Consider the following 230,686-nt stretch of genomic DNA (forward strand, 5'->3'; position numbering starts at 1 on the left):
CATCATCCAAGCGCTTTTTTTAAAACCTTCAAACACTTTGCAGGAAAATTCAGACTCGGCTAGCTCTTCCTCTGTCCAATTAATCCCAATGGCTAAGTGCTTGGCATAAATGCTCATAAGGGCATCTTTAACCGCCACACGGCAATCCCAGATAGAGGTTAAGGTATGTTTTTGGGCCAATTTTAAGCATTCAGCGCAGCAAGGGACGGCCAATGCTGGGTGGGGCGCATGTGATTCGGCTTGATAATCCAATCGGTCTTTGCAGGGCTCGCCGCAAAACCAACAGAGGTGACGTTTATCGAAGGGAATGTCGATACAAGGGAAAGCGGACATCAAGAGCTAAATACCTCAGCCCTTGATGCCTTAAACATGCTGTTTTGGTTGATGGAATTAAACCTCTTCAACATCAACTAAATCTTTCGCCAGAACAATAGGATCTAATTCTAAGCAGTCTTCATCGCTCTGCCAATCAACACCAATCAACACGCCATCATCGTTAAGATCCGATACCCAGTACTCGAGGAATTCTTCGAGACTAATGGCCACCGCTTGGTAGTCTTTCCATTCTTCGGTGCAGTGAGATTTTGCCTGCGCTTCACTCGACCATAAAGGCATAACATCAGTATCTTCGAACTCGCCCGAGTCACAAACGACCCAGCCTTCGCCAGTTTCATCCATCAAACCCCAGAGTGTTTGATGTTCTTTTACGTTTTCGATAAAGCCAGCCAACGCCGCGTTGATTTCAGTCATGATAGGTCTCTTTGAAGTATGCTGTTAACTTGTCCATTATACGGCAACGGATAGATAGTCCAAGGGATTCTTTGCTAAGATTTTTTCGCTGTTGGTTAACTGAGCAATAAGTGAATTTATCTGGCGATTTGTGGTGATAAGCATTGTGTTAGCGGGCGCTATGGGTCAGGATGTGCCGAGCAGAGGCACCGATAATGTTTACTGATTGTAGGTGAGTATCTGGCTCGATTTTCTGGGGGAGAAAATAGTTTCGTGGATGTTTGGCCGTTGCTCTGTTTGTTGTCCCATCAACACAGCGGCAACCTGTTTATGGCTAAATATCGTATCTCTCTTGGCTTGGGGTTATTCACCTCTTGCCTCGCTCAGCTAAGATACATTCTTAGCGCTGACTGAAGGAGTAATTGATTTGATCAAACTGAAAGGAATGTCCTATCTTGCCGCCAGCATCGCCGCGTGTGTGAGCTTAAGTGCGTGTTCGAGCGCGCCAACCTCCGGCGGTACGACTCAAACTGCGATCGCCGAGACGCAGGCCGCCGTGCAAGAAATGCCGCTCAGTGACACCATTGCCGCCCATGCTGCGGCATTCCCGACTTGTGTGGCTAACCTACAGGAGCGCGCACGTACCGAAGGCTTATCCGAAGCCACTATTCAAGATACAGTCGCCAGTTTGCAGTTTGTGCCTAAAGTGATTGAGCTTGACCAAGCTCAGCCCGAGTTTAGCCAAACCTTCAACAACTATTTTACCAAGCGGGCGACCGATTGGCGGGTGAATGAAGGCCGCCGTTTACTGAAAAAACACCGCGCACTGCTCGATAAATTGGCGCAGGAATACGGTGTACCACCACAATATATTCTGTCTTTCTGGGGACTTGAGACTAACTACGGTTCCTACAAAGGCAAAATGTCCGTGTTAGATTCCCTTGCTACCTTGGCCTGTGAGCCGCGTCGCAGTGGCTATTTTACGACTGAGCTGATGCAAGCGCTTAAGTTAAAAGAAAAATACGGCTTTGATAAGAGTACGATGGTGGGCTCTTGGGCCGGCGCCATGGGGCACACCCAGTTTATGCCCTCGGCCTATGCAAAATATGCCATCGATGGGGATGGCGACGGTAAGGCCGATTTGTGGAATAGCACCGAAGATGCACTCACCTCGGCCGCGAATTTTTTGCAGCACTTAGGCTGGCAACGCAATGAGCGTTGGGGGCGTGAAGTGATATTGCCGCGTAATTTCAGCTATGAAAACCTTGGCGCTAAAGAGGCGCAGCCGCTATCCCAATGGGCGGCGCAATCCGTAGTGCAAAGTAATGGACTGCCTTTACCCGCTATCGATATGAAGGCGGCGCTGTATTTACCCTCGGGTCATACTGGTCCCGCGTTTTTAGGCTATGAAAACTTCAATGTGATCATGCGTTGGAACCGCTCTGAATTTTACGCCATTACCGTTGGTCATTTGGCCGATAGAATTAATGGTGGCGAACCACTAAAAGTGGCACCGCCCGAGCAACCACGTTTGAGTCGTGAGCAAATCAAACAGTTACAAACCAAGCTGAATGAATCAGGCTTCGATGTCGGTAAACCCGACGGCGTACTTGGGCGTAACTCTTCGGCGGGGATCCAGGCGTTCCAGCGCAGTAAGAATATGATTGCTGACGGTTTCCCAAGCACTGAAGTCTTTAGCGCATTGGGGATTTCACTTTAAAGTCTGTACATAGTGTCGTACTGCCTGCGAATATTGCCGCAAGTGGCCTATGGTTTACTCAACCCATGCCACTTCAGGTGTGGGGCTTACAGATCCGCAGCCGCTTAAGCGTTGGTGATGTATCGCAGGGATAAAACAGTGGAGTGCAAAGGCCAGTTTTGTTAAGCTCGGCCGACATTTGAAATCGAAGCAAATCAAAGGATATTCGATGAGCATTAAAGACGATATGGTTGTGCAGTTTAACTACACCCTGCGCGACGAAAAAGGCGAAGTGATCGAGACGAACGAAGGTCGCGAGCCGATTGCTTACTTACACGGCCATGACAACATGATGCCAGGTGTTGAGAATGCGATTAATGGTAAAGCGATTGGTGAAAAGTTCACTGTTACTCTGCCATGCACTGAAACCTATGGTCAACGTATCGAAGGTGAAGCGGCGCAGCAACGTGTTTCTGTGAAGCACCTGTTAGGCGCTAGCGTGTGGAAGCCAGGCATGACGGCTGTGGTTCACACTGACCAAGGCCAACGTCAAGTGACTATCGTCAAAGTGGGTAAGTTTATGGCGACAGTGGATGTTAACCATCCATTAGCGGGCCGTGACTTAACCTTCGATATCGAAGTGGTTGGCGCCCGTGATGCGACCGATGAAGAAATCGCCCACGGTCATGCCCACGGTGTAGGCGGTCACCACCACTAATCTGCGTAGTTGCTCCCATCAATACTCTGCTACAGCAGGGGTGCTCGGGAGTAATGACCAGATAAGTAAACAAAAGCCCAAACCTAGGTTTGGGCTTTTTTGTGCGCTAATGCTTTGGTTTGCAATCCATATTTTGTAATCAAAATCTCGCCATCAAAGTTTCACAATCAACGTTTCACAATCAACGTTTCGCAATCAATATCGTGGCTTTTGTGTATAGGATTCACCGCTAAACTTATGCCCACTTTTCATGGCGAGGCTTGAGCACAGGCTTTCTGCGCCCAATCCCAAACATGCACACCGCTTAATGAACATGCTCCATCGGTTTATCACTAAACATCATATCGAGACTCGCTTGGGTCTGTGGGTGGTAACCACTGCGGGCCGCCAAGTAAACGGTTTTTGCCCAGTTATAGTGCTCGCTGCTCGCCAGTTTTTGATACAAAGGCACAATCAGCCTGCGGCGGCCAATATCGGTTAAATGTTGTTTCAGTGCCGGTAAGACACTGTAGTAACCGTTATCGAGGGCGAGGGCATACCAAGCAAAGGCGATTTCATTATTGTGCGTGCCAGTAAAATGAAAGGCCTTATCTAACTCGGCTAATTGCTGCTCAGTGAGATTTAGCCTCGGCATTTCATTAATAAAGCGTAGCCATTGATGCACTGTCCAGCCCTGAGTGTTCAGAGCGCTGGCGTCACGTTTGCCTTCTAACCATGCTTGGCGCTGGGCATCGATATCATCGAAGGCGTGTGAGTTGGGTGGCACTAAAAAGCTGGGTAAACCTTGTCCCTCCACCCAAGTATCCACTTCGGACTCGCTGACGATATTGGGATATTTCTGTAATAACTGCTGCGTGAGGTAATTGCGGAACTGCTCCGTGGTAATGCTTTGAAACGCAAAGTGATCGAAGTAGCTTTTCACAAAGGTGTCGAACCGTTCGCGGCCAAATTTTTGCTCGAGGAAGCGCAGAAATAATTGTCCTTTCACATAGGGGACGCCGCTAAAGGCATCGTCGGGATCGCGCTCGCCTAAGTCAATGTGCAGTACAGAATCACTGGCGGGCAACTCGGCTAATTCGGCCAATAGCTCAGAGTAACCAATGGTTTGCTCCATCAGGGCGCGGTCGCGGCCATAGAGATCTTCCATAATGCGGTTTTCCACATAAGTGGTAAAACCTTCGTTAAGCCAGAGATCGCGCCAAGTGGCGTTAGTGACTAAATTGCCCGACCAAGAATGGGCCAGCTCGTGGGCGATTAAACTCACTAGGCTTTTGTCTCCCGCGATGACTGTGGGAGTAATAAAGGATAATCGCGGATTTTCCATCCCGCCGAAGGGGAAGCTCGGCGGAAGGATCAGCAAATCATAACGACCCCAACGATAATCGCCGTAGCGTTTGGCTGCAATGGCAATCATCTCCGGTGTATCGGCAAATTCTTTGCTGGCCTTGTCGAGCATTTCGGGCTCGGCCCAAATGCCTGAGGTATCGTCTAAAGCGGCAAATTGCAGGTGTCCCGCGGCAATGGCAATCAAGTAAGCTGGAATCGCCTGCGGCATAGTGAATTGGGTTTGCGTTGCAGACACGCTCTCTCGGTCGGCACTCATCACGACACTAATACCTTGCTTGGCTGTGACGGTGGCGCTGTAGGTTTGGCGCACTGCAGGTGTATCTTGCAGCGGGATCCAGCTTCTGGCATGGATGGCTTGGCTCTGGCTAAACATAAATGGCCATTGCTTACCTTGGGTTTGCTCTGGAGTAAGCCATTGAATACCAGATGGGTTCTTGGATGTATGATAATTAATTTTGACCTTGGCGACTCGTTCTTGAGGCAGATTGATGGTGAGCGCGGCGCCTTTGACCTTATCGGCCGCACCTAAACTAAAGGGCACGGATTGCCATTGGCCGTTTGCATCTAACATGTTGACGCTGTTAATCGTAAGGTCACGGGTATCGAGCACTAGTACTTTTCCGGCCTGATGCCAATCCAGCTCGAGAATCGCATCCCCCGCGAGTTGCTGCTGCGCAAAATCTACCTTTAATGCCAATGCGATGTGATGAATGCTCACTTGCTGGTAATTGGCAAAGGTCAGCTCATCGGTGACAGAGTGCATTTGGCTGGCGGCGACACTTGCCAGGCTGGTATTCGGTAAGGTATTGGCCGCATTGGCATACTGTACTAATGGCAGCAGCATTAAGAGTGCGCTGCTAATGAGGGTACGACGGGATAAAAACATATAACCACCCAGTGTTGTGATTCTTGTTATGGTGTAAAGGTGCTAGCCGTGAGCGGGCTTGCATCGCTGATGCGGGATTTTACTCGAACTGCTCTGGTTTGGGGCAATTTAGCTGACACTAAAATGTAATTAAACTTTATCTAGACTCTCGGATTGCCTTGCTAAAACGCAGGGTTAACAGCCTATGCCGAGTGCGCAGGACTTGAGGTAAGCGAATTCAATACCGAGCGATGTAGATTTGCTGTCGATGTGTAAATCTAAGCTTTTTCAACCTATGGTGTGTCTGTCATCAGCGGTAATGCGAGTTTAAAAGTTCATCCTTAGCGATATAACTTTGCTATTATGGCGCGTTTTAAGAGTGGTTCATCACGAGAGCGGAATTGCTATGCTAGTGGAATTTTCTCAGGGTAAGTTGATTGCCACTGAATTTGAAGTGCAGATCCGGCTGAACATGGCCAATGTGGTGCTTCAAGCCGCGGCTGAAGACATCAGCCTTAGGCAGGAGCCGCCGATGATCATCGCCAATGGCGGCGGCGTGCGTTGGAGCATTAAATTAGATAACACCAACCAGCTCGACGCATTGCAAGCTCTCCTCGGTATTGATTATCTGTAAAACGCTCGCAGGGCGAGCATAATAACTTTTGATTTATAAGGGATTTGTCAGTATGACACTTGAACGTATTGTGATTGAGCCTCAAGCTGAGGCGACGGCTGCGGTGATTTGGTTACACGGTTTAGGGGACTCGGGCGCAGGGTTTGCACCTGTGGTTCCAGCATTAGGCTTGCCAGCGGGACACAGCATTCGCTTTATCTTCCCCCATGCGCCAGAGCAAGCGGTGACCATCAACGGCGGTTACATTATGCGCGCTTGGTATGACATTAAAAGCATGGATTTGCACGATAGAGCCGATATGCAGGGCGTGATGGCCTCGGAGCTGAGTGTACAGGCCTTGATTGACGAACAGATCGCCGCGGGGATCCCCAGTGAGCGCATCGTCTTAGCCGGATTTAGCCAAGGCGGGGTGATGAGCTTATTTACAGGATTGCGTTATCCCCAAAAACTCGCTGGCATTATGGCGCTGTCCTGTTATTTACCGACGGGTGATGTATTACCCAGCCAATTAAGTGCAGCCAATGCGAAAACGCCTATTTTACATCAGCACGGTGAACAGGATGATGTGGTGCCATTATCCGCAGGTTTATTAGCGAAAGACGCGTTAATGGCCGGAGGATATTCGGTGCAATGGCAAACCTATCCGATGCCGCATTCGGTTATCCCGGTACAATTAAAAGCAATAAGCACTTGGTTACAACAGTGTTTTGAAATGTAGAAAAATCTAAATGCTGATAAAAACACCATGCGGTAAATTACATTTTGGCTGCATGGTGTTTTATATAGAGAACAATCCATTATATTGCCAGTGCTATCTAAGTTGCTTAAATTAAAGCGTTAAATCTTTTCTTTTTAAATGCCTTCCCCATTTAATTGTGAAATACAAAATAAGTCGTTTAGCTTATTTTTTATTTGAAACAAATCTGTCTTAAAACTCATTAAAGATCCCACATTAAAGTCACGTTTATTAATAAAAATGACACAATTCGTCTTTATTCTTTGTTATTATGCGTGGCGCGAGAGTCGATGGTACTCGCACAATCTATCTATGATAAAATAATTAAAATCAAGGGGTTGATGTAATGACAAATAAGCTTATTAAAGGATTAATTGCGACTGCAGTGCTTGCTGCGCTAGCAGGTTGTAATAGTGATGATGATAATACTAAAGTACCAACAACCTGTGCCGAAGCGGGCAGCGCTTGTAAAACATTTACCGTATTACACACCAACGATAACCATGGTCGTTTCTGGGAAAACAGTGATGGCGAATATGGTATGGCGGCTCGTAAAGCCCTAGTCGATCAAATTCGTGCTGAAGTCAGCAAGAATGGCGGCCAAACATTATTATTATCTGGCGGTGATATTAACACCGGCGTACCAGAATCTGATTTACAAGATGCGATTCCTGACTTTACTGGTATGAACAAAATTGGTTACGACGCAATGGCAGTCGGTAACCATGAATTCGATAACCCATTATCTGTTTTAGATATGCAGCGTCGTTTAGCCGAATTCCCAATGCTGGCGGCAAACATTTACCGTAAAAACGCTGAGGGTGGTCAAGGTGAGCGTTATTTCGAGCCTTACAAAGTGTTCGATATTAACGGTCTTAAAGTGGCTGTGATTGGTTTAACCACCGAAGACACTGCAAAAATCGGTAACCCAGAATTTATCAGCGATTTGATTTTCACCGATCCTAAAGTGGAAGTAGCGAAAGTTATCAAAGAAATTAAAGACGCCAAAGCGGCTGATATTATCTTCGCAACGACTCACATGGGTCACTATGCCGATGCTCAAAACGGTAGCAACGCCCCAGGCGATGTGGCAATGGCGCGTGCGTTAAATAAAGGCGACTTACAAGTTGTTATCGGTGGTCACTCACAAAACCCAGTGTGTATGGAACCGGGAACTGACAACAAGTCTTACGCGGACTTCAAACCTGGTGATGATTGCGCGCCAGACCAACAAAACGGCACTTGGATCATGCAAGCCCATGAATGGGGTAAGTATGTTGGCCGTGCGGATTTCGAATACTTCAATGGCGAACTGCACTTAGCTAGCTACAAGCTGATCCCTGTGAACATGCGTAAGCTGGACGAAGCAGGCAAGAAAACCACTGAGCTGGCTGGTACTAAGATTGAGCCAGATGCTGAGTTAAAAGAGCTGCTGTCTTACTACCAAGAGAAAGGCCAAGCTAAGTTAGACGAAGTGATTGCGACTACCGATGCGCTGCTCGACGGTGAACGTGCAAACGTACGTAACAAGCAAACCAACTTAGGCCGTATGTTAGCCATGGCGCAAAGCGGTAAAGTGTCTGCTGACTTTGGTGTAATGAACTCAGGTGGTGTGCGCGCTTCTATCCAAGCGGGCGACATTACTTACCGTGATGTGCTGACGGTTCAACCTTTCGGCAACATGGTGACCCTGAACGAAATGACAGGTACTGAAGTCGCGGCTTACTTAGGCGCTGTGGGCAGTATCCAAATCGGTTCGGGTGGTTATGCGCAGATCACTGGCGTGAAAATGACTATCGACTGTGTGGCTAAGACGGCTAATATCAGCGAAATCAACGGCAAAGAGTTCAGCGCAACGGCAAACTATAAGTTCACCGTACCTAGCTTTAACGCTGCAGGTGGTGACGGTTATCCAAAACTGGCTAGCCCAATCCAAACAGGTTTTGTAGATGCGGACTTACTCTATTCATTCCTGAAAGAGAAACAAACAATCGTTGCTGCTGACTACAATCCAGTGGGCGACATTGTTTACGAAAACTCAAACAGTGTTGAAGGCTGTCAGCTGTAATCACTCGCGATAAATTATCGTAAAAAAATGCCACTCATTTGAGTGGCATTTTTATTGGTGAACTGACTGAGTGAACAGATAAACTTTAAAGCTGTTAATGGCTTAGCCTAAGCTCATGGCGATGCTCATGCTGATAATGCTCGGCGCAGCTACTGCAACGTTGCTCGGTGGGATCTTGAGTTAAGCGCTCGGCTTCGATTTCAGTTTCGCAATCTGAGCATAGGCCGTACAAGCCTAAGTCGAGTTGACAGAAGGCGGCATCGAGGCGGTTTAAACGACAAAATAGCGGATGTTCTGCGAGGTGACTCTGTGCCAGGCGGTCAATTAACTCGCCTAAGCTGAGATTGGCATAATGCGCCCCAAGTATTTCAATAAACTGAGGGAGCGCGCCGATTTCCTTCCTTAGATTAGCTTCAAGCTCTGACAATTCTTGTCTGATATGGGTGGTGCTCACGTAAAATCGCCTGTTTTATCTGACTCTGGACATTCAGTCTAATAGTTCCACTATCAACGACTATGATAAAGATCAAGTATCTGTCCGATTTGCAGGGATTTAGTGGTGTTTTAAATAAAATTTCACCACTTTCTCATGGGATTATCCTATGCGTTATCAGTGGCTATTCGCCTAGGCGCTGCTGCGCCTCTTCCAGCACTCGCACAATTTCCTCTGTGGTTTTATAGATGCGTAGCTCCCTAAACAAGGTGTCCGCCTCGGGGTATTGGCGATTCAAATAACTAAACCACTGCTTAATTCGCGCCGGATAATAATCACTCTTACGGCCGCTCAGCTCGCGTTGGGTGTAGCTTAGCATCAAGCCTAAGGTGTCAGCCCAGCTGTAAGGCGCCGCGCCAGTCTTAATCGTGTCAGCAAGATTGGGCAGCGAAATGGCGCCGCGGCCTATCATAATGCTGTCGCAGCCCGTCACCGCCATACAACGTTCGGCATCTTCGCGGTTCCAAATCTCACCATTAGCAATCACTGGAATGGGCAAACGTTCGCGCACTTCGGTGATGTATTCCCAGTAGGCGGGCGGTTTGTAACCATCGACCTTACTGCGGGCATGGATAGCCAGCTCAGTCGCGCCCGCTTCATACACGGCCAGCGCATTTTCCATAAACAGGGATTTGTCTTCGTAGCCTAAACGAATTTTCGCCGTCACTGGATGCTCGGCGGGCACGGCTTGGCGCATGGCACGGACAATATCGTGAATCGTATTAGGGTATTGCAGCAACACCGCGCCGCCATTACTGCGGTTCACCATCTTAGCGGGGCAACCAAAGTTTGCATCGACGCCGTGGGAGCCAAGCTCAATCGCGCGCATCGCGTTTTCGGCCATGCAGTTGGGCTCTTGCCCTAAAAGCTGTACACGAACCGGCGTGCCCGAGGGGGTAAAGCCGCCTTTGAGCAGTTCTGGGCAGAGTTTGAGAAACACTTTTTCGGGTAAGAGTTGGTCAACCACGCGCACAAATTCGGTGACGAGCAAATCGTAGGGATTAATTGAAGACAAAATATCTCGCATTAAGTCGTCAACCACGCCTTCCATCGGAGCCAAAATTACGCGCACTGCAACAAACCCATATCCAGTTTCAAAGGGCGTGCATTCTATCCTATTGGACTGTGGTTACAAAGCATTGCGAGGGAAGGGTAAGGGCTGTTATTGAGGATTTTTACGACTAAATTCTGTTTCCTATCAGCATATTTTGATTATTTCTGTGATTTGGTGATATTTTTTGAAATGAAACCGAGATGGGGCGGGTCTTTTGCAGTAAGCCAGCTACAACACTGTTGTTGGCCACCATTCATCAAATAAAAGGAAGAAATATATGAAGTCAGTTAAGCAAACAGCCGTTGCAGTTGCGTTAGGTACAGTGGTGGTCGGTTCTGCGTTCGCCGTGAATGCGCAAACCAACCCATTCGGATTTGAAACCATGGAAGCGGGTTATCAAATCGTCGGTTCAGAAGGTAAATGCGGCGAAGGTAAATGTGGTGGCGATATGAAAAAAGCCGCAGCCGAGAAAGCCAAAGAAGGTAAATGCGGTGAAGCCAAATGTGGTGCCGACATGAAGAAAGCCGCAGCCGATAAAGCCCACGAAGGCAAATGCGGTGAAGCTAAATGTGGCGCCGATATGAAAAAAGCCGCAGCCGATAAAGCCCACGAAGGTAAATGTGGTGAAGCTAAATGCGGTGGCGATATGAAGAAAACCGCTGAAAAAGTCGAAGCTAAGGCTGACGCAGTCAAAAAAGAAATGAAATAAGCGCGAGTCGATACTATCGAGCTTCAGCTCTACACTTGGCCAGCCTCAGCTGGCCTTTGTTTAGCAGCATTCGAGTGTGGGCTTGCCAAAACGAAAAGGTAATCTCGACACGTCAACACGCCCTAGGTAAGAGGTGAAAGCAATGCAAGAGAGTGGATTGGTTGGATTAGGCTTACGGCGTGAAATGCTCAGTGAGTTTTGCCAAGCGCTGCCAACGGCTATCGATTTTTTAGAGGTCGCCCCTGAAAACTGGATGACGCTCGGAGGAAAATACGGCAAGCAATTTAGGCTGCTTACTGAGCAACATACTTTTTTCTGCCATGGTCTGTCACTCTCTATCGGCAGTCCTGCCCCCTTAGATTTGGAATTTGTCCGCCAAGTGAAGGCGTTTATGGATCTGCACCAAATTGAAGTCTATTCGGAGCATTTAAGTTATTGCTCGGGTGGCGGTCATTTATACGATCTTATGCCCATTCCTTTTACCGATGACGCCGTTAAGCATGTGGCGACGCGGGTAAAACAGGTGGAGGATATTTTAGAGCGGCCTTTGATCCTCGAGAATATTTCCTTTTATGCTGCGCCGAGCGCGCAGATGAGTGAGCAGGCGTTTTTGACCGCAGTGTTAGAAGAGGCTGACTGTAAGCTGCTGTTAGATGTGAATAATATCTATGTGAACTCGATAAATCATCAATACGATGCCGAGGCTTATTTAAAGGCCATGCCAACGGAGCGCATCGCCTATTTGCATATCGCAGGGCATTACCAGCAGTCTGAAACCTTGCTGATCGACACCCATGGCAGCGACATTAACGATCCGGTTTGGGCACTGTTGGATAAGTGCTATGCCCAGCATGGCGTCTTGCCGACGCTGCTGGAACGTGACTTTAATCTACCTGAAACGGTGCAGTTATTGGATGAGATTAATCAAATCCATGCCTATCAAGCGCGGGCGAAAAATCGTTTAGACAAGAGGATTGCCTGATGGATTTTAAGCAAGTACAGCAGTCTTTTATCGATTATATTCGCGATCCCCAAAATCCTGTGCCGAGCGGTGTGCCCTTTGATCGGATGCAGGTTTACAGAGAGCTGTTTTTTAATAATGTGATGGGTTTTGCGTCTAATGCCTTTCCCGTTCTTAAAAGTCTTTATAGCGATGCACACTGGCAAGCCTTAGTGCAGGCTTTTTTCAGTCAACACGATTGTAAGTCCCCAATTTTTATTGATATTGCCGGAGAGTTTTTACAATTCCTGCAATTTGAATATACACCAGCAGAAAGTGATCCGCCTTTTATGTTGGAGCTGGCGCACTATGAATGGCTTGAGCTTCGAGTGGCAACGGCGCAACAAGTTGACCAGCAAGAGAGACTGTCCAGCGCAGATATTTTGCAGCGCAATTTGTGTTTAGCGGCAACGGCGAGTGTGGCACAGTACCAGTATCCGGTGCAGCAGATCCGTCAAGATTATCGCCCGACAGCGCCACTGCCACAGCCAGTGTTTTTTTGCCTCTATCAGGATGAGGCGGGCGAGGTGGGCTTCTTACAATTAACGCCGTTAAGTGCGCAAGTGCTGGGATATTTGGTAGAACAAGGGCAGAGTCGCCTCGATGACCTACTGAACTGGTTGCAAGGGATTTATCCGCAAATGCAACCGGAGATCTTAACCCAGGGCTGTATTCAGTTACTCGAACAACTTGCCGTTAAAGGGATAGTGCGCGGGATTTAAGCTGCATGTTGCTAAAATCAGCAAAATAAATGCAATAACCTTACATAAAAAGGGTTTTTGTTGATTTGACAAACCGCTACAATGGCGCCCGTTTTGTGATCTTAATCACTGTACGATTCCTGCGCACTTATCTTTGCACACATTTGAGGAGCTGTAATGAGCAGTCAGCCATTTAAAGACCCATTTAACTTTATGTATTTTATTGGTTTTATTTTAGTCTTACTGTTGCCGACGCTACCAGCAAGCCTGACTTGGTTAAAGCAATTAGGCTTAATTTAAGCAGGTTTTAATCTCAAATTGAGTATACTACTGGCCACTCTTAGAGTGGCTTTTGTTTTTCAGGTTTGAGGCATCAACATACTATGATCATTTACAAACTATGATATTGAAACGCGGTTTGTTTTTATTGATAGGTTGCTTGGCGTTGGGCCTTGGACTGCTGGGTATTGTATTGCCTCTATTGCCTACAGTACCGTTTATTCTATTGGCGGCTTTTTGTTTTGCCCGCTCAAGCGAGCGCTTACACCAGTGGTTGATGACACACCCTTGGTTTGCCGATGCGCTGACCCAATGGCAACAACATAGGGCGATGCGCCCAGGCCTTAAACGCCGAGCGATGTTGCTCACGGGACTCAGTTTTAGCGTTAGCATTTTGGTGGTCCCGATTGTATGGGTGAAGTTACTGTTGCTCACCATGGCTTGCGGATTACTTTGGTATCTTAAAATCATTCCTGAAATCGAATCCTAAGCACATTTGATCTAAGGCACAAATTGGTAACCAATTCGTCACTTGAATACGCTGCTTATTGCAACTCAAACCAAAGCGGCATAAGCTTTGTGCGAATTATTAAAGCTCGTCCACACTCGCTGTGGACGTTTTGTTTTTACCGCCAGCAGTTACGCGTGGCGAAACGATTAAGTTAAATTAAATGGCTATGAATACAGAAACCTTATCCTTGATAAAGCAAAGCATTAAAACGATTCCTAATTATCCTAAGGAAGGGATTCTATTTCGCGATGTGACCAGTCTGCTGGAAAATGCCGCGGCCTATAAAGCGACTATCGATTTATTAGTTGAGCAATATCGCAATAAAGGCTTTACCAAGATTGTGGGCACCGAAGCCCGTGGTTTCTTGTTTGGTGCGCCTTTAGCGTTGGAATTAGGCATTGGTTTTGTGCCTGTACGTAAGCCAGGTAAGTTGCCACGTGCGACCATTAGCCAAAGCTATGAACTGGAATATGGCCACGATAGCCTTGAAATCCATACCGATGCGATTACCGCGAATGACAAAGTATTAGTGGTTGACGATTTGCTGGCCACTGGTGGCACTATCGAAGCCACAGTCAAACTTATCCGCCAACTGGGTGGTGAAGTGCAAGATGCGGCCTTTGTGATTTCATTACCCGATCTCGGTGGCGAAGCCCGTTTAACGGCCTTAGGTCTTGAGTTGGTTAAACTTTGTGAGTTTGAAGGCGAATAATTCTTCAGCCAAAGGCGCCTAGGGATAGTTTAATGGCATGTCGTTAATTGACATGTTATCTTGCAACTATCTCGGGGCGCGATCCCCTTTTTTGTACCAACATTCTTGTCATGCACATTGGGGAGTTCCATGTCATATCAGGTGTTAGCCAGAAAATGGCGCCCTGCCACATTCGAACAGATGGTCGGCCAAAGCCACGTGTTGCACGCGCTCACGAATGCGTTAACACAACAACGTTTACACCATGCTTATCTTTTTACGGGTACACGCGGTGTGGGCAAGACCAGTTTGGCGCGCCTGTTCGCCAAAGGCCTCAACTGTGAAAAGGGCGTAACGGCTTCCCCCTGTGGCGTGTGTGGCAGCTGTGTCGAAATTGCCCAAGGCCGCTTTGTTGACTTGATCGAAGTCGATGCCGCCTCGCGCACTAAAGTCGATGACACCCGTGAACTCTTAGATAATGTGCAATATCGTCCGACCCGTGGCCGTTTTAAGGTCTACCTGATTGACGAAGTGCACATGCTCTCCCGCAGCAGTTTTAATGCGCTGCTAAAAACCCTCGAAGAACCGCCAGAGCATGTGAAATTTTTACTGGCGACGACCGATCCGCAAAAGCTGCTGGTGACTGTGTTATCCCGCTGCCTTCAATTTAATTTAAAGAGCTTAACCCAGCAGGAAATTGGCACTCAGCTACAGCATATTTTAACCCAAGAGCAATTACCCTTTGAGCACGAAGCCTTAACTCTGCTCGCCAAAGCGGCCAATGGCAGTATGCGTGATGCCTTAAGTTTGACCGATCAGGCCATTGCCTTTGGTGGTGGCACGGTAATGCTCAACCAAGTGCAATCTATGCTGGGCAGCATCGATGAGCAGCATGTGCTGCGCTTACTCAAAGCCTTAACCGATGCCGATATTGGCGTTTTAATGCAAAGCTGCGCACAGGTGCTCGCCTATGGTGCGGACGCCCAAGAAGTGCTGCGCAGTTTACTGGAATTATTGCATCAAATTACCCTGACGCAATTTGCACCTGCCGCCGCGCAGCAATCCCTTTATAGCGCGCAAATTCAGGCTTTTGCCGAGCAGTTAGCGCCGGAACAAGTGCAGCTGTATTACCAGATTTTACTGACTGGCCGTAAAGACTTACCCCATGCGCCGGATCCTAAATCGGGTCTCGAAATGGCGTTGCTCCGAGCGGTGGCATTTGTTCCCGAAAAGCCCGTGAAACGTTGGCAGGTTGAAGACGCTGCTAAGGTGAACTTGCCAGCTCAGCAGTCAATGTCTGCGACGCCCGCACCAAATATGCCCGCGGCGGAACTAGCAGTAAATCAAGCAGTGGCTGAAAAAAAAACTCCGCTAACCGCAGAGCGTGACTCACAGGCTCTGCCACAAGCGGCAATCTCTGAGTCTATGGCTCAATCTCAGGAATCTTCAGCTTTTCAAGCCGAAGTCGCAGAGCAAGCTGTATCCGAGGATGCTTTAGTTGACGAGGATGCACTTGATGAAGAATCTACACTCAACGCGGCATTGATTGCCGAGCAGCAAGTGATCTTAAGTCAAGCCCAAAGCCAAGGCTTTGGCGCAAGTACCGAGACGGTATCGCGTACTGAGGCCGTCTTAATTTCAGAATCAAGCCCTGAATCGAACTCAGTATCTACGCCTGCATCGAATCTTTATGCTGAGCATAATCAAGCGGCGATGGTGGATCCCGAAAGCTCTGGCCAGAAACCTTCTCCTGCGGTGTTAACAGAACCCGTTGCCTTATCTTATGATGATATCGAGGAAAATACTCAAGCGAGTGTTAGTCAGAGTGCAGATGCGCTAGCGCCAGATGAATATTCTGCAGAGGATTTCGGACAATACGATTATGCCGCCGCGCCGCTCGATGCCTATCAGGATGATTATTCGCAATTTATAGCTGAGGAGCAGGGCGGGTTCTCTGGCATGGAAGATAGCTCCTTGATGAGCGACAGTGCTCAGTCTATCGACCACACGGATGTTGTGCATGAGTCCGCCGCTGACCCCAAATCGCCGTCTTTTGCCGACAATTCAGCTTCAACAACTCCTCCGGCTCCAACTACTACCGTGTCCCTCGAGGATGACGATATTTTATCGGCGGTTTTAGCGGCGCGTGACTCCTTGTTATCCGATCTTGATGCGCTCAGCACCAAGGAAGGTGATGGAAAAAAGCCAGCAGCGGAAGTTAAGCTTAAAACTCCGGGTCAGAGTGCACATACCGCGCCAGTTTCTAACACGACTTCACATAACACGTCCTCAGTTGATGCATCTATCGAGCCGCAAGTCGCTAAAAACGCGTCTGATAACGACTTTGAGCTGCCCTTTGACGATGATTTCGAGGCCGAGCTCCATCTTGAGTCACAGTCAAATGTTACGCCAAATCTGCGGCTTGATCCGAACGATCGCCCGCCTTGGGAAGAGGCGCCCGTCGCGGCAATGGATGAGGCCAATGCGCCTGCTGCAAGTGTTAATTTACAGACTGAACCCCCTGTCGCATCGCAAACAGTTGTTGAGGATTTAGGCACTGCGCCCGTTGCAGCTCAAACATCGCCAACGGATAACGAGGCGACACGGGTTGCACAAGCGTTAGAGCAAGCGGCTGTACAAGAAAGCGAGCCTGCGACGCAAAGCCTTGAGCCGAATACGCCGCAGCAGCCTCAGGCGCAGGAACTTACACAACCAAAAACTCAACCACAAACTCAGCAGCTAATTCAGCAATCGATTCAGCAGTTAACTCAGCAACCGGCATCGGTGCAGTCACCGTCAAGCGAGACGGTTTCTCCTGCGTCATCCACAGCATTAACATTGGCGCAATCGATTACCGGTCATCCCTTAGACTTGCACTGGTATAAGCTTATGGCGAGCCTAGAGATTGGCGGCCGTGTGCGTCAGTTGGCGGTAAACTCGATTTGTCAGCTGCAGGCTAACCCTTTGCCGTTGCTGCTTAAACCCGACCAAAAACACTTGGCGGCGCCCGTGGCGATTGAGCAGCTCGAGCAGGCATTGACAGCCGCATTGGGGAACCCGAGGCAGGTTGAGGTGGTCATAGGAAGCGATCCTTCGCGGGAAACGCCCTTAGAGATGCGCAAACGTTTTCACCAAGAGCTACTGCAACAGGCACGTCAATCGCTAATGATGGACGATAATGTGCAATGGCTGATTAACCGTTTTGGCGCCGAGCTGGATCAGGATACCTTACTTTATCCTCCAGAATTGTTAGCTCAGCGTAGTGGGCTCATTCCCGCGCTGCCTGAGCCCGAGTAATATTTCCTCTGTGCATATGCTGTGTGGAGTGGCAGAGTTTGTTAAAAACTCGCTATCAAGATCATAAGTTTAGCGATGGGATATCGGCATTGATTGCCAATCTCATTTATTTCAGTAAGATTAGCCAGCTTAAAAGCTTGCGACTAACCCTAATAGAAGAGAAATGACTATGTTTGGAAAAGGCGGTATGGGCAATCTGATGAAACAAGCCCAGATGATGCAAGAAAGAATGGCAAAAATGCAGGAAGAAATTGCCCGCATGGAAATGGTCGGTGAATCAGGTGCTGGCTTGGTTAAAGTGACCATGACTGGCTCACACACAGTCCGTAAAGTCGAAATCGATCCTAGCTTGATGGAAGACGATAAAGAGATGTTAGAAGATTTGATTGCCGCAGCGTGTAACGATGCCGCGCGTCGTATCGAAGAAAACCAAAAAGCCAAAATGGCCGAAGTGACTGGCGGTATGCAATTACCACCAGGCATGAAAATGCCATTTTAATTGAGATAGACAATGAAATTTAGCCCCCTGCTTGACGAGTTAATTCAGTCCCTGCGTTGTTTGCCAGGGGTTGGGCCTAAATCGGCTCAACGTATGGCGTTTCAATTGCTTGAGCGCGATAGAAAAGCTGGGCTTAAATTAGCCTCGGCGCTGTCGAGTGCCATGAGCGATATCGGTCATTGTCAGTCTTGCCGAACCTACACTGAAGAAAGCCTCTGTCCGATTTGTGCTAGCCATAAACGCGGCTCCTCGTCGACGATTTGCGTGGTCGAAACGCCGGCCGATGTGTTAGCCATTGAAGCGGGTGGACATTTTACCGGTCGCTACTTTGTATTGCTGGGCCATTTATCACCACTCGATGGGGTGGGGCCTGAGGAATTAGGCTTGGCGCTATTAGAGCGTCACTTAGCCTCGGGCGATGTTGCTGAGCTTATCCTCGCGACCAATCCAACGGTAGAAGGTGAGGCCACCGCGCACTTTATTGCCGATATGGCACGGCGCCATAAGGTGGTGATCAGCCGTATCGCCCACGGCGTCCCCGTGGGTGGTGAGCTGGAATATGTCGACAGCACCACCTTAGCGCTGTCCTTCAATGGGCGTATCCCGCTGTAGCGTGTGATGGCCTAAAGAGAAAACCCGCCAGCCCAGTGCTCGCGGGTTTTTCTTTTATAGGTGCAGGATGATGTGAATAAAGAGTATTGAGCAGTGCTCTTACGTGTTGTTGTTCGCAGCGTTAGCCTCCCTCGTTCACGACTGACTTCCCAAATATCTCGGCCATTGACCGTGTTTTCGCCTCAGATTGCCTTATTTTTCGCCATTTGATCTGTGATTTTATCTCCCCCCTTGAAAAGTGGATTTACAGCCCCATTTTATTAATCACTAAGCGTTTGCTTTAACCAAATTGCGTAACAAATAAGGAAAATTTCATGTCACAACAAGAAACTCATGGTTTTCAAACTGAAGTCAAACAGCTGTTGCATTTGATGATCCATTCTTTGTATTCCAACAAAGAAATTTTCTTGCGTGAACTGGTCTCCAACGCTGCGGATGCGGCCGATAAGCTGCGTTACCTTGCGTTGACCAACGACGCACTATACGAAGGTGACGGTGAGCTCCGTGTGCGCATCAGCGCAGACAAAGAAAAAGGCACTGTGACCATCGAAGACAACGGTGTGGGTATGACCCGCGATGGCGTGATTGAGCATTTAGGCACGATCGCCAAATCGGGCACTGCTGAATTCTTCAAAAACCTCTCAGGCGAAGCCTCAAAGGACTCGCAGCTTATTGGTCAATTCGGTGTGGGCTTCTATTCCGCCTTTATCGTGGCGAAAAAAGTCACAGTACGCACCCGTGCGGCAGGGCATAAGGCCAATGAAGCCGTATTGTGGGAATCGGAAGGTGAGGGCAGTTTCACCGTCGATACCATCACTAAGGCGAGCCGTGGTACTGAGATCACCCTGCACCTGCGTGATGAAGAGAAAGAGTTTGCCGATGAGTGGCGCCTACGTTCCATCATCACAAAATACTCAGATCATATCTCCGTACCCGTTGAAATGTGGCAGGAAGGCACCCCTGAGCGCGATGGCCCAGATGGTGAAAAAATCCCCGCTACCGAAGGTTACTGGAAGGTCATGAACAAGGCGACTGCGCTGTGGATGCGCAATAAGTCTGAGATCAGTGACGAAGAGTACCAAGAATTTTATAAGCACATTTCCCACGACTACACAGACGCACTGCTGTGGAGCCATAACCGCGTAGAAGGTAAACAGGAATACACTAACCTGTTGTATATCCCTTCAAAAGCGCCATGGGATCTGTGGAACCGCGACCGTAAGCATGGCCTGAAGCTCTTTGTTCAGCGCGTGTTTATCATGGATGACGCCGAGCAGTTTATGCCATCTTACCTGCGCTTTGTGCAGGGGTTGATTGACTCAAACGATCTGCCGCTGAACGTGTCTCGCGAGATTTTGCAGGACAACCACATCACCAAGGCGATGCGCACTGGTATCACTAAGCGCGTGCTGGGTATGTTGGAAAAATTGGCAAAAGACGATGCGGAAAAATACCAACAATTCTGGGCCGAATTTGGTCAAGTGTTGAAGGAAGGCCCTGCGGAAGACTTTGCAAACCGCGAGCGTATTGCAGGCTTACTGCGTTTTGCGTCTACCCATACTGGCAGCGCGGCACCAACTGTGTCACTCGATGACTACTTAAGCCGCATGAAGGAAGGCCAAAACAAGATTTACTATATTGTTGCTGACAGCCACGAAGCCGCGGCCAACAGCCCACACTTAGAACTGCTGCGTAAGAAAGGCATCGAAGTGTTGCTGATGTCAGAACGTATCGACGAGTGGTTAATCAATCACTTAACCGAATACAAAGAGAAGCAACTGCACTCAGTCACCCGTGGCGAGCTGGAATTAGGTGAGCTGGAAGATGCGGCCGAGAAGGAAGCGCAGGAGAAACTCGCCGAAGAGTCTGCGCCTTTGGTTGAACGCATTAAAGCGGCATTAGGCGCTAGCGTGGCCGATGTGAAAGTCACTTCACGCTTAACCGATACCCCAGCCTGTGTGGTGACGGGTGAAGGTGAGATGTCGAGCCAGATGATCAAACTGATGCAAGCTGCGGGTCAGCCAGTGCCAGAGGTGAAGCCGACGTTTGAGGTAAACCCAGCGCACCCATTAGTGTCGCGCTTAAACGATCTTCAAGATGAAGCCGCCTTCGCCGATTGGTCGAATCTGTTATTGCAACAGGCGCAATTGTCGGAGAAGGGCAGCCTAGCGGATCCATCGGCCTTTATTAAGCTGATGAACCAAATGCTATTGGCGAACCTGAAGTAAGACATTCGGGGCACTTGAGTCGAGACACAAGTGCCCCGATTCCGTTTTAGGTACCGCGAGTCGCATTATCCTAGGGCATTTCCCCGTAGAGGTGCCAGTTTGGGAGTAAGGAAAACCATGGACAATATCCTCGATCTAACGAAAGACAATATTCAGCAAGTGGTTGATGCTTCGATGCAGCAACTGGTGGTGATGGTGTTTTGGGCCCAGCCACAGCCGCAGAGTGTTGCCATGGTGCAAACACTCGAGCAACTTGCCGCGCAGCATGCTGGCCGTTTTGTGCTGGCGAAAGTGAACTGCGAAACCGAGCTGGAAATCGCTAACTATTTCCGCATTCAAGCACTGCCGACCACCTTAGTGCTCGATAAGGGCCAGCCAATAGATGGCTTTGCGGGCATGCAAGAGGTAGCGCAGGTCAACGCTATGCTGGAGAAACACTTGCCACCCTTATGGCAATTACAGCTTGAGCAAGCCAAAGCCCTGTTAGCCTTAAGCCAAGTATCGGCGGAAGATTTATCCACGGCGGCCGTGTTACTGAAAGACGCCTACAGCGCCTCCAATCAGGCGGCCGAGGTGAGTTTAGTGCTTGCCGATGTGTACTTGATGCAAGGTGAACTCGCCCAAGCGCAGCTGCTACTCGAGCAGATTGGCCTTGCCGACCAAGATGGTTATTACCAGAGCTTAAAGGCGAAATTAACCCTTGCCTTGGATGCGGCGGACACGCCAGAAATTCGTGATTTGCAGCAGAAGTTCGAGCATAATCCGCAGGATTTAGTGTTATTACTCGAACTTTGTAAGGCCTTGCATTCGGCCCACCGAGACGAAGAAGCGCTCGCACATTTATACAGTGTCTTATCTAAAGACTTAACCGCTGAAAATGGCAAAGTAAAACAAGTCTTTATGGAGATTTTAACGGCGCTTGGGCAAGGCAATAGTCTGGCGAATCAGTATCGCCGTAAGCTCTATACCTTGCTCTATTAAGGATTAAATTGGCCGCAAAACTGCGATTTATTTGCGGTTTCTGAGGCTAAAGTCGAAGCTAAAAGCCTTCTCAATGGCGGCCAGATGTGCGAAGATCGCCGCCCTAAGAAGAATATCAATGCGAAAAAGAGGACTCTTGAGATGCGCATTATCCTATTGGGCGCCCCAGGTGCCGGTAAAGGTACCCAGGCCCAGTTCATTATGGAACAGTATGGTATCCCACAAATTTCTACTGGCGACATGTTACGTGCTGCCGTTAAAGCCGGTACTCCGCTGGGTTTAGAAGCGAAGAAAGTGATGGATGCAGGCCAACTGGTTTCTGATGATCTGATCATTGGACTGGTTAAAGAGCGTATCGCACAGGACGACTGTGTTAAAGGTTTCCTGTTAGACGGTTTCCCACGCACTATCCCACAAGCGGATGCGATGGCGGCAAACGGTATCAGCATTGATCACGTGATCGAAATCGATGTGCCAGACGAAGAAATCGTTAAGCGCATGAGCGGTCGTCGCGTTCACCCAGGTTCTGGCCGTGTTTACCACGTGGTATTCAATCCACCTAAAGTGGAAGGCAAGGACGATGTGACTGGCGAAGACTTAGCGATTCGTCCAGATGACGAAGAAGCGACAGTGCGTAAGCGTTTAGGCATTTACCACGAGCAAACTAAGCCATTGGTTGAATACTATGGCAAAGTGGCTGCGGCGGGTAACACTCAATACCACAAGTTTGATGGTACTCAGTCGGTAGCGGCTGTGAGTGCACAATTAGCCAGCGTGCTGAAATAAGCATCATTGCTAAATTCGAGAACAAGTTCTCATATTAGGAAAAAGCCTGCTATTGCAGGCTTTTTTTATTGGCGATCGAATGTTAGCCTGCCGAGGTATTTGGCTGATAAAAGGTACCACATTGACTTCTCCCTCTCCTGCGTTTGGCGTGTTATTGGTCAATCTCGGCACGCCCGATGAACCCACTCCCAAAGCGGTTAAGCGATTCCTCAAACAGTTTTTAAGTGATCCTCGGGTCGTCGATTTGTCCCCTTGGCTGTGGCAGCCGATTTTGCAGGGGATAATCCTTAACACCCGACCCGCCAAGGTGGCCAAACTTTATCAGAGCGTGTGGACGGAGCAGGGCTCGCCGCTGATGGTGATAAGCGAGCAGCAGGCGCAAAAGTTAGCTACGGATCTGAGCGCGACCTTTAATCAAACCATTCCGGTGGAACTGGGCATGAGCTATGGCAATCCTTCGATTGAGAGCGGCTTTGCCAAACTCAAGGCCCAAGGCGCCGAACGTATCGTGGTACTGCCGCTGTATCCGCAATATTCCTGCTCAACCGTCGCCAGTGTGTTCGATGCGGTGGCGCAGTATTTTACCCAAGTGCGTGACATTCCTGAGCTGCGTTTTAGCAAGCAGTATTTTGACCATGACGCCTATATCGCGGCTTTAGCGCATTCGGTTAAGCGCCATTGGAAAACCCATGGGCAGGCCGATAAGTTGATTTTATCCTTCCACGGTATTCCGCTGCGTTATGCCACCGAAGGCGATCCCTATCCTGAGCAGTGCCGCGCGACGGCTAAGTTATTGGCACAGGTGCTGGAATTAACCGAAGGACAATGGCAGGTGTGTTTCCAATCCCGCTTCGGTAAAGAAGAGTGGTTAACGCCTTATGCCGATGAGCTGCTGGCCGATTTACCCCGCCAAGGCGTGAAAAGTGTCGATGTCATTTGCCCAGCCTTTGCCACCGATTGTCTTGAAACCTTAGAAGAAATTTCCATTGGCGGTAAAGAGACTTTCCTGCATGCGGGCGGTGAGGCCTATCACTTTATTCCCTGTCTAAATGATGATGAGCTCCATATCGAGCTGCTCAGGCAACTGGTGCAAGAACAAGCTCAACCTTGGATACGCGCAGAGTGACGGTAAATTTCTCCCGTTGAAACCGAAAGACGGCCTAGTTTCATGCTGATTTTATGGTAGAATCTGCGCCCTTTGTGGCTCGGGAGTGGATTTTTTATCTCTCTAGCCTAGACTCATTATTTTTAGGACACGATGAGCGCAGGCTCATTGTAATGCCCATTAGCATGGATGCCAGGAAAAGAGAGCCACTATGAAGTTTCCCGGTCAGCGCAAATCGAAACATTATTTTCCGGTCAAAACCCGTGACCCATTGCTTGAGCAATTAACGCAGCAACCTCAACCCTTTTCGACTTATGTCAGCGGTATCGATCAAACCCTAGTGGATATCGAAGCCAAGGTAGAGGATGAGTTGCTCGGCCGTTATGGTTTACCTAAGGGCAATTCGACGCTTATCAATGACGAGCAAGCGCATGCCCTGTATACCGAGCTGAAACAAAACGGTTTGATCAGCGATGAGTTTGCGGGCGGCACTATTGGTAACACAGTGCACAATTATTCTATTTTGGCCGATGATCGCTCAGTATTGTTTGGGGTGATGAGCCAAAATATCGAAGTCGGCAGTTACGCCTACCGTTATCTTTGCAACACTTCCTCTAAGGTTGACCTTAACTTCCTGCAACCCGTCGATGGTCCTATCGGCCGTTGTTTCACCCTGATTTCGGATTGCGGTGAGCGTACCTTTGCGATCAGTAAAGGCGCGATGGACAAGTTAACCCCAGAATACATTGATAAAGACGTAGTGCAGGGCAGCTCTGCCTTGGTATTAACCGCCTATTTAATGCGTGCCAGCGGCGGCGACAGGATCACCGATGCGGCCATGTGCGCGATTGAATATGCCAAAGCAGCCGAAGTCCCCGTGGTATTGACTCTAGGCACACGCTTCTTAATCGAAGAAGATCCGGTCTGGTGGCAAAACTTTATCCAAGAGCATGTGACCATTTTGGCGATGAACGAAGATGAAGGTGAGGCCTTAACCGGATTTCGCGATCCGCTGCTTGCCAGCGAAAAAGCCCTCGAGTGGTGTGATATGGTGTTAACTACTGCTGGCCCAATCGGGCTTTACACCGCGGGTTATACCGATGATGCCGAAAAGCGTGAAACCACCCATACACTGCTACCCGGTGCTATCCCCGAATTTAACCGTTATGAGTTCTCGCGTCCTAAGCTGAAGCGTGACTGCGAAAACCCTATTAAAGTGTTTGCGCATATTTCGCCTTACATGGGCGGCCCAGAGAAAATCGGTAACACCAACGGTGCAGGTGATGGCGCGTTGTCGGCATTGTTGCACGACTTGGCAGCCAATACCTTCCACAAGACCAATGTGCCAGGTTCAAGCAAGCACAAGCGTGATGGTCTGTGCTATTCGTCATTCTCCCAAATTTGTAAGTATGCTAACCGCGTGGCTTACGAGGTGTTGGCGCAGCACAGTCCGCGTCTCTCCCGCGGTTTACCTGAGCGTGAAGACAGCTTAGAAGAATCTTACTGGGAAAGATAAGCCTACATAGGTTTAAGTAAATAAGGGCAATAGCGGCAAACCGTTATTGCCCTTGTTGTTTTTGGGAGAGACAAAAAATTTGAGCCAATGACGTTTTCTCAACAATTAACCCTGTGGATGTTAATTTTTGCTACAGGCAGACCCGAATAAATGATAACGTTAGCCGAATCACTGCTCCCAATAACAGCGAATATTAAGGTGGAATTTTCGGTGAAAGCGCAGATCTTAACAGAAATGAAGGTACTCAAGACAATCGATCCTGAGTTCGAAGTGCAGCGTCGTGTGGCGTTTATTAAATCTAAACTGCAAGCAGCCCGCAGCAAGGCCTTGGTCCTTGGGATCAGCGGTGGTGTGGATTCGTCCACGGCAGGGCGTTTATGCCAGTTGGCCGTTGATAGCCTCAATAGCGAGCATCCTGACGGCGGCTATCAGTTTATTGCGGTGCGCTTACCCTATCAAATTCAAAAAGATGAGCACGAAGCTCAGCAAGCTTGCCAATTTATTCAGCCGACCAAATTAGTCACCATCAATGTGCATCAAGGGGTTGATGGTGTGCATCAAGCCACCTTAACGGCCTTTGTCGAAGCGGGATTGCACTCACCGGATGCGGCGAAAGTCGATTTTATTAAAGGTAACGTGAAAGCGCGGATGCGCATGATTGCCCAGTACGAGTTAGCCGGTTTAGTGGGTGGCTTAGTGGTGGGTACAGATCATAGCGCCGAGAATATCACGGGTTTTTATACTAAATGGGGCGATGGTGCCTGCGATCTCGCGCCTTTATTTGGCCTCAACAAACGCCAAGTGCGTCAGGTAGCGGCGTATTTGGGCGCACCAGAGTCCTTAGTCTATAAAGCACCAACCGCGGATTTGGAAGACAATCAACCGCTACTCGAAGATGAAGTGGCGCTCGGGCTGACTTACGAGCAAATCGATGATTTCCTTGAAGGGAAAGCCGTCGATAAAGCCGTGGAAGAAAAGCTTATCAATATCTACCAGGCCACGCAGCATAAGCGTCAACCTATCCCCACGATTTACGATTAATTGAAGACGCTTACGGTCTGAAAATTAACGAAAAAGCACCCTAATCGGGTGCTTTTTTATGTGCGAATGCTTAATGCAATCTCGCCAAGTGTCTCGATTCGAACTTATTCACATTGTGCTTAACCGTATTCCATTAGCGGTGCTTCGCTTGAAGGTGGCAACGCGTTAGGGCAATCAAAGCGTTTGAGTATTGGCGATAGTCTAAATAGGGCGTGAGCAGTACACAACTTGAGTACGGGGATTGTGCTTGCAGCATCACTGTGACGTCTTGCAGTTTAGCTTGCGAGTCTTGCATCAATTGCAGCTCGGGTGTTCGCTGCGCGTTTGTTTGCAGTGTGTTAGTGGTGATGTTGCTATTGGCAGCAATCCCTAATGCTGTGGCGGCAGCTTGCCCACAGACAATATGAATATTGGCATGTGGTGAGAGGGCATTGGCACCTGTCAGCAGCATTTGCTGCTGTTTGAGTAACTGATTGTCGCGATAATCGCGCCAATCCTCACTGGGCGCGCAAATTTTTGCCATAATTGTGAATATCTTACGCCAATGATTACCATTTAAGGCGATAAGCTCTGCTATCGCGTTATCCTGCGACCAATGCCAATCTTCAGGCATGAGTGGGGGATTGGGGAGATAAAACGCATAGGTCGCTGCGGCTGGGCCAATGTGCATAAGAGTCGAATATGGGAGTCAAAGTGGGGCGGATTTTACCCTAACTTAGGCGCGCTGCCGAAACTAAATGGTTGCGAGATCAAATCTTAAACATGAAAGTTGAGGTTTTTTTTTATCTAACCTTATAATCTAATTGCGCATTTTATGGGATCCAAGGGACGAGAATGAAAGCCATCATCATAGGCTCAACCAAGCATCTATTTTTCGCGGCATTTTATGCCTGTTTGGGGATTGCCGTCGCCCTGTTGGTGACAGGGATACACTTTCTCAATGCCAGACCCGATCTCTCCCTCTGGCACACCACAGAACTTAAAAACGAGTTTCGCTACAACACCAAATTAGACAAATTCAGTGATTACATCGCCTTAGAAGATAAGTTATTTGCCGAAGTGGAGAATAAAGTCCTTAAAAAAGTCTCGGCGACGGATGCATCACCCGTGAATCGTTATGTTAAAAATAGCCTGTCGGATCCCGCCCGTTGGCCCCATAACTGGAATCGCACCTTCGAGTGGCCCAAGGCCAATGCGCCCTTTGGCGTACTCCTTCTCCATGGTATGTCAGATTCGCCCTATGCCATGTCCAATGTGGCGGCACATTTTAAAGGCAAAGCCCATGTGCTCGGATTAAGACTCCCTGGCCATGGCACCATTCCGAGTGGTTTGACGAGCCTGTACTGGCAGGACTTAGCCGCCGCGATGAATTTGGCGACGGCGCATATGAAACAAGAGCTTAAAGGTAAGCCGCTGTTTGTGATTGGCTTTTCAACGGGCGCCGCGGTAGCGCTAAACCATGAACTTGAGCTCATCAATCAAGAAAAAGCGCCCGATTACGCGGGGATGATTTTTATGTCGCCCGCCATTGGGCTTGCTCCGATTGCGGCGGCTGCCCGTTGGCAAAGCTGGATTGGCCGTTTACTCGACTTAGATAAGTTGCAGTGGAACAGTATTCAAATGGAATACGATCCCTTTAAATACACTTCTTTTGCGGTAAACGCGGGTGATGTGGTTTACCAATTAGCGCTGCGTAATCAGAGCCTATTGAGTGGCTTAACGCCTTCGCAGCGTGGGCAGATCCCTGACATTTTAACCTTTCAATCCGTCGCAGATGCAACTGTTTCAAGTGCCGCCGTGGTGGATTTGCTTTACCAAGTTCTGCCCGAGAAGGGCCATGAGTTAGTGCTGTTTGATATGAACCGAACCGTGATAAACAGTAAGTTGATGGTCAATGATCCGCTGCCGAGCTTATTACCGACTTCCCGAGATAGTATCCATTACCGTGGCACCTTGATTGAAAATCAAGACAGCGAGACGACGCAGGTTCAAGCTCGGGAGTTTGGGGTTATGCCGCAGGATAACAGCGAGCCAGAGGTGGAGTCGTTATCTTTGCACTGGCCTGCGGGCGTGTATTCCTTGTCCCATGTGGCCTTGCCATTCGATGAGGATGATGGGCTGTATGGCATTAAAAATAATGAAAAATTACTCAGGATCCAAATTGGCGCGGCTGCATCCCGTGGCGAGCGTGGGGTGTATAGCGTGCCCGCCTCGGAAATGTTACGCCAAAAATGGAATCCGTTTTTCCCCTACATGATAACGCGGATTGACCAGTATCGCGCCGCGCACATGCCGAACTAAGCACTCATAAGGGTGCAAACCACGCAGTTGCGCCCTTGCTCCTTAGCCTTATACAGGTTCTCATCCGCCTGCTTTAACCAGACTTCAAGCGTTGAGCTGTAAGCTGCATCGGCAATGATGGCGCCTATGCTTACGGTGACGCTAAAGGTTACTTGATCGGCCGGGTTAGTAATCACCACGCTAGCGAGTTTCTCACGGAAATCATTAAGATGTTGCTCAACTTTCAAGGTATTACACATAGGTAATATCAACACGAACTCTTCACCACCGTAACGGCAGAGCAAATCGACATCGCGCTTAAAGTGACTCGATAATACTTCCGCCATTACCCGCAGGCATTCATCGCCGGCAAGGTGGCCGTAGGTATCATTCACTTTTTTGAAGAAGTCGAGATCCAGTAGCACCACGGCAATCGCATCTTGGCCACGCTCGCACAGATCTTGGATATGCAGGAACTGTTTCTCAGTATAACGGCGGTTATACAGATTGGTGAGTGAATCCCGCTCCGCCATATCTTTGAGTTTGCGATTCGCGATTTCCAAGTCCATGGTGCGCTGTTTGACTTTATCCTCTAACTCGAGTTGATAACTGAGCAGTGCTTGCTGATTGGCCTCTAAGCTCTCGTACAGGCTGTAGATTTCTTTAGGGGTACTGTTATCTAACAGCTCATGCTCAAACTTTTCCTCATTAAAACTGCCATCTTTGGTCTGGCTAAAGTGCTGTGCGAGTAAGGCGAGGGGCGTCGTGGTTAAGCGACTGATTGCCTTTGCGATAATCACGGCACCTAACATACTAAGCAAGAGCAGCACTATGGTCTTGGTGTACTGTTCCTGAGCCAAGGTGAGTAGCGGGACAAATGGCTCAACCACATACAGATGCCAGCCATTATTCAGTTGGTGGTGAGCATAAATATACTCAGGGGTATCCGCCTCGGTTTGATTGATATCCATCAGTTTTAATCGCGTGCGGTACTCAGTGCTGCCGGTGACGAAATTAAAGGGGGCCAATGGGGTGAGCCCGAGCCTTTCAGAGGCATAAACGATATTTTTCTTCTCATCTAATAAGATGATGGATTGTGTCTCATGGTGTTGATTTTGTTTATCAATACTCGAGAAAAAGCTTAAGTCGAGACTGCCTTGCACTATGCCTACGGTGTCGTTTGTGCCTTCTTTGAAAATGGGTGCACTGATGGCAATGATAATTTCTTTGCCAATAAATCGCCCCACAAATACTGGCGACACAAAGGTGTTGTGGTGATTAAAGGATTGGATAAAGTAGTCCCTATCCTTCACTGTAAACATTTTTCCCATTTGCTTTAATTGCTGAAACTTTTCGATTGGGCTACCTGCGACTATCTCACCCCGTTCATTGGCAATAAACATGGTAGTAAAGCTTTGCGTGAGTCCTTGTACACTGCTAAGTGTGGTTTGCCACTGTTCAAAGGGAATGCCAGAATCACTGATAAATTTACCTACACTGGCAATGGTTCGGGTGTTGACCGCGATATAGCTCTCGGTGGCATGCCCGAGAGATATGCCAGTGTCATCGAGATTCCGATTAATTAACACCTGTTGTTTATCCATAAAATAATGGTTAAACACTAAAGATGAGGTCAGTAAGCTGATGGTAGTGATCAAAATAAATAGATAGCTAAGCTGTGCACTCATAGTGCGGCGAGTGTGATTCACTAACTTATCTTTTAAATGCCACAAACTGGGGAGTGCCACCACGCAAAGCTCGCCGAGAGTCGTGTAAAAAATCCCATTAAAGGCTTGTTTTATCGTGGTGAAGGGGATGTGGTAACTCGGCATGCCGGTAATTAACCACAGGTACAAACTCATTAATGGCAAGCCGAGCAGTAACCAATAACCTATGCTGGCATACAAGATAGGCACATCTTTGCGCCGAGCAAACCCTAACCACAGCGCTTCGAGCAAAAAGACCAGATACACGTGGGCACTAGACCAGGCCAACATCAAGCCCGTTGCCGTAAATAAGGCGGTAAATAGGGCATACCAAGGCCCAAGCAGAATGGCCACTATCACCACCGCCGCATTACCTAAAATAAGCTGGACGTTGGCAAAGAGCGGAATAGGGTAGATGTTAAGCACTAAACCCAGTAGGCCGAGGAAGGTGGCTAACTTTAAATGGGCGCTATTCACAGCAGGTAGACGCAATGATAATTCCTTTTCATCAAAAATTTATGCTTAAAAAGCAATCTATTGCACTGAAACGATTAATGATAACTAGCTTAGCAGATGTTTCTTAATTTGATATTGAATGCGAAAACTTAAGTTTCGCCTCAGGTCACAGTCTGGGCCTCTCCGCCGTATTTAGGGGCAAAAGAGGCTATGGTTCTTGTAAAAACTCACCATTCAGACCAGAAACTAAGCAGTTGGTCAAACTCATTTCACTAAGCACTTGCGTTGATGCAATCCACTTGATAAAGTCTGCGTCACTTAAGGTGAACCCCACTCGATAGCATCTTAAGTAACAAGTGCTTAAGCTTAACTAAGTCGGTTTATTTAAGCACGAAAATTTTCGGTATGTAGCGCAGCCCGGTAGCGCACTGTCATGGGGTGTCAGGGGTCGGAGGTTCGAATCCTCTCATACCGACCAAATTCATAAACAATAAAGCCTGCAATTTTAATCAGTTGCGGGCTTTTTTGTGTCTGTAATTTGGCTTTTTACTGCTATCTAGAGATTGAAAGGAAGTCATAGGTTTAACCAGTAAGGCGATAAACTTAGCAACAACTTTAAGTAATCGAGTGCGACTTTCAACTTTAGCTAGGTGTTGTAACACTGAAGGTTGCTGAATACGAAGCAGCTATAGTGTCCTGACTGTTTTTACAGGATCACCAATTCCCCAGTTTGTGTTATGCCACATGGCCACACGCCGCGATTATATAATGCTAAGATTGCTACCCACTTTCCTGGCTGATTGGAAAGGACCTCTTTAGCTGCGTGTTTGCAAGCGAACAGCGCGCTACCTTTCATTGCCTCAGTGTAGTTATGGGGGCCATCGACGAGTTTAGGATGAGCCTTACCAACGCTTCGCAACGATCTCAATGCGGCTTTATAAACCATTTTCTCAGCCTCTTTGTCGTAGATCAGTTCGTCTGGTTTAGTAGGATATGTTCCTCCGAAAGGATCGGATTGATCTCTGCTGCTCGGTAACCAATCCCATTCAATTTGTAATTGAGAAATCGCTAAGATGTGCTCTGCTTGGCTTAGCCAGTCAGTATTCTCTATTTGTTCAATTAGTGCTTTGATGTCCATTAGCTTTTACGCCTGAGTCGGTTCTTGGTTTGCCAAAATAAAGTCATAACACTCATTTGGATTAACCTCTGTTACCTCATTATGTTGTTAATGAATGGATTAGCGCCAGAGTATTTTGATCAATGGGCAGATCACTTAAATCACACTCACCTAAGGGATCAAATGTTATTGGGATTGACTCGTGACCTGAAGTAAAAAACGCATTTAATTCATTCTGCCATGGTAGGGGTAAATCAAGTTGCCGTAGTGACGCATTGGTCGTATGAAACCGCCAGAGATTGACTAAAGCGTGTGCATTTACACAGTAACATTTTTCCAGTGGCGAATATTCCCGTTGCGAGCGATTAGACTTGACCATGATGCTGATATTGTCGATAAACGAGTCCATGTCCTGATTGATTATGGCCGCGAGACTTTGCAGCATCGCCATACTGTATTTCGAATCATTTAGGCTTGTGAGTTTTTCTCGTAAATTTTTTGTAACGGGGGTGGCACCTAGAATGGCATATACAGCATTGCAGGCTAAGACTGTCACATTATGACCTCTTAAAAAGGGGGGCACAAATTGCTTTTTATAGGCGATGATCGTGGGTGAGTCATTAACGGCGAGTGCCGCTAGCAGCGGCCAAATGTGCAGACTATCAGTCCCCGAAAAATCTCCCCCTCGCACTAATCTCGCTAAACAGCCAAAACGCCCCGCTAAAGTAAGGCAATGTGTAAACTCAGCGAAGTTATCAAAGGCCACGCGTTGTATTAGGGCTAATTCGGTTAATTCATACTCTAGGTGACGAAAGCGATCAATAAACTCGCTCGCAACGAGCTCACGATTCTTTATTAAATACTGATCTAGGAGTGTGAGTTTAACTGCTTTTGGCTGAGTTAACTGATCATCATTTTCTGCCAGTCTCTGTAATATGCTAATGCTTGATCTCTATCTTTTTAGGGTAACTTTTCATCCTATATCCACTTACTTTGGGAAAGCTTGGACAAGCATAACTTCAAGATTGCTAGTAATACTCCTACATTAGTTTTATATATACCAAAACGTTATACCTTTTGTTTTCAGTTCTAAACCACCGACTTCAGTGGGGGTTATCATCAATAGTGGCCTTGCCTGCATATCTACCCATGTTAAATACATCTCTGATTTTTAGCGAAGTCAAAATAGGCAAATAACATGAGACGATACGAGCAAGCATCGCATGTGTCCTGGCGATATCAATATCATATAGTCTGGACAGCAAAGTATCGGTTCAGGATATTGAAAGGTAATGTAGGGAAAGAAGTTTACAGGTGTATACAGGTTTATTGCCATCAAATGGGGTACATAGTAATAGAGTTAAGGCCATGTGTATTTAGTAGTAAAAGCCCCTCCAAAGCTATCAATATCGAATTTAATGGGGCGTTAAAAGTAAAATCGCACTAAAAGTATTCAGTAAGTTTCCTTATCTGCGTAAGAATAAACTCTGGGGAAGAGAGATTACTTTGTGTATTCTTTGATTAATAATTTTTGCTAAAAATTAACGGAGTAGTAAATCATTGTTGGTTAAGTGTAATAATTTATTTATTATATATATGAAGGAGTTTTTATTTAATTCATTGGAATGTCGGCATATTAGGTTTTTTAGCTCCTACTTATGGGGTGCGCGTGATAGACTAATCTGTATATTTTTTGGTAATTGTATTCCTTTGCAGTAAGCAAAACCTTGCAACCCCCAAACATTATCCAAATCAACATTGTTGAGCTGTTCATTTTCCTCAATTTTTTCCAAAATTATTTTCTTGTCGGAGCCGTAGTATTTAATGAACTCATTCATTCTGTTAACATCAGCTTCGCCAACAGGCATTTCTAATTTTATATAGTCATAATAAAGTAATAGTTCAACATCACGCGCGCCTAGCTCATGCCCTATAAAATTATAATCATCACATGCTAGTTTCACATCAAAAGATCTTAAGTGAGTTAAACCCTGTATAATGCGCAAGCACCTTCCACAATAATTTCTCTCAGTGATTTCAATAACCAACTGTACACCAAGAGTGTTAAGCATTTTATTTAAATTAATTACCCTATTTAAAATTTTTACATCACACAGATTGCTGCGCTCAAGGTTAATAAAAACAACACCTTTACTAGTAAGTTGTGATGCATAATCTATAGCGCTGTGGGCTGCTTCTCCGAGGGATATAATGTCATTAATTTCAGTGTGTGAAACTCCCCGCTCTAATAGGAAATTAAAATCCAGAAGAAGTTCTACCCCTACTATACTTTCTCGTTTACCAGTAAGGTTATTCGCACCGTTTACTTTTGTGCTGAAAATGTTTTGATATTTAAACCGTAATTCAACGGCTAGATTCCTTGTACTTTCATAAAGGCATGATTTTAGAATGTAACAATTTTTCATAGAAACACTATGTATCCCTATCCATTAGTTTTTATATAACAATATTATTGCACAGTTTGATGAGCATGTTGCTGTAAATCAGGGTATTGCTTTAAAGCCCTTGCAATGCTACCAAAATGTTTCTCTATATTGACTTTTCCTGCTTTGTTGACGGCTGGTTCGTTGCAAGAAAATACCATCCAAAACCATGTTTCTACTAATTTCAATGGGACAGATTCTAAAGTCATTTACTACCTCACACTAAGTTGATTTTAAAAGATATGTTAAGTTACATAGCTTATTTTATTTACAGCCTCTTTTTTGAGTTGCTGTAAAGTTTTTAACGTTTTAATAGATTTAAACTTTCAGGGAAATGAAAGATTGTTGGCAGCGATAGTTTCCTTCATCTGTTCTTCTGTTTGCATTCTTTAATTGCGTATCTTTAGGTTTAATTTTTTGTTATTAAATTATTACTTTTGTTTGCAGGGCGAAAATTAGCATCGCCACTTAAATTAATTTAAAGATGCTAATTGTTGATTGCGTGACAAAGCTAGAATTCTCCCCGAACAGCAGCCTTTGTACTACTTTTGTTGTACTTTTGTTGTGCTTTTTAAAATTCTAAAGATTATGAGGTAAAGATAATGAAATTAAGCAAACTATTTTTTGCATGCGCAATCACATTGGTAGCTCAAGGCGCAAATGCGGCAAAAGGAGATACTGCAACTGCTACCGCGAACTGGCAGGGTGTTGTCCCTGGTGTTATTCAATCTGATGGCTTTTTGATTACAGGTGAGAATGGTGCACTAGTAACGCCTATCGGTCAGCTAATGCGTGCTCAAGATGGCACAATCGTAGCTCCAAACATTCAACTTGAAGCGCGTGATAATACGGGGACAGCGGCAGCTCCAGTTGTTGGTGACTTAGTTTCAAGTACCACTCGTGATGACGGTCAAGGCGGTACAGAAGCTCGTTCTATTGAGTGGACGATTGCTGATGTCGCTTTCTACGCAAATGGTACGCCTGTGACAGGTATCGACTGGTCAGTACGGAATGACGGCACTCAACTAGCGACAGTGACTTCAACTGGTGTAACTCAAATTGCTACTCATAAAGGCGATATCCTGCTTCTAAACGCTGCTTCTACTACTGCTGATACAAGTGTGATTGATGCATATGCAGGTCAAGCCGCTGCACTATCAGTAACAGTCGTGGCTTCAGAGCTGTAATTTAGAAGTCGACGAGGGGCAATCTAATTCTGGTTATCCCTCGTCACTGAGTTAGGAAGTATCACGTGAAAGTTATTGTCTGTAGCTTTGCGTCACTGTTGGTTCTGATGGTTCCAAGTTCCGCAGCAGATTATAAAAGTCATACGTTTCAGGTCTCGACTAATATTGACCGCTCAAACATGTTGGCGGATACGGTCAATTTAAAACTCGAACCGAGTTTAATCACGCTGGCTTATGATCCAGTTATCAGTTCGTTTGCAAATAAACCAGTCAAACTCACTGTTGAATCTGATGTCTATTCGTTCGATTCACAATTAGAAGTAACAGGCTACCAGTTATTCCTGATAAATAACGTCTCGAGTTGCTACTCCTCACTACGACCAGAGGCCGAAAATAAGCTAGATGGTTATGACAGTATCGCTAACGTCCATATCGATAACAAAGTGGAACCAATGAAGATTGGTGAAGCGAATATTTACTCAGATACAAAATTTGATTCAATAAGTAGCGTACTTACCCATGATCTGATGCTTAAGTTTAAGGCCATAGGTGATGAGAACGTTAGAAGCTGTAACGGATCGTTTGTGATAGGTTTTAGGTATGATTTATGAAAGGTGTATACAAATTATTTATCTGCATCTCTTTGGTGACTTCATCTAGCACTTTTTCAATGGAAGTGAATGTTCCCGAAGGCTTTGAAGATTTCTTCGCATACCAAAAACAAACCCTAAAGCTAAAGCAGTTAAACGGTGACTATCGTGATGTAGTGCTGCAGGTTGCCTACGATAGCGTAAAGCTGGGCGACGATTCTAGCGAAAGTCTAAAACTAAGTGGCATATTGTTGGACAACAATCTGAAAAATCAGTATGTCACAAAAATCTTAGCCGACCTGAAAGATGGCGTCACGGTTAGAAATAATGAGTGTAAAGAGAAAGTACTGTCTAACTGTGTCTTGGTTCCTACCGGCGAAGAGTATGCGTTGGTTTTAGATTACGACAATAAACGATTACTGTTTTTCGTTAGCCCTAACTTAGTCAATCAAGCCAACTCTAAAGTTGATGGAAAATACCAACAAACCCAAAAAGATAATCCAGCGACCATTAATCATTTTTCTATTGATTTAGACAAATATGATGATTCTGAATTCAACTACAGCATTAACGATGAGTTAATGGTTGGGTTGAAGTATGGTTACATTCAAAGTGAGGTGCAATACCAGAGTTACAGCGATGATTTCGACGTGTACAAGCTTGCGTACCATCTCGATTTTGACCGATATAGTTTACGAGTTGGGCAGCTTATTGGTCATGAATCAATGAACAGTACAGATTTCTTACGTGAAGGCTCAACACTGAATGGGGTAACCGAACGAACCATCGATTTTGGATCATCAGACAATCTGTTATTGGGTAGGAAGAACGAAAACAAACAACTCTATTTCTTCTCTCCATCGGTTGGCCGTTTGATCGTCAAAGATGCTGATAATGGTCGGATACTATTAAACCGAAACACGGCACCAGGTCAGCAGTTTGTTTCTTATTCTGAGCTGCCATATGGTATTTACGATGTCATTTTAGAAATTCGCAATAATGACAATGTGCTCTTACGTGAAGCGCACACTATCTATAACAAACGTTCTGACAACTTGGCGCTGAACGATTACGACTTTCTGCTTTCTGTCGGACAGCTTGAAAGCAAAAACATCATCGATAAAGAGCAAGAAGACGAGTTGATGTTTGTGCGTGGACTAACAAGTTTAAAAATACACAATTCTACCCTTTTAGGGTTAGGTGTTACCGGCAGTGACTTAGGGGCTATCGCGACTGCGGGCTTAACGTTCGATTTGCCTTGGGATCTGTCTCTCCAGTCAACCTATAACTTTGCCAACAGTGGCGAAACTTATTTTAATACTACGGTGGACTTGGGTTTATTAACCACTTCTTTCCAAGAATACAAAGGTGGTCGTGACAGTAATTTGGCTTCTACGCTGTACGGTTATGGCCATTTTAAACGAGCCTACATAGGTAGCTCATTTAATTTTTTTGACTTGGGTCAAGCGAGACTAAGCGGTGCGTATAACTTTAACCAAAGTGATGTGACGTCAATTAACTATGAAAACTATAACTTATCGTTCGGTTTGGGACGTCAGATTAATAATTATGTTCGCATTGACTTCAATCTCGGCTACACAACAAATTCTTTGGTAGGGGGCTTTGAACTAGACAAACTTGATGGGACTTTGTCGGTGACTATTAATTTGGAACCACAAAATTCTATTTCTTATCGCTCTACTGCTCACGGCTATAACCGTCAGGTATCATCAATTAGAAATACTTTGTCGGCGGCGTCGATCATCGATGGAAAAAATTACAGCGATTACGGTGAAGTGAGTCATGTTTATAACAATGTCTCTGAGTCTTCGACCAGAGTTGATGCCTCTTACTCGGGCAATTATAGAAATGACTATTTACATGCAAACGGGTTAGTCATTGCTGATACACAAGGCAAGAGAGGGGGTTCGCTAGGCCTTGATTCATCACAAATCTTTGCCAACGGTAAAGGCTACGTGACCGCAAATAAAAGCAGTAGTTATGGCATCGTTGATCTGCAGCGCAATGGCGGTCAACAGCATACAAGTGACAACAATAAGCTCAAAGCGTACTTAACCGTGAAAGATAGCGATGGCCAGTTGAAAAAAGTCTCGGTCTACAATGACCAGACGATTATTCCAATGACTGATTACCGACAGTATGCGATTGAGCTGAATACCGATGTTGGTGACCTGCAAAACAATGGTCGCGATTACACCTCGGGTTACTCGTATCCATCGGGTGTGATTGAGTTAAGCACCAGTGTCGGTACTACCAAAAAAGTGATTTCAGGATTTAAAGATATTTTTGATACACCGATTGCTCATTTAACATGTGATGGTGCGGGCTGTTTATATATTTATGAGCTTTATGACGGCGTTTTCGATATCACAGTATTTGATGAACTGCCTTTCACATTAAAAGCGAATGGTTTGGTGTGTGAGCTGGAAATTTATCAAGATAAAACTAACTACGGCACTAACTATTGCTTTCCTGAATTAAGGCTAGGTGAATCGATTCTTGTTCCTGGTCATCCTGATAGCGATAAGACCGTTAAATATTTAGGAGAGTATTATAAGGATTCAAACATATTCGATTTCATATCTAATATTGAAAACAAAGATATGCAAGTTTACATGCTAGATAAGCGCGAGCGAGTTGCTATCTATGTATCTTATGAAGATGAACGCCTTCTCTCAAATAAACAGTTAGAGGAGATGGATATGCTACTTAAATTTGCGAAAGCAAATAATCCAATCAATATTGGTGAGGTAAGAAAGTAATATGAAAATGAGATTATTAGTTGGAGCGTTTTTCAGTCTGTTCTCCACATTATCCAGCGCAGTGTATCTCGACAAAATGATGCAGGTTTCGGATGAAAACGGCAACGCGTCGTTCATTGTGACTAATGATAAAGAGTTGGTTTATTTCGTTGAAACGAAAATCAATGAAATTATGACCACGGAAGATGGCGAATTAGTGCGCAAACCATATACACGCGAAAACTTGTCGGAATGGACGGTCGCAGTCAGTAATCCCAGATTCATTATTGAACCCGGTCGGACAAAAAGTCTTGGTATTCGAGCAATCTGTGGTGGCAGCTGTTCATGGGATGAAGATCGCACCTACGAAATCGTTTTCGTGCCAAAGCCGTATGCTAACGCCACTGAGTCAGGTGAACAATCAGTCAACATTTTCGTTGGATACGCGCCAGTATTAATTGTTCCGGCAAAAGAACCAAAGGTTGATTACGACATTGATGTTGCGGGCAACAGTCTGTCTATCCGTAACAAAGGTAATACTATGCTTCGAGTATTGATTGATAACTGTCAAGGTGTGAAAGAAAGCTCGTGTCGCGTTTTTTACACCCTGATCAAAGGTAGAAAAAAGAGCTTTGATTTACCAAAAGGCTTAGTAAATAAAGACCTCAATGTCACGATACTAAACCATGACGAAAGTTATCGAAAGAAAATCATCGTTCCTGCGAAAGAGCGTTAACAGGTGATGTACAGCTTATGAAGCATTTAATTCTATTCGTTCTCTCATTAATATTCAGTGCATCAAGTTATGTATTGACGGTGAATGTGACGGTTAAAGGTGAGGATATTCGATACGAGAATGCACGAGCGTATGCTGGTTCGTTTTATTTAACCACTACGTCAGAAATTTTCTCGGGTTTGGAGCCAACAAAAAAATGGATTCCGGCAGTCGAAAAGGGAACCACGTTGGTAACGCTCACCAATGGAACCAACCAAGCTGAAGTAAATATCGGAATTTACGGACTTGAGTTCGATTGGGGTGGGCTTAATTCATCCATCGATACTAGTGACTCTTCACATGGCTCAGGTTTAGAAAAAGGGCAATGTAGTCCTGAACAAACTTCATCAGGAGTTTTATTGTATAACACCGCGCCTAGCTACACATGTATTTCCAGTTATCCAGTAGTTAACGCAAAAGAAAACATTCCTTTTTACTTTGTGAGGCCAATGTTCCAACTGCCAGACCTGTTAACAGCATTAAAGGGAAAACCAGAAGGTGTTTATGTTGGCAGCTTAAATGTTCCGGTTCGTTACTATTTCTACAACAGTATGTCGATTTTTACCTATCGTAACCTGTTACTTAATTTGACTTTCCAAGTGAATTACCTCCCCGAAGTGTTTACTTCCTTGGTTGTGACTCCAGAAAACGGCGGTGTAATGCCACCCCAATATGGCTCTGGGACTGTGAAGGGTGAAACACGCTTTAATATCGAGACGCTTGGCTACTTCAATACTGGAATAAAAATGAAGTTTGATAATTCAAAAGATTATTCTTTAATTCATACTTCACAAACAGAGAAAAAAATTCCGTATTACGTTCACTGTGACACCTGCGATGACAAAGTCATTATCGACGAGAAAGGCAAGATGACTACATCTGTATTGCATAATGCTGGCGTGGTATTGGCCCCCGTTGGAAGTGATAAAACAAAAATCAACTTCAACTTAACCGTCGGTTACAGCGATAAAACAGTCAATGAAGTTGTTACTGGCAGTTACTCGGACTCATTTGTTGTGGTATTTGGATTGGACTTTTAATATGTTTAAAAAGCTCATTGTATTAATGCCTGTAATTTATTCTGTTGCAGGTTATGCAACAGAATATGAAGAGTTGTTTTACATTACACCAAAGTTAGACTTTGTGAATCAACTGAACTCGGAAGACAGTTCTGATTTTGGTATCGGTTACGCCCTAGATATTGATGTGCCGCTTTATAAATTTGTCTCGTTCGATAACACAATTAGGTACATTGATTGGAACTCAGGGCAGTTTAATAACAACTTTCTTCAGTATGGCGCTTTGTTAAAACTGAATTTTCCTTTAGCCGACAAAACCAATTTTGCAATTTCAGGCGGTTTCTTGGCAGACCTTGACATAGGGAACGAAGCAAGAGATAAAGAAGTGAACCCTTACGTTAAATTTAATGTGGATTACAATATTAATAATAACTGGGCGGTTGTTATGGGTTTTAATCAGTCTTTTAGTTCAGATTATTTAGATCAATATGCTTTCAGTTTAGGTGTTAAATATCGATTTCATAAGAAAAAGCTAACAGTTGAGCCCTTGTCTGTTCGTGACGATATTGTGACTGAAGATAAAATAGAAAAAGTCAAAGAGCTTTTATCAGAAGACTCAAAAGTGGTTAATCCTCTTGCCGAAGAGTTTTCTGAGCCAGCACCTGTTAATAAGGAAGAGTCGAAGCTTACGCGTAATTATGTCCTTGAAGAAGGTGATTTTATTTATCAAATATGTCGCCAATTTAATATGTCTTTAGATGAGTTTCTGGAAATCAATAAAGATTATTTCACTGGTAGAGACCTAAATTACGTTTATCCAGGTGAAGTTGTAAAAGTAAAAACAAGTAAATAGCCTTATTAACAAGGCTTGTTGTTGGAACTCTTTAGCGACTAAACCTTCGTATTAATTCATTTTATGAATGTGTGAGAATTATGATGATTAAACTATATTTAGCCTTAATAACAGTATCTTTTGCACTAGTGGGTTGCGGTGGAGAAGGGACTGAAAGTTCTACATCGAGCAATAATGGCTCTGGAGAGCAACAGCCTGTCGTTTATACCCAAGATCACATTGTGCGCGGTTATACCGAACAAAAGTTCTCAATTGATTTGAACGAACGAAACTCTATCTCAAATAGCGAGGCGTTGTCGATCAACGACATCACGAATATTACCGGTACCAGTCAATGTGACCCTATTGCAGTATCGGGTATGACATTTGAGTTGGAAGCCTTTGAAAATCCGACAATGTGTCAGTATCGCTATTCACTACGTAGTGTTAAATCGGGAACAACCTTTTCGAATCCAAGAATGGTAACAAACGTACTGGTTGAAAAGCGTAGAACGATCATGCCAAATAGTCGCTCTAGTTTACGTTCCTTGCCGTCGACAACACTGCCTCCTATTCAAGTTTCTATTTCTGTGCCAGGAAGCGTGGCAAATATCGATTTGAATGCTCAGCTAGCGAGCTTATATCCAAAGGACAGTGAAGGTAACAACTACGTTTTATCTAGTACGGTCTTAGTGCTTGGCTCAGGCAGTGCGAAAGCGACAACAGATGACCTCAAAAAAAGCATTGTTGAATACACCAGTGACGCCAATGACCAAGGCGGAATTACGCGTTTAATATATTCATTATCCGACGATTTTGACGGTGATGGAATTGGGGACTTTAAAGTTGGCGCGATTGATATCAGCGTAAGCTCATCAGGTAGCAACAGTAACCCAGAAACCAAGTACTTCCAGTGGACCAATAATGGTTCGGACATTAACGTTAGCCAGAAGTACACTATCGATGTGGCGAGTGATATCAGCGCTGAGTGTACTTATGGACGTGAACCACAAGATGCCAAAGGTAGCTGCATCTATGATGCCGACAACGACTCAATGCAACTGGTTGGGGTATATGCGTATGACGCTACTGTGGCCCCAACAACCTTAACCCAGTTGGATAATACTAAGTTTGATGTGACATTCGGCCGCACGGGTATACACGACATTAACTACCAAGTTAGCGACCACAATGGCGGTTTTGCGACAGGTATTGTGCGCGTCTATGTAAAAGAAAACAGTGCCCCAATATTACAAAGCAACCCATATATTTGGTACACAGATGAAAGTACTAGCATGTCAATTAATGCCTCTGCTCTCGCAACTGACATTGATGATGACACGGTTACGTTCAAGTCAGTGACTCAGCCAACTTCAGGAAAAGTAAAAGCTGAAATCTCAACCGATAAGTCAAAGATACGGGTTGATGCTCAAGTCGACTCAGAAGGTACTCACTTCTTCGATGTCGTGCTAACTGATGGTAAAGCCGATGTCATTCAACATTGGGTCGTCATTGTCAACTCAAATACGCATTTATCGTTGAAAAGTGAGTTGGAAAGAACATTCAGCGTGAATGTAAACACACCTATCACGATCGATATTTCATCTTTAATTGAAGGATATCGCACTGATGAACAAGCATCTGTTGAAGTCACAAGTACATCAGGTGCGTTGTTGGGTACGGTTAAAGTTTCTGATACAAGTAAGTCCAAAGTTGTCTATACGCCTAATAGCAACGCGATAGGCGTGGATGATTTTATTTTTGAAATTAAGACGAACTCAGGGGCTGAAATTGCGGGTAATGTGATTGTTCATGTTGGTAACCCGCCTGCATTGGTGATTGTTGCGATTGACGCGACAGAAGGGCAAAATGACCTTATAACGGCGTCAGTGACTTGTGAATATTGTGACGTGAGCAAATATGAATATGAATGGGTGATCAATGGTGAAACCGTGTCAAGTGAGAAGTCTTTTACCATTACGCCTGAGCAACGTATTTACAATGTGACGCTTTTGGTGATTGGCTACGACGTCTATGGTCAGGTGACTTACGAACTTGGATCATTTGACTTCTTTAAGATTGTTATCGGTTCGTTCGACCAACCGGCAAAAGATTGCCAGAGTATCTTCTCAACCTATAATTCTCCGTATGCTCTGAAAGCTAACGATGGAGAATATTGGCTCAGAAGTGCTGACAATACTTATACCTACAAAACCCAATGTGACATGGTTTCTCAAGCAGAAGCAGACGCAACGGACAAGTCAGTTGGCGGCTACACGCTCGTCTGGTCTTACTCTGAGAAGACAAATCTACAGCGTTTTGGTGGCAACACGAACATTTTTTCTCAGCGTGGTAAAAATGTAGCATTCAATGGGTCCTTATTCACTAATGGTAGAGGGCTCGTGAAAACGGAGAGTGGGACAGTCAACTATAATGATTTCCGTGTAACGAACTCTGAGATGAGCAATAAATACGGTCTGTCCTATTCGCGAGTCTCTTATACCTCAGATACTTCAATTAAGACGATTAACAAAGACCCTGATAACACAGTGCAAAATTGGTACATGCAAACTACCCATCCAGTGACTTTCTACAAGGGTGATGTCAGCTTTGCGAATGGAAGTGTTCAGTCTGGTGTTTATGGCAAACTTAATGGAAAGTACTTCATAGGTAAATACAGAAACAACCTTGTCGTTGATTTATCAAATGACAAAGGCGAAAACTTGGGAGATATGGTCATTTATGGTGGTGCGTATGGCTTCCATTACTCCGTAGATGAGGTCATCAATGGCCAATACCTGAACAACTTCTGGGGATTCTGGGGGGAAAATGATCACCAACTCGACCTGTTTGGTGTCTGCTCTAGCCCTACTTTAATACCCTTGGGTGGGGTAACGGCATATGGTTGTAATGGTGATAATGCAGGAGCGAGAACATACCACCCATCCGTAAATAATGGCGAAGGATATGTGGCGCAGTGGTGGGCCCAATAATGAATACCCACTGAGGTTAATATAAAAAATAGCCCATCGTTCGATGGGCTATTTTTTTATTTGATAATTTATTAAGCTTTAAATGTTTAATTTAACTCTATATTGTTTTTGTATGCTAATGTTGAGTTTTGTTAGTTTGTTTTTAACTCTGGATAAATTAATTGCAATCTTCCATTAGATGATGAAATAGGTATATTTTTAGTTCAAGATTATCAATAATATAGTTATTTTAAATAAAGTAAAAATTACAGATTAAGTTTAATTGTCTTAAAATGTGCAACCTCATGAGTTCTAATTTAGATTAAATTGTTCTTGAGCGTGGCGACAATATTTAATGGTGGAGGCGGGTCAGGTCAAAATATAGGTGCTCTGATGTATTAATGAGTTGGCTAAAAATGAATTTTTGTGGCACCTAATATTAGTTTTCCTCATAAAATGTCTTAATGAATACAATTTTGATATCTCATTTTAAAAATGTTTATATTTCATTCTTGCTGTGTTTGCAATATCTCTTAGTTAGATTGATCTACTCTTTATTTTAATGAATAGTTAGTGGTGCTACAAAATGCTACTTACAATTTAATGATGATTTTGTTATAGGGCGGCTTTTACAGGGTGTTAAATTGTATTTCCATGCAAAATAAATTTAATTAATGGTGAAAAATGTAACCTGTATCACATTTTTATTTATATCTTTAGAATGTTAATTTATTTTAATGTATTATTTTCGTATACCAAACCAGTTCTACTTAATATCTAAATTATTTTTTGGTTTTTCAAGTATTAACTTCTAGTCAAAGAATCATTTAAATAATATACGTAAATTTTATCTGCTCATTAGTTGCTATTTCTCTTTTTTTTCATGTTTAAATTCTATCTCTTAAATTGATTTTTTAGTAACGACATTCATCGTTCTATGGGTTGCAACGTATAAAGGCTATTATGACATACAAATTTTCAACTAAATTGGAGTCATGGATTGAGCAAAGAGAAATATCTAGGAAAGATTTGATCGCACTGCTGCAGTGTGAGTATTATGATATATTCGATGGATTGGATTTAATTACCTTAAGTCGCTGGATTAATGGGAGAAGCTCACCTCCGCTATATAAGCAATTATATATTGCAAAGGTTTTGTGGGTTAACATTACCGATATAATCAAAGAGGTCGACGTATCGGAGCAAAAGTCTTCCAATAAGGCTATGACTGCAGTTAATTTACTCTCGAAGGCACTAGACTTTTCAATATCATCATTCTCTTATTTTAAGTTGCCAGAGCATGTCATTTCTGAGGTTTCAGAGGTCCGGGGTGATGAATATCAAAATATCTTTGGTGAGTTTAATAGCAATATTTCATGTTTAAGTGATTTTAATAAGTTGTTGTCTACAAAAGATTTATTGTATACGGCTCTTTTGTTGAAGAATGATGATGGTCTAATTGTGGGGCATTGGTCAGGGATTGCAAATATTTTGCCGCTAAATGATAGTCCTCATTTTTTAAAGCTTGATAAGGAAGTAGTAAAAAAAAGTGCCTTGGTTATGCCTGGTTATTATGCTAATTCAAAGCATTATTTTGAACTTATCATTGTTGCGATTTGTTATTATTTGTTGAAATTCTCAAATGAGAAGGATTACGTTTACTTTTTCATAGCAGACTTTCAGCCGATGCTTAGTTTTTGTAAAGTGGTTTTTGAGGCGAAGGAGGTGAAATACTATCGGAGTAGTGATAATAAAATGGGGATGTATCTAATGAAGTTTAATATCATTAAAGCGATAAGCAATCCTGTTATCCTCAAGGATGTGCAAAAAAGGCTACAATGCTTGTTTAATTGTGGTGATAAGTGTAATCAGTGTAATTTGAAGGAATTTCTAAAATAAAGTTAGATTATTCATTCGATAAAAAAGTTTGTCTATTTGAATGATTAATGTTTCTGGATTAACTTGAACCAGAGAACACTCATTAGCTAATGTTGGTCTGTCTACTTATGTAATTAAGTATATCGATAGTATGAGATAATTATCTAAATAGGATGGCAGTTCTTTGCAGAATTAACTCTATTCCTACCTGTGCGCTTAGCTTGCATCATAGCCTGATCGGCATTATTGAATAGGGTCTCTAACAGGGTTTGTGCCTCATCTGGATGATTGACTTGAGGCAAGCTTAAGGATGCAATGCCAAAACTTGCGGTGCAGTGAATGCTGTGGCCGTCAAGCTGCAGAGGTTGCGTATCAAACCCGTGGCGAATCGACTCCGCTACTTGCCATGCTTGCTCAAGGTGAGTGTTGGGTAAAATCAGGCCAAATTCTTCACCCCCGAGGCGGGCGAGGATATCCTGGGATCTCAGTTTGGTTTGTGTCAATTTTGCGATATGGATAAGCGCCGCATCCCCCATCGCATGGCCCCAGTGGTCGTTAATTCGCTTAAAATGGTCAATATCGAACATGATAAAGGCCAGCGGTTGCTGGGCTTGCTGCGCGATTTGACGACCGAGATTGAAAAAAGCCCGGCGATTATAGAGCTGGGTCAGTTCGTCAGTATCGGCAAGGCGTTCGGCCGTGGATTTTGCCTTAAAGCAGTTGAATAGTTGCTTGTATCTGTGCTTATTTTCATTTCAAACTAACTCTCGAATGTGTCAAGTCATGTTAGTTTCTTAGAAGAGTGTCGTATCAAAGCCACCTGTAAAACAGGTGGCTTCAGTATTCGTAACCTAGATATTGCTCCGACTACGGACGATTTGATAACGGCGGGTGAGATATTCGACTGGTACACTCCAAACATGCACTAATCGGCAGAATGGAAATAGTAAGAACAGCGTCATACCTAAGACCATATGCAATCTAAATATAAAGCCAACTCCTTCTAAGTGAGCGGATGCTCCAGCTTGGAATGTGACAATATCTTGTACCCAACCGACTAACTTCATCATTTCACTACCATCTAAATGTTGGGCAGAGAAAGGAATCGTTAGTACACCTAGACAAGCTTGAATGACAAGCAATGTGAGGATCATGATATCGGCAAATGACGATGTTGCGCGTACACGAACATTCGTCAATCTTCGCTTGAGCAGCATTGCTCCTCCTATGATGGTTATCAGACCACAAATGCCCCCAGCGATCATTGCAATAAGTTGTTTAGTCGGAACTGACAGGAAAGATTCATACACCCAATGTGGGGTTAGCATTCCAAAAAAATGCCCGAGTAGGATCCCGATAATACCAATATGAAATAGGCCAGAAGCAAGTCGCATATTTGTATTATCCAATAGCTGGCTCGAGCCTGCCCGCCAAGTATATTGGCCGTAGTCATATCGGATCCAACTACCGATAAAGAACACCGCTGCGGCAATATAAGGATAAATATCAAAGAAAAAACCATTAAGAAAATTCATGGTTACACTCCATTTAATGCTTTAGTGTCGAGGTATTGCGGAACAACGGCTTGAGCAAATCGTCTCTGATGGAGAGTTTGTTGTGCAGAGGCGCATCCTTCATCGCCCAAGAACTTTATTTGCTCTTCTTCCCACACTGCATCGAGTGCTTGTGGAGTGTCATCTTTAGCCTCATTTGCCACTGTTTCGGCGAGTCTTTCCTGTGCAATTGCTTCTCCAGATTGTTCGACTAACACCTGCAGCAAATTACTGTAAAAGCTCTGCCGTTGGCTCAGTCGCTCTTTAAGTAATGCGAGGATCGACGCAATGTCTTTTAAGCCATCTATTGATTCGTATACGGTCAGTTGCGACAAATATTCGAGGTAGGTTGGCAAATAGTCAGGCAGTTGTTTAGCCGTTAATTCCATTCCAGCTGCATTATATTGATTGAGTAAATCAATCATTGCTTGTCCACGGTCACGGGATTCACCGTGCACGTGTTCAAATAGCAATAATGATAAAGAACGGCCACGCTCAAACAAATCACCATACTGTGCCTGTAAATCCATTAAAGGAGTTTGAGTCATTTGTTCAATAAATTGATTAATCAGTTCTTTGTGGTATTCGCTGAGTTCTGCGCACTGTTTTATTAGATTATTTAGTTCCTGTGCATTATCCCAAACTTCTTTTTCTGGATAATCTAGCAGCAGGGCTATCAATCTGAGTGATGTCATCTGCATTATTTATCCCCCAAGGTTTTCGCTGTAATGTCGATGGCATTGATGCGTTGACTGTTAAAGAGGTTGAATTTGCTGTCGTCACCACCATGGCAACCATTACCAAAGCTAAAGCCACAACCTTTGGCTTCGGGGAAGGCTTCCTTTGCGAGCTCGCGGTGGCTACTTGGTACCACGAAGCGATCTTCGTAATTAGCAATTGCCAAATAACGATACATTTCTTGAGCTTGTTGTGCCGTTAATCCAACCTGTTCTAATGCGCTAGTATCGACGACACCATCGACGGTTTCTGCACGTTTAAAGTGGCGCATAGCTAACATTCGTTTTAATGCATGTAGCACAGGTTTGGTATCGCCTGCGGTTAACATATTGGCGAGGTATTGAACTGGAATGCGCAGACTCTTCACATCCGGTAACACACCCTCTTTGCCGATTGCGCCAGCATCTGCAGCGGATTGGATTGGTGAGAGTGGCGGTACATACCAGACCATTGGCAGAGTGCGATATTCTGGGTGTAAGGGAAGTGCTAGTTTCCAATCTATTGCCATTTTATAGACTGGGGATTTTTGTGCCGCTTCGAGTACGTTTTCGGTAATACCTTGTTTGCGGGCTTCTGCAATCACTTTCGGGTCGTGCGGATCTAAGAAGATATCTAATTGGCTTTGGTAGAGATCCTGGGTGTTATGCACTGACGCGGCTTGTTCAATACGATCAGCATCGTACAAAATCACACCTAAATAGCGAATACGGCCTACACAGGTTTCAGAGCAGACCGTGGGTTGCCCAGCTTCAATCCGAGGGTAGCAGAAAATACATTTTTCTGACTTACCGCTCTTCCAGTTGAAATAGATTTTTTTGTATGGACAACCAGTTAAGCACATGCGCCAGCCGCGACATTTGTCTTGGTCTATTAAGACAATACCATCTTCTTCTCGTTTATAAATTGCACCGCTTGGACAGGTAGCAGCACAAGCAGGGTTTAAACAGTGCTCACACAAACGAGGTAAGTACATCATGAAAGTGTTTTCAAACTGACCATACATTTCTTTTTGTATATGATTGAAGTTTTGATCCGCTGAACGCTTAGAAAATTCGCCGCCGAGGATTTCTTCCCAGTTTGGTCCTTTTTCAATTTTGTCCATACGTTCGCCGGTGATCAGTGAGCGAGGACGGGCAATCGGCTGATGTTTACCTTGCGGAGCATTATGCAAATGCTCGTAATCAAAGGTGAATGGCTCGTAATAATCATCAATGACGGGCATATCAGGGTTGTTAAATAACTTTGCTAACACACTAACTTTACCGCCCATCTTCGGCTCAAGCTTGCCGTTAATTTTACGGATCCAGCCGCCTTTCCATTTCTCTTGGTTTTCCCAATCACTAGGGTAGCCAGTACCCGGTTTACTTTCGACGTTGTTAAACCACGCGTACTCCATGCCTTCTCGGCTAGTCCAAACATTTTTGCAAGTTACCGAACAGGTATGGCAGCCAATACATTTATCTAAGTTCAGGACCATGCCGACTTGTGAACGAATTCTCATACTGATTTCTCCCCAGCTAGGCCGCTGTGCATATTGGGTGCTTGTTTGTGATCATTATTTTCGTTGTCTAACCAGTTAACGTCATTCATGCGACGAACAACGACAAACTCATCTCGGTTAGAACCCACTGTGCCATAGTAGTTAAAGCCGTAGGCTTGGTGGACATAGCCCCCAATCATATGCGTGGGCTTAGGGCAGACTCGAGTCACCGAGTTATGAATACCACCGCGTTGCCCTGTAATTTCAGATCCTGGAATGTTCACCAAACGCTCTTGGGCGTGATACATCATCACCATGCCTTCTGGTACACGCTGGCTGACTACTGCTCGAGCCGTTAATGAGCCATTGCTATTGAAGGCTTCAATCCAATCGTTATCTTCAATACCTAAGTCTTTGGCATCGTCTTCACTCATCCATACTATTGGCCCACCTCGGGACAGCGTTAGCATCAATAGGTTTTCACTATAGGTTGAGTGGATCCCCCATTTTTGATGTGGCGTGATCCAATTCAATGCTTTTTCCTTATTGCCATTACCTTTTTTACCCATGATTTCATGTACCGTGCGGGTATTGATGGGAGGGCGGTAGGCAATCAAACTTTCACCGAAATCACGCATCCATTGGTGATCTTGATAGAGTTGCTGGCGTCCTGTCACTGTACGCCAAGGAATAAACTCGTGAACGTTGGTATAACCTGCATTGTAGGAAACGTGCTCATCTTCAAGACCTGACCAAGTTGGACTTGAAATAATTTTACGTGGCTGTGCTTGAATATCGCGGAAGCGGATTTTCTCCTCTTCTTTATTGATGGCAAGATGCTGATGTTCAAGGCCGGTGAACTCACTTAACGCATTCCAAGCTTTCACAGCAACATGGCCGTTGGTCTCAGGTGCTAGGGTTAAGATGACTTCTGCGGCATCGATTGCTGATTCAATTTTTGCTAAACCCTCTGCTATGCCATCATGGTGTACATAGTTGAGTTTTTTCAGTAGTTCGACTTCGCTGTCGGTATTCCAGTTAATCCCTTTACCACCATTACCTTGGCTCGTTAGCAGTGGACCTAAAGCCGTAAAGCGAGCATAAGTATTGGGATAATCTCGTTCCACAGTGGTTATGTGAGGCGCGGTTTTCCCAGGTATTAGGTCACATTCACCTAGTTTCCAATCTTCAACTTCAAATGCTTGAGCGATTTCCGCTGGAGAGTCATGCTGGATAGGCAGAGTCACGACATCGGTTTCTTTTCCAAGGTGGCCTTCACAGACTTTTGAAAACTCTTTGGCAATACCCTTGTAGATGTCCCAGTCTGATTTCGCTTCCCATGCAGGGTCTACTGCTGCGGATAATGGATGAATAAATGGATGCATATCTGAAGTATTCATATCGTCCTTTTCGTACCAGGTCGCAGTTGGTAACACTATGTCTGAGAACAAGCAGGTACTTGACATACGGAAATCCAGAGTCACTACTAAATCTAACTTGCCTTGAGTGGGGGTGTCTTTCCATTCGATTTCATTGGGTTTTTCGGCACTCATCTCACCTAAGTCTTTACCTTGAATACCATGTTCGGTACCCAATAAATACTTGAGTAAGTATTCATGGCCTTTGCCCGATGAACCGAGCAGGTTTGAGCGCCAGATAAACATGTTACGCGGATAGTGATCTTCTGGTTGCTCTGCTGCAAAGCGAATAGTGCCTTCTTTTAAAGCTTTAACCGTGTAATCTGTTGGCGATAACCCTACGCTATTTGCCTGCTTGGCAATGTGCAATGGGTTGACGTTCAGTTGTGGCGATGATGGTAACCAACCTAAACGTTCAGCTTTAACGTTCATGTCGATTAAGTGCTGGCTATAACGGGATTTATCGGCAAGAGGAGACAGCAGTTCTTCGGTTTTTAATTTCTCATAGCGCCATTGACTTGAGTGATTGTAGAAAAAGGATGTGCCGTTCATATGACGTGGAGGTTTTTGCCAATCGAGGCCAAAAGCCAGTGGTTGCCAACCCGTTTGCGGGCGCAGTTTCTCCTGACCGACATAGTGAGCCCAGCCGCCGCCACTTTGTCCCACACAACCACAGAAGACCAACATGTTGATTAAACCACGGTAGTTCATATCCATGTGATACCAGTGATTTAAACCTGCGCCGACAATGATCATCGAACGGCCGCGTGTTTTTTCTGCGTTATCTGCAAATTCACGGGCAATGCGGGTGATGTCATCGGCTGGTACGCCGGTGATTTTCTCGGCCCATGCAGGGGAGTATGCTTTAATATCGGCGTAAGTTGGTGCGCAGCTAGGATCCTGTAGGCCGCGTTCAACGCCGTAGTTTGCTAAGGTTAAATCGTATACCGTTGTAACATACGTTTCACTTCCATCAGCAAGTTGGATACGTTTTACAGGCAGTTTTCGATGGATTATATCTTTTAGGGGGACACTGCTGAAATGTTCGTGTTCTAAGCCGCCAAAATATGGAAAGGCAACGTCGACGATGTGATCTTCATTATGAATACCAAGGCGTAACTTCACTCTCTCTTGATCTTTACCTGCTTGCTGTGCCAAGTTCCATTTGCCTTTTTCCCCCCAGCGATAACCTGCAGTGCCATTTGGAGCAACCAATTCTCCATTTTCATCGTTAATGGCGACAGTTTTCCAATCTGGATTATTGTCTTCACCAAGTTTATCAATCAGATCTGAGGCGCGTAGGAAACGGCCGGCGGCAAAACTACCATCATCACGTGGATCTAATTGTACCAGCATAGGCATATCCGAATACTGGCGTAGGTAGTTTTGAAAATACTCTGATTGTCGATTGACGTGGAATTCACGCAGAATCACATGGCCCATGGCTAAGGCGACGGCACTATCAGTTCCTTGCTTTGGATTCAGCCAATGATCACAAAGTTTCGCGACTTCTGCATAGTCGGGAGTAATGGCGACAGTTTTGGTACCTTTGTATCTGACTTCTGTGAAGAAGTGTGCGTCGGGGGTACGTGTTTGTGGGATATTCGAGCCCCAAGCAATGATATAAGAAGAATTATACCAATCTGCTGACTCAGGGACGTCGGTTTGCTCACCCCAGGTCATCGGAGATGCTGGGGGTAAATCACAGTACCAGTCATAGAAACTTAAACATGACCCTCCGATAAGGGATAAATAACGCGCTCCCGCCGCATAAGATACCATTGACATTGCAGGGATAGGAGAGAAACCGACAACGCGATCTGGGCCATGTTGTTTGATGGTATAAACATTTGATGCAGCGATAATTTCATTTACTTCTTGCCAGGAACTGCGAACAAATCCACCACGACCACGCGCGGTTTTGTATTCCATTGCGGCAGTTTGATTAGTGACTATCGATTCCCAAGCATGAACAGGATCTGTAAAACGATGTTTGGCTTCTCGCCAGAGTTTGAGCAGCGGCTTACGTACCATAGGATATTTGAGACGATTAGCACTGTAGAGATACCAAGAGTAGCTGGCTCCTCGAGGGCAACCGCGTGGTTCATGGTTAGGTAAATCGGGACGGGTTCTGGGATAATCCGTTTGTTGTGTTTCCCATGTGACTAAGCCATTTTTTACGTAAATTTTCCAACTACAAGAGCCTGTACAATTTACTCCGTGGGTTGAACGAACGATTTTATCGTGCTGCCAGCGGCTACGGTAACCATCTTCCCATTCTCGGTTTGTATTCAATGTCTGGCCATGAGTGCCGGAGAATGTGTCTCCGACTTGTTTAAAATAGCGGAACCGGTCAAGAAACTTACTCATCCAAGTTACTCCTAATGGTGGTGTACAATTGTTTTTATGAATACACATTCATTGCTTTGAGGTGACCGCAGGATAAAGAGCTGAACGTTAGTAGAAGTTGACAAAGATCAAGTTAGGGAGGGGGCAATTTATGAGGGTTAAGGCTTGATACCACCAAGGTGATAGGTGAGGTTTGTTTATAAGCTGATGTTTGTTAACTAATTTTTTAGATTGTTGATGCTAGGGGTTAGCGTATTTTATCAGGTGAACTATTAAGTGGTAGATGCGTATTACAGGGTTTACCCATAAGGTATAAATCCAATTCGAATAGTGATGGCCAATCAGGAAATAGAGATAGTCATAATTCAACTCGTGTTGGAATAAAAAACGGTTTGCATGAGCAAACCGTTTTTTTATTAACTCTACAATAAAATCGTTAAACAGCCGAAGCTTTTTTAGTGGCCATAGTTTGTATATTTCGCCCATAAATCAGCCATGTAATCAAAAGGCAAGCAATATAACAAAAGATAAAGACTTTCATGGCATTAACAGGAGAACCTGTTAATGCTAATGAAGTACCAAAAGCTTTGGGTATAAAAAAGCCTCCGATGGCACCTATGGCTGAAATAAATCCTAAGGCAGCAGCGGTATCAGTTGCCGCTTTAACTTGGGCTTGAGTGTCGTTTCCTCCTTTTGCTTTGACTCTGGTTACAATTAAGCGTCTAAAAACGACAGAAATCATTTGGAATGTTGAACCACTACCCAACCCTGCTGTAGCAAACAGTGCCATAAAGACGATAAAGAAAGCATTAAAATTTCCGGTGTGATTTGCAGATGGTAGGGTAAAAAAGAGTAATGTAGCAAAGAGTCCCATTAACATAAAATTTGTCATTGTGACTTTAATTCCACCCCATCTATCGGATAAAACTCCACCAACGGGACGCATTAATGCACCAATTAAAGGGCCTAAAAAAGCAATATGTAATATATCGGCCTCTGGAAATTGGGTACTAGTTAACATCGCAAATCCAGCGGAAAAGCCAATGAATGATCCAAATGTTGCGAGGTACAATAGGCTTAAAATCCACAGATGACCTTGCTTCAACACTGGGAGTTGTTGCCTTATCGATGCTTTCGCGGTAGCAATATCATTCATTCCAAACCAAGCCATTAAACTACTGACTAACAAGAAGGGTAACCAGATCCACGCGGCATTTTGTAACCAAATTGGATTACCATTATTTTGAATATCCGTGCTGTCTCCGAAAATATTGAAAATTCCAATGGAGATTATTAGGGGGACGAATAGTTGCATGATGCTAACACCAAGATTTCCTAATCCTCCATTTAATCCTAATGCACTACCTTGTTTATCCTTAGGATAGAAAAAACTAATATTAGCCATGCTTGAAGCAAAATTGGCTCCACCGAAGCCACATAGCAACGCAATAATGATAAATATACTGAAGGGCGTTTCACTATCTTGCACAGCAAACCCTAACCAAATGCTAGGTATCATTAACAAAGCGGTACTGAATGCAGTCCAACGGCGTCCTCCAAAAATGGGTATGACAAACGAATAAGGCACACGCAATAACGCTCCCGATACTGAAGGCAAGGCCGTTAATAGAAACAGTTGGTCGGTGGTGAAGTTAAAGCCCACTTTATTAAGATTGACAGCAACTGCACTAAATAACATCCAGACAGAAAATGAAAGTAGTAAACAAAATATAGAAATTATTAAGTTTTTTCTTGCTATTTTCTTACCTTTTTTTTGCCAAAAATTTTTATCATCTGGTTGCCAATCATGTATGACTCCCTGTCGAGATTTGGTGACGTTTTGAGGTAAAGGCATAAGAGATCCTACAAAAATATTGAAAGTAGTCACGCTTTTACTGGGTTAAGTACTAAAAGAAATTGATATAAATCAATCGAACTTGAATTATGTTTTTTGGCAGATACTCATCCTACTCCTTTATAGGTGTGGGAGTTTATCTTGTTAAGTTGTTATTTTTCATAAGGATAGGTTGAGGCCATGTTCTGTAGTGGCTGATTTTATTTCCAACACAATTAAGGGGTATTCACAAGGAGGTATGGGATTAAAATAGCAAACACATAGACTGTGTAGTACCGAAGCAATATACATGAGTCAATTGAGTGGTGAACTATAGTGCTATGTTGGGTTTTAATCGTACTCTCTCTATCGTAAATAAGATTGGGATACTCATTATTTCCTTAAGTTTATTGGGGATAATTGGGATGCTTACATCATCATGGGTATCGAATAGCATTCAGGGAAGTGCACATGCAATTGATGAGATTGGTTCGATGCGAATGAAAAGTTACCAACTTCTTTCTTTTGTGCCATTAAGTAATGACCATAAATTGATGCTAACCAATTTTCCATATATCAGTGATCTAAATATAAATCATGCTAGATTAAGTAAGGGTGACGATGCTAATGAGTTAAATAGGTATTTAGATAGAGAAAACTTGACTAATGATTTTGATAGGTTGGAGCAATATTGGACATTGCAATTGCTGCCTAATTTATTATCTGCAACAACTGCCAGTGACGCTCGAGTTAATGTCGATTTGTTTGTGGCTAAGTTGGATGGCTTAGTGAAAGAAATTGATAAAAACACAGAGGTGAAATTAAGAGTTGTTTCTCATGTTCATTTGGCTTTTATTATTTCTAGCATTGCTTTGACTATAGTGGGAATTGTTTTTTTGCAAATAAGGATTTATCATCCATGGCAAGAGCTCCTAAAAATTGCAAATAGTATTAGTTCCGGTGATTTTTCTCAGCGTTTCAAAAAACGAGATTATCATGATGAAATGACTATTCTCGGAAATGCTATGAGCTGTATGTCAACTGAACTGGCTAAAATGTATGATGAACTAGAAATTAGAGTTAGAGAAAAAACTTTACACATTCATGACCAAAATATTTGGTTATCTTTTCTATATCGTGCTAGCAATCAACTCCATACATCAGCATCCTCCTGTTTACGTTTTTTACCAATATTAAAAGAACTAGAAGAGATAACGCCTTTAAGAGCTATTCAATTACGTTTGCATGAAAATAATAATTCAAATAGTTTTGAACAATTTATGACAACTAATTCAGTTAGGCCAAAACATTGTATCGATGCTGATTGTGATCTTTGTATGGATTCTAATTTCAATGAGTCATTATTTAACTATAAAAAAATCGAATGGCCTTTAAAAGGACAACATGGTACATATGGTGTAATGATAGGGTATTGCTCGCAGGATAATAATTTAACCCTCTTGCAATCGCAATCAATCCAAACATTGATAGAACAATTGTCAACATCACTAGCATTAGATTATCAAGATTATAAAAATAAACAGCTTATGATAATGGATGAAAGAGCTGTGATTGCAAGGGAACTCCACGACTCCATTGCTCAATCATTATCTTGCTTAAAAATAAAGGTAAGTTGCTTACAAATGCAGAGCAAAAATTTACTTGCGGAACAATTGTTACTAATAAAGGAAATGCGCGTTGAGCTTAACTCTGCTTATAGTCACTTACGAGAGCTGCTTACAACTTTTAGACTTAAGCTCAGTGAGCCTGGATTGTATCCAGCATTGGCGTCAACAATAGATGAGTTTAATAATAAATTAGGCTTTGATATTATATTAATGTACCGCTTACCTCCAAATTGTGTAAGTTCTCATCAAGCTATTCACTTAGTGCATATTGTTCGTGAAGCGCTGAGTAATATATATAAGCACGCACGTGCAAAATGGGCTATTGTTCAATTAGAGATTGAGCCTGTAAATAATTACATTCAAGTAATCATTCGTGATAATGGTGTAGGTTTAAATGAAGATATAACTAAAGTAAATCATTATGGAGTAACAATAATGAATGATCGTGCAAAATACCTCCCAGGTAAATGCTATATAGGGAATCATTCAGATGGTGGTGTCGAAGTCAAAGTTGTCTTTGATGCAATTCAGACTCCTTTAATTAAAAATGGAGATAGCAATGTATAATGATGCTTTCCTAGAGGAAGAAAAATCAACAATTTTGCTCATTGATGATCATCCCATGCTCCGTAATGGTGTTAAGCAGTTAATTGGAATGGTCGATAATTTATGTATAGTTGCTGAAGCTAACTGTGGGAAAGATGGAATAGAATTAGCTACAAAATTAGATCCAGATTTGATTCTGCTTGACCTTAATATGCCTGAATTTAATGGTTTAGAAACTCTTACTAAGCTGAGGGAATGTGAGCTATCCAGTCGTATTATCGTATTTACAGTTTCAAACTATGAGGGCGATATTGTTAATGCTTTTAAATATGGAGCAGATGGTTATTTGTTGAAAGATATGGAACCAGAGGATTTACTGCAATCTATACAAAAAGCCGCTGCAGGTAAAATTGTATTAAGCGATGAAATTGCACCGATTTTAGCGACAGGTTTACGACATAATCCCCCCGCAACAAAACGAGATATTGAGTCGCTGACCGCGAGAGAAAAAGATATTATCAGACTTGTTTCACAGGGATTGTCGAATAAAATGATTGCTCGTAAACTTATTATTACTGAAGGGACTGTAAAAGTTCATGTTAAGAATCTACTGAAAAAGCTATCATTTAAATCGAGGGTGGAAGCGACTGTATGGATTCTTCAGGAAAATATATTTTAATATATTCTGCATTCGTTGGATTAGTAGCTGCTACTTTTCTAGATGTTCTAGACGACTAGGGGCCTCAAATTAGGTGATGGGGAGCTCTTTAAACATGTTGAACTGACTCCATGGTTATAAAGCTGGGTTCTGGCAATCTATCTGTGAGAGTCTTGCTACCTGTATCACTCAGGTATTAAACAACCTTACCTTCTTGCTGTAGGTTATGCCGCATCACAGACTTGATTCCTACCAGCGCGCTTGGCTTGCATCATGGCCTGATCGGCATTATTGAAAAGGGTCTCTAACAGGGTTTGTGCCTCATCTGGTTGATTGATTTGAGGCAAGCTTAAGGATGCAATGCCAAAACTTGCGGTGCAGTGAATGCTGTGGCCGTCAAGCTGTAGTGGCTGCGTATCAAACCCGTGGCGAATCGACTCCGCTACTTGCCATGCTTGCTCATGGTGAGTGTTGGGTAAAATCAGGCCAAATTCTTCGCCCCCGAGGCGGGCGAGAATATCGTGGGATCTCAGTTTGGTTTGCGTCAATTTTGCGATATGGATAAGCGCTGCATCCCCCATCGCATGGCCCCAGTGGTCGTTAATTCGCTTAAAATGGTCAATATCGAACATGATAAAGGCCAGCGGTTGTTGGGCTTGCTGCGCGATTTGACGACCGAGATTGAAAAAAGCCCGGCGATTATAGAGCTGGGTCAGTTCGTCAGTATCGGCAAGGCGTTCGGCCGTGGATTTTGCCTCTATTAGCGCTTGCTCCATCTGCTTGCGTTCGGTGATATCTGTGGCGATTTCTATTCTCACTAATCGGCCATCGGTCCAACGAATGGCTTGATCGCGACATTGGTACCAACGCTTATTTTGGGTGTTTTGAAACTCCCACACATGGACGCCAGCAGGGGTTCCCTTGTCATCTAGCAGCTTAGGGTTAGTACAGAATTGACAAGGTGAATTTTGCCCCGATTGCAGCACTTGATAGCATTTTTTACCTTTTGCCTCACCCCAAGCCGATACACCGTAGTCATTGAGATAGAGCAGATCATAGGTGGCTAAATCAGAGACATAAACCAGTGCATCGAGACTATTCAAAATAGTATCAATGGCCTGACTATGGTTGGTATCGGAACCCGTTTCTGTGTGTTGTGGGGCATTTTTTGTCATGGATCGCAGCCGTGCAATGAATGAGTTCTAACAACATGGGGTACTCTTTATGGTTGTTAATATAACCCATTAAAATAAATCTGTCCGATATTCAATTAATTATGTTGCTCTAAAATAGCTAGTTTTTTATTGCTAGGCGTTCAGTTTGCCGGTTTAACGCCTTTCGCCGTGGCGTTTCTATCTCTCCGTTTTGGTTAAATCTGGCTTTTTAAGTAAGCGATGGCCGTTTGTGCCCGGCGAGACAAAGGCCACTCGGCTCTGTGGATCAGCCAAATGGTGTCTACCACTGGGCTGCCACACTCAACCACATAGATTTCATCTTGTCGTTCAAAGGCTTTACGGGCATAGCGAGGGATCACGGTAAAGCCGAGCCCCTTGGCGACGGGCTCGAGAATTAAGCTGATCTGATTAATAAACCCTTTACAAGGGATCTCTTGGATGCCTGGACTCCCTGGATATTTGCGGCTTAATAAACGGGTGGCCATGGCTTCGCCATCGGGGTGGGAGATAAATCCGAGGCGCTGCAAATCTTGCCAGCTGGTAATTTTATGCCCCGCAGGCACAACTAGCTCGAGGGGTTCTTCGGTAAAATGGCTGCTGCTGATACAAGGATCCGACGGTTTAAAGGTCACCATCCCTAGCTCATGTTGATTAGCGAGAATGGCTGAGAGGATTTCATTATCGGGGGCAAAACGATGGTGAATTTTTAGCTGCGAAAACTGTGTTTGTAGCTGTAAAAGTAACGGGTAGAGCGTTAAGCCAATACTGCCTGGCGTGATAAGGCTTATCTCGCCAATATGGGCATCATCTTGAATGAGTTTTTGCTGTAATCGCTTCTGTGCGCAGTTTATGTCTTTGACGTAACTCAACAAATGCTCACCAACGGGGGTGATTTCGAGTTGGCGGCTACGGCGTAAAAAGAGAGTGCCGTATTCTTCCTCTAAGCGACTGATATGTTGGCTGACCGCTGCTTGGGTGATACCTATGGCTTCGGCCGTGCGGGTAAAGTTTCCCTTTTCCACTAACACTGCAAAAGTATTGAGCCACTGTGGGTTTATCATAATGAAATCTTATAGAACCTATAATATGCTAATGCTTTTAATTATGGCACGTTCGTTTTAGTCTGTCCTCATCGTAGTTAACCCATGGTTAGGACTGTCAGATGACCCAGCTATTTTCTCCTTTTAGATTAAAAGATATCACGCTTAAAAACCGGATTGCCGTGGCACCTATGTGCCAGTATCAGGCTCACGACGGGCTGAGTAACGATTGGCATCAAGTACATTACACAAGTCTTGCTCGCGGCGGCGCAGGCTTAGTGGTGGTTGAGGCGACAGCCGTATCGCCAGAGGGGCGGATCACTCCGCGCTGCTTAGGATTGTGGAACGAGGAACAAGCGGCAGGTTTAGCCAACATCGCCTCGGCGATTAAAGGTGCTGGCGCGGTGGCGGGGATCCAAATCGCCCATGCTGGTCGTAAAGCCAGTGCCAACATTCCTTGGGAAGGGGATGACCATATTGAGGGGGAGCAAGGTTGGCAAACATTGTCGCCATCGGCCGTGGCATTTGGCGCAAACCTTGGCAAAGTACCGACAGCCATGACGATTGATGATATTCAACGCGTGAAAGCCGATTTTGTGGCGGCGGCCAAGCGGGCGCTCGACGCTGGATTTGAATGGTTAGAGCTGCACTTTGCCCACGGCTATTTAGCGCAAAGCTTCTTCTCTACCTATGCCAACCAAAGAACCGATGAATACGGTGGCGATGCCGAAGGACGAGGCCGTTTCCTTATCGAGACAGTGGAGGCGGTGAGGGCGGTTTGGCCTGAGCATTTGCCGTTAACGGCGCGCTTTGGTGTGATTGAATTTGATGATAAAGACGAGCAAACCCTGAGTGAGTCCATCGCCTTGGTAAAGCAATTTAAGCGCGCGGGCCTCGATATGCTCAACGTCAGTATTTGTTTTTCAACCCCCACGGCCAATATTCCTTGGCGTCCGGCCTTTTTGGCGCCTATTGCCGAGCGAGTGCGTCGGGAAGTGGGTTTCCCGGTGGCAACGTCTTGGGGCATGGATAATCCTCACCATGCGGAGCAAGCGATTCAAGATCAACAAATGGATTTAGTGATGATAGGTAAAGCGTTCTTAGCTAACCCTCACTGGCCTTATCAAGCGGCACAAACCTTAAAGGTCTCGCGTCCATCTTGGGTGTTACCTTCATCCTACGCTCATTGGTTAGAACGTTATTCCACCGTGAAAGTGGAATCATCCATAGATTGAGATGAGTTGTTCGCCAAACAAAAAGCCCCACGATTAAGGTGGGGCTTTTTGTTTATTCTCGCTTTAACGCAAACTTTTACAGGGGTGATATCGGCCTGTAAAAGTTTGCTCGCTTAGTGACGCTCTACTTAATGATTGTAGAGGCGACGGCCTTCTCGCATCACTTGGATAAGCTCAGGTGCACTCATCTTCTTGTGCAGTCTGTGCTCAAAGTTTTCATCGTATATACGGTATTTACCATGGCGGTCGATGACGGTGATTTCCGACCGTTGGTAAATGGCAAATATGCGACTGTCACCGATGTAAATCCAAGTCTCTTGACTTGGTTGCAACAGGCTACGGCCAGCGCTGTAGTCAGTGGTGTTATTGGTGCAACCTAAGATATGGGTCATCAAGGTAGGCACTACGCCATAGTGACTCGTGCGGTATTTAACCTTACTGGCGCCAACATTGGGCCAATGAATGACCATGGGCACTCTGACACTCTCGGGAGACAGATTGCGCTGGGCTTCGTCGCTGTTGCTGGTGAATATCTTGCCATTAACGCCGGTGATTATCACTAAGGTATCGCTCGGCAACTCACTCACTATCGCTTGGATTTGCTTATCAATAAAATTCAACGATTGGCGATATTGGTTAAACAGCACCTTTTGCGCCGGTTTCAAATTCGCATCGGCCTTGACGGTTTCGATGCCAAGGAAGCCGACTGGAGTGTCAAAATTCTCCGGCGCCTTTAGATTGACGAGGGCAAACCATGGGCTCTGCTGCTCGCTTTGCCATTGCTTAAAGTGGCTTACGCTGCGTAAATCTGCATCGGCACTGCCATTGGTTTCTTTGGCGATGACGGGGGTAAAGTCATTAAACATGGCCTGCGCCGAGCGTAAATTCAGATTGGTTTCGGGGATAAATAAGCCAAGCTGATAACCCGCCTGTCTAAAGCTTTGGGTCATGATTGGGCTAGTGCTATTGAAGATGCGCGCATCGCCATAGCTGCCTTGTAAGCCATAGAGTAGGGAGAACATGCCGGTTCTAAATTGATTACCGCCACTGTAATGCTGAGTAAAGCTCTGATTCTGCTCAGTGTACTGATGTAAAAACGGCATGGTCTTAGCGTCCACCATGTCGGCACGTAAGCTGTCGATGGTCAGCATTAACACATTGGGTTTGCTGTCGGCTTGGCATTGTAGTGGTTGTGCAGGATAACTGAGCGTGCTGGTCGCATGATTAGCTTCGTCATCCGATTGCGAAGAACCATCAATCCCATGGCTTTCCATAAAGGAGCGAGCCGTGGCGGGGTATGACAGCGGATAAGTATCATCGAAACGGGTAATTTCGGTGATATCGGCCGCGTCGGCCCAAATGTGGATCAAATGGCTGCTGACAAAACACACCCCAATCAAGGTAATGACCTTATTGCCAAGATTCAGCTTTTGGATTTTCTCAATCCGTTTCCACAGGAAGTTAGCCGCCGTTAGCTCAATCACCAAAATGGCAATGGGCGTCACAATATAAGAGGTGCCGTGGAGCAGGGCATTTAAATCGGCCCAGGCTAAGTCAAAGGCGAAGGGACTCAAGTGCATGCCATAATCGGCATACACTATGGTGTCATACAATAAGATACACAGGCTTAAGGTGGCGATAACTGCCGCTAAGCCTCTTAAAATCTTGGAGTAAGGTAAGATTAAGGTCAGCGGGAATAGGCAGACCAAGTAGGCGATAAAAGCAAGAAAACTGAACTGGCCAATGGTGCTGACGGCGAGGTAACCCCAGCCAAACCAGGTTTCGGGATAACCCACACTGCTCAGATAGCGTGTGCCGACAATCATGGCCAACAGGCCATTAAAGAAGGCGAACCAATGTCCCCAGTTGATGAGTCGTGACACGCGATCGCGGCTCATTTGCTTTTTTCGCTCGACCATAGTGATCCGCTTATTCCTAAAAGACGTTGTATCTTATGTTGTTTTAACGATTGTTACTCAACTAACTTAATTGGATTTCACCGATTGTGCGAGTGCTTTCGCAAATTGTTCAGCGACTGCTTGGCGAGATTCGCTTGGCACTTTGCGCTCCAGCAGGTGAGTGACACAGTTGCCCAGTGCCATCAGGCTTAAGTCAGTAGGGGCTTTGTGCTTTTCGAGTACCGCTAAAATCTCGGCGATTAATGATTCAACTTGTGCGTTTGAGTATTTCGATTGGATTGCCATAATCAAAAAATGTTTCACTTTGGAATGGATTAGCGGCATATAATAGCGGATTTATTCCAGCATCACTATCAGGGCTTATGAGTATTAACATCGAACAAGCAATTATTCACGAGATTTCCCAGGACAGTCAGGGGCAATTACGCTGCCGTTTACGTCCTCAACCTCTGCTGAACAGTCAGGCTGTCGAGATGATGCTGGAAGAGTTGCATCAGACTTATACCAGCAAATCCGGCAAAGGATTTGGCTATTTTGGTATCCATGGTGATGACGGTGAGGCGAATCCGGCCTTTTCGAATGCGTTGCAGGAATACCGTGCAGGGGATTTAGGCTTCGTCGAATTTACCGGCCAAGCCAGTAAGTTGCTGCAGGAAGAGTTGGCAAAATATGATTTTAGCCAAGGCGGATTCCTGTTGATGTCCTGCTATACCAGCATGGCGAGTGACTTTTTGTTTGTGGCGCTGTTGAGTGCCAAGTCATCGATGACGGTACTCGATGATATGGAACTGTCGCAAAACAACCACTTAGATTTAAGCAATATTCAACTAGCGGCGCGTATCGACCTTACTGAGTGGCAGGCCGATAAGGATTCCCGCAAGTACATCTCGTTTATCCGTGGTCGAGCCGGCCGTAAGGTGGCGGACTTCTTCCTCGACTTTATGGGTTGTGTCGAGGGCGTAAATACCAAGGCGCAAAATAAGACCCTAATGAATGCGGTGGAAGATTTTGTGGCCAGCAGCGATCTGACTAAAGAAGAACGTCAGCAATGCCGTAACAAAGTGTTTGAGTATTGCTCCGAGCGTTTCGATGAAGGCGCTGACATTGAGATCAAAGATTTAGCCGATGAACTCGCCGACCAAGGTATGGAGTCTTTCTATGACTTTGCCCGTGGCGGTAGCTATGAGCTGGATGAAGAATTCCCGGCCGATAAATCGACCTTAAGACAATTGAAGAAGTTTTCGGGTACCGGTGGCGGCGTCACTATTAGTTTCGATGGCGGCCATTTAGGTCAGCGGGTGATTTACGACCCGATTTCCGACACGCTCTTGATTAAAGGCGTGCCCGCTAACTTAAAAGATCAGTTAGATAGACGTCTTAAGGGCGAATAAGCCGCCTTGGATAATATCGCTTAAGCGTTAAGCGCCAGCTTTTTAAGCATCGAACATTAAACAAAAAGGCCGAGGATGAATCCTCGGCCTTTAACTTTTGCGCGAAAGCGACCTATCTGAAGCGCAGCTTACCTCGACTTACTTGGAAGCTGCTGCAAATGGCACTGGGCGTGGCGTCGCTTTATTCGATGGTGGCAGGATTGGTAGGGCAATCTGCGGCTGTTCACCCGTGAGCGAATTTAAGAAGGCCACCATCTCCTTAGTTTCTTTGTCGGTAAGCTTTTGTCCTAACTGAATATCCGCCATGGTATTTACCGCTTCTTCGAGCGTCCAAACACTGCCATCGTGGAAGTAGGGATAAGTGAGCTCGATATTACGCAGCGTCGGTACTTTAAACACATATTTATCGGCTTCTTTGCCCGTCACGCCTTTACGCCCTTCGGCAGGATTATTGGTGTGGAATGGTTTGATGAGGCCCATCTTCATAAACATAGTGCCACCGACCGCGGGGCCGTTATGGCAGCTGACGCAACCTTTGTCCTTAAACAGTTGATAACCGGCTTTGGCTTCGCTGCTAATCGCATCCTGTTTACCTAATAAATATTGATCGAATGGGCTATTCGGCGTGACTAAGGTTTTTTCGAAGGCGGCAATGGCATCGGTTAAACGATCGATATCGACTTTTTCATCGCCATAAACCTTAGCGAAGCGAGCACGGTATGCGGGCATTGAGGCAATGGTTTCGGTAGCAAGTTCATGGGTAAAGCCCATTTCCTTCGGGTTGGCAATTGGGCCTGCAGCTTGTTCTTTTAAGTCGCTGGCGCGGCCATCCCAGAATTGCGCCAGCATAAAGTCGGCGTTCAGCACGGTTGGGGAGTTAATTGGACCTTCTTGCCAATGGTGGCCAATCGATGTGGGCAGGGCATCCACGCCGCCGGTAGAAAGATTGTGGCAAGAATTACAGGAGATAAAGCCTGATTTCGACAGTCTGGGTTCGAAAAACAGCATCTTACCTAGCTCGACTTTTTCTGGCTCGGTGATTTTAGCTGGCGTAATCACTTCAATCGGTTCGGCAGCAACGGCGTAGTGTCCGCCTAACATGGCCATGATACTGATCGCGATAGCGGTGAGTTTTATCATCTGGTCTCTCCCTTATTAACCTTGTTTTATGTATGGTTTATAGGGCGATACTAACGACTTAATGGCCTTAGGGATAACGCCTTGTTTCGATTGGGTCTATCGCAGTTGTGGATTAAGTTTTTGTGAGCTAATTCGCTGTTTTAGTTCGATTATCTCGATAGGGTGAGTGGTGTTTCGTTTAGCAATTTATCTGCTAATCGCGAGTATCTATTAACCAGCCTGTATTTACGCTTTTCTATTCATCGCTATTAGCTCAGCGGTGATATCCTTGACGCCTTTATCGAGATTTTTCCGCGTTGTTGGGCGGGGCGAGTGACATAAGTGCATTTTGCTTTTTGCTCACTCAGTCATCGAATTAGCCAGCGAATTGGCTAACTCATGTGCGATGCTTGTGCATTTGTTGTGTCATCCAGATAAAAAGCGCCTAACAGCGGATTCATTTGTCGCGGGGCGAGGCAGAATTGATTAGAATCCTTATTTACTGTTTGGGTAAGCTTGGTATAAGGCCAAGTGAGCGTGCTCGGCCATCGCTAAGTGGCGCAATCCCTATTAAGGTGGACTGTTTTTCTGCCGAGGAGAGTCAATGCAACTGTTTGTAAAAGATTTAACCGTGATCGATTTTTCCTATCTTTGCCCAAAGCGTGGCATGGTAGGGGAAAGCTGGATTGTCGATGTGGTATTAGAAGGCGGCCTAGATGAGCAAAATATGGTGCTCGATTTCGCTAAAGTGAAACGGACCATCAAGCAGACAATTGATGCGGTGGCCGATCATCGTTTATTGGTACCGACCGCCTACAGTGGTGTGCGTTGGCAGCAACAGGGCGATCGGGTATGGATGGATTTCGATAGCGCGCTCGGTGAGATCCACTTAGCTTGTCCTTCTCAAGCCTTTGCACTCGTTCCATCTGAACAGATTGATATTCCAAGCGTTAACGCCTTTTTACAAAAAGCACTGCGGGAAACTCTGCCCGATAATGTTGAAGGTATTAGCCTCACCTTAAGGCATGAGATCCTCAATTCGCCTTACTATCATTACAGCCATGGTTTACGTAAACACGATGGCAATTGCCAGCGGATTGCCCATGGTCATCGCAGCCCGGTTCAAGTGTTTGAAAACGGTATTCCGGCACCGAAATGGGATGAATATTGGGCCAAGCGTTGGCACGATATCTACCTCGGTAGCGAGGAGGATTTAGTGTCAGTGAAGACCCTTAATCTATCGCCACAAACGCGGATCAGTGATGACAGCCACTATGGTTTCCACTATCAAGCGCCGCAGGGGGATTTCCAACTGGCCATGCCCAAGGAATGTTGTGATTTGATCCCGCACGATACCACGGTTGAATTGCTGGCCGACTATATGGCGACCACGTTAGTGGCGAAAGTGCCATCGAGCCAATTTACTGTGATTGCCTACGAAGGTGTGGGTAAAGGTGCCATAGTGAGCAAAGGTAATTAACCCTGTCGATTTTTTTATAACGCCCTAATCTTTAGGGCGTTATTGTTTGAATAAGGATTTTTGAGAAGATGCTAAACGCCGTACCCAATGCCCTACCTAAGTTGTTAAAAACTTTGCCGAACCCACCATCGCTCAGTTGTAAGGCGGCAGTCTTGTCGCTCTTAACCCTGTTTAGCTTATCGACTCAGGCGCAGGTGAGTTTTGAAGGGCAATTTGAGCAGGGCGCGTTAATTCGTGGTAAAGCGCCGGCGGGCACGCAGATAAGTCTTAACGGTGAGGCTTTAAAAGTAACGCCAGACGGCCATTTTGCCTTCGGTTTTGATAGGGATGCGCAGCTGAGCCAAGAACTACGCTTGGTCTATCCCGATGGCTTAACCGAAGTCAAACCGCTCAGTGTTACTAAGCGCGAATACAATATTCAAAGCGTTAAGGGCATCAGCAATAAAATCATGAAGCCCGATCCCGTGGCGCAGGAGCGAGCGGCTAAAGATACGGCGCAGGTGAAAGCGGCCCGTGGCACTTTTAGCGAGCAAACGGCATTTCTACAGTCGTTTATTTGGCCATTAACCGGCAGGATCTCGGGCGTCTATGGCAGTCAGCGGATTTATAACGATGTGCCTGGCAACCCCCATTTTGGGGTGGATGTCGCTGCGAAAACCGGTACAGTGGTCGTCGCGCCTGCCGATGGCGTGATCAGCCTGTCGGTTCCCGATATGTTTTACTCGGGCGGCACTATGATCATCGACCATGGTTATGGTGTGAGTTCAAGCTTTTTGCACTTAAGCAAACTCTATGTCAATGCGGGCGAAACCGTTAAGCAGGGCCAAGCCGTGGCAGAAGTCGGTGCGACAGGGCGAGCGAATGGCCCACATTTAGATTGGCGTGTGAATTGGTTTCAAATGCGCCTCGATCCGACAACCATAGTGCCATCTATGGCGACTGTGCTGGCGGCGGAAAAAGCACAAAAAGTCGCGAAGTAACTCCCGCGTCTATCTCTTATTTCCACACAGGGCGCCCGATCACTGACGCCCTGTTTTTATGCTTGAGCGCTTATTGCAACAACGGGTGATCTGTCGGCAGATGGCGGATGATCCACAGTACCAGCTTGTGCTTCATATTCGGGCCATCCTCCTTATCTTTGGCTAAGGGTTGGATCAAATTATCGGTCACTAACAGCCGATAAATACATTCCACTTTATCCTTGGGCGACACACCTTTGTCAAAGTCATCAAAACCGCGTTTTTTGGCGTAGCCGATACCAATCTCCAAGGCGAGTTTGAGTAGCTGTGCTTCATGCTTGTGGGGTTTCATGCGCTGCGTCCTTATGGATATCACGGGAAGCCCGCTGGCATTCCCGCGGTCGATAACACAAAACTCGATAAAACCTAGTGGTGAATCAAAGCGTTAATAGTCACAAACTAGACTATTTCCACCTTTATTGTTGCTGACTTTTTCTCAAACTGCCTGTTTTGTGCAAGCGATTGTCAGTAATTGGTATGGGGCTCACACTCCCTGCGAGAAGGAACGCACATAGATTGCTGTTTCCGTTAGTCCTGTTCGCTGGCGATAACTGCTTTAATGCTGTGCGGATGGATTTTGATACAGACATCGGCTTGTTTAAAGGCAATGGTAGGGTTGGCTAAGCGTTCTTTATCACCCTTGGGCGAGCTGAATTTCACTTTTATCGGCGCTTCGGTTAAGGATGCCGCTTGCCCTTGGAGTAAGGGCACAAGTGATGGGCTCAACTGAGCCAGCTCTTGGCTTAGACCGTCGCAGTCCTGTGCCGTTGATGGCAGTACCAGTTCGATATGCTCCCAGCCTTCTTGGGGATAGAGGGTATCGCCGGGATAGGGCAGCTCGACGCAGTCAATGCTAAAGCTGCCTAATTTTAGGGGCTTATCCAGTTCGATGATAAGGATCGTACGGCCATTAATTTGATTATCCGAGATGATCCGCCCGCGTGCACTAAAGGCTTGCTTGAGTGCATCGGCAGCTGCGATGCTGTTCACTCTCAAGGCGACATGATCACAATGCAGCGCCTTGTCCGCTAAGCCTAATTTGCCAAGAAACGTGAGGATCTTCGCCTCAAACTCCGGCCATGTCTGTTCTAAGGTGGTGTAGCCGAATACCGCAGCCTCTGTCGTGATTGTTGACATAAAACATCCTTAAAGCGGGGAATACAAATAAAAACGCCCATTTGACTGGGCGTTGAGTCGAATAGGCAAATCAAGCTTAGCGCTTAGGGCCAAATCTCGATGGGCGTGCCTTCATCAACGGCTTTCCACACTTCATCCATCTCGGCGTTGGTAATGGCGATACAACCGTCGGTCCAGTTGTATTGCTGCGCCTGCTCGGGCGAGAGAGGTGAACGAGGGTTCTGGCCGTGGATCATGATCATGCCGCCCGGGCGGATCCCCAGCGCCTTGGCTCTTAACTTATCTTCTTCATTGGGATAAGAAATGTGGATCGACTTGTAATAGGCGCTATCGGATTTTTTATAGTCCAGAATATAACGGCCCTGCGGCGTACGTTGGTCGCCTTCAGTTAACTTGTGGCCCGTCGGCAAGTCACCCATGGCAATACGATATTGCTTGAGGATTTTGCCGTCCCTTAACAGCGCCATATTGGACTCAGACTTAGTGATCACCACTAAATCGACTTTACCTATACCCGATGAGGCGAGCACTTGGGGTGAAATCAGTGCGGCGAGAGTCATGGCCACAGTAATTGTTTTAGTGAGTAGGGGTACGCGCATGTCTTCCTCTAAAAATGACGCAGATATAGGTTTTTCGCGCATCATACCGCAATTTTATGTCTATGTGAGTAGATAATTTTGAGCTAGTGGCAATTGCATGGCAGACTTTGGGGATTTGGAAAAGATAACGCTTTTTATCGCAAGGAAGTTTTCCCCTATGTCAGATCTGTCGCCTGAAAAACCAGACACCGAAAGTCCATTAAAACGCCAGCTACGCACCATTATTTTTGGCACTGATACGCCAGCAGGGCGCTACTTTGATATTGGCTTAATGGTCTGTATTGTGCTCAGTGTTGCGCTGGTGTTCCTCGATACGGTCGAAGCGGTTCACCAAGATTATGGGCACATCATTCGCGTGTTAGAGTGGGTGTTTACACTGATTTTTACCATTGAATATGGTTTAAGGTTGTACTGCGCGACTCATCCTGTGCTGTATGCCCGCAGCTTTTACGGTTTAGTGGATTTATTGTCGGTACTACCTAGTTATCTGGCGCTGTTTATTCCTGGGGCGAATTTCACCTTAGTGATCAGGGTGCTGCGCCTCTTTAGGATCTTTAGGGTACTGAAACTACTTCGCTATTTAAGCGAAGGTAATCTGCTGCTCAAGGCCATGTTGCAGTCGAGCCGCAAGGTGTTTTTGTTTTTCTTCTCGGTGAGTTTAATCATCATGGTGTTAAGCGCCGTGATGTATGTGGTCGAAGGCCCTGAGAATGGCTTTAGCTCTATTCCCAAATCCGTCTATTGGACAATTGTGACAATCACCACTGTGGGTTACGGCGATATCACGCCGAAAACCCAATTAGGTCAAGCGATTGCGGCTTTTACTATGTTGCTGGGTTATTCGATTATTGCGATCCCAACGGGGATTTTAACCGCGGAAATTTCCCAAGAAGTGGGCCGGCACAGGGATCTGCGCTCCTGCAATCAATGTCATAAGATGGGGCATGATCTCGATGCCACCTATTGTAATCGTTGCGGTTGTGAACTGGATAAGCTCGAAGCGCCCCACGGGAAAGGGGATAAGTAATTGGAGATCCCTTCATTCCTTAGTGCGTGAACGGCACTAAGGAATGAAGGATTAGAAGGGATGAGAAAGGACGAACAGATTAGCTAGCGACGGCGTTCAGTGTGTCGTCTTTTACCTCGAGATTTTTATCCTGATTCAGTCCAAGGCTAGAGACTAAACGCAGCTGCATTCCTAAAGCCGCCATCTGTTTTTGTTCACGCTGCAAATCTTTCATAAACAAACTGATTTTACGTTTATGGCTGGGTAGCACTAGCATGAGCCCATCAGGAACCACTTGGATTTTCTCAAGCACTAGGGCTTTGGCAATTCGGCCTAAATGTACTAACACCGCCAAGCGCAGCAGACAGGCGAGACGAATGAGGGTGAGCTTGTGGCCTGGCTCTAATTCGGCCAGTAGTAATTCATTGGGTTTCTTACGGTGGTTGGCAATCAGTCTGGCTAAATCCTGTTGCAGCGCCTCGCTAAAACCGGGTAAGTCGCTGTTGCTAATGATATAAGCGCCGTGTTTATGCAATGCCTTTGAGTTAATGTGCAGCCCTATCTCATGCAAGGTTGCGGCGTAGGAGAGCAAACGCGCATGGGGTCTTAATCCCCATTCATCGGCGACCTGCTCAAACAGCGCCATGGCGGTGTCCCGCACTTTGGCCGCATGGGGCATATCCACATGGTAAAGCTGGGCGATGCTTTCAACAGTACGGTGGCGAATATCTTGATATTGGCCGATTTTCGCTAATTCGTAGAGTACGCCTTCGCGCAGGGCGCCCGGACTAAACTCCAATTGCTCGATGGGTAAGCGTCTAAAAAAGCTGATTAAAATGGCAAGGCCAGCGGGCACGAGCGGCGTGCGTTTATCATCGACATTAGCAAAGTGCACTTGGCTGATGTGTCCGCACTTAATCAGTTTCAGCTTTAATTGTTTGAGGCGTGCGAGGGTGACGATTTCATCGCCATGATCTTCCTGAATCGCTTCGCAAATGGCTTTGACTGTGCCTGAGCTGCCAAGCACTAAGTCCCAATCGCCGCTGAAATATTCCTTTGAGAGCGAGGCAAATTGTTTATCGGCGGCGCTTTGGGCTCCGCGAAATGAGGCTGGCGTGATTTGCCCATCGATAAAAAAGCGCTCGTTAAAACTCACGCAGCCACAGCGCAGGCTCGATAAATGGGTGGGGGTATTTTTTTGCCCGAGAACCACTTCGGTCGAGCCGCCACCAATGTCGATCACTATATTGCGTTTACCAAGCACTTGGCTTTGGGCAATGCCGTTATAGATAAGGCGCGCTTCTTCGTGGCCAGAAATCACCTCCACCGGATAGGGCATAATACTGAGCGCCGCTTCAATAAACTGCTCACGGTTTTTAGCTACCCTCAGGGTGTGAGTGGCGACTAAACGCACTTGGGCTTGGTCGAGGTTGGAAAAACGCTGATTAAAGTCCCGCAGGCAATTGAGGCCGCGCTCGATAGCATCCACGCTGAGGATGTTCTGCGCATTGAGGCCCGTCGCTAACTGAACTTGTTGTTTTTCTTTGTGCAATATTTGCAAGCTGCCGTCTTGCTCACGGGCGATAACCAGATGAAAACTGTTTGAGCCCATGTCGATAGCGACAAAGTGTCGCGGTTGTGAATGTGTGGCAACCAATCGGATTATCCTTAGGCAATCGAGACGATGATAAAGCCAGCATTAGCTGGCTTTGGCCTGTAATTCGGGATTGTGGGCAAGTTCCGCCGCGTGCTCCGCTTCAAGCTTTGCGGCTTCGCGCTGGGCGCTAAATTCTTGCTGCAACCGCTTCTCATAATTAATCAGATATTGATAAATGGCAATTTGAGAACGCACTTTACGTTTATTACCGCGGTTACGATAAGGATTGCTCTGTTCCTTATTGATGATGCGCGCCTTAGTGTTGTCATTGAACTGTAACGATAAAATATCCATCACCATTTGTTTTAGACGCGGATCATAAATAGGCACACTCACTTCAACGCGGTTATCTATGTTGCGGCTCATCCAATCGGCGGAGCTGATAAATAATTTATTCTCACCACCGGCGTGAAACAGCATCACCCGGGAATGCTCTAAAAATCGGTCGACAATACTGTAGATCTCGATGTTATCGCTGATCCCCGGAATTTGTGGAATAAGCGAACACATTCCGCGGATCAACAGTTTGATTTTGACCCCCGCAGCCGAGGCCTCGTAAAGTTTTTGGACTAAGGATTCATCCAGCAGGTTATTCAATTTTAAGGTAATCGCCGCCTTAATATGGCTTTGGGCATTAACGATTTCGTTATCGATCAAATGGGTTAGTTTTTGTCTCGCATCATAGGGCGACACAATCAAATGCTGGAAGTTATCGCGGCGGTAAGGATGCTCAATCAAGTCGAACACTTGCTCCACTTCGCGGGCGATTTCCTGATTGGCGGTAAATAGCGATAAGTCGGTGTAGACCCGCGCCGTGCCTTCGTTAAAGTTGCCTGAGCCTACGTGGCAATAGAGTTTCATCTCGCCTTGCTCTTCGCGGCCAATCAAACACAACTTAGAGTGTACTTTTAAGCTGGTGATCCCATGGTGGACCTTCACCCCCGCCTCGGCGAGCACCCGTGTCCACTCAATATTAGATTGCTCGTCAAAGCGTGCCCGCAACTCAATCACGGCGGTAACTTGTTTGCCATTTTTCACCGCATCGATAAGCGATTGCATCACATGGGATTTTTTCGCAACACGGTAAAGGTTGATCCGAATAAAACGCACCGCAGGATCGTAGGCGGCCTGACGCACCATTTCGGTAAAGTGGGAGAACTTATGGTACGGGTAGTTGACCATAATATCGCCCATCTTGATCGCATCGAAACTGTTGGCGCTGCGGCCAAAGCCCGAGCTATTGAGCGCGGGCAATTTTTCGTTTTCGAGGTAATCACGGCTAGGGTTAGGGAAGCCGATAAAGTCCTTAAAGCTGTGGTAACGCCCGCCGGGGATCAAACACTCAGTCGAGCTAATGTTTAAATTTTCTTTTAGCATTTCGAGCATGTGCTCGGGCATTTCTTTGTCGTACACCAAACGCACGGGTTCGGCGGTCAGGCGTTTTTTCAAACCCTTGGTCATTTTCTCGAGCTGGGTTTGTTCAAGTTCGTCGGTAATATCGAACTCGGCGTCGCGGGTCAGCTTCATCGAATAGACTTCAATGGCCTCGTACTCGAAGAAGGGACCAAATAGGTCGTCCACACAGTGGCGAATAATGTTATCCAGCAGGATCAAGTATTTTTTCGCCTTCGATTTTTCGGCGGGTAACTCGATGAAACGCGGCACATTTTTAGTGGGCACTTCCACGAGGGCATATTGTCTGCGGGATTTAGTGAATAAACACACGCACAGATAGGTGGCGTCGTCGTTGATATGCTTTACTAGGTCGCGATTGTTGTTGACGATAAGCGGCGCGATATGGCGTTTAAAGTGATCGCGAAAATGTTTTTTAAGCCAGTTACTGTGGAACTCGCTTAATTGTTTCTCGTTGATTAATAAAATATTGCGGCGGACTAACTCACGCATCAGCTCGACGTAAATGCTGTCGAAACGTTCCTGCAATGCCATGACTTTGGTCTGAATTTTGGCCATTAGATGGCGGCTATTGCTGCGACCTTCCTGCAGCGCAGAGAGCAGAATTGACCGTCTGACCGCGGCCACCCGCACCCTGAAGAACTCATCCATATTATTGGAGAATATGCCTAAAAAGCGCACCCGCTCCACGATAGGCACATTGGGATCACAGGCCTCCTGCAGCACCCGCTCGTTGAATGACAACCAAGAGATTTCTTTATCGATCGACAGTTTATCGGTATTCGGGGACACTGCACAGCTCCTTTAAGCAAGCGTCATGGCGCAATATACAATAGCATTCATCCATCGGAGTGCAATCAGATTTGCTACTGAAAAATGAAGGGATTTACAGACCATTTCCCCTTCAGGCGAAAGTGATATGCGCTCAAAGATACGAGCTGAATATGTCAGATTGATGACAAGTGTGACAGAAATGTGACTTTAAAATGAACTTGCATTTAGCCGCAAATTTACAAGGTAAAGCAGGGGAACTGTGCGGGGCTTCCTTTGGGATTGGGGCAAACTGTGTTACCTTGCTCGGCTTTTTGATTGTGGTTTGACTGTAGGGGTAAGCGGATGTTTGTCGGATTTGATTATGGCAGTGCCAACTGTGCCGTTGGGATCATGCAGGGAGATGAAGTTTCACTGTTACCCTTATCGAGCGATTCAACCTATTTACCTTCCACTGTGTATGCAATGGATAGAGAGCTTATTGCCGAGGCCGTTTACCGTGGCTTGCCGCAGGCGTTGAAAGCGGATTATGCCAAGAAGCGCGCCGCGCAATTGAGCCGCGCCCGTATGGTGCGCCATGAATTAGATCTCGATGCCGAAACCCAAGCGGTGTTTGTGGGTGAGCAGGCCGTGGCCGCATATCTTGAAATGCCGGAAGAAGGTTTTTATGTCCGTTCGCCAAAATCCTTTTTAGGGGCAACGGGCCTGAGACCCGAGCAAGTCGCCCTGTTTGAAGACATAGTCACCTTAATGATGCAGCACATTAAAGTGCGCGCCGAAGCCGTACTCGCCGAAAAGGGTGTTGCATCAGAGGGAGAGACAAGCATTACCCATGCGGTGATTGGTCGCCCTGTGAACTTTCAAGGCATTGGTGGTGAAGAGAGCAACCGCCAAGCCGAGGCCATTTTAACCTTAGCCGCGAAACGGGCGGGGTTTGTTGATGTAGCATTTCTGTTCGAACCACTGGCAGCTGGGATGGATTATGAGGCGAGTCTCAGTGCCGACCAAACCGTGCTGGTGGTCGATGTGGGTGGCGGTACGACCGACTGCTCCGTGGTCAAAATGGGGCCAAAGCATCAGGGGAGTTTCGATCGCAGTGCCGATTGCCTCGGCCACAGCGGCCAGCGGATTGGCGGGAATGATTTGGATATTGCGCTGGCGATGAATGCCTTTATGCCGCACTTTGGTTTAGGTTCGCTAATGAGCAACGGTAAGCCAATGCCGAGCAATCCCTTTTGGAATGCGGTCGCCGTCAACGATATTAGCGCGCAGCGTGAGTTTGCCACCCTAAGCACTCGCAAGCTGATTGATGAACTCATTAAAGAGGCCGAGCAGCCGCAGCTGCTAAAAAGATTGCTCAAAGTGCAGCAACAACAGTTAAGCTACCAAATTGTACGACTAGCCGAGCGCGCCAAAATTGCCCTGTCGGAGGCGCAAACGACTGCGAGTGCGCTGGACTTTATTGAAGCATCACTTCAGGCAGAAGTGAGCCGCACGGGGTTTGAAACGGCGATTGAGCCTTCGCTCACCAAGGTTGAGGCGTTGATGCACCAAGCGCTGACTCAGGCGGCAAAGAGTCTTGCGGGCAATGGTTTAGCGCCAGAGGAGTTGTCCGTGGATGCCGATAGTCTAGAGTGCAAACCCGATGTGATTTATGTGACGGGCGGCACCGCGCGCAGCCCCGCGATTTACGCTAAAATCACTAGCCTTTATCCCGATACCCCAGTGGTCGTCGGTGACCACTTTGGTTCGGTGACGGCGGGATTAACGCGCTGGGCACAAAAGTGTTTTGCTCAATAGGGAAGGATGATGAATAAGGATAAACAGATGAAAAGAGTCAATAAAGCTTTAATGTCTTTGCTGGCCGTGACGCTGGCGGGGACGCTACTCACAGGCTGTGGCGATGACGTAGGTAAAGTGAGCCTTGGGTTATTTACCACTAAAGATGTGATTATCGATGCCAAGCAGGATCCTAAAATCCCTGGGGTCACTTGCCATATTAGCCGTATTGAAGCGAACCTCGATTTTGCCGATCCTTCGGATATGGGCATTAGTTGTCGTCAAACGGGGCCGATTTCCGCCGCCGATATTGCTAACATCGATAAGAGCAAACACGGTGAAGTGGTCTTTACCGAATCCTTAAGTATCTTATTTAAGAGCTTAAAAGTGCGCCGAATTTACGATGCGCCCAATCAAACCCTGCTGTATTTATCCTATTCGACCAAAGAGACCAATGGCAGCCACAAACATGCCTTATCGACCGTGCCTTTGTACGGTTCTCAGGCGTGGATTGACCCCGCAATAAGTGCGGCGCAGCCCAAATAGCAAAGGTGAATTGAAGCCGAAGTAATACGATAGTGGGACACAACTAAGGCGGGGCAAAATGAAGGCGAGTAAGCTCCCGCCTTCGTTGTTTTCACATAATTTGTTTAAGCTTTATTTAGCCTTGGCGGCGAGTACGGCATTAAAGCGATCGAAGCCTGCGCTGAGATCGGCAATTAAATCATCGGGATCTTCTAGGCCAATATGCACACGGATCAATGGCTTGCTTGCATCCCACTGAGTGGCACTGCGGATTTTTTCAATCCCGAAAATCCCTAGGATCAGACTCTCATAACCGCCCCAAGAAAACCCCATTTTAAAATGCTGCATATTTTCAACGAGCGCGGTCACCGCCTCCTGATCCCCTTGCTTTAACACAAAGGAGAACAGACCGTTGGCTGCGCTAAAGTCGCGTTTAAAGAACTCATGTCCCGGGCAGGTATCGAAGGCGGGGTGACGTAAATGGTCAACCTCGGGGCGAGTTTTCAACCAGTTAGCCACTTTAAGAGCATTTTTCTCATGTTGCGCCATGCGCACGCCAAGGGTGCGTAATCCGCGCGTAGCGAGATACACATCGTCGGGGGAAGTCGTTTGCCCCAATAAATAACTGCGCTCACGCAGCTGCGGCCAGTGCTTTTCGTTAGCGGTCGCGGTGCCAATCATCACATCAGAGTGACCGACGATATATTTGGTCGCGGCTTGAATCGACACATCGACACCCATCTCAAAGGGCTTGCTATTGATTGGTGAGGCCCAAGTGTTGTCGAGAATGGTCACCATTCCATGTTCATGGGCGATACGGCATAGGGTCGGGACGTCCTGCACTTCCATGGTGATGGAGCCGGGAGACTCTAAAAACAGCACCTTAGTGTTGGGGCGGATAAGCGCGCGAATACCTTCACCAATCAGGGGATCGTAATAGGTAGTCTCAATATTAAAGCCCGCCAGAATATGGTTGCAAAGATCGCGGGTCGGCTCATAAACACTGTCGACCATCAGCAGGTGATCGCCCGCCTGTAAAAAGGATAATAAAGCCGCGCTAATTGCCGCCGCACCCGAGGGATACAGCGCCGTACCTGCGCCACCTTCGAGCTCACTGATCGCCGCTTGAAACGCAAAGTGGGTTGGGGTGCCGCGGCGGCCATAAAACATTTCGCCATTGGTTTTGTTTTTGGCGGCGTGACGCATATCTTCCATGGTGTCGAAGACGATAGTGGATGCGCGAAATACGGGCGGGTTAATCACACCCTTGGTCCATTTTTTATCTCGACCGACGCTGACGATTTGGGTGGCTAGCTGATGTTTATCTGTCATAGGGCTTACCTTGGCGAGTCAGTTTTTATGTTGTTATCCATTGTGATGGCCGTCATCTTAGCATCTGCCCGTGAAAATGGCAGGAGGCAAACAGATGAGTTTGCCTCAAGTTGCAGAGCGTGGATTAGCTCAGCGGTAGGGTGACCAGAATATCGACCCCATCGTTTTCGCTGCGGTTGCGGGCCAAAATTTTACCCTGGTGGAACTCGGTCACGAGCCGCGCAATATACAAACCTAACCCTAGGTGAGGCTTGTCTTGGGCTTGATTGATCCGCACCGAAACCATGGAGTCGAAGATCTGCTCCGACATATCCACTGGCAACTGTGGTCCTAAGTTACTGATAAGCAAAGTAGCTTGTTTGCCAACTTGGGTGAGGGTGACTTCGATCGCACTGCCTTGATGGCAAAATTCGATGGCGTTGGCGATAAGTTTGTCCATCAATTGGGCGATGTATTCTGGCACGCCCTGCATCATCAAAGGTTGCTCGGGCACTTTGACGCTAAATTGCTGCTCAGGGTAGGTCATTTGATAGCCTTGCATACAGCCGCTCACCACTTGGGACAGTGGGAACTTAGCCACATCGGCCTGAGTGAGGCTCTGCTCGAGGCGCGTCGCCTCACTCATGTTGTTTAAAATCATGCTTAATCGGCTCACCCCTTCTTGGGCGCGGTCGACATACTTTTGCGTGTCTTTATCTAAGGTTTGCAGATTTAAGTGCTCTAACGAGGAGCGCACTACTGCCACCGGCGTGCGTAGTTCATGGGACAGGCGCGACGACATATTCTCGAGATAATGGGTGTATTGACCTAAACGACCGACAATGCTGGCAAAACTGCGGGATAAATCGCCAATCTCGTCCCGTGCTTTGGAGGGTTTTAAATGATTACGCACACGACCTTGGCTGTCGATGGCATTTTCCGCTTCATCGCGCAGTTTGCGGATACGATTCGAAATACTCGAGGCGAAGAAAAACAGCGCTAAGGTGCCCATGCTCATAATGGTCAGGATCACGTTAAACAGTTTTTCCAGCGCACGGTTACGCAGGGTGCGAATACCGTGGGTGGTTTCTTCGGCCACCACGGCGCCCATCACATTATTATCAATCCAAATAGGGCTGGCGGCCGCCAGCACCACAGCCTTATTGTCTGGCGTCAGTCGCCAGGTCGAGCTTTGTTGTCCTGCGAGCGCCTTTTGAATATGGCTGCCGTCGAGTTCGGTCGAGTCTTGCAGGGAGTCGATAAAATCCTTAGGTGGTTTGGTGAGGATTTTATAGTAGAGCGGGTGCAGGTAGTCGCGCTGAAAACGTTGCCACATAGAGTTGCTGTTTTCATCATCGAGGGTGCGCGTCCACACACTGTTGCTGTCACGGATATCGCCAGACTTCGCCAGCACACGGCCGTGTTTATCGACCACCCAAATGCGTGAGCTGTAGTGGCTCATCCCTTTGATAATATTCTCAATTTCTGGTGATGGTACTAGGACTGTACCGAGTTTGTCGACGGTATCTAAGGCGGAGGTGCCGACAACGGCGGTGATATCGCGGTACTTGCTGTCGTTGACATCGGAAATCGCAAATCCTAATTTGCTACCCACCATATCTAAGGGGATACGCAGTTCGATATTGTAGCCCACATCCGTGGTGGCCCATTGTCCTTGAATACGGACTTCGGGCGTCACGGGCACGGTTTGCTTAGGGTTGGCGGGCAGCTCGAAGGCACTGATCCAACCGGGCTGGGTCGTGGCCACGATATAGCGTTTAAATTTATTGTCGGGGGCAAGGGTCGCAATCGACAGGTGATCGTTTCTATCGACGCTTAAGGCATTTTTGCCACGAAACACCACATTGGGATCGACCACCTGAAAAAAGGCATACAGATAACCATCGTACTGACCCACCATATGGGTAAAACTCAAGGTGAGCGGCGTGCTGGGATCGGCACGCATGATAAGATTCGCCTCGCCGTACTGGATAAATCTGTGCTGATATTCCTGCCATTCATTGAGTTTACCATCGAGCAGGATCGCGCCCGCGAGGGGGTAAGCATAGAGATCGCGACTCTTTTCAACCTGCTTTAAGAAGCTGGCCTGACCGTCGAACAGTTTCGGCCGCTCGTGCAAGGCGGTCGCTAAGGCTTGGGTAGTGCCCTCTAAGGTGCGTTCCTGACCGTGGCGCAGGTATTTTTCCATCTCCCACACATATTGGTACCCCAGCCAAGGTAGGCAGAGTAAAAACAGGCTGAGGCCAATAACTTTAGTGCGAAGACCGAAGGGAAAACGTGTCATAGAATGCTGGCTAATCTGCTACATGGTTTAGGCTAGGCTGTCCCAGCGATAGCCCATGCCATAAACGGTATCGATACAATCAAATTCGGGCGCGGCAGCCATAAACTTCTTACGGATGCGCTTCACATGGGAAGTAATAGTGCTGTCATCAACAAAAATCTTCGCCTCTTGCATCAGCTCATGGCGGCTACGGACGTGCCCCGGGTGCTTGGCAAGGGCGTGCACCATCCAAAATTCGGTAACTGTGAGTTCAATCGGGATCTGATTCCAAGAAACCAGCATCCGATTGGCGTCGATGGTGAGCGGCCCGCGCTCCAGTAAATTTTCCTGCGGCGTTTGACTGGTGGCTAACTCAGAGCGGCGAAACAGCGCGGCTAAGCGAGCGGTCAAATGGGGGAAACTCACTTCTTTGCTCAGGTAATCATCGGCGCCTAAACGCAGGCCGCACACAGTATCAAAATCGCTATCCCGCGCGGTTAAGAAGATGATCGGCAGAGTGTTCGACATGGCGCGTAGGGACTGACACAGCATAAAACCGCCGTCAATCTCATTACCAAGGCCGATATCGATAATAGCTAAATCCGGCAGACGGGTATTAAACGCCAGCATGGCCGATGGCCTGTCGGCATAGGTTTGCACACTGTAACCGTGTTGCTGCAACACATCCTTGTAATTTTCGCGAATGGCCGCTTCATCTTCCACAATGGCGATACGTTTCATTAGCCATCTTCCTATTGACTGCTGGGACTAAGTGTCTGGGGATAAGTTTTCGTGACTATACAGGAATTTATTTCTGAGAAAAGCTCCCAAATGCAATTGCCATTTTGTTGCCACAATTGATAGTCGCATTGCCATTTTCCATCCCTGCTTATGCCATGGCGCTTGTGTTTAATAAGCTCATTCCGTTTTACCCGCCGCGCTAATGACTTAGGTGGGTAAGCGCAGCACAAATCAAAAGGAATGAGATGATGAAAAAGACGCTGATTAATATCTTGGTACTGAGTGTATTCGCCGCGCCCATTGCTAGCGTATCGGCAAGGGTATCCCTGCAAAATCAACCCGTGCACTCAGAGCCACAGACTGAGATGCTTGAGCAAGATGAGGATGATGGCGAAGCGCTGATAGGTCTTGGCGGCGGAGCGTTACTTGGCGCCCTAGTGGGCGGCCCCGTTGGCGCCATTATCGGCGGATTTACCGGCACCTTAATCGGCCAATCGGTCTCCGACACCGACACGGTTAAAACCCAGCAACAGCATATTGCCCTGCAGCGCCAACAACTGGCGAGCTTATCGGCCAAACAACAGGCCAGCGAGCAACGCGCCGCCGAATACGCCTTAACCCAAAAGCAACTCGATGAACTGCTCGCCGAGCAACAACAACTGTTAAGTGAGTTGGCACTGGGCATGAATGTGCAGTTCCGTACGGGTTCGTCGGAGCTTGAAAGCCATTTTTTGCCCCAATTAGACAATGTCGCCAAGGTGATGAAGCGCTCGAGCGAGTCCAATCTCGAGCTGAAAGGTTATGCCGACCGTCGCGGTGATCTGGCCTACAACCATGCGCTCTCGGAGCAACGTTTGTTAGAAGTGCGGGGATACTTAATTAAGCAAGGCGTAGCCCCCGAGCGGATCACCACCCAAGCCTTCGGCGCCAGAATGCCACTCAATGATCAGCAAGATAGTGAATCCGATGTGTTCGATCGCCGAGTCACTTTGACCATGCAGCCTAACCAAGGACTGATGGCGAGCCGCGTGACCGAATAGTTCAACAATATCAATCGTATTCAACCAAGATCAGGAGCCTTTGTGATGATCACAGGGAAAAGGGTAAAAGAAGTTTGTCAAACACTGGCGATGCTAGTGATCGGCGCCTCCATTTGTTGGGGGCTACCATTTGCGGTGTTAGCCTCACCGAACAGTGTGGGCACCTTATCGGCGCCGCAAAATATTGCCGCGACCTTCGATGAACACACGGCGAGCACATTGCCACCCTTCAGTTTCGACGATATCACCCAAGGGATGTTGGTGTATCAAACCGCCAGTGGCCGTTTAATGCCGTCCTTACCCGTGGACACGCAAGTGTCGATGCAGGTCTCTGGGTTAACCAATAGGGTGAGCGTAAAGCAGGTTTTCAGTAACCAAACGGGATTTGTCCTCAATGGCCGCTATCTGTTCCCTTTACCCAATGAGGCGGCGGTGGACTCACTGCGTTTACATATCGGTGAGCGGATCATCGAAGGTCAAATTCACCCGAAACAGCAAGCAAAACAGATTTTTGAGCAAGCTAAAGCCGAAGGAAAACGCGCCAGTCTAGTCAGCCAAGAACGGCCCAATATGTTCACGACCGAAGTCGCCAACCTCGCTCCCGACGAAAAGTTGGTGGTTGAAATCAGTTATCAAGAAACCATTCATTATGAAGATGGTCTCTTTAGCCTACGTTTTCCGCTAGTGGTGGCACCGCGCTATATTCCAGGCCTAACACTCGGTGGGAACAATGGTGAGCGCGTGACCAGCAGCCAAGTCTTCGATGCCGACCGAATTATTGCCCCAATCCGCGATGCCAATAGTGAGGCGGATCCCGTGCTTAAGGCCGATATTAAGGTCAAGCTCGGTGAAGGCGTGGACAAATCCGCCGTAGTGAGTCCGTATCATCCCATTACGATTGATGAAAAACAGGGCCAACTGACGGCGGCCTTGGCTAATCGTGTGCCCGCTAATCGTGACTTTGTGCTGCAATGGCGTCTTAAGCAAGGCACGAGTCCCGTGGCTTGGGTATTCAACCAAGCGGGCAAAACCCATGTGTTACAGGACGACAATGCAAGTGCGGATACAGGTTCAGCTGGCAATAGTAGCAATACCGATAGCTACAGCTTAGTGATGGTTCTGCCGCCCAAAGTCGATGCCAGTGAACAACTGAACTTACCCCGTGAGCTTATTTTAGTGATTGATACTTCGGGGTCGATGGCGGGGGATTCCATCATTCAGGCGAAAAATGCCCTGCGTTATGCGCTGCGCGGTTTAAGGCCACAGGATAGTTTTAACATTATCGAATTTAACTCCGATGTATCCCTGCTATCGTCAACACCTCTGCCCGCGACCGCGAGTAATTTGGACAAGGCACGTCAGTTTGTGAATCGTTTGCAGGCCGATGGCGGCACCGAAATGGCGCAGGCTTTAAATGCTGCGCTGCCAAGGCAGGCGTTTAACACTGCTTCGGGTGAGGATAAGTCGCTAAGACAAGTGATCTTTATGACCGATGGCTCCGTCGGCAATGAGGCAGCGCTATTTGAGTTAATTCGCAATCAAATCGGCGACAACCGTCTTTTCACCGTCGGCATTGGCTCGGCGCCGAACTCACATTTTATGCAGCGTGCGGCTGAACTTGGGCGCGGCACTTTTACTTACATTGGTGATGTGGATGAGGTGGAACAAAAGATCAGTCAATTGCTAGGCAAAATCCAGTATCCAGTGCTCACCGATTTGCAGGTGCGTTTTGACGATGGCTCTGTGCCTGACTACTGGCCCGCGCCTATCCCCGATCTTTACCGCGGTGAACCGGTGTTGATTAGCCTAAAGCGCCACCCACGAGAGCCTCAGGAACTGGTGATCTCCGGTCGTCAGGGCCATAAAAACTGGCAGCAGTCGTTATCTTTACAAGCCAATGGCGCAAGCCATTCTGCAACTGATGTAGCGCAGCCAGCAGCCGGGCTCGATTTACTCTGGGCGCGCAAACAGATTGCGGCGTTAGAGCTGAGTAAAAACGGCGCTAACGATGACAAGGTCAAAGAGCAGGTCACGGCGCTGTCGCTGAACTATCACTTAGTCAGCCCCTATACCAGCTTGGTCGCGGTGGATTTAACCCCCATCACCAGCAATGCCATGAGCCGCGATGCGGTGGTGCGTCAGCATTTACCCTTGGGGTGGCAGCCTATGGGCGTTCTGCCACAAACATCGACCTCGAGCCGTTTCGACATGCTCTTAGGTGGCGCAGTGTTACTGCTTGCCTTGATGCTTGCGCTGTCGATTCGTCGCCAGCAGCGGCAGCAACGCGCGCTGTCATTAGCGCTGAACACTTGAGTCATGTCCATGAGCATGCGCATGACTCAACAGATACAAATAGGGTTGCTGGTGGGATTGGTATTACTCGGCATCACATTGTTTGGAAAAGGATTCTATATGCAAGCGAAAGCACACTTTGCCCAATATTTGATTGAACAAGCCTGGGCTAAAACCTTAATCGATGGTCAGTCCCATAAACCTTGGTCTTGGGCCGATACCTATCCCGTGGCTAAGCTCTCCATCGAGCAGGCTAAAAGACCGAATCACTTCGATGGTCCGGCATCCAACGACAGCTTATATGTGTTGGCGGGCGCATCAGGCCGTAATTTGGCCTTCGGGCCAGCCTTAGTGCTGTCGAGTGCGCCCGCTGGCGCGCAAGGCAACACTGTGATTGCAGGGCACAGGGATACGCATTTTGCGATGTTAAATGGCATCAGTGTTGGACGCCGCTTGGCGCTGCAAACCGCGGCGGGCAAGGAGATTGTTTACCAAGTGGTGGCGACCGAAGTGGTGCACGAATCGCAAACTGAGTGGATGGCGCCAAGTGAGGATAATCGTTTAACACTGATCACTTGCTATCCCTTCGATGCGCTGCAAGGCGGGGCTGAACTGCGTTTTGTAGTGCAGGCTATCCCGGTCGAGCCCGAGCCTACTGCGGTGCAATCCGCTGACACGATAGTTACTCAGGCGAGGGTTCAAAAGGTGGCCTAGCGAGCACGAATTTATTAAGGCGTGATAAACAAAAAGGCAGAACCTGAGTTCTGCCTTTTTATTCGAGCTAGTTGCTCATCGGCATCACCCGATTTCGACCTAAGCGTTTGGCTTCGTAAAGTAACATATCCGCTCTTTCAATCAGTTGGATCGCCACTTGTTTTTCCTGCCACTGGGCGACGCCAAAGGAGGCGGTGATATTTTCAATGCGTTGGTCTCTACGCCTATCCTTAAGACTGAGTTTTTCAAGCCCACGGCGCATGGCCTCGGCCAGTTGCCTTGTTATACGTAGTTGGCTTTTGGGCACCAAAATAGCAAACTCTTCACCGCCAAAACGGTACAGTTTACTGCCATCTCGGCAGGCTTCTTGTAGGCGCTTGGCAACGGCTTTTAATACTTGATCGCCCAGTTGGTGGCCATAGTTGTCATTAAAGGCCTTAAAGTGATCGATATCGACCAAGATAAGACAGGTGCCCTCGGGGGCCTGTGCCAACATGCCTGCGATATCGGCATCGAATGCACGGCGATTTAAACAGCCCGTGAGTGCATCGTAAAGTACATCTTTCTCTGATTTTTCAAGCTTTTGTTTTAACGCATCAATCTCAGTTTGCGCTTTTTGTAGCTGGGAAGTGAAATACTCAGTGCTCGAGCGAATATTCTCGGACTCTTTCACCAAATTACGCACCAAATCCAGCACTTGCTCGACGCTAAGCGCGCCTTCTTCGATGCCATTGAGTTTGGCAAAGTTATTGTTAATACAGGTCTGAAACTCAGTCGCATCGAGATTGGTATCCCGAATCGATTGCGACAGCTCAGTGGCCATGGCCTCAAGGTTGAGCCGCATATCGCGAACATCCAACTCAACCGGATCGGCGACATACTGGCGGAACAACAACTCACTGCTGACCGGCGGGCAAGTGTTGTAGTGGGCGATAACCGTATCGAGCTGGGCGTTTAACGCTGGGTTTTGTTCGCCCACGTAGGTATACCACAGGGCATAATTGATTGGCGTGGTGGGAATTTGATGCTTGAGCATTAAAGGGACCGCTTTTTTAAGATTCAAGGCTGCGGTTTGTAATAAATCTCGTGACATGGATACATCCCAATAAAAATAACTCGATAAACTTGGTATACCACATTTGGGTAAACTGTTTTGCTCGTTAAATCCCGTTACAACTAATGCCCAAATGCAGGCTGAATTACCTGCCAAAAGCGTTGGGGGATATGATAGAGTTTATCGCTAAAATTAAATAATGATAATAACTTGGGAGAAAGTCTTGAAAAATTTCATCCTTGCCGGTGCCCTAGGTTCCTTACTGTCACTTCCTGCTATGGCTGCATCTTCCCTCAGTGACAGCATAGATCTCGGCCAGTATCGCACCGACGTCAAAACCTTAGCCAGTGATGCCTTCGGCGGTCGCGCGCCCTTATCTGAAGGCGAGCAACTGACGATTGATTACCTTGAGAAAGCCTTTAAAGAGATGGGGCTTAAGCCGGGGTTTGGCGACAGCTATTTGCAGGCAGTGCCACTGGCGAAAATCACCGCTGACCAAAACATGCAACTCGATATCGGTGGACTTAAGTTTGCCAATGGCAGTGAATTTACCGCCAGAACCCAGAGAATTAGCGATAACGTTAACCTTAATAATAGTGATGTGGTGTTTGTCGGTTATGGCATTAATGCGCCTGAATATGGTTGGAACGACTACCAAGGCCTCGATGTAAAAGGCAAAACTGTGATCGTGTTAGTCAATGACCCAGGTTTTGCGACTCAAGATCCCAATGTTTTTAAAGGCAATGCCATGACCTACTATGGCCGCTGGACTTACAAATACGAAGAGGCCGCGCGTCAAGGCGCCGAAGCCGTATTTATCGTCCATGAGACGGCACCAGCCGCCTATGGCTGGGGAGTGGTGCAAAACTCCAATACTGGCACTAAATTCACCTTGGTCGATGCCAATAATAATCAAGGGCAGGTGGGCGTGATGGGCTGGGTGCAACATGATGTTGCCAATAAGATTTTTGCCAAGGCGGGCATGGACTTCGATACCTTAAAGCAACAAGCCGCTAAGCCAAACTTTAAGGCCATTCCCTTAAAGCTCAAGGCGAATGTCAGTTTAAACAATACGATTGAGCGCGCCGAGTCCCACAATGTGGCGGCACTGTTGCCCGGCAAGAGTCGCCCCGATGAAGTGGTGATGATGCACGCCCATTGGGATCATCTAGGTACAGTGATTGAAGATGGCAAGCCTGAGATCATTAATGGCGCCGTGGATAACGCCAGTGGTGTGGCGGGCGTGTTGGCGCTGGCGCGTTACTTTGCCAAACAAGCGCAAACCGCGCCGCTTGAGCGTTCAATTCTGTTTAGTGCCTTTACTGCCGAAGAAACCGGCTTGATTGGTGCCCAGCACTTTGCTCAGCATCCGAGTGTACCCACTAAAAACATCGTCGCCTTTTTGAATATCGACGGCATGAATATGAACCAAAGCGTGGATTATATTCTGCGCTATGGTGAGGGCGTGTCTGAGTTAGAAACCTATTTGGACAAGGCCGCTAAGGCGCAGGGGCGGGTGGTGAAGGGCGATCCAAGACCACAAAATGGTTTGATGTTTAGATCGGACCACTTCGCGCTGGCCCAGCAAGGTGTGCCTGGCTTGTTATTTATGAGCCTTGGGGATACGGATCCTGACTATATTGCCCACAAATACCACAAAGGCGCCGACGATTATGATCCTAACTGGACACTCGAAGGGGTGAAGCAGGATTTAGATCTGATGGCGAGCATGCTAACGACCTTAGCTAATGGCAGCGATTGGCCCCATTGGTTAGAGGCCTCGGACTTTAAGACCAAGCGTGAGCAAGACGGTCGTAAAAAGTAATCATATAAAACGCAAAAAGGACGCTAAGGCGTCCTTTTTTATGCTTATCAATCCGTTAGAAAGTATAACTGACCGAAAGCATCGGGCCGATAAAACTGTAGTAAATGTTGTAGTCGGCGATTTGGGTATCTTTATTCGGTGATTTTTGGGCGATATCCACATCGACCTTGTAGTAGTTATAGGCCACGCTCATGCGCCAGTTGTCGGTGATATTGGCATCGATGCCGAGTTTAACGTCTACCAGCTCACCCTTTACATCATTGAGTTTAATGTAGAAATACTGGGCGTGAGTCGTCAGCTTCCAGCCAGGGATAAATTCATAGTTGGCATAAACGCCAAAATCCGGCAAAGGTGCGGTGACATTTTCATCGACGATTCGGGGAATCGCTTGGCTACCGCAGACATTGTTGAGCAGCTCAGAGGCATGACAGACACCGATAACGCCTTCAAAACCCGTTTTGATAAACATAGTATGCAAACCGAGGGAGAAGCCCACATCGTAATCGCTACCCTGGATGGCATCATAACCGTAACCCACGCGCAGAATATCAATATTTAAGGTGGAGTTGAGTCGGCCACCGGCCTTGATATCGTAAATGGTGTCGTTGATTTCAATTTGAAAGGGTTTGGATAAGGCTTGCGTTTCGGCGTCGCGGTGCAGCTGTTTCCAGTCGAGGTAAATATTATGCCGCTCGTTAAAGTGATAATTGACTTCAACAAAGGGTAAAAACTCATTCTCGGCCAGTTGTAGATCGGATTCATAGTCTAAGGTGAAGTTGTTCCCCGTGTTCGGGTTTGTCACCTCCATATTGGTATCAGACTGTGAATAAAATCCCCCTAGCTCAAGGCTCAATTCGCCCGCCAGCACAGGACTGCTGCCGAGTAGGGCGATCATTAGGGGTGTTAGACGAGTGGAAATCAACGTTACTCCAGTATTCTTCTTATAATATCCAGCGATAACATCAGACTTTAGTGCCATAAGCTATGGACATTTGGAGTGTAACAGCAAATTTCAAAATGTGAATGAAATGTTTTAAAAAATGCATTGTTTCGTGATTTAAAACAAAAGTAGTACGGCTATTTTGCTTGGTATGGCGAGCTTGTGGCAGGGATCACGGTAATTTGCATCTTGGTGATTTGTGAAGAAAATGTATAGTCCAGCCAAAAAGCGGCCCAGTAGAGACTGGGCCGCAGATAATAGCTTAAGGATAGAGTATCAATTGCAGAGCTAGTTAGTCGTAGATTTGGGCTCAGACGTACTAACGTCTGCCACGCTGACCTCGGATCCCTGCGCTTGAGCTGGCTGTGGCTCGCTAGCTTTATCGTCCTTGTTAAACATGCCTAAACGGATGCGGATAAAGTGCAGGATTTGCGCCGCAATATCCACGTTTAAGCAGGATTCCAAGCCTTCGAAACCGGGGGATGAGTTGGCTTCACAAATTTTGTAATGGCCGTTATCGAATAACAAATCGATACCCGCCACATCTAAATCTAGAATATTGGCGGTTTGTGTTGCCAACCATTCGATTTCAGGTGTGATCTCAAAGGGGCGCGCCGAACCTCCCGCACTGACATTGGCTTTAAAGCTGTCTTCTTGGCCACGGCGCTCATAGCAGCCGGCCACGCGTCCACCAATGGTAAAAACCCTTAGATCGCGGCCGTGACTGTTAGCGATAAACTCCTGCAGAATGATGTTGGCGTTTTTATTGGTCGCCTCGATTAATTGCATTAAGTCATCAAACTCACGGGCCTTATGGGACAAAAACACGCCGCTACCCTGTGAACCCGAGAGGGTTTTAATCACCACGGGAAAACCTAAATGGCGTTCAACCAGTTCGATATCGACGGGGAACTTCACCAGCATGGTTTTGGGCGTGGGTAAGTTCTTCTCGGCCAGTAATTGCTGGGAAAAGAGCTTATCTTTAACGATTTCAATGGCTTTAGAAGGATTTAAGCAGTACACCCCTAAACGTTCTAAATGGCGAATGATCGCCAACGCAAAGTAAGTGGTGCCGGAGCCCATTCTAGGGATGATAAAATCGGGTAATTCAACGGGTTGACCGTTTAACAAAATACTCTTGTTGTCTTCTCTCGTCACGGTGAGATCGAACTCATCCGGAGCATACACTTCTAACTCAATATTGTCGGCCTTGGCAGCCGCCAATAGACGTTCAATTTCATACAATTCAGGTTTTAGCTGAGTCGCGGTTTCTTTATATAAAATCCACCCACGCATTTAATCGCAAACCTTCATTTTCATTCTTTATCCTCGGGTTCAGCTTCATCCTGAACATCATCGTCAATTTCGACATCCACATCGAATGCCGCTTCGGGCTCGGCCTCAGGCTTAGTGGGGGGCAAATGTACTGTGCCAACCACGGCATAAAAGGGTTTACCTAGGGCGAGTTTGCGGTACTTTAACCAGATCTGCTCTAACAAGCTACTGGGAGCGATGTTTCCTTTGATGACTTCGACAAATTGCGCTTCATCGGCAGTGACAGGGAGTGTCTTGCCTTCGTCGAGATTTTTCATGGCATGGCCATGTATTTCAAGCAGTTCGGCTTCTTTACTGGTGAAGTCGCCACTGCGCTTAAAACCTTTCGGGAAATTGGCATCGTCATAAAAACGTTTATGGGATACAAAGCTGGCAGCTGAGCCGTTCACCGTCTCAGAACCCTTGTTAGCGTTTGAAAAAGACTGTTCAGACATGGCTGTTACCTTCTAGTTTTTGATATACAAAGATTTGCAACTGGAGTATTGGCTAGTATTATTGATTTATAAATCAAAAAAATTTGCCAATGTTGGTCAAGAATTTTTATGGATACCGATTTACTTAAGACCTTTTTGGAAGTCTCTCGTACCCGTCATTTTGGTAAGGCTGCGGAAAATCTTTACCTTACCCGCAGCGCGGTAAGCTTTCGGGTAAAACAGCTTGAAAGCATTCTTGGCGTTGCCTTGTTTGAGCGCCAACGCAACAATATTCAGCCCACTCCGGCGGGCGAACGTATGCTTGGGCATGCTGAAGCGGTATTAACCGCTTGGGAGCGCGCCAAGCAGGATGTCTCTCTCAGTCAGTTACAATCGACTCAACTCGCCATTGGCGCAGGCCCCAATATTTGGGACGCCTATTTGCAGGGGCATTTACAGCATTTGCATGTGGGATTGCCCGGTGTTGCCCTGCGGACCGAAGTGCTGCCATTAACTGTGATGACACGGCAATTGATGGACCGCACCCTTGATTTGGCGATTTCCTTCGATCCACCCAAACTGGACCAATTCGAGCTGGTGCAATTAGGCCAAATTAATCTTCTGTTGGTGTCCAAGACCATGGATGTGGCGGTGAACGCGGTGCAGGCCGGACAATATGTCAAAGTGGATTGGGGCACGGCCTTTAATATCCTGCATGCGCAGGAGTACGCCGCCTTACCCGTGCCGACTTTACATACCAGTTCGGCCCGTATCGCCTTGGATTTTATCTTGAATAACGGTGGCTGCGCGTTTTTACCCGAGCATTTGGTTCAGCCATTGTTGAATCGCGGCGAGTTACATTTAGTTTCGGGAGCGAGCCCCATTTCACGCAGCGTGTATGTTGCCTATTGGGCCGAGAATGACCGCTTAGAGCAAATCAAACAAGCGATTGGCTTTTTAGCCGATAAGTCAGCGGAATTACGCTAATCAGTCATAGCGATACATAAAAAATGCCGCATAAAAAACGCCTTTAGATGCTAATCCAAAGGCGTTTTTTACAGCAGAACAAATGGCTAAGAAGTGATACTTGGCTTTACCAGATAAAAGCGCTCGTTAAAGACTGGACTAAATTACAGGCATTAATCAACAGCGTATTAAATAAATAGCGGTAGCAGCACCACAAGCCAGGTGATACCGCAGAGCGCTAGACTCATAAATACCGCGGCAGAGGCGATATCTTTTGCTTGACCACTGAGGTGATGGATTTCACTGCCAACACGGTCAACCACGGCTTCAATCGCCGAGTTCAATAGCTCAACAATCAACACGATAAATAAGGTTAAGATCAACATCAGCCGTTCCATGGTGCTGATATCGACCAACAGTGCGACGGGCAGCATGACTACGGCCAGGATCAATTCCTGTCTAAAAGCGGCTTCGTGGATCCAAGCGGCTTTTAAGCCCTTCATCGAAAATCCCGTCGCTCTAAAGATGCGTTTAATACCGTGGTTGTTTGCTGGTTTCATAATAATTCCATCGACTTGGGCGATTGTTCGCGAAGCATTTACCCGTTCAAACCGCCTACGACTCGTGTGTTAACATTTGAACGAGCTTAAAAAAGAGGCCGCAGTATAGCCCGATAACTTAAGCGTATAAATAGCTAAACCGACAAATTCGCAGTCCTGCTAGGGTGTTACCTGACAGTGGTCGTATTCGCGGCGAATAAATCTTAAGACTAAGCTTGAAGCTCAATACCGCTTTAATGAAGAGGCAAAGGAATGACTCTTACAACTCGCTTACCTTTTTTAACATTTGCTTTTGTGCTGCGTTTCGCTGTTTTCTTCGGTCTTTACTGCGTCACTTGCGGCTTATTCATGGCCGTGAGTGACGCCAATCCCCAAGTGCCAAATATTCAATTAGCGACTGAGTTCTCAAAGGAGAAGAGTGCCCACATCAAAGATTTTCTCGTTAGCGAAAAACTCGATGGTGTGCGTGGTTATTGGGATGGCAAACGCTTAATGACTCGTCAGGGCAATCCCATCTTAGCGCCTCGTTGGTTTACTGCGGATTTTCCTACCACCCCGATGGACGGTGAATTATGGCTCGGGCGAGGGCAGTTTGAGGCCATATCAGGGCTTATCCGCCAAGCGTCAGCGAATGAGAGCGAGTGGCAGAATGTACGTTTTATGGTGTTTGATTTACCCAAGGCACAAGGGAGTTTTGCTGCGCGGTATCAGCAGATGCAAACCTTGATTGCAGGTAAATCGGTTTACCTGCAAGTGATTGAGCAGGTGAGCGTGGAGAGTATCGAAGCGCTGTACCAGAAATTAGACTCCCTAGTGGCTCAAGGTGGTGAGGGTTTAATCCTGCATCGACGCACGGCGCTATATACACCGGGTCGTAATCCTAACGTGATGAAGTTAAAGCCATATTTAGATGCTGAGGCCAGAGTGATTGGGCATATAGCGGGTAAAGGACAGTTTGCCGGGCAACTGGGCGCATTGAGAGTGCAAACAGCTGATGGTCGTGTCTTTAGTATTGGCACGGGTTTTAGCTTGGCCGAGCGTCAGCATCCACCCGCAATTGGCACACTTATCACCTATAAATATCTTGGATTAACCGTCAATGGCTTACCGCGCTTTGCGAGCTTCTTGCGGATAAGAAGTGACATGCCGCCAGAGAATAAAGAATAGGTTGCGAAATTGTTGGATTTTGATAAAGATCGAATGCTTAACAACAGTTTTGCCGAGTATCGTATTGATTATTAATGGGCAATTATATCAAGGAGTGAGATTTGGTCGACGGTCAACATGGATTAATCCTTTGGAAGCAGCGTGTGCGGCAAGCCTTGACTGCGCCTCAATGGCTTAAACATCCATTCGTGACGCTTAAGCAATTTTGGCAGAGCTTAAATGTCGCCCAGCGTTGTTACCTGTTCGCGTTACTGGCGTTAATGGTATTCCAACCCGAAATTTGGATTGCCGCCATGATCACCGCTATCGCCTTGATTATTGAGTTTTGGCCCAAATTTGCCATGGCTTGGCATACGCTGGCGGGCAAAGCCATTTTCCTGCTGTTTTATGCGGTGATTGCTAACTTTGCCTTAGCTGCGAGCGGCAGTGTGGTGAACGAAATCACTGGTGTATCGGCCTCGCATTTGTCCTACACCCATAACTTTGCCATTTTGCTGTATCTGCCGATTTGGTTTGTGTGTATATCCATCCTTGCCTTACTCCTGTTGCAATTGGTGATCCCCTGTTATTTGTTTTTCCATATCGGATTGCGGATTTTAGGACTTGAGGCAAACCCACTGGGCAGTAAAAAACGATTTGTGGTGACAACCGCGCTGGTGCGAATGATTCTGTCTGTGGTGTTATTATTAAACTTGGTTGCGATTACCGATGGTGAAAACTGGGTTGGGGATTTAGCCAAGAAAACCCAAGCGTTGAAACATGATTCGCTAGATAAACGGGTGGTTAATGAAGGCGAAACCATTCTCAAAGCCGAGGATAGTATTGAACAAGCGGGAACTGAACTCACGCAGCAGCCTAATCAAACCGACACCACCGAGACACTTAAGGCCTTTGGCCATAGCTATTACAAAGGGATCCGCGATTTAATTGCCTTATTTGCCTATAAATTTGAAGCCGACGGTCGCAGTCGTTGTGATAAATTGGCCGATTCAGTGGTGATTGAGCTAAATGACTATGAAATATTGGAAATTACCGAGTCTGCCCATGAGCAGTATGGTTACCATTTTGAAGTCAAAAAATGTATTTCTCCCGCCTTTGGTCAGATGGCATCAACACCTAAGTAGCTACACGAAAGGATATTAAGTTGTTAGAAGATAAAGTGTTAGTAAAAGATCAGCATGTACGACGTATCTTAATGGTCTGCATGGGTAATATTTGTCGCTCGCCCACCGCCGAGGTCGTTTGCCGCGCTAAAATTCACGAGCGCCGTCTTAATATCGAAGTCGATTCGGCGGGCACTATTGATTACTACCAAGGGGATCACCCCGACAGTCGCTCTATGGCTGCGGGTAGAAAACGCGGCTTGAGTTTCGACGGCATGCGAGCAAGACAAGTAATTGAGGCCGATTTTGAGCATTTCGATCTTATTTTAGCGGCAGATAATAGCAATCTCGCAGATCTACGCCGCCGTTGTCCACCCGAATACCAATACAAATTAAAACTGATGCTGTCCTTCGGTGATTGCGATACGGATGAAGTGCCCGATCCCTATTACGGTGGCACGCAAGGATTCGAATTAGTCCTCGATCTACTCGAACAGAGTATGGACGCTTTATTAGACCAGTTAGCCGGAAAAACAAATGGCAATAATCACGATTAAGTGCGATTGGAATAAAGCGTTATTGCCCCAAATCTAGATAAGTTTGTCGTCAGGTGTGCAGGATGAATTGTCATTGTTTCCCCTGTGACACGCCATAAACTCCTCCCTGAGGGCTCGACGGCGGCATCCATGCCGCCCTGTTGCAACAATGCCAATCTTAACGACCATTGAACTGTTCATCTGGCTAAAAAGCTAATGCCCCATTGTGTTTTTTTAGAGTTGCTGAGAAGTAACTCTACACATCGTAAGTTGTGCCAAATTTTTGTATTACAAAAAGCGATGGTTCTAACGTTAGCCATTCTTCTATGCTCAAATGGTTGGCTTGTGAACTTCCGCCGACGCCAACTATTCTTCCTCAAGTGTTATGTGGTGTACGTACTCGTCTGCGTGCTGTCGCTTATTCAAGTTCGCCTGGACCGATACATCCATTTTCAAAGTTAGGTTCTGAGATTGCAGAACATCGATTAGCATTTGCTCTCAGTAGCTTAAACATATCTTCAGCATTTATTTTTGATGATTGAACGATGAAATCGCCGTTTGATTGTACCAATTGAAATCTAACCTCTGTATTTGGTACATCTTTGTCACTGAATACATACCCCATCATTTCCATAGAGTCCTTATATGACTGTGATTCAGATAATAAGGGAACAATGTCAAACACTACTAACTTACTACCGGGTGGGATTAGCGCGTCAGAGTCATTACGCAAACGAACTTCAGTAGCTCCTGCTAGATATTCACTAGACATCCAAGTTTTTGTTAAAACTGCTGATGCATCACCAGTATTTAATACCGTGACCCTTAGGGTTGTTCCATCAACAGAAGATGTTGAAATAAATGCATTTGACACTGGTTCATGTACAAGTTTGTACAGTTCTGGTGCTACTATCCCTGTTATCGAAAGTATTGCTGCTATGAGTGCCAGTGATAACTGAGACACCGATATATGTCGGCGCCAGTCTTGGTAAGAATTGCACTTCGTGCAAAGTAAAGCACCTCTAGGAATCTCATGCCGACACTGGCTACATAGCTGGACTTCATCCACTGATTGTTGAACTGATTCCGATTTTAACTTCTCATCTTTCATTACGTCTTCCTTGTCGAGCCGTTTTACGTTAGATGCTGATCAAGATAATCCCAATATGTTGATATTAACAATGTTGAAACAAACATGTTGTGAGTATGAACAGGGAAAAAACCAGGCTGTTTCCGTTCCCCAACGTTATAGCAAATAATTTTAGCCCGTTATTGACGCGTTACCCCATAGAAATTTTAATCCGAAAATCGTAAATTTAAGTTGAGTATCTAACACGCTTTTGTCCCATTTTATGCTGATGGATTTATCTACAATGGGTGTTCTGCTTCAGTGTTTTCATCCCTAGGTGGTATTGGCACCAATAGGTTTTATCCGTATCTTACTTTGGACTTTGGACTTTGGACTTTGGACTTTGGACTTTGGACTTTGGACTTTGGACTTTGGCTCATTCTAAGGGAGGTATTATGGCCGAAATTAATGCGATATCTGAGGACATTCAGAAAGAACTCGAAGAGTTAGCTCAAAAAGGGCTCGTATTGCTCAGTTTGTCGGAGCACACATCGCCGCCGGAGATAGTGGCGGCGATTACGGAACTGACGCGTGACTATCGGGCAAATCAACGATTGATGGATGATGATGTGATTTACGCACTCGGGGCCTTGCTTGGCTGGCAATATGTAAAAGGGCTCAACTGGCATTGGGGCTCAGTCGTTTGGGACTTTGATGAAGATAACGGCGCCATTGGAGTATTAAATCACGATAACTCCTTGTTCAATAATCCGATTGGCTGGATCGATAATATAATGGCTTCGGAGAGTGGAGTGCCCTTTATGTTGAGTTACAACATGATAGCCGCAGGCCAAGCCCCTGTGTTCGAGCCCAATAGTGCCTCTGGTTTGTACTGATGGAATAGCCCGTAAGCATAAATGGCTTAAGGCTTATATTGTCACTAATAGACGCTTGCCAACTTCGCAGTAAATTTTGCCGTAGGTTAAGTTAGATTGCTTCGCTTACCATGAAATACTTGGGGCAAATAAAAAGCCAGCGCTAAGGTGGCGCTGGCTTATCAGTCAAACAGAAGGCTGTTGATGCATACTGTAAAGCGATTTTTTAATCTAAATAATCAATTTAATTAATCACTTAATTTAGTCGCTTTAGCGCCTCTTGCTCGGTGAGGCTTGCACGCAACAATTAAAAACAGCGCTTAAATACAGCGCTTAAACGTTATGTCGTTTACCTGAGCGTTTCAGTTTTTCCGCTTCTAGCTTAGCGGCTTTCTCGGCGGCTTTTTCAGCCAGAATGCGTTCCACTTCGGCTTTTTCGATTTCAGCCATCGCTGGCGTTTCGAGGGATAACAGGCCAATTCGACCTGAGCGGTAATCGTGTAACACGACTTCTGAAGCCTTATGCAAATCGATGCGACCACCGGGACGCAGTGCGCCACGTTTACGGCCGATTTCTTCGAGTAACGCCATATCATCCTGAGGTAACTCGCTGATGTTATAACGCTCGCAAATTTCCTTCGGGTACGCCTTTAAGAAATAACCTGCGGCAAACAGTGCCACATCTTCGTATTCCATGGCGGTATCTTTAATGGCACCTGTGACGGCAAGGCGATAGCTACTGGCTTCGTTATCGACTTTAGGCCATAAAATTCCTGGCGTGTCCGAGAGCACAATGCCGTTGCGCAGGTTAATACGCTGCTGGCTTTTAGTGACGGCGGGTTCGTTACCGGTTTTAGCGATAACACGACCGGCTAAGGTATTGATAATGGTGGATTTACCTACGTTAGGTATCCCCATGATCATGGTGCGAATGTCCTTTTCGGTCTTATCGCGACTCGGTACTAACTTACGACAAAGATCCGGCAGCATTTTCAACATACCCGGTTGTAGCGTGGTAATCGCAGTCGCTTTTACTCCTTGTTCACGCTCAAGGTATTCAATCCATTGGGCTGTGATATCAGGATCGGCTAAGTCGGATTTATTCAGTAGCTTGATACAAGGTTTGTCGCCGCGAAGCTTTGACACCATGGGGTTTTCACTACTGTAGGGAATACGGGCGTCCAGCACCTCAATCACCAGATCGACCTGAGGCATAGCCTCTTCGATCTCTTTGCGTGCCTTGTGCATGTGCCCCGGATACCATTGAATTGCCATGATAGCGCCTTGTTCTAAATGACCTAAAGACGGCTATTCTACCTTGAAGGCGACGAATGTCATAAAAAAAGCGCCGGAAGGCGCTTTAATTGCTTAACCTTGATGCGAATTTGAGCTTATCACTCATTTCGCTAACGCGTAGTTGAAATTACAGGACGCCCAGCTCGCGCAATCTTTCCATTAAGTAGCTGTCGGCGGTATAGCGCTCAGACAGCACAACCGAAGGATTAGGGTGTAAGAATAAGGGCAGTGAAATACGCGACTTAGTCTTATCCGTGCCTTCTGGGTTAATCACGCGGTGTGAGGTCGATGGGAAATAACCGCCCGAGGCTTCCTGCAGCATATCACCAATATTGATGATAATATTGCCAAAATCGCTTGGTACATCTAACCAAGAACCGTCTTTGGCTTTGACTTGCAACCCTGGCTCGTTGGCCGCGGGTAGCACAGTGATGAGGTTTATATCTTCGTGGGCCGCAGCGCGGATAGCGCCCATTTCTTCATCGCCCGTCATCGGTGGGTAATGCAGAATGCGCAGTAGGGTTTTGTGGCTGTCGGCAATCATTGCTGGTAGCGGAATTGAAAACTTGGCTTTAACCTCGTCTGGCGAGTAAGTTTCAATCCACTCTAACAGTTCAGAGGCTAGCGCATTGGCTTTTTCATAGTAGGCCAGAATATTGGTACGCAAAGAATCTGGAATACGACCCCAAGGGTACACGTGGTAATACTCTTTGATATCTTTAACCGTGTGGCCTTTTGCGGTTTCAGAAATCGATGCGGGGAAGAAGCCATCGTGGGTTTCACGATTGAACATAAACTCGTTCTTAGCGTCAGAATTAAAAAAGGCTTGCCACTCAGCGTAAATGCTCTCGACCAGCTCTTTATCGATAGGGTGGTTAGAGAGCACACCAAAGCCCGTTTCACGTAGGGATTCGACAAAGCGTTTGGCGCTATCGGCTGCGCGATAATCAATGGTTTCTAATTTCATATTGTTTCTACTTGTTATATATGGTTGTTAACCAAACACTTTCTAAGGATAACGGTAAGGAGTCGTTGCCACTTATCTCATTATCGGTATGGTGCGCTAAGCCCTAGTGCAAAGCGGCCCAAATAGAAAGGATTTGGGTAGAGAATTGACCCGCAGCAAGTGTAGCTTTGCACTCTGCTTGGTGCAAACACTCAAGACGATGGACTGAGGTTACTGCTGAATTTTCCTCCAGTTATTTAAGCAATGGCTCAATCAACAGGATTTTATCGACTAAAGCGGCTACTATGCCAAAAAGCCAATTCAGGCCGAGGCGCAATAAATCTAAGGAATAAACGGTCTTATGCAGGCGAATACCTTAGGAGCTAAAGGAGACTTTTATGAACAAACTGACTGATTTTGAACGCTATGTCATAGAAGAAAAGGGCACTGAACGTCCCTTTAGCGGTGAGTACTATAAACATGACGCCAAAGGCGTGTATTTGTGCAAAAAATGCCATGCGCCTTTGTATCGCTCAGAAGATAAGTTTAATGCCCACTGTGGTTGGCCAGCCTTCGATGATGAAATTCCGGGCGCGGTGAGTCGTCATGTCGACGCCGATGGTCGCCGTACCGAAATCGTCTGTAGCCAGTGTGGCGGCCATTTAGGTCATGTGTTCGAAGGGGAATATTTAACACCGAAGAATATTCGTCACTGCGTTAATTCTGTCTCCATGGTATTTCAAGCGGCCGATGAGGTGACAACATCGACGCATAAAACAGCCTTTGCCACCTTTGGTGCGGGCTGTTTTTGGTGTGTTGAAGCGATTTTTAAGAGCCTTAAGGGCGTGCTAAATGTCAGTTCAGGTTACTCGGGCGGCGAGGCGAGCGATGCCGATTATAAGTCGGTGTGTTCGGGATTAACGGGGCATGCCGAAGTGGTGCACATCGAATTTGACCCCGTGCAAATTAGCTTTACAACGCTGCTGCAGGTGTTATTTGAGAGTCACGATCCCACCACGCTTAATCGCCAAGGTAATGATAAAGGGCCGCAGTATCGCTCCGTCGTCTTTGCCCATGATGCGGCGCAGATTGAAGAGACTAACGCCATGATTGCCAAATTAACCGAGGCAAAGGTATTTGATGCGCCGATCGTCACCCAAGTGGTGGCCTTTGAGTCTTTTTATCCCGCTGAGGATTACCACAATGATTACTTCGCCCTGCATGGTGAGCAGCCCTATTGCCAAATTGTGGTAAGGCCAAAGGTTGAAAAGGTAAGAGCCCTCTTTGCCGAGCTACAAGCATAGGCTTAATGTGCGGGCAAATTGATGGATAAAAAACGCCACCGATAGGGGGGCGTTTTCGTTAATGCTTGGCTGAAGACTCAGCGCATTAGCGGGATTGCGCTAACCACTCGGCATATTGTTTCGCGTAATAACTGACAATTAAATCGGCGCCGGCCCGCTTTAACCCGATAAAGGTTTCGGTGACGACGGCGTGCTCATCGAGGGCGCCCGCCAGTGCGGCAAATTTAATGCCGGCATATTCGCCGCCGACCTGATAAGCCGCTAAGGGAAGGTGGGTTTCCTGTCTTAGGCGACTTAACACATCCAAATAGGGCGTGCCGGGTTTCACCATCAAAATATCCGCGCCTTCCTCTTCATCGAGCAACGCTTCGAGCAAGGCTTGGCGACCATTGGCGTAATCGAGTTGGTAGCCTTTACGGTTTCCGCTAAGTTCGCAATCCACCGCGGCCCTAAAAGGCCCATAGAAGGATGAGGCGAACTTGGCGGCATGGGCCAAAATGGCAATGTGCTCAAAGCCTGCCTCATCCAGCCCTTGACGAATGGCGTTAATCTGGCCGTCCATCATGGCTGATGGCGCCAGCATATCGGCTCCCGCTTTGGCGGCGGTAATGGATTGTTTGACTAAGTTAGCCACGGTTTGATCGTTACAGACTTCGTCATGGTGCAATACGCCGCAGTGTCCGTGGTCGGTATATTCGCAAAAACAAATATCGGGGATCACCATCATCTCTGGCGCGGCGGTTTTGATGGTGCGGATCACCCGCGCGAGTAAGCCATTGTCATCCCACGTGTCGCTGCCCTGTGCATCTTTGGTGTGGGAAATGCCAAAGGGCATCACATAGCGGATCCCTAATGCGTAAAGCCTTTGGATCTCATCGGCAAGCGCACTCTCGGGCAGACGACTGATCCCCGGCAAGGTTGAAATGGGCACGGCTTGGCTGATGTGCTCTTCAATAAAGAGTGGGTGGACTAAGTCGCTTAGGGAAACCTGAGTTTCACGCACTAGGTCACGCATGGCCTCGGTGCGGCGCAGGCGTCTTAAACGGCGCAGGGGGTTAAGGGTATTTTCTTGTGTACTGCTCATTGAATTTCCTTATTTACAGAGTGCAAAGCATCACGCGAAGCTTCGCGTAAGTGGGAGAGAGTAAAAACGATGCTTAGGACCTGCATAGCTAGTATTTTGCAGTTGCATAGAGGTGCTAAGTGACGTGAGACAAAAGCTTCAGCACTGTTTGCTCAGACCCAAAATGGAGGAAAAGTTTCCCAATATTTGGACAAAGGCCTAAGAGGTTTTTGAGTTAGTGATGGCGATCACAAACCCAGCGCTAAGCAAATTGAGTCACTAGCCGCCGCTTTTAAGCCTTTGCTTTCGATTAATTGATGTTATCATTTGCGCCAATTTACACTTGGTATAGTGCAGGACCTAATAAGTCACTTTTCGTCTGTCCAACTATACCCACAGCGCGGTTTTTATATGACAACACCCCAAGACTCTGTTTGTATTCTCGCCCTCGACACTTGTACCGAAGCTTGTTCGGCTGCCCTGTATTATCAAGGACAGGTTTTTGCTGAGTTAGCCGATGCGCCACGGGAGCATAGTCAGCGTTTATTGCCTATGGTGGAAGCCGTATTAAAGCAAGCCAATGTCGGCTTAGATAAACTGGATGCCATTGCTTACGGCCGTGGGCCAGGCAGTTTTACGGGGATCCGTATTTGCACCAGCATGACTCAAGGTTTAGCCCTAGGGTTAGACTTACCCGTTATCGGCATTTCCACCTTAGCGGCCATGGCACAAATGGCGATTGCTGAGCACGCTGCCGAGCAAGTGCTCTGTTGTATCGATGCGCGCATGGGAGAAGTGTACTGGGGTCAATTCGTTGCCGTCGATGGCATTGCCACCTTAGTCGGTAAAGAGGTAGTGAGTGCGCCAGAGCAGGTTGAACTAGCATTCGATCTTAATAAAGCCATTGTCGGCTGTGGCACTGGGTTTGATGCCTATCCCGAGTTATTAGCGTTAGGCAGCGGCATTACCTCCTTAGCGGCGGTGAAGTATCCCGATGCCCGTGCCATGTTAGCGTTAGCCGAAGCGGGTATCAAAGCGGGATTAACCACCAGTGTCGATGAACTCGAACCTGTGTACCTACGTGATACTGTGACATGGAAAAAGTTACCGGGACGTGAATAAACTGTTCATTCTCGCCTATGATACGTTAGAATCTAAACTGTCTGCATGGATTCTCGATGCAGACATTAATTCCTAGTTAGGCACTCGTCACAACCGCCTAACAAGGTTAACCAAGGCTAATAGGATATAAACTGGGCATTTCGATGCAGGTAAATTCGCTTCAAACGAGTTTGACACAAGCGGTTGCGAGTAATCGCCCCGCAGTCATACAGGGAATGTCGCCCACGGAAGCGCCGCGCCCTGTGATTGAGCTCGATGCGGTTTCTGCCTTAGCCTTTGATGATACCGCAGAAGGATCATCACAAAACCTACAATCCAGACTCGGTGCCCAGCTCGAATACGAACAAAGCACCCGAGGTCATCAAGGGGCTATTGCCCAATACCTACAAACGCAACATGCTGCCAAACGTGAAGAAATTCAGCAGATGGTCGGCGTGGATATTTATGCCTGATAGTGCGCCCGTGTCTTCTCAATCCCGTTTTACTCCTCGTCTAACTGGCGGTCTTCCTAGCCGCGGTTTGTTTATCATCGAACTGATGCTGGCACTCATATTGACGCGCATTCCTTATCTGAGCGTGCCTTTTAAGTGGTTAGAGAGCTATTTCCACGAGTTGTCCCATGGGATAGCGACAGTGCTTAGTGGCGGTATAGTGAGTCATATACAACTCTTTCCCAATGGTGCGGGTTTTTGCTTTAGCCAAGGTGGCTCGCCACTGGTGATTGGATTTGCTGGCTATTTTGGCGCAGCCTGTTGGGGATACCTTATTTATCTGCTAGCAACGTGGCCTAAGGGCATTCGCCTAAGCTTTGCGTTTTTAGGCGGTTTAGTGGTGTTAAGTGGCCTACTATGGGGGCGAGATTTACTGACCTTAGCCATTTTAGCAGTGCTGACGATTGTGTTGTTACTGCCGTTAAAACTCAGCAAAAATAAACTCCTCACGCAATTTTTACGCATTATTGGCCTGATGATCATGCTCAATGCGCTGGCAAGCCCGACGGTATTGCTCGGGCTCGAAGGGCAGGGCGATGCGGTGCTGCTGGCCGAGCGTTCATGGATCCCTGCATGGATTTGGGTCGCCATTTGGCTATTTTGCAGTATCTGCGCCTTGTTTATGGCGTGGCGCCGGGTGGATTCAGCCATCTCTCGCTAATCTATGGCGGCATAATGCCGCTATGACTTCACAAATATTTACAGCCTAAATAGTCAACTTGTGCGGCTAATTCTTGGATTTTTTTATATAGACTGCTAGCTTAAGTCTTCGGTATCCAAGGAGAATTATTATGAAAAAAGTCACACTCGTCGCCAGTATGCTGATTGCTGGTTTATGTTCAGGTATGGCCTATGCCGATGAAGGCTTGGATAAGGCCATTAAGAGCGAATTTCGCCAAGCGAAAAACGCCAGCCGCGATATTTATCGTCATCCCGCAGAAACCCTCACATTTTTTGGTATCACCCCGACACAAACCGTCATTGAACTCTGGCCAGGCAATGGTTGGTACACTGAAATCCTTGCTCCTTACCTTGCGCCTAAGGGGCAATATATTGCCGCCAGTTTCGAAACTACTCCCAGCACGGATACCCCAGGTAATCGCTATCGCGCCAATGCGGGCGTGAAATTCGATGCTTGGATGACGGCCAATAAAGCTTTATTTGGTAATGCAAAAATGGTGGTTCTCGACCCACCGGCCAAGATGAATTTAGGTGCCGATGGCAGTGCGGACTTGGTATTAACCTTCCGTAACTTACATAACTGGGCCTCAAGCGACCAGCTCGAAAACGTGTTTGCCGCCTCCTATAAAGTGCTGAAAGATGGTGGTGTGTTTGGCGTGGTCGAACATAGAGCCAATAAAGGCATGAATATGAGCACGGGCTACATGGACCAAGACGAGATGATCGCGCTGGCCAAAAAGGTTGGTTTTACCTTAGCCGAAAGCTCAGAAATCAACGCCAATCCGAAAGACACTAAGGACTACGCCAAGGGAGTCTGGACGCTGCCACCTTCGTTTGCCTTGGGTGATACCGATAAGGAAAAATACCAAGCAATTGGTGAGAGCGATCGCATGACGCTCAAATTTATCAAAAAATCGCGCTAATCACCTGACATTAGAGGCAATATGTGGCAATCTTTCGCCCCCAAAAATCAAGTCGAGTTTGTGTTACCCCATATCAAGCTGAGTGGTCGATTGTGGGGAGCGAAAGATAAGCCGTTATTGCTCGCGTTGCATGGCTGGTTAGACAATGCGAACAGTTTTGAGCCTCTCGCTGAGTATTTGCCTCATTATCAGATACTTGCCATAGATTGGCCCGGTCATGGCTTTTCAGCGCATCGGCCGGGACATTATCCATTGCATTGGATTGACTATTTATACGATCTCGATGCGTTATTGGCGATGTTGCCGCAAAAGCCGTTGGCCATCATAGGGCATTCGTTAGGGGGCATTATTGCCTCGGCGTACACCGCAACCTTTCCAGAAAAGGTCAACAAACTGATTTTGATTGAGGCGTTAAGCCCATTGTTTGAGTCGGCGACTCAAGCGAAAACGCGGCTGCGAAAGAGTTTTTATCAGCACGAGAAGTTTTTAGCGCAAAAGCATAAACAGCTAAAAGTCTACGACAACATGGACACCGCAGTAAAAGCCAGAGTGCACTTAACGGGGCTGGCGGAGCCTTGGTGCCGCTTGTTACTCGAGCGCAATATGCAACCTACCACCGATGGTGTTGCGTGGCGCAGTGATCCAAGATTACGGCTCGATTCGCCCATGCGGCTGACCTTTGAGCAGGTCGATGCATTGATGCAGCATATTTCGGTCTCGACCTTATTAATCTGCGGTAAACAGGGCTTTAGCCAGTTGCAAGCGGCATTGCCTAAGGCGAGGAAATGGTTCACACACTTGTCGGAACATATGCTCGAGGGCGACCACCATGTGCACATGGATAACGCCAAAGGGGTCGCGCACTTGATCCAGCAGTTTGTCGAATAATCGCTTTTGCTTACATAAAAAAGACGCTAGGTTTTTTGTTTTTTTTATGTGATGATGATCAAAATTAAAACGCCCGTATGATTTATGCGGGTCAATCAATAACAATAAAATGTAAGTCGGTATTTTAACTCGGTATTTGTCGAGTATTGACGGTAGTAGGGATACCGTGTCCGCAGTTGTGGGGATTTAGGAGAAAGTAGTGGATCAGCCTTGGATTAATCATTTGCCAAAAGATGTACCTGCCGAGATTAATGCGGATCAGTATTCATCGCTCGTCGATATGTTCGAGACGGCGGTGGCCAAATATGCGGATCAACCGGCATTTATCAACATGGGTGCCACGCTAACTTACCGTAAACTTGAAGAACGCAGCCGTGCGTTTGCCGCTTATCTGCAAAATGAATTAAAGCTACAAAAGGGTGATCGTGTCGCCCTGATGATGCCGAATCTGCTGCAATATCCCATTGCGTTATTTGGTATTTTACGTGCGGGCATGGTGGTGGTGAACGTTAACCCGCTTTACACTCCCCGCGAATTAAAGCACCAATTAGTCGACTCTGGTGCTAAGGCCATTGTGGTCGTATCAAACTTTGCCCGTACCTTGGAAGAAGTTGTCGACCAGACGCCAGTTAAAAGTGTGATTATCACCGGGCTTGGGGATCTGCTGAGCGCGCCAAAACGCACCTTAGTTAACTTTGTGGTCAAGTACATCAAAAAACTGGTGCCTAAATACGATTTACCCCATGCACTTTCAATGCGCGAAACCCTCTCAAGAGGGCGCAGAATGCAGTATGTCAAACCCGTTATCACGGGTGATGACTTAGCCTTTTTGCAATACACAGGTGGAACGACAGGGGTGTCAAAGGGCGCCATGTTGACCCACAGAAACGTAGTCGCAAACGTATTACAGGCCAATGGTGCCTATTCACCAGCACTACGTGATGGCAACGAATTTGTGGTAACCGCATTGCCGCTTTACCATATTTTTGCCTTAACAGTGAACTGCTTATTGTTCTTACATAAGGGCAGTCAAAACCTGTTAATCACCAATCCGCGTGATATTCCAGGCTTTGTGGCCGAACTGAAAAAATATCCTTTTACGGCGCTGACAGGTGTCAACACCCTGTTTAATGCGTTAGTGAACAGTAGCGATTTTGCTGAACTGGATTTTTCTCGCCTAAAATTATCCATTGGTGGCGGGATGGCGGTACAAAAAGCCGTAGCCGATAAATGGCAAAGCATCACGAAAACCCGTTTACTCGAAGGTTACGGTTTAACCGAAGCGTCGCCGCTACTCACGTGCTGCCCCTATAACTTAGATGGCTACAATGGTTCTATCGGTTTCCCAGCGCCATCAACCTTAATTCAGGTGCGTGATGATGCGGGTAATGTGTTGCCACAGGGCGAGACTGGCGAGCTGTTTGGTAAAGGTCCACAGATCATGAAAGGTTACTGGCAGCGTCCAGAGGAAACGGCCAAAGTGATTGATAAAGACGGCTGGCTTGCCACTGGTGATATCGGCAATATGGATGAACAAGGTTTCTTCTATATTGTCGATCGTAAGAAAGACATGATTTTGGTTTCGGGCTTCAACGTCTTCCCCAATGAAGTCGAAGAAGTCGTCGCGTTACATCCTAAAGTGATTGAAGTGGCTGCGGTTGGCGTGCCAAATGACGCCAGCGGTGAATTAGTGAAGGTATTTGTGGTGGCAAAAGATAAATCTTTAACCGCTGATGACATCATTAAGCATTGCCGCGCGCATTTAACGGGATATAAAGTACCGAAGCTGGTAGAATTTAGGGATGAGTTACCTAAAACCAACGTGGGTAAGATCTTGCGACGAGAACTTCGAGACGAAGTGAAGCGCGCGTAAGATTGAAGCCGGCAATGAGCCGGCTTTTGTTTTTATGGACGGTGCTTAACCCACCGGAACTGGAGAAGAATTTGTCAGTGTTTCAGTATGTGAGCGACGAAGCGAGCCTCAATGCCCTCGTCGCTCAATATCAACAGAGTCCGCTGCTCGTGTTAGATACCGAGTTTGTGCGCACACGTACCTATTACGCTAAGCTTGGCCTCATTCAAGCCTATGATGGTAAAACCTTAGCCTTAATTGACCCTGTCGCGCTGCCAGATCTCAGTGCATTTTGGTCTTTGCTAGATAATCCCAACATCATCAAATTGGTGCATTCGTGCAGCGAGGATTTAGAAGTCTTCGCTCACTATGGTCAGCGTCAACCTACGCCTTTGTTCGATAGCCAAATCGCAGCCTCTTTATGTGGCATGGGCCATGGCCTAGGTTATGCCAAGTTAGTTGAAACCTGTTTAGGTGAAGTGATTGATAAAGGTGAGTCGCGCACCGACTGGATGCGCCGCCCCTTAACTGAGGCGCAGCTGAGCTACGCCGCGAACGATGTGTTGTATCTGTATCAACTCTATCCGCAACTTGCCGACAAGCTTAAGGCGCAAGATCGCTTAGGCTGGCTGTATGAAGAAGGCGAGCGGATGACAGAAGGGCGCTTAGCTGTGCCTGATGTGGAGACTGCGTACCTAAGAGTGAAGAATGCCTTTCAGCTTACTGAGCATCAATTGGCCTACCTTAAAGTGTTGGCTAAGTGGCGCTTAGAAAAAGCCTTAGCGCGGGATTTAGCCTTAGGGTTTGTGATTAAAGATCACGGCCTGATCGCGCTAGCGAAGAAGCAGCCTAAGAGCATGGGCGATTTGCTTAAACTGAACGATTTGACCGAGCAAGAGAAACGCATTCACGGTAAAGATATTTTACGGGTGATGCAGACCGCGGATTTAAACAATCCACCCGAATTAGTGGATGTCTTAGCGCTCAAACCTGGCTACAAATCGGCCTTTAAGAATATTAAAACCTGCTTAACTGAACTGTGCGAGCAGCATGCCATCCCGATGGAGATGCTCGGCTCTAAACGTCATATTCATGAGTATTTACAATGGCGTTGGGATAAACAGCAGAGTGAGTTACCGATGGTCTTAAGTGGCTGGCGTGGACACATTGCCGCCGAGTCGTTGGCAAAGCTTGAAGTCTAATTTGAGCTGATTAATACATCATCAGCAGTAACATCGAGGTCTTGGCGCGTTGTTAAGGCCTTCATTTCTTATATCAATGCTTAGCTTATTTCGCCTAAGATTCGACAAACGCGCAGCAGAAAGCGTCATCCCCGTGATGAGGATGACGCCAACGCTCGACTTATCTGTCAGGCAGTGTGACGTTAAGTTCGAGTACCGACAGGTTATCGTCGTTCTGATCTAACTGCACAGAAACTTGATCATCAGAAATATGCACATATTTGCGGATAACGGCGATAATTTCTTGTTTCATCTGTGGAAAATAATCAGGGGTATCCCGTTGTCCACGTTGATGAGCCACAATAATTTGTAGTCGCTCTTTTGCCATTACCGCAGTGCTAGGCTTTTTCTTGCTTTTGAAATAGTCGAGTAAAGACATAATTAGCTACCAAATATCCGTTGTAAGAAACCTTTTTTCTCTTCCGTAATGAAGCGTACTGGCACATCTTCACCCAGTAAACGCGCGACCGTATCACTGTAAGCCGCACCTGCATCACTTTCTTGATCGATAATCACAGGCACACCCGAGTTAGAGGCCTTGAGTACAGATTGTGATTCAGGGATAACACCAAGTAATTCAATGGCAAGGATTTCTTTTACATCGTCAACACTTAACATTTCGCCCGATTTTACGCGACTCGGCGAATAACGAGTCAGCAGTAAGTACTCTTTTATCGGCTCTAAATTCAGTTCGGCGCGGCGTGACTTGCTCTGCAGCATGCCCAGAATACGGTCAGAGTCGCGAACCGAGCTCACTTCAGGGTTGGTGGTCACAATGGCGATATCGGCAAAGTACAGTGCCATCATTGCGCCTTGCTCAATCCCTGCGGGAGAGTCACAAATAATAAAATCAAATTCTTTCGCTAAATCATCGAGCACACGACCCACGCCTTCTTTAGTCAGTGCATCTTTATCGCGGGTTTGCGATGCAGGCAGTACAAACAGTTTTTCACAGCGTTTGTCTTTAATCAGTGCCTGATTTAAATTGGCTTCACCGTTGATCACATTGACAAAGTCATAGACGACGCGGCGCTCGCAGCCCATGATCAAATCTAAGTTACGTAAACCAATATCGAAATCGATAACAACAGTTTTATGCCCTTGTATTGCAAGTCCAGTTGCAATCGCCGCACTGGATGTGGTTTTACCAACACCACCTTTACCTGAAGTGACAACAATAATTTGTGCCATGTTTCTCTCTATCCTTTTTTATGCCATTTAGAGGGGCAATGATTCAACGATAAGCGACTCGCCATTTAAGCGAATGCAGCCGCTTTTATCTGAGCTATGTTGTTGTAGATTTTCAGCGAGCCAATATTGCCCTGCTATTGAAACTAATTCAGCCTCGAGGGAATGGGCGATGATCACCGCGCTGCTGTCGCCGGCCGCGCCCGCCATGGCTTTTCCTCGTAATGCGCCATAAATATGAATGCTACCATCGGCGATGACTTCAGCGCCATTACCTACGGCACCAAATATGATTAAATCGCCATTTTTTGCATAGACCTGCTGGCCAGAGCGGATATTTTGCTTCAAAACCTTCGTTTGACGCGGCGCGGGAGGGGGCGTCACGCTTTGTTTGCCGGCTTTGACGATGGCAAGTCCTAGGGTTTTGGCTTGATTACTGAGAGCGATGGTTGCCCCGGTGATCCCCACGATAACTAACTGACGGGAAAGTAATAACTCTTTTAAGCCGTGTAAATTGAAATCGTTATCTTGGATGGCGCTGAGGTTGACGACTAAAGGGGCACCCAGAAAAAATTGAGGGGCTTGTGCCAATTTGCTATCTAATTCAGCCATGACAGCATTTAAGTCGCTGCTATTGATATGAAGCACTGAAAGAGTAAAAGAAGCGCCTTTTAACTCTAAGCTAGGTTTTGACATCCCGGCACTATTCTCCAGAAATCATCAGTCGGTTCGCTGATTTTACAATTAAATTACTAGGCGACCATGTTATAGTGTGCCCCATTGACTGGCAAGTTTGAACTATTGGATATTTATACTCTTATGCTATGTGCGGTTTATAAAAGTAGTCGAAAGGCTGAAACTTATTTATTTGTGAACAAAAGGGACTGCTTTGATGATGTTCCCCAAGCGCTGTTGGATATGTTTGGCGTGCCTCAGTTAGTGATGGTGTTCCCCATCGCTAAGCGTGAATCCCTCGGTATCGCCGATATTCAAAAGGTCAGAGCAGCACTCGAGGAAAAGGGTTTTTATTTACAAATTCCGCCACCGCAGGTTAATTTATTGGCCGAACACAGAGAAAGTCTTGGGATTAAAGACTAGCCCATAAACTGCGGACAAAGGTATATGCCAAAGACCCTCCTTAAACGCGTTGCAGCATGTACATTGATTTTCTTGCCCTTGATAAGCCATAGCGCGCGAGGGCAAGACGCTTCCTTCAACGATTACCTCCTTAAGCTAAAACAAGAGGCAAGTGCCCAAGGCATTAGCCAAGCGACGATCAACGCCGCTTTCCCGCAGATAAAACGCTTTAAAAAAGCCAATGTGGCCGCAGCGCCAAGCCAATCTAAAACCCTTGAAACCTATTTGCCAGAAGTCGTTCCAGAATGGAAGGTGGATACGGCGCGCGTGCTCTTTAACGAGCATGAGGTGCTATTGAGCAATATTGCTGATAAGTATCAAGTGCAGCCGCGGTTTTTAGTGGCGCTCTGGAGCTTAGTGTCTAACTTTGGTGATGCGTCGGGGGATTATCCTGTGCTGTCTGTGATGGCGTCGTTAGCCTTTACGGACGAAGATACGGCGCGTTACCAGCGGGAGTTTATGGCTGCGCTTTCCATCATGGATAAAGAGCATCTTAAGTTTGAAGATCTTAAAAGCAATGACAAAGGCTTTATGGGGCAAACCCAATTGCTTCCGAGTGAATATTTAGCCTACGGCCAAGATGGCGACGGTGATGGCAAAAAAGACATTTGGCACAATGTGGCCGATGCCTTTGCCTCTGCCGCGAACCTGCTTAAGCAGCAGGGCTGGAATGGGGAGGATACCTGGGGACGTCAGGTTCAAGCACCGGTGGATCTGAAGGCCGAGTTTATCGGACTCAATCAATCCCAAACCTTAGCCAAGTGGCAACAGCTAGGTGTCAGGCGTTTCGATAATACGGATTTACCGAATCGTGAGGATATTCACGCTTCGCTTATCATGCCCGACGGTGCCAAGGGCCGAAAATATTTGGTCTATGGCAATTACCGCGCCTTAATGCACTGGCAAGCGGTGAATTATTTAGGCGAGGGCGATTATTTTGGCATCTCTGTGGTGCATTTATCGGAGAGAATTAAGACTCCCCAGTAAATTGGTGTAAAATGGCCCGCATTAAGCGGGTTTTTTATTATGAAGATAAGCGTAAACATGGCATTTTGGCAGAATAAAGCGTTAACCGAGTTGACATCGCAGGAGTGGGAGTCCCTCTGCGATGGTTGTGGTAAGTGTTGTTTAAACAAGTTGATCGATGATGAAACTGAGGAGTTGTATTACACCAATGCAGCTTGCCTACTGCTCGATCATCAAAGTGCCAGCTGCAAGCATTATAGTGACCGTTTTAGCCATGTTCCCCAATGTACTGTGATCACACCGCAAAACGTCCATGAACTGACGTGGTTACCCGATAGCTGTGCCTATCGTCGTTTAGCAGTCGGTCGAGAATTGCCAAGCTGGCATCCATTACTTACGGGGTCTAAAGAGGCCATGCACCTTGCGGGTATGTCGATTCAAGGCAAAGTGGTGGATGAGCGCAGGGTTAAAGATATTGAAGATCATATCGTGCTGTGGCCGCTGAAAGATCTAGATTAACGCTATTACAGCAGCTTTTGTCTCTAATAACTGACGTTAATAAACAGTCAGACGTTAATAAACAAAAAGGAGCAACTAACCATTGGGTTGAGTGCTCCTTTTTTCTCTCTAGGCTTTAAAACCAAAGCGTTATCTATCGAGGAATGGCGCTGTTATTGCTGGTCACAGCTAAGTAACACCACACTATTCCTCGATTAGATAAAGTACTTATTCAAGGATAATTACTATTTTTCAACGTTCAACGATAATCACTATTTTTCAACAATAGTTACTTTTTCGATAATAATCGGCTCACGGGGCACGTCTTCATGGCCTGCAACACGGGTGGTTTTTACGCCTTCAATTTGCAGCACGACCTCGAGTCCCGCGGTGACTTTACCAAATACCGCATAACCCCAACCGTTGTTGGTGGTTGCCGTGTGGTCGAGGAACTCATTGTTGGCCGTATTAATAAAAAACTGCGCGGTCGCCGAGTGCGGTGCATCGGTACGGGCCATAGCGATAGTGCCAAACACATTCGATAGGCCTTTGTTGGCTTCGTTGACAATCGGCTCGTGGGTGGGCTTTTCCTTCATTTTGGCGGTAAAACCACCGCCTTGGATCATAAAGCCTTTGATCACTCGATGGAAAATCGTGTGCTCATAAAAACCTTCTTGGCAGTAGCGGATAAAGTTTTTGGCGGTAACGGGCGCGCGCTCCATATCGAGTTCGATACTGATATCACCGAGGTTGGTTGTAAAAATAATCGTCATATTTGCTTCTGCTATTTTGAGTTAATTCGTTAATAAGCTGCTAATTCACTTAGTACTTTTGTGCCAAGGATTTGCCTGGGGTTCGCTATCGCCCTGCGACTTGATGCTGTTTTGCCATGGATTACCTTGTACTGGGTTCGCAAGGCGGCTATCTGAGTAAGCACTTGAGTGAGTACCTGAGCGACTATCAGTCCCTGTCTTTGGGGCCTTAGGCGCAGGAGTCGCTTTGGCACTGCGATGCTTCTTGGCTTGTGTCGCCTCAAAGGTGCCCGGCTTGCCACTCGAATAGGGGCGGGGTTGAGCACTTGTGTCGGCGGATTTATGGGATTTACGCTCTGTTGTCGATGCCGATTTAGGCACAAAATCGAGTATAGAAATCGGCACGACTTTTTTCGGCTCAAAGCCTGCTATCTCCCTGCGTACGATAACATGACCTAAGCGACGCTCGATGGCGCATAGGTTTCTGAAATCATCCTTAGAGACAAAGGAAATCGCTTCACCTTGATTACCCGCACGTCCGGTACGGCCAATGCGGTGAATATAGTCGTCGGCTTCATCGGGTAAGTCGTAGTTAATCACCCGCGCTAAGGCATCGATATCAATGCCACGTGAGGCCACGCCTGTGGCGACTAAAAAGGAGACTTTCCCCGCTTTAAAATCGATAAGCAGTTGCTCACGCACCGCTTGGCTACGACCACTGTGAAAAGCCTCCGCAACAATGCCACGCTTTTCTAACTGGCTAACCAATTTGGCTGCGCCGTGTTTGGTTTGGATAAAAATTAATGCCTGTGACCAGTTATTTTCTTGGATCAAATGACTCAGCAACGCTGACTTTTTATCTTTATCGACCGTGGTCAACCATTGGTCAATATGAGTCGACGCCGCGCTCTTACGGCTGATTTCAATTTCGATGGCGTCCGGAATAGCGGATTTCGCCAGCGCCTTAACTTGTTTCGATAAGGTGGCTGAAAATAAGAGATTTTGTCTTTGCTCGGGCAGCTTTTCGATGATGCTATTAATGTCTTCGATAAAGCCCATATCGAGCATGCGGTCGGCTTCGTCGAGCACCAATACTGAGACTTCATCGAAACGAATAGCCCTTTGGGTATACATGTCGAGCAAACGCCCAGGCGTGGCCACCAGTAAATCGACGCCTTCAATCAGCCGTTTCTTTTGAGGTGCGGCGTCGACACCACCGTACATCGCCATGGCCGTTAAAGGTAAATACTTGGCGTATTGGTTGATATTTTCTTCGACCTGAAGCGCTAACTCACGTGTGGGGGTGAGTATGATGGCCCGCACTCGCTTAGGGCGGATCTTGGGGGCATCGGCGAATCGGTGTAGCAGCGGCAGTACAAAACTGGCGGTTTTACCTGTGCCCGTTTGTGCCGCGGCAAGCACATTCTTGCCCGCTAAAATGCTGGGTATGGCCTTTGTCTGTATCGGTGTGGGGTTTGTGTAACCCAGTTCAGTCACCGCTTTGACAAGCGCGCTGTGTAATCCAAGTTGGGAGAATGGCATTGAGAGTCTCAACTAAATGATTTATTGGCAAACTGTAGGCCTGAGGCGAACAGCGAAGCAGGTCGCTATTATAGCAGTAGCGATAGTGAAATAGGGGATTATCTCACGCAGGTTGATAGTTGAGCGCTATTGGCACTCGGGCTTACAAATTTGTAACTGGGCATGTATTCGCTTGCAACACAGCTGCAATTAGGCGGCTGATATGATTAACTTAAGTCCTTTTATTGGCGTCTGATGAGTTAAGTTTTAGACGCTTACGGTCGCCTCGAGGCACTGGAATTAACGCATAAATATAAAAAGGACGAAAAAGAATGAAGAAAACCGCCATCTCTCTTGCGATCTTGTTATCGCTCACAGGCCTTGCGGGTTGCCAATCGCAATCAACTCAAGCGTCAGCCGATACCGCCAAATCAAGCGTGGTCGGTGCTGATGTGAAGACCAGCGCCTTTGCACAATTTAGCCAGACCTTTATCGATGATTTGTGGCAATTAGCGCCAACCTGGGCGCTCTACAGCGGCAAACACGTTAATGATGGCTATTTAGAAATCCCCAATGAAGCCAGCCGTGTTAAGACACTTGCCTTTGTAAAAGCCCAGCAGGCAAAGCTGAAACAGTTTGAACTTAAGTCTCTGAGCTCTAACGAAACCATCGATTATCACTTAATTGATAACCTGCTAAACAGCATGGCGTGGGAAATCACCGACTTTAAATCTTGGCAATGGGATCCCTCGAGCTATAACGTGGCGGGCGGTTTTGCACAAATCATCAATGAAAACTTTGCGCCACTGGATGACAGATTACGTTCCGTATTGGCCAGAATGGAAAATATCCCTGCTTATTACGCCGCGGCGCGCAGCAATATTCAGCAGCCAACCCTAGAACACACTGAATTGGCTGTGATGCAAAACCAAGGTGCGTTTTCGGTCTTCTCCGATGATTTATTGAAGCAAGTGGCGGATTCTGGTCTGTCAGATGCGGAAAAATCGCTGTTTAAATCCCGTTTCGACACGGCAACGAAAGCGATTAACGAACATATTACTTGGTTAAATGCACAGGTTAGCCAACTGAAAAAAGACGGTGCCCGCAGTTTTAGAATTGGTGAAGAATTATACGAGCAAAAGTTTGCCTTTGATATCCAAGCGGGTATGACAGCAAAACAGCTCTATCAAAAAGCCATGGCAGATAAAGAAAGAGTGCAAGGTGAAATGGCGAAGATCACCGACAAGCTGTGGCCAAAATATTTCACTACGCCAAAACCTGCCGACAATAAAATCGCGATTCGCCAATTGATTGATAAATTATCGACAGAGCACGTTAAGCGTGATGACTTTGTGAGCGAAGTACGTAAACAAATTCCTGAGTTGATTGAATTTGTAAATCAAAAAGACTTAGTGACCTTAGATCCTAAAAAACCATTAGTCGTGCGTGAAACCCCTGAGTATATGCGGGGTTATGCGGGAGCTTCGATTAGTGCGCCTGGCCCCTATGATAAATTAGGCAATACCTATTATAACGTGACGCCACTCGATGGAATGAGTGATGAATCCGCAGAAAGCTATTTACGCGAATATAACCACTGGATATTACAGATTTTAAATATCCATGAGGCGATTCCTGGACACTACACCCAATTAGTTTATTCCAATGAGTCACCAAGCTTAGTGAAAAGCTTATTTGGTAATGGCGCTATGGTCGAAGGTTGGGCTGTTTATACCGAACGCATGATGCTTGAAGAAGGTTATGGTAATTTCGAGCCTGAAATGTGGTTGATGTATTACAAGTGGAATTTACGTGTTATCTGTAACACCATCTTAGACTACAGCATTCATGTTAAAGGCATGACTGAAGATCAAGCCATTAGTCTGATGATGGATGAAGCGTTCCAGCAACGTGCTGAGGCGGAAGGTAAATGGCGCCGTGCCACCCTAAGCCAAGTACAGCTGACCAGTTACTACTCGGGTTACCGTGAAATTTACGATTTCCGCGAGGAATATAAGCAGCTCAAAGGCAAGGATTTTGACCTAAAAGCATTCCATGAGAAGTTTTTAAGTTATGGTAGCGCGCCGGTGAAATATATCCGCCAATTAATGTTAGAGCAGTAATCCATCACCCAGATATAAGGCGCTAACTGAGCGCCTTATATCTGTTCTTTAAACGACAGTCGCTAACATCAGGCATTAATCATGAATGATGTCTAATGACGCTTAAGACCGCCGAAATCACTCAAGCAAAAATCCTGTTATTCCGTATTGAATCGAGATGTTCGTAGACAAAGGGTAAGAAGTGCTGATTATCGAAGAGGGTTATTTCTTAGTGCTAGACTCTGCCATGATGGCTAAAACTTCTTCGTAGGAAAGGTTTAATTCGCGAGAGAGGTTAATGATTTTGGTTTTATAGGTTTGAATGTTTTCTTGTTGTGCGAGCTGATGTTTCTTTTCTTCTACTAATTCGTTAACAGTTTCTTGCAATATCAATAATCGACGTAAACTGTAGTCTAGGGATTTGATATATTTCCCCATTTGTTGTTTATTACGGGCTTGCTCAAGATCCGTTGAGGCTTTTTTCTCATATCCATATTCATCGAGCGCGGCAATAGCGCTTTGCAAATCAAGATCTGTTGTCATTTGGTATTCACTTTATTACAAGAAGTTGAGAAGCTAAATAATGAATTAACGTACCCAAGCGGGTGTCATAGGAGGTTAACTATCGCAGATTATCATGTTTATGCCAATGCTCATAAACTATTTAAAGTGTAAACCTCATTAAAAAGTCGAGTTTCGCATTGGGCTTGTAGGGGTCTACAATAATGGTTAGTCTAAACTTTTCACTTCGCGGAGATCCAAATGCTTGATCTATTGCCTGATTTGTTCGATCACTACCCTACAAAACTGTCGCTGTTACCGCTCGAATTTCGCAGTTTTGGTGGTAAGCGTTTGTTTTGGGGTGAAGTTGTAACGGTCAAATGTTTTGAAGATAACTCCAAAGTGAAAGAAGTGCTGGCCCAGCCCGGTCATGGAAAAGTATTGGTCGTTGATGGTGGCGGCTCACCCCGGCGGGCGTTATTAGGAGATTTGATCGCGCAAAGTGCCCTCGATAACGGTTGGCAAGGTGTGGTGATTAATGGCTATGTCCGTGATGTGGCAAGGCTTTCTACTTTTAATCTTGGCGTCTATGCCTTAGGGGCTATGCCCATCAAGACCGAAAAATTAAACCAAGGTCAAATCGATGTGCCGATTGAGTTTGGCACTGTGACAGTAAAACCCGGCATGATGCTTTATGCCGATGAGAATGGCATTGCCGTGAGCGAGGCGCCATTAAACTTTGCCTTTCTAAGTTAAGTGTTATCAAAAATTCAAGATGTTATTGATAAGGATGTTTCTATGAAATTCATTAAGTGGCTTTTAGCTCTTCTGGTGACCTTAGTGGTTGCAGTCACCTTATATCTCACCGTATTTTTCGACCCTAATGATTTTAAACCAGAAATTGTCAACGCCGTTAAAAAGCAGACAGGGCGTGAGCTTGTCATCGGTGATGATTTGTCGTGGACATTTTTCCCGACGGTTGGGATTAATCTTGGGGGGATTTCACTCTCTAATCCCGAGGGATTTACACCCAAATCTATGCTTGAAGTGAATAAGGCTGTGGCAGAAGTCGAGCTTATGCCACTGTTTAGCAAGCAAATTGAAATTGCGCAGCTAAGCCTTGATGGTGCAAAAATCAATCTGGTCACCCGTAAAAATGGCAGTTCGAGCCTCGATGGTTTAACGGGCAAGGGCGCTGAAAAACCAACAACGCCTGCCGAGCCAAGCGCCAAAGCACAATTAACGAGCATTGATGTGGGCGGCGTTTCGATTACCAATACCGAAATCAATTTGATTGATGAAGCCAAGGGACAAACTCAAACCTTAACCTTGAAGCAATTCACGCTGGGGGCATTTTCACTCGATAAATTTGCGCCTATGGCCTACGAATTTGCCGCGACCCTGCCGGATATGACAGTGAGCAGCAAAGGCGAAGGACAAATCAAGTTAAGCCATGATTTTAATCAACTGGTGATTGAGAAGCTGGATATTGAGACTCAAGTTGAAGGCGAGGGGATCCCCAATAAAAAACTGACTGCTGAGGTTAGCCTAAACAGCCAAATCGCATTAGATAAAAAGCAGTTGTCGGCAGACATCAGTAAATTAACGGCGATGGATATCAATGCAGCGGGTAAGTTGGCGGTGAATTACGGCGGTAAAGTGCCGCAAATTAACGCGGATTTCCAACTGGGTGACATTGACCTCGATGCCTTATTGCCAAAATCTGATACGGCGGAAAAGCAAGCTGCTGCCACGCCTTCACAGGCTCAGGCGGTAGAGCCCGACCTGACCGCGCTCAATGGCTTAGATGCCAAACTGACATTAGCGGTCAAATCCATCAAGGTGGCGAACTTATCAACGCAAAACTGGTTGATGGATTTAGGCATTAAGAATGGTGTGGTTGATCTTAAGCAACTGACTGCGGATCTTTACCAAGGTAAGTTGATGCTCAATGCCCAGGTTGATGCCCGCTCAAAAGTTGCCAGTTACCAATTTGATAAGCAAATCTCGGGTGTTCAGATCCGTCCATTACTAAAAGATGCCGCCGAGCTGGAAATTCTGGCCGGTACAGCCAATTTCAATGTTAAGGGTAAAGGTAAGAGTTTAATTCCAGAGCAGTTGAAGAAAAACCTACTTGCTAATGGCCGTTTTGATATTACCGACGGTGCCCTTTACGGGGTGAATATTCCGCAAATGATCCGTAGCGCTCAGGCCAAGTTAAAGGGGGATATGTCCGCCGACACCAAAGAAGAGCGTAAAACCGACTTCTCGAGCCTGACGGGTAACTTCAGCCTAGAGAACGGTGTGGCGACAAATCCTGATCTTGCCATGTCATCACCGCTATTACGGGTGGCGGGTAAGGGCAGTGCAAACCTGTTGACCGAAGGCTTGGATTACCGATTGACCACGACCTTAGTGAACTCCCTCAAAGGTCAGGGCGGTAGCGAGAAAAATGCCTTGGCTGGCATTGATATTCCACTTGCGATCACCGGCACCTTCCAAAAACCTGAATATGCTTTAGATACCCAAGCACTGCTGAACAATCAGTTGAAGGAAGAAACGGATAAAGCCAAGGATAAATTAAAGGACTCCCTACTGAAAAAACTCGGTGGTTTTTAGGCATGGGAAAACACACCGCTCAGCAAGTGTCTGGTAGCAAGCTTCAACCTAAGCAGGCATTAACGCGTATTACGCGCCCGCTTGGGATGGCATTGGTGGCGGGGCAGCTGTTTGGCTGCTTTGCCCCGCAAGCCCAGACTAATGCGCCAAAAACCGATATTCGTACCGAGGCGGCTAAACAACCTGAAGTGGTACAGACCGCCGATTTAGCGGCGAAACTACAGGGAATTGAAGCAAAATCCAGCTTAAAAGTGGAACAGGTATCGAACAAACCGTCTCAGGCTTTGCTCACCGGTACGCTTTCCCTCGATGCTTTTGTGGATTTTAAACAACCCCTTAAGGCGACATTAACGGTTCGCAATCCCTCGACTCAGGCGGTAGCACTGCGTTATCACTCGGGCATGACTGCCGATTTGCTACTGACCACAGTGCAAGGAAAGCGTCTTTGGGCTTGGTCTGACGATATGATGTTTACTCAAGCCCTGCGTGATACTCAGTTAGCCGCAGGTGAGGAGCTGGTGGTCAGGTTTGCGATCCCGCCAAAAGCCTTGGCAGGGATCCCAAATGAAGGAGCACATCTTGAGGCGCAATTTGCCGCTAAGGCGCTGGAAAGCGAATTGCCAGCAATGGCGCCCGTCGTGTACTTGCTAACCCTTGAGTAATGCGAGCTAAAGATTGCGCCATTCTTGTAAACTGCAGTGTATTTTACATTGCAGATTGAAAGACAGCGGGCAACAAGGACAAGACTCGAGGCTATTAAGTCTGGATCCTTGCGAATAAAAAAGGCAGTAACCAAGGGTTACTGCCTTTTTGTTTGCCATTATTACAAATGGCTTAAGTGTTAATGCTTGTGGCTCTTTCGCCGATTCGTCGGACTTAACTCAATATCTAAGCCGTTTTCAAACTCAGCATTAGGCATTTAAATTGCTTTCATCCACAACCAGCTTTAACACTTGACCGGGTTGAATGTATTGCGATGAGGTTAAGCTGTTCCACTCGAGCAGCTCGGCAACCGTCACTTTAAATTTGCTAGCAATACGCGCTAAGGAATCGCCTGATTTCACCTTGTAGCTGACGGTACGAATTTGCTCCACTTCCGCTTGGGTGGGCGGCGCAACGATGGTCAGTTTTTGGCCCATCTGCAATTTACTGTCTTTGCTTAAATGGTTCCAAGCGGTGAGCTGTTTCACCGATACCTTATGATTTTGTGCGATTTGCCACAGGGTATCGCCGGATTTCACTTGGTAAGTCAACTTATTACCAGAGGTCGAAGTTGCCGCTTTTTTAGGTAACTTCTGGCTGGTTGACATCGCATACAGCTGTTTATCGTCGGCAGAGACCGGAATAATCAGGTGTCTACCCGCAACGATATTGTTACTTTTCATACCATTAGCCGCACGGATCGCATTGACTGTGGTATGGTGTTTCTTGGCAATGGCGCCGATACTATCACCGGATTTAATAGTGTATCTGAGCCAACTCACACGGGCTTCACTCTCGGTTTCGGCCAGTGCTTTTTTAAACTCTTCTGACTTATCAATCGGTAATACCAGCGTATGGGGCCCCGTCGGTGCAGTGGCCCAGCGGTTGTATCCAGGATTGAGTTTTAATAGCTCATGGGTCGTCATATTGGCGAGCCCAGCCGCCATGGCCAAGTCAATTTGGCTATCGATATCAACAACTTCAATAGAAGGGCTGTTTTCAATTGGCGCTAGCGTAATGCCGTACTCGTCGGCATGTTTAATCACTTCGGCGAGGGCCAACAATTGTGGCACATAACGCTCTGTCTCTTTTGGCAGATCCAGTGACCAAAAGTCGGTTTTAAGGCCTTTATCTTCATTGCGTTTAATCGCATTGAGGACGCGAGACTCGCCCGAGTTATAGGCTGCAATCGCATAAAGCCAGTTATTATTAGTTTTGTCGTACAGGTATTCGAGCATGTCCAACGCGGCCACCGTGGAGGCGGGCACATCGCGACGGCCGTCGTACCACCAGTTCATCTCTAACCCAAAATGGCTGGCCATTGGGGTTGTAAATTGCCAAAGCCCTGAGGCGGCACTGGCAGAGGACGCACTGGGATCGAAGGCGCTTTCGATAATCGGCAGCAGCGCGATCTCAATGGGGAGATGGCGCTTTTCAAGCTCTTCGACGATCAAATACATGTAAGGCGCCGCACGCTCAGAAATCACTTCGAGGTGTTTAGGGTTCTTGATGTACCAATCGCGATAATAATTAACTAATTTTTTGTCAGGAACGGGGAGTTGCATTCCTTGACGAATTCGCTCCCACACATCAGTTATTTGCGCCGACTCGGGTTCGGTTGCGAGATAATACTGTGGGACGGTATTTTCGGTTGTGACGGTTTCAGCTTCAGGTTTGGTCACCTGATGGTTGTCTAAAGTCTGACAACCTGTGAGTAGGGCAAATCCCCCTACTACAACATAAAGTGATACTCTCATGGAAAACGATAGTCCTCTGTTAGTGCATTGCCACCGCACAATCTCATCTAGCTACAATGAGCTAAAGAATTGATTATTATGTAAATAGTGGCAACACAGAGCGCAAAGTATTCACGCAAAAACGAGCCATTCTATGGGATCTTTTTGATCTTGTCCCTAAATTATCGTACATCTTGTAGGGTCACTTTTGATTTACATCATCAAAAATGGAAAAAACTGTATAAATTTCAGCCATAAATAGATCGTTTTTTACTAAAAAATATCTTTCCACTGCCTGAGTAGGGTAAAACAGGTCAGTTCATCTGCTTTAGTCAGATCTTGATCACAAAACTGATTTTTTATGCTGTTGACTATGGTGGGCGCCAACGGTCTAAGGAAGGGATTAATGGCTCGCTCTAATCCGATCGTGGAGGGAATAGTGGCTTTGCCTTGCGCTCGAAGGTTTTTTGCTAGCTCCACATAGGCCTTGAGCGCTTCATTATCCGCATCGACCGTTTGGGCAAATTTTAGGTTGGCGAGGGTGTACTCATGGGCGCAATACACTAAGGTTTTATCGGGCAGCGCCGCGAGCTGGCTTAAGGATTGCCACATTTGGCTTGGCGTGCCCTCAAATAAGCGGCCGCAGCCTGCGCTAAAGAGTGTATCACCGCAAAATAGTGCGTCATCAACCAGATAGGCGATATGCCCAGCCGTATGCCCGGGGGCGGACAGGATACGTACGGGCGAATCAATAAAAGGCAGGACGAGTGTATCACTCAGCGTTGAGTCAATTGGCTGATTGATGCCGTGAATATCTTCAGTTTGTGGACCATAAACGGCTAAGTCATGGCCTGTGGTCTGCTTAACATGGGCCGCGAGGGCGGGGATCCCACCCGTGTGATCCCTATGGTGATGGGTGATCAAAATACCCGCTAGTGAGAGTTGCTGGGCGCGCAAGTAGTCGAGCACGACATTGGCATCGCCCGGGTCAACCACATATACGGCTTGCTGGGAGTCTTGTCGCAACACCCAGATATAATTGTCATTAAAGGCATTAATCGCTGATATAGTGAGCATAGCACCGCCGATCGCTGTATTTCGTTTTGAAGATAAGGTTATTATCCATAAGAGGGGCTCACTTGGCGACAGTGCATGATAATTGCTCATGACATACGCTAAAGACAACGCTAAGGCGGCAAAGACCAAAATGGGTGATTGCATCCACCATTAAGTAAAGGGTAACGGGAAGGGAGGAGACTTGTGTCGTATAACAGTGCTATGCGCAAACCCGAACAATGGGACGATTTGCCCAATGGTCCTGCACTCCAACAAGCCGTTGCCGATAAGCTTGCCGATTGGTGGCCAAGGGTGTTTGGCTACCACTTACTCAAACTCGGCCCCTTAAGCGCCGATCTCTCGAGTATGGCATCCCCCGTTGCGCACCATTTCTCTCTGTGCTCAGAACCTAATGCCTCGTTAATTGGCGATTTTTGCCATTTACCCCTACAGAATGGGGTGATCGATGCGGTGCTGATGAGTCTGTTGCTCGAATTTGAAGCCGATCCCTACCGTATCCTGCGGGAAACTGACAGAGTGCTGATCGCCGGCGGATACTTATTTATCGTGGGTTTTAATCCCTTAAGCCCAGTGTTTCTCGGTAAGTTATGGCCAAAATATCAGGACAATCTACCCTGGTGTGGGCGTTTTTTCATGCCCTCTCGAGTACGAGATTGGTTAGGACTATTGGGCTATCAAGTGGTTAGCGATGAGCGTTTAGTCTACCACCCGTTAATTGGTGAGTTTAATGACGGCCGTTTTATGCAGCAAACCTTGGCCTCATGGCTACCCAGTGCGGGCAGCTTATATTTGATTGTGGCGCGTAAATTAGAGTCGCCATTAACGCCCATCCGCGACAAACGTAAAGTGTTACAGCCAAATTGGACCACGGCCCCGAGCGCAGGTCGAACCGGGCATTTATCCGAACATACCAAGTAATTTCATTCATTAATGAGTCTGTTATGCGAATAACCCTAAGGCAACTTGCGGTATTTGAAGCCGTTGCACGCAGTGGACAAGTGGCAAAAGCGGCGGAGCAAGTTAATCTGTCGCCGCCTGCGACCTCCATGGCCTTGGCTGAATTAGAAAAGCAGCTCAACGCCCGTTTATTTGAGCGGATTGGCAATCGATTACAGCTCAACTCCCAAGGGAATTTGTTACTGCCACTGGCGACGGACTTGTTACATCGAGTCGAGCAAATCGAGCAAGCGTTCACGCGCCAAGACGGCGATTTAGTCGGGCATTTAAGTGTGAGCGCCAGTTCCACAATTGGTAACTATTTGTTAGCAAAAGCGGCGGTGGCCTTTTGTCAGCAACATACGCAAACCCATGTGGATGTGGCCATTACCAATACCCAAGAAGTGATCCAATCGGTCGCGCAATTTCGCGCCGAAATGGGGTTTATCGAAGGACATTGCACCGATAACCGCTTGAGTATTGAGCCTTGGCATAAGGACAGACTATTAGTCTTTTGTCATCCGGCGCATCCCCTCGCGGGGCAGACGGTTAAACCCGCAGCGGTCAAAGGCCAATCTTGGGTATTAAGGGAAGAAGGCTCTGGCACGCGTGAATATTTTGTCAATGCAGCCAATGAATTAGGCATGCAGCCCGAGGCAAAATTTTGTTTTACCACGCCCGATGCCATTAAGCTTGCGGTTAAACAAGGCGCAGGACTGGGCGTGCTCTCGGAACTGGCTCTGGATAAAGACATCAGCCGAAAAGAGCTGGCCCTGGTCACCATCGAAGGCCTAGTGCTGGAGCGACAATTTTACCGCATTACCCACAAGAGTCGCCAAGCCACGTCATTAGGTCTGGCCTTTGTGCAGTTTTGCGGTAATTTTTTCCATTTATCTCGGGAGTGATCGGCGCAACATTAAGCGCCGAAATGAGCGCCGAAGTGGCTACAGGTATTAGGACTCTGCCTGATAGCCTTCATCGACTTGGGTAGGGTTTGCTTCAGCGGCGGCGCGGGCGAGTTGATCGCAGCGCTCGTTTTCGGCGTGTCCGGCGTGGCCTTTAACCCAACGCCAATCAATTTGATGGAGCTGGGCGGCTTTGTCTAACCGTTTCCAGAAGTCAACATTTTTCACCGGTGTACGATTCGAGGTCATCCAGCCTTTTTTCTTCCAACCATGGATCCAGGTGGTGATCCCTTGGCGCATATATTGGCTATCGCTGGTTAAAATGACTTTGCAAGGCTCTTTTAACGCCTCGAGGGCGACGATGGGGGCTAATAATTCCATGCGATTATTGGTCGTCAGGGCAAAACCATCGGACATCTCCTTTGTATGGCCCTTATAATTCATTACAATGCCATAGCCACCGGGGCCAGGGTTGCCTAAGCAAGAGCCATCGGTGAAGATGTGGATCAGTTTTAGTTCAGTCATCAAATGGTTATCCGCAGCGTAAATACCGGCCGAGTATAACCAAAAAATGTCATAAGAAGCGCATAAAAGTATGAATATTATCTCAAACGCAAGCCGTCAGGTTATTTTGGATACTGAAACCACGGGTATGAACCAAGGCAGTGGTGCAGTGTATTTAGGCCACAGAATTATTGAGATAGGCTGTGTTGAGGTGATCAACCGCCGTTTAACGGGCCGTTATTTCCATCAATATATCAATCCCGGCCAAGCGATTGACCCAGAAGCGATTGCGGTTCACGGCATTACCGATGAGCGTGTCGCCAATGAGCCTAGATTCCATCAGATAGCGCAAGAGTTTATCGATTTTATCAGTGGCGCCGAAATTGTGGCCCATAACGCAAACTTCGACGTGAGCTTTATGGACCATGAATTTTCGCTGTTGCAGCCATTAGGGCCAAAGACCAGTGAAATCTGTGAGATCTTAGACTCTCTCGATATTGCAAAATTTTTGCATCCCGGCCAAAAGAACAACTTAGACGCCCTGTGTAAGCGCTACGGTATCGATAACTCCCGCCGCCTGTACCACGGGGCATTACTCGACGCCGAGATCTTAGCCGATGTGTATTTGGCGATGACAGGCGGACAGACCAAGTTCAATCTCTCCAACGATGAGGTCGGCCAAGAGGCAGGGGGCATACAACGCTTTGATCCCGCATCACTTAATCTTAAAGTGATCAGCGCATCGGCCGATGAACTCGTTATGCATGAAAAGCGTCTTGATTTAGTCGCAAAATCAGGAAAATGCCTCTGGAGAGGATAATTTATTGCCTATGACGATGTCGCTGCGAAAATCCCTACGAAATACCACGTTAGTGCTCGGCGGTCTCTGCTTGAGCACCTCTTTGCTGGCGGCCGATGCCGAACCTGCCGTTAATACCGCTCAGCCGCCCGCCAATATAGCGTCAAAGGCCCAAGAGGCGCAGCCCAGTGCTGCAAAAACCAATGATGCTCAAGTCAGTGCGTCTAAGGTTAGTGAGCCAAAAGTCACTGAGGCTAAAACGAGTACAGATAAACCCGCTGACGTGAAAGCGAGCGCCGAAAAGCCAGTTGATGCTAAGCCGAGCCAAGCCACTCAAGCCAAGCCGACCAAGCCTGCTACTCGAAAAGTGGTGCCCGTCGATACTGCCTCTGAGCTTAAAAATCGCTTTCGGGTGGATCATATGGTCAGCAGCATGACGCTGTTGATCCAGCGGGAGTACGGCTCTGCGCCAGTGGTCATCGTATTGCCCGACGGCAGCAAGTGGTACGCCAACCGTCACCCTGAAACGGTTAAATGGGTCGATGGCATTACTGGCGACATTATATATATCGAGTCGCCTCAGCCTGGCCCTTGGCAGCTGGTGGGTAAGGTAGTACCGGGATCGCAACTCAAGCGAGTCTCTAAGCTTGAGATTGAAGTACAGCAACTGCCACAGCCGTTATTCCAAGGTGAAGAAACCAAAGTGGTTGCTCAATTGATGGGGGATGCGGAGCGGGTGCGCATGCCGGGGCTCGATTATCTTGTCGAGTGGACCGCGCATTTTGTGAGTAAACATCGCGCTGGGGATGAGAACTTTGCCGCCGGTGACATTATCGTCGGCTCTTACAAAGATAATGGTGAAAAGTTCGATGAAAGACCCGACGATGGCATGTTTACCAGCGATATCAATCTAAAACAGCCTTGGGGCGAGTACGACTTTGTGGTCCAAGCCCGTAATAATGTGTTTGAACGACAGGTTTCTTTTCCCTTTACCTTATCGCCACGGCCAGTGAATGCCGAAGTGATCACCCCAGATGATCCGTTAACGGGGCGATGGAAAATAATGTTGCACGCCGATAGCAGTGTGCTGCAATTGGCTGAAACCCATTTTTCATTCGAGCTTGTTGGACCAGCTGGTTTGCAACTTCCCCTCGTCGTTCATGGGCTTAAAGAGAGCGACACTGAACTGCCGATACCGCCTGTGACTGAGTTTGGCAGTTATCGAATTAAAGGCACTGTGGCGACCACCACACTCACAGGCCGTGAAATCCTGCTCGATTTGCCAGAACTCTTCTTTAACTTAGTGCAGCCACCCGAGCCGCCGCCGAGTGCCGAGGAGTTAGCCGCCGTTGCAGCGCAAAAGGCCGCTGAAGAAGAAGCCGTGGCAAAACAGGATGCGCTGTTTTGGATCATTACCATCAATGCTGTGTTACTACTGCTTGGGGTTGTGGGGCTGATAGTCTGGCGTAAGCGTCAAAGTCTCGCGCAGGCACTGGCCGCTGCAGAGCAACGGATGTTAGATGAGGCAGGGCAGAGTAAGCCAGAAGCACCATCTCTCGATGAAATTGATTTGACCATGCCAGATGAGCCGGATCATCGCCGCTAAATCAACGGCCAACAGTCAGGCGTTTTAGACGCCAGTTTGAAGATATTTTGTTCATTTATCATGGGGTTTTGTTTGGTTTGGCGAAATTTTAACTAAACGATGCAAATGAGTGAAAAAAACGGTTGACGCTTCGAACGCTCAACCGTATTATTCACCGCAACTTGAGTGGAGCGGTAGTTCAGTTGGTTAGAATACCGGCCTGTCACGCCGGGGGTCGCGGGTTCGAGTCCCGTCCGCTCCGCCAGTCAAGTTGTTGAAAGTTAACATTATATTGCCCTAGTAGCGGTATAATAAAAGTTTGGAGCGGTAGTTCAGTTGGTTAGAATACCGGCCTGTCACGCCGGGGGTCGCGGGTTCGAGTCCCGTCCGCTCCGCCAAATAGAATAAGCCTCATCGAAAGATGAGGCTTTTTTCTATCTATCTTTTCAGAGTATTTGCCTCTGTATTTCTGCTTAATACCTTTACCTAATGCCTAAGGTATTGTTTCTTTTTATCCCTTTATTTCTACTGAAAGCTGAATATTCGCTGTCAATCGACATATTCGAGTTACAGGACTGCATTTTTTGCTGCTATTGTTATCACCAATAGTTCATTTTTCTGTATGAAAAAAGCGTGTTAGGTTGGGTTAATAAAGACCACTCCATGCCAACTAAAGGAAGTTATATGGTTGAAAAAATCACTGGGATGTTAGCACTTATCGGGGTGCTTTCGTTATTTTGTCAATGGGTTGGTTGGAAGCTTAGGTTACCTGCAATTTTACCGTTATTACTCTGTGGTTTGATGTTAGGCCCAGCATTTGGGGTACTCAATCCCGATGAAATCTTTGGGGATTTATTGTTTCCTATCATTTCACTCGGTGTCGCCGTGATCCTGTTTGAGGGGGCATTGACCCTCAATTTTAAAGAGATTAAAGACCATGGCCGCATGGTGACTCACTTAGTGAGCATCGGCATGGTGATCACCTGGGGCTGTATCAGTGTCGCGACCTTTTATTTGCTCAATTTTAGCTGGGAGGTCGCATTGTTATTTGGCGCCCTCGTGGTGGTCACGGGGCCAACCGTGATTGTCCCTATGCTGCGCAGCGTACGGCCTAAGTCGCAACTGGCGAGTATTTTACGCTGGGAAGGGATTGTGATTGACCCCATTGGTGCGCTACTTGCTGTATTAGTATTTGAATACATTACGGTATCCGGTGACCCCACTAGCCATGTGCTCTATGCACTAGGCTCCATGCTCACGCTTGGCTTAGGCTTAGGCGCGGCGTCAGGTTACCTCATTGGCCAAGTGATCCGCCGCAATTTATTGCCGCATTATTTACGTAATACCGCAGTATTAACCCTTATGCTGGGGATTTTTGTCGGCTCCAACCTACTGCAGGAAGAGTCTGGATTACTCACAGTGACTGTGATGGGGATTTGGCTAGCGAATATGCGCGGTGTGGATATTGCTGAAATCCTTGAATTTAAAGAAACACTGACAGTGCTGTTGATTTCTGCCTTATTTATCCTGTTAGCCGCAAGACTCGATTCGAGTGCCATGATGGATTTAGGCTGGGGCGGCGTAGGAGTGCTCGCCGTGACCATGCTGATTGCTCGGCCGCTCAGTATTTGGGTGTCAGGCATTGGGACGTCACTCTCAAGAGCCGATAAGTGGTTTCTATGTTGGATTGCCCCGCGGGGGATTGTGGCGGCGGCCGTATCTTCCTTATTCGCCATTAAGTTAGAAGCTACCAATGTGCAGGGCGCCGATGCCATCGTACCCTTAGTATTTTTAATCATTATCGGCACTGTCGTTATCCAAAGTTTAACCGCGGGCCGCTGGGCGAAATACCTTGGAGTGACGTCGGGTTCGGCGCAAGGATTATTAATTTTCGGAGCCTCGAAGTTTTCCCGCGAACTGGCAAAAATCTTAAAAAGCAAAGATGTCAAAGTGCTGCTGGCCGACAGCAACTGGGATAACATTCGTCTCGCGCGGATGGATAATATTCCGGTCTATTTTGGTAATCCCGCCTCGGAACATGCAGAAACCTATATGGATTTAACTGGGATTGGCCGAGTGCTGATCATGTCGCCTTATAAGCAGTTAAACCCGCTGGTGACCTTTTATTTTCAAGATGTGTTAGGTTCTAAAAAGGTCTTTGGCCTTAATAATGCCGAGCAGGGTAGCGCGCGCCATCAATTATCTGAGACTTACAAACAGCGATTATGTTTGTTTGGTGATGCGGTGTCCTACGCCAAAATTGCCAGTCAAATGGCGAAAGGGGCGCAGCTTAAAGTCACTAACTTAACTGAAAACTTCACCTTCGAGCATTTCCGCAAACGTTATGGCGAAACGGCATTGCCGTTAGTGTATCTGACCAAAGAGGGCAAAGTCGTGATAGTGTCAGGCAATGACACCCTATTCCCCAATGGCATAGAGTTAATCAGTTTGCTGCCCGTTGAAGCGCTTGAAGAAGCGAAAATCCAACAGGCGATTGCCGAGCAAGAGGCGATAGCTGCACAGGCCAAAGCGGCGGAAGAAGCAGCCCTTGCGAAAGCCAAGGCCGAGGAGGAAGCTGAAGCAGAGCGCCAACAACTTGAGCAGCAAGCGAAAATCAAGGCCGAAGAGCCATCGCAATCTGAGGTTGAAGCACAAGATAACATCAACACCGCGGATGAAACGTTGGCGAAGGGATAATGGCAAGGCTAAGGTTAGCTAAGGTGAGCTTGGTATTTGCGAAGAGATAAGCCTGTTAAGCTAGGCGAAAATAAAAAAGGCACTACTATGTAGTGCCTTTTTGTTTATTAAAATGGGCTTAGCAGTACAGCTTAGCGATTAAGCGGCGCGTTCCTGTGACGTCGTTGCGACGACTTCAGGGCGTAGCTCTGCTGGGTCAAAGTCATCCACATTGATTGACTTCATTCGGCCGATTTCGGCACGTTCCAACAGTTGTACTTCGCTGTCGCTCAATACACCTAAGGCTTTACCTTCAGCGGCGACTTTATCTAACCACATGAAAGGTAAACGCTTGCCACAGGCCTTACAGACTTTATCGAATAAAGGTTCGGCAGCCAGAATATCCTTCAGCGTTTGCTCTTGGATGCCCACAGCATTGTGCTCAGAGTTAGTCCAGAACTGGCCTTTACCTAAACGATCACGGCTTTCACAAGGGGTTTGCATGATCTTAGCCACTTTATGGTCTAACACATCGCTTGGACGTTTCAGTGGACGGCCGAATGGGAACATGATGGCGCGTAATACGCCGCCTAGACCCATAGGGAAGTTATCCAGTAAATCGTCTAATGAAGCCTGTAACTTGTACAGTGCATCTTCAACCGCCCATTGTACCAGTGGCAGATCATCGGTTTGACGGCCTTCATCTTGGTAACGTTTTAAGGTCGCAGAAGCGAGGTATAACTGGCTTAACAGATCGCCTAAGCGGGCAGAAATACGCTCTTTACGTTTTAAGTTACCGCCTAAGGTTGCCATGGCTAAGTCTGACAGCAGGGCTAAGTTGGCACTGAAACGGTTCATATGTTGATAATAACGCTTGGTTTTATCTGAGTATGGCGCGTTAGAGAAACGGCTTGATGTCAGACCTAACCAGAAGCTACGGACAAAGTTACTGGTCGCAAAACCAATGTGACCGAAGATGGCTGCATCGAAGTTGGCTAAGCCTTGGCCAGACTCTGTGTCAAACGCTGACTCCATTTCGGCCAATACATAAGGATGACAACGGATTGCACCTTGACCATAGATGATCATCGAACGTGTCAGGATGTTTGCACCTTCAACAGTAATCGCAATCGGAGCCGCTTGATAGCCACGACCTAAGTAGTTGTTAGGGCCTAAACACACACCTTTACCACCGTGGATATCCATGGCGTCGATAACACATTTCTGCATACGATCGGTCAGGTGATATTTCACGATAGCCGAGATAACCGAAGGTTTTTCACCTAAGTCGATACCAGTGGTGGTTAATGAGGTCACTGCATCCATCAGGTAGGCGTTACCACCGATGCGTGCCATTGGCTCTTCAATCCCTTCTAACTTACCAATCGGCAGTTTGAATTGACGACGAATACGCGCATAGGCACCCGTTGCCAGAGCGGCAGTTTTTACGCCACCGGCAGAGTTTGATGGCAGCGTGATACCACGGCCAACAGACAAACACTCAACCAGCATACGCCAGCCTTGGCCAGCCATTTTCGGACCACCAATGATAAAGCTTAATGGTACGAATACGTCTTTACCGCGAGTTGGACCGTTTTGGAACATACAGTTCAGCGGGAAGTGACGACGGCCTGTTTCAACGCCTTCAACATCAGTTGGGATCAGCGCGCAGGTAATGCCCAGTTCTTCTTTGTCGCCTAATAGGTGTTCAGGGTCACGCAGTTTAAACGCCAGACCTAATACAGTCGCAACTGGCGCTAGGGTGATATAACGCTTGTTCCAGGTTAAGCGCATACCTAAGACTTCTTCGCCTTCCCATTGACCTTTACACACGATACCAAAGTCAGGGATAGAACCCGCGTCGCTACCAGCCTCAGGGCTAGTTAATGCGAAACAAGGGACTTCCAAACCTTTGGCTAAACGTGGCAGGTAATGGTTTTGCTGCTCAGGCGTACCATAGTGTTGTAACAGTTCGCCAGGGCCTAAGGAGTTAGGTACACCTACAGTGGATGCCAGCTCGCTGCTTAAACCCGCAAGCTTTTGCAGCACGCGTGATTGGGCGTAGGCTGAGTACTCTAAACCGCCGTATTTTTTCTTGATGATCATGGCGAAGAAGCCGTGATCTTTCAGGTATTGCCATACTTCAGCAGGCAAATCAGCCAGTTGATGTGATACTTGGTGTTGGTTCACCATGCGGCATACTTCTTCAACTGGACCGTCTAAGAAGGCTTGCTCATCGGCACTTAAACGAGCGACAGGGTAATTGTGGAGTTTTTTCCAGTTTGGGTTACCCGCAAACAGATCGGCTTCCCACCAAGTGGTACCAGCTTCAATCGCTTCTTTTTCGGTAGAAGACATTTCGGGCATGATGCCACGGTACATCTTCATCAGTGGGCGACTGATAACATTTTGTCTAAATGCACTGATATTGAGGGGCAGCGCGATCACGAGGAAGATAATCCAAGAGATAGGGCCAACAACATCGAGTGTCCATCCGGCTGTCATCACAACAGCGGCTGCAATAGTGGCAGTGAGCAAAGATACCCGAAGGTAAGCTAGGGCTCCTAGCACTAAGATCATGGCGATGATCCAAAGTAGGGTAGTCACTGTATTTCTCCTTAAGTATGACCGAGTGCCAATCACAGGTCATAACGAGTTTTGTTGATTGCGATCACAATTATAGTTTGTGGTCTGACCTGTGTCGCATAAAAGTTAAACCTAAGGCAGTTTTAATACAAGTATTTTTCAAACAATTGTTTAAATTTTTTGTCACCTTTGATCATTCCACAAATGTCATCAACTAGTTACAATGCAAAACCGTGGATATTTGGATTGAGAAAGGCGAGAAATATGTGTGAGTTACTGGCGATGAGCGCCAATGTGCCGACCGATATTGTGTTTAGTTTTACGGGATTAGCACAGCGTGGTGGCGTCACTGGGCCCCATGTCGACGGTTGGGGGATCACTTTCTATGAAGGCCGTGGCAGCCGTACGTTTAAAGATGCCTGCCCAAGTAGCGAGTCGCACATTGCAAAATTAATCAAATCCTATCCGATTAAAAGCGAGGTGGTGATAAGCCATATTCGTCAGGCCAATCGCGGCTGTGTTTCCCTTGAAAATACTCATCCTTTTACCCGTGAGTTGTGGGGCCGTTATTGGACCTATGCCCATAATGGTCAGTTAAGCGACTATCAGGCGAAGTTTCAGGTGTCCCGTTATCAGAGTGTCGGCGATACCGACAGCGAGCTGGCTTTTTGCTGGATACTGGAGCAAGTCGCGGCCAAGTTTGGTGACCGTCGCCCAGAGGACATGCAAGCGGTGTTTCGATTTGTGGCTACGCTTGCTGAACAAATCCGCGTCCTTGGGGTATTTAATATGATCCTCAGCGATGGCGAATACTTGATGAGCTATTGCAGTAATAATCTGTGTTATATCACCTGCAGGGCACCGTTTGGCAAGGCAAAATTAATTGATACCGATGTTGTGATTGATTTTGATAAAGAAACCACACCACACGATGTAGTGACTGTCATCGCCACTCGGCCGCTCACTGAAAACGAGGACTGGCAAGTGATGCAGCCTGGCAATTGGAAGTTGTTCCGCTTAGGTGAGCTGCTTATCGATTTGTAATTGGGGCGTTGCCATTCTACTTTGACGGCATTAAATCAGAAACAAAAAGGCCAAATGGAGTCACTCACGTTTGGCCTTTTATGTTTTGTGCGGCGCTGTTACGGCATCTTAGCAACAGCACTCAATCCGTCTTACACCAGCGATAACAGAGTATCTGGCTTAATTCGCGCCTGTGCCGAGGAGTTTAGGCACTTTCTGCTCCGTTGGAACTTCGGTTTCAATGGCAGCGGCTTCAACGGCTGCGGGCACGACTTCAACTGGCACATCGTCGAAATGATAATTCAGCAGTTTGATATCCAGCTGTTTGCTGCCTTTTTCAAAGTGCGTTAGACGAACGGGCAGGTAGGCTAAATCCGGCACCATCCAAAAGAAAGTTTGGCGTTTATGATTGTCACGCACTACCTCAATTTTGACCGTATCGTAGCTGCCGCTTTCAATTGTCATCCGTTCCTTACCAATCACATGGAACTTGTATTCATCGATCTCGTTGGATTTTACCATCTTATAATCAAGCACTTCTTTACCAGCGCTGATATCGAGACGAAACTGCAGCTGCACCATTAGCGGATCGAAAATATCGCCTTCGAAGGGGAATTTACCTTTTTCATCCTTATAACGGGTATGGATCATCCCTTGCGCCTTGGCAAAGGCGGTTTGCTCGATAAAATTCGGGCCGACACCTTGGCGCTCATGCAAATAGCGCAGGGGTAATAATTGATTGCCATCCTGAGCAAACTCACTCAGCACATGGCGCACATCGGTCAGTAATAACAGGCTAAGATCGCTGTCGAAGCGATATTTGTAGATCCCATCCTCCATGGCGGGCAGTTGATACTTGGCCTTACCCAACTCAATATCACCATAATTAACTTGATATTCAGCAGTTTGAGGCGTTAAAGGCGTTGGCGCCGCCATCGCAAATACGCTGTGGGTGAGTGCGAGACTCACGAATAACGTTGGAATTGTGCGCAAGTAATGCTCCTTTATATCGCAAACAGATTGCGGCTAACACCGCTTATCCCATTGGCTGAACTGCCAAGCTTAATTGTTTATAGCTGAGGCCATATCGGGTGTAAACAGTTTATAGATCAATATATTAAACTAGAAGGGGATTGACATCACTAAGGTTGCCATATCCGGTTGCCACTCAAACTCAGACAAGTCTACTTTGCCACAGTTCACTGTAACGCCTTCAATACGCAATAATTCCATCTGTTCCTGAAAGGAGACTGAATGCTTTTCGAAGGAAATTTTACCTTGGCTGTTGAGTACTCTATGCCAAGGAAGTGACAAATGTTCGGGGGCCGATTTGAGCGCCTTCGACACATAGCGGGCACGACCGGGTAAACCGGCAAAATCGGCCACTTTGCCATAACTGCTGACTTTGCCAGGCGGGATCATCGCGACAATATGCCAAATCTTCGCCATCGGCGAGAGGGTGTTTTGTGTCTCTAGTGTGCTGTTCGTTTCGTCTGGCGTAATGGCCTTATCTTGCTCTAAGTAGCGATAAAGTGGGGATTTATCTTTTGCAAACCGCATGATGATGCCAAATAAAACCATGAATGAGGTGAGCCAGTGTAGCGTTAATTTCCGCCTAAGTGAAACAGAGGACGGCTGATACTGCTGCAATTTAAATCTAAAAAATCGATTGTAATGATTTTTATTAAACTATTTAGTTTTGAATATTGAGAAAACACAGGAATAGTTCATAATAGCGCCAAATTTTTTGACTCACTAAGAGATGAAACAGGCATGGCTGTACTCGATATTCTGACAATTCCCGATGAGCGTCTAAAGCGCAAAGCACAACCCGTAAAAGACATTGAAGCGATTCAGGGATTTATCGATGATTTAATCGAAACCATGTACCACACCGACGATGGTATCGGTCTGGCCTCGACCCAAGTGGGCAGCACAGATGCGGTGATTGTGATCGATTTATCCGAAAATCGCGATCAACCCTTAGTGCTGATTAATCCAGAGATTGTTGAAAAATCAGGCGAATACGTAGGTGAAGAAGGCTGTCTTTCTATCCCTGGCTATCGCGCCAAAGTGAGCCGTTTTGAAAAGGTTAAAGTCACCGCCTTAGACAGACAGGGCAAAGCGATTGAAATCGAAACCGATGACTTTTTGGCTATTGTTTTACAACACGAAATCGACCATTTACACGGTAAAGTGTTTATCGAACATTTATCGACCTTAAAGCAGCAAATCGCGTTGAAAAAAGTGCGTAAATACGCCTAAGCAGATGAATTTGCGCGACTGATTGTCGTCTTTATCTAAGTCAAAGCCGCATTCCGATGCGGCTTTGTTGTTTCTAAGCATTTAAAAAGCCAAACAAAAGCGCGATATGTGAAGTTAACGGCTTGTTTTTACAGCAGTGACTCGCTAAGGTAGCGGCAATATGCACGGGTTGCATGGCCTGTGCGCAGTAAGGATACGGTAGGGAAACAAATGAAGACAAAATTCATAGCGCTTGTGGGTGCGCTGGCATCGATTAGCATCTTGCTTGGTGGTTGCAGTGCTTTTTTTAACGGTAACACCACTGAAAAAAACGTAGTTTCCAGCAGTCTGGTTGAATATCTCTATCCTGATGATAAACAACGCGAGGCTCAGCAACCCAGTATTCCGGTATTGCGTCTTCCCATCACGGTTGGCATTGCCTTTTTACCCTCCACCCATTGGCAATCCGAAGCCCTCGATAGCAGCTCGCAAATCGCCTTGCTGGATAAAGTGAAACAGTCATTTGTTAAATATGACTTTATTGACCGTATCGAATTAATCCCCAGCACTTATCTTAAAAATGGCAAAGGTTTTAGCACCTTACAGCAGGTCGCCCGTTTACACGATGTCGATGTGATGGCGCTGGTGTCTTACGATCAACTGTTACAAAGCAGCGAGAATAAGGCTTCACTGCTGTATTGGACCATAGTCGGCATGTATATGGTGCCCGGTAATGAAAACGCGATCCAAACCTTTGTCGATACCGCCGTTTTTGATATGCGCAGCCAAAAAATGTTGTTTAGGGCGCCTGGTATTAACCAACTTACCGACACGTCAACCGCAGTGAGCGTCACCAACGTGCTACGTGAAAAATCCGCTGAAGGCTTTGAGCTGGCGGTAAACGATATGATCACTAATTTAGACGCCGAATTAGCCCGCTTTAAAACCCGCGTGAAAGAAGAACATATTGCGACCATTGAACATAAACAAGGTTATAGCGGCGGTGGCAGTTTATCCCTATTAATCCTTTCGCTACTGGGCATATTTGCAATTCGCCGTTTAACTATTTGTAGAGAATAATTAAACCTATTTATTAGGATGATTTGAGTGAAATGGAGTTTCGATGTTTTGGCTTTTTTTTAAGTAAGCATGCCTCTTTTCTCTATGTTTAATGGGCCGAATAAAGCATTAAGGATCTTATAGTAATGACAGACATTACGGATAGAATTTGTTATGAAATCGAAGATATTCAAGAGGCAGTTAACCTAGTAAAAACTATTTCTTCTGCAGCTGAATTATATGAATTATTAAGGCATTACAATTGGGATGATGGTTATGAGATCCCGATTACGATTGCTGACCACCCATTATGTGAGTTAGCTATTGCAATAAGGATGTTTTGGCTTGCTGAAGCGATGGATTGGTTAGAAATGAATGAACAAAATGAATTAATTCCAGCCAATAACGTTATTGAGCCTTATCAACAGAAAGATTATGATTTCGCAGTCATGCTGACAAATCGAATTTTAACTGGTTACTACCAGATAAGAACAGTTTCTCATACTGAAAAGATATCAAAGACGATGCAATACCTTTTTAAGAAGCGTGGCGTGCCAGAGATTTTATACAAACCAATAGTGGTATGAGTGCAGATGTATAAGATTTAGATAGATTAGGCCGATTTATTGCCGTTTCACCCAAATGAGGGAGATTACTAGACCATAACCGACGGATTAATTTCCAATAAGCCGAGTAGAATTGTATTTTTCACTCAAACAGAGGGCTTCGGACGAGTTTAATTCGTAATCTACAATCACTCAGCTTGATAATGGTGTGCGCGTTTTCACTGGTCTAACAAGGTAAACGCGCATGCGCACGAATAAAATGTTATATTTTAGGAGAAATTATGGCATCACTGGAAGAAGCTTATAGCAATGAGTATCAGGATATTATTGATCCTGAATTAGCATATGACCTTTATTGAGCAGGTATTATAGCTGATAAATCAGCTTTCGAATGTCCTAGTGAAAAATGTAATGCCAAGGTCACTTGTATAAATCTTGATCAGGAAAAACAGGATATGCATCAGTCTCCTCACTTCAGAGGATACAATCATTCTGTCGATTGTGATGCAACATTTGGTCTAGATAGAGTTGCAGGTGTTGAGTCTCCAACAACATCGGCTCAATCGAAATTTGTTAAGAGTGATTCAATATCAGATGTTTTTCATCTTAAACGCCCTAAAAATCAATTCGCGAAGAAAGAACCGAAAGGTATCGACCTTACTAAGGAAAAGAAAATAAGTAATCGACGCGGAAAAAGTGTCACGGGAGAAGAGTTCTTCGGTGGCTCTAAGTATTACTCTGTGCGATCTTTAGTATCTAAGTTTATAAGATACAGAAAAGATAACTCATTATCAGAACATAAAATAAACATACAGGGAAAAGATATTAGCTATAAGTCGCTGTTTAAAGGTATTTATAAACAACTTATTACTGCCCTTCCGGATGAAAATTTAATTTATTGGGGAGTAGCTTTCATCGATTATATTGAAAAAAAGGAATGCTACAAAGTTACTTTCGGTGAAACTCTTGAGCATGGAGGTAATGATATTCGGCCGTCATTTTTTATATCTAGAACAATGATTGCCGAGTATCCTGTGAGAAATCTAGTTGTGAAGAGGTTAGAAAAAATATCAAAGGAAAGTGACAAAAGAGCATTTGTTTTCATTTATTCTAAACCTCATTCGTCAGGAGATAGTTATATTAATTTTGACTTGGAAAGTCTGGACTATTTAGAAATACGATATTTGGACTTGTTTGATGATCTTAAGAAAAAAATATAACAAGGCCAAGCACATCGCCCGCAAAAAGTGCGGGCTGGACCTCGCTACGCTCGGCTCGTGTTGGCGGCGTTAACCCATAGAAGTTTTAATCCGAAATTCACTAATCCGAGCTAAAAGTCTAACGCGAAATTGTCCCAAAGCATGCTGTGTGTTTCTTTAAAACATACAGACTACGCTAATGCTAAACAGGTGAGCCATGGTGATTAGCGATACGACCGTCCGCCCCATGGCCGCTTTTTGGCATCTATGCTATCGCGGTATTTGTGAATCCATTCACATCAGACAGGCGGCCCTACATCCACGGATGGACTCGCTGCGGATCTTCGAGCAAATGCTAAGGCTTACTCATTCGTAGGAACAGCATGTTTGCCCGTCACTCAAAAATTTTATCTTTTCTTATCTGAACGTATTCTTAGTTTTTAGAGCTTCATATATTAAAATCATACTCTTACAAAATAGGGGAGTGCGATAAGGGCGATGCCGATGGCGATAAGTAGCGCGAGATTGGTGACAAAATAAGGGTAAATCATTAGGGTGAGGCCGACGGCCAGAGGGATGGGGGCGGCTTGGCGCTTGCCGTAGGTGAAAAAGCCAAGACCAAAGAGGCCAAAGACTAAACTCCATAACAATAATGCTGGATTATCAAACACCTTGAGTTCCTCAATGATTAGCGCTTGGTAAGCGCCGACCTGTTACTGTGTCATATTGGTCAAACGATGGGTTAGGACTGCTCCGCTGAATTGAGTCTACTGCTAAAAATTCCTTGGCGTAATTAAGCTTTATTCATCTTATTCGTTGCGTGAATCCACTATTTTAGTGCACTGTTTTATTTATATTTTTAATACAGTGAGGATTCTGGTTATAGCTCATATAACTCTAAGGGTAAGCCGTCGGGATCGCTAAAGAAGGTGAACTTTTTGCCTGTGTATTCGTCGATGCGGACAGGTTCGACGGCGATATCATGGGCCGTAAGATGCTCGATCGCCGTTTCAATCGATGTGACGCGAAAGGCGAGATGTCTAAGGCCGCATGCCTCTGGATAGCTAGGGCGTTTGGGAGGATTTTCGAAGGAAAACAACTCGATTTGGCTCATATCCGGCAGTTGTAAATCGAGTTTGTAAGACTGGCGCGCCTCACGATAATGCTCTGCAAGCACGCTAAGGCCAAGAATAGTCACATAAAAGTGTTTGGACTTTTGATAGTCACTGCAAATAATCGCTGCATGGTGAATGCCGAGTAACATGGCTTGCCTCTGTACTGTTTAACTGATGTTTACGCTAGTGTGTTTTAAAAAAGCCAGAGTCACAACTAAGTGTGACTCTGGCGCTCACCTAAGATTTTTTCTTACTTCGCTAGCGGGCTAATGGACGAGTTCAAATATCGCGGAGGAGAGAGGTGCAAGCTGCAACTGAACTTGTCCTTCACCTCGCTCGACAATTAACTGCGCCGTATGGTCTTCCAGTAAATCCTTAAGCGAATAGGTTGCATCGGTTAACTGCCATTGCGCAATCAGAGATTGGGGCAGTTTAAGTGAAAATGACTTGGCTTGGGTTTGACTAAAGTTACTGACAATAATCAGCTTTTGACCTTTGTTAGCGGCGGTATTGGCCTCAAAGCGGACAAAGGCAAAGGTTGAGTCATCATAACCCGTTGCGCTGCCATTGTTTGTCTTATTGTTAGCCTTATTGCTAGCCTTTGCAGCCGATACCGCGCTGCGGTTGGCAGCATCTAGCGAGTGATATTTCCCTAAGAGCGCGGGCGCATTTTTCCCCGTGCTCAGGTTCAATAATTTTTGGTAATAGGTACGTAGCGCAACTTCTGCGGCGGTTGATTGGCCACCATCAAATTTACCTTGATTCATCCAGCGCTGATGGGCGGGAACACCCGCATAATCAAAAATACTGGTGCGTGACGCATGGCCAAAGCCTAGGTTTTGCGTCGCCGCTTCTCCCACTTCTTGACCGAAATAAAGCAAGGTGGGTGAGGTACTTAAGGTCGCCGACACCACCATTGCAGGCAGGGCGTAGCGGGGATCGACCGCATCTGTTGAGGTGTTACCAGTTAAGGCGCCTAAAAAGGCGGCATTGGCGACGCGCTGTTCGTCGTGGTTTTCTAAAAAGTGCAGCATATGCGAGTCGATATCTTGCACTTTGGCCTGATCCGCGGCGATCTGTGCGGTACTTTTTTGTCCTGCCATAATGGCTTTGAGGGTGTCGTAAAGATCGACCTTGTCGTAGAGGTAATCCATTTTGCCGAGCTGAATATAGTCGCGATACAGCGCGGGGTTGTAGACCTCAGCTAAGATAAAGGCTTCTGGATGACTATGTTTTATATGACTATTTAAATAGCTCCAAAACTCGACGGGCACCATTTCGGCCATATCGTAACGAAATCCATCGACTCCCATCGTTAACCAATACTGGGCAATTTGATTGAACTTGATCCAAGAGTTAGGTAATTCATGACTATGTTGCTGCCAAAAAGCATAGTGCTGCTCGGCGCCGAGGGTGGCATAGCGTGGCGGCAGTGTAGGGAAATCATGGCTGCCATCGGGGCGGACACCGTAATTGATTTTAACGGTTTCATACCAGTCATTCATATCCGGCTTGGCAAGGCGTGAGCCGTTGCCCGTCCATTTGGCGGGGATCTCTTCAAATTGACCATCACTTAGGGGATGCGACTCGCCGCCTAACGGTTTGAGGCTATCAGGCAAATCTGGCACTTGAAAGCCAGAGGATTGCTTTTTATCAGTCACATAGTAAAAGTTATTATGCTTTTCATATTCAAGGGTTTGATTATCGTCTTCACCAAAATCGCGTACGCCCTCGGGCTTAGTGATGGAATGGTAATTACGCGCCACATGGTTGGGCACTATATCGATAATCACTTTTAAGCCTTGCTTGTGGGTGCGCTCGATCAGTGCCTGAAACTCCTGTAAACGGTTGGCGGGATCGACCGCTAAATCGGGGTTTACGTTGTAATAATCTTTAACCGCATAGGGCGAACCGGCGCGGCCTTTAACCACATCTGGATCATCGTGACTTACGCCAATTGCGCTGTAATCGCCAATTAAGGCGTGGTGGGGCACACCCGTATACCACACATGGGTAACGCCTAAGTCTTTGATACTTTTGAGCGCTGTGTCATCAATATCATTAAATTTACCCACACCGTTTTCGCTAATCGTGCCCCAAGGTTTATTGGTGGTGTTTTTATTGCCATAGAGTCGGGTAAAAATTTGATAAACAACGGGCTTAAACTTGTCTGCTTGCTCGCCATTGTGACGGGCTGGCAGGATATCGCCTTCGGCCACATTTGGATTGGCTGCCATGGTTTTAGCCGCCACTGCTTGTAACGCCGTAGCTTGAGTGGTGATTGCTGGGGCGGCCATGGTGCAAAAGGTGCTAATGCTGCTGAGGGCTAATAGGGTTAATCCCTGTTGCCAGCGATAAGCGCGACGTTTGCTACTGTTAGATAATAGAAAATTCAACCTAGGTTCCTTTACTGACTTGGCGGCCAAACTATGGCTTGGCCGCGCTGTTAGCTAAGTATGTTTAGCTGTTTGATTGTGTATGGGTTATTGGCGATTAAGCTCAAGCAACATAACGCCAGCATGTGGCAGAGTAACTGATTGATTAAGCTTGAACTTATCCCCTGTGAAGACTGAGTTTGCCGAGCTATTGCTCGCCAATACCTTACGAAAGCGGCTTAACTCCAGCGTTTGTGCTTGGTCATTCTTGTTGTAAATCACCATCACTTTATCCGCATCGGCTTGGTAGCAGGCATTGCCCGCTGTGGCATGTTTAGCGACGCATCGAAATTGCACATAAATGCCGTTTTGCGGCACAAAGTGCAGTAAATCGCCCGTTTGCAGCGCGGCTGAATGTTTACGGTAATTGAGTAGGGTGCGTACAAACGCAAGCGCTTGTTGCTGTTTTGCGTTTAGCCCTTTACCGCTAAAACCGCTTACCTTGTTATTGGCAAAGCCACCCGGAAAATCGCTACGCACTACACCGTCGTGGCGGCCTTCGGTTGGGCTGGTCATCAATACTTCTGTGCCGTAAAACAGCTGTGGAATGCGTTTGGCCGTTAACACATAGGTGAGGGCCATTTGGTACAGCGGCAGGTTTTCTTTCAGCAGACTATAAATCCGATTGGTGTCGTGGTTGCCTTCAAAGAGGACTAACTGGCTTGGGTTAGCATACACCACATCATTCGCTAACATCTCGTAAAGCTTGATAAAACCAGTATCCCAGCCTTCGGGCTCGTTTAGGCTTTCAACCAGCTTTTCATAGAGCGGAAAGTCCATCAGGCTAGGTAAATCCGAGCGATAGCCATCGGCATTGATTTTGCCTTTTTGCCAATAGGAGACGGTAATGGGATTGGCGGTCCACTCTTCGCCGACAATATTAAAATGTGGGTATTCGGCCATTAAGGCCTTTGACCATTGGGCTAAAAAGGTTTTATCGGCGTAGGAATAGGTGTCTTCGCGAATACCCGAAAGCCCTGCGTATTCCACCCACCAAATGCTGTTTTGAATTAGATAAGTCGCAAGCTTAGGGTTGCGCTGATTGAGATCGGGCATCGAATCGACAAACCAACCGTCGACAAAGTCACTTTTATCCTGTGTGTCGGCGTAGGGATCTTGCACTGTGGTGCGTCTATGACTGGTAAAACTCGGGCTGGTAGAACTAGGGCTGGTAGAACTAGGGCTGGTAGAACTGGCAGCTTGAGCCGTATTAGCATCAGTGACATTGGGCTGCAGTGGGACATTGAGCCAATCACTGCTCGGTAAATCCTTTAACCACCAATGGTTTGAGCCAATATGGTTAAGCACTACGTCTTTAATCACCCCAAGACCATGCTGTTTGGCCTCTGTGACTAACTTTTGGTAATCCTGATTGCTGCCAAAACGCGGGTCGACCCGATACAGATTGGTTATGGCGTAACCATGGTAGGAGTATTGGGCTTGGTTATTTTCAAGTAGTGGGTTGATCCACAGCTGGGTGACACCTAATTTGGCTAAGTAATCTAAGTGCTGGCGTATACCTTCGATATCGCCGCCATGGCGACCATCGGAATTATCAGGCGCCGCATGCTCGAGCATATCGGCCTGATTATCATTGCTTGGGTTGCCATTGGCGAATCGGTCTGGGGTGATAAGGTAAATCACATCTTTATTGCTAAAGCCTTGGCGTTCGCGGCTGCCATCTGCCCGCGCAGCTAAAGTGTAGGGCAGTTGGAAGAGCTGCTTGTCGCCTGCGACAATGCGGATATCAAAGGTCTGCGGCTTGGCTTGGCGCAAATCTAAATTGATAAACAAATAATGGGGATTATCCGTCTGCTCAATCCCTTCAAACACCACATCTTGGCCAGTAATCTCAACCTTAAGTTGCGTAGCATCCGCGGGCAGTGCATTGCTGTGGAGCATCAGTTGCAGCTTAGGATTATGCATGCCCGCCCACCAAGAAAGTGGTTCGATTGTTAAAGGTGCCGTTGAGCTCTCTTCTGTAGGAATAAGGTTTGCTGATAATAAAGCTGCAGAACCAATAGTATCTGCTTGTGTATTCCAGCTAAATAGCAGACTAATGCTAAGTAAAAGATGTTGTCGTTTTAAGATCATAAGTGTTCCTTACTTCCTAACAAGTTGAGAATGCGTAGTACCCTTCAAGTAAATGTTAACCGTATGGCATTAAACCAACTGTGCGAGATATTGCTCATGAGTTGGCATTTTACTGACGCTATTATTTATTATTGCTCTGATATTACTAAAAAATTCAGCTAAGTCTTGTTGTTCAATCGTGTGAGCTAATGGATTAAAATCCTGGGGAATTATCCCTTGACCTAGCATGACTTGAGCCCAAGCCATTTCCGTGAAGAGTTCTTCTTTATGCCTGAAAATTGAGCCGGTTTGATTAAATAAGGTAATTTTTTGCTGCAAACTTTCAGGTACTTGCATCCGTTGACAGGCGTGCCAAAGAGAGTCTTGATTCGATACTGATCTTTGATTGAGATGATAGTGCAGGATAATAAAATCCCGGATTTGTTCGAATTCGAGTTGAGATTGGCGATTAAACTCATCCACATTGGCTTGCTCAACACCTTGGTGGGGAAAGAGTTTCGTTAATCGAATGATGGCCGATTGCACTAAATGAATACTTGTAGATTCAAGGGGTTCTAAAAAGCCACTCGATAGACCAATCGCTACACAATTATGTTGCCACTGCTTTAGCCTACGCCCAGGAATAAATGATATTTTTTTGGGTTCACAGAGTGGCTTGCCATCAAGCGTCGACAGTAACTTTGCCTTTGCTTCGTCATCACTCATGTAGCGACTAGAGTAGACAATGCCATTTCCCGTTCTATGTTGCAGTGGGATCCGCCATTGCCATCCCGCCTCATGGGCAATGGCTCGTGTGTAAGGGGGGATCTCAGCGACTTTTTCACTGGGTACCGCGAAAGCACTGTCACACAGTAGCCAATCTTGGTAACTCTCATAGCCAACATTAAGTGTTTTTCCAATCAAAAGGGCGGCAAAGCCTGAGCAATCGATAAAGAAGTCGCCCTGGACTTCTACGCCAGAGATTAGACTGAGGCTAGCGATATGGCCATTTTCACTGCGGTTGACAGTTTCAACTTTACCTTCAATACGTTTTACACCCGCTTTTTCACTATATTGTCGCAGTAATTGAGCGTAGCAAGCGGCATCAAAATGATACGCATGAGTTATCCCCGCTAAAGGTGAGTGGGGAATATGTTCAATAGCTTGAAATTTATGGTTTATTGCAGCCTGGTAATTGAGCGAGTAATCCCAAAATGCGGTGATAGTTTGGGGTTTTGTACTTAGCCAATAGTGGTGGAATTGAGTAAACCCTATGTCTTTGCCAAAGTTACCAAAGGCATGCATATAGCTATCACCCTGACTCCCCCAGTGCTCAAATTGAATACCGAGTTTAAAGGTGGCATGGGTTGCTTTGATAAATTCGTTTTCGGGGATCCCTAGAACACTGTTGAATAATTGCAGTGGTGGGATTGTGGCTTCACCAACCCCAATGGTGCCAATGTCAGCAGATTCTACAAGGGTAATATTGAGGGTTTGTTTAAATAACTTGGCGAGAAGTGCTGCCGTCATCCAACCCGAAGTACCGCCACCCACAATGACAATATCTTTGATTTGACCCATGGTTTAGCCCTTCGTTAATTAAGTAGGCTGATGATTTAATAGACATGAGAGGGTGTGACAAATATAAAAAGAAAAGCCTCTGCAATAATTGCTGAGGCTTTGCTGTCACTGTTAGAACTTATAGTTGGCGCCTAACATGAAGTTACGGCCATAGTTTTGGTAGTCACGTACTAAACGTTGGTCTGAACCTGTATAAGAGGTGAAAGGTTCATTGGTTAAGTTGTTGACTTGGAAAAGAACCGATAATCCGTATAGAGACTCTATGCCGCTCTCGCTGAAGTCATAGCTGACTTGAGCATCGACCACGGTTTCCGCTTTAATGTTCACGTTTTCACGTTGCAGACTGATCTTAGTCACTTCGCCGAGGAAGTCACTGCGGTAACGAGAGCTAATACGCGCTTCAAAGCCTGAGTTTTCATAATAAACGGTTGCGTTTAAGGTCTTTTCAGACAAACCAGGTAGAGTTGTTGGTGCACTGCTTGGTGTCTCTTTCACCTCACTGTCGTTGTATGAACCACTTAAGACTGTACCGAAACCACTTAGCACATCTGCAAACATGCCAAAGTCTAATGACACTGCAGCTTCAATCCCTTGAACATAACCACCTTCACCATTTTGTGGTTGGGTGATCACACCGATTGGATTACCTGGTACGCCTGGGAAGAGGGTACTGAAGTCGAAATCCACTTTTTGATCATAGACATAGTTTTCTAGGTCTTTGTAGAACACTGCGACAGAGAAGTAGCCTTGATCGCTAAAATAGTTTTCATAACTTAAGTCATACTGACGTGCTAACCAAGGACGAAGTTCTGGGTTACCCGCGTTACCTGTCCAGTTAACGCCATCATTTGGATTTTGGTTATAGCTGTAGTTCAAGTTGGCATTCATCTTATCCATACGTGAACGAGTCAAGGTACGCGCCGCGGCAAAACGTACGACTTGGCTATCTGCTACTTCAAAGCTTAAGTTTAAGCTTGGTAGCCATTCGACATAGGAATCACCTGCCGTGCGTGGTGTTAATTCAACAATCCCATCTTCGACTGTTGCAACTGTACCGTCTGATGATTGATCGGTATACACAGCTTGAAGGCCAGCATTACCAGTGAATGGAATACCAAATACTTCAGACTCTAGATTCGCTAAGACATAACCCGTTGTCACTTTTTCCTGTACTGCCCAAGAGTTAGTGGCACGAGATAAGTCTACATCGGCGACGTCGGTCTCGATATAGTTGCCGTCATTATAGAATGCTAATGAGTCATAGCTCAGTACATCACCCATACCAAAGAAGGCGAGGGATGTTGGATCGAGTAGGTATTTGTCAGGAACCGTCATCGTATAATCAGCTGAACCATCATAGCCTTTTAGCGTTAAATAGTAGCCTTTGTCGATTTTGGTTTTATCACGGTCGGTGCGGTTAACACCAAACTCAATGCTGCGAACCGCGCCACCATCGAGAATGTATTCAGCACTTAGACGGAAAGACTTTAGTTCATCTTCAATTTCGGGTTTGTTAATAAAACCGTCCTGAGTATTGGCGCCAAGTGGGCTACCCCAACCGAGAGGATCGCCAAGTTTGATAACGTTTTTATCTGCATAATCCAGGTTGTGATCAAAAACATATCCACCTTTGCCATTGTAGGCAAAGCTTAAATCATCCACTGCCCCTACACCTGTGCCGCGACCAGTACCTGAGTAGCTCTCCATACCAATGTCGGTACGATTGGCTTTAGACAGGGACAAGTCCGCTTCAAGGTTCCAGCTATCGTTGATGCTGAATTTGTTGTTCCAGCCGATAGACAAGGAATCTGCATCACGTTTATTTACGTCGTTACGCACAACGACTTCAGCACCTTTGATGACGCCTTCAGTCACTAAGCCATCGACAGTTGTCGTGGCAACCACTCCGCCGTTAGTTCCCCAAGCCGCGGGGATCTCAATACCACGTAGGCGTTGATCATCGACAAATTTTGAATAGTAAAGATCGAGAGTCGAGTGGAAACGATCGTTCGGAGCGTACTCTACGACGGCCAGTACGCCATCACGTTCTAATTCGCTAGAGCGGACAAAAGGTTTAGCTCCACCTAACACGCTATCGCCATTGGCATTTTCAGGATAACCCCAAGCTTGCCAACGTTCTTCTTGGTTAGGTGATACCATGCGCGCATAACCGACTGCCACACCTAAGGTATCATCGGCAAATTGGTCAATATAAGAAATGCTACCGCGATAGCCTTTATCGTCAGAGCCGCTGTTAAGGGCACCGAGATCGTTCATCTCGCCACGTACAGCGACAGCAATTGTTTGCTCACCATGTGCAAGAGGGCTAATCGTTTGCATATCGACGGTACCGCCGATGGCTTGCGCCATTACCGAAGCATCTGGAGTTTTATAAACAACTACGCGGTTTAATAATTCGGATGGATATTGGTCAAACTCTACACTACGGTTATCGTTAACTGAGGCTTGTTCACGGCCATTGAGTGTTGCGGTTGTAAAATCAGGTCCCATACCACGGATTGAAATCACGTTCGCACGACCATCTAAACGTTGTGCCGATACACCTGGTAGACGGGCAAGTGATTCTGCAATACTTACGTCGGGTAATTTACCAATGTCTTCTGCTGAAATCGCTTCAACAATAGAAGATGATGACATTTTTAAAGATTGAGATTCTTGCAGGCTACGGCGGATACCTGTTACTTGGATGACTTCAATATTGTCATCTTGTGCTGCGGTTGTTTGTGCAGTCGCATCATCTGCTGCGTAGGAGTGCATACTGGCGCCTGCAGCAACGAGTGCTAAGGTCAGCAAGCTGGGTTTAAATCGCATCATTTCTATCTTCCCCTTGAAGTCGCTTTTTACCGCTTATGTAGAGCGTTTTATCGTTATTACCGCATTGTTTTTGCGGCCTTTTTTTGGTATCTCGGCGCTTAATTGACTGCATAAGTGCTGCGTTTATGACCAAATTGTTATGCAACGGTGAAGATACTACTCCCGAGAATCTTGGCGTCACAATATTGTGCATACGTATTCAATAGGTCATTGGCCTGCCAAAACCGGCATTTCGGCCAAAAAAACTCCGATTTTATCTCCGGCTATTTCAACGCAACCTTATGTTAGTAAAGGGTTAATTTTATCTTAATAAGACAAGTCTAATGATAGTCCGTTTTGCATACGTATGCAGGCGTATTGAACCTTATTTCCCTGTTCACGTATGCTCGTTGCCACTAATACAAGCCGTAGCGCCTTTACTCCGCAGTAACATGATTGTAACTGCTCATGAGAGAGTTTTTGGGTTAGCGCGCTGAAGAATAAGGATAAAGGGGCAATATGAGTGAGTTAACTTGGTGGCGTGGAGCCGTGATCTATCAAATCTATCCACGTAGCCTTTTGGATACTAATGGTGATGGCGTTGGCGATCTGCGCGGTATTATCACCAAGTTGGACTATATTGCCAGCCTGAATGTGGATGCCATTTGGATTTCGCCGTTCTTTAAATCGCCCATGGACGATTTTGGTTACGATATCAGTGACTATCGTGAGGTCGATCCCTTATTTGGTTCAATGCAGGATTTCGATGAGCTGATTGAAAAAGCCCATCAACGCGGCATTAAAGTCATTATTGACCAAGTGCTAAGCCATACCTCAGATCAGCATGCTTGGTTTTGTGAGAGCCGCGAGAGCCGCACCAATCCTAAGGCCGATTGGTATGTGTGGGCCGATCCTAAGGAAGATGGAACGGCGCCAAACAACTGGTTAGCGATTTTCGGTGGTTGCGCCTGGGAGTGGGAACCGCGCAGACAACAATATTATCTGCACAACTTTTTACGCAGTCAGCCCGATATTAACTTCCATAATCCTGAAGTGCGTCAAGCCGTGTTAGATAATGTGGAGTTTTGGTTGAAGAAGGGCGTCGATGGTTTCCGCTTAGATGCGATTACCTTCTGTTATCACGATGAGCAGCTGCGGGATAATCCGGCCAAACCTAAGGATAAACGCCAAGGTCGCGGATTCAGTGAAGATAATCCCTATGCCTATCAGTACCATTACTACAATAATGATCGTCCGCAAACAATTCTATTTATTGAAGAATTGCGCCAACTGATTAATCGCTATCCGGGTGCTGTGACCTTAGGCGAAGTCTCCGCTGAGGATTCTCTCGCCGTGATGGCTGCCTATACCAAGGGTGAAGACCGCTTACATATGGCCTACAGTTTTGAGCTGCTGACCGATGACTATAGCGCCGCTTATATTCGCCAAACCGTCGAGGCACTCGAAGCGAGTATTGGTGATGGTTGGCCTTGCTGGGCGATTGGTAACCACGATGTGCAGCGCGTCGCCAGCCGTTGGGGACGGGGCAAGCAAACCCACGACATGGTGAAAATGCTTAATGCCATGCTCAGCTCACTTCGCGGTAGTGTTTGTAGTTACCAAGGGGAAGAGCTCGGCTTAACCGAGGCGCCAATTGAATACCATGAATTGCAGGATCCCTTCGGTAAAACCTTCTGGCCGATGTTTAAGGGCCGTGATGGTTGCCGCACTCCGATGCCGTGGGAACAACGCGCCGATTTTAGCGGCTTTAGCCAAGTGACACCTTGGTTGCCTGTGGCGAATGCACACAGAGCACTGGCGGTGGATGTGCAGGAGGCCGATCCCGCTTCAATGCTGCAGGGCTATCGTCAGTTCCTCGCGTGGCGCAAAGGCTATCCTATTTTAATCGAAGGGGAGATTGAGTTCCTCGACGCGCCAGAACCCTTATTGGTATTTGTGCGCACGCTCGGTGAGCAAAAGTTACTGGTGTGCTTCAATCTGTTAGATCAGGAAATTGAATGGTCACTGAAGGAGCTCAACCTACAGCAAGAAATTACCGGTCACGGGTTGAAAACTGCGCAAAGGGTCGCCGACACATTGACATTTTCGGCCTACGCCTGCTTTTATGCGCTGTTGAACTAGTTTTCAACCGCGCATAACATCACTTCGGATGGGCAGCACAAATTCATTGTGACTGCCTGTCGTGGAACGAAAACGCCTAAGGGACATTCCCTTTAGATAATAAAAACATGATTAGAGAGCACAACTATGGCGTCATCTATAAACACCAGCAGCCACACGAGCAGCGTGAGTGAGGCGGGAAACGGTAATTATCGTTTTGCGTTAGTCTCATTGACCTCACTGTTTTTTATGTGGGGCTTTATTACTTGTCTGAACGATATTCTGATCCCCCATCTTAAGGCGGTGTTTTCACTCAATTACACCCAAGCGATGTTGATCCAGTTCTGTTTCTTTGGCGCTTATTTTCTGGTGTCGATCCCTGCGGGGCAGCTGGTTAAACGACTCGGCTATCAAAAAGGCATAGTCACAGGGTTAGTGATTGCGAGTATCGGCTGTGGTTTGTTCTATCCCGCCGCGTCCTTTGCCACCTACGGATTGTTCCTCGGCGCACTGTTTGTCTTGGCCTCAGGGATAACGATTTTACAAGTAGCGGCTAACCCCTATGTTAACGCGCTAGGTAGCAGCCAGACGGCATCGAGCCGCTTAAACCTGACGCAAGCCTTTAACGCGCTAGGGACCACAGTTGCGCCATTTTTTGGCTCGATTTTGATTCTGTCCGTTGCAGCCACGGCATCCTCTGAATTAGCGCAAGCCAATGCCGAGGCGGAAGTGGTTAAGCTGCCTTATTTGCTGTTAGCGACCGCCCTTGCAGTACTGGCGGTGATTTTCGCTAAGCTCGATTTGCCGGTGATCCGTGAACACAGTGAAGCCGCTGCGGGCGAAGTACAAACCCATTTAGGCAAGACTAGCGCGCTGCAAAGCACCCATTTGGTGTTAGGTGCGGTGGGGATTTTTGTTTATGTGGGCGCAGAAGTGTCGATTGGTAGCTTCTTGGTTAACTTCCTCGGCGAATCACACATCGTCGGCATGCCAGAAGAGCAAGCGGCCCATTACATCGCCTATTACTGGGGCGGCGCTATGGTCGGGCGCTTTATCGGCTCGGCGGTAATGCAAAAAATTCCTGCTGGCACAGTGCTGGCTTTCAATGCCTTGATGGCGGCATTGTTGGTGCTGGTGGCGATCACCAGCAGCGGCACGTTGGCGATGTGGGCGATTTTGGGCGTGGGATTATTTAACTCCATTATGTTCCCCACTATTTTCAGCTTAGCGCTGCGTGACCTCGGTCCGCACACGTCGCAGGGTAGCGGTATTCTCTGTTTAGCCATTGTGGGTGGTGCGATTGTGCCATTGTTACAAGGCGTATTAGCCGATAACTTAGGCATTCAATTGGCCTTTATTCTGCCAGTGGTGTGCTACGGTTTTATCCTGTTCTATGGCGCGAAAGGCTCTAAGATGTAACGGCATTGGCCGATTCGATAAAAGCGATCCCCATGGATCGCTTTTTTATTGGACTTTTTTGCCTCTAAAAGGCGACTGGGCATCAGTTTACTTGCGTATTAGTGCCTGACCTCCTATGATCCCTCGGTTTTATTACTCACGGTGACCTGTAAATGTTGAATTCTCCGCTTTCTGCCAGCTCGAATGAATTAGTGATCAGTATCTTAGCTATGGTACTGAGCGAAGGAAAACCCTTAGACCGGGCCTATTCTCAGCATTTTTCGGGGTTAAAGTTAGTACCCGCCGAACAGGCGCGTATTGCCACTGTGACGGGCGATATTTTGCGCCGGTTAAATCTGTATTGTTTCTTAGCCGAAATTAAGCCGGAAGAAATGGAGCGTTTAGGCTCCAAGCTGCTTAATGTGTGGCATTTATTCCACAAGCTAGAACTGCCTAAGATGCAGTATTCCTTGCCAGTCGATGCCGAGCGTTTAGCCGAGCGTATCGAGCAGGCGCAGCGCCAACCCGTACTTTGGCACGGTTGCCCAGAATGGTTAGATGCTATGGGTCAAGCCCAACTTGGTGCATCTTGGGAGAAGGAGCGCGCCGCCTTAAGCACTCCGCCTAAACGTTTCCTGCGGGTCAATGGTCTTAAAGTGAGTCGTGATGAGCTCGCGCAAAAACTGGCGGCCGAGTTTGTCACCACCCAAGCGGTGGAAGGTGTAGATTCCGCCCTTGAAGTGACCTCTGATTCCGCGCTGTTTCGCACTAACAGCTTTAAAGACGGTCTATTTGAGCAGCAAGATGCGGGCTCACAACGTGTGGCCGCCGCGCTCGATGCCAAACCGGGAATGCGAGTGATCGATGCCTGTGCGGGAGCGGGTGGCAAGACCCTACATATCGCCGCGCAGATGCAGGGCAAAGGCCGTTTATTGGCGATGGATGTGGAGCAATGGAAACTCGACAACCTCAAGGAACGCGCCCGCCGTAATGGTGCCCACAATATCGAAACCCGATTAATTGTTGGCTCAAAAACAATTAAACGCTTAAAACTCAGCGCCGATCGTGTACTGCTCGATGTGCCTTGCTCTGGCCTTGGGGTTTTAAAGCGCAATCCCGATGCCAAATGGCGTGATACCGCCGAACGTTTGCCGGTACTGATGGAGCTGCAAAAGCATATCTTAAGCAGTTATAGCCGCATGGTGAAGGTTGGTGGCATTGTGGTGTACGCGACCTGCTCAATTTTCCCCTGTGAAAACCGCGGCCAAGTGGATGCTTTCTTAGCGGAAAATCCCAATTTCCGTTTACTCGAAGATGAAACCATCAGCCCCGCCGAGACGGGTTTCGATGGCTTTTATTTAGCAAAACTTGAGCGAATTCAAGAATAAACCCGCGTTTTATCCCGCCACTAAAGCACGTTTTCATCCATCATTGAAAAGTTGCTTTAGTGCGCCTAAATACCTAAAATTCACCCCTGATTTACAAAGATTGTTCATCTTAGTAAGGTCGTTAACTTAAGCGCTAAATGACTAAGGGATGTATGGACGAAGGAATTGCGGTTACGGGCAGTATCGGCGAGATTAATGCTCAATTTAATCAAAGCGTTAGCTTAGAATGCTATAACGGCATCTTGTCTATGCTGCTCAATGGTGCGCCATTAGCAGAAATCCTCCATGCTTTAGTGTTAAAAATTGAAGATCAGCGTTTAGGCACGCATGCCTCCGTATTGCTACTCAGCGAAGACGGCAAAAAGCTGCTCACGGGCGCAGCGCCCCATTTACCCGATAGTTATAACCAAGCCATTCATGGGGTCGAAATTGGTCCTGGGGTTGGCTCCTGCGGTACCGCGGCATTTACTGGTCAGCGGGTGATTGTCGATGACATTGAACACCATCCCTATTGGGCACTCTATAAAGAGTTTGCATTAACCCACGGGCTGAGGGCTTGTTGGTCTGAACCCATCAAAGATACTCAAGGCAAGGTTCTAGGTAGTTTTGCCATGTATTATGAGGAGGTTAAATCGCCGACTGCCGCGGATTTAACCTTGATTGCCGAGGCGGCGAGACTGGCGAGTTTAGCGGTAGAGCGCAGTCGGTCACTCGAGTTTCAGCGCCTTGCGGTGAAAATATTTGATCGCCTACCTCTGTCGTTAGTCATCACCAATGCCAGCCATTCCGTGCTCTATGCTAACGATGCGTTTACCCAGATGGTTTATCCTGAAACCACTGATATTCATGATTTTTGCCCCGAACACTTTTTCTCTCCCTCTGAGCCCCACGAAATCGATTCGCTGTTTCAACATCTGTCTGAGGGCAAAATGTGGCAGGGTGAGTTGATTGGCCTGCGCAATAACGGTGAAACCTTTTACCTCGATTTAACCGTGACCGTGTTTCGTGAGCCCCATAGCAACGAGAATGGTTTTGCTTGGCTATTTTCTGATATCAGTGAGCGTAAAAAGGCGGCTCAGTTAATTAAGTATCAAGCCAACAATGATTCCCTCACTGGGCTGGCAAACCGTAATGCCTTGTTTAGACAAATCCAAGAGCTGATCTCCGCCGACAGCTTAACCCCAGGTTTTAGCTTTATGCTGATGGATTTGGACAACTTTAAACAAGTGAACGATACCTACGGCCACGACAAAGGGGATGCGCTGCTGGTGCAGGTCGTGGAGCAGATTAAGACCTGTTTAAATGAGCATGCGGTATTTTCACGCCTAGGGGGCGATGAGTTTGCGCTGCTGCTGCCGGGCCTTGTGACACAAAGAGAATTGTCACAACTGGCGGAGAAAATTAACCAGCAGGTTTATCGCCGTTATGAGCTGTCCCAAGATAAAGGGGTGTATAGCTCTGTGAGTATTGGGATTGCGCGCTTTCCCGAGGATGCGCTGGATTTGGAACAGCTCTTAAACTGCGCCGATCAGGCCATGTATATCTCCAAGGCCAATGGCCGTAACCGCTACCATTTTTTCACCGAGCAAATGCAGCAGAATGCCGAGCGTATTGCGAATTTACATACACTGTTGAAACAAGCCTTAGAGCAAGAAGCCTTCGAGTTGTATTTTCAGCCGATTGTGGATGCGACAACTGGGCTGGTTTTGCGGGCCGAAGTGCTACTGCGTTGGCAGCACGAGGGGCAGTTTATTTCCCCCGATGAATTTATTCCTATCGCCGAGAACAGCGGTTTAATCGTTAATATTGGTCGCTATGTACGTAAAGCTGTGATGCAAACCATTATCGACATGCAAGCACTGGGGTGGCCAATCAATTTAGCGGTTAACGTGTCGACCTTTGAGTTTTGGTCCCACGAGTTGCAGGATGCGTTTTGCGACTCCTTCGCCGATATTATCGAAGAGCTGGGGTTAATTGAGTTTCCCTACGAGCTTATCACCTTAGAAATCACCGAATCGCTGCTGATGAAACAGCATGTGCATTTAATCCAAGTGCTGAACGAGTTACGCGGCCGAGGCATTAAAATCTCCCTCGATGATTTTGGTACTGGCTATTCCTCTTTATCCTATTTGGCGAATTTCCCGATCGATCAAATCAAAATCGATAAGAGTTTTATCGATAGGTTAGATGAAGGGGAGCGCCACCTCGCACTGATTGAGGCGATTGTACGCTTAAGTCATGCGCTGAATTTGAGTGTGACGGCAGAAGGGGTGGAAACCGATGCGCAGCTTAAGGTGATGATGGAAAACCATATTCAAGAAATTCAAGGCTATATCTTTTATAAGCCCATGCCCAAGGCGGCATTTTTTGAGTTACTTGCCGAGCAAGCTGCGGCACATCACCATTCCTGATGAGTTCAAACTAACCTCAAAAAAGAAGAGCGCCATAGGCGCTCTTTGTTTATCACTTAGCCGCTAACTGGCCGTTAATCACCAAACTTAAGTATTCGGTAAAATCATGCCCATGGTTTTGTAACATTTTAGGGAACATCGAAATCGGCGTCGAACCCGGGAAGGTATTGATTTCATTCAATAGGATTTCATTATCTTGGGTTAAGAAAAAGTCGATACGTGACAGATGGCGAAGCTTCATGCCCTTAAAGGCTTTAATTGCATAGGCGCGGATCTGCTCGCTGATGTCAGTTGGTACGTTTTGCGCGACCACATCGGTGCGGGCCTTACTGCTCTTGGCGTATTTTTCATCGAAGGTGTAGAAGGTATTGCTATCGCAGATGATTTCGCCCGGCAGAGTCGCAACCACTTCGCCTTGATACTCATAAACGGCGACTTCAAGCTCACGGGCCTTAATGGTTTTTTCGACAATCACATAGGGCGCATAACCGAAGGCATCTTTTAACACGCCAGCGACTTTGCTGCTGTCATCGACTTTATAGCAACCTACAGAAGAACCTTGAGATGCGGCTTTGACGAAAATCGAACCCCAGTTTTCGAGCGCGGCTTGGGTTTGGGCAATCGCTTCATCATCGTATTGATTTAAGAAGATATAAGGTGTGTTAGGGATGCCTAGAGCACTGAACCACATCTTAGCGGTGATCTTGTTAAAACAGTTGCTGCTGGCTTCGGACTCGCAACCAAAGTAGGGCAGTTGGATAAGATTGAAGTAAGACTGAATGTCGCCTGTCTCGCCCGGATAGCCGTGAATACAAGGGATCACATAATCCACAGGCCAAGGCGCCTTGGTCTCATCACGGAAGCGAATTTCGCGGTTATTGGTCAGCTCACAGTCATCGCCTGCGGCGGTTTGGTATTGGCCAAACTTGTCCAGTACCACACGCAGTACATTAAACTGCTCGGATTTTGCTAATGAGGTTTCAAAATAATTAGCCGACAGTAGGGAAATATCGTGTTCCGCACTTCCACCGCCGCACAGCAAAAGTAAATTGATTTTTGACATTGTGATTCCTCGATTGAGCAAAATGCTGTTGAGTTGCCTTTTGCAACTCGCTTACTAACGACGACTAGGTGACTTCCTGCCACAGGGCTTTTATCTGCGCTAAACACATAAGTTAGCCGCAGCCATCTTAGATTTCTTGCCCCCTAAAGTGCAAGGACTCAGGCAAAGGAGTTTGACCGAGTGATGAATTTTAACGCATTTTTACTGGGCAATAAAAAACGCGCCGAGGCGCGTTTTAAAGTATGTGTCTTTTAACGGACAAATTAGAAGTTCGCAGTACGTGGAGCGCGTGGGAATGGGATCACGTCACGGATGTTCGATACGCCCGTCACGTAAGACACTAAACGCTCGAAGCCCAGACCGAAACCTGCGTGTGGCACTGTGCCGTAACGGCGCAGATCGCGGTACCACCAGTAATCTTCTTTGTTCAGATCCATTTCTTCTAAACGCATATCCAGTACGTCTAAACGCTCTTCACGTTGCGAACCACCGATGATTTCACCTATGCCTGGGGCTAACACGTCCATCGCGGCAACGGTTTTACCGTCTTCGTTAAGGCGCATGTAGAAGGCTTTGATATCTTTTGGATAGTTCTTCACAACCACAGGGGCTTTGAAGTGCTCTTCGGCCAGATAACGCTCGTGCTCAGAGGATAAGTCGATACCCCAAGACACAGGGAATTCGAACTCACGACCACATTTTTGCAGGATCTCAACCGCATCGGTGTAATCCACTTGGGCGAAATCACTTGATACGAAAGACTGCAGACGCTCAATCACAGTTTTATCCACGTGCTGGGCGAAGAATTGTAAATCGTCCATACGTTCAGCTAATACGGCGTTAAAGGCGTATTTCAGCATGCCTTCGGCAAGGCTTGCGATATCGCTTAAGGTCGCGAACGCCACTTCAGGCTCAACCATCCAGAATTCCGCTAAGTGGCGGCTGGTGTTTGAGTTTTCAGCACGGAACGTCGGGCCAAAGGTATAGATTTTTGACAGGGCACAGGCGTAGGTTTCGCCGTTCAACTGGCCCGATACGGTTAAGAATGCCTCTTTACCGAAGAAGTCTTTGTCATAGTCTACTTTGCCATCGCTGGTGCGTGGCAGGTTTTCCATATCCAGTGTGGAGACTCGGAACATTTCACCCGCGCCTTCACAGTCTGATGCGGTGATCAGCGGTGTAGATACCCACACGAAACCATTTTCGTGGTAGAAACGGTGAATCGCTTGAGACAAACAGTTACGTACGCGGGCAACGGCACCAATGATGTTGGTACGTGGGCGTAAGTGGGCCAGTTCGCGTAAATGCTCGATTGAGTGACGCTTAGCCGCCATTGGGTAAGTGTCTGGATCTTCAACCCAGCCTGTCACTTCAACGTTTGTGACTTGTAGCTCATAGGCTTGGCCAGCGCCAGGAGATTCCACAATCTCACCGGTTACGATCACAGAGCAGCCAGCTGTCAGCTTTAACACTTCGTTGTCGTAATTTTCTAAGCTATTTGGCACAACACCTTGAATAGGATTAAAGCAGGAGCCGTCATAGACAGCTAAAAAAGAGATGCCAGCTTTCGAGTCACGACGGGTTCTGACCCAGCCACGGACTGTGACTGTCGAACCAACTGCGTACTCACCTTTAAATACAGAAGCGACCGATGCAATGCTCATTGTTGCTTAGTTCTCCAACGAAACGTTTTATATGAAAATTTTTGGAGGTTTATATTACCTTGCTGGTGGCTTTTCTCAAGCTGAAAAAGGTATCCTGAGGTTAATATTACTAATATTGAGTGATAGGGTGCCTTAAAACTTGGGAGGCGGTATGCGGAAAGTCAAAATATTTCAGATGATCCTCGCCACATTATCCATTCTGGGCTGGACCTTGGCGGTGTACGCGCTGATGGTGTTTGGCGAGGCTCGCCCCGAACGAGAGGTCGGATCCTACTTGAGTCGCGGTGAAACCTTCAGACACTATTGGGACCCAAGCGAAACCGAATTACTGCAATACATCATTTGGGGTTGCGGTGCGATAAGCCTGATAAGTCTGGCGTTTAATTACTATGTCGCCCACCACAGCAAACTGGGTTATTGGTTTAATATTCCCTTGCTGCTGCTAACCTCGTTAGCGGCGGGCTTATATGTGCATTTTGTGATTTGAATTATCCAAAAGAGCAATGCGGTTTACAGCATCTCCTCGGGAAGACTCAAATGCCGACAGAGGTGATCGATAATCGCCGCCGTCGCGCCCCAGATAAAACGTTGCTGATACGGGATAAAATGTACGCTGTAATAACGCCCTTGGCGTAAAAACTGTTTGCGGTGGCGATTTTGCGGTTCGATAAAAAAGCTTAAGGGCACGGTAAAGCAATCGGCGACTTCACCGGGATCGAGCCTTAAGGCAAAATCCTGCTTAATCATGCCCACCACTGGAGTTATTTCAAAACCGGTAAAGGTGTTATGGGCGGGGAAAGTGCCTATCACTTCAACATTTTCCCGGCAAAGACCAATTTCTTCTTCCGCTTCCCGCAGCGCAGCCGTAATGGCGCTGCTGTCACTGGGTTCAATTTTGCCGCCTGGAAAACTAATTTGCCCAGGGTGCGCCCTAAGGTGCATCGGCCTTTGGGTTAAAATCAGATTGAGCTCGCCCTGGATTTCCTGCAAGGGGATCAGTACCGCGGCTTTACGCAACCCAAGGTGAGGGATAGCCGCGGGATCTTGCGTGGCTAAAGGATGCAGATTAAATCTGAGTCTAAATTCCGCTTGATCCATAGGCTTCCTATTCGTTTCCTGACGCTTATTGAGGGCTATCGAGTAAGGGTAAGATGCGGCTTATCTTATCGAAGCTTTCTTGGTACTCTGCATCGACATTGGAATCCGCGACAATACCGCCGCCCGCCCAGCAATAGAGTTTACCTTGCTCTGCCACGATTGTGCGGATGGTGATACTGGTGTCCATTTGCCCATCTTGGCTGATATACCCCATGGAGCCACAATACAGACTGCGGCGTGAGGGTTCCAGCTCTTCAATAATTTCCATCGCGCGGATTTTAGGCGCACCGGTAATCGAACCGCCGGGAAAGGCCGCCCGCAGCAAGTCACAGGCGTGGTATTGTGGGTCGAGTTTGGCGGTAACGGTACTGACTAAATGGTGCACCGCAGGAAAGCTTTCAACGGCAAATAGATGTGGCACTTGTACAGTGCCGGGCGCGGCGACTTTACCTATGTCATTGCGCAGTAAATCCACAATCATCACGTTTTCGGCTCGATCCTTGGGTGAATGGGCAAGGGCTTGCGCTGCTTGCTTATCTAGCATCGGGTCGCTATGGCGCGGCAGCGTGCCTTTAATCGGTTTGGTTTGAATATCGTCACCGCGCAGCTGAATAAAACGCTCGGGCGAAATCGATAAAATCGCGTTGGCATCAAGCCGCATAAAGGCGGAGAAGGGCGCTTGATTGGCACTTCGTAGCTTGCAGTAAGCGCGCCATTCATCGCCTTGATACTCCGCTTCAAAGCGCTGGGTCAAATTAATTTGATAGCAATCGCCGCTATGCAGATACGCTTGTACTTGATTAAATTTCGCGGCGTACTCAGCTTTGGTCAGCTGCGCCGACCAAGGGCTTGTGAGACGAAATTCGGCCTGCTTTGTGGGTTTGGCTATTTTTACTTCAATTATTTTCAATTGAGTATCGAGGGCGGCATCCCCTAAATAGTGCACCATAAACCAGCTTTGCTGCTGATAATCGAAAATCAATGCCCAGTCGTAAAAGCCAATATTCATCTCGCCGAGGTGAATATCCTGCGCCGCAGTGCAGGGGAGCTGTTCAATTCGACGGCCTAAATCATAACTAAAGCTGCCCATGGCGCCGCCACTAAAGGGCAAATCGCAGGCAAAAGAGTGTGGATACCAATGGCGCAGCAGCTGTTTGACCAGGGTAAAAGGGTCATCCTGCGGGCTGAGGTGAGTCGGTTTGGCTAATTCAGGCTGATGAACTTGAATGTCAGTCTGCTCGCCTTGGGTGATGAGGGTGGCGATGGGACCTGCGCAAATCATATCGAATTTAGCGTCCTGATGGGCCGCATTGGCTGAATCGAGCAGTATCGCCCAAGGTTCTGCCGCAAAGTGTTCGAAGATTGCTGCTGTGCTGAAAGTCCAGTCAAGTTGGCGTACTGCCAGCGGTAATGCCGCCCTATTTGCCATCAATTAACCCTATCTAAAAATGTGATGTAGCCCAAAAAGATGGGAAAGAGTATCATATTGGCCCAGAAAGAATTACACAAAAAACAAGTAAGGCCCTAAAGGCTGCTGGAGCGCACCTACTATGTCATCTCACCATGAAACGTCTGAAAATGTAGTGATTAAACAAGCCGACTTTATTGAAAGTGTGGCCGATGCCCTGCAATACATCTCCTATTATCATCCCAAAGATTTTGTTGATGCCATGAGCGAAGCTTATGAGCGTGAGCAAAGTGCGGCGGCGAAGGATGCGATTGCGCAAATTTTGATTAACTCGCGTATGTCTGCCGAAGGTAAACGCCCACTGTGTCAAGACACAGGTATTGTGACCACCTTCGTTAAGATTGGTATGGGGGTTAAGTGGGACAAAACCGATATGACCGTGCAACAAATGGTCGATGAAGGTGTGCGTCGTGCTTATACCAATCCAGATAACCCACTGCGTGCATCGATTGTGGCTGATCCTGCTGGTAGCCGTAAAAACACCAAAGACAACACGCCATCTGTCGTGCATATCGATATGGTGCCAGGCAATCATATTGAAGTTGCTATCGCGGCCAAGGGCGGCGGCAGTGAAAACAAAGCCAAGATGGTGATGTTAAACCCATCTGATGATATCGCCGCTTGGGTTGAAAAAACGCTGCCAACCATGGGGGCGGGCTGGTGTCCTCCAGGTATGCTTGGCATCGGTATTGGCGGCACCGCTGAAAAAGCCGCGGTGCTGGCGAAAGAAGCGCTGATGGAAAGCGTGGATATCCATGAGTTAATGGCGCGCGGTGCAGAAACCAGCGAAGAAAAACTGCGTTTAGACATTTTCGAGCGTGCTAACAACCTCGGTATTGGTGCGCAGGGTCTTGGCGGTTTAACCACAGTGTTAGACGTGAAAATCAAATCTGCACCTACTCATGCAGCATCAAAACCTGTGGTGATGATCCCGAACTGCGCGGCAACTCGCCACGTACACTTCCATTTAGATGGTACGGGCCCTGCTGATCTTGCACCACCATCACTGAGCGACTGGCCAGAAATCACCCGCGAAGTGGGCAGCGATGTGCGCCGTGTTAACTTAGACACAGTCACTCAAGCCGATATCGAGCAGTGGAAGAGCGGTGAAACCATCCTGTTAAGCGGTAAAATGCTCACTGGCCGTGATGCTGCCCATAAGCGTATCCAAAGCCTGATAGAGAGCGGCGAAGGCTTACCAGAAGGCGTGGACTTTACTGGCAAGTTTATCTACTACGTGGGCCCAGTTGACCCTGTTGGTAACGAAGTCGTGGGTCCTGCTGGCCCAACAACCGCGACCCGTATGGACAAGTTCACCGATCTGATGCTGGATAAAACCGGCCTGATGGGCATGATTGGTAAGGCTGAACGTGGTCCAGCGACCGTAGAGTCTATCAAGAAGCACAAAGCTGTGTACCTGATGGCTGTGGGCGGCGCGGCTTACTTAGTGTCGAAAGCCATTAAGAAATCCCGCGTAGTGGCGTTTGCCGACTTAGGTATGGAAGCAATTTACGAGTTTGACGTACAAGATATGCCAGTGACTGTGGCGGTAGACTCAAACGGCGTGAATGCCCATGAAACTGGCCCTGCGATTTGGAAAGTGAATATCGCTAACGCCAAAGCCTAAGCAAATGGCCTAAGCGAATGTCCTTCTTGCAAAAATGTCGCTTTTTAAAGCGAAATTTGAGTGGGAAAGGGCGGCGGGTGGCACTCAATGATGCCATTCGATGCTGACTGACAATTTGTCACAAAAAAATACGCTCAAGTACGCCTTTTGGCTTGCTTGAGCGTTTTTGTTTCGTTAGTGTGGCAAACTTATCTTCACAAAGACGATTGATGATCGTTTTGACCGTTCATTCGGTACAACTACCGAATGTGTTTAACAAAAGATGGATATAACAATGAAAATAGCTCCTCTCCTATTGGCGCTTGGCGCGGCTGGTTTGGCCTGCTCAGCCCACGCGGCCGATCCTAAGCCTTTTACTGTGCAACAGCTGGTTAAACTCAACAAATTGCATTCAGCCGCGGTGTCCCACGACGGCACAAAATTGGTCTACGGTCTGAAAACCGTTAATGACAAGGGAGAGGCGAGCTCAGATTTATATATTCTCGATTTGACGCAAGCGGACGCGAAACCGATGCAGATCACTTCTGCTGCGGGTACTGAGCACGATGTCAGCTTCGCAAACGATGACAAATCGATTTATTTCCTCGCCAGCCGCAGTGGTTCAAGCCAACTGTTCCAACTGCCATTAACGGGCGGTGAAGCGCAGCAAGTTTCTGATCTGCCATTGGATATCGATGGTTACAAACTCTCTAACGATGGTAAGCAAATCGTGCTTAGCATGCGTGTATTCCCAGAGTGTAAAGACTTAGCTTGTTCAAAAGACAAATTTAAGGCCGAAGAAGAGCGTAAATCGACGGGCCGTGAATACAAACAGTTGATGGTGCGTCACTGGGATACTTGGGAAGATCATGCCCGTAACCACTTATTTGTGGGGGCCCTTAACGGCGAGAAGCTGACCAAAGTGGTGGACATCACCCAAGGTTTAGACACAGAAACCCCACCTAAGCCATTCTCAGGCATGGAAGAAGTGACCTTCACTCCTGATGGCAAATATGTGGTGTACAGCGCCAAAGCGCCAAGTAAAGATCAAGCTTGGACCACAAACTACGATCTGTGGCAGGTGAGTGTGAACGGTGGCAAAGCCACTAACTTAACCGCCGATAACATCGCTTGGGACGCCCAGCCAACATTCTCAAGCGATGGTCGTTACATGGCGTACCTCGCGATGACTAAACCCGGCTTCGAAGCTGATCGTTACCGCATTATGCTGCGTGATACTAGCACTGGACAGTCGAAGGAAGTGGCACCGCTGTGGGACAGAAGCCCAAGCTCGCTGATGTTTGCACCGGACAATCGTACTCTGTATGTGACGGCTCAAGACATTGGTCAAGTGTCTATTTTCAAAGTGAATACTCAGTTTGGTGATGTGCAGTCTGTCTACAGCGACGGCAGCAATAGCCTGATTGCGATCGCCGACGATCAACTGATCTTCGACAGCAAAACCTTAGTTGAGCCGGGCGATCTGTATCGTATCAACACCGACGGCCAAGGCCTGAAACGTCTGACTGAAGTCAACAAAGATAAACTGGCCGAAATCAAATTCGGTGAATTCCAACAATTTAGCTTTAAGGGTTGGAACAACGAAGATGTTTACGGTTACTGGATCAAACCTGCTAACTACCAAGAAGGCAAAAAGTATCCGATTGCATACCTAGTCCACGGTGGTCCACAAGGTTCATTTGGTAACGCCTTCAGTGGTCGTTGGAACGCCCAGTTATGGGCTGGCGCGGGTTATGGCGTTGTGATGGTGGACTTCCACGGTTCAACTGGTTATGGCCAAGCCTTTACCGATTCTATCAGCCAAGATTGGGGCGGTAAGCCATTAGAAGACTTACAAAAAGGTCTGGCAGCGGTGAGCCAACAACAAAAATGGCTCGATCCACAAAATGCCTGTGCCTTGGGTGGCTCTTACGGTGGCTACATGATGAACTGGATCCAAGGTAACTGGAACGATGGCTTTAAGTGCCTCGTTAACCACGCGGGTCTGTTCGATATGCGCTCTATGTACTATGTGACCGAAGAAGTATGGTTCCCAGAGCATGAGTTTGGCGGTACTTACTCAGATAACAAAGCCTTATATGAGAAGTTTAACCCAGTAAACTATGTGGAAAACTGGAAGACACCAATGCTGGTTATCCATGGCGAGAAAGACTTCCGTGTGCCTTATGGTCAAGGTTTAGCCTCATTCAGCTATATGCAACGCAAGGGTATTCCATCAGAGCTGCTGATTTTCCCTGATGAAAACCACTGGATTTTAAAGCCAGAAAACCTAGAGCAATGGTACGCGAACGTGTTCCGTTGGATGGACAGCTGGACGAAAAAGTAACCGAGGATGATGGACTTAAATCCACTGGGTATTAAGTCCAATTAACTTGTTGCCAAAGCCAGAACCCTGTTCTGGCTTTTTAATACTAGGATTGTGAATCTAAGTCAGTTAAACACTGGACTTATCAAGGAATGAAGATGCTGATCAGAGCGGCGACTACAACAGATATTGAGGCGATAAGCGCATTAATCACGCAGCTTACACAAGTTTATATTGCTCCCACCTGCACAGATGTGGGCGCTGAAACCTTAGTCAACGCCATGTCGGTTGAGTCGGTGGCTCATTATTTTGCCTTAGGTTATCAATATCATGTCGCAGTGAATGAGGCTGGCGAACTCGTCGGTGTGGTGGGGATGAAGGATAACAGTCATCTTTATCATCTATTTGTGGCGGATATTGCCAAGGGGCAAGGCCTGTCGCGTCAGCTGTGGGAGCTTGCCAAAGCTGAGTGTCTCGCCAAGGGGAATCCCGGCACTTTTACCGTTAACTCGGCGGTGAATGCGCTGCCTGTTTATCAGCACTTTGGCTTTGTTGCACAAAGTGATATTCGCGAGCGCGGTGGGATCCGCGATATTCCAATGCAACTCGTGCTTTGATCTATAACGATCTTTAACCATAAGACCAAAACATAAAATCAGAAGAAGAGAACCTATGGCGAATGTGAGTTTTTACCCAATCGGGACTGTCGGTGAAAAATGGGGCGATGCCGAAAAGGCCGCATGGTTTGGTAACACGCAAATTAAGCGTTCATACCAAGACAATGTTGTCACGCCATTAAAGGCGATGGAGTCACAACTGGCCGAAATAGGGCTGAGTGTGGTGCAATATGGCGCCTTATCGATTGATTCTGCGCGCTATCCCTTGTTTGCGGTTAAATCTGCTACGTTCGATCCGAACAAGAAAACCGTCTTAGTCACAGGTGGCGTACACGGCTACGAAACCAGCGGCGTGCATGGCGCCTTGGCTTTTTTGGCTAACAACGCGGTTTACTATGCTGAGCGCGTAAACTTAGTGGTGGCAGTGTGTGTAAGCCCTTGGGGTTATGAGACCATTAATCGCTGGAACCCGAAAGCTATCGATCCAAACCGCTCGTTTTATGCCAATAGCCCGGCAGAAGAGTCGGCAGCACTGATAGCACTTGTGGCAAGCGTTCCACAAGGTTTTGATGTGCATGTGGATTTACATGAAACCACCGACTCGGATGAAGATGAATTTCGCCCAGCCTTGGCCGCGCGTGATGGCAAAGACTTTATTCCCGGCACCATTCCAGATGGATTTTACGCCGTAGGCGATACCGAAAATCCGCAGGATGCCTTCCAAAAGGCGATTATCGACGGGGTGAGTAAAGTCACTCACATCGCGCCCGCAGATGAAAAGGGCGAGATTATCGGCTCGACAGTGGTGCAACACGGGGTGATCAATTACCCATTGAAAGCGCTAGGTTTATGTAGCAGTGTGACGGGCTGTATTTATAACACCACCACCGAAGTGTATCCCGACAGCCCATCGGCCACGCCCGCAGAGTGCAATCTAGCCCAAGTCGCAGCAATCACCAGTGCCATCGACTATGTGTTAGCGTTGAACTAGTGGAGTTTTTTGGTACTAGGCTTGAACAATCGTAACGCTTGCATGGCGTGAACAGTTGATTTTTCTTAAGTTTCATCCATAAAAAAGCCCTCAAACGAGGGCTTTTCTATTGTCATATCCAACCGCTGTAGCACTGTACTAATGGTTACTTTAGTGGATACATTTTTATCGTATATGTACCACCATATCCATTTCTAAATCTGGCAGATTCTTTTATTCGAGAGTAGTTTCTCCAATAAGTTGTACACTGAGCGGACAAAACATTTCGCTTTGGATTTATCGTACCGAGCAGATAATTCAAGGTGAGGATTGTTAAAATCATTCATCAACAGTAAGTTAGTGATACTTGATGGAGAGGTTTAAACGATTAATTGGCGTTAGTGGCGATTGCCAAACAGCGGTTCACATAAAGGAGTTATGATGAGAAAGATAAAACAAGTGGCGTTACTGAGTATACTCTTGTTGGGAGGCTGCGCCTCCTACACTACGCCCGGTGGCAGTGTGGCTATTGGTCGTTTGGCGGAATCGGATATTAATGCGCTGATGTCAGTCCAAGCGGCTGCCACATTCCCCGCACATATTGCTGTTGCACGTATTCAGGCGCCGGGTTATGCATCCTATCGTTTAAGCAGTTTTGGGACTGGGCGTTACAGTGTGGTGACAACCCGTGAAGTCGAAACAGAAGCCGATTTTACTCAGCTAGCCAAAATGCCGCAGGTGGCAGGGATTGCACCGTTAAACCGTATTTTATTGCCGGAGCAGTTAGATTCTATCAAATCACTGCGGGAAGCCGCGGCAAGGCTCAAGGCGGATATCTTACTTATTTATACCTTCGATACCTCTTTCCATGCGGGTGAGCAGCAATTTGCGCCGTTAAATGTCATTTCCCTTGGGCTATTAAAGAATAAAGAAGTGAGTGTGACGACAACCGTATCGGCGGCTCTGTTTGATGTGCGCACCGAATATTTGTATGGATTAGCGGAGTCGACGGCTAAGGAGAGTCGCAACGCGTCGGTATGGAGCACCTCTGATGCAGTCGATGATTTGCGTAGGGTGACCGAAAAACAGGCGTTTTCGCAGCTTATTCCTGAAATTGAAAAAACATGGGCGGGAGTGATTGCCCAATATGTGAATTCATCAATGAAGTTGACGAACTAAACTTTGATGCGTTTTCAGATAAACAAATGCCGCGCTTAATCGTTTAGGTTTGAACGGTTAAGCGCGGCATGACAGTGTTAAATCGTTAAGTCGATTATCAGCTTGAGTGGATTAACACTCAACAATGTTCACTGCGAGGCCGCCTTTGGCGGTTTCTTTGTATTTACTGCGCATATCTTTACCTGTATCCATCATGGTTTTTATCACTTTATCCAGTGATACCTTGTGGTTACCGTCGCCGCGCAGCGCCATGCGTGATGCGTTAATCGCCTTGATTGCACCCATCGCATTACGTTCAATACAAGGAACTTGTACTAGGCCGCCTACGGGATCGCAGGTCAAGCCTAAGTTATGTTCCATGCCAATTTCAGCCGCGTTTTCAACATGCTCGACTGTGCCGCCCATGATCTCGGTCAATGCGCCGGCCGCCATTGAGCAGGCTACGCCAACTTCGCCCTGACAGCCGACTTCTGCGCCCGAAATCGAGGCATTTTTCTTGTACAAAATACCAATCGCAGCAGCGGTTAACAGGTAACGGGCGCAAACATCGATATCGACTTCTTGCACGAAGGTATCGTAGTAGCACAGCACGGCAGGGATAATGCCCGCGGCGCCGTTTGTTGGTGCGGTGACAACGCGATCGCCGGCAGCGTTTTGCTCGTTAACCGAGAGGGCGAATAAATCGACCCAATCCATTGCGGTTAACGGATCGACGTTGTTACGGCCTTCTGCTTTGAGACGACGATAGAGTGCAGGTGCGCGGCGACGCAGCTTTAAACCGCCAGGCAGAATACCTTCCTTCTGATAACCCCGTTCGATACAGGTTTTCATGGTTTGCCAGATATTCCACAGTTTTGCTTTGACTTCTTCTTCGCTGGCGAGGCTAAGCTCGTTGGCCATCATCAGGGAAGAAATGCTCAGGCCATGCTCAGTACATAAATCAAGTAATTGGGCGCTGCTATTAAAATCGTAAGGTGCTGATTCAATTTGCGATGCTGGTGAGGCATTGCGCTGATGGATTTCATCTTCGTCTAAGATAAATCCGCCACCGACAGAGTAGTAAGTGCGTTCAAAAATACATTCGCCTTTGCTGTAGGCATACAGTGTCATGGCGTTGGCATGGGCGGGGAGCGTTTTACGTCTGTGGTAGGTAATGCCGTCTTCACGGGTAAACTTAACTACTTTGCCGCAGCTCAGGGTGAGGGTCTCGTTTTTAGACACTTGCTCAAGAATGCCATCGATGCTGTCGGTGTCGACGGTTTCTGGATCTTCACCCATTAAGCCTAAAATAACGGCTTTCCCCGTGCCGTGGCCTTTACCGGTTTGGCCGAGTGAGCCAAACAGTTCTGCTCTTAATTCATCCACTTGGGCAATCTGGCCCGAATCAGCAAGGTGCTGCATAAAAATTTTGCCCGCTTTCATTGGGCCAACAGTGTGTGAACTCGAAGGGCCAATGCCGATCTTGAACATATCGAATACGCTAATCATGATTGAAGTCCTGTTGTGTCTCGATTTTTATTTTAGTCTGTGCGTGGAAGATCTTTGCAGTTACCGCGCCAATACGCTGGTTTTTATGTCGTAAACTCTGGCAAACTGCAGGCATCAACCACACAAAATGTGCTTGTGTGATACGTTTAAGGTCAGTATCCCACAGTTTAGTATTAAGATTCACATTAGTTTTTTTGATTAGAAAGACTTCGGATAAGCTGAGCTTAATTAGCTTATGGTGAATGTCGAATTTATCGGCAACATAATTGCTTTGTGGCAAAGTCTGACGGCGAATGGCTCGCTTTTCGGGGATTTTTGTGAACCCAGTGGTCAGTATCGCTATGGTTATTTTTTGAGTATGAATAAGAATTTTTAGGGAGAAATATGAGTTATCTAATGTTGGATCTGCTGTCTTTAGACGTTAGCGAAGCTGAAGCCGAGATGCTGCGCCATCCGCAGGTGGGTGGTTTGATCCTGTTTTCCCGCAATTTTTCCAGCCGTGAGCAGTTAATTCGCTTAGTGCAACAGATCCGCCAAATTCGTCCCGAGATTTTGATTGCCGTTGACCATGAGGGCGGGCGAGTACAGCGTTTCCGTGAAGGCTTTACCCTGATCCCGGCCATGGGTGATATTTTGCCAGCGGCTAAGGGCGATATGGTTCTCGCTAAACGTTGGGCCTGTGAATTAGGCTTTTTAATGGCCATCGAATTACTCGCCTGTGACATCGACTTAAGCTTTGCGCCCGTGCTCGATCTTAATGGCATTAGCCAAGTGATCGGTAACCGTAGTTTTAGTGCAAAGCCCGAGGAAGTGATTGCATTAGCGCAGAGTTTTATTGAGGGTATGGCCGAGGCGGGCATGGGCGCTGTGGGTAAACATTTCCCCGGTCATGGTAGCGTGGCGGCGGACTCCCATATCGCGCAACCTATCGATGAACGTGAAGCAGAGGCGATTTTTAATCAAGATATTTTGCCGTTTAAGGAGTTGATTGCTAAGGGTAAATTATCGGGTATCATGCCAGCCCATGTCATTTACCCTAAAGTTGACCCTAATCCTGCGGGCTTTTCAAGCTACTGGTTAAAGCAGATCCTACGCAAAGAGCTGGGCTTTGAAGGAGTAATTTTCTCCGACGATCTGGGGATGAAAGGCGCTGCCTTTGCAGGGGATTATTTAGGCCGCGCTGAAGCTGCCTTGGATGCGGGTTGCGATATGATTTTGGTCTGCAACGATAATCCGGGCGTTATGTCACTGTTAAATGGCTTTGTGTGGCCCGCCGCGGCGCCACAACATCCGGCGAGTTTACTCAAACCCGATGCGGCGCAGACAGCTATCGCATTAGAAAACGCTAGCCGTTGGGAAAATGCCAAGCAGCTGGCTGAGCAAATCCAGCTCGCACAACAGGCAAAAGTTTGATGTAGCGCAAGGTTCTGCAATGAATATTTGCTAGGGTTAGTAGCATGCGCCGTGTTTGGCAGATTGTTAAAAGGTCTCAATATGATTTTTTATCTTCATGGATTCGATGCAACTAGCCCTGGTAATCACGAAAAAATGCGTCAGTTGCAGTTTATTGACCCAGATGTGCGGCTTATCAGCTACAGCACTTTGCATCCCAAGCATGATATGCAGCATTTATTGAAAGAAGTCGCCAAGCAAATGCAGTATTGCGACGATCCCGCACCCTTAATGGTCGGGGTCGGCTTAGGGGCGTATTGGGCTGAGCGAATTGGTTTTTTAAACGGATTAAAGTCAGTGTTAATCAATCCCAATCTTCATCCCGAAGAGACGATGCAAGGGAAAATTGACCGCCCGGAAGAGTATGCCGATATCGCCAATAAGTGTGTCTCTGAATTCAGGTTGAAGAATACCCACAGAGCCATGTGTATTTTGTCTCGTGTAGATGAAGTGCTCGACAGTGAGGCGACGGCCGTGGCGCTTAAGCCTTATTACACCATCGAATGGGATGAGACGCAGACCCACAAGTTCCCGCAGTTAGCCGCCCATTTACCTAAGATAAAAGCATTTAAGTTGGGTTAAATCGTTATTCGCTTATCTTTTCGTTAAAGAGGCTTATCGCGGAATATTCTGGCGATAAGCGCTTTTGCATCTGTTCATGTTTTCCCTTCAAGAAGCATCCTATTTTCAAGCTGTTGGTGTTTGGTTACCTCGTATGAGTGAAGCCAGACCTGCGATGAAGTTATGCTGTTATTTGGAATGCTCGACGGTATATGTGTCTGGTTTAGCTGGTTATTTCAGCAAAAAGCATTAAATACACTCTGTTTGTATGGCTTTATCTATCATTTTGTTGAAATTAATCATGAATTGTGTAAAGTAGCCCCTCTTAATAGTTTGTTACAAAATGCTACAGACTTTTATGCCAATTTGTCCATTCATGGATAACCTTTTGCGTATGTCGCCCGACACAGCTAACAGCGGTCTCGTTAGCTGTTTTTTTATGCTTGTTTTTTACTCTTAAATCCATTACTTAGCAAAACTCTCCCTCATCGCAGCTGAAAACTCGGCTATGCTTAGGCTGGAATCGTTTTTACGTGAGCGACGCAAAGACGCATGATAATAGCCGCATGATAATAACCGCATGCTAATAACAAGGCTCACCTTACAGGGGAGGCGCAATGAAACGGGTGCTTATTCAATTAACGGGAAAAGTGCAGGGCGTGGGCTGCAGACATGCGACCCTAACAAAGGCTCGTACGCTTGGTGTCACAGGTTATGTGACTAACTGCGCCGATGGTAGTGTTGAAATTCTTGCCCAGGGCAGTGATCCTGCTGTGGATAGTCTTATCGCCTGGTGTGAGGTCGGAGTACCTTGTACCGATGGACTGAGGGTGACGGTGAATGAAGACCAAGGTGATGATATTTATTTGGATTTCTCGATAGTGCGCTAATTTTTTTACGCTTTTCGGCGTCACCTGAATGGCTGTTCATCCCTTAGGCAATAAAAAAACTTAGGCAATAAAAAAGCGGTATGCATTGCATGACCGCTTTTTTATTCGATTAGGGCTAATGGGTTTTAAGCGTTAGGTTGCGCCATCTTACGGATTTGGATCACCATGCCCATTTCGGGATGATCGAGATAATGGATCTCATCGCTTTTCACTCGACGATTTTGCTCCAACGGAATAGACATTAAGTAAGGCGTCATCACTTTTGCTGGGGCTGCGGCAGTACTTGTTGCTGTGTTCATGCTCGCTTCATCGGCCGCCACTGGCATCAATTTGCGGCCTTCTTTACGCAAATTGAGCGCGGTTTCGATATACAGATAATGGCTAAGATAAATATTGAGCGTGCCATCGAGTTGCCACACGGGAGAGGGCAGTAATGGCGCAGATGTTTCAGCCATCATGCCAGTCGTGCCGTTAGCGCCTTGCATAGCGCTTGCCATGGCTTGCTGCACAATTTGACGACCATCGAAGTGATAACTGGCGGAATAATCTTTACCCGCAAACAGGCGAATGGGCACTGAGCCACTCTTGCCCATCATAGGTTGTTGCCATGTCATATGCAGTAAGCTGCGGTTACCACGTTCTCTCGATAGGCTGTTGATGATACTCGCAAATTGGCCTTGGCTGCTGGCGAGTAATACTGGGCCACTGCCTTGAGACGCATAGGCTTGGCTACCACTGCCGATTTCCGATGGGATCACACTCGGGTAGCGATAGCTAGTCACCGCATTTGAGCTTGCAGTACTTGGGCCTGAAATGGCTAAAGTACCGCCGTTACTCATCTCGGGAGTGGCGTCCGTATTCGTACCTGTGCTGGTGTTTTCAGCGCAATGGCTATTAGCATCGGCGTCATACACTAAGGTGCAGGGTGCGGATTCATTGCTCATTGAGACCACAGCTTGACCCACAACCGGTGAAATCAGATCGATAGCGCGGTTGGTTTTGGTCTCAATTGGCGCCATCGGCCATTGTTCAGTCGACTGGCTTTGGCGTTCAAAAATATAGACTTCGACCTCGAACCAAGCTTCAGCACGGGCAAGTGAACTGTGTGAAAGTGCAATAAGTGTAGCGATAGAGACCGCGAGTTGACGTAACACTATTTATCTCCAAGACGATGTTGCGATAGTTGTTCGAGCAAGAGTTTGACCAAAGCGAGCCTATCTTTTGCCGTTTCGGCATTGAGGATGAACTTTAACTTATTCGGCCCATCCATTCGATAGATTTGTGGCTGACTTTGCAGTAATCCGATGATAAAGCCGGGATCAACCACATGATCATCACTAAATTCGATGCTGCCGCCCTTGGCATGTACCTCAATTTTAGTCGCGCCCAGCCGAGTTGCCTGATGTTTATATAACGTCATTTCCATCAGGTTTTTGGTGGCCTCGGGCAGCAGACCGAAGCGGTCGATAAGCTCAACCTTGAGTTCATCTAAGGCTTCTTCACTGTCACAACTGGCGATGCGCTTATAGAGTGACAGGCGAATATTCACATCACCGACATAGTCTTCCGGCAATAGCGCAGGAATTCTTAGCTCCATCTCACATTGTTGATTGAGCATTTGCGCCAGCGATGGCTCTTTCCCCTGTTTGAGTGCCTTGACCGCCGATTCCAACATTTCCATGTAGAGACTAAAGCCGATTTTAGAGATATGCCCGCTCTGTTCATCGCCCAATAACTCGCCCGCGCCGCGAATTTCTAAGTCTTGGGTCGCGAGCATAAAGCCTGCGCCTAAATCCTCGAGGGCATCGATGGCTTCGAGACGTTTGCGAGCATCGCTGGTCATGCGTTTAGGATGAGGCGTCATCAAATACGCATAGGCTTGATGGTGAGAGCGGCCGACGCGGCCACGCAGCTGATGTAACTGGGCTAAACCAAAGGTGTCGGCACGTTCGATAATAATCGTATTCGCACTGGGGACGTCGATACCGGTTTCGATAATAGTGGTACAGACTAACACGTTGAATCTTTGGTGATAAAAGTCCGACATCACCCGCTCAAGATCCCGCTCACGCATTTGACCATGTGCCACCACCACCCGCGCTTCGGGTAGCAGGGTACTAATATCTTGGGCGCATTTCTCAATGGTTTCGACATTGTTGTGCAAATAATACACTTGGCCACCACGGAGAATTTCACGCAGTATGGCCTCACGCACGGTGGCGGGATCGGATTCGCGCACAAAGGTCTTCACCGCCAAGCGCTTAGCGGGAGGAGTCGCAATAATCGATAAGTCGCGCATTCCCGACATCGCCATGTTTAAGGTGCGGGGGATCGGAGTGGCGGTGAGGGTCAAAATATCCACATTGGCGCGCAGCGCCTTGATTTTCTCTTTTTGTCTTACGCCGAATCGATGTTCTTCATCGATGATAAGCAGGCCTAAGTTTTCAAACTTTGCCTCGGATTGCAGCAGCTTATGGGTGCCGATTACGATATCGACTTTGCCTTCTTCGAGCAGCTTCAGCACTTGGGTCTGCTCTTTGGCGGTTCTAAAGCGTGACATCACCTCAATCACCACCGGCCAGTCGGCAAACCTGTCCTTAAAGTTTTCGTAGTGCTGCTGGGCGAGTAGCGTGGTGGGCACTAGCACAACTACTTGTTTACCCGCATTCACTGCCACAAAGGCGGCGCGCATCGCGACTTCAGTCTTACCAAAGCCCACGTCACCGCAGACGAGGCGGTCCATGGCGACGGGGGATTGCATATCGGCAAGTACGGCATGAATCGCGCTTTCCTGATCGACGGTTTCTTCAAAGGGGAAACCTTGGGCGAATTGCGCATACTCTTCATCATTGATTTCACAGCTTTCACCAGGGCGTGCTTGACGGCGAGCGTAGACATCGAGCAGCTCGGCAGCCACATCGCGGATTTTCTCAATCGCTTTGTTCTTTGCCTTGGCCCAAGTGTCGTTACCGAGTTTATTGAGGTGAGCCTCGCCATCGGCGCCGACGCTGTAGCGACTGATCATGTGCAGGTTGGACACGGGCACATAAAGTTTATCGCCGCCCGAGTATTCCAGCTGTAGGTATTCGGCCACTAATCCGCCGGTATCTAAGGTGACTAAGCCTTGATACAGCGCTACACCGTGCTCTAAGTGCACAATCGGCTGACCGACTTTGAGCTCGGCTAAGTTTTTGATCAGAGTATCGTTGCTGATCTGGCGTTGTTTTTCGCGGCGGCGCTGCTGGGAGATACGATGACCAAAGAGTTCGGTTTCGCAGATGATGCTGACGGCGGTTTGCTTTCCTAGCCCGAGTAAACAACCACGGGAGAGGGGAGATACAATTAGGCCCAGTTTGGCATCACTTTGAATAAACTCATCAAAATGGCCGAATAACGCCGGTTTTAACTGGATTTTACTTAAGAGTTCGAGCAAGGCTTCGCGGCGGCCTTCCGATTCGGCACTAAACAACATCCGCGGCGCACGCTCGGCGTAATCTTGCAGCGCAATCAGTGGCTGCTTTAACTTGTGATTAGCGCTTACCTCGGGCAGCACACTGGCATCAATTTGTACTGCGCCAGCGACGACATCGGGTTGCGGCGCAGTAAACTGATAGCGAGGCAGCGGCTTAAAGGCGGCAAATAATTCTTCTATCAGTAAATACAGCTCTTTGGGTGCCAACAGTGGCCGCAATGGGTCGACCCGTCTGTCTTCATAACGGGTTTCCACCTCTTGCAAATGAGCGCGGGCGGACTTTTCGATATCGCCTAAGGTGGCTAACTGAGTGTCCTTCGGCAGGTAATCGAACAGTGTCGCAACCTCATCGAAAAACAGCGGCAGATAGTTCTCAATGCCTGCGGGCATCAAATTGCGGCTCACCAGTTGATACACTGATTCAGGCTCTTTGACTATGACCTCAAAGCGGCGGCGATAACGTTGCCTAAAACCTTCGATGGCGCTGCTGTCGGTAGGGAATTCCTTGGCGGGTAACAGGCGCACCGCATCGACGGGAGTGGACGAGCGTTGGGTTTCAGGATCGAAATGACGAATGGTCTCGACTTCATCATCGAACAGTTCGATACGCAGCGGCATATTCACGCCAGTGGGGAAGATATCGAGAATCGAGCCACGAATAGCAAACTCGCCATGTTCGTACACCTGTTCGACCAAGTGATAACCCGTGTCAGTTAACTGTTGGCGCACATCATGGAGCTGATAATTATCGCCTTTTTTAAGCACAAACACATTGGAGCTTAAATAGGATTTCGGTGGCAAGCGCATCATCAGCGTCGTCACTGGCACTATCACTACGCTGTGCTCGGCTTGGGTGATTTGCGACAGGGTTTCTAAACGCTGGGAAATCAAATCCTGATGGGGCGAAAAACTGTCGTAGGGCAGGGTTTCACGGTCAGGGAACAGTCGCACCTTAATCGCACTTTTAGCCAACAAATAGTTGAGCTCTAACTCGATACTCAATGCCGTCGGCGTATCACTGGTCACAATCAGTGTCGTGCCTTTGTGTTGGCGAACTAGGTTGGCGAGGGTAACGGCTTGACCAACCCCGGCGAGACACGACAGGGTTTGCATCTGAGTTCCATTTTTGACAACGGGCGGTGTTAGGGCTGAAATTTGTGTCATTGGCGTGGGATAAACTGATTCATTCACAATAAGTTGCGTTTATTGTAGTGACTTGGGCGCTAGGGTGCCAGCAAAAACGCTAGCCTTTATTGGCGCTCGTCACGGGCCTGTTTACGCAGTTTAAGTTGTTTTTGTTGCACATTGAGGCTCGCTTTGACCAGTTGCTCGACATCCGCATCCAGTATTTGACTAAACTCGAGGTCAACGAGATAGAGCAATGCGGCGTTGGGGCTCTGTACTTGCAGTCCATCGGATGGGCCTTCCTGCGAAACTAAACAGGCCGTGACCTTGGCAAAACATAAAATGGCGACCAATTCTTCGTGGATAAATAAGGTCACTTTATATTGGCGGCCAAGGGGGAGGGCCTCACTGCTCATCAGGCGAATTCCGCTGCCACCAAACTGACAACCGCTAAACTTCTCGCCTTCTTGCACTTCTTTTTCGAGCACATGCTGTAGGACTAAATCCACCTTGCGGGATTGGAGTTTGAGAAAGTCCACCACTACCTTGGCTTCGTTGTCTAAATGCCGCAGTTGCAGCAGGCAACTGGCCTCGAGGGCTTTGACTTCGCTCAGTAGCTGGATCCCTAAGGATTGCATTGATCTTAAAGCCGTTTCACTGGGTAGTGGCTGGTTTTCGTCCCAAAGGCTTAAGTAAGCGGTGAAGGGATGAGGCACACTAAAATACGGATTGGTGTCAGTGAACAAGGCTTGCCTCTTTATTTATAGGACCTAAACCCCTATTATCGTGCCCATCTTTATGATTTAGCAAGTTCAGCACACAGGACGCAGCCCTCTTTCAATGGATCTTCGATTTCCTCTCTACGTTGGTTACCGTTATTGGCGGGCCAGAAAAGCAAACGCCTTTGCTTCTTTTATTACCTTATTTGCCGTTTCGGGCATTTTTTTAGGGGTGGCGGCCTTAATCGTGGTCAGTTCGGTGATGAATGGCCTCGAAGGACAATTAAAACAGCGCATACTGGGGGCTGTCCCCCAATTGACCGTGGTGACTGAGGCGCCCTTAAGCGATTGGACCATTCCTGCGGACAAACTCAAAGCCTTACCGGGCGTGCAGGGCGTGACGCCGAGTGTGTCGACCCAAGCCATGGTGCAATCGGCGGCGAATATCCGCGCAGTGCAAGTCTTTGGGGTGTTTCCGGAGCTTGCCGAAAAACTGTCTATGGTGGCGCAGCATACTTATTCGGGCGCGTTTAACGAGCTAACAAGTGGCCAATATAAGGTCATTTTAGGCAGTGAGCTTGCCCGCCAATTAAAGGTGAGCCCGGGTGATACCGTGCGCCTGTTAAGTGGCGATGGGGTAGTGTATTCGCCGCTCGGCCCAGTCCCGAGCCAACGTAAGTTTTTAGTGTCTGCCGTGTTTGAGATGGGCTCACAGGTGGATGCGGGCGTTGCCTATATTCATTATCAAGATGCCAAACGTTTAATGCGTCAACCGAGCGATGAAATCAATCAATTAAGACTGTATTTGAGCGATCCTTTTATGGCGCCCGCACTGGCTAAGGACGTAAAGCAGGTTCTGACTCAGCAGGGCATTGAGGCGACGACCAGTGATTGGCGCGACACCTATGGTCATCTGTTTAGTGCTGTGAAGATGGAAAAAAACATGATGTCGCTGATGTTGAGCCTGATTGTGGCCGTAGCGGCGTTTAATATAGTGTCAGCGCTGGTGATGATGGTGGTGGATAAAACCACCGACGTGGCGGTACTCAAAACCCAAGGCTTACGTACCTCGGCGGTGATGGGCATTTTTGTGGTGCAAGGTTTATTGAATGCGGTATTAGGTTTAGTGCTGGGGCTGGTGGTCGGCATACTGCTCACCCTTAATTTGAATGGCATTATGGCGACCCTAGGGATTTCCATTTTAGGCACTGGGCAAGTGCTGCCAGTTAAATTGGAGCTGGGGCAATTGTCGATGATTATTGTTGGCACCTTAGTCGTGACCTTAGTGGCGACCCTTTACCCCGCATTGCGAGCGGCACGGGTACAACCTGCCACGGCGCTGCGTTACGAATAGCTGCGATGTAACAAATTACAACGTCGCTCCCATGATGAGAGACGTGTTTGGACATGGGGTTTATCCATGTCTTTTAGAATCAATAGCGAGAATCTCAATGCAAGACGTGTTACTGCAAGTGCAGGCGGTGAGTAAGAGTTATCACGATGGCGATGTGACCACTCAGGTGTTGACTGAGGTGGATTTACAGGTATTTAAGGGCGAGCAACTGGCGATTGTCGGTACCTCCGGCTCGGGCAAGAGTACGCTGCTGCATATTATGGGCACCTTAGATAAACCTTCTGCTGGCAAAGTATTGTTAGCGGGTGAGGATTTATATCAGGTGAGCAGTGCCCGTCAGGCGCAGATCCGCAACCAAGACTTAGGTTTTATTTATCAGTTTCATCACCTTTTGCCTGAATTTAGTGCGCTGGAAAACGTGGCTATGCCAGCGTTTATTCAAGGCAGAGATCGCGCTCAGGCTAAGGCCGATGCCAAAGTGTTGCTCGAAAGAGTAGGGCTTGGGCACAGAATGAGCCATATTCCCGCCGAGCTTTCGGGCGGCGAGCGTCAACGGGTGGCAATTGCCCGGGCGCTGATCAACAAACCCAAACTCGTGCTGGCCGATGAACCGACGGGCAACCTCGATGCCAAGAGCGGCGAGGCGGTCTATGAGCTGATCCGCGAATTAGCCAATCAACTCGGAACGGCGTTTGTGGTGGTGACTCACGATCCTAAATTAGCGGCGCGGATGGACAGACAACTCACCATGAAGAATGGTTATCTGCAAGCTGTTGCGGAACATGCCCAATGAAAGGACCATTAGCCCTCTCCATTGGTTGGCGTTTTTATCGTGCGCGCCAATCCAATAGTTTTATTAGCTTTATCTCCTTTGCATCGACCGCTGGCATTGCGCTAGGGGTTGCAGTGCTGATTGTGGTGCTCTCGGCGATGAATGGCTTTGAGCGTGAGTTAGAGCAGCGTCTGTTAGGCGTGATCTCCCAAGCCGATGTGGTTGGCGTGAATGAGCCGATTGCCGACTGGCGTGCGGTTGAGCAAACCGCCATGCAGATTGAAGGCATTACGGCGGCGGCACCTTTTATTCGGATGCAAGGTTTAGTGCAAAAGCCCGGTGGTTTTCAGGGGCTTGCCGTTGTGGGAATCGACCCTGAGCAAGAAGCAAAAGTCTCGACCCTCTCGCAATTTATGTCGAAAGAGACTTGGCAAGGCTTGGGCGAGGATGACAATCACATCGTCCTCGGGGAGAGTCTGCTGAAAAAGTTAGGCCTCGAAGTTGGCGATACCCTTGCTCTGTATGTGCAAGATCTTGCTCCTGAACATGCCGGCAGTTTACGGGCGGCCAAGAGCCATCGTTTTGTGGTGTCGGGTGTGTACCGTTTAGGCGGCGAGCTTGAGTTAACCACGGCGTATATTCCGATGCGCTATGCGGCGAATATCCTGAATTTACATCAAGGTGTTACCGGAGTGCGGATCAGTGTGGCGCAGGTGTTTGATGCGCCAGCGAAAATTCGTGAGTTGGGTTATGCCTTAAACCAGTCCGTTTATATCAGTGATTGGACGCGTACCCAAGGGCATTTATATCAAGATATTCAATTGGTTCGCACCATTATGTATCTCGTTTTGGTATTAGTGATTGGCGTGGCCTGTTTCAATATTGTCTCAACGCTAGTGATGGCGGTGCGGGATAAAGCCAGTGAAATCGCCATTCTGATGACCATGGGGTTAAGCCGTCTCTCTGTGATGGGGATTTTTATGGTGCAAGGTGCGTTAAATGGCCTTGTGGGCTGTGCCCTTGGCGGCGTGATCGGGATTGCGACCGCGGTGAATCTGAGTGGTATTGCCCGTGGTATTGAGCAGCTACTCGGTATTCAACTCCTCTCTGCCGATGTGTATTTTGTGGATTTTCTGCCGTCAGAGCTGCATATGACGGATGCTGGCTTAGTGATTGCTACGGCGTTTGTGATGAGTCTTATCGCAACCCTGTATCCCGCGTGGAAGGCGAGCCAGATTGGTCCTGCGCAAGCATTGGCGGGTAGATAGAAAGTCTTTGAGCTGACATTAGCTAAAGCGGAATAGCGAAAACAGAATAACGAAAGCAGCAAACAAAAAGGCCAGTGAATTCACTGGCCTTTTTAATATGCGTTACGCTTGGAAGGGCGTGATTAACGCTTTAAACCTTCGTTCAGCAAAGGACGCATGGTTTTCACTAATTCTGTGGTCACTTTTGGCGAACCCGCAACGATGTTGCCAGAGATCAGGTAGTTATGACCGCCAGTGAAATCGGTGACTGTGCCACCCGCTTCGCGGCAGATTAAGTCGCCAGCGGCGATATCCCATGGCTTTAAACCGATTTCGAAGAAACCGTCTAAACGGCCTGCAGCAACATAGGCTAAGTCTAATGCGGCAGAACCAGCGCGGCGTAAGTCAGAACACTGACCGAACACTTCGCCAAAGATTGCCATGTAGCTTTCGGTGTGTTGACGGGCTTTGAATGGGAAACCTGTACCGATAATGGTTGGAGCCAGTTCAGTCACGTTAGTTACGCGGATACGGAAATCGTTTAATTTGGCGCCTTTACCACGGATAGCGGTAAATAATTCTTCACGAACAGGATCATACACAACGGCAACTTCAGTTTTGCCTTTGTGTTGCAGTGCGATAGAAACCGCGAAGTGGGGAATGCCTCTAACGAAGTTGTTAGTGCCATCCAGAGGATCGACTATCCATACATAGTCTTTATTTTCGCCACGGTTTTCGCCTTTTTCTTCACCCACGATTGTGTGATCAGGGTAAGATTTGCGAATTTGATAGGTAATGGCGGCTTCTGCTTCCTTATCTACACTGGTAACAAAATCGTTGACACCTTTAGCACTGACTTCAACTCGGTCAAGTTCAGTGTAGGCGCGCATAATAGTTTGGCCGGCCGCGCGGGCAGCGCGAACAGCAATCGTCAGCATCGGATGCATTGCAATCCCCTGGATGTTAAAGAACGTTAAAAATAGCGGGCGGCATTATACTCGATTTGAATGTTATATCAAATACCGATTTTCATATAAGCATTCACGCACGCCTGTGATAGTATTCGCTCCCTGTGTTTTGTGAATTAAATTAAGTCGTTTCATGCTAAGTAATATTCGTGTGATTTTAGTGGGGACATCGCACCCCGGCAATATTGGCTCGACCGCCAGAGCGATGAAGACCATGGGGTTATCGACCCTGTATCTTGCCGAACCAAGATGTGAAGTGGATGGTCAATCCATCGCCTTGGCGGCCGGTGCGTCTGACATCTTAAAGCATTTGGTGAAAGTGGATTCCTTAGAAGAAGCCATCGCCGATTGCAGTTTAGTGATTGCCACCAGTGCTCGCAGTCGTACCTTAGATTGGCCAATGCTCGATCCACGTGAAGCGGGGCAAAAGCTGGTCACTGAGGGCTTATCAGGACCTGTCGCCATTGTCTTTGGCCGTGAAAATCATGGTTTGACCAATGAAGAATTGCAGCAATGTACATATCATGTGGCTATTCCTGCTAATCCTGAATACAGCTCATTGAATTTAGCGCAAGCAGTGCAGATCATTTGTTATGAGACGCGTGTGGCACACTTAGCGCAAACTGAGGCGCCGCAAGTGGAGGAAGAATATCCGCTTTCTGCCGATCTTGAGCGTTTCTTTGTGCACTTAGAAAGCACCTTATCATCGACAGGTTTTATTATTAAAAACCACCCCGGCCAAGTGATGACTAAACTACGTCGTCTGTTTAGCCGTGCACGTATCGAAAGCCAAGAGATGAATATTCTTCGAGGCATTCTAACCTCGATAGATAAAGTGGTGGGTAACAAACAAAAATAGCCAAAGTACATTTGGCAAATAACGCTAATCGCGAAGGATTGAAGCATGGGTGTGATAGCTAGGCTAAAAGAAGACATTGAATCTATATATCACCGTGATCCCGCGGCGCGCAGCGCCTTTGAGATCTTGGTCAACTATCCTGGCATGCACGCCATTTGGCTGCACCGGATAAGCCATAAGTTATGGAAGCGTGATTGGCGCTTAATGGCCCGTTGTTTATCGACTTTTTCGCGCTGGCTGACGGGAGTGGAGATCCATCCGGGTGCCACCATTGGCGATCGTTTCTTTATCGATCATGGTATGGGCGTGGTGATCGGTGAAACCGCCGAGATTGGCGATGACTGTACTTTGTATCACGGCGTGACACTCGGCGGCACCACTTGGCAAGCGGGTAAACGCCATCCAACATTGGGCAATAACGTGGTCGTGGGCGCAGGGGCTAAGATTTTAGGTCCTATCACTATGCATGATGGGGCGCGTGTCGGCTCTAACTCTGTGGTAGTGAAAGATGTGCCTAAGGATACGACTGTGGTCGGGATCCCTGGGCGCGTAGTGGCCACACCTTCGCCACAATCGAAAGAGAAGTCTGAGCGTCGCAGCGCCATGGCCAAGAAATATGGCTTCGATGCGTATGCTGTGTCTCCCGATAATCCGGATCCCGTCGCGAACGCTATCGGTCAAATGCTGGACCATATGCATTTAATGGATTCAAAAGTGCAGGAATTGTGTCAAGCCATTCAGCGTTTAGGTGGCGATGTATGTACTGAAAGATTGCCAGAGCTGAATGTGGGTGAGTTTAACGACGCCGAAAAAGCCGCTGCAGACAAGCGCCAGAGTGCACTCGACGAGTTTGACCCCAGCATTTAACTGAGGCGTGTGGCGCAGTGGCGTGTAGATATAATCCATACGCTTTGCCACCGATGATTGCAGTTCAATTTCCACTGTGGTTGCACGGTTTTTAAGCAGAGTGGGCCTAGATGGCTAGCTTTCATTCCAAGAGAGTGCGTTAGATCCCGATATGGGGGCGATTAGGACGATTAATTGCCCCTTTAGCATTGAATCTTAGGGCAGAAAAAGGTTAAATACCCCACCAAGATGAAAGGGTATTGGTTCACTGCACGCTTATATACTTGAGTGTTTTACTAGGTTTTATACTTGACTGAAATACTCGGGTATGTTGAAATAACCCCATACCTGTTTGGGAGCTATGGTAGTTATGAAACTTACATCTAAAGGTCGTTATGCAGTAACCGCAATGCTCGATGTGGCCATCCACTCGGCTTCGGGACCGGTTCCCTTAGCGGATATCTCTGAAAGACAAGGGATTTCGCTTTCCTATCTGGAACAACTCTTCGCAAAGTTACGTAAACATGGCCTAGTGGCCAGTGTCCGTGGTCCAGGTGGTGGTTATCGCTTAGGCCTCGAAGCTAATGATATTTCTGTTGGCATGGTTGTCCATGCCGTGGACGAGTCTGTCGACGCGACTCGTTGTCAAGGATTAGGCAATTGCCAGAGTGGAACTCGCTGCTTAACGCACTCGCTCTGGGGCGATTTAAGCAAACAAATTTCAGATTTTTTAGATGGTATCAGTCTTGCTGGCTTAATGCAGAAACGGGATGTGCAGTTTATCTCGCTTAAGCAAGACACTATGCAAAAGGAGCAAAGAGTCAGCTTATAGGCTTTTTGTTATACGATAAAAATTATTTTTGTACGTTGTATGTAGCCTCGGCAGAGACTGCTAAGTACGGAGTGTGTTATGAAGCTTCCTATCTATTTAGATTATGCCGCCACCACGCCAGTTGATCCGCGAGTCGCGGAAAAAATGTTCCAATACATGACGATGGATGGCATCTTCGGTAACCCAGCATCACGTTCTCACCGTTATGGCTGGCAAGCGGAAGAAGCGGTGGATGTGGCGCGCAGCCAAGTGGCTGATTTGATCAATGCCGATCACCGTGAAATCGTGTTTACCTCAGGTGCAACCGAATCAAACAACCTGGCGATCAAAGGCGTAGCGCATTTCTACAATAAGAAAGGCAAGCACATCATCACCAGCAAGACTGAACATAAAGCGGTACTCGATACCTGCCGTCAGCTTGAGCGTGAAGGCTTTGAAGTCACTTACTTAGAGCCAGATGCCAACGGCATCATTCCGATGGAACGTTTAGAAGCGGCGATGCGCGACGACACCATTCTTGTCAGCATCATGCATGTGAATAACGAAATCGGCGTGATCCATGATGTGGATGCCATCGGCGAGTTATGCCGCTCAAAAGGCATTATCTTCCATATGGATGCTGCACAAAGCGCGGGCAAATTACCTATCGATGTACAAACGACTAAGGTCGACCTGATCTCTATTTCTGGCCACAAAATGTATGGTCCAAAAGGGATTGGTGCTCTGTACGTGCGTCGTAAGCCACGTATTCGCTTAGAAGCCCAAATGCACGGCGGTGGCCATGAGCGTGGTATGCGCAGCGGTACACTGGCGACTCACCAAATCGTTGGTTTAGGTGAAGCGGCGGCGATTGCAAAAGCTGAAATGGCAACAGACAACGCCCGTATCGCTAAACTGCGTGACAAGTTATGGAATGGCATCAAGCACATCGAAGAGACGTATGTAAACGGCGACATGACTCACCGTGTGAGCGGTAGCCTGAATGTCAGCTTCAACTATGTTGAAGGTGAGTCGCTGATGATGGCATTAAAAGATTTAGCGGTTTCATCGGGTTCTGCCTGTACGTCAGCCAGTCTCGAGCCAAGCTACGTGTTACGTGCGCTCGGTTTAAATGATGAAATGGCGCATAGCTCAATTCGTTTCTCAATCGGTCGTTTTACCACCGAAGAAGAAATCGACCACGCTATCGAAACTATTACACAATCTATTGATAAATTAAGAGAAATGTCTCCATTGTGGGAGATGTTCAAAGATGGCATCGACCTGAATCAGGTGCAGTGGGCACATCATTAATTCGACCATTTACAATAGATAATTTTGGAGCAGTACCATGGCTTACAGTGAAAAAGTGATAGATCATTATGAGAACCCACGTAACGTTGGTTCTTTCGACAAGAACGATCCTTCGGTCGTGACCGGTATGGTGGGAGCACCTGCCTGTGGTGACGTGATGAAGTTACAGCTGAAAATCGGCGCAGACGGCATCATCGAAGACGCTAAGTTCAAAACCTACGGTTGTGGCAGCGCTATTGCGTCTAGCTCACTGGTAACCGAGTGGGTGAAAGGCAAGACTATCGAGCAAGCGGCGGCTATCAAAAACACCGATATCGCGGAAGAATTAGCCTTGCCACCAGTGAAAATCCACTGTTCCATTTTGGCAGAAGATGCCATTAAAGCGGCGATCGACGAGTACAAATCGAAACAAGCTAAGTAACATCTGGAGTTAAGATGGCGATTACAATGACCCCAGCGGCAACTGAGCGTGTCAGATCTTTCTTAGCGAATCGAGGCAAGGGCATCGGCCTGCGCCTCGGCTTAAAGACCTCTGGCTGTTCCGGTATGGCTTATGTGCTTGAGTTTGTTGATGCGCTGAATGATGACGATGAAGTGTATGATATTGATGGTGTTAAAATCATTATCGATGCGAAAAGCTTCATCTATCTACAGGGCATTGAGTTGGATTTTGTTAAAGAAGGCCTGAACGAAGGTTTCCAATTTAACAATCCTAACGCAAAAGGTGAGTGCGGTTGCGGTGAGAGCTTCACTGTTTAATTGCCGAATTGACGCATGAATTATTTCGAGCTGTTTAAGTTTTTCCCTGCCTTCGATATTGACACCGCTGTGCTTGCAGAACGCTACCGCGAACTGCAACGGGCGGTGCATCCCGATAAGTTTGCCAACGATACCGAGCAACAACGTTTATTGTCGGTGCAACGCACTGCGCAAGTCAATGACGGTTATCAAACCCTAAAAGATCCTATCCGCCGTGCCGAGCATATGCTGTCGCTACGTGGTATCGATTTAAGCCACGAAACCACCACAGTGAAAGACACTGCATTTTTAATGCAGCAGATGGAATGGCGTGAGGCGTTAGAAGACATTCGCGATAGCGCCGATCCTCAAGAAAGCATTGATGAGTTATACGACTCTTTCGCGGCGTATCGGACAAAGCTGACGAAATTGCTCACCGCACAGCTAAGCAGTGACAGTGAAGAAGATGCCTTGTTAGCGGCAGATCAAGTACGCAAGCTTAAATTTATGGCAAAATTACACGATGAGCTGACGCGTATCGAAGACGCGCTGCTCGATTAATTTTCCCTATTGCAGTTATTTAGCCGATTCAGACGGGTCTGAGTCGGCGTTACTAAGTTGGATACATATGGCCCTTTTGCAGATTGCAGAGCCCGGACAAAGCGCCGCGCCGCACCAACATAGACTTGCCGTTGGCATCGATTTAGGTACCACTAATTCCCTCGTGGCCGCGGTTCGCAGCGGCGTAACGGCGACCTTACCCGATGAAAATGGGCAGCACTCTTTACCTTCTATCGTCCGTTATACCCAAGATGGCATTGAAGTCGGTCAGGTGGCGGCGTTAAGTTCTGCGCAGGATCCTAAAAATACTATCGTATCGGTCAAACGCTTTATGGGCCGCAGCCTCACGGATATTCAATCTGGTGAGCAAGCGTTCCCATACCAGTTTGAAGCCAGTGAAAACGGTTTACCGCTGTTTGTTACGCCTCAAGGGCAAGTGAATCCGGTGCAAGTGTCGGCGGAGATTTTACGTCCTCTGGTTGAACGCGCCGAGAAAACCCTTGGTGGCGAACTGCAGGGTATCGTGATCACTGTGCCGGCGTATTTCGATGATGCGCAGCGTCAAGGGACTAAAGATGCCGCGTCTTTGCTCGGTGTTAAAGTATTGCGCCTGCTAAACGAGCCTACCGCGGCGGCAATCGCCTACGGGTTAGATTCTAAGCAAGAAGGTGTGATCGCGATTTACGATCTCGGCGGCGGCACCTTTGATATCTCTATTCTGCGTTTAAATCGCGGCGTTTTTGAAGTGCTGGCCACGGGCGGCGATTCGGCGCTGGGCGGCGATGACTTTGACCATCTGTTGCAGGCGCATATGCAGCAAGTATGGCAATTGACGAACCTTGATCCGCAGCTAAGCCGTCAGTTATTGATTGAAGCGCGCCGCGTGAAAGAAGCCTTAACCGATGCGAGTGACGTCGAAGCGAGCCTGACGCTTGCCGATGGCACTGTGCTCAAGCAAGTGGTGACCAAAGCTGAATTTGATAACTTAATCAGCGCATTAGTGAAGAAAACCATCGCCAGCTGTCGTCGCACCCTACGTGATGCGGGCGTAACGGCTGATGAAGTGTTAGAAACCGTGATGGTAGGTGGTTCAACCCGCGTGCCATTAGTGCGTGAACAGGTTGAAGCCTTTTTCGGTAAGGCGCCATTAACCTCTATCGACCCAGACCGTGTTGTTGCGATTGGCGCGGCGATTCAGGCCGATATTCTGGTCGGTAACAAACCCGAGTCTGAATTATTACTGCTCGATGTGATCCCTTTGTCATTAGGGATTGAAACCATGGGCGGTTTAGTGGAGAAAGTGGTTTCTCGTAACACCACGATTCCAGTGGCCCGCGCCCAAGAGTTTACCACCTTTAAGGATGGTCAAACGGCGATGGCCTTCCATGTGGTGCAGGGCGAGCGTGAGTTAGTCGATGATTGTCGCTCACTCGCACGTTTTACGCTTAAAGGTATTCCCCCGTTAGCGGCGGGCGCAGCCCATATTCGTGTGACCTTCCAAGTCGATGCCGATGGGTTGCTTAGCGTTACCGCGATGGAGAAATCCACCGGCGTGCAATCGAGCATTCAGGTCAAGCCTTCGTTTGGTTTATCGGATACCGAAATCGCGACTATGCTCAAGGACTCGATGAAGCATGCGAAGGAAGACATCAGCCGTCGTATGCTGGCCGAGCAGCAAGTAGAGGCGGCAAGGGTACTTGAGTCGTTAAATTCGGCGCTTGCAAAAGATGGCGACTTGCTGACAAGTGATGAGCGTCAGCAGATTGATGCGGTCATGGCGCAGCTTGCCGAAATTGCCCGTGGTGATGATGCCGATGCGATTAAGCAAGCGATTGAAGTCCTCGATGAACATACTCAGGATTTCGCCGCGAAGCGTATGGACAATTCTATTCGAGTGGCCTTTAAGGGTCAGTCAATTGACAACATATAGGTGATGTGATGCCCCAGTTAGTCTTTCTTCCCCATGCTGAGTTATGTCCCGATGGCGCAGTGTTGGAAGCCAAAGTAGGTGAAACGATTCTCGATGTGGCGCTGCGTAACGGCATCAATATCGAACATGCCTGTGAAAAATCCTGTGCCTGCACCACATGCCATTGCATCGTGCGTGAAGGCTTTGATGAGCTAGAACCAAGCGATGAGCTTGAAGATGATATGCTCGATAAGGCATGGGGACTTGAGCCAGAGAGCCGCTTGTCTTGCCAAGCCAAAGTTGTCGATAGCGATCTGGTGATTGAAATTCCGAAGTACACTGTGAATATGGTGAGCGAAGGTTAATCAACCCGATGCGATGATATCGTCAAAAACCAGTCCATGTGACTGGTTTTTGGCTTCTGGCGCCCAGCATTTGCGCAAGCAATAATTGCCATGATTGATTTATCCTAATCCGAGCGTATGATGCGCTCAAAATGAAATGGTTGTCGGAGACCAAAATGAGAATCGCGATCCTATCGCAAGGGCCTGAGCTATATTCCACAAAGCGACTCGTTGAGGCTGCGACATTACGTGGTCACGAAGTCAAAGTGATCAATCCGCTCGAATGCTATATGAACATCAATATGCGTCAGTCGAGCATCCATATTGGTGGGGAAGAATTGCCGCCTTTTGATGCGGTGATCCCGCGTATTGGTGCATCTATTACTTTTTATGGCTCAGCTGTGCTGCGCCAGTTTGAGATGATGGGCGTGTATGCGCTCAATGATTCCGTCGGCATTTCGCGCTCCCGCGATAAGTTACGTTCGATGCAGTTGATGTCACGCCGTGGTATCGGCTTGCCGATCACCGGCTTTGCCAATAAGCCGAGCGATATTCCAGATCTTATCGACATGGTGGGCGGCGCGCCGTTAGTGATTAAGTTGCTTGAGGGCACGCAGGGCATTGGGGTGGTGTTAGCCGAAACTCGCAAAGCGGCTGAGAGTGTGATTGAAGCTTTTATGGGATTAAAAGCCAACATCATGGTGCAGGAATACATTAAAGAAGCCAATGGCGCCGACATTCGCTGCTTTGTACTGGGCGATAAAGTGATTGCGGCGATGAAACGCCAAGCCATGCCTGGGGAGTTTCGTTCAAACCTACACCGTGGCGGCACCGCAAGTTTAGTTAAACTGACCCCCGAAGAGCGTTCAGTCGCAATTCGTGCAGCCAAAACCATGGGCCTCAATGTGGCGGGTGTCGATTTATTGCGTTCAAATCATGGCCCTGTGGTGATGGAAGTGAACTCCTCGCCAGGTCTTGAAGGGATTGAAGGCGCCACCGCAAAAGATGTTGCTGGTGCCATTATCGAGTTTGTTGAAAAGAACGCCCTCAAGGCAAAAAAGCCCACTCAAGCGTAGAGTTAACGCGTTCTTAAGCTACACTCAGGAGAGCAAGGTTTAGCTGCAGATGGCACAAGGGGGAGCGGATGTCGTTAAAGTGGATTGACTCATTAGATATCGCCTTAGAATTGCTGGAGAAGCATTCTGAGGTTGACCCCCACAAGCTGCATTTTACTCAGTTATATGAGTGGGTATTAGCCCTCGATGATTTTGATGACGATCCTAAGCATTGTAATGAGCGGATATTAGAAGCCATTCAGCAATGCTGGATTGAAGAGAAATAACCATCGCCCTGATGGGGCATCTTGTCCCGCAAAAAGCGCACTTGCGTGACGGTTGTCACGTTTAGTGATCCCTAAAAGGGGATTTTTGTAGGAGTTTGATCGGCATCAAATTCATTTTAAGTGAATGACGTACCTTGTTATGTATCCGTTAAGTGGTTAAGCGCTTAATGTTATTCTGGCTACGCAAGGATGTTCACATGAAACTTTTGTTTGCTTTGTTATTCACACTGTTACCCGCCTTGGCATGGGCTCATCCTGGTCATGGTGGCGTTGGTATTTTCCATCATTTGCTCGATTTAGCCCCTGCCATTATTTTGGTCGCGTTGATTGCGTGGGCGAGCATTTGGGCAAAAAATAAAAAATAACCCCTGAGTCTTTGGCAAATATGCCAATTTAGTTGTGTTGTTATCCTTTCGCCAGTCCAGTCGAATGACAGGTCTGGCGTTTTTGTGTGATCAATCTGGTTACAAATCCAGCCAATGTGCGCAATATCTCAGACTTATTTGCTTTAAAGATAGGATTTGTTTTTTAAATTTCGTATAATCCGCGCGAATTTTTCAAACTTGCTGACAAAGGAAGCTTGTTATGGCGATCGAACGCACATTTTCTATCATTAAGCCTGATGCAGTTGCTAAAAACCACATCGGTGCAATCTACAACCGTTTTGAAACTGCTGGTCTGAAGATCGTTGCAGCTAAAATGTTACACCTGACTAAAGAACAAGCTGAAGGTTTCTATGCTGAGCATAGCGAGCGTGGCTTCTTCGGTGCTCTGGTTGCTTTCATGACTTCTGGCCCAATCATGGTTCAAGTATTAGAAGGCGAAAACGCTGTTTTAGCTCACCGCGAAATTTTAGGTGCAACTAACCCAGCTCAAGCAGCTCCTGGTACTATCCGTGCTGATTTCGCTCAAAGCATCGACGAAAACGCAGCTCACGGTTCTGATTCTTTAGAATCAGCAGCACGTGAAATTGCTTATTTCTTCAGTGCTGAAGAACTGTGTCCACGTACTCGTTAATCTGAGTGCGAGACCGAAGAAGGGAGCCTAAGGGCTCCTTTTTTATTGGCGGCATTTTGCTCATTACGGCAAAGATAAAGTGTTTAATGCTAGTAACAGATTATTTTTATTCAGTTTTTAAAAAATTTTAAAAACCTTACTTGAAATCCGCTTTCCTATCCTTATATCTATTGCAGGATCGCTCGATGAGGATCCCAATCGATTCTGTGCCGCTAGGACAGAAGTTAATTTAGGCGAGGTAAATGCGTTTTCAATTGAAAAACGTTCGCCACTTTCCATATTGCTTAAGACAAGGATATGAATATGCGTACTTATGATTTAACTCCTCTTTACCGTAGTGCTATTGGTTTTGATCGTTTAGCCCAGATGGCAGAACATGCTGCCGCGAATAATGGCAACTCAGGTTATCCTCCATATAACATTGAACTCCTTGGCGAAAATCGTTATCGCATTACTATGGCCGTGGCCGGGTTCTCGATGGAAGAGCTTGAGATCAGTAGCGAAGGTGAGAAATTACTGGTTAAAGGCAATAAGGCCGAGAGCCAAACCGAGCGTAAATACCTATACCAAGGTATTGCCGAGCGCGGGTTTGAACGTACCTTCCAACTGGCGGATTATGTGACCGTATTGGGTGCCAGTTTAGAGAATGGTTTATTGAACATTGATTTAGTGCGTGAAATCCCAGAAGCGTTAAAACCACGCAAGATTGAAATCACCACCTCGCGCCTATTAGATGGTCAATCCTAATCCAGAATCGCACGGATAGAGAAGGGGAGCTTAGTGCTCCCCTTATTGTTATCTCACCAATTAAAATCCCATGAGGTCTATGTCAAAGCCTTGCGATGGCAAGCTCACATAGGGTTAATGGGGCTATGCTCTCATTGCTTTCTCGCCGCGGGCCAGACCCACAACGCCCGAGCGCGATACTTCAACGACTTTGGTCACTTCACCCATGGAGTGAATAAAGGCATCGAGTTTCTCGGTCGTGCCCACCAATTGAATGGTGTAGAGATTGGCGGTGACATCGACAATTTGCCCACGGAAGATATCGGCGGTACGCTTAATTTCTTCCCGTAATTCCCCTTGGGCGCGGACTTTAACCAGTGCCAACTCCCGCTCAATATAAGCCGATTCGGTGACATTCGACACCTTAAGCACATCGACTAACTTGTGCAGCTGTTTCTCGATTTGCTCTAGCACTTTCTCGTCGGCTACTACGGTAATATTGAGGCGCGATAAGGTGTTATCATCGGTTGGTGCCACAGTTAAACTTTCGATGTTGTAGCCGCGCTGGGAAAACAGGCCGACAACACGGGATAGGGCGCCGGATTGGTTTTCGAGTAATACAGATATAATTCGACGCATTAGCATTTCTCCGTTTTGCTTAACCACATTTCATTCATCGCGCCGCCGCGGATAAGCATGGGATACACGTGCTCAGTCTCATCCACCATAATGTCGATAAATACCAGTCTGTCTTTCATGGCAAGGGCTTCGGCCATCTTAGACTCAAGCTCAGCAGGATCGCTAATCGTCATGCCAACATGGCCATAGGCTTCGGCAATTTTGGCAAAGTTGGGGACCGAATCCATATAGGAATGGGAATGGCGACCCGAGTAGATCATATCCTGCCATTGTTTCACCATACCAAGGAAACGGTTGTTTAAGTTGATAATTTTAACCGGCGTATCGTATTGCAGAGCGGTTGAAAGTTCTTGAATATTCATCTGAATCGAACCATCGCCCGTGACGCACACAACGGTTTCGTCCGGCATTGCCATTTTGACTCCCATAGCTGCGGGTAAGCCAAAGCCCATGGTGCCAAGGCCACCGGAGTTAATCCAATGACGAGGTTTATCAAAGGGATAATAGAGCGCGGCAAACATTTGATGCTGGCCTACATCCGAGGCGACATAAGCCTCACCATTAGTGAGTTTGTAAAGGGTTTCAATTACTTGCTGTGGTTTTATCCGGTTGCTTTCCTTATCGTATGCCAAGCAGTTGCGGTTACGCCACACAGTGATTTCTTGCCACCATTGATTAATTGCCTCGCTATCGTTGCTCTCCTTCGACTCCTCGAGCAGGGCTAGCATGCTGTCTAATACGATATCGGCAGAGCCAACGATGGGGATATCCACTCGTACGGTTTTTGAAATCGATGAAGGGTCGATATCAATATGTAAGATGGTGGCATTAGGGCAGTATTTTTCGATGTTGTTGGTGGTTCTATCATCGAAACGCACACCTATCCCGAAGATAAGATCGCAGTTATGCATGGTCATGTTGGCTTCATAACGACCGTGCATCCCCAGCATTCCTAAGCTGTTTTTATGGGTGCCAGGGAAGGCGCCAAGGCCCATCAAGGTGCTGACAACGGGGATATTTAACTTTTCCGCTAGGGCTAAGATCTGCTTTTCACTGCTTGAGATAATGGCGCCGCCACCCACATAAAGCACAGGTTTTTTCGCGGCGAGTAATGCCTGCAATCCACGGCGAATTTGCCCTTTGTGGCCCGATGTCGTTGGATTATAGGAGCGCATTTTAATGCTCTCGGGGTAAATATAGTCGTGCAGTAATGCTGGATTGAGGCAATCCTTTGGCAAGTCGACAACCACGGGGCCGGGGCGACCCGTGGAGGCAATATAAAAGGCTTTTTTAATGATCTCAGGAATTTGAGTGGGATCTTGTACTAAAAAGCTGTGTTTGACGACTGGGCGTGAAATCCCAATCATGTCGCATTCTTGGAACGCATCGTTACCGATTAAATTGCTCGGCACTTGGCCAGATAACACCACTAATGGAATTGAATCCATATAGGCGGTGGCGATGCCGGTAATAGCATTGGTGGCTCCTGGGCCTGAGGTCACGAGTACCACGCCCACTTTACCCGTGGCGCGGGCATAACCATCGGCCATATGCACGGCGGCTTGTTCGTGACGAACCAGAATATGTTCAATACCGGGGATAAGGTGCAGGGCGTCGTAGATATCTAACACTGAGCCGCCAGGGTAACCAAATATGTGCTTTACACCTTCATCGATAAGGGATCGCACAATCATGCTGGCGCCGGATAACTTCTCCATGTGAAACTCCTATTGCATAGTACCGTTACGGTAAACAGTATCTTGTTACAGCGACGGTAATCGCTCTAAAAATAAGCCTGAAGGGTAATTCAGACTCCGATTGCTGAACTTGAAATCATCGATTTCAAGCGCTCATCCCTTTGGATGCAGCAGCTGTTGCAATGAACAGAATTTCATCATATTCAAAAAAGAACACATTTCAAGGCTTTTATGTAAAAAATAACCAACTTGAAACAATTTCATGTTTAGGCGCGATAAACGCTTATGAAACGGGAGTTTTTGTGTTGGGGCATTTAATTTAATTACTTTAATTAGAATGGGTTAGCTGATTTACAATGAAAAACGGCACCCAAAGTACTATATATCACCTAAGTGCCGTTTATTTAGAAAGCGCTTAATTTGTTACAAATCAACTACAAAAGTGATGTAAACCATAATTGCTTGGTTTAGGTGGCATAAAGATGCCATCACTCCTTCGGCTTGGGTTGATGAGCCGAACGGTTAAATTGACAGAATCCCACCAACAATACCGCCGTCAGCATTAATGCCGAGAAGGGCACTGCGGTGCCATTATAAAACAGCGCGAGTAATGGTCCGGCTAAGGCGCCGCAGCCAAATCTTAAGGTGCCAATCACCGCCGTGGCCGTGCCCGTTTCCTGCTTAAACTTCATCAAAACAATGGCATCGGCGTTGACCGACATAATACCAAGACTGCCCATAAGTGGGATAAGCATCAACACGGTGAAGTGATAACTGAGCCCCAGTAAATTCACCCCCAGTAAACCGACCGCCGCCAGCGCACCGAAGAAGGTCGATACGTGCAGCATTCTTAACGAGCCATAGCGGCCCACAATTCGGGTATTGATAATATTTGCCAGCATCAGCGCGCCCACATTGGTACTAAAGAGTAGGGCAAATAAGGATTTATCTAAGGAAAAAACCTCCATATAGACAAAGGGCGATGCGGTTAAATAACAGAAAAACGCAAAGGAGGTGAGTACACCGCTGGCAATATTCAATTTAACGCCGGGACGTGAAAACACCGTCGCATAAGCCCCTAAAAAGGATTTTTGACTCCGGCTACTCTGATCTTTATCGCTGGGCATTCTCAACAGCGCAATGACCAACAACAGCAACAACATGGCATAGGCCGATTGGATAAAGAAGATCAAATGCCATTCACCAAGCTCGAGGATAAGGCTGCCGATGCTTGGGGCTAATAATGGCGCTAACATCATGATTAAACTGACATAAGACATGCCTTTAGCCGTGTTTTCACCATAGACTTCTTTGATATACCCAGGGACAACCACAGTGGCCGCTGCGCCGATAAAGGCTTGTAAAAAGCGCAGGCCTAAAAACACTTCAATCTGTTCGGCTAAGCCGAGCAATAGGCTGACTAACATAAAGCCTGAGAGGCCCATTATTACCAAAGGGCGACGGCCAATACGGTCGGCAAGGGGGCCAAAACACAGCATGCCGAGGGCATAGCCTCCTAAGTAAACACTCAAGGATTGTTGGACTAGGGTTATATCGGTATGAAAACTCTGGGCAAGTGTTGCCATAGCGGGCAAATACATGTCGATCGCGAGCGGCGTGATCGCGACAATGGCGGCGAGCATAGGGATCAGCAGTGCCAAGTGGGGAATGCTGCTCGGTTTAGTCGGATAGCTTGACGGTTGTGGGTCCACAGTTACCTCGGGTGGCGAAAGAAGGCGATATTAAGTGTTATGTCACTCGAAAACCAAAATTGTAGGGTAACAATTTTGCCTAATGGCGACTCATTTTGCCTCAATTACCATAGCGTAATTTCGCCATGAAGATTGGAGGAGTATAGGGAAGAAATGAGTGGCCGGCGAAGAGTCTCTCAACCGTCATAGGCACAGTTGATTTAAGTCCTCGGCTTTGTATCGAGTCTAAGGATATTAAGCCATAACATAGTAAAACGCTCAGGCAAATAAGCCAATCTCGATGACGATATCTTTACACTTAAATTGTAACCAAAATGGATTTTATGTCCTTGTATTGCATTGATGTGCTCAGGCACGCCTTAGCGTCATTCATTCGACTGAGATTGTCACTCCAGTGTCATCTGTATGTCATCTAACCGTCTTGAATGCGGATTAGTTTAATGGGCTTTAGCTTAACCCTACGACTAATAACAACACATTCAGGAATGATGCAATGAACACAAAACGACTGCCGCTGGCGGGTGCGATACTGGCAAGTTTACTCCTTGGTGCCTGTAATGATGACGGTACCAATGGTGAGCAGGGGGAGAACGGCTTAAATTCATTAGTGAACGTGACTGCACTCGCCATAGGTGATGTGAACTGTCCTGCCGGTGGTCAACGCATCGATACAGGGCTTGATGCGAATCGTAATGGCCAGTTGGAAGAAACTGAAATCGATGCGGCGCAAACCCAATTTATTTGCCAACCCCAATCTGCGGGAGTGTCGGCGGAGCTGATCGGCCGTCATCAAACAGGCACTTATGGCCTGAGCGCTGCTGAAATTGTTGAATACCACAGTGCTTCTCAGCGTATTTTTGTGGTTAATGCGAAAAGCGGTAAGGTCGACATTATCGACGCTAACTTGCTCAGCAACGCGGCTAAGGCAACTGCGCCATTAGCCTTGAATAATCTTGATAAGCTAGCAGAGCTGGATGTCGCCAAAGATGTAGGCTTAAGTTTTATGGGCAGCGTTAACAGTGTCAGTATTTCTGGTAACTTGTTAGCGGCGGCCATTGAGCGCGGCGATGCAGCAGGCAATAAGACTCAAGCCAATGGCTATGTGGCTTTCTACCAACTCAATGGCAATGAGACACCGCAGTATCTCAGCGCGGTTGAAGTTGGTGCATTACCGGATAACGTCGTCTTTAGTCATGATGGCAAAACGGTACTCGTTGCGAACGAAGGCGAACCAAATCAAGACTATAGTATCGACCCAGAGGGCAGTGTGGCGATTATCGCCATTGCGGATGGTAAACCCTCAGCGACGGCGACGCTAGTGACATTCACCGAGTTTAATCAGGGCAATGCTCGCTATAATGAAATCACCAAGGACATTAAAATCAATGGCCCTATGGCCACTGTCGCGCAGGACTTAGAGCCTGAGTATATCAGTGTCAGCCCCGATAACAGCCGTGCTTTTGTGAGTCTGCAGGAGAACAATGCCATCGCGATGATTGATATCGCCAATGCCAAAGTAGCGAAGATTTTACCCTTAGGACTGAAGGATTACGGTCTTGATGTGAATAAAATTGATGCAAGTGACAAGGACGATATGGTCAACCTTCAGGCCTATGCGGGTGTGTATGGCATGTATCAACCCGATACTGTAGCGAGTTACCGTTGGAATAATACTGACTTTATTGTCACCGCTAACGAAGGGGATTCCCGCGATTATGCTGGGTTTTCGGAGGAAGCCCGCGCCGGTGACTTAACCTTAGATCCTAATCATCCACAATTTGCCGCCGCAAAAGATAAGACCCAATTAGCCCGTTTGAAAGTGACTAAGAGTATGGGTGATGACGATAACGACGGCGATTACGACAAAATCGTGAGCTTCGGCGCGCGTTCTTTCTCAATCTGGACAGCCGATGGTCAACAGGTGTTTGACAGTGGTAGTGATTTTGAGCGGATCACCGCAGCCTTGTTAGGCAATAACTTCAACAATAACAATGAAGAAAACAAAGGCGATAGTCGCAGTGACGATAAAGGCCCTGAGCCAGAAGCCTTAGCTTTAGGCAAAATTGGTCAAAAACTCTATGCCTTTATCGGGCTTGAACGTACCTCTGGCTTTATGATTTACGACGTAACGAATCCCTTCGACGTGCATTTTGTGGATTATGTGGTAAACCGTGATTTTGAGGCAGATTTCAGCATAGATACGGACACAGGCGAAGTGAAAGGCGATGCCAGTTTAGCGGGAGATTTAGGGCCAGAAGGCATGAAGTTTGTGAGTGCCGAGAAGAGTCCTAATGGTCAGCCTCTGTTGATCATTGGTAATGAAGTCAGTGGCACAACCAGCGTGTACCAAATCAAGGTGCAATAGCCATAGCTTGATTCAAGGTGCCATAACGTTAAATTTCAACGCCAGAAATGCTTGTGATTAAGCAAGCTTAAAACGCCAGAGCATCACTCTGGCGTTTCTTATTGGCCGCTTTCTAACGCGAAAATGAACTGCTATACGACCGAATAGGCATGTTGCTTGAGTGCGTTAAAGGTGGATTCGATGCACTCGAGCGCAAGCTGGAATTGGGTATCGTTTTCGGCGCCACCTAAACTTAAACGGATAAAGTTGTCATGGCAGTTAAAGTCATCCCCATTACGGATCAGCACGCCTTTTGCCGCTAAGGCGGTCACCAGATGATGGGCTTTAATGTCTTCGGGTAACTGGATCCAGCCATTTAAACCCCTCCAGCGTTGGGTTAACCCCAGCTTGTCACCTAATGCTATGCATTGCTGCTGACGCTCGCGAATAATTGCATCGCGATTGGCCGTGATGTGCCCGCGTTTTATTAGCTGACAGGCCAGCTCCACATTCAGCGGCGAAACCATCCAACATTGGCTATGAATGGCGAGGCGCAATGGTGCGATGAGCGGCTCGGGTACCAGGATAAAACCTTGCCTTAAGCCCCCTGAAAACAGCTTAGACAGGCTTGAAATGTAAATGACCCTCGGCACATTCAGCGTTTGAGCTAACTGCCAAAGCGGTGGATGCCATTCCTCGGGGAGACAATAATTCACATCATCTTCAATGATATAAAACTGGTACTCCTCCGCGAGTGCCAACAGTTTTTCTCTCTGTTGCTCACTGTATTGAATGCAGGTGGGGTTTTGATTGTTGAGGGTTAAGTACACCAGTTTAGGTTGATGGATTTGTACTAAGGCCTCGAATCTTGCCAGATCGACCCCGTCAGAGGTTAACGGTACGCCAATACTATTGATACCCAATTGTTTAGCGCAAATACGCACTCCGGGATAGCTGTACTGCTCGTGCAGGAGTACCTCGCCCTTGGCCAGGAAAGCATTAAGGCAGGCAAAAATGGCCTGTTGCCCACCATGGGTAAAGATCAATTGCTCTGGGTGTTGCTCAATGCCGCGTTGCGCAAGCCAGTGGTGAAATATCTGTTGATGCTGATCTAAGGGGCTGGCGCGATAGCCAAGGAGTTGACTCAGTTTCGCCGGATCCTTAGCCAGTAGGCTTAGGCAATCACTCAGCGTACTTATTTGATCCGTCAGCGGCTGCTGACAAGTCGCCATATTGAGCTGCAAATGATTAAGCTCTGGCACGGGAGAGGCGTTGACATAAGTACCATCACCGATACGCGCTTCCACATAACCGCGTTGCTCCGCTAGAGCATAGGCCCGAGTGACAGTGCCTATGGTCACCCCTAGTGCATCGGCTAAACGCCGCTGTGGCGGAAGTTTCGTGCCATGGGGAAGGGCCTTGCACAAAATGCCTTGCTCGATCGCACTGACCAGACGTTGATATTTAGGACCTGTAAATGCCTCTAGATCTGGCGTCCAAATTGTACCCATGACAATAAATCCGTTGATCTCCATTAGGCTATCTATATTATTAATTGTCTCGTTTATTGTCAAATATTGTATGCGTACAATTTAAGGTCTTTATGGATATTAAACTTGTCAATGATCCACAACTCTGGACATTAATGGCCTCAGCAGCACTCTTTTGTGCAACTATGACCATGACTCCCGGGCCGAATAATATTTTACTCGCCAGCTCAGGTGCCCATTTTGGGGTAATGCGCACTATTCCACACATTGCGGGGATCCGCTTAGGCTCGACTTCTTTGCATCTGTCGGTATTACTCGGTCTTGGTGCTTTGTTTGAGACGTTTCCGATGTTGCACCAAGCGTTGAAATACGCGGCATTGTTGTATTTACTACATCTTGCCTATCGATTAGTGACCTCTCCCGTAAAGGCGGCGCATTTGGATGAAGGGCGTCAACCGATGAGTTTGATGGAGGCGGCGCTGTTTCAGTGGATTAATCCCAAATCCTGGATGTCGACCATTACCCTTTGCAGCGCGTTTACCTTAGGGGGCGATGGTTTTTGGCTCAGTGCGGTATTGGGCGTGCTGGTGTTTAATCTGGTGGGATTTCCCGCATCCTTTACTTGGGTGTTTGTCGGCGCGGCTATCAGTAAAAAGCTCAATACGGATAAACGTCGACGCCATTTTAACTGGTTTATGGGCAGTTTATTGTTGGTGTCCTTACCTATGATCCTGCGATAAAGTGACCTAATAGCGCTAAAACCTTAAATATTCTGGGATACTGACTCGCGTAAGGATTGGCTTTATGCCATAACCAACATAATATTGGTGGCTTTTTTAGGTAACGGCCTTTTGGGGATCCCAATGAGGCTTAGTTATACTTAGCCACCGCAAGTTAGTTCTTAACTTGGGAGTGAGTATATGGAGGTTACTGCGTGAAGTTTCCCAGTTTAGTATCGTTAATGCCCGGTTTGGCGCAGATGCTGCAGTATGAGAAGCAATGGCTCAGGGATGATGTGAGGGCGGGATTATCCGTGGCGGCGGTCGCTTTACCTGTCGCTATCGCTTACGCCCAATTGACCGGGGTCAATGCCGCTGTCGGTTTATACTCCTGTGTGCTGCCCATGTTGGTGTATGCACTGTTTGGCACTTCTAGACAATTAATAGTTGGCCCCGATGCCGCCACCTGCGCTGTGATTGCCGCCGTGGTGACGCCGCTTGCCGCTGGCGACAGCATGAAACACTGGCAACTGGTGATGACCATGACGGCGATGACCGGCTTTTGGTGTTTAATCGCTAGCCGTTTTCGCCTTGGGGTATTAGCGGACTTTCTCTCCAAACCTATTCTGATGGGGCTGCTCAATGGTGTGGCGATCACCATTATTGTCGGTCAATTCTCGAAAATTTTTGGTTTCACCTTCGATGAGCGTTACTTGATTGAACGCTTATCGGGCGCGCCTTCCTATTTAACCAAAACCCACTGGCCCACCTTGCTGATGGGTGTGGTGACCTTAGCGACTTATGCCTTAGTTAAACGTTATCGTCCCCAATGGCCTGCTTCGATGTGTGCGATGGCGATGGCGGCATTTTTAGTCTGGGCCTTTAACTTAACCAGCTTAGATATCAATGTGGTGGGTGAGGTGAGCGCGGGCTTGCCATCGTTCCAAGCACCAGCGTTCGATATCGGTATTGCCCGTGAACTGGTGGTGCCCGCACTCAACTTAGCCATGGTGAGCTTTGTGAGCATGATGCTGACGGCGCGCAGTTTTGCGGCGAAAAATGGCTACGATATCGATGCGGATAAAGAGTTTCGCGCCCTAGGCATTGCGAACATCGCCTCTGCCTTATCCCAAGGCTTTGCGGTCAGCGGCGCCGATTCCCGCACCGCGGTGAACGATGCAAACGGTGGCAAGAGCCAGTTGGTGTCCATCATCGCGGCGGTTTTGATTGCATTAGTCGCACTGTTTTTTACCGCACCACTGAAATATATCCCCAGTTCTGCGCTCGGCGTGGTATTGGTGATTGCTTCGATTTCATTGATTGATTTAAAGGCGCTGTGGAACCTGCGCGTAAGAGACCGATCCGCCTTTTTACTCGCCTGTACGACCTTGTTTTCGGTGCTCTTTATTGGGGTTATTCCTGGCATTACCTTGGCGGTATTACTGGGACTATTCCAGTTTTTAGCTACAGTGATGCGTCCAACCGACCAAGTGCTCGGGCTTGACCAAAAAGGGGTGATCCGCAGTGTGGATGATTCGGGTAAGGCCAAATCGGTACCTGGGGTGTTTATCTATCGCTTCAACTCGCCCTTAACCTACTTTAATGCCACTTACTTTAAGCGCCGCTTACTGGAGAAGTTTATCCGTGAACCAGAGCCCGTGGATTGCATTATCATCGATGCCGTCCCGTGTTTTACTCACTTAGATTTGAGTGTGATGGCCATGCTTGCGGATTTACACCAATTATTGAAGAAGCGTGGCATACGGTTAGTGTTAGCAGGGCGCAAACGGCAAATGCTCGGCTGGTTTGAACAGGCGGGAATGCAGTCTGGCGAGGGTGGCATTTTGATCCGACCCGATTTATATCTGGCGCTAAAAATGAACCAAAGCTACAAACAAGCGTTAGCCGAAGGGCAGGCGCCGGTGATCAAAAAAGCGCCCGAGGATGATGTGTTACTGCATAGCCATTTGTAGTGAGTCATTTGTAATAGCTGATATTGAAAACTCGGTTATATTCTGAAGATAACGAAAAAGCGCGGCATAGTCCGCGCTTTTTTATCTCAACTTAACATTGGCACCTTAACGCTAAGCGTGATAAGGATAATGCTTAGTCTTTTTGCAATTTATCGAGGGGAATAAAACCGTGGTAGGCGTAGTAGCCGACGGGGCCTAACAATAGGCTGAGTAAACACCAGAACCATTTCGCATTGGTGCTGAGCTTGGCTTGACTCTTAAAGACTCTACGCGCAAACAGGCAATGAAGTAGAAACAAGCCTAAGAGCATTGCAATGATGTTAATATCCGTATTTTCCAAGTAGCTGATCCCTGTCATTCATCCTGATGATTTAGCATAAAATGTTAAAAACGATTAAGTTAGTTTACCTAAGCGCTACGTACTTTACGCGAACATTTTACCGATTGCTATTGGGTATATCAAAAATAAACGTTAATTCTTATTTGCTTATAGATGTTCCTAACAAGTAAACTGGCGGATTGTCAGCTTGCCAGATCACATATTTTTCCATTGCTTGCAGAAATATTTCACTGCTGGTGAGCGTAGTTAACCAGTTCATCAAGCATGGAAACGCCACACTCAGATCCCGTTTAGTATCCACCGCCGTAAATTGGCGAATAAAAGGCACAATCGCAAAATCTGCAAGGCTTAACGCTGGGCCGATAAGATAGGGATGTTGCTCAAGCTGTGCTTCGAGTCGCTCAAGAAAAGTGCTGGCCTTGGCGAAATAATCTGCCTGAGTGAATTCAGGATAACGGTCAGCATATTTGTACTTATCCAGCCAAGGTTTAAATTCAACATCATTCTGTACAATAAGCTCAGCAATTAAGCTTTGAGCTGACGCCGTCTGTCCGAGTAATTGCCGCGCCGCTGGCGAGTCGGTCTTGGTTAATGCCCAGTGCATAATCTCCAAGCTTTCGGCAATCACCTCACCAGTGGGGAGTTGCAATACTGGCACTGTTCCCTTGGGAGAGATGGCTAACATTTGCGCAGGTTTGGCTTTAAGGGTGATTTCCCGAACCTCGACCTGGCATTGGCCGAGCAATAGGCCAAGTCGAGCGCGCATGGCATAAGGACAACGGCGAAAACTGTAGAGTATGGGTAAAGGCATCGTCTTGTTCCTTAAAACAATCATAAAAGCGATTTCGCCACAGCAGGGGAAAAGTCGGCAATAGTAGTGACTTTAAAACAGAAATACTGCGTTTATTACCGATTTTTCCACCGTTTGCCTTGTAAATAAACAATGACCTTGGTTTTTGTCAGTGTTTTTCTGACTGTGACTCAGGTAGAATTTCGGCCGATTTTTGCGACCCAGCCTAGGCTTAGGCTGGTTATTAGTTAATGCACTGGAAATTAAGTTCCAGCCAGCAGTTGAGGGTGTTATGTCTAACGTTGTTGTTTGTGCTTTATATAAGTTTGTTTCATTACCGCATTTTGAGTCGCTGCGTGAGCCACTCCTGTCCATGATGGAACAGGCCGAGATTAAAGGCACATTACTGCTGGCAAATGAAGGGATTAATGGCACTGTGGCCGGTTCTCAAGCCGCTATCGATGCACTGCTGGCTTGGCTGAATAACCAAAATGGCCTTGAAAATATCGTTTACAAGTTATCCTTTGACGATGAAATGCCCTTCTACCGCACTAAAGTGAAGCTGAAAAAAGAAATCGTTACCATGGGCGTTGAAGGTATCGATCCGCTTAAAGTGGTCGGCACCTATGTAAAACCGCAGGACTGGAACGCGCTGATTTCCGATCCAGAAGTCATCTTAGTGGATACTCGTAACGATTACGAAGTGCAAATTGGCACCTTTAAAAATGCCATTAATCCTGTGACCGAAACCTTCAGAGAATTCCCTGAGTATGTGAAGCAGAATCTCGATCCTGCCAAGCATAAGAAAGTCGCGATGTTCTGTACTGGCGGTATTCGCTGCGAAAAATCGACTGCTTATTTAAAAGAGCAAGGCTTTGAAGAGGTCTATCACCTCGAAGGCGGCATCCTTAAATACCTCGAAGAGGTGAAACAGGAAGAAAGCCTGTGGGAAGGCGAATGCTTTGTCTTCGATAACCGCGTGGCCGTTGACCATGATTTGAAGAAAGGCCAATACGATCAGTGTAATGCTTGTCGTATGCCGATCACTGAAGCCGAAAAATTAAGTCCAGCCTATGTGCAAGGCGTTAGCTGCCCACATTGTATCGATAAGATTTCAGACGAGCAGCGTAAGCGTTTCGTTGAACGTGAGCGCCAAGTAAATTTAGCGAAATCACGTAACGAAGCACACATTGGTAGTGATGTGAATCAAGTGATTGAAGCCCGCCGTCAAAAGAAAGAAGCACTGCGCCAGCAATCGGCTGAAAAGAACAAAGCTAAGCAATAAGGTAAACAGTAAGGTTTTTACCTAGCTCTTGAGCGCATACTCGACGAATGACCATTATGGCCCGACATGTTCGGGCCATTTTTTTACTAAATGTCTCAGTAACAGTGTTAGCCTGTTTAACCCTATGATAAATTTGCCTTAATAAAATCATGTCTCGGCAAAGAACCGCAATGCCAGACATTTTGCAGCAGGGACAGGGCATGAGTATTTGGAAAGAGTTATACGACATTTTTGATAAAGAGCGCAGCCGCTGGCAGCAATCGTCGGCGGGTAAGCAGGCCATTAGCTTCGAGTTAAAGGCTAATTTGGGTTTCCTCGCCGATGCGTTGAGCAGTGGTTTGCCACAACAGTCGATAATTCAGGGGCTTGAGTGCACACTCTTTGAGGCCAAAATCAAAGAGGGCCTAGCGTTGACTAGCCTGAATCGCCGTAAAGTGACACTGAAATTTATCGGTGAATTTGCCGAGTTTGCTAAGTATGTGGGCAAAGAGAATGCCGAGCTGGTGGAAAATGCCTACTCAAAAATCAAATCTTTACAGAAACTCGCGTCGGCAAAACCCGATAACAATTATGATCTTAAAATTAAATCACTGTTTCGGTTTCTGGTGTTTATTGTGGCTCACCTTGAGGAGCGGCCGCTGACTCGCCAATCTGCCAAAGACTAATGCTTTTCACGCAGGATTGAGCAGAGTGTCGAGCACTACAAAAGATATTGCACAATCCAAAGTGCGAGAAGCAAGCAGGAGCGTTTCAAGGATGAATATGAATAATACTAAGTGGCGAGAATGTTTGAGTATCTTGGCGGCGCATCGGGTATATCTGCAACTACGCCTCGTGGGTGATGCTGATTTCCCTATGGATTATGAAGCCGCCCATCGCGTGATTAGCCAAATTGATACTCGAGATTTTGTGTTTGTCCGTAAGACCATCTCTTATAAAGATATTGCGGCGCTGCGGATTGTGAAGGATGCATTTCCCGCCGCCGAGACCCAAAGTTCAAACCAATCAAGCGGGTCTTTATTTACTGTCGAACTTGCAGAACTAAGACGTAAGCTGATGCAACTGGGGCAATTGCCGCTGACAGAGGATGACGAGTCTATCCTGATCACGGCTTATTAATGCCGAAAATCGACGCTGACTAAAACAGTTGAGTTAGCAGTGATGTCAGTGCGTGAGGAGTAGTGTGTGGAGAGCTGTGCGTTATTTAGGAGAGCGACTGGCAGGCAAGGGGCACTGCCAGTATCGTACCAAAGCGGGCGGTAAAGCGGCTAACAGTTAAAGCTGAACGGTAAAAATTGCGTCTTTACCTGCGGTGACGCTACCTTGAGCCTTATCTAAGTATTTCACATCTTCCATATTAGCCAGCACAACGGGAGTGAGTAGGCTATCTACTTGATCTTTTAGGTAATCAATATCGAAAGACAGAATAGGATCGCCCACTTTGACCTCTTGGCCTTCCTCCGCTAAACGGCTAAAACCTCGGCCCCTTAGCTCAACGGTTCCTACGCCAAAGTGCACGAAAAGCTCTAATCCCTGTGGCGATTCGATACTAAAAGCATGATTAGTCTCAAAAATCTTACCTATGGTGCCATCGATTGGGGCGACAATCGTGTCTCCCTTTGGTGCAATGGCGATACCATCACCCACTATTTTCTCTGCAAACACCACGTCGGGGACCTTTTCAATGGCCACAATTTCCCCGTTGACTGGGGCGTAAACCATAATGCCGCCAGCCAGTTGTGGTTGTCCTGATACCAATCGCCTTATTCGGCTTAAAAATCCCATTATCCTGTGCCCCTTCGCTTGTTTTTGTTGTTATCTTTTTAGTCTGTAAAGCAGCATAACCAATAAAATGTATTATTTATAGTTTGTTATACACTGCTGTAGTTCTGAAATTCTATTCTGTTGCATGGCGGTGTGCGCTAACGCAGAAAATTTCGCCAATTGCCCTTGGCAAACGGCGGCTTTCACCTCCAGTAACGCACTTAAGTTCACGCTGAGTTCATCGAGCCCCATACCGATAAGGAGGGGGACCATCTGTGGCGAGCTGGCAAGTTCGCCACAGAGCGACACTTTGACCCCGGCGGCTTTGGCTTGCTGGACGGTCATCTTGATGAGCCCTAAAATTGCCGGTGACAGGGAAGGATAATCCCGTGTCAGTTGCGGATTCGTGCGGTCAGCCGCCATGGCATATTGGGTTAAGTCATTGGTGCCTATGCTCACAAAATCTAACCGTGGCAGCATGGAGGCAAGATTCATCACGGCGGCGGGGGTTTCGACCACTATGCCGTAACTGAGTTCACCGAAGCCTTTTTCTTCCTCTTCGAGGGCATCTTGGCATTCGGCGATGAGGGCAAAAATCTGATCGAGCTCCTCGACCTGATTCACCATAGGAAACATGAGTCGAATGGGACCATGGTTGGCCGCCCGTAAAATCGCTCTAAGCTGGGTCTTAAACAGCTCTGGATGCGCCAAGGTGTATCTAACCCCGCGTAGGCCCAGGGCGGGATTGTCCTCGACCTCCTGACAGAGGCAGGGCAGCTCTTTATCGGCACCAATATCTAAGGTTCTGATCGTAAAGGTCTTACCGCCTAAAGCATGCAAGGCTTCGCAGTAAAGATTGTATTGAGCCTTTTCATCCGGCAGTGTGCTGGTGTGCATCAGCATAAACTCGGTGCGAAACAGACCAATGCCATCGGCACCCACATCGCCAACATGGGTGATATCGTTCAAGTTGCCGACGTTGGCCATCAGGCCCACGAGGTGACCATCTTGGGTCTTGGCGGGGACATCTCGGTATGCTTGCAGTGCAGCGCGTCTAGCTTGCTCATGGTGCAATGTAACGGTTAAGCGTGCCTGCTGCTCGGGCGCAGGATTAACAAATAGCTCGCCACTTAGGGCATCAAGCACCAATGGCGTGCCATTGGGAATAAACTCGGCATCGAACTGGCAGCTCAGAATGGCGGGGATCCCTGCCGCGCGGGCCAAAATCGCCGTATGACTGGTTAAACCGCCAGTTTTAAGCACTATGCCGCTGATCTGCTCTTTGGGTAGCAACGCAAATTCGGCGGGAGTGAGATCTTGCGCTAAAAGGATCGTCGGCTCCGTTAGCTGCGCTAAGCCTTGATCTAAGCGGCCGTTGATGGCAGTAACTAATCGCTGGCCAAGACATCGCACATCTTGGGCACGATTAGCAAGATATGGATCCTCTAAGGATTCAAGCTCGTTGGCCTGGTGGGCGAAGACCCGCTCAACCGCGACACTAGCAGATAACTGCAGGGTGCGGATTGCTTCCTTCACTTGGTCGATAAGCTCTTCGTCCTCTAGCAGTAACAAATCGGCTTCAATTAACTGATAGTTTTCGCTTTGTGGGTCGAGCTTTGTTTGGCTGTGGCTGAGTTGCTGCTGCAGCGCCTGTAGGGCTTTGGCAAATTTACTCTGTTGCTGCGGGATCCGAGATAGGGGAACGGGACGATAATCGAGGTGGTGTTCGGCGTGGGTAAGGTGGAGTGCCTGTCCGAAGGCAATCCCCGATGACACTATGATCCCCGTAATCGACATATTCGTTCCTATCAAGCTGGCTAAGTTGCCGTTTAACTTAAGGTGATGAGCAGTTCCGAGACTTTCTCGACCGCTTCCTGCGCCTGCTCACCTTCGGCAAACACCCGCACGGTTACCCCATGATACAGGCCTAATGTTTGCAATTTGAATAAGCTTTTGGCGCTGGCTTGCTTGCCATTGCATTCAACTAACACATCACAGTTGAAGGTTTTCGCTTCTTTCACTAACAAGGCGGCAGGGCGGGTATGAATACCATGTTTTGCGGTGATAGTGACAGATTTTTCGTACATAGTGGGTTAACTCTTTATCAATATTATGGCGCTTCGTTCGACTCAATAATCTTGTATCCCGCCTTTTTTAAGGCGGCAACAGCGCTTTGGAGACAATTTTTCTTTACCAAAATATAGTCGGTATCGAAGGTGGAAAGGGCAAAAATACTGATCTGCACATCGGCTAAGGTGCCGGATATTTTTGATAAAATGCCTGTCATCGAAAATCCCAGCGGACCTAAGACTTCAAGACAGCACCAATGGGTTTCTTGCTCCAAACTATCGAGCTCAAGTTCGCTGGATACCACCACAGTTAGCCCTTCCTCGGTTCGGCCAATAAAGTAGACTTCTTCGGCAAACACTTCACTAGGTAATTGAGCATTAGGGCTAAAGCTATGAATCGTATACTGCCGTGGGTGAACGGCTAAGGTCATGCGCATGGGCGTTCCTCAATCGGCAATAAAGGTTTAGGGTAAGGTCACATCCTAGGTTATAGCATGAATATCCCGTTAGATAGCAGGCATTCACCCCTTGAATTGGCGTATTTTAAACTAAAAGAGGACGTTCTAATATGTCCTCTTTGGTGTAAGTATGGCTTTATCTCAATGGGGTTAGATTTTGAATTGGCCTAAGGTGTGCGACATATCTTGGCTGATATCCTGCAATGACTGCGCCGCGCGGCTATTGCCTTCGTTAGCCTTGACTGAGACTTCGGTTAATTCTGAGATATTACAGATATTACGATTGATTTCCTCTGTTACCAGCGACTGCTCCTCGGTCGCGCTGGCGAGTTGAGTATTCATGTCGCTGATATGGGCGATAAGCTGCAAAATCGCCGCCATGGCATTACCCGCTTCACGGGCTTTGGCTTGCAATTCATCGGATTGAGTCTGTGTTTGGCTATTGCTCTTCATCACAGAGTTCACGCCCATTTGAATATCCGAGATGATTTTTTGGATTTCGTTAGTAGAGTCTTGGGTGCGATTAGCCAGTGCGCGCACTTCATCGGCGACCACGGCAAAACCGCGGCCATGGCTACCCGCACGGGCGGCTTCGATGGCGGCATTGAGGGCTAACAGGTTCGTTTGCTCGGCAATTGAGCGAATGACATCGAGGATACTGCCAATTTGCGCCGAAGATTGCCCAAGTTTTTGGGTGATGACTTCCGATGCTCTTAGCTCTTGCACCAGTTTTTCAGTGTCGCGTACCGTATCATCAATCACCGCTTGGCTTTGCTGGGCCTGATTTTTCACGCTGTTAGCGGCATCGGCGGCTTGCTGGGTGTTGCTTGCCATCTCATGGGTGGTTGAGAGCATCTGATTCACCGCAGTTGCCACGCTACCGGTTTCACGGTGGATATGCTCGGCGCTTTGGTTCGATTCTTCTACGGCTAACATTAACTGCTTAGCATCATTGTCGAGTGACTGGCCCAATGGTTGCAGATGGCCCACCATGTCGCCAATCTTCTGGGCAAACAGGTTAAAGGCGTGGGCAAGGTGCGCCACTTCATCTTTGCCTTGGGTACTCAAACGTTGGCTTAAATCACCTTCACCTTGGGCTATGTCTTCAAGGGCGTGAATAGCATCATTTAAAGGGGAGGTAATGGAGTGATTTAGTACCAGGAAGAAAGCGAAAATAGGCACAGAAATTAAAAACATGATAATCAAATAATCGATAATCACGCTATCGAGGCTGTCTTTCACATCACTCAGATAGGCTCCAGTGATGACTGTCCAGCCCCATTCTGGGTAATAGCGGGCTTCAGCGAGTTTGTCTTCGATGACTTTAGAAGCTGGGTTGGCAATCGGGTATTCTAGCATGGCTTTACCCTGTTGCCGTGCTTGAGACAGCATAGTGATCAGCGGATTGGTGCCATTGGGCAACTTAAAGTTTTGCGCTGAGGTGCCAATGAGGCTTGGATTTTCGCCGTGGGCCAAGATTTGGTTGTTATCGTCGATCACAATAAAGTAGCCGACACCAGCATAGCGGGTCTGGTCAATGAGTTTTGCCGCTGCTTGCTGCGCTTGTGACTCGGTTAATTTTCCGCCGACGGCATCTTGGCGGTATACGTCAATCACACTCAGGATACTGCCAAGCTGACCATCGATTTGCAGCCATTTTTGCTCAATAAGATTGCTGTATTGCTCTTTAATGGAAAAACTCGCAAAACAAACAGTACCAATGGCCGCCATTACTAGCATCATCATGAGTCGTTGCAAAATGGTGAATCGGCGCAAGAATGTGATCATTTAGGTTCCTTAAGGCGCAAAAGAATGGTGTCCAATATACCTTCGAATCGGTATCAAATGAATCAAACTTGAGTTTATTTCGTGTAAAGCCGTTAAGAATGTTGGAATTCTTTGATCTCGAGCAGAATATTGTTGTGCATCGTGTTCAATCGATGATTTTATCGCTAATCTGTGATTTTTAAAGCGCCAGCTAGGCGAAAATCATACTAAGTATTGAACAAATTCAATTGGTTATGTTTATAACGAGCACCGCTGCGTGCGCTGTGTTTCTAATTAGTTGTTTTAGTTTTGATTTTTTACTCTTTTACGCGCAAGATTAATCAACTGTTAAGTTTGAGAATCGATTATGACGACAAATACTATTGTGACTTCTGATGACATTCTATTGAAGTTATGCCACTCAGTTGCCCACGTGTTATCCAGCACCAGCGCCAGCCATGTAAGCCACGCCGGCATGGTGCAGAGCATTGCCCGTACCCGCTTAAAGCCCGATTTAGGCTGTTTTTCGATTTTTGATGGTGGCTTTTCGGGCCTCGTCGTGATCAACTTTTCTGCCCCTGCGGCCATCGAAATTTACCGCCGTTATATGCTCAATATGGGGATGCCGGAGGAAGAGCTGGCCTTCTCCCACACTTCCGATGAAGTGGGTAACGTGATGGGCGAGTTGATGAACCAAATCTTGGGTGACTTTATCAATAAGATTTCTAAGGAACTGCAAACCTCCATTAGTCAAAGTCAGCCAAAAATGTTAACGATAAACAAAGAGTTGACCATTTCAATCGATGCAAACTTAGACGATGCTGTCGCCAGACGCGTGTCGTTTAAAACTGAAAATAATCATATTTTCTACCTCGAATTTGCCATGGATAAGACCGAGTTTATTAAGCTGGATGAGTTTGAATTCGACGAAGAGTTCGACCCTGACAGCTTGCTCGAACAACACGGTTTAGGCACAAACGGCGCTCAAGGCGCGGATACACCATCGCCTTGGAGTCGTATGGCGGACAAACCTGCGATTAGTCAGCAGCACGCAGGCATGGATGCCGATGACTTGCTCGATGAGCTGGGCATTTAGTTCGGCATTTAGCTTGGGATTTAGCTCTAGATTTAATACTGGTTCGCTCATAAGCTCGGCATCGCATTCTTAGGTATGTAGAGGTTAAGTGTTTGCAGAATGTCGATACAAGTATGCTTGTATCGACATCACAAAACCTTAGTATTTCCACTAAGATATTGATCTCTGCTAACTTGTTAGTCAGTTGTAAACCCTTCGGCTATACAAGTCATTCGAACTGTTTTAGTATCGCCACAAAATAATAATTATGGTGACCTTGCTATGGCATCGAAAGCGACCTCAATCGATATTGCTTATCGTGCTGGTGTATCCCAGTCTACGGTTTCCCGAGCCTTGAGAAATAGTCCGTTAGTCAATTTAGAAACCCGTCAGCGGATCCAAGCGATTGCCAAGGAACTCAATTACAAAGTCGATAAAAACGCCAGTAATCTGCGCACCCAAAACAGCCATACCTTAGCCCTGTTGTTGTGTGAAGATCCCACCAATGATGATTCACTCATCAACCCATTCTTTCTGTCGATGTTAGGCTCAATCACGCGGGCGACGGCGCAACAAGGTTATGATTTACTGGTGTCATTTCAGCAACTTTCCAGCGATTGGCATGCCGATTACGAAGACAGTAATAAAGCCGATGGCATTATCTTACTGGGTTACGGCGACTATATGGATTACGAGCAAAAGCTCGAAAAATTGCTGGCACAGAACACCCACTTTGTGATTTGGGGCGCGGAGCATAACAATAAATCCGTATTATCCATCGGCTGCGATAACCATCAGGGCGGTTTGATTGCCACTGAGCATTTAATTTCCCTCGGGCGCAAGGATTTTGCGTTCCTCGGTGGCGCATCGAGTCATTGCCCTGAGTTTAGGGACAGATATTTAGGTCATGTCAAAGCACTGCAGTGCGCAGGGTTGACTGTGGACCCTCGTCGACAGATTTCAGCTATCAGCACCGAGGGCGCAGGTTACGATGCAGCCCTGGAGTTGCTTGATAAAGGATTGAGTTTCGATGCGATTTTTGCCGCCAGTGATTTAATCGCCATCGGTGCGATTCGCGCTTTAAAAGAGAAGGGGATCTTGGTACCCGAGCAAGTCGCCGTGGTGGGATACGATGATATTCCCGTGGCAAGCTTTGCCAATCCGCCGCTAACAACGATTAAGCAAAATACCCAGTTAGCGGGTGAGATTTTAGTGGAAAGCTTACTCAAGCTTATTCGTGGTCAAGCGGTGACCCCGCAATTAATCCCAACGACCTTAGTGGTACGCAGCTCCTGTGGGATTGATCATACGCCGCTCGCTTGAGTCGCATCCAGTTTGCTTTAATCACTAAGCCGAGTGTTAACAAACACTCTGCTTTTTATTGGACACTTTTCTAAGCGTGTCAGATAGGAGCGTAAACCTGAATCGATGACAGGCTAACCTCTGGCGTACTGGCGCAAAAACTTAGGCACCTCGGCCTTAGTCTTGGTCATGATTTTCTGCATCAGGCTAAAGGGCGGCTCAGTAATCGCATAGCCTTGTTTAAGATCGGCCAGCATGCGCAGCCATAAATGCCCCGTCATTTCCGCGTCCGCCAAGGCGCGGTGAAAGGTGCCATCGGTTGGTAGCTGCTTATGGCGCACTAGGGTTGCCAACTGATGATTGATAGCCTCAGGGTATAACCGTCTTGCCAGCAGGAGTGAGCAGCCAAATTGACCGGGGTAGTGATGGCCTATCTGGGCAAATTCGGCATCCAGAAAACGTTGATCGAAAGCCGCATTATGGGCCACCAGATGATGTTTACCGATAAACGCGGCAAAACGTGCCATCACCTCGGCGCAGGGCGCTGCATGGGCGAGCATTTGATTGCTGATCCCGGTGTAATCTTCGATAAAACTGTTTATCCGAAAACCTGGATTCATTAATTCTGAAAAGCGCGCGGTTATTTGCCCTTGTTCAATCAACACTGCACCAATCTCAATGGCGCGCGCCCCTTGATTGGGTGAGAGCCCCGAAGTTTCAAAATCGAGTACCACAAGGGTATTCGCGGGCGAATAGGTTGGCGTTTTAGACATAGGCTCCACACTGTTCAATGTTAGTGTCTGAGAACATTCAGACGACGGCATTGTAACAAAGGCATGGCGCGATTTCGCATAGTTTTACCCATTAATCGCAAATGTTCGCCCATATAGGAACTGCTAACCTATTGTAAATTAAGTGTACTCGACAATTTATTGGCCTTTATTAGGGGCTAAGCTGCTCAACCATGGCCACAAACTGGCTGACACCATTTCCGACATCGGCAAGGCCAGCTGCAACTTCAATATGACCCGAGGGGACATTTTTCGCGAGTGCAATCATTTGCGGAGCGAGGTCGATACCAAAGACCGTTAATCTAGGTTCCTTCGCGACTAAATAGCGACTGATATTGCCTGGTCCACAACTGATATCCAGTAGGCGGCTATGTTCGGTGAGATAGTTCAGGAGGCTGTCATAGGTTTGAGTGTATGGGGCAAATTCCAAGTATTTGTCCTGATACTGTTTGGCATATTTATCAAAGGTCGCCACTGTGACTTGATAGTGATCCTGTGCTTGCGCCTTCAAACCTTGCTTCCTTTATCAGCGACCAAAACTTTGTTGATAATCAGTCTAGTACAATTCATTTCAGGCGAACACCGTGGGACTAGACTGGGTAATCCAAATCGAGGTTGATATTGAGTCCTAATTGATAGGCGTGGTTTTGCATCAGCTTGGTCATTAACGCGGTATCCGTCAGTTGCGACAAGGTGATGGGGCGAGCCTCCCATCGCGGTGCGTGACCAGCATAATTGCAATGGGCAAGGTATAAGCGGTGTTGACTCTGATGCAGGGTAAAAAAACGCATATCACAGGTTGCGGCAATAGTTAAATATGGTTCAAAATCAAGTTCATATACTTGCATTGCATCAAATTCAGACCAACGAATATAACGTGAGCATTCGTAGTATTGTGCGGGTAATTGTGCCTCAGCTTTAATGCCATCAAATAAATTGATGACATCTTGCATCTGGTGCAGTTTAATCATGGCTTGTTCCGTCAATCTAAATCTCCTTTATCCTTAATTTTATTACTGTTAGTCAATGAGTTAACCATTAATCAGTCATCGCGTTACCGCGCCAGAGTCTATCGGCTAAACCTGAGGCTCGCTGGGTAGCTTGCTGGCTTGCGCGCTCAAAGACTTGCTGAGAGCCTAAACAGCTAAAGTGTTGTTTTGCACGGGTAATAGCGGTGTAGACTAGCTCCTTAGTGAGCAATTGCCACTGTACTAGGCTCGGATTGGGCGGAAGTACGAGGGCGACTCGATTAAATTCACTGCCCTGACTTTTATGTACCGTCATGGCGTAGCAGGTTTCATGGCTAGGCAGCCTTGCGGGGAGCACTTTAAGCAGTTTGCCATCGGCTTTGATAAAGTGGGCCATCAGGCGCTCTGGCCTGTCTTCATCCTGCAAAATCAAACCAATATCACCGTTAAACAGGCCCAAGTTATAGTCGTTGCTTTGGATAATAATCGGCCGGCCAAGGTAAAATTCTTGCTGGGGATGGATAAGCTTGGCCTGAGACAGCGCCTTAGTCACGGCTTGATTGATACCTTCGACACCATAATCGCCACTGCGCATGGCGCATAGGATGCGATATTGGTTAAAGCGGGCAATGGCTTCGATGGCGCTTGGCACACTGCTTGGATCTGAAACTTGCAGCGGACGTAAATACTCGGCGTATTGCTCACAGGCTTGTGTTAGCAGAGCGTGAAGGCCAGTGTTGTTTGCTGGCTCGCTGATTTTGGCTTGGGTCTGGCTCAGATCCATACTGTGTTCTAGCCAAGTAAGCTCGGCCAGTCCCCGCTGCCATACGGCCAAAATCCCCGCGAGATCGGAGCGATTTACCGCGCTGGCTAATAGGCCAATGCCGGCATCGCCTTTAAATCTGTGGCTGTGGGTCAACATACACAAACTGTCGCCAATCTTTGGCTCGCGATGAATATAGGCGCGCAGATCAAAGCCGGTGAGCTTGCTCAATTGTTCGGCCTGAGCTTGGCTATAACGCATTCGCCATTCAGAGTGTTGCTCCGACTCGTGTTCCGACTCGTATTTTAGCCCTGCGCAAATATCGGCTAGCACGGCGCCAGCTTCAACTGAGGCGAGTTGGTCCTGATCCCCCAGTAGTATCAAACCCGCCTGTTTGGGGAGGGCCGTGAGCAGTTTATACATCATAGGCAAATCGACCATCGACGCTTCATCGACAATCAACAGATCTAGCCGCAGGGGATTGCCCTGATGGTGACGAAACTGCGCCGAATTGGGAATTACACCCAGCAGACGATGCAAGGTTGATGCCTCTTCCGGCACTTGCTTGAGCGCGGCTAACAGCGCTTGGGTTTCGTGACTGTTTACTTGTTCGTTTGTCGCTTGAGCCTGTTTGAGTTCCTGCTCGAGTCTTGCTTTCGAGGCCTTTATCGATTCACTTAAACGGGCGGCAGCCTTACCCGTCGGGGCGACGAGTCTTATCTGTTTTGGTGTGTCTAATTGCTGTAACAACAGTAATTTAGTTACAGTGGTGGTTTTACCTGTGCCAGGGCCGCCGGTGATCACCGCAAGCTTCTTGCCGAGCGCCGTTGCCGTTGCTACTTTTTGCCAATCGATATTTTGCTCAAGGGCTGAGTTTGCATGGGAAGATGCGGCGCTTGGAAATAAGTAATCGAGCTGCCTGCGTAGCGGCGCGTCTAAATCTTTATCCGTGGCGTTGACGGGCTGACTCGAAGATAGCCTCGTCAGGGCGCTGGCCACCTCGGTTTCGAAATGATGATAACGCTCAAGATAGAGTCGGCCGCCATCAAAAATCAGTGGCTTATTGCTGTGAGGTTCACCAACCGCCTCAAAATTTTCTAGCCTTGCAATCAGCTCTGGCAGGCTCAAACGGATTTGGCAGTGATTAACCGGCTCAGCCAGCGGATTCGTTGGCACTATATGTTCGAGCACTAGGCAGGTATGTTGGGCCGAGAGCTGTTGGCTTAACAGGGCGCAAAGCAGCATAAACAGCGGCTCTTGGGCATCATTAGGATGAAGCCTGGCCATCTCGAGGGCAAAATGGCGATCCAGCGGGGTGATCAGCCGCTCCTTTTCCCAGTATTTGAGTAGCTCTGCGAGCGGCGCCTTGAGTCTGAGAGCGCCAGCGTCAACCCATTGGGGTGATACTTTTGGGGGCGTCAGTTCGGTGCTGTGGTTCATGCCATTGCTCCCGTATCCTGTTGATTCACTGTGCTTGTCTCTAGGCTGTGCTGAAACAACGCATCTAAGGCCAAAATAAGCGCCTTGGGTGGTTTATCGTAATAAATACCAAAGCCTGGATATTGCACCGACATTCCCCGTAAAAACAAATAATAACAGCCGCCAATATGGGTATCGTAATCATAATTGGGCAAGCGCATCGCTAAATAGCGGTGTAGCGCAAGGGAGTAGAGGATATATTGCAAATCATACCTATGGTCGCTGATCGCCTGTTTCAGCGCGCTATGATGATAGGCTTGAATATTATCCCCCAGATGGTTTGACTTATAGTCGGCAATATAAAACTTGCCTTGATATTCAAAGGTTAAGTCGATAAAGCCCTTGAGCATGCCCTGTAATTCGTCAAACTGCAGCTCGGTATCGTAGCCAAATTGCCCAAGGAGTTGATTAAGCTCTGTGTCCTTTAAGCGATTCAGAGGCAGGTAAAACTCCATCTCAACTAAGGTGTGCTGCGGCGCGAGTGCGGCTAAACACAGCTCGGGATTGATAAGCTGATTATCCTGCGCCATTAATGCCAGTGGTGCTTGTAATACCTCAAGATACCAATCCTCTAATACGGGCTGCCATTCGGGGGCAATGCCGTATTGCAACATGGCCTTAGGTAGCTCTCGGGGTAAGTCGATTTGAGCTTGGGTAAAATCAATTAACTCAAGCACTAAGTGCATAAAGCTACCCGCGTTGGCGCCGCGCTCAAAACTAAAGCGATTGAGCAGAGGTTGTGCTTGCTGTGGATCTGCTTCTTGCCACAAGGGGTCAATAGAGCTGTTTGTTGTATCGGTGCCCAATACGGCATTCACTTCATCATCGGCACCAGGAGTGGCTTTAGCGTGGGGCGCATTTTTAACTAAGCCGGAATAACTGCCGACGCGCCATGGAGTGCGATACTGACGGCTGACCTTACGGGCACTCAAGGTTTGAGAATCACTTCCCCCCGTATGCAGCTTGTTAGCCGCAATGTCGTCGGCCACTACCTCAATGCTGATCGCAGGTTGACTCGCCTCGAGACCCGCGACCAGCGCTTTGGCGGCATGTTGCAGACGGGAAAAATCACAATCTGTGTCAGTGATCCCAAGCAGATAACCGATGGCGGTTTCATGCAGCTGGCTCTTAAGCCCCGCCTTTAACATGCGACTATGGTTAGCGATATACAAATAACACAGGTACACGGGGCGGGTGAGCGCTACATAGAGCAGACGCAGATCTTCGGCTAAGGTTTCCTGCTTTGCCTGTTCCCAACCTTCATCCGTGCCCTCTAAATCCCACACCAGTTCCTGCGCGCCATCGGCATTGGTTCTGTGGTAGAGCATAGGCGTCGGGCGACGGCGATTATCCCGCGCAAGGCTGACAAAAGGCACGAAGCACACTGGGTATTCCAGCCCCTTACTCTTATGGATGGTGACGATTTGCACTAAGTTTTGCTCGCTTTCAAGGCGTAGCTGCTGCTCATCTGTCCCTGTGTTATCAATCAGTTGTTGCTCATACCAGTTGAGGAGGGCACTGATCCCATCAATTTCTGTCGCCTTTTGCTGCAACAGCTCAGCTAAGTGGCGAAAATCCGTGAGCCGACGTTCGCCATTGCTCGCCTCAAGATGAGCGGCAGCATCTTGCTCCGCTTGGTCAATGCTTGTCGAAGCGGGAGAATGCAGCAGCCGCGCAACCATCTGGGTGGCATTGGCGAGGCTGAGCAGCGCCGGCATAATGCCGCGTTTTTGCCAGATCTGGTGCAGCTCAAAAAACTGCTCTAGCAGCCTTTGGCGCTGCTCTTCATCTTGGTTAAAGGCATGGATTTGCTCGGCGCGATAACCAAGCAGGGCGGTCGCAAGGGCGCTACGCAGGGCTCGCTCGTCCTTGGGGCTGGCCAAGGCGCGCAGAACGAGTGCCATTTCCCGCGCTTCGACGGTTTCAAATACGCTGTCGCGGCTTAAAAAGACGGCGCCAATCTGGCGCTTGCTGAGCGCGGTTTTCATCACGGCCGCTTCGTTTCTATCGCGCACTAAGATGGCGATATCTTTGGCAATTAATGGCCCTTTGGGCGTGCTGCATTGGCCATTGGCGGCCTGCGTCAGTAAACGGGTGATTTCGGCGGCGGTATCTTCGGCCAAGGTTTGCCGCGCACTGGCCTTATTGAGCCCAGCTTCGCCTTCACTTAAGAGTTTTAACCGCAGCGCGGCACTATTGGGCGCTTGCTCAACGAGTTGTTTTGCCGCCGCACTGGCAGGCGTTTTGACTGGATCGAAGGGAATCGATTGGCTGATAAAAGGATCCGAATGCTGGGCAAATAAATGATTCACCCCGGCCACCAGATTGCGACTCGAGCGATAGTTAGTATCGAGGAAATAGTGCGCCTGGGTCTGTCTGCGCGCCTCGATATAAGTGTAAATATCGGCGCCGCGGAAAGCATAAATCGCTTGTTTTGGGTCGCCAATCATCAGCAGGCTTAATTTGCTATCCGTGCGAGGCTTAGGTTCAGCCGTCGCCGAACCTTGAGTTTCAAGCCCCAAACGGGTTTGATAAATCCCTGAGAAAATTGCAAATTGCAGAGGATCCGTATCTTGGAACTCATCGATTAAGGCCACGGGGAAGCGACTCGCCACAGCCTTAGGTAAAGTGTCTGGATTGGCCTGCATCGCCGCTGCCAAGGTGGTTAGCAGGTCATCGGGTGTCAGCACATTTTTCTGCTGTTTTTGCTTGGCAAAGCGCTCGCTGATCCCTTGTTTGGCGCTATAGAGAAATGCGGGTTTAATCGCGTTAATCAGCGTGGCTAACTGCTCCATATGGTCAAGCAGCGGCGCCTCGCTCGCGCTTGGGATCACGCCGCCTTTATTCAACTTAAGCTCGGATAACGACAGAGCCTCGAGCACTTTAAGCGGCGGCAAGCCGTGGCCAAAGGCTAAGAAGTTGTCCAGTTGATCGAACATTTCCGCCAATTTGGGGTAATTGTCGCTCGCTTTACCAAAACGTTGACCGTTAAGCGGTAGGCTATGTAAAAGCTCTAACAGCGCGTCGCGGCCACGCGGCCAGGCGAGTTTAAAGCGCTGCACACTCTGGCTTAAGGATTCAGCCAAATGCGAAAATGGCTGCACGGGTTGAAGCGGTTTGGCCTCACTGGCACCGAGCAAGGCTCTCAGCTGCTTGACTAATCCGTCGGGATCGCCAAATTCGCTGGCAATAATTTGGGCTAAATACTCAGGCAGCGGATAGCAGGCCTCACGCCAAAAATCCCGCACCGCATGGTGTAAAAACTCGCTGTCATCTAAGGTGAAATCCGACTCGAACAACAATGATGATTCGAAGGCGAGATCGGCCAAAATTCGCTGGCAAAAACCGTGAATGGTAAAAATCGCCGCTTCGTCGAGGGATTTGAGCGCCAAGTCGAAGCGTCTCAGGGCGATAGCGCGCTCGGCTTCTGGGGTCTTATCGTACAGCGCCTGCACAAAAGGATCGTTAATCTCAAGCCCTAAGAAACACTTAAAGGCTACCTGAATGCGGCGGCGAATCCTGTCCCTCAGCTCCTCGGTGGCGGCATTGGTAAAGGTCACGACCAGAATTTGTTCACAATTGAGCGGTTCGCTTAAGCCATCCCCAAGCAGTAATCTGAGATACAGACCTGAAATGGTATAGGTTTTTCCCGTGCCCGCACTGGCCTCGATTAAGCGACTGCCGCCAAATGGTAGGGTGAGCGGATCTAACGGCAAAGCGGGTGATATCTTAGTCATCAGAGTGCTCCCTCTGAACTGGCGGTTGGGGCTTCATTCAGGGCAAATTCCTCGAGTTGGGCGAGGGTATCCTTATGGTAGAGGCTAAGCATTGGCCGATAGATGTCATCGGCGAGCTTGCCAAAATGTGCCTCGGTAAAGTCGTCGGGAAAATGAAACAGCCGCTGATAATGGGGATCTGTGCCTTCGCCAAGTTCACCTTGCTCGTCCAGCCATTCGCTTTGTGCCGCTTCGAGCCGGGCTTTGTGCGGGTCTTTGCTTGTGTGCGGCTCTTCCTCTTCATCCGCCTCTGCACTGGCATAGGCGAGGGAGGTTCTTGGCATAAAACACAGGGGATGAATTTGGCCCTGATAAAAAAGCTGTAATAAGTTGGCGAGCTGCGCATGGGCAAGCTCTGGCGTAATGGGCGAGAGGGCATGAAAATGGCCCATATCCAGCAGGTAGCTAGGTTGCAGGCTGCTAGGTTGAGCCACTCCTGCGGCCATCAAACATAAATGACGCAAATACAAGGCTAAAATATCCCGCCCATGGGCACTGCCGGGGCGACAAGTCACCAATCCTTTAGGGCTGATATCATCGATTCGACCTTCGAGGAGCACGCGTTTAGTTTTTACCTGAGTCCCTGCGTTCTGGTGGGGTAACTCAAAGCTGAGCCGAATATCGGCATGGCGGGGAGCGACATCACCGCGCATAAACAGGGTTCTGCCAATCAGCGGCGCAATATCATGGCTGTATTGGCGCAGCAGCAGATCATCAAAGGGCTGCATTGGCAAATTACCGCTGGCCTTAAGGCGTTGTAACAGTTCAGTGCTGGGCCCGTTTTGCCCTTGCTCGAGCGCATCGCCAAGGAGCTGAGCCTGTAATAAATAGCGCTCTAACGCATTAAGACTAAAGGGCTCATCGTTATCATCCGCTTGAATATTCAGGTTTAAATCGACTTTTAGGGTACGATTAAAGAAATACTGCGCGGGATTGCGAAAGAAGCGAATAAAGGCAGAGATATCGACATGCTCCGCTTCGCCAAGGGGCGCAATATCCTGAACACTGTCACCAATTGCGTCATCTTCGAGCACTATCTGGGTATGGGCTTCGATAAATCGACCAGGCTGCAACTGGCTATTGCTATCGGGCGGACACCACTGCTGGCTATAACTCTGTTTTATCCCATGGGAGGTAGGGGCTTGCGGTAGTGCTGCTTGATACAGTTTAGGATCAAAAGGTTGCAGCGGCTGATGGCTCACAATAGCCTCAATCAATGCCTGTTGGGCAACTTCGTTATTGACAATAGATGCTTGCGCCGCAAGGGATTCAGGTAAATAACATAGCTGGCAATATTCTATTAGCTCGGAAACCAGCATAGATGGAATACGCTCAGAGTTATCCCGTTCGCTACGGCCAATATAACTGATGTAAAGTTGCTGGCGTGCTGAAAGCAGCGCCTCTAAAAACAGGTATCTATCATCTAATCTGCGGGAACGATCGCCTTTGCGCGCACCCAAATGGGCCATCAGATCAAACCCCACAGGATGTTGCACCCTAGGATAGACACCATCATTCATCCCCAGCAGGCAAACCACCTTGAAGGGAATCGAGCGCATCGGCATTAAGGTACAAAAATTTACGCTGCCCGCGAGGTATCGTTGGCCGACGCGTGACTCGGTTAAGCGTTGATTAAACCAGAGCGCCAACACTTCGATGCTTAAATCTAAGTCGTTGGCTTGTGGGCCAATATCGGCTGGGCTGGCGGCAAGCAGCTCTTGCTCTAAGGCGGCAATCGCATCGCGAATTTCTTGCAGCTGTTCACGCTCGTCCTCATCGGGGGCGTAAAAGGCATTTAACAGCTCGGTGAGTTCGAGTAACCGCAGTGAGGGCGCTTGCGCCTTGGCTAATACTTGGGTGGTCTCATCGAGGACTTCAATAAAATTCAACAGTTTGCCAAGGGCCTGTGCCGATTGGCCCTCCACCCCAGCCACGGTTAAATAGTGCATTCCCTGCGGGGATGATTGATAGAGCGGCGCATCGTCCCTTAAGGCGTAACCTAAGATTAAGCGTTTTATACCAAAGGCCCAGGAGTTTTGCTCGAAAGCAGGCACGCCCTGTTTAAGGCGGCTCTGTTCATCGCGGCCCCAACGCACCCCTGCTTCATCTAACCAGCGGCGAATGAGTGGCAGCTCGTCTTCTTCGAGCTGAAAACGTCGCAAAATGGCTGGGACTTCGAGAATGCTTAAAATATCGGTCAGTCCGAAACGGCTCTGATTAATATTGAGTAAATTCAAAAAGCTATTTATGAGTGGTGATTCCTGCGCCGCGCCGCGGTCGGCAATGGCGTAGGGGATATATTCCAGTCCCTGTTTGGCCGCAAACACCGCATCGATATAGGGGGCGTAGGCGGCGACATCCGGCATCATGACCACTATGTCTTTGGGCGTGAGTTGGTTGTTGCTATCCAGCAGGTCGAGTAAATGATCGTGCAGGGTTTCGACTTCCCTAAGTGGGCTGTGGCAACTCTTGATTAGAATCGAATCATCGTCGGCTGTTAATACCCGGCGATTCGCGACCTCTTGATATAGCTCAGCATCCGGCCCGAGTACGCGATCGAGTGTCTGCATTTCTAAAATATCGTATTGCACACCAGCCAGCATACTTGCGTTAGCGTGGGGATCGTTAGGATCGCCGCAGGGCTCGCAGTACACATCGTCGCCAAAGTCACAGTGCTCAGGGGGCAGCTCGAGCAGCATATCAAGTAATTCGCGGCCCATCTTGCCATTGTTGGCGAGCAGGGGATTGCCGACTTCGAGTTTATCTTCCCATTGCTCAGCTAATTGGCGTTTTCCGGCATATTGCAATGCCATACGCGCCCGATGGCGTGGGTCGATAATGTCGCCCCAGTAATGCTGACAGGGGCTCAGGCTTAAGATAATCACATCGATGCGGCTCGCGAGCTGGTGGAGCACATCGATGGTTTGGGGCGCCATGGAGGAGATCCCAAACACAAATAAACGCTGCGGCAATTTTGCGAGTGAATTGGCGCTATCCCCCAATGCAGCAATCAAATCCTGATGCAGATTGGCCCTATGGTAGTGGCTTTGACGCAGCTCATCACGATTGTAGGCAATCAGCGCGCGCCAGAGGATGGGTTGCCAGCTTTGCTCCTCATTCAATTTGAGCGATTCGAGCGGTTCATTGGCTTCCCACGCGGCAATCCAGTCGGGGCGGTAAACCAAATATTGGTCGAAGATATCGGCGATGCGGCCGCAAAGTTGGTAAAGCTTAATATCATCGGCGCTTACGGCACCATGTTGATGGTTGCTATGGGTGTCAACCGTGCTCGATTCGAGATTATCTAAGGTATGGCCCAAATAATGGCGCAGTGGCCCAAAAGAAGGTTCATCCAGTAGCCGTGGCAGCAGCTGCATTAGCTTCCAGGTCATAGCCGCCTTAGTGAAGGCGTTTTCCTTGGGGACATTGGGGAGTAAATCGTGGCACAGTTGCCAAATAAAGCTGGAAGGTAGCGGGAACTCCAGCGCGGCGGCAATACCATTTTGTTTTGCAATTTCAAGGCGTAACCAAGTCGACATCCCAGGGCTTTGTACCAAAATATGCTCACTTTGCAATAACCCCGCGCCGGGTAGCGGCTGGCGCAAATACGCGGCAAGATGGGCACAGAGCACTTCCATTTGATTGGATTGGATTAACTTCAGCATATTCGACTCACGATTTGGGATTGCTGTTATGCATAGCAAAGTGGCTTGGCAATTCTATGTGACTGATTTATAAGATTCAACAATCTTGTCCGCCTGTGGATTATCCCGCCTATTTTAACTGTTTACTCGGGCCAAATAGTCGCCAGTTAAGGGTTTTAGCGGCGTTATTAAAGCGCTTTAACGCCGCTTGATAGTCATTGTCCGCAAGCTGTTGGTATTTCAGCGCGACATAGCTTTGGGTCAGGGTGTCAAACTCACGGCAAAACTCTGGGGATTGTTGCTGGTGCGTGTCAATAAGCTGCTCGGCAAAGGCATTCGGGCCTAAGTGAGCGGGGCGGACTATGCCAAATTTACTGAGGCGCTGACAAATGCGTTGGTACTTGGCGCTGATGGGATCCTGCTCCCGTTTAAAGCGAAACAGCCCCACGCTGTAGGCGATATAGAGGCCGATAAGGCTAATACAGACACTCATAAACACCGCCACCTTGGTTTTAGTGACATCCCCTAAAATGCCGCTTAACACTTTGTTTTGCCGCTCCTGATTGAAACCGAGCACCCAGAGACTCCAGTAATAATCGAGGCTGGCAAAGCGCTGCCTTAACTCGTTGAGCCAAGGCATAGATTTAAAGCGCAAACTGCTAAAAGGGCTTTCTTGCAGGTAGCTTTGTTCGGGGGAGAACTCGGCATCGAAGCCTTGTTCGATTCGGTTAGGGGCGACCATGGCCGTTGGATCGAATCGTACCCAACCTTCATTTTCGAGCCAGACTTCGGCCCAAGCGTGTGCCATGTATTGATACACGCTCAGGTAATCGGCCTGCGGGTTGTATTCGCCCCCTTGATAGCCGGTGACCATACGCGCGGGTAAACCAGTTGCGCGCGCCATAAAGATAAAGGCGGAGGCGTAATGGGCGCAAAATCCGGCTTTATTTTCAAACAGAAAATCATCGACTTGCTGCGGGCCAATAGGGGGCGGGGTGAGGGTGTAGAAAAATGGTTCGCGATTAAAATAACCCATCATGGCGAGCAGACGCTGCTTGGGCTCGGGATAGTTGGCCTTAAACTCGGCGGCGAGCGCCAACGTTTTGGGGTTAGTGCCCTCGGGTAGTTTCAGATTTATTTGCCGCTGTTTGGCAGTTAACTTGAGATCCATTTGGGCCTTAGGCCAAGAATGGGCACTGTAGCCTAAGCGTTGATCGACATTACGTAGGGAATAGAGTCGATAATCGGGTAGGTTAATGACCTTTTCATCTTGGCTATAGGCCACATCGAGCCCAAATAACCAAGGCTGGTGGCTAGGTTCCACAATCACTTGATAGTCGTATCGCTGCGGCGCATGGCTGCCTGTATCATCCGTCATCGCTGCGGAGAGCTGCCGCGCGGGATCGGGTCTTGAGGGCGGAAAAAACAGCGCATCCTTTTGAATTTGTTTGATGCCGACATCTTGGCGCCAGGTTTGGCCGTCGTAATCTTCCAGCACCAGCGCGCGCCAATAGAGTTCGGCTTGGATGGGTCTCGCCTCGGTAAAGCTCACCCTAAAGGCCAGTGCGGAGGAGCGGGTGAGTTTGCTAATGTCACTCACGGAAAGGGTATCCGAGAGCCCAGTTTGGGCTTCCTTCATATTCGGGACCAGCCAGAGCGGGGCAAAGCGCGGCAAGACTAAAAACAGCAGTAACGCCAGTGGCACACTCTGCAGCAATAATTTAGCGCCAATCCAAGCTGTGTGTTGCCAATTATGTTTGCTTTGATACAGGGTCACCAGTACGCAGGTATTAATGATAGTGACCCCAATTAAATGCACGGTATTGAGCATGGATTGGTGATCGATAAAGGTCAGCGCAATTAAAAAGTAGCCCACAATCACCACGGCCCGCACATCTCGGACACTGCGCATCTCAATGTATTTTAAGGCATAACCTAAAATCAGCAGGTTGACTAAGGCGTTTAATAGCCCAATCTCACCCGATACCAACGCAAGGGTAATAGCGGCGCCAATAGCAAGGCTTGTGACTAAGTAGCGCGGTGGCTTTGCCACTTTGCCGACATAGATGCCGACTCGCCACACGAGACAAATGGCGCAGATCCCAAGGGTCCAAGGCGTCGTTTTATCAAATAGGGGGCTGAGTACTGCTAAATTGGTCAGCAGCAGCCAAAACAGCGTTTGGCGGCTGATATTGTCACCCGTCTGCGGCCCATTGGCATGATAGCTCGTCAGCTTGGGAGGATTAGCCTTGTGATGTGTCGTGGCTTGCGTTGTCATCGCCGCGGCTCCATTGTTGCAGGACGCACGTTTTGCCCATGGGGAGGAAGTGGATGCTGATGCTTAACACCTTGGTTATTTTTCAATTTATCGGTTTTATCCAGCGTGTTGATATCTTGTCCGTAGAGTGCGAGCGCCCTTTGGCAGGCGATACGATGAGCATTGCCCGTATCGGGTGTGAGGATCAGATCTTCCGCACCAACACGCTGCAGCCACAGACCAAAATATTGCTCCTGCTGACTCAAATGGTTGACTTGCCAGCTGAGCTGACCTAATTGCTGTTCAAGCTGCGCGGGATCGGGGACTAAGGTTAACCATACGGGATCGCCCTGAGGCTGCTCGAACTCCTTGGTTAGCATGCCACGCCCTTGAGCCCATTGTTTCCATGCCACTTGTTTAAGGGATTCACCGAGCACATGGGGCTTAAGCCCTTTGTATTCATCGATGCCGGCGATGTATTTTCCTGCTCGTTCTAACCGTTCGTCTTCACCGGATTCGGTGGCTGCTTTTAGCTGCAAAGGGCTTTCAATCGGGTGGGCGTAGACGATGTGCGCATTATCGAGATCAATATGGGACCAAGCGCGGCAAAGTCCTAAGGGATAAAAGGATTCAATCTTAAGTCGGCCTGGCGATACCAGACCACGGCTGTCATGGGCAAACGAGACCAGAGCTTGCACCTCATCCGCGCCGACCTGTTTAAGTAAGTACGCTAAATTATTGGGGTAATTTAAGCTGATATTGTGGCTGCTGTGATTTGAGGTGAGCAGGACTGGAAAGGTGATGGTTTCGCCCGCATACACCTCGGGCGCCGTGAGCGCGCGAAGGCGCAAACCCGCGAGATTTTTATAACTGTAAAGGATGCAGGTATTAAATAGACTGAGGAGCAAAATGCTCAGCCCAATTACAAGATTGTTTTGATAGTTAGTACCAAACAGATACAGCAGCAGTACCAGCCCAAGCCAGACTAAACCAAAGCCACTGGGCAAAATAAAGATGCTGCGATGGCTGAGGACAAACTCTGA

The 230,686-nt window shown here is 47.3% G+C and carries 195 protein-coding genes, 3 tRNA genes and 1 pseudogene (2 of these 199 running past the window's edge); 114 read left to right on the top strand and 85 right to left on the bottom strand.

Translation table 11 applies throughout. The annotated features are described in order from the left end of the window. Window positions 1-333, bottom strand: the 5' portion of a protein-coding gene (locus CF168_RS08605; RefSeq protein ID WP_089067601.1) for a hypothetical protein. 309 nt of this gene lie to the left of the window's left edge; only the first 333 of its 642 coding nucleotides appear in the window; its start codon is at window positions 331-333; its stop codon lies off the left edge, out of view. 57 nt (window positions 334-390) lie between these two features. Then, entirely contained in the window at window positions 391-750 is a 360-nt protein-coding gene (locus CF168_RS08610) for a DUF2750 domain-containing protein (protein WP_011072081.1), read from the bottom strand. Window positions 751-1,156: 406 nt separating this feature from the next. Between CF168_RS08610 and CF168_RS08615 the strand changes: the two genes are divergently transcribed. Beyond that, a complete protein-coding gene (locus tag CF168_RS08615; protein WP_240520074.1) occupies window positions 1,157-2,449 on the top strand; it encodes a lytic murein transglycosylase in 1,293 nt (430 codons plus the stop codon). Between the two features lie 208 nt (window positions 2,450-2,657). Beyond that, entirely contained in the window at window positions 2,658-3,146 is a 489-nt protein-coding gene (locus CF168_RS08620) for an FKBP-type peptidyl-prolyl cis-trans isomerase (protein ID WP_011623029.1), read from the top strand. A gap of 304 nt (window positions 3,147-3,450) precedes the next feature. Here the strand turns inward: CF168_RS08620 and CF168_RS08625 are convergent, their stop codons facing one another. Further along, window positions 3,451-5,379 (bottom strand): M1 family metallopeptidase, encoded by a 1,929-nt coding sequence (locus CF168_RS08625; RefSeq protein WP_089067602.1) that lies wholly within the window; start codon window positions 5,377-5,379, stop codon window positions 3,451-3,453. A gap of 385 nt (window positions 5,380-5,764) precedes the next feature. On the opposite strand from CF168_RS08625, the gene CF168_RS08630 reads away from it, so the two are divergent. The 3 genes from CF168_RS08630 (at window position 5,765) to ushA (ending at window position 8,796) form a co-directional block, all read left to right on the top strand. Next, the gene (locus CF168_RS08630; RefSeq protein ID WP_011623027.1) at window positions 5,765-5,992 is read left to right on the top strand and encodes a DUF3389 domain-containing protein; all 228 of its coding nucleotides are present in this window, start codon (window positions 5,765-5,767) and stop codon (window positions 5,990-5,992) included. 52 nt (window positions 5,993-6,044) lie between these two features. Beyond that, window positions 6,045-6,710, top strand: a complete 666-nt coding sequence (locus tag CF168_RS08635) for an alpha/beta hydrolase (RefSeq protein WP_089067603.1) — start codon at window positions 6,045-6,047, stop codon at window positions 6,708-6,710. A 364-nt stretch (window positions 6,711-7,074) separates the two neighbouring features. After that, a complete protein-coding gene (gene ushA / locus CF168_RS08640) occupies window positions 7,075-8,796 on the top strand; it encodes a bifunctional UDP-sugar hydrolase/5'-nucleotidase UshA (protein ID WP_089067604.1) in 1,722 nt (573 codons plus the stop codon). A 94-nt stretch (window positions 8,797-8,890) separates the two neighbouring features. Here the strand turns inward: ushA and CF168_RS08645 are convergent, their stop codons facing one another. Then, a complete protein-coding gene (locus CF168_RS08645; RefSeq protein WP_011717378.1) occupies window positions 8,891-9,250 on the bottom strand; it encodes a TraR/DksA C4-type zinc finger protein in 360 nt (119 codons plus the stop codon). Between the two features lie 163 nt (window positions 9,251-9,413). Further along, window positions 9,414-10,361, bottom strand: a complete 948-nt coding sequence (locus tag CF168_RS08650) for a tRNA-dihydrouridine synthase (RefSeq protein ID WP_089067605.1) — start codon at window positions 10,359-10,361, stop codon at window positions 9,414-9,416. Window positions 10,362-10,620: 259 nt separating this feature from the next. Between CF168_RS08650 and CF168_RS08655 the strand changes: the two genes are divergently transcribed. The 15 genes from CF168_RS08655 to nadE all read left to right on the top strand — a co-directional run bounded on the left by CF168_RS08655 (window position 10,621) and on the right by nadE (window position 26,299). Then, a complete protein-coding gene (locus CF168_RS08655) occupies window positions 10,621-11,052 on the top strand; it encodes an HvfA family oxazolone/thioamide-modified RiPP metallophore (protein ID WP_086904622.1) in 432 nt (143 codons plus the stop codon). A gap of 142 nt (window positions 11,053-11,194) precedes the next feature. Next, the gene (locus CF168_RS08660; protein ID WP_089067606.1) at window positions 11,195-12,034 is read left to right on the top strand and encodes an HvfB family MNIO-type RiPP peptide maturase; all 840 of its coding nucleotides are present in this window, start codon (window positions 11,195-11,197) and stop codon (window positions 12,032-12,034) included. Further along, window positions 12,034-12,774 carry an HvfC family RiPP maturation protein gene (locus tag CF168_RS08665; protein ID WP_089067607.1) on the top strand — a complete coding sequence of 247 codons (741 nt, stop codon included), beginning with the start codon at window positions 12,034-12,036 and terminating at the stop codon, window positions 12,772-12,774. The genes CF168_RS08660 and CF168_RS08665 overlap by 1 nt, the downstream gene beginning before the upstream one ends. A gap of 156 nt (window positions 12,775-12,930) precedes the next feature. Next, entirely contained in the window at window positions 12,931-13,053 is a 123-nt protein-coding gene (locus CF168_RS22630; RefSeq protein WP_011623018.1) for a hypothetical protein, read from the top strand. Window positions 13,054-13,153: 100 nt separating this feature from the next. After that, window positions 13,154-13,522 (top strand): YbaN family protein, encoded by a 369-nt coding sequence (locus CF168_RS08675; RefSeq protein WP_089068934.1) that lies wholly within the window; start codon window positions 13,154-13,156, stop codon window positions 13,520-13,522. A gap of 181 nt (window positions 13,523-13,703) precedes the next feature. Further along, a complete protein-coding gene (apt, locus tag CF168_RS08680; RefSeq protein WP_011623016.1) occupies window positions 13,704-14,255 on the top strand; it encodes an adenine phosphoribosyltransferase in 552 nt (183 codons plus the stop codon). A gap of 129 nt (window positions 14,256-14,384) precedes the next feature. Continuing rightward, a complete protein-coding gene (gene dnaX, locus CF168_RS08685) occupies window positions 14,385-17,531 on the top strand; it encodes a DNA polymerase III subunit gamma/tau (protein ID WP_089067608.1) in 3,147 nt (1,048 codons plus the stop codon). Between the two features lie 169 nt (window positions 17,532-17,700). Beyond that, complete coding sequence (locus CF168_RS08690) at window positions 17,701-18,030, top strand: YbaB/EbfC family nucleoid-associated protein (RefSeq protein ID WP_047540411.1); 330 nt, start codon at window positions 17,701-17,703, stop codon at window positions 18,028-18,030. Between the two features lie 12 nt (window positions 18,031-18,042). Beyond that, the gene (recR, locus tag CF168_RS08695) at window positions 18,043-18,642 is read left to right on the top strand and encodes a recombination mediator RecR (protein ID WP_023265729.1); all 600 of its coding nucleotides are present in this window, start codon (window positions 18,043-18,045) and stop codon (window positions 18,640-18,642) included. A 314-nt stretch (window positions 18,643-18,956) separates the two neighbouring features. Continuing rightward, the gene (htpG, locus tag CF168_RS08700) at window positions 18,957-20,870 is read left to right on the top strand and encodes a molecular chaperone HtpG (RefSeq protein ID WP_089067609.1); all 1,914 of its coding nucleotides are present in this window, start codon (window positions 18,957-18,959) and stop codon (window positions 20,868-20,870) included. Between the two features lie 117 nt (window positions 20,871-20,987). Further along, window positions 20,988-21,851 carry a co-chaperone YbbN gene (locus CF168_RS08705; RefSeq protein WP_089067610.1) on the top strand — a complete coding sequence of 288 codons (864 nt, stop codon included), beginning with the start codon at window positions 20,988-20,990 and terminating at the stop codon, window positions 21,849-21,851. Between the two features lie 141 nt (window positions 21,852-21,992). After that, on the top strand, window positions 21,993-22,637 hold the full coding sequence (gene adk / locus CF168_RS08710) for an adenylate kinase (RefSeq protein WP_011623010.1): 645 nt from the start codon (window positions 21,993-21,995) through the stop codon (window positions 22,635-22,637). 79 nt (window positions 22,638-22,716) lie between these two features. After that, entirely contained in the window at window positions 22,717-23,763 is a 1,047-nt protein-coding gene (hemH, locus tag CF168_RS08715; protein WP_167373605.1) for a ferrochelatase, read from the top strand. Between the two features lie 190 nt (window positions 23,764-23,953). Continuing rightward, on the top strand, window positions 23,954-25,258 hold the full coding sequence (locus tag CF168_RS08720) for an inosine/guanosine kinase (protein WP_011623008.1): 1,305 nt from the start codon (window positions 23,954-23,956) through the stop codon (window positions 25,256-25,258). Between the two features lie 210 nt (window positions 25,259-25,468). Then, a complete protein-coding gene (nadE, locus tag CF168_RS08725) occupies window positions 25,469-26,299 on the top strand; it encodes an ammonia-dependent NAD(+) synthetase (protein ID WP_089068936.1) in 831 nt (276 codons plus the stop codon). Between the two features lie 133 nt (window positions 26,300-26,432). Here nadE and CF168_RS08730 read toward each other — a convergent pair whose 3' ends face one another. Next, complete coding sequence (locus CF168_RS08730; protein ID WP_089067611.1) at window positions 26,433-26,969, bottom strand: DUF6942 family protein; 537 nt, start codon at window positions 26,967-26,969, stop codon at window positions 26,433-26,435. A gap of 164 nt (window positions 26,970-27,133) precedes the next feature. On the opposite strand from CF168_RS08730, the gene CF168_RS08735 reads away from it, so the two are divergent. Beyond that, complete coding sequence (locus CF168_RS08735) at window positions 27,134-28,600, top strand: alpha/beta hydrolase (protein ID WP_089067612.1); 1,467 nt, start codon at window positions 27,134-27,136, stop codon at window positions 28,598-28,600. On the opposite strand, the gene CF168_RS08740 is transcribed toward CF168_RS08735, so the two are convergent. Then, window positions 28,597-30,777 (bottom strand): sensor domain-containing diguanylate cyclase, encoded by a 2,181-nt coding sequence (locus tag CF168_RS08740; RefSeq protein WP_089067613.1) that lies wholly within the window; start codon window positions 30,775-30,777, stop codon window positions 28,597-28,599. The two genes, CF168_RS08735 and CF168_RS08740, sit on opposite strands and share 4 nt — an antisense overlap. Window positions 30,778-31,142: 365 nt before the next feature. Here CF168_RS08740 and CF168_RS08745 point away from each other — a divergent pair. Further along, window positions 31,143-31,219, top strand: a tRNA-Pro gene (locus tag CF168_RS08745). Window positions 31,220-31,447: 228 nt separating this feature from the next. Here the strand turns inward: CF168_RS08745 and CF168_RS08750 are convergent. Both CF168_RS08750 and CF168_RS08755 read right to left on the bottom strand, forming a co-directional pair. Next, window positions 31,448-31,879 carry a hypothetical protein gene (locus CF168_RS08750; RefSeq protein WP_089067614.1) on the bottom strand — a complete coding sequence of 144 codons (432 nt, stop codon included), beginning with the start codon at window positions 31,877-31,879 and terminating at the stop codon, window positions 31,448-31,450. A gap of 79 nt (window positions 31,880-31,958) precedes the next feature. Next, window positions 31,959-32,624, bottom strand: a complete 666-nt coding sequence (locus CF168_RS08755; RefSeq protein WP_240520075.1) for a hypothetical protein — start codon at window positions 32,622-32,624, stop codon at window positions 31,959-31,961. Between the two features lie 432 nt (window positions 32,625-33,056). On the opposite strand from CF168_RS08755, the pseudogene tnpA reads away from it, so the two are divergent. Beyond that, a pseudogene (tnpA, locus tag CF168_RS08760) lies at window positions 33,057-33,352 on the top strand (IS200/IS605 family transposase); the annotation flags it as partial. A 158-nt stretch (window positions 33,353-33,510) separates the two neighbouring features. Here the strand turns inward: tnpA and CF168_RS08765 are convergent. Both CF168_RS08765 and CF168_RS22310 read right to left on the bottom strand, forming a co-directional pair. Further along, the gene (locus tag CF168_RS08765; protein ID WP_089067615.1) at window positions 33,511-34,284 is read right to left on the bottom strand and encodes a hypothetical protein; all 774 of its coding nucleotides are present in this window, start codon (window positions 34,282-34,284) and stop codon (window positions 33,511-33,513) included. Window positions 34,285-34,328: 44 nt separating this feature from the next. After that, on the bottom strand, window positions 34,329-34,511 hold the full coding sequence (locus CF168_RS22310) for a hypothetical protein (RefSeq protein WP_157705937.1): 183 nt from the start codon (window positions 34,509-34,511) through the stop codon (window positions 34,329-34,331). 393 nt (window positions 34,512-34,904) lie between these two features. Between CF168_RS22310 and CF168_RS08770 the strand changes: the two genes are divergently transcribed. The 8 genes from CF168_RS08770 (at window position 34,905) to CF168_RS08805 (ending at window position 46,338) form a co-directional block, all read left to right on the top strand. Beyond that, on the top strand, window positions 34,905-35,489 hold the full coding sequence (locus CF168_RS08770; RefSeq protein WP_089067616.1) for a hypothetical protein: 585 nt from the start codon (window positions 34,905-34,907) through the stop codon (window positions 35,487-35,489). 65 nt (window positions 35,490-35,554) lie between these two features. Next, window positions 35,555-36,100 carry a hypothetical protein gene (locus CF168_RS08775; RefSeq protein ID WP_089067617.1) on the top strand — a complete coding sequence of 182 codons (546 nt, stop codon included), beginning with the start codon at window positions 35,555-35,557 and terminating at the stop codon, window positions 36,098-36,100. Then, window positions 36,097-38,862 (top strand): TcfC E-set like domain-containing protein, encoded by a 2,766-nt coding sequence (locus CF168_RS08780; RefSeq protein WP_089067618.1) that lies wholly within the window; start codon window positions 36,097-36,099, stop codon window positions 38,860-38,862. Before CF168_RS08775 ends, CF168_RS08780 begins: the two co-directional genes overlap by 4 nt. Window position 38,863: 1 nt before the next feature. Then, entirely contained in the window at window positions 38,864-39,577 is a 714-nt protein-coding gene (locus tag CF168_RS08785; protein ID WP_089067619.1) for a hypothetical protein, read from the top strand. A gap of 17 nt (window positions 39,578-39,594) precedes the next feature. Further along, complete coding sequence (locus tag CF168_RS08790; protein ID WP_089067620.1) at window positions 39,595-40,656, top strand: hypothetical protein; 1,062 nt, start codon at window positions 39,595-39,597, stop codon at window positions 40,654-40,656. A 1-nt stretch (window position 40,657) separates the two neighbouring features. Beyond that, a complete protein-coding gene (locus tag CF168_RS08795) occupies window positions 40,658-41,488 on the top strand; it encodes an outer membrane beta-barrel protein (RefSeq protein WP_089067621.1) in 831 nt (276 codons plus the stop codon). An 80-nt stretch (window positions 41,489-41,568) separates the two neighbouring features. Continuing rightward, window positions 41,569-44,460 (top strand): cadherin-like domain-containing protein, encoded by a 2,892-nt coding sequence (locus tag CF168_RS08800; protein WP_240520076.1) that lies wholly within the window; start codon window positions 41,569-41,571, stop codon window positions 44,458-44,460. A gap of 942 nt (window positions 44,461-45,402) precedes the next feature. After that, window positions 45,403-46,338: a hypothetical protein gene (locus CF168_RS08805; protein WP_089067622.1), complete on the top strand. Its 936-nt coding sequence runs from the start codon at window positions 45,403-45,405 to the stop codon at window positions 46,336-46,338. A gap of 143 nt (window positions 46,339-46,481) precedes the next feature. Here CF168_RS08805 and CF168_RS08810 read toward each other — a convergent pair whose 3' ends face one another. From CF168_RS08810 to CF168_RS08835, 6 genes are all read right to left on the bottom strand, one after another. Next, window positions 46,482-46,988 carry a GGDEF domain-containing protein gene (locus tag CF168_RS08810; protein ID WP_240520093.1) on the bottom strand — a complete coding sequence of 169 codons (507 nt, stop codon included), beginning with the start codon at window positions 46,986-46,988 and terminating at the stop codon, window positions 46,482-46,484. 180 nt (window positions 46,989-47,168) lie between these two features. Continuing rightward, the gene (narI, locus tag CF168_RS08815) at window positions 47,169-47,852 is read right to left on the bottom strand and encodes a respiratory nitrate reductase subunit gamma (RefSeq protein WP_089067623.1); all 684 of its coding nucleotides are present in this window, start codon (window positions 47,850-47,852) and stop codon (window positions 47,169-47,171) included. 2 nt (window positions 47,853-47,854) lie between these two features. Then, entirely contained in the window at window positions 47,855-48,571 is a 717-nt protein-coding gene (gene narJ / locus CF168_RS08820) for a nitrate reductase molybdenum cofactor assembly chaperone (RefSeq protein WP_240520077.1), read from the bottom strand. Then, a complete protein-coding gene (gene narH, locus CF168_RS08825; protein WP_089067624.1) occupies window positions 48,571-50,109 on the bottom strand; it encodes a nitrate reductase subunit beta in 1,539 nt (512 codons plus the stop codon). The genes narJ and narH overlap by 1 nt, the downstream gene beginning before the upstream one ends. Beyond that, the gene (locus CF168_RS08830; protein ID WP_089067625.1) at window positions 50,106-53,876 is read right to left on the bottom strand and encodes a nitrate reductase subunit alpha; all 3,771 of its coding nucleotides are present in this window, start codon (window positions 53,874-53,876) and stop codon (window positions 50,106-50,108) included. The genes narH and CF168_RS08830 overlap by 4 nt, the downstream gene beginning before the upstream one ends. A gap of 415 nt (window positions 53,877-54,291) precedes the next feature. Beyond that, the gene (locus CF168_RS08835; RefSeq protein WP_089067626.1) at window positions 54,292-55,710 is read right to left on the bottom strand and encodes a NarK family nitrate/nitrite MFS transporter; all 1,419 of its coding nucleotides are present in this window, start codon (window positions 55,708-55,710) and stop codon (window positions 54,292-54,294) included. A 320-nt stretch (window positions 55,711-56,030) separates the two neighbouring features. Here CF168_RS08835 and narX point away from each other — a divergent pair, with 320 nt between their 5' ends. After that, on the top strand, window positions 56,031-57,884 hold the full coding sequence (gene narX, locus CF168_RS08840) for a nitrate/nitrite two-component system sensor histidine kinase NarX (RefSeq protein WP_089067627.1): 1,854 nt from the start codon (window positions 56,031-56,033) through the stop codon (window positions 57,882-57,884). Beyond that, window positions 57,877-58,542, top strand: a complete 666-nt coding sequence (gene narL / locus CF168_RS08845) for a two-component system response regulator NarL (protein ID WP_089067628.1) — start codon at window positions 57,877-57,879, stop codon at window positions 58,540-58,542. The genes narX and narL overlap by 8 nt, the downstream gene beginning before the upstream one ends. Window positions 58,543-58,745: 203 nt before the next feature. Here narL and CF168_RS08850 read toward each other — a convergent pair whose 3' ends face one another. Together CF168_RS08850 and CF168_RS08855 are read right to left on the bottom strand one after the other, a co-directional pair. Next, window positions 58,746-59,696: a GGDEF domain-containing protein gene (locus CF168_RS08850; protein ID WP_089067629.1), complete on the bottom strand. Its 951-nt coding sequence runs from the start codon at window positions 59,694-59,696 to the stop codon at window positions 58,746-58,748. A 194-nt stretch (window positions 59,697-59,890) separates the two neighbouring features. After that, entirely contained in the window at window positions 59,891-60,757 is an 867-nt protein-coding gene (locus tag CF168_RS08855) for a LysR family transcriptional regulator (protein WP_089067630.1), read from the bottom strand. Between the two features lie 101 nt (window positions 60,758-60,858). On the opposite strand from CF168_RS08855, the gene CF168_RS08860 reads away from it, so the two are divergent. Continuing rightward, the gene (locus CF168_RS08860) at window positions 60,859-61,971 is read left to right on the top strand and encodes an NADH:flavin oxidoreductase/NADH oxidase (RefSeq protein ID WP_089067631.1); all 1,113 of its coding nucleotides are present in this window, start codon (window positions 60,859-60,861) and stop codon (window positions 61,969-61,971) included. Between the two features lie 128 nt (window positions 61,972-62,099). Here CF168_RS08860 and CF168_RS08865 read toward each other — a convergent pair whose 3' ends face one another. Together CF168_RS08865 and CF168_RS08870 are read right to left on the bottom strand one after the other, a co-directional pair. Next, on the bottom strand, window positions 62,100-63,890 hold the full coding sequence (locus tag CF168_RS08865) for a DUF3413 domain-containing protein (RefSeq protein WP_089067632.1): 1,791 nt from the start codon (window positions 63,888-63,890) through the stop codon (window positions 62,100-62,102). A gap of 66 nt (window positions 63,891-63,956) precedes the next feature. Continuing rightward, the gene (locus tag CF168_RS08870) at window positions 63,957-64,175 is read right to left on the bottom strand and encodes a YejL family protein (protein ID WP_011622981.1); all 219 of its coding nucleotides are present in this window, start codon (window positions 64,173-64,175) and stop codon (window positions 63,957-63,959) included. 77 nt (window positions 64,176-64,252) lie between these two features. On the opposite strand from CF168_RS08870, the gene yejK reads away from it, so the two are divergent. After that, complete coding sequence (gene yejK / locus CF168_RS08875) at window positions 64,253-65,281, top strand: nucleoid-associated protein YejK (protein ID WP_011622980.1); 1,029 nt, start codon at window positions 64,253-64,255, stop codon at window positions 65,279-65,281. 138 nt (window positions 65,282-65,419) lie between these two features. Here the strand turns inward: yejK and CF168_RS08880 are convergent, their stop codons facing one another. Beyond that, window positions 65,420-66,421, bottom strand: coding sequence for a cytochrome-c peroxidase (locus CF168_RS08880; protein WP_086904216.1), 1,002 nt, complete (start codon window positions 66,419-66,421; stop codon window positions 65,420-65,422). Window positions 66,422-67,004: 583 nt separating this feature from the next. On the opposite strand from CF168_RS08880, the gene CF168_RS08885 reads away from it, so the two are divergent. Together CF168_RS08885 and CF168_RS08890 are read left to right on the top strand one after the other, a co-directional pair. Beyond that, a complete protein-coding gene (locus tag CF168_RS08885; RefSeq protein WP_086904215.1) occupies window positions 67,005-67,880 on the top strand; it encodes a 6-pyruvoyl trahydropterin synthase family protein in 876 nt (291 codons plus the stop codon). Between the two features lie 68 nt (window positions 67,881-67,948). Further along, on the top strand, window positions 67,949-68,860 hold the full coding sequence (locus CF168_RS08890; RefSeq protein WP_167373607.1) for a M23 family metallopeptidase: 912 nt from the start codon (window positions 67,949-67,951) through the stop codon (window positions 68,858-68,860). Between the two features lie 70 nt (window positions 68,861-68,930). Here the strand turns inward: CF168_RS08890 and CF168_RS08895 are convergent, their stop codons facing one another. From CF168_RS08895 to CF168_RS08905, 3 genes are all read right to left on the bottom strand, one after another. Continuing rightward, window positions 68,931-69,191: a DUF5062 family protein gene (locus CF168_RS08895; RefSeq protein ID WP_011626406.1), complete on the bottom strand. Its 261-nt coding sequence runs from the start codon at window positions 69,189-69,191 to the stop codon at window positions 68,931-68,933. 236 nt (window positions 69,192-69,427) lie between these two features. Beyond that, entirely contained in the window at window positions 69,428-70,036 is a 609-nt protein-coding gene (locus CF168_RS08900; RefSeq protein ID WP_089067633.1) for a VOC family protein, read from the bottom strand. Between the two features lie 83 nt (window positions 70,037-70,119). After that, window positions 70,120-70,635 carry a L,D-transpeptidase family protein gene (locus tag CF168_RS08905; RefSeq protein ID WP_086904218.1) on the bottom strand — a complete coding sequence of 172 codons (516 nt, stop codon included), beginning with the start codon at window positions 70,633-70,635 and terminating at the stop codon, window positions 70,120-70,122. 157 nt (window positions 70,636-70,792) lie between these two features. Here CF168_RS08905 and CF168_RS08910 point away from each other — a divergent pair, with 157 nt between their 5' ends. Then, window positions 70,793-71,662 carry an ion transporter gene (locus CF168_RS08910; RefSeq protein WP_089067634.1) on the top strand — a complete coding sequence of 290 codons (870 nt, stop codon included), beginning with the start codon at window positions 70,793-70,795 and terminating at the stop codon, window positions 71,660-71,662. A gap of 79 nt (window positions 71,663-71,741) precedes the next feature. Here the strand turns inward: CF168_RS08910 and ppx are convergent, their stop codons facing one another. After that, complete coding sequence (gene ppx / locus CF168_RS08915) at window positions 71,742-73,298, bottom strand: exopolyphosphatase (protein ID WP_089067635.1); 1,557 nt, start codon at window positions 73,296-73,298, stop codon at window positions 71,742-71,744. 42 nt (window positions 73,299-73,340) lie between these two features. Beyond that, window positions 73,341-75,503: a polyphosphate kinase 1 gene (ppk1, locus tag CF168_RS08920; RefSeq protein WP_011626401.1), complete on the bottom strand. Its 2,163-nt coding sequence runs from the start codon at window positions 75,501-75,503 to the stop codon at window positions 73,341-73,343. A 324-nt stretch (window positions 75,504-75,827) separates the two neighbouring features. Here ppk1 and yegD point away from each other — a divergent pair, with 324 nt between their 5' ends. Both yegD and CF168_RS08930 read left to right on the top strand, forming a co-directional pair. After that, window positions 75,828-77,282 (top strand): molecular chaperone, encoded by a 1,455-nt coding sequence (gene yegD, locus CF168_RS08925; RefSeq protein ID WP_089067636.1) that lies wholly within the window; start codon window positions 75,828-75,830, stop codon window positions 77,280-77,282. 27 nt (window positions 77,283-77,309) lie between these two features. Then, window positions 77,310-77,807, top strand: a complete 498-nt coding sequence (locus tag CF168_RS08930; protein WP_083757983.1) for a CreA family protein — start codon at window positions 77,310-77,312, stop codon at window positions 77,805-77,807. Between the two features lie 111 nt (window positions 77,808-77,918). On the opposite strand, the gene CF168_RS08935 is transcribed toward CF168_RS08930, so the two are convergent. The 3 genes from CF168_RS08935 to pdsR form a co-directional block, all read right to left on the bottom strand. Beyond that, on the bottom strand, window positions 77,919-79,118 hold the full coding sequence (locus CF168_RS08935) for a cystathionine beta-lyase (protein ID WP_089067637.1): 1,200 nt from the start codon (window positions 79,116-79,118) through the stop codon (window positions 77,919-77,921). 124 nt (window positions 79,119-79,242) lie between these two features. After that, window positions 79,243-81,402, bottom strand: a complete 2,160-nt coding sequence (gene pdsS, locus CF168_RS08940; RefSeq protein WP_011717342.1) for a proteobacterial dedicated sortase system histidine kinase — start codon at window positions 81,400-81,402, stop codon at window positions 79,243-79,245. Between the two features lie 27 nt (window positions 81,403-81,429). After that, window positions 81,430-82,122, bottom strand: a complete 693-nt coding sequence (gene pdsR / locus CF168_RS08945) for a proteobacterial dedicated sortase system response regulator (RefSeq protein WP_023268247.1) — start codon at window positions 82,120-82,122, stop codon at window positions 81,430-81,432. Between the two features lie 245 nt (window positions 82,123-82,367). Here pdsR and pdsO point away from each other — a divergent pair, with 245 nt between their 5' ends. From pdsO to CF168_RS08960, 3 genes are read left to right on the top strand one after another with little or no spacing between them, the layout of a single operon-like run. Then, window positions 82,368-83,162, top strand: coding sequence for a sortase-associated OmpA-like protein PdsO (pdsO, locus tag CF168_RS08950; RefSeq protein ID WP_089067638.1), 795 nt, complete (start codon window positions 82,368-82,370; stop codon window positions 83,160-83,162). Window positions 83,163-83,207: 45 nt separating this feature from the next. Then, window positions 83,208-85,475, top strand: a complete 2,268-nt coding sequence (locus CF168_RS08955) for a marine proteobacterial sortase target protein (RefSeq protein WP_089067639.1) — start codon at window positions 83,208-83,210, stop codon at window positions 85,473-85,475. A 3-nt stretch (window positions 85,476-85,478) separates the two neighbouring features. Beyond that, the gene (locus CF168_RS08960) at window positions 85,479-86,168 is read left to right on the top strand and encodes a class GN sortase (RefSeq protein WP_430980727.1); all 690 of its coding nucleotides are present in this window, start codon (window positions 85,479-85,481) and stop codon (window positions 86,166-86,168) included. A gap of 67 nt (window positions 86,169-86,235) precedes the next feature. On the opposite strand, the gene CF168_RS08965 is transcribed toward CF168_RS08960, so the two are convergent. Beyond that, window positions 86,236-87,261 carry a GGDEF domain-containing protein gene (locus CF168_RS08965; protein ID WP_089067641.1) on the bottom strand — a complete coding sequence of 342 codons (1,026 nt, stop codon included), beginning with the start codon at window positions 87,259-87,261 and terminating at the stop codon, window positions 86,236-86,238. Window positions 87,262-87,421: 160 nt separating this feature from the next. On the opposite strand from CF168_RS08965, the gene CF168_RS08970 reads away from it, so the two are divergent. Continuing rightward, window positions 87,422-89,047 carry a M28 family metallopeptidase gene (locus CF168_RS08970; RefSeq protein WP_167373609.1) on the top strand — a complete coding sequence of 542 codons (1,626 nt, stop codon included), beginning with the start codon at window positions 87,422-87,424 and terminating at the stop codon, window positions 89,045-89,047. 55 nt (window positions 89,048-89,102) lie between these two features. Here the strand turns inward: CF168_RS08970 and CF168_RS08975 are convergent, their stop codons facing one another. From CF168_RS08975 to CF168_RS08985, 3 genes are all read right to left on the bottom strand, one after another. Next, window positions 89,103-89,966, bottom strand: a complete 864-nt coding sequence (locus CF168_RS08975) for a DUF481 domain-containing protein (protein WP_167373696.1) — start codon at window positions 89,964-89,966, stop codon at window positions 89,103-89,105. Between the two features lie 309 nt (window positions 89,967-90,275). Further along, the gene (locus tag CF168_RS08980; protein ID WP_089067644.1) at window positions 90,276-91,283 is read right to left on the bottom strand and encodes an ATP-grasp domain-containing protein; all 1,008 of its coding nucleotides are present in this window, start codon (window positions 91,281-91,283) and stop codon (window positions 90,276-90,278) included. 20 nt (window positions 91,284-91,303) lie between these two features. Continuing rightward, window positions 91,304-91,756 (bottom strand): DUF413 domain-containing protein, encoded by a 453-nt coding sequence (locus CF168_RS08985; protein ID WP_011717333.1) that lies wholly within the window; start codon window positions 91,754-91,756, stop codon window positions 91,304-91,306. Between the two features lie 108 nt (window positions 91,757-91,864). Between CF168_RS08985 and hdfR the strand changes: the two genes are divergently transcribed. Further along, the gene (gene hdfR, locus CF168_RS08990) at window positions 91,865-92,722 is read left to right on the top strand and encodes an HTH-type transcriptional regulator HdfR (RefSeq protein WP_089067645.1); all 858 of its coding nucleotides are present in this window, start codon (window positions 91,865-91,867) and stop codon (window positions 92,720-92,722) included. 167 nt (window positions 92,723-92,889) lie between these two features. On the opposite strand, the gene CF168_RS08995 is transcribed toward hdfR, so the two are convergent. After that, window positions 92,890-93,261: a diacylglycerol kinase gene (locus tag CF168_RS08995; protein ID WP_089067646.1), complete on the bottom strand. Its 372-nt coding sequence runs from the start codon at window positions 93,259-93,261 to the stop codon at window positions 92,890-92,892. A gap of 252 nt (window positions 93,262-93,513) precedes the next feature. On the opposite strand from CF168_RS08995, the gene CF168_RS09000 reads away from it, so the two are divergent. The 3 genes from CF168_RS09000 to CF168_RS09010 all read left to right on the top strand — a co-directional run bounded on the left by CF168_RS09000 (window position 93,514) and on the right by CF168_RS09010 (window position 96,088). After that, on the top strand, window positions 93,514-94,428 hold the full coding sequence (locus CF168_RS09000; protein ID WP_089067647.1) for a DNA ligase: 915 nt from the start codon (window positions 93,514-93,516) through the stop codon (window positions 94,426-94,428). A 101-nt stretch (window positions 94,429-94,529) separates the two neighbouring features. Beyond that, window positions 94,530-95,552, top strand: coding sequence for a hypothetical protein (locus CF168_RS09005; protein WP_089067648.1), 1,023 nt, complete (start codon window positions 94,530-94,532; stop codon window positions 95,550-95,552). A gap of 80 nt (window positions 95,553-95,632) precedes the next feature. After that, a complete protein-coding gene (locus CF168_RS09010) occupies window positions 95,633-96,088 on the top strand; it encodes a low molecular weight protein-tyrosine-phosphatase (RefSeq protein ID WP_206191664.1) in 456 nt (151 codons plus the stop codon). 397 nt (window positions 96,089-96,485) lie between these two features. On the opposite strand, the gene CF168_RS09015 is transcribed toward CF168_RS09010, so the two are convergent. Continuing rightward, a complete protein-coding gene (locus CF168_RS09015) occupies window positions 96,486-97,178 on the bottom strand; it encodes a zinc ribbon domain-containing protein (protein WP_240520078.1) in 693 nt (230 codons plus the stop codon). Window positions 97,179-97,591: 413 nt separating this feature from the next. On the opposite strand from CF168_RS09015, the gene CF168_RS09020 reads away from it, so the two are divergent. Further along, window positions 97,592-98,032, top strand: coding sequence for a hypothetical protein (locus CF168_RS09020; RefSeq protein WP_089067650.1), 441 nt, complete (start codon window positions 97,592-97,594; stop codon window positions 98,030-98,032). Between the two features lie 312 nt (window positions 98,033-98,344). On the opposite strand, the gene ylqF is transcribed toward CF168_RS09020, so the two are convergent. Both ylqF and CF168_RS09030 read right to left on the bottom strand, forming a co-directional pair. Beyond that, complete coding sequence (gene ylqF / locus CF168_RS09025; RefSeq protein WP_069454860.1) at window positions 98,345-99,286, bottom strand: ribosome biogenesis GTPase YlqF; 942 nt, start codon at window positions 99,284-99,286, stop codon at window positions 98,345-98,347. 148 nt (window positions 99,287-99,434) lie between these two features. Next, window positions 99,435-100,274 (bottom strand): isopenicillin N synthase family dioxygenase, encoded by an 840-nt coding sequence (locus tag CF168_RS09030; protein WP_089067651.1) that lies wholly within the window; start codon window positions 100,272-100,274, stop codon window positions 99,435-99,437. 377 nt (window positions 100,275-100,651) lie between these two features. Between CF168_RS09030 and CF168_RS09035 the strand changes: the two genes are divergently transcribed. Next, window positions 100,652-101,557, top strand: a complete 906-nt coding sequence (locus CF168_RS09035; protein ID WP_089067652.1) for a bifunctional methionine sulfoxide reductase B/A protein — start codon at window positions 100,652-100,654, stop codon at window positions 101,555-101,557. A gap of 85 nt (window positions 101,558-101,642) precedes the next feature. Here CF168_RS09035 and hemB read toward each other — a convergent pair whose 3' ends face one another. After that, a complete protein-coding gene (hemB, locus tag CF168_RS09040) occupies window positions 101,643-102,641 on the bottom strand; it encodes a porphobilinogen synthase (RefSeq protein ID WP_089067653.1) in 999 nt (332 codons plus the stop codon). A gap of 390 nt (window positions 102,642-103,031) precedes the next feature. Between hemB and tsaB the strand changes: the two genes are divergently transcribed. The 7 genes from tsaB (at window position 103,032) to rnd (ending at window position 109,779) form a co-directional block, all read left to right on the top strand. Further along, a complete protein-coding gene (gene tsaB, locus CF168_RS09045; protein ID WP_069454863.1) occupies window positions 103,032-103,742 on the top strand; it encodes a tRNA (adenosine(37)-N6)-threonylcarbamoyltransferase complex dimerization subunit type 1 TsaB in 711 nt (236 codons plus the stop codon). Between the two features lie 143 nt (window positions 103,743-103,885). Further along, window positions 103,886-104,194 carry a hypothetical protein gene (locus CF168_RS09050; protein ID WP_086904111.1) on the top strand — a complete coding sequence of 103 codons (309 nt, stop codon included), beginning with the start codon at window positions 103,886-103,888 and terminating at the stop codon, window positions 104,192-104,194. Next, window positions 104,187-104,894: a M50 family metallopeptidase gene (locus tag CF168_RS09055; RefSeq protein ID WP_089067654.1), complete on the top strand. Its 708-nt coding sequence runs from the start codon at window positions 104,187-104,189 to the stop codon at window positions 104,892-104,894. Before CF168_RS09050 ends, CF168_RS09055 begins: the two co-directional genes overlap by 8 nt. Before the next feature lie 130 nt (window positions 104,895-105,024). After that, window positions 105,025-105,837: a class I SAM-dependent methyltransferase gene (locus CF168_RS09060; RefSeq protein WP_089067655.1), complete on the top strand. Its 813-nt coding sequence runs from the start codon at window positions 105,025-105,027 to the stop codon at window positions 105,835-105,837. Window positions 105,838-105,858: 21 nt separating this feature from the next. Further along, the gene (locus CF168_RS09065; protein WP_011717316.1) at window positions 105,859-106,725 is read left to right on the top strand and encodes an alpha/beta hydrolase; all 867 of its coding nucleotides are present in this window, start codon (window positions 105,859-105,861) and stop codon (window positions 106,723-106,725) included. A gap of 199 nt (window positions 106,726-106,924) precedes the next feature. Continuing rightward, window positions 106,925-108,598: a long-chain-fatty-acid--CoA ligase FadD gene (gene fadD / locus CF168_RS09070; RefSeq protein WP_086904114.1), complete on the top strand. Its 1,674-nt coding sequence runs from the start codon at window positions 106,925-106,927 to the stop codon at window positions 108,596-108,598. Between the two features lie 71 nt (window positions 108,599-108,669). Further along, window positions 108,670-109,779 (top strand): ribonuclease D, encoded by a 1,110-nt coding sequence (gene rnd / locus CF168_RS09075; RefSeq protein WP_167373611.1) that lies wholly within the window; start codon window positions 108,670-108,672, stop codon window positions 109,777-109,779. Between the two features lie 160 nt (window positions 109,780-109,939). On the opposite strand, the gene minE is transcribed toward rnd, so the two are convergent. Genes minE through minC form a run of 3 tightly spaced genes read right to left on the bottom strand, consistent with a single transcriptional unit; the run spans window position 109,940 to window position 111,702 of the window. Beyond that, window positions 109,940-110,197, bottom strand: a complete 258-nt coding sequence (gene minE / locus CF168_RS09080; protein ID WP_011622938.1) for a cell division topological specificity factor MinE — start codon at window positions 110,195-110,197, stop codon at window positions 109,940-109,942. 2 nt (window positions 110,198-110,199) lie between these two features. Next, the gene (minD, locus tag CF168_RS09085; protein WP_011717313.1) at window positions 110,200-111,009 is read right to left on the bottom strand and encodes a septum site-determining protein MinD; all 810 of its coding nucleotides are present in this window, start codon (window positions 111,007-111,009) and stop codon (window positions 110,200-110,202) included. 27 nt (window positions 111,010-111,036) lie between these two features. Next, entirely contained in the window at window positions 111,037-111,702 is a 666-nt protein-coding gene (minC, locus tag CF168_RS09090; RefSeq protein WP_011622936.1) for a septum site-determining protein MinC, read from the bottom strand. Between the two features lie 123 nt (window positions 111,703-111,825). Here minC and CF168_RS09095 point away from each other — a divergent pair, with 123 nt between their 5' ends. From CF168_RS09095 to CF168_RS09105, 3 genes are read left to right on the top strand one after another with little or no spacing between them, the layout of a single operon-like run. Next, window positions 111,826-112,104: a YcgL domain-containing protein gene (locus tag CF168_RS09095; RefSeq protein ID WP_089067656.1), complete on the top strand. Its 279-nt coding sequence runs from the start codon at window positions 111,826-111,828 to the stop codon at window positions 112,102-112,104. A 24-nt stretch (window positions 112,105-112,128) separates the two neighbouring features. Continuing rightward, on the top strand, window positions 112,129-113,130 hold the full coding sequence (locus CF168_RS09100; RefSeq protein ID WP_089067657.1) for a lytic murein transglycosylase: 1,002 nt from the start codon (window positions 112,129-112,131) through the stop codon (window positions 113,128-113,130). Between the two features lie 57 nt (window positions 113,131-113,187). Then, the gene (locus CF168_RS09105) at window positions 113,188-113,628 is read left to right on the top strand and encodes a YcgN family cysteine cluster protein (protein WP_089067658.1); all 441 of its coding nucleotides are present in this window, start codon (window positions 113,188-113,190) and stop codon (window positions 113,626-113,628) included. A 251-nt stretch (window positions 113,629-113,879) separates the two neighbouring features. On the opposite strand, the gene CF168_RS09110 is transcribed toward CF168_RS09105, so the two are convergent. Both CF168_RS09110 and CF168_RS09115 read right to left on the bottom strand, forming a co-directional pair. Continuing rightward, entirely contained in the window at window positions 113,880-114,380 is a 501-nt protein-coding gene (locus tag CF168_RS09110; RefSeq protein ID WP_086904117.1) for a peptidylprolyl isomerase, read from the bottom strand. Between the two features lie 45 nt (window positions 114,381-114,425). Continuing rightward, window positions 114,426-115,901 (bottom strand): DEAD/DEAH box helicase, encoded by a 1,476-nt coding sequence (locus CF168_RS09115; protein WP_089067659.1) that lies wholly within the window; start codon window positions 115,899-115,901, stop codon window positions 114,426-114,428. A 311-nt stretch (window positions 115,902-116,212) separates the two neighbouring features. Here CF168_RS09115 and CF168_RS09120 point away from each other — a divergent pair, with 311 nt between their 5' ends. Continuing rightward, window positions 116,213-118,003: a DUF885 domain-containing protein gene (locus CF168_RS09120; RefSeq protein WP_089067660.1), complete on the top strand. Its 1,791-nt coding sequence runs from the start codon at window positions 116,213-116,215 to the stop codon at window positions 118,001-118,003. Window positions 118,004-118,204: 201 nt separating this feature from the next. Here CF168_RS09120 and CF168_RS09125 read toward each other — a convergent pair whose 3' ends face one another. After that, window positions 118,205-118,525 (bottom strand): hypothetical protein, encoded by a 321-nt coding sequence (locus tag CF168_RS09125; protein WP_086904120.1) that lies wholly within the window; start codon window positions 118,523-118,525, stop codon window positions 118,205-118,207. A 219-nt stretch (window positions 118,526-118,744) separates the two neighbouring features. Here CF168_RS09125 and CF168_RS09130 point away from each other — a divergent pair, with 219 nt between their 5' ends. From CF168_RS09130 to CF168_RS09140, 3 genes are read left to right on the top strand one after another with little or no spacing between them, the layout of a single operon-like run. After that, window positions 118,745-119,239 carry a putative 4-hydroxy-4-methyl-2-oxoglutarate aldolase gene (locus tag CF168_RS09130; RefSeq protein ID WP_089067661.1) on the top strand — a complete coding sequence of 165 codons (495 nt, stop codon included), beginning with the start codon at window positions 118,745-118,747 and terminating at the stop codon, window positions 119,237-119,239. 42 nt (window positions 119,240-119,281) lie between these two features. Then, a complete protein-coding gene (locus tag CF168_RS09135; protein ID WP_089067662.1) occupies window positions 119,282-121,102 on the top strand; it encodes an AsmA family protein in 1,821 nt (606 codons plus the stop codon). Between the two features lie 2 nt (window positions 121,103-121,104). Then, complete coding sequence (locus CF168_RS09140; protein WP_089067663.1) at window positions 121,105-121,764, top strand: BsuPI-related putative proteinase inhibitor; 660 nt, start codon at window positions 121,105-121,107, stop codon at window positions 121,762-121,764. A 249-nt stretch (window positions 121,765-122,013) separates the two neighbouring features. Here the strand turns inward: CF168_RS09140 and CF168_RS09145 are convergent, their stop codons facing one another. Next, window positions 122,014-123,561 carry a lytic transglycosylase gene (locus tag CF168_RS09145; protein ID WP_089067664.1) on the bottom strand — a complete coding sequence of 516 codons (1,548 nt, stop codon included), beginning with the start codon at window positions 123,559-123,561 and terminating at the stop codon, window positions 122,014-122,016. A 252-nt stretch (window positions 123,562-123,813) separates the two neighbouring features. After that, window positions 123,814-124,617, bottom strand: coding sequence for a hydroxyacylglutathione hydrolase (gene gloB / locus CF168_RS09150; protein WP_089068942.1), 804 nt, complete (start codon window positions 124,615-124,617; stop codon window positions 123,814-123,816). Between the two features lie 183 nt (window positions 124,618-124,800). Between gloB and CF168_RS09155 the strand changes: the two genes are divergently transcribed. After that, complete coding sequence (locus CF168_RS09155) at window positions 124,801-125,535, top strand: class I SAM-dependent methyltransferase (protein ID WP_088211290.1); 735 nt, start codon at window positions 124,801-124,803, stop codon at window positions 125,533-125,535. 23 nt (window positions 125,536-125,558) lie between these two features. Then, entirely contained in the window at window positions 125,559-126,458 is a 900-nt protein-coding gene (locus CF168_RS09160; protein WP_089067665.1) for a LysR substrate-binding domain-containing protein, read from the top strand. Between the two features lie 48 nt (window positions 126,459-126,506). Here the strand turns inward: CF168_RS09160 and rnhA are convergent, their stop codons facing one another. After that, entirely contained in the window at window positions 126,507-126,983 is a 477-nt protein-coding gene (gene rnhA, locus CF168_RS09165; RefSeq protein ID WP_089067666.1) for a ribonuclease HI, read from the bottom strand. Between the two features lie 70 nt (window positions 126,984-127,053). On the opposite strand from rnhA, the gene dnaQ reads away from it, so the two are divergent. The 5 genes from dnaQ to CF168_RS09190 all read left to right on the top strand — a co-directional run bounded on the left by dnaQ (window position 127,054) and on the right by CF168_RS09190 (window position 132,043). Continuing rightward, window positions 127,054-127,782 (top strand): DNA polymerase III subunit epsilon, encoded by a 729-nt coding sequence (dnaQ, locus tag CF168_RS09170; protein WP_011717296.1) that lies wholly within the window; start codon window positions 127,054-127,056, stop codon window positions 127,780-127,782. 10 nt (window positions 127,783-127,792) lie between these two features. Beyond that, window positions 127,793-129,367, top strand: a complete 1,575-nt coding sequence (locus CF168_RS09175) for a TIGR03503 family protein (RefSeq protein ID WP_089067667.1) — start codon at window positions 127,793-127,795, stop codon at window positions 129,365-129,367. A 167-nt stretch (window positions 129,368-129,534) separates the two neighbouring features. Then, window positions 129,535-129,611 (top strand) — tRNA-Asp (locus CF168_RS09180). A gap of 56 nt (window positions 129,612-129,667) precedes the next feature. Next, window positions 129,668-129,744, top strand: a tRNA-Asp gene (locus CF168_RS09185). A 286-nt stretch (window positions 129,745-130,030) separates the two neighbouring features. Further along, window positions 130,031-132,043, top strand: a complete 2,013-nt coding sequence (locus CF168_RS09190) for a cation:proton antiporter (RefSeq protein ID WP_086904125.1) — start codon at window positions 130,031-130,033, stop codon at window positions 132,041-132,043. A 138-nt stretch (window positions 132,044-132,181) separates the two neighbouring features. Here the strand turns inward: CF168_RS09190 and fadE are convergent, their stop codons facing one another. Continuing rightward, window positions 132,182-134,629, bottom strand: coding sequence for an acyl-CoA dehydrogenase FadE (fadE, locus tag CF168_RS09195; RefSeq protein ID WP_089067668.1), 2,448 nt, complete (start codon window positions 134,627-134,629; stop codon window positions 132,182-132,184). Window positions 134,630-134,872: 243 nt separating this feature from the next. On the opposite strand from fadE, the gene CF168_RS09200 reads away from it, so the two are divergent. Then, window positions 134,873-135,652, top strand: coding sequence for a class II glutamine amidotransferase (locus CF168_RS09200; RefSeq protein ID WP_089067669.1), 780 nt, complete (start codon window positions 134,873-134,875; stop codon window positions 135,650-135,652). Window positions 135,653-135,811: 159 nt separating this feature from the next. On the opposite strand, the gene CF168_RS09205 is transcribed toward CF168_RS09200, so the two are convergent. Further along, on the bottom strand, window positions 135,812-136,624 hold the full coding sequence (locus tag CF168_RS09205; protein WP_089067670.1) for a DUF3108 domain-containing protein: 813 nt from the start codon (window positions 136,622-136,624) through the stop codon (window positions 135,812-135,814). 129 nt (window positions 136,625-136,753) lie between these two features. Next, on the bottom strand, window positions 136,754-137,194 hold the full coding sequence (locus tag CF168_RS09210; RefSeq protein WP_167373698.1) for an MGMT family protein: 441 nt from the start codon (window positions 137,192-137,194) through the stop codon (window positions 136,754-136,756). 210 nt (window positions 137,195-137,404) lie between these two features. Between CF168_RS09210 and def the strand changes: the two genes are divergently transcribed. From def to CF168_RS09230, 4 genes are all read left to right on the top strand, one after another. Next, the gene (gene def / locus CF168_RS09215) at window positions 137,405-137,896 is read left to right on the top strand and encodes a peptide deformylase (protein ID WP_011626351.1); all 492 of its coding nucleotides are present in this window, start codon (window positions 137,405-137,407) and stop codon (window positions 137,894-137,896) included. Between the two features lie 210 nt (window positions 137,897-138,106). Beyond that, window positions 138,107-138,955 (top strand): rhombotarget lipoprotein, encoded by an 849-nt coding sequence (gene rhlP, locus CF168_RS09220; protein WP_086904032.1) that lies wholly within the window; start codon window positions 138,107-138,109, stop codon window positions 138,953-138,955. Between the two features lie 125 nt (window positions 138,956-139,080). Further along, window positions 139,081-139,521: a DUF4274 domain-containing protein gene (locus CF168_RS09225; protein WP_086904031.1), complete on the top strand. Its 441-nt coding sequence runs from the start codon at window positions 139,081-139,083 to the stop codon at window positions 139,519-139,521. Window positions 139,522-139,955: 434 nt separating this feature from the next. After that, entirely contained in the window at window positions 139,956-140,720 is a 765-nt protein-coding gene (locus CF168_RS09230; protein WP_086904030.1) for a hypothetical protein, read from the top strand. A gap of 440 nt (window positions 140,721-141,160) precedes the next feature. Here CF168_RS09230 and CF168_RS09235 read toward each other — a convergent pair whose 3' ends face one another. The 6 genes from CF168_RS09235 to CF168_RS09260 all read right to left on the bottom strand — a co-directional run bounded on the left by CF168_RS09235 (window position 141,161) and on the right by CF168_RS09260 (window position 150,738). Continuing rightward, on the bottom strand, window positions 141,161-141,370 hold the full coding sequence (locus tag CF168_RS09235) for a hypothetical protein (RefSeq protein WP_089067671.1): 210 nt from the start codon (window positions 141,368-141,370) through the stop codon (window positions 141,161-141,163). Window positions 141,371-141,579: 209 nt separating this feature from the next. Beyond that, window positions 141,580-141,963 (bottom strand): SMU1112c/YaeR family gloxylase I-like metalloprotein, encoded by a 384-nt coding sequence (gene gloA2 / locus CF168_RS09240; protein WP_086903983.1) that lies wholly within the window; start codon window positions 141,961-141,963, stop codon window positions 141,580-141,582. 117 nt (window positions 141,964-142,080) lie between these two features. Then, window positions 142,081-144,210: an alpha-amylase family protein gene (locus CF168_RS09245; RefSeq protein WP_089067672.1), complete on the bottom strand. Its 2,130-nt coding sequence runs from the start codon at window positions 144,208-144,210 to the stop codon at window positions 142,081-142,083. Window positions 144,211-144,297: 87 nt separating this feature from the next. Then, complete coding sequence (locus CF168_RS09250) at window positions 144,298-146,343, bottom strand: glycoside hydrolase family 13 protein (protein WP_086903981.1); 2,046 nt, start codon at window positions 146,341-146,343, stop codon at window positions 144,298-144,300. Window positions 146,344-146,412: 69 nt separating this feature from the next. Next, the gene (locus CF168_RS09255) at window positions 146,413-147,903 is read right to left on the bottom strand and encodes a tryptophan halogenase family protein (RefSeq protein WP_086903980.1); all 1,491 of its coding nucleotides are present in this window, start codon (window positions 147,901-147,903) and stop codon (window positions 146,413-146,415) included. A gap of 111 nt (window positions 147,904-148,014) precedes the next feature. Next, on the bottom strand, window positions 148,015-150,738 hold the full coding sequence (locus CF168_RS09260) for a TonB-dependent receptor (protein ID WP_089067673.1): 2,724 nt from the start codon (window positions 150,736-150,738) through the stop codon (window positions 148,015-148,017). A 498-nt stretch (window positions 150,739-151,236) separates the two neighbouring features. Between CF168_RS09260 and CF168_RS09265 the strand changes: the two genes are divergently transcribed. The 4 genes from CF168_RS09265 to CF168_RS09280 all read left to right on the top strand — a co-directional run bounded on the left by CF168_RS09265 (window position 151,237) and on the right by CF168_RS09280 (window position 158,035). Next, window positions 151,237-152,859, top strand: coding sequence for an alpha-glucosidase (locus tag CF168_RS09265; protein WP_086903251.1), 1,623 nt, complete (start codon window positions 151,237-151,239; stop codon window positions 152,857-152,859). Window positions 152,860-152,985: 126 nt separating this feature from the next. Then, entirely contained in the window at window positions 152,986-154,257 is a 1,272-nt protein-coding gene (locus CF168_RS09270) for a sugar MFS transporter (protein WP_086903252.1), read from the top strand. Window positions 154,258-154,409: 152 nt separating this feature from the next. After that, entirely contained in the window at window positions 154,410-155,624 is a 1,215-nt protein-coding gene (locus tag CF168_RS09275) for an RsmB/NOP family class I SAM-dependent RNA methyltransferase (protein ID WP_086903253.1), read from the top strand. 152 nt (window positions 155,625-155,776) lie between these two features. After that, on the top strand, window positions 155,777-158,035 hold the full coding sequence (locus CF168_RS09280) for a bifunctional diguanylate cyclase/phosphodiesterase (RefSeq protein ID WP_086903254.1): 2,259 nt from the start codon (window positions 155,777-155,779) through the stop codon (window positions 158,033-158,035). A gap of 52 nt (window positions 158,036-158,087) precedes the next feature. Here CF168_RS09280 and CF168_RS09285 read toward each other — a convergent pair whose 3' ends face one another. Continuing rightward, a complete protein-coding gene (locus CF168_RS09285) occupies window positions 158,088-159,098 on the bottom strand; it encodes a D-alanine--D-alanine ligase (protein ID WP_011622892.1) in 1,011 nt (336 codons plus the stop codon). 263 nt (window positions 159,099-159,361) lie between these two features. Beyond that, window positions 159,362-160,762, bottom strand: coding sequence for an asparagine--tRNA ligase (gene asnS / locus CF168_RS09290; RefSeq protein ID WP_086903255.1), 1,401 nt, complete (start codon window positions 160,760-160,762; stop codon window positions 159,362-159,364). 151 nt (window positions 160,763-160,913) lie between these two features. Here asnS and CF168_RS09295 point away from each other — a divergent pair, with 151 nt between their 5' ends. Continuing rightward, on the top strand, window positions 160,914-161,249 hold the full coding sequence (locus CF168_RS09295; protein ID WP_088211276.1) for a hypothetical protein: 336 nt from the start codon (window positions 160,914-160,916) through the stop codon (window positions 161,247-161,249). A 23-nt stretch (window positions 161,250-161,272) separates the two neighbouring features. Here the strand turns inward: CF168_RS09295 and CF168_RS09300 are convergent, their stop codons facing one another. Both CF168_RS09300 and pabB read right to left on the bottom strand, forming a co-directional pair. Continuing rightward, a complete protein-coding gene (locus tag CF168_RS09300) occupies window positions 161,273-161,860 on the bottom strand; it encodes a CoA pyrophosphatase (protein ID WP_089067674.1) in 588 nt (195 codons plus the stop codon). A 25-nt stretch (window positions 161,861-161,885) separates the two neighbouring features. After that, window positions 161,886-163,289 carry an aminodeoxychorismate synthase component I gene (gene pabB / locus CF168_RS09305; protein WP_089067675.1) on the bottom strand — a complete coding sequence of 468 codons (1,404 nt, stop codon included), beginning with the start codon at window positions 163,287-163,289 and terminating at the stop codon, window positions 161,886-161,888. 121 nt (window positions 163,290-163,410) lie between these two features. Between pabB and CF168_RS09310 the strand changes: the two genes are divergently transcribed. The 5 genes from CF168_RS09310 to CF168_RS09330 all read left to right on the top strand — a co-directional run bounded on the left by CF168_RS09310 (window position 163,411) and on the right by CF168_RS09330 (window position 170,026). Next, window positions 163,411-164,955, top strand: a complete 1,545-nt coding sequence (locus CF168_RS09310) for a fumarate hydratase (protein WP_089067676.1) — start codon at window positions 163,411-163,413, stop codon at window positions 164,953-164,955. Between the two features lie 274 nt (window positions 164,956-165,229). Then, the gene (locus CF168_RS09315; RefSeq protein WP_164717957.1) at window positions 165,230-167,281 is read left to right on the top strand and encodes an alpha/beta hydrolase family protein; all 2,052 of its coding nucleotides are present in this window, start codon (window positions 165,230-165,232) and stop codon (window positions 167,279-167,281) included. A 137-nt stretch (window positions 167,282-167,418) separates the two neighbouring features. Beyond that, window positions 167,419-167,877, top strand: a complete 459-nt coding sequence (locus CF168_RS09320; protein WP_086903259.1) for a GNAT family N-acetyltransferase — start codon at window positions 167,419-167,421, stop codon at window positions 167,875-167,877. Between the two features lie 55 nt (window positions 167,878-167,932). Continuing rightward, on the top strand, window positions 167,933-168,868 hold the full coding sequence (locus CF168_RS09325) for a M14 family metallopeptidase (RefSeq protein WP_086903260.1): 936 nt from the start codon (window positions 167,933-167,935) through the stop codon (window positions 168,866-168,868). 420 nt (window positions 168,869-169,288) lie between these two features. Next, entirely contained in the window at window positions 169,289-170,026 is a 738-nt protein-coding gene (locus CF168_RS09330) for a hypothetical protein (RefSeq protein WP_089067678.1), read from the top strand. Window positions 170,027-170,137: 111 nt separating this feature from the next. Here CF168_RS09330 and CF168_RS09335 read toward each other — a convergent pair whose 3' ends face one another. Further along, complete coding sequence (locus CF168_RS09335) at window positions 170,138-171,514, bottom strand: L-serine ammonia-lyase (RefSeq protein ID WP_011717230.1); 1,377 nt, start codon at window positions 171,512-171,514, stop codon at window positions 170,138-170,140. Between the two features lie 384 nt (window positions 171,515-171,898). On the opposite strand from CF168_RS09335, the gene nagZ reads away from it, so the two are divergent. From nagZ to CF168_RS09355, 3 genes are all read left to right on the top strand, one after another. Continuing rightward, window positions 171,899-172,927: a beta-N-acetylhexosaminidase gene (gene nagZ / locus CF168_RS09345; RefSeq protein ID WP_089067680.1), complete on the top strand. Its 1,029-nt coding sequence runs from the start codon at window positions 171,899-171,901 to the stop codon at window positions 172,925-172,927. 81 nt (window positions 172,928-173,008) lie between these two features. Next, window positions 173,009-173,548, top strand: a complete 540-nt coding sequence (gene ycfP, locus CF168_RS09350; RefSeq protein WP_089067681.1) for an alpha/beta hydrolase YcfP — start codon at window positions 173,009-173,011, stop codon at window positions 173,546-173,548. A gap of 596 nt (window positions 173,549-174,144) precedes the next feature. Then, on the top strand, window positions 174,145-174,417 hold the full coding sequence (locus CF168_RS09355; protein ID WP_011622502.1) for an acylphosphatase: 273 nt from the start codon (window positions 174,145-174,147) through the stop codon (window positions 174,415-174,417). A gap of 125 nt (window positions 174,418-174,542) precedes the next feature. Here the strand turns inward: CF168_RS09355 and CF168_RS09360 are convergent, their stop codons facing one another. The 3 genes from CF168_RS09360 to CF168_RS09370 all read right to left on the bottom strand — a co-directional run bounded on the left by CF168_RS09360 (window position 174,543) and on the right by CF168_RS09370 (window position 179,760). Then, on the bottom strand, window positions 174,543-175,571 hold the full coding sequence (locus tag CF168_RS09360; RefSeq protein ID WP_089067682.1) for a peptidoglycan binding protein CsiV: 1,029 nt from the start codon (window positions 175,569-175,571) through the stop codon (window positions 174,543-174,545). Further along, on the bottom strand, window positions 175,571-179,053 hold the full coding sequence (gene mfd, locus CF168_RS09365) for a transcription-repair coupling factor (protein ID WP_089067683.1): 3,483 nt from the start codon (window positions 179,051-179,053) through the stop codon (window positions 175,571-175,573). Before mfd ends, CF168_RS09360 begins: the two co-directional genes overlap by 1 nt. Window positions 179,054-179,139: 86 nt before the next feature. Beyond that, the gene (locus tag CF168_RS09370; protein ID WP_089067684.1) at window positions 179,140-179,760 is read right to left on the bottom strand and encodes a hypothetical protein; all 621 of its coding nucleotides are present in this window, start codon (window positions 179,758-179,760) and stop codon (window positions 179,140-179,142) included. A gap of 94 nt (window positions 179,761-179,854) precedes the next feature. On the opposite strand from CF168_RS09370, the gene CF168_RS09375 reads away from it, so the two are divergent. The 3 genes from CF168_RS09375 (at window position 179,855) to lolE (ending at window position 183,127) form a co-directional block, all read left to right on the top strand. Next, window positions 179,855-181,087 carry a lipoprotein-releasing ABC transporter permease subunit gene (locus CF168_RS09375; protein WP_011622506.1) on the top strand — a complete coding sequence of 411 codons (1,233 nt, stop codon included), beginning with the start codon at window positions 179,855-179,857 and terminating at the stop codon, window positions 181,085-181,087. Between the two features lie 97 nt (window positions 181,088-181,184). After that, the gene (gene lolD, locus CF168_RS09380; protein WP_089067685.1) at window positions 181,185-181,880 is read left to right on the top strand and encodes a lipoprotein-releasing ABC transporter ATP-binding protein LolD; all 696 of its coding nucleotides are present in this window, start codon (window positions 181,185-181,187) and stop codon (window positions 181,878-181,880) included. Then, window positions 181,877-183,127 (top strand): lipoprotein-releasing ABC transporter permease subunit LolE, encoded by a 1,251-nt coding sequence (lolE, locus tag CF168_RS09385; RefSeq protein ID WP_089067686.1) that lies wholly within the window; start codon window positions 181,877-181,879, stop codon window positions 183,125-183,127. Before lolD ends, lolE begins: the two co-directional genes overlap by 4 nt. A 122-nt stretch (window positions 183,128-183,249) precedes the next feature. Here lolE and suhB read toward each other — a convergent pair whose 3' ends face one another. Beyond that, window positions 183,250-184,053 carry an inositol-1-monophosphatase gene (gene suhB / locus CF168_RS09390; RefSeq protein ID WP_011622509.1) on the bottom strand — a complete coding sequence of 268 codons (804 nt, stop codon included), beginning with the start codon at window positions 184,051-184,053 and terminating at the stop codon, window positions 183,250-183,252. A 154-nt stretch (window positions 184,054-184,207) separates the two neighbouring features. Here suhB and trmJ point away from each other — a divergent pair, with 154 nt between their 5' ends. The 14 genes from trmJ (at window position 184,208) to CF168_RS09460 (ending at window position 194,562) form a co-directional block, all read left to right on the top strand. Then, window positions 184,208-184,933, top strand: a complete 726-nt coding sequence (gene trmJ / locus CF168_RS09395; protein WP_011626049.1) for a tRNA (cytosine(32)/uridine(32)-2'-O)-methyltransferase TrmJ — start codon at window positions 184,208-184,210, stop codon at window positions 184,931-184,933. Window positions 184,934-184,978: 45 nt separating this feature from the next. After that, window positions 184,979-185,800 (top strand): serine O-acetyltransferase, encoded by an 822-nt coding sequence (cysE, locus tag CF168_RS09400; RefSeq protein WP_011626050.1) that lies wholly within the window; start codon window positions 184,979-184,981, stop codon window positions 185,798-185,800. A gap of 349 nt (window positions 185,801-186,149) precedes the next feature. Then, window positions 186,150-186,611, top strand: a complete 462-nt coding sequence (gene iscR, locus CF168_RS09405) for a Fe-S cluster assembly transcriptional regulator IscR (RefSeq protein ID WP_006081858.1) — start codon at window positions 186,150-186,152, stop codon at window positions 186,609-186,611. A 78-nt stretch (window positions 186,612-186,689) separates the two neighbouring features. Then, on the top strand, window positions 186,690-187,904 hold the full coding sequence (locus tag CF168_RS09410; RefSeq protein ID WP_086903271.1) for an IscS subfamily cysteine desulfurase: 1,215 nt from the start codon (window positions 186,690-186,692) through the stop codon (window positions 187,902-187,904). A gap of 37 nt (window positions 187,905-187,941) precedes the next feature. Then, entirely contained in the window at window positions 187,942-188,325 is a 384-nt protein-coding gene (gene iscU / locus CF168_RS09415; RefSeq protein WP_011072277.1) for a Fe-S cluster assembly scaffold IscU, read from the top strand. Window positions 188,326-188,339: 14 nt separating this feature from the next. After that, complete coding sequence (gene iscA, locus CF168_RS09420) at window positions 188,340-188,663, top strand: iron-sulfur cluster assembly protein IscA (RefSeq protein ID WP_011072278.1); 324 nt, start codon at window positions 188,340-188,342, stop codon at window positions 188,661-188,663. A gap of 15 nt (window positions 188,664-188,678) precedes the next feature. Next, a complete protein-coding gene (gene hscB, locus CF168_RS09425; protein WP_089067687.1) occupies window positions 188,679-189,203 on the top strand; it encodes a co-chaperone HscB in 525 nt (174 codons plus the stop codon). 67 nt (window positions 189,204-189,270) lie between these two features. Continuing rightward, window positions 189,271-191,133, top strand: a complete 1,863-nt coding sequence (gene hscA / locus CF168_RS09430; protein ID WP_089067688.1) for a Fe-S protein assembly chaperone HscA — start codon at window positions 189,271-189,273, stop codon at window positions 191,131-191,133. 8 nt (window positions 191,134-191,141) lie between these two features. After that, on the top strand, window positions 191,142-191,477 hold the full coding sequence (fdx, locus tag CF168_RS09435) for an ISC system 2Fe-2S type ferredoxin (RefSeq protein ID WP_011622515.1): 336 nt from the start codon (window positions 191,142-191,144) through the stop codon (window positions 191,475-191,477). 155 nt (window positions 191,478-191,632) lie between these two features. Then, a complete protein-coding gene (gene rimK / locus CF168_RS09440; protein WP_011622516.1) occupies window positions 191,633-192,532 on the top strand; it encodes a 30S ribosomal protein S6--L-glutamate ligase in 900 nt (299 codons plus the stop codon). A gap of 68 nt (window positions 192,533-192,600) precedes the next feature. After that, window positions 192,601-192,798 carry a Fe-S cluster assembly protein IscX gene (iscX, locus tag CF168_RS09445; protein ID WP_011622517.1) on the top strand — a complete coding sequence of 66 codons (198 nt, stop codon included), beginning with the start codon at window positions 192,601-192,603 and terminating at the stop codon, window positions 192,796-192,798. A 197-nt stretch (window positions 192,799-192,995) separates the two neighbouring features. Then, on the top strand, window positions 192,996-193,163 hold the full coding sequence (locus tag CF168_RS09450) for a hypothetical protein (protein WP_041408760.1): 168 nt from the start codon (window positions 192,996-192,998) through the stop codon (window positions 193,161-193,163). A 220-nt stretch (window positions 193,164-193,383) separates the two neighbouring features. Then, entirely contained in the window at window positions 193,384-193,815 is a 432-nt protein-coding gene (gene ndk / locus CF168_RS09455) for a nucleoside-diphosphate kinase (protein WP_011622518.1), read from the top strand. 303 nt (window positions 193,816-194,118) lie between these two features. Then, window positions 194,119-194,562, top strand: coding sequence for an Hsp20 family protein (locus CF168_RS09460; protein ID WP_011622519.1), 444 nt, complete (start codon window positions 194,119-194,121; stop codon window positions 194,560-194,562). A 123-nt stretch (window positions 194,563-194,685) separates the two neighbouring features. Here CF168_RS09460 and ilvN read toward each other — a convergent pair whose 3' ends face one another. The 3 genes from ilvN to CF168_RS09475 all read right to left on the bottom strand — a co-directional run bounded on the left by ilvN (window position 194,686) and on the right by CF168_RS09475 (window position 198,589). Further along, window positions 194,686-195,180, bottom strand: coding sequence for an acetolactate synthase small subunit (gene ilvN, locus CF168_RS09465; RefSeq protein WP_011622520.1), 495 nt, complete (start codon window positions 195,178-195,180; stop codon window positions 194,686-194,688). Then, window positions 195,180-196,898, bottom strand: a complete 1,719-nt coding sequence (locus tag CF168_RS09470; protein WP_088211645.1) for an acetolactate synthase 3 large subunit — start codon at window positions 196,896-196,898, stop codon at window positions 195,180-195,182. The genes ilvN and CF168_RS09470 overlap by 1 nt, the downstream gene beginning before the upstream one ends. A gap of 467 nt (window positions 196,899-197,365) precedes the next feature. Further along, on the bottom strand, window positions 197,366-198,589 hold the full coding sequence (locus CF168_RS09475; protein ID WP_069454856.1) for a multidrug effflux MFS transporter: 1,224 nt from the start codon (window positions 198,587-198,589) through the stop codon (window positions 197,366-197,368). A gap of 493 nt (window positions 198,590-199,082) precedes the next feature. Between CF168_RS09475 and CF168_RS09480 the strand changes: the two genes are divergently transcribed. Next, window positions 199,083-200,954, top strand: a complete 1,872-nt coding sequence (locus CF168_RS09480; RefSeq protein WP_086903274.1) for a choice-of-anchor I family protein — start codon at window positions 199,083-199,085, stop codon at window positions 200,952-200,954. Between the two features lie 131 nt (window positions 200,955-201,085). Here CF168_RS09480 and CF168_RS09485 read toward each other — a convergent pair whose 3' ends face one another. Further along, window positions 201,086-202,444, bottom strand: a complete 1,359-nt coding sequence (locus CF168_RS09485; RefSeq protein ID WP_086903295.1) for a PLP-dependent aminotransferase family protein — start codon at window positions 202,442-202,444, stop codon at window positions 201,086-201,088. A gap of 92 nt (window positions 202,445-202,536) precedes the next feature. Between CF168_RS09485 and CF168_RS09490 the strand changes: the two genes are divergently transcribed. Together CF168_RS09490 and CF168_RS09495 are read left to right on the top strand one after the other, a co-directional pair. Continuing rightward, the gene (locus CF168_RS09490; RefSeq protein WP_089067689.1) at window positions 202,537-203,163 is read left to right on the top strand and encodes a LysE family translocator; all 627 of its coding nucleotides are present in this window, start codon (window positions 202,537-202,539) and stop codon (window positions 203,161-203,163) included. A gap of 194 nt (window positions 203,164-203,357) precedes the next feature. Next, entirely contained in the window at window positions 203,358-205,115 is a 1,758-nt protein-coding gene (locus CF168_RS09495; protein WP_086903276.1) for a SulP family inorganic anion transporter, read from the top strand. A 133-nt stretch (window positions 205,116-205,248) separates the two neighbouring features. Here CF168_RS09495 and CF168_RS09500 read toward each other — a convergent pair whose 3' ends face one another. Both CF168_RS09500 and CF168_RS09505 read right to left on the bottom strand, forming a co-directional pair. Beyond that, window positions 205,249-205,473, bottom strand: coding sequence for a hypothetical protein (locus CF168_RS09500; RefSeq protein ID WP_086903277.1), 225 nt, complete (start codon window positions 205,471-205,473; stop codon window positions 205,249-205,251). Window positions 205,474-205,594: 121 nt separating this feature from the next. Continuing rightward, window positions 205,595-206,266 carry a glutathione S-transferase gene (locus CF168_RS09505; RefSeq protein ID WP_089067690.1) on the bottom strand — a complete coding sequence of 224 codons (672 nt, stop codon included), beginning with the start codon at window positions 206,264-206,266 and terminating at the stop codon, window positions 205,595-205,597. Window positions 206,267-206,537: 271 nt separating this feature from the next. On the opposite strand from CF168_RS09505, the gene CF168_RS09510 reads away from it, so the two are divergent. From CF168_RS09510 to CF168_RS09520, 3 genes are all read left to right on the top strand, one after another. Continuing rightward, entirely contained in the window at window positions 206,538-207,530 is a 993-nt protein-coding gene (locus CF168_RS09510) for a rhodanese-related sulfurtransferase (RefSeq protein ID WP_088211707.1), read from the top strand. 200 nt (window positions 207,531-207,730) lie between these two features. Next, the gene (locus CF168_RS09515; protein ID WP_089068943.1) at window positions 207,731-208,195 is read left to right on the top strand and encodes a hypothetical protein; all 465 of its coding nucleotides are present in this window, start codon (window positions 207,731-207,733) and stop codon (window positions 208,193-208,195) included. A 97-nt stretch (window positions 208,196-208,292) separates the two neighbouring features. After that, a complete protein-coding gene (locus tag CF168_RS09520) occupies window positions 208,293-208,649 on the top strand; it encodes a hypothetical protein (RefSeq protein WP_240520079.1) in 357 nt (118 codons plus the stop codon). Between the two features lie 156 nt (window positions 208,650-208,805). Here CF168_RS09520 and crr read toward each other — a convergent pair whose 3' ends face one another. The 5 genes from crr to CF168_RS09545 all read right to left on the bottom strand — a co-directional run bounded on the left by crr (window position 208,806) and on the right by CF168_RS09545 (window position 213,609). Beyond that, the gene (gene crr, locus CF168_RS09525; RefSeq protein ID WP_011622534.1) at window positions 208,806-209,315 is read right to left on the bottom strand and encodes a PTS glucose transporter subunit IIA; all 510 of its coding nucleotides are present in this window, start codon (window positions 209,313-209,315) and stop codon (window positions 208,806-208,808) included. Window positions 209,316-209,387: 72 nt separating this feature from the next. Continuing rightward, on the bottom strand, window positions 209,388-211,091 hold the full coding sequence (gene ptsP, locus CF168_RS09530) for a phosphoenolpyruvate--protein phosphotransferase (RefSeq protein WP_089067692.1): 1,704 nt from the start codon (window positions 211,089-211,091) through the stop codon (window positions 209,388-209,390). Window positions 211,092-211,123: 32 nt separating this feature from the next. Beyond that, window positions 211,124-211,381, bottom strand: coding sequence for an HPr family phosphocarrier protein (locus CF168_RS09535; RefSeq protein ID WP_011622536.1), 258 nt, complete (start codon window positions 211,379-211,381; stop codon window positions 211,124-211,126). Window positions 211,382-211,404: 23 nt separating this feature from the next. Continuing rightward, window positions 211,405-211,800: an ACT domain-containing protein gene (locus CF168_RS09540; protein ID WP_086903282.1), complete on the bottom strand. Its 396-nt coding sequence runs from the start codon at window positions 211,798-211,800 to the stop codon at window positions 211,405-211,407. A gap of 171 nt (window positions 211,801-211,971) precedes the next feature. Then, entirely contained in the window at window positions 211,972-213,609 is a 1,638-nt protein-coding gene (locus CF168_RS09545) for a methyl-accepting chemotaxis protein (protein ID WP_086903283.1), read from the bottom strand. A 346-nt stretch (window positions 213,610-213,955) separates the two neighbouring features. On the opposite strand from CF168_RS09545, the gene CF168_RS09550 reads away from it, so the two are divergent. Next, window positions 213,956-214,684, top strand: coding sequence for a DUF3334 family protein (locus tag CF168_RS09550; RefSeq protein WP_086903284.1), 729 nt, complete (start codon window positions 213,956-213,958; stop codon window positions 214,682-214,684). 261 nt (window positions 214,685-214,945) lie between these two features. Further along, the gene (locus tag CF168_RS09555) at window positions 214,946-215,986 is read left to right on the top strand and encodes a LacI family DNA-binding transcriptional regulator (RefSeq protein ID WP_089067693.1); all 1,041 of its coding nucleotides are present in this window, start codon (window positions 214,946-214,948) and stop codon (window positions 215,984-215,986) included. Between the two features lie 113 nt (window positions 215,987-216,099). Here CF168_RS09555 and CF168_RS09560 read toward each other — a convergent pair whose 3' ends face one another. From CF168_RS09560 to CF168_RS09595, 8 genes are all read right to left on the bottom strand, one after another. Continuing rightward, entirely contained in the window at window positions 216,100-216,738 is a 639-nt protein-coding gene (locus CF168_RS09560) for a 3'-5' exonuclease (protein WP_089067694.1), read from the bottom strand. Window positions 216,739-216,907: 169 nt separating this feature from the next. After that, window positions 216,908-217,267, bottom strand: coding sequence for a class I SAM-dependent methyltransferase (locus CF168_RS09565; RefSeq protein WP_089067695.1), 360 nt, complete (start codon window positions 217,265-217,267; stop codon window positions 216,908-216,910). Window positions 217,268-217,346: 79 nt separating this feature from the next. Further along, complete coding sequence (locus tag CF168_RS09570; RefSeq protein ID WP_089068944.1) at window positions 217,347-217,727, bottom strand: hypothetical protein; 381 nt, start codon at window positions 217,725-217,727, stop codon at window positions 217,347-217,349. A 67-nt stretch (window positions 217,728-217,794) separates the two neighbouring features. After that, complete coding sequence (gene recD, locus CF168_RS09575) at window positions 217,795-219,927, bottom strand: exodeoxyribonuclease V subunit alpha (RefSeq protein WP_089067696.1); 2,133 nt, start codon at window positions 219,925-219,927, stop codon at window positions 217,795-217,797. After that, window positions 219,924-223,703, bottom strand: coding sequence for an exodeoxyribonuclease V subunit beta (recB, locus tag CF168_RS09580; protein WP_089067697.1), 3,780 nt, complete (start codon window positions 223,701-223,703; stop codon window positions 219,924-219,926). Before recB ends, recD begins: the two co-directional genes overlap by 4 nt. Further along, entirely contained in the window at window positions 223,703-227,407 is a 3,705-nt protein-coding gene (recC, locus tag CF168_RS09585) for an exodeoxyribonuclease V subunit gamma (protein WP_089067698.1), read from the bottom strand. The genes recB and recC overlap by 1 nt, the downstream gene beginning before the upstream one ends. A 109-nt stretch (window positions 227,408-227,516) precedes the next feature. After that, window positions 227,517-229,664, bottom strand: coding sequence for a transglutaminase TgpA family protein (locus CF168_RS09590; RefSeq protein ID WP_089067699.1), 2,148 nt, complete (start codon window positions 229,662-229,664; stop codon window positions 227,517-227,519). Continuing rightward, window positions 229,661-230,686 carry the 3' portion of a DUF58 domain-containing protein gene (locus CF168_RS09595; RefSeq protein WP_089067700.1) on the bottom strand. 60 nt of this gene lie beyond the right edge of the window, so 1,026 of the gene's 1,086 nt are visible here — the last part of the coding sequence; its start codon lies beyond the right edge, outside the window; its stop codon occupies window positions 229,661-229,663. Before CF168_RS09595 ends, CF168_RS09590 begins: the two co-directional genes overlap by 4 nt.

Source organism: Shewanella bicestrii (genome assembly GCF_002216875.1).
GTDB classification, from domain to species: domain Bacteria; phylum Pseudomonadota; class Gammaproteobacteria; order Enterobacterales; family Shewanellaceae; genus Shewanella; species Shewanella seohaensis.

Excerpts from the sequence above, each read along its gene's own strand:
- CF168_RS09555 (WP_089067693.1), top strand. The coding sequence starts at position 214,946 with ATGGCATCGAAAGCGACCTCAATCGATATTGCTTATCGTGCTGGTGTA.
- iscX (WP_011622517.1), top strand. The coding sequence starts at position 192,601 with ATGTCGTTAAAGTGGATTGACTCATTAGATATCGCCTTAGAATTGCTG.
- hemH (WP_167373605.1), top strand. The coding sequence starts at position 22,717 with ATGTTAGCCTGCCGAGGTATTTGGCTGATAAAAGGTACCACATTGACT.
- crr (WP_011622534.1), bottom strand. The coding sequence starts at position 209,315 with ATGGGATTTTTAAGCCGAATAAGGCGATTGGTATCAGGACAACCACAA.
- CF168_RS08665 (WP_089067607.1), top strand. The coding sequence starts at position 12,034 with ATGGATTTTAAGCAAGTACAGCAGTCTTTTATCGATTATATTCGCGAT.
- suhB (WP_011622509.1), bottom strand. The coding sequence starts at position 184,053 with ATGCATCCGATGCTGACGATTGCTGTTCGCGCTGCCCGCGCGGCCGGC.
- adk (WP_011623010.1), top strand. The coding sequence starts at position 21,993 with ATGCGCATTATCCTATTGGGCGCCCCAGGTGCCGGTAAAGGTACCCAG.
- rhlP (WP_086904032.1), top strand. The coding sequence starts at position 138,107 with ATGAAGACAAAATTCATAGCGCTTGTGGGTGCGCTGGCATCGATTAGC.
- CF168_RS09145 (WP_089067664.1), bottom strand. The coding sequence starts at position 123,561 with ATGAGAGTATCACTTTATGTTGTAGTAGGGGGATTTGCCCTACTCACA.
- CF168_RS09000 (WP_089067647.1), top strand. The coding sequence starts at position 93,514 with ATGACTCTTACAACTCGCTTACCTTTTTTAACATTTGCTTTTGTGCTG.
- CF168_RS09285 (WP_011622892.1), bottom strand. The coding sequence starts at position 159,098 with ATGTCAAAAATCAATTTACTTTTGCTGTGCGGCGGTGGAAGTGCGGAA.
- CF168_RS08800 (WP_240520076.1), top strand. The coding sequence starts at position 41,569 with ATGATGATTAAACTATATTTAGCCTTAATAACAGTATCTTTTGCACTA.
- CF168_RS09470 (WP_088211645.1), bottom strand. The coding sequence starts at position 196,898 with ATGGAGAAGTTATCCGGCGCCAGCATGATTGTGCGATCCCTTATCGAT.
- CF168_RS09100 (WP_089067657.1), top strand. The coding sequence starts at position 112,129 with ATGCCAAAGACCCTCCTTAAACGCGTTGCAGCATGTACATTGATTTTC.
- CF168_RS09545 (WP_086903283.1), bottom strand. The coding sequence starts at position 213,609 with ATGATCACATTCTTGCGCCGATTCACCATTTTGCAACGACTCATGATG.
- CF168_RS09250 (WP_086903981.1), bottom strand. The coding sequence starts at position 146,343 with ATGATCTTAAAACGACAACATCTTTTACTTAGCATTAGTCTGCTATTT.
- CF168_RS22630 (WP_011623018.1), top strand. The coding sequence starts at position 12,931 with ATGAGCAGTCAGCCATTTAAAGACCCATTTAACTTTATGTATTTTATT.
- CF168_RS08655 (WP_086904622.1), top strand. The coding sequence starts at position 10,621 with ATGAAGTCAGTTAAGCAAACAGCCGTTGCAGTTGCGTTAGGTACAGTG.
- CF168_RS08985 (WP_011717333.1), bottom strand. The coding sequence starts at position 91,756 with ATGTCTGAACAGTCTTTTTCAAACGCTAACAAGGGTTCTGAGACGGTG.
- CF168_RS08690 (WP_047540411.1), top strand. The coding sequence starts at position 17,701 with ATGTTTGGAAAAGGCGGTATGGGCAATCTGATGAAACAAGCCCAGATG.
- CF168_RS08735 (WP_089067612.1), top strand. The coding sequence starts at position 27,134 with ATGAAAGCCATCATCATAGGCTCAACCAAGCATCTATTTTTCGCGGCA.
- CF168_RS08765 (WP_089067615.1), bottom strand. The coding sequence starts at position 34,284 with ATGAAAAATTGTTACATTCTAAAATCATGCCTTTATGAAAGTACAAGG.
- ushA (WP_089067604.1), top strand. The coding sequence starts at position 7,075 with ATGACAAATAAGCTTATTAAAGGATTAATTGCGACTGCAGTGCTTGCT.
- ycfP (WP_089067681.1), top strand. The coding sequence starts at position 173,009 with ATGATTTTTTATCTTCATGGATTCGATGCAACTAGCCCTGGTAATCAC.
- hscA (WP_089067688.1), top strand. The coding sequence starts at position 189,271 with ATGGCCCTTTTGCAGATTGCAGAGCCCGGACAAAGCGCCGCGCCGCAC.
- iscA (WP_011072278.1), top strand. The coding sequence starts at position 188,340 with ATGGCGATTACAATGACCCCAGCGGCAACTGAGCGTGTCAGATCTTTC.
- recC (WP_089067698.1), bottom strand. The coding sequence starts at position 227,407 with ATGCTGAAGTTAATCCAATCCAATCAAATGGAAGTGCTCTGTGCCCAT.
- CF168_RS09520 (WP_240520079.1), top strand. The coding sequence starts at position 208,293 with ATGAATAATACTAAGTGGCGAGAATGTTTGAGTATCTTGGCGGCGCAT.
- gloA2 (WP_086903983.1), bottom strand. The coding sequence starts at position 141,963 with ATGTTACTCGGCATTCACCATGCAGCGATTATTTGCAGTGACTATCAA.
- ylqF (WP_069454860.1), bottom strand. The coding sequence starts at position 99,286 with ATGGCAATTCAATGGTATCCGGGGCACATGCACAAGGCACGCAAAGAG.
- CF168_RS09115 (WP_089067659.1), bottom strand. The coding sequence starts at position 115,901 with ATGCCATTCTCCCAACTTGGATTACACAGCGCGCTTGTCAAAGCGGTG.
- CF168_RS09050 (WP_086904111.1), top strand. The coding sequence starts at position 103,886 with ATGCAGGTAAATTCGCTTCAAACGAGTTTGACACAAGCGGTTGCGAGT.
- CF168_RS22310 (WP_157705937.1), bottom strand. The coding sequence starts at position 34,511 with ATGACTTTAGAATCTGTCCCATTGAAATTAGTAGAAACATGGTTTTGG.
- CF168_RS09135 (WP_089067662.1), top strand. The coding sequence starts at position 119,282 with ATGAAATTCATTAAGTGGCTTTTAGCTCTTCTGGTGACCTTAGTGGTT.
- def (WP_011626351.1), top strand. The coding sequence starts at position 137,405 with ATGGCTGTACTCGATATTCTGACAATTCCCGATGAGCGTCTAAAGCGC.
- CF168_RS08860 (WP_089067631.1), top strand. The coding sequence starts at position 60,859 with ATGACCCAGCTATTTTCTCCTTTTAGATTAAAAGATATCACGCTTAAA.
- CF168_RS09325 (WP_086903260.1), top strand. The coding sequence starts at position 167,933 with ATGGCGAATGTGAGTTTTTACCCAATCGGGACTGTCGGTGAAAAATGG.
- dnaQ (WP_011717296.1), top strand. The coding sequence starts at position 127,054 with ATGAATATTATCTCAAACGCAAGCCGTCAGGTTATTTTGGATACTGAA.
- yejK (WP_011622980.1), top strand. The coding sequence starts at position 64,253 with ATGAGTATTAACATCGAACAAGCAATTATTCACGAGATTTCCCAGGAC.
- CF168_RS08770 (WP_089067616.1), top strand. The coding sequence starts at position 34,905 with ATGAAATTAAGCAAACTATTTTTTGCATGCGCAATCACATTGGTAGCT.
- htpG (WP_089067609.1), top strand. The coding sequence starts at position 18,957 with ATGTCACAACAAGAAACTCATGGTTTTCAAACTGAAGTCAAACAGCTG.
- mfd (WP_089067683.1), bottom strand. The coding sequence starts at position 179,053 with ATGACACAAATTTCAGCCCTAACACCGCCCGTTGTCAAAAATGGAACT.
- CF168_RS09270 (WP_086903252.1), top strand. The coding sequence starts at position 152,986 with ATGGCGTCATCTATAAACACCAGCAGCCACACGAGCAGCGTGAGTGAG.
- CF168_RS09510 (WP_088211707.1), top strand. The coding sequence starts at position 206,538 with ATGTCTAACGTTGTTGTTTGTGCTTTATATAAGTTTGTTTCATTACCG.
- CF168_RS09295 (WP_088211276.1), top strand. The coding sequence starts at position 160,914 with ATGCGGAAAGTCAAAATATTTCAGATGATCCTCGCCACATTATCCATT.
- pdsO (WP_089067638.1), top strand. The coding sequence starts at position 82,368 with ATGATGAAAAAGACGCTGATTAATATCTTGGTACTGAGTGTATTCGCC.
- CF168_RS09410 (WP_086903271.1), top strand. The coding sequence starts at position 186,690 with ATGAAGCTTCCTATCTATTTAGATTATGCCGCCACCACGCCAGTTGAT.
- CF168_RS09110 (WP_086904117.1), bottom strand. The coding sequence starts at position 114,380 with ATGACGATTATTTTTACAACCAACCTCGGTGATATCAGTATCGAACTC.
- ndk (WP_011622518.1), top strand. The coding sequence starts at position 193,384 with ATGGCGATCGAACGCACATTTTCTATCATTAAGCCTGATGCAGTTGCT.
- CF168_RS09335 (WP_011717230.1), bottom strand. The coding sequence starts at position 171,514 with ATGATTAGCGTATTCGATATGTTCAAGATCGGCATTGGCCCTTCGAGT.
- narI (WP_089067623.1), bottom strand. The coding sequence starts at position 47,852 with ATGAATTTTCTTAATGGTTTTTTCTTTGATATTTATCCTTATATTGCC.
- CF168_RS09015 (WP_240520078.1), bottom strand. The coding sequence starts at position 97,178 with ATGAAAGATGAGAAGTTAAAATCGGAATCAGTTCAACAATCAGTGGAT.
- CF168_RS09020 (WP_089067650.1), top strand. The coding sequence starts at position 97,592 with ATGGCCGAAATTAATGCGATATCTGAGGACATTCAGAAAGAACTCGAA.
- pabB (WP_089067675.1), bottom strand. The coding sequence starts at position 163,289 with ATGGCAAATAGGGCGGCATTACCGCTGGCAGTACGCCAACTTGACTGG.
- CF168_RS08785 (WP_089067619.1), top strand. The coding sequence starts at position 38,864 with ATGAAAATGAGATTATTAGTTGGAGCGTTTTTCAGTCTGTTCTCCACA.
- CF168_RS09265 (WP_086903251.1), top strand. The coding sequence starts at position 151,237 with ATGAGTGAGTTAACTTGGTGGCGTGGAGCCGTGATCTATCAAATCTAT.
- CF168_RS09300 (WP_089067674.1), bottom strand. The coding sequence starts at position 161,860 with ATGGATCAAGCGGAATTTAGACTCAGATTTAATCTGCATCCTTTAGCC.
- CF168_RS08805 (WP_089067622.1), top strand. The coding sequence starts at position 45,403 with ATGACATACAAATTTTCAACTAAATTGGAGTCATGGATTGAGCAAAGA.
- CF168_RS08930 (WP_083757983.1), top strand. The coding sequence starts at position 77,310 with ATGAAAAGAGTCAATAAAGCTTTAATGTCTTTGCTGGCCGTGACGCTG.
- CF168_RS09105 (WP_089067658.1), top strand. The coding sequence starts at position 113,188 with ATGGCATTTTGGCAGAATAAAGCGTTAACCGAGTTGACATCGCAGGAG.
- CF168_RS09065 (WP_011717316.1), top strand. The coding sequence starts at position 105,859 with ATGTGGCAATCTTTCGCCCCCAAAAATCAAGTCGAGTTTGTGTTACCC.
- CF168_RS09260 (WP_089067673.1), bottom strand. The coding sequence starts at position 150,738 with ATGATGCGATTTAAACCCAGCTTGCTGACCTTAGCACTCGTTGCTGCA.
- recB (WP_089067697.1), bottom strand. The coding sequence starts at position 223,703 with ATGACTAAGATATCACCCGCTTTGCCGTTAGATCCGCTCACCCTACCA.
- CF168_RS08995 (WP_089067646.1), bottom strand. The coding sequence starts at position 93,261 with ATGAAACCAGCAAACAACCACGGTATTAAACGCATCTTTAGAGCGACG.
- CF168_RS08620 (WP_011623029.1), top strand. The coding sequence starts at position 2,658 with ATGAGCATTAAAGACGATATGGTTGTGCAGTTTAACTACACCCTGCGC.
- dnaX (WP_089067608.1), top strand. The coding sequence starts at position 14,385 with ATGTCATATCAGGTGTTAGCCAGAAAATGGCGCCCTGCCACATTCGAA.
- CF168_RS08880 (WP_086904216.1), bottom strand. The coding sequence starts at position 66,421 with ATGATAAAACTCACCGCTATCGCGATCAGTATCATGGCCATGTTAGGC.
- hemB (WP_089067653.1), bottom strand. The coding sequence starts at position 102,641 with ATGAGCAGTACACAAGAAAATACCCTTAACCCCCTGCGCCGTTTAAGA.
- CF168_RS08795 (WP_089067621.1), top strand. The coding sequence starts at position 40,658 with ATGTTTAAAAAGCTCATTGTATTAATGCCTGTAATTTATTCTGTTGCA.
- CF168_RS08835 (WP_089067626.1), bottom strand. The coding sequence starts at position 55,710 with ATGCCTTTACCTCAAAACGTCACCAAATCTCGACAGGGAGTCATACAT.
- narX (WP_089067627.1), top strand. The coding sequence starts at position 56,031 with ATGTTGGGTTTTAATCGTACTCTCTCTATCGTAAATAAGATTGGGATA.
- CF168_RS09225 (WP_086904031.1), top strand. The coding sequence starts at position 139,081 with ATGACAGACATTACGGATAGAATTTGTTATGAAATCGAAGATATTCAA.
- CF168_RS09540 (WP_086903282.1), bottom strand. The coding sequence starts at position 211,800 with ATGCGCATGACCTTAGCCGTTCACCCACGGCAGTATACGATTCATAGC.
- CF168_RS08965 (WP_089067641.1), bottom strand. The coding sequence starts at position 87,261 with ATGTCACGAGATTTATTACAAACCGCAGCCTTGAATCTTAAAAAAGCG.
- CF168_RS09550 (WP_086903284.1), top strand. The coding sequence starts at position 213,956 with ATGACGACAAATACTATTGTGACTTCTGATGACATTCTATTGAAGTTA.
- CF168_RS09560 (WP_089067694.1), bottom strand. The coding sequence starts at position 216,738 with ATGTCTAAAACGCCAACCTATTCGCCCGCGAATACCCTTGTGGTACTC.
- CF168_RS09320 (WP_086903259.1), top strand. The coding sequence starts at position 167,419 with ATGCTGATCAGAGCGGCGACTACAACAGATATTGAGGCGATAAGCGCA.
- recR (WP_023265729.1), top strand. The coding sequence starts at position 18,043 with ATGAAATTTAGCCCCCTGCTTGACGAGTTAATTCAGTCCCTGCGTTGT.
- CF168_RS09010 (WP_206191664.1), top strand. The coding sequence starts at position 95,633 with ATGGGTAATATTTGTCGCTCGCCCACCGCCGAGGTCGTTTGCCGCGCT.
- CF168_RS08750 (WP_089067614.1), bottom strand. The coding sequence starts at position 31,879 with ATGGACATCAAAGCACTAATTGAACAAATAGAGAATACTGACTGGCTA.
- CF168_RS08720 (WP_011623008.1), top strand. The coding sequence starts at position 23,954 with ATGAAGTTTCCCGGTCAGCGCAAATCGAAACATTATTTTCCGGTCAAA.
- lolE (WP_089067686.1), top strand. The coding sequence starts at position 181,877 with ATGAAAGGACCATTAGCCCTCTCCATTGGTTGGCGTTTTTATCGTGCG.
- CF168_RS08970 (WP_167373609.1), top strand. The coding sequence starts at position 87,422 with ATGATAATAACTTGGGAGAAAGTCTTGAAAAATTTCATCCTTGCCGGT.
- CF168_RS08890 (WP_167373607.1), top strand. The coding sequence starts at position 67,949 with ATGCTAAACGCCGTACCCAATGCCCTACCTAAGTTGTTAAAAACTTTG.
- ilvN (WP_011622520.1), bottom strand. The coding sequence starts at position 195,180 with ATGCGTCGAATTATATCTGTATTACTCGAAAACCAATCCGGCGCCCTA.
- CF168_RS09450 (WP_041408760.1), top strand. The coding sequence starts at position 192,996 with ATGAAACTTTTGTTTGCTTTGTTATTCACACTGTTACCCGCCTTGGCA.
- iscR (WP_006081858.1), top strand. The coding sequence starts at position 186,150 with ATGAAACTTACATCTAAAGGTCGTTATGCAGTAACCGCAATGCTCGAT.
- CF168_RS08870 (WP_011622981.1), bottom strand. The coding sequence starts at position 64,175 with ATGGCAATCCAATCGAAATACTCAAACGCACAAGTTGAATCATTAATC.
- CF168_RS09330 (WP_089067678.1), top strand. The coding sequence starts at position 169,289 with ATGAGAAAGATAAAACAAGTGGCGTTACTGAGTATACTCTTGTTGGGA.
- CF168_RS09275 (WP_086903253.1), top strand. The coding sequence starts at position 154,410 with ATGTTGAATTCTCCGCTTTCTGCCAGCTCGAATGAATTAGTGATCAGT.
- CF168_RS09140 (WP_089067663.1), top strand. The coding sequence starts at position 121,105 with ATGGGAAAACACACCGCTCAGCAAGTGTCTGGTAGCAAGCTTCAACCT.
- recD (WP_089067696.1), bottom strand. The coding sequence starts at position 219,927 with ATGAACCACAGCACCGAACTGACGCCCCCAAAAGTATCACCCCAATGG.
- CF168_RS09485 (WP_086903295.1), bottom strand. The coding sequence starts at position 202,444 with ATGGGTACAATTTGGACGCCAGATCTAGAGGCATTTACAGGTCCTAAA.
- CF168_RS08865 (WP_089067632.1), bottom strand. The coding sequence starts at position 63,890 with ATGGTCGAGCGAAAAAAGCAAATGAGCCGCGATCGCGTGTCACGACTC.
- minE (WP_011622938.1), bottom strand. The coding sequence starts at position 110,197 with ATGTCTTTACTCGACTATTTCAAAAGCAAGAAAAAGCCTAGCACTGCG.
- CF168_RS08960 (WP_430980727.1), top strand. The coding sequence starts at position 85,479 with ATGTCCATGAGCATGCGCATGACTCAACAGATACAAATAGGGTTGCTG.
- hscB (WP_089067687.1), top strand. The coding sequence starts at position 188,679 with ATGAATTATTTCGAGCTGTTTAAGTTTTTCCCTGCCTTCGATATTGAC.
- CF168_RS09515 (WP_089068943.1), top strand. The coding sequence starts at position 207,731 with ATGAGTATTTGGAAAGAGTTATACGACATTTTTGATAAAGAGCGCAGC.
- CF168_RS08885 (WP_086904215.1), top strand. The coding sequence starts at position 67,005 with ATGCAACTGTTTGTAAAAGATTTAACCGTGATCGATTTTTCCTATCTT.
- CF168_RS09280 (WP_086903254.1), top strand. The coding sequence starts at position 155,777 with ATGGACGAAGGAATTGCGGTTACGGGCAGTATCGGCGAGATTAATGCT.
- CF168_RS09190 (WP_086904125.1), top strand. The coding sequence starts at position 130,031 with ATGGTTGAAAAAATCACTGGGATGTTAGCACTTATCGGGGTGCTTTCG.
- CF168_RS09255 (WP_086903980.1), bottom strand. The coding sequence starts at position 147,903 with ATGGGTCAAATCAAAGATATTGTCATTGTGGGTGGCGGTACTTCGGGT.
- CF168_RS09060 (WP_089067655.1), top strand. The coding sequence starts at position 105,025 with ATGAAAAAAGTCACACTCGTCGCCAGTATGCTGATTGCTGGTTTATGT.
- narH (WP_089067624.1), bottom strand. The coding sequence starts at position 50,109 with ATGAGAATTCGTTCACAAGTCGGCATGGTCCTGAACTTAGATAAATGT.
- apt (WP_011623016.1), top strand. The coding sequence starts at position 13,704 with ATGGCTATGAATACAGAAACCTTATCCTTGATAAAGCAAAGCATTAAA.
- CF168_RS09200 (WP_089067669.1), top strand. The coding sequence starts at position 134,873 with ATGTGTGAGTTACTGGCGATGAGCGCCAATGTGCCGACCGATATTGTG.
- CF168_RS08730 (WP_089067611.1), bottom strand. The coding sequence starts at position 26,969 with ATGCACATTGGCCCAGCCGCAGCGACCTATGCGTTTTATCTCCCCAAT.
- CF168_RS08855 (WP_089067630.1), bottom strand. The coding sequence starts at position 60,757 with ATGATAAACCCACAGTGGCTCAATACTTTTGCAGTGTTAGTGGAAAAG.
- CF168_RS08625 (WP_089067602.1), bottom strand. The coding sequence starts at position 5,379 with ATGTTTTTATCCCGTCGTACCCTCATTAGCAGCGCACTCTTAATGCTG.
- CF168_RS09315 (WP_164717957.1), top strand. The coding sequence starts at position 165,230 with ATGAAAATAGCTCCTCTCCTATTGGCGCTTGGCGCGGCTGGTTTGGCC.
- CF168_RS09570 (WP_089068944.1), bottom strand. The coding sequence starts at position 217,727 with ATGATTAAACTGCACCAGATGCAAGATGTCATCAATTTATTTGATGGC.
- CF168_RS09460 (WP_011622519.1), top strand. The coding sequence starts at position 194,119 with ATGCGTACTTATGATTTAACTCCTCTTTACCGTAGTGCTATTGGTTTT.
- CF168_RS08900 (WP_089067633.1), bottom strand. The coding sequence starts at position 70,036 with ATGTCAACAATCACGACAGAGGCTGCGGTATTCGGCTACACCACCTTA.
- gloB (WP_089068942.1), bottom strand. The coding sequence starts at position 124,617 with ATGCTCACTATATCAGCGATTAATGCCTTTAATGACAATTATATCTGG.
- CF168_RS08850 (WP_089067629.1), bottom strand. The coding sequence starts at position 59,696 with ATGACAAAAAATGCCCCACAACACACAGAAACGGGTTCCGATACCAAC.
- CF168_RS08895 (WP_011626406.1), bottom strand. The coding sequence starts at position 69,191 with ATGAAACCCCACAAGCATGAAGCACAGCTACTCAAACTCGCCTTGGAG.
- CF168_RS08635 (WP_089067603.1), top strand. The coding sequence starts at position 6,045 with ATGACACTTGAACGTATTGTGATTGAGCCTCAAGCTGAGGCGACGGCT.
- CF168_RS09030 (WP_089067651.1), bottom strand. The coding sequence starts at position 100,274 with ATGAAATTAGAAACCATTGATTATCGCGCAGCCGATAGCGCCAAACGC.
- CF168_RS08610 (WP_011072081.1), bottom strand. The coding sequence starts at position 750 with ATGACTGAAATCAACGCGGCGTTGGCTGGCTTTATCGAAAACGTAAAA.
- narJ (WP_240520077.1), bottom strand. The coding sequence starts at position 48,571 with ATGCAGATGACATCACTCAGATTGATAGCCCTGCTGCTAGATTATCCA.
- CF168_RS08905 (WP_086904218.1), bottom strand. The coding sequence starts at position 70,635 with ATGCGCGTACCCCTACTCACTAAAACAATTACTGTGGCCATGACTCTC.
- CF168_RS08980 (WP_089067644.1), bottom strand. The coding sequence starts at position 91,283 with ATGCGTGGGTGGATTTTATATAAAGAAACCGCGACTCAGCTAAAACCT.
- CF168_RS08910 (WP_089067634.1), top strand. The coding sequence starts at position 70,793 with ATGTCAGATCTGTCGCCTGAAAAACCAGACACCGAAAGTCCATTAAAA.
- CF168_RS09505 (WP_089067690.1), bottom strand. The coding sequence starts at position 206,266 with ATGCCTTTACCCATACTCTACAGTTTTCGCCGTTGTCCTTATGCCATG.
- CF168_RS09130 (WP_089067661.1), top strand. The coding sequence starts at position 118,745 with ATGCTTGATCTATTGCCTGATTTGTTCGATCACTACCCTACAAAACTG.
- CF168_RS09230 (WP_086904030.1), top strand. The coding sequence starts at position 139,956 with ATGCATCAGTCTCCTCACTTCAGAGGATACAATCATTCTGTCGATTGT.
- yegD (WP_089067636.1), top strand. The coding sequence starts at position 75,828 with ATGTTTGTCGGATTTGATTATGGCAGTGCCAACTGTGCCGTTGGGATC.
- CF168_RS09480 (WP_086903274.1), top strand. The coding sequence starts at position 199,083 with ATGAACACAAAACGACTGCCGCTGGCGGGTGCGATACTGGCAAGTTTA.
- iscU (WP_011072277.1), top strand. The coding sequence starts at position 187,942 with ATGGCTTACAGTGAAAAAGTGATAGATCATTATGAGAACCCACGTAAC.
- lolD (WP_089067685.1), top strand. The coding sequence starts at position 181,185 with ATGCAAGACGTGTTACTGCAAGTGCAGGCGGTGAGTAAGAGTTATCAC.
- asnS (WP_086903255.1), bottom strand. The coding sequence starts at position 160,762 with ATGAGCATTGCATCGGTCGCTTCTGTATTTAAAGGTGAGTACGCAGTT.
- hdfR (WP_089067645.1), top strand. The coding sequence starts at position 91,865 with ATGGATACCGATTTACTTAAGACCTTTTTGGAAGTCTCTCGTACCCGT.
- CF168_RS09375 (WP_011622506.1), top strand. The coding sequence starts at position 179,855 with ATGGATCTTCGATTTCCTCTCTACGTTGGTTACCGTTATTGGCGGGCC.
- CF168_RS08660 (WP_089067606.1), top strand. The coding sequence starts at position 11,195 with ATGCAAGAGAGTGGATTGGTTGGATTAGGCTTACGGCGTGAAATGCTC.
- CF168_RS09310 (WP_089067676.1), top strand. The coding sequence starts at position 163,411 with ATGTCATCTCACCATGAAACGTCTGAAAATGTAGTGATTAAACAAGCC.
- CF168_RS09160 (WP_089067665.1), top strand. The coding sequence starts at position 125,559 with ATGCGAATAACCCTAAGGCAACTTGCGGTATTTGAAGCCGTTGCACGC.
- ptsP (WP_089067692.1), bottom strand. The coding sequence starts at position 211,091 with ATGTCGATTACGGGGATCATAGTGTCATCGGGGATTGCCTTCGGACAG.
- CF168_RS08790 (WP_089067620.1), top strand. The coding sequence starts at position 39,595 with ATGAAGCATTTAATTCTATTCGTTCTCTCATTAATATTCAGTGCATCA.
- CF168_RS09055 (WP_089067654.1), top strand. The coding sequence starts at position 104,187 with ATGCCTGATAGTGCGCCCGTGTCTTCTCAATCCCGTTTTACTCCTCGT.
- CF168_RS09355 (WP_011622502.1), top strand. The coding sequence starts at position 174,145 with ATGAAACGGGTGCTTATTCAATTAACGGGAAAAGTGCAGGGCGTGGGC.
- nagZ (WP_089067680.1), top strand. The coding sequence starts at position 171,899 with ATGAGTTATCTAATGTTGGATCTGCTGTCTTTAGACGTTAGCGAAGCT.
- CF168_RS09035 (WP_089067652.1), top strand. The coding sequence starts at position 100,652 with ATGAACAAACTGACTGATTTTGAACGCTATGTCATAGAAGAAAAGGGC.
- pdsS (WP_011717342.1), bottom strand. The coding sequence starts at position 81,402 with ATGACACGTTTTCCCTTCGGTCTTCGCACTAAAGTTATTGGCCTCAGC.
- CF168_RS08630 (WP_011623027.1), top strand. The coding sequence starts at position 5,765 with ATGCTAGTGGAATTTTCTCAGGGTAAGTTGATTGCCACTGAATTTGAA.
- cysE (WP_011626050.1), top strand. The coding sequence starts at position 184,979 with ATGGGTGTGATAGCTAGGCTAAAAGAAGACATTGAATCTATATATCAC.
- minC (WP_011622936.1), bottom strand. The coding sequence starts at position 111,702 with ATGTCAAAACCTAGCTTAGAGTTAAAAGGCGCTTCTTTTACTCTTTCA.
- CF168_RS09120 (WP_089067660.1), top strand. The coding sequence starts at position 116,213 with ATGAAGAAAACCGCCATCTCTCTTGCGATCTTGTTATCGCTCACAGGC.
- minD (WP_011717313.1), bottom strand. The coding sequence starts at position 111,009 with ATGGCACAAATTATTGTTGTCACTTCAGGTAAAGGTGGTGTTGGTAAA.
- CF168_RS09175 (WP_089067667.1), top strand. The coding sequence starts at position 127,793 with ATGACGATGTCGCTGCGAAAATCCCTACGAAATACCACGTTAGTGCTC.
- CF168_RS08705 (WP_089067610.1), top strand. The coding sequence starts at position 20,988 with ATGGACAATATCCTCGATCTAACGAAAGACAATATTCAGCAAGTGGTT.
- rimK (WP_011622516.1), top strand. The coding sequence starts at position 191,633 with ATGAGAATCGCGATCCTATCGCAAGGGCCTGAGCTATATTCCACAAAG.
- pdsR (WP_023268247.1), bottom strand. The coding sequence starts at position 82,122 with ATGAAACGTATCGCCATTGTGGAAGATGAAGCGGCCATTCGCGAAAAT.
- CF168_RS09500 (WP_086903277.1), bottom strand. The coding sequence starts at position 205,473 with ATGACAGGGATCAGCTACTTGGAAAATACGGATATTAACATCATTGCA.
- CF168_RS09490 (WP_089067689.1), top strand. The coding sequence starts at position 202,537 with ATGGATATTAAACTTGTCAATGATCCACAACTCTGGACATTAATGGCC.
- CF168_RS09125 (WP_086904120.1), bottom strand. The coding sequence starts at position 118,525 with ATGACAACAGATCTTGATTTGCAAAGCGCTATTGCCGCGCTCGATGAA.
- trmJ (WP_011626049.1), top strand. The coding sequence starts at position 184,208 with ATGCTAAGTAATATTCGTGTGATTTTAGTGGGGACATCGCACCCCGGC.
- CF168_RS09095 (WP_089067656.1), top strand. The coding sequence starts at position 111,826 with ATGCTATGTGCGGTTTATAAAAGTAGTCGAAAGGCTGAAACTTATTTA.
- fdx (WP_011622515.1), top strand. The coding sequence starts at position 191,142 with ATGCCCCAGTTAGTCTTTCTTCCCCATGCTGAGTTATGTCCCGATGGC.
- tsaB (WP_069454863.1), top strand. The coding sequence starts at position 103,032 with ATGACAACACCCCAAGACTCTGTTTGTATTCTCGCCCTCGACACTTGT.
- CF168_RS08675 (WP_089068934.1), top strand. The coding sequence starts at position 13,154 with ATGATATTGAAACGCGGTTTGTTTTTATTGATAGGTTGCTTGGCGTTG.
- CF168_RS09590 (WP_089067699.1), bottom strand. The coding sequence starts at position 229,664 with ATGACAACGCAAGCCACGACACATCACAAGGCTAATCCTCCCAAGCTG.
- CF168_RS08935 (WP_089067637.1), bottom strand. The coding sequence starts at position 79,118 with ATGACAGATAAACATCAGCTAGCCACCCAAATCGTCAGCGTCGGTCGA.
- CF168_RS08780 (WP_089067618.1), top strand. The coding sequence starts at position 36,097 with ATGAAAGGTGTATACAAATTATTTATCTGCATCTCTTTGGTGACTTCA.
- rnhA (WP_089067666.1), bottom strand. The coding sequence starts at position 126,983 with ATGACTGAACTAAAACTGATCCACATCTTCACCGATGGCTCTTGCTTA.
- narL (WP_089067628.1), top strand. The coding sequence starts at position 57,877 with ATGTATAATGATGCTTTCCTAGAGGAAGAAAAATCAACAATTTTGCTC.
- CF168_RS08830 (WP_089067625.1), bottom strand. The coding sequence starts at position 53,876 with ATGAGTAAGTTTCTTGACCGGTTCCGCTATTTTAAACAAGTCGGAGAC.
- CF168_RS09535 (WP_011622536.1), bottom strand. The coding sequence starts at position 211,381 with ATGTACGAAAAATCTGTCACTATCACCGCAAAACATGGTATTCATACC.
- CF168_RS08955 (WP_089067639.1), top strand. The coding sequence starts at position 83,208 with ATGATCACAGGGAAAAGGGTAAAAGAAGTTTGTCAAACACTGGCGATG.